This is a genomic window from Edaphocola flava (genome assembly GCF_004118155.1).
Classification (GTDB): Bacteria; Bacteroidota; Bacteroidia; order Chitinophagales; family Chitinophagaceae; genus Edaphocola; species Edaphocola flava.
In genome coordinates, this window is the sequence record NZ_SAIQ01000004.1 from 115,344 (window position 1) to 343,640 (window position 228,297).

The following is a 228,297-nucleotide window of genomic DNA, read 5'->3' on the forward strand; positions in this document are numbered from 1 at the left end:
TAGTTATCTTCCAGGTGCTCCAGTGTATGGTTCAGAAACGCATCTTTTCTATCGGCCAAAACACTTCTGACGGTATCCTGCTTTTTTTGCGCCTCGGTGAGCCGGTCCATATCCTTCACTTTTTCGGCATATGCTCGTTCTGTTTCATATATTACATTTTTCAATTGCAGGTAATTAGAGCCATCGGCAATGATCTGTGCACTGTCTAGCCAGCGGTGCGCTTCCGGCAATTTGCCCTGCTGCAGGTAGGTCACTGCCATGCCATTCATGATTAAACCACTGAGAAAATTGCCTGGTGCATGGCCCAGCGACTTTAGTCCATTTCGGTAATGGTATAGCGCAGAATCATATAGTTGCAAGCCCAGGTAACTATCGCCGAGCAATTGCTCATTGTTGGCAGTCAGAAAATTGAGGTCCTGCTTGCTATGGTTGAAATAGCGCTGAGCCATAAGCACGTGATCAATCGCTTTGCGATAGCTTCTTTGATCTAACTGATAATAAGCCTTTTCCTGGTGCATGAGACCGATCAGGTTGCCTGCCGCCTCTGTATTATTGATCTTTTCGGCGGCGGCCATCGCTTTATTGGTATATACATTTGACTTGGCGTATAGTTTGAGTAAGCGGTATTGGGTAGCCAGGAAGCCTGCAATGCGGGCCTGCCAGTTGTAGTCATTGGTTTTGATAACGATCTCCTGTGCCTGTTCTGCATAGGCTACGGCCCGGCTCAGGTCACCGCTCTGCTGTAGTAATGATGCTGATAACATCAGACTCTTGACCTGGTATGGAGCGGTGGTGGAATGCTTGTAGAGCGAATCAGCAATATACAGTGCTTTTTTAAAATCGCTCTGCGACGTCTCCAGAAATGTTTTGTAATAGATTTTATCGAAGCTTTCCGGATTTTGTGCAGATGCAGATAATTCTATGCTAATGAGGAATAAGAATAGTAGTATTAATTTCAAGGTAAAATAGTTTATCTGTGATAAATGATAAATATTGACTTAGGTTAACAGTCGGGATAAATGTACTAAGATTTTGACCATATTATTCTAATGTTCATAATATAATCTTTGTTACTGAACATAGGTTCATGATTCTCTCCAATCTATATGGTAAAGCACAGCATTCAGGTGTAATGGTCTTTTTTCGTCGTTTGGGTTTTCAGGTGTTTTAAAAGGTGTTGAACTGTCATTTTTGCAATATTGGTTTTATGTAATATGAGTTTGTCTGAAATAAAAGGATTCCCTGGCTTCGGTGAGATCAGCAATTTTGTTTTTGTGCGGTATCAGTTGCTTAAATTGAGGTTTTTGGTCGATATAGCGAAATTTAAGGCTTCCCTTTTAGCTGAAAAAGGGAAGCCTTAATATTGATTGTCAATGGTTTTGATCGAAGAACGGAGTATACGCTTTCCTGTATTGCTGAATAGGGGAAGGTAACGGATTGCTGGGCCTTGATAGTGTAAATAGCTTTGCAGCTTCAAAATTATTGCTAACCTATTTATTTACTAAATCAAGTATTATGAAGAAGTATTACAAAACCTTACCATTGAATCCCAAAGTGTATGTGCTTGGGTCTGCCATTCTGGCGTCCTTAAATGCGACTGCGCAATGTGTGGCCCCATCGGTGGGTTGTGCCGGCAATGACCGTACAAATGCTTACCTGCACTCAACGACACCCGCTACCATAGAGTATGACAATGTCGTTTCTTTATTCCACAGCACCTTTGCCCGCCAGGCAGATGGCCGCGTACTGGTATGGGGAGAAAAAATCGGAAGTACCGGTGGCAACGTGCTTGCTCCGCAGGAAGTGAATGCATCTAATTATCCTGGTCTTAGCGGTGAGATACTGAAATTTGCCGGAGGCTCAGAAATCAATACTACTTCGCAGCATTTTGTGCTGACGACCAATGGCTTATATTTTTGGGGTACAGACCAGTGGGGTATCGGTACAGGTACCTCTTTTCAGAAATTAACGATCGACGGACAAACAAATGGCTTACCTGCCGGGGTTACTCCTGCAGATGTAAAAATGCTGTTTGGTACTAATCGTATGCTGGGCCTGGTTACCTGTAACGGAAACGTATATACATTAGTAGCTGCTACCGACGCTGCAACGGCCAGTGCTTATGGCGACGGATCATCTTACAGCTCAGCAAATAATGCAATCTGGCACCGTGTTAAAACCAATTCCACTACCAATTTGACTAATGTGGTTGCGATCCGCGGTAACGGAAGAATGAACTTTATAGCGCTTACCTCTACAGGTACATTATATACATGGGGGCAAAGTACCTATCTGGGAGATGATAATACGTATGCCGTGCGCAATTATGCCTCATCAATGGAGCTGCCTTCTGGCATTACACCCAAAATGGTAGGGATGACTGCTGCGAATGCGGTTAATACCTCTACCTATTATCTGCTGGCTACCAATGGCAATCTTTATGCATTAGGCTACAATGCCCAAAAACAGGTTGGCGATTTTACGACCACAGTCAGAGAGCAATGGGTACAGGTTAAAAAATCAAGTGCAGCCGGCGATTACCTTTCTAATGTGTTATGGATAAGTCCGAATGAGCATGATCTGGGATATACCAATACAGGTTCTATCAATGCCATCACCGCAGATACAGTGCTGTATGCCTGGGGCGGAAACAACCGCCAGATGTTGGGTGGCGGTACGGCTAACGCGAGTATAGACCCGTCGACTAATCTTGGTGGACTGACGGCTGGTGATAAAATAATTGCGGTAGAGACCGGTGGTCATACCACAATGTCGATCAGAAAGTGTTCCAGTTTCTTTGGATATGTAGGACACAAAACGGGTGGCAGTATGGGAGATGGTACCTCTACGGATGCAGATATTCCTAACTACTCCTTCTCTACCAGCCAGATGGATGTTTGCGGAGCGAGCACCGAAGCGGCAACTCTATTCCCTGTTGTAAATGCGACGGTGGGTAATACTTATAATATGACTGCTTCTCCTTCAGGAGGAAGCTTCTCCATCATCAGCGGACCGGCAACCATTAATGCTGTAACCGGAGCAGTGACTATTACGGGAGCGGGTACAGTTGGCGTAGGATACCAGGTTACCTCTGGCGACTGTCCTTCATCAACTCAGGTAACGTTTAGTGCTGCTGTACCTACACCAATTTCGCTGGAGGCCTTCACACTGAACAGAGCTAAAAATGCTGTAGTCTTAGATTGGATCACTGCAAAGGAAATGAACAATAAAGGATTTGACATTCAGAGAAGTACAAATGGAAACGATTGGACAAGTATAGGCTTTGCAGGATCTCTGGCACCGGAAGGCCGCAGTAATGCGAAGTTGTATTACAGCTTTACAGATGTTAACCCTGTAACCGGAAAAAACTACTATAGATTAAAGCAGATCGACTTCGACGGAATCTTTGATTTCAGTCCTGTAAGACAGATCAGCTTTGGTAAAGAAGGTGTGGTGACCATATTCCCTAATCCTGCACAGAATAATGTACATATTGATGGGCTGACGAAGAATGACAGAGTGCGTATTTACGATCCATCCGGAAGAATTATGTTTGACTATACGGCTTCTGCATATTCGGCCGATATCGATATTCACAATTTTGGAAAAGGACTTTACTACGTAGAGATCGTGTCTGAGAATGGTACTAAGATCCATGAACGATTAGTAAAACAGTAATGGTTTATTGAGAATAATTGCAAGTGTAATAATCCATTTTTAGGTGCTAGGTTATTGAGTGTTTATCTACCCTGAGAAAGTACTGTTGTTTTTAGACAAAATAATAGAGAGGAGCAAAGGTCCGCTGATTCTTCAGCGGACCTTTTTTATGCCTTGTGCGGTATGTATAAGGTTTATGCTGCTGATATTCACCGGTTTAGCAGAATTTAAATACGGGCTTTTATACGGTACCGTAACAGGTGTTTTTCACGTATGAGGGAGATAATTATTGTTATAGATTTGTAAATAAGAATCAGGAAGTGGTTTTGTTGCTTGGTAATCAGGTTTTTAAATATTGATAATTTGTTTCATTATTTAGTTCCTGATCAGGCAGACATCAGCCGGACGATGTATCGGTATCCCGAATTCGATAAACAATAATAGCATTCACCCATTTATTCACAATAAAACAATTACAACATGGAAGGTTACATAGGAGAAATCCGGATGTGGGCCGGGACGAGAGTCCCTCGCGACTGGGCATTTTGCGATGGTACTTTAATGAGTATCAATAACAACCAGGCTTTGTTCAGCGTTATTGGTACCACATACGGTGGTAATGGCCAGCAGAATTTTGCACTGCCGGACTTTCGCGACCGCGTAGGTATGGGCCGCAGCAATACCACTATTTTAGGTATGGTACAAGGTACACCAACCGTAACCCTGCTGAGCAGCAATATGCCTGCCTTTGCCGCTACCGGCAATGTAAGCGGGCTTACAGGTTCCGCACACGGAACGATCAGTGGTAGCAGTGCAGCAAGTGTGTCTATCCCTTGTAGCAATACCGGCGGCAGCACAAACAATCCTTCCGGCAATGTTCCGGCGTTGTCTAATGCCGTGGACAGCTTAGGTAGTGACGCCTCACTTTACAGCAATACAGCTAATAGTAATATGCAGGCATTCAATATGAATGTACCTATTTCTATCAATGCTAATTTGCCGGTGAGCTTTCCTGCGGGCACACAGCTGACCTTAATGGTACCCGGACAATCTATGCCGGTAAACAATATTCAGCCTTCCCTGGGTATTAACTACATCATCTGTGTTTATGGTATTTACCCTGATTATCCATAGAGATAAAGGGTTTTGCCCATCATACGCTTAAAATATTCATCCCCCGGCGTGCTGCCGGGGGATGAATATTTTAAGCGTATAAAGTATCTGCTTTTAAGAAATCAAGACTTAGATAATTGTTTAGTTCCCATTTATAATTATTGCTACCTTTTGCCTTGATGCAAAAGGTAGCGCCAAAAAATCAAGGCTGTATAAATCCCTGGCTAAAAATCAAGGTGTCGGTCGGTCGCAAACCAGACTCACTTCGTTCAGACAGTGGTTTCCGACTTGATCGACCGAGCCAATGATTTTCTTGACGCCGGATTTATAATGCCGGTCCAGCGATCTGTTCTGTATGGATCACTTCGTCATATCGACCGAAGTGCAACGAAGTGGAGATATCTCTTTTTATCACGCGATGTGAAAAGAACATTTCTCTTTCTGTAACAAACTTCATCTTATTTGCGCTTGCTTTCCTAAAAGCGCATACTCTGCAATAATTATTTTACTGCACATCAATTGATTTTTCGGGTTTTGCGCTGCAGGTCATCGATTTGTATTTGATATTGATGCGTGCAGTCACCTTCTTCGTGCCGGCAGAGCTATACACATGTGTTACCATTTCGGTGCCGTTGGTTGTAGCCTGCTGGCCATCACCAAAATCCCATTCTACAGTATTCACCGTATGATCGCCGTAATAGTTCGGTTTAAAAGTATATTCTTTTACATTGTTATCATCTTCTGTAGCAGTGATAGAAGTAAAGGCACCTTCGATTGCACAGTCAATGGTCTTGCGACAGGAAGTAATAGTAGTGGCCATGGCCAGGGTGCATAATGAAAGGCCGGCTAAGAGGATACGTTTTTTCATTTTTTATGTTTTTAGTGTATCCCAAATGTAACTATTAATCATGAACATATTGTTGTTTTATGTTAAGTATTATGGATTTATGCATTGTATAAACGAAGAAGATGCAAAGTGTTACAGCTATACTGTAATACTTTGCATCTTCTGTATAATCCGGTACCAGTGCCTTATCCGGCGGGTTCCCATAATTCAATTTTATTGCCTTCTATATCCAGGATGTGTACAAACTTGCCGTATTCGGCATAGGTAGCGATCTCGTCCAGTACGGTTACGCCTTCCTGTTTCAGGGCTTCTGTGAGTGCTTCAATATCGGCCACACGGTAATTGATCATAAACTCTTTTGATGATGGCTCAAAGTACTTCGTATCATCTGTAAACGGAGTCCAGAGGGTATAGCCCGGTTCTGCAGCTCCTTCCGGCTGCTGCCATTCAAACTTAGCTCCATATTGGGTCATATCAAAACCGAGATGGGTTTTGTACCATTCCCTCATTTTTTCAGGGTCCTTACATTTGAAGAAAATACCACCTATACCTGTTACTCTTTTCATGTTTGTTGTTTTTAAAGTGAATATACGCAGGAATTAATTGCGATGCTCGCGATGTAGCTATTTATCCAGTACTTTTTCAAAAGCCTTTCTGGGGCTGCCACGAAAATATACTTCACCACAATATTGATAACCCATTTTGGTAAATATGCTCAGCATACCGGGATTGTCAAAGTTGGTATCGGCCTTAACACTATATACTCCTATGCTTCGGGCATGATTTTCTATAGCCTGCATAATGGCTTTGGCATAGCCTTTGCCCAATTCCTGTTCATCAATAGCGACTCTATGTATCACAATAAAGTCCCCGGTTGTAAGCCATTGGCCTTCAATATCATTATATGCAGGTTCGTTATTCAGCATCACTGCACTATATCCTATAATTTTATCCTGCACGACCAGAACGAATCCATATCCTTTATCAATATCTGATTGTATCACCTGCAGATTAGGATAGCCATCCTGCCATTGCTTGCTGCCATCGGCTTTCCGGCGTTGAATCGCCTGCTGTAATATCGTCCATATCTGTGATGCATCTTCCGGCTTGGCCTGTCTGAATGTGTATTCCATGTGTACTATGTTTACTGCGCGTAAAATTACGGTTTATGTACCTGTATTGTACGCAGGTATTCATCACATTGTGCGTAAGTTTTTTCTTTGCACTGATTTCTTTTGTAGCTTTGGTTTTACCCGGAATTGATTTCCGAAAAAAACATTACCCATTATGATTACTATGAAACAATCCATCATCCTTGCGGCTGCAATCTTGTGTACGCATACTTTCGTATTTGGTCAGTCCGAACAACAGCAGCAACATCTTTTAGACAGCGTGTTAACGGCTGCTCATCAGAAAAACAGTTTTAACGGAAATGTGCTGGTCGCTGATAAAGGTAAAGTGCTGTTTCGTAAGAGCTACGGTATCGCCGAGGAAAGTACCGGCAGAAAACTGAACCCCGAAAGCGTTTTTGAACTGGCTTCCGTATCCAAACAATTTACCGCTATGGGTATTGTACAGCTGCACAAACAGGGCAAGCTGCAATATGATGATCCGGTTGCAAAATATATCCCGGAGCTGGCTTTCTATAAAGGTATTACGATTCGTAACCTGCTCAACCATACCGGCGGCTTGCCGGATTATATGGACCTGTTTGAGGAGAAATGGGATAAAGCAAAGTTTGCGACTAACGAAGATGTGATCAAAATATTTGCGCAGCACAAACCTGATACATTGTTTAGCCCCGGCGCTAAGTATGAATACAGCAATACCGGCTATGCCTTGCTGGGGGCTATTATAGAGCGTGTAAGCAAAAAAACATTCGGCGCGTACCTGAAAGAAACCATTTTCAAACCGCTGAAGATGGATCATACCTTTGTGTACAGGAGCCGCTACCAGCCGCAGAAAGTAGACAACTATGCTTTAGGCTATGTACAGGATAGCCTGGGCAACAAGGTGTTGACGAATTCGTTTGGCAAGGATTTTTATACCTATTATCTAGATGGAATTGTAGGGGATGGCATGGTCAATTCGACCCTGGACGACCTGCTGAAATGGGATCGCGCCCTGTATACCGATAAACTGATTAATGCTGAAGACCGCAAGCAGATCTTTGCTTCTGTAAAAACAACCGATGGCAAGGAAACCAATTATGGCTTTGGCTGGCAGGTGTCCAAAAATAAACAGTATGGTACAATCGCCAGTCACTCAGGCGGTTGGGCGGGTTATGTAACCTATATAGAGCGACATATGGATAATGATAAAACCATTATCATCCTGCAGAATAACAGTACCCAGTTTACCCAAATACCGGCTAAGGATATTCGTAAGGTACTGTACAACGAACCTTTTCCTATAGCAGAGGTCATGAAGAAAGCTACGCCAACAGCGGCGGAATTAAAGCAGTATGAAGGGGTATACAGCAATCCTGAGGCACCGGTAAAGCTGACCATAGCTGTAAGCGGTGGTGCATTAACAGCCCAGGCTACAGGGCAGGGTGCTTTCCCGATGGATGCTTATGAAAATCATACCTTCCGGTTCGATGATGCCCATATCAAAATGATCTTTGATCCTGCTGCGCATACCATGCGGTATATACAGGGCCGGGTAGATGTAGTGTTTACCAAAGAGTAAATTAGAATATGTTACAATAGAGAAAGCATCCCGGAAGGGATGCTTTCTCTATTTATTTTCTGTTACCTTGAACCTGAAATCCAGCACCAGGGCTAAAGTCCGTCCATTTTCTCTGGTCGGTTTCCAAAGATCCATTTTGTCGATCATTTGCTGCAGTGCCGGTGCAATGGCTTCACTATTTTCGCCACGGGCACTGACAAAGCGCATTCTTCCTTCTATATTCAGGTACGTTCTTACAGTATAATTCCCTTTTAGTTCTTTTGAACTGGCACACAATATCCTGGTCATTTCAGTATGGAGGAATGCGTTCAGATTACCCTGATATGCTTCCTGTATAGATACGGTTCTGAATATTGAGGGGTCGGGGGGTGCATAAGCTCGCGGTGGTTCCCTTACTTCCATAGGTAGTTTATGAAGTGGAGTCTTTTTTGCCGTTTTGATCAGTTTGCCACTGCGGTCATAGTAAGACCATACATGACAAGGTTTGCCATCATAAAAATAAGCTACAGATTCGGGTGCGCCGTTCTCATACCAGGTTGTTTTGCAGTGAATGGTTCTGCCATCCATCAAGGTATCGTATTGCTGGCTGTGCAGCAGTCCCGGAGGTTCATAGGTTGTTTCCCGCGAGTGGTATTTTTCATACAGGAGTTTCCCCTCCATGTTCCATTGCTTACGGGCATACTCGGTGCCATAGTTTACCCAGATCATTTTTTGTACCTGGCCATTATCATAACGGTTTACATAAAGCGAGTCTGCACCGTAAACATCATAGTACGCCTGCGCTCCTGTACTATGATTATACGTGGTGAACAGTTGAGCACTGGTGAAATTGCCGTAATAATCATATTTGACCTTCCTGGTATCTGTATTCAGGTCCAGTGTATCGGTATAGGCAACCCCATCTATAAGGTAGTCGATACTGGTAGAAACGATATGGCCATACTGGCTCAGAAATGTCGTAATGAACTGATTTCCTTTATGAACAGATACCGTGTCTATCTTACCTTTCTTTATGCTTACAGAATAGACTCCGAATTCATAAGACTCTTCTATGCGGTCTTTGCCTTCGTATATAAATGATTTATTCCGGTTGGCTTTGAGCTTAGCCTTACAATTATCCTGTGCATTTACCTGCAAGACACAGCAGGCAGACAGAGACAGGATTGCTATTAATAACGCAAGCTTTCGTTTTCCCTTTAAGATTATGGGGTTCATAGATGTACAGATTTATGATGACTGCTCCGGAGTTTGTGATGCAGTCGTTTTGCGTACAGAAACGATCGCTAAGATACCCAGCACAAGGTCCGTTACAAATGCAGGAATGAACAGGTAATGTGTCAGCAGCAGGGCATTTAAGCCAAACAGCAATGTGGTTGCTAAGAGGCAGATGGCAGCAGTCTTCTTATCTATAAATATAAATATGATGCTGATACCACGGATCACGATGAGCAAACCCGAAGCAATGGGCAGTGCTGCAGGAGAATGGTCGCTTAGTGAGGCTACTGTTGAGCGGACTAAAAAGATGCTCAGGATCAGGGCAATTATGGCCAGTATCCTGATGGGTTTTTTGTATGGAGTATTCATATTGAATATGCAATTATAGTATAATGATATGGATAGTATACCGACTGCGAATATACCCAGTTTTAGCCTGATTATAGCGAAGACTATAGGTATATATCCGCAAAATAAAGCCCCGATACTGCATTGCACGAGTATCGGGGCTTTGGTTAATGTATTATGACAATATAATTATTGAATCACTACCGGCATAGATTTCAGCTGATTACCATTATGCTGCACCCGTATCATATATACACCAGGAGCCAGTTTCGGTAAAGTAATCTGCGATTGCATATTACTTTGGCTACCTTCAAATAAGGTATTGTTTACCCTGCCGGTCACATCATAGATTTGTACTTTGATGTTGTCCGATGGCTTAATCGTGCCTTTAAAATCAAGTTGTATATACTCATGTGCCGGATTAGGCGATATGCTTACACCGGTAACGGCTGTCTGTACGTTATTCAGCTCTTTTTTGTAGAACGTACTTCCTGTAGTACAGTCAAACAGGCCATCTGCAGGCACATCTGTAACCGCGAGGAAGGGCTGTTCTTCTCCTGTGATGACATTATGTTCCATTACAGTATTGCTTGCCGCATCTACGTGATAGAAAAGATAACTAGGCACACAGTAGTTATTGCTGCATGAAGGATTGCCATTCATATCCGTGCGGATAAATTTCATGTTCAGGCGGTTTGGTGCAGGATTCCATAACGGTGCATTCAGGATAATATCCGTCATGGGGCTGTTGTTATACCGTACCGTCGTTTTAGGCCCCCAGGCCAAATTGCTCATACCACCCCCGAGTTCAGGATAGCTGTTAGGGTCAGTATTGTCTACCCCTGTTCCCATAAGCGATTCTATAGTAGACCAATACAGCGTTCTGATAGACAGGTTGCCTGTAGTAGTTGTAAATAGCCTCATTTCGGCAAGGTATGGGTTTATATTATCTGGTGATGTGGCATTGTTTTGTCCGCCACAGTGAAAAAATGACTGGAAACCACCGAGTATGACCGAACTCACAGTACTGGTATTCATATTGCCCATGATGACATTAGTACCCCAAGTATAGTCAGCCTGGTTATTCAGCCCGTTATTCAGCCCGCTTGCCGGGACAAGGGTATTGCGGTCTACACTGGTAATGTTTACAAATAAAGGTGCTATATCAATGGAAGATGGGTGGGCGGCACAGTAGTTACTGAAGATATAGGCATTGGCCGGATCGGCCGGATCTTCCCAGATATCGAAGCTGGTCGATTTTAAATTGTTAGGCTGCAGTGGTGCTGGAATGTCTAGCGGAACATCTACCAGGGGACTGAGGGTAACAGGATCTACAATCATGTTCATCATGGCCACCTCTGCATTACTGGCGCTGTTACACATACCACCCAGCCATAAGGTATTGTCGCTGAGCATCTTCACCCTATGGGCCACATCATAGTCGTCCGGTCCGCCATTCCAGTCATATGTTTTCATAGCTGCTACACGGTCATTGACGAAGTCATACCGGATCAGGAAGGCGCTTTTAGTATCGGCAAAAGTTGGTTCGATGCCCGGCAGTATGGATGTGGTCATAAACCCGCAGATATACATGACATCACCGCTGGGATCGATCTCTGTGCCCAAAGGCCGGAGATTAATACCGATACCATTTTGTACACTGATTACCTTGTTAGTGAGGTAGTTACCTGCCGCATCAACAGTAATCAGTTGTACGCCACTATTTCCTGGTGCACCGTTGATCGGGTCGTAGGTCGTTACAATAACTCCTTTCCCGGAGTTGAGGTAATGCATGCCTACGGCACGTTCTGCATATTCCGGATTATTGAAGACCATGCTTACGGGAGTAGCAGAAGTGGCATCAAACATGAGCAGGTGTGCGGCATGATCGCCGGGATTATTGTCAAAATCATACATAGTACCTGCCATGGAGTATTCGTCCAGGCCCGGTTGCTGCACAGTGCAGTAGTTTTTCAGGTCATAGCCATCATATACCTGACTGATCTCTTTAGGCACCTGCGCCTGTGCTGGCGGTGTCATTATGCCCAGGGCGCAGAGCAGGCCCAGTGAGCGGAATGCTCTGTGCCATCCGGAGCGGTTAGTGATGGCCGGTCGTGCGGTTAAGCGGGACACATGCGATAAGGTTTTTGGGGTAGTGTTGTGTTGCGGCATTTCATGGGTTTTTATAAATGAACGGCAATATTACCGGTAAGTCGTTGAGTAATAGTGCTTTAAATTATAAATTATATTGTTGAAATACAACGTTTTATGATAATTTAATTCACTTTAGTGAAAATAAATTACATAATAATGACCTTGCCTTATGGATATTGTTTTATAAAACAATATCCATAAGGCAAGGTCATGAAGCAATAAAGTAAGAAAATTAGCCCTGCTTTTTGGAGGTTTTGCGGAGCAGGAAGTACCCAATTACACCACCGATGATGGACGCAACAAAGATGCCTACCTTGGCCTGAGTCATATACAGCTCATCCGTAAATGCCAGTGAGGTTACAAACAGCGACATGGTAAAGCCGATTGCGGCCAGGAAGCCCAGCCCGAGGAGGTTACGGAAATGCATGCCATCAGGATATGGGGCAATCTTGAGCTTAATGCACAGCAGGGTAAAACCTACTACACCAACCACCTTTCCGATCAGCAGCCCCAGTCCTACACCAAGGCTCACATTGGTATTGAAGAGGGTCGATACATCCATATCCAGCGCTATGCCGGCATTGGCCAGTGCAAAAACAGGAATGACAATAAAGGTTACGAACGGATGCAGTGCATGCTCCAGTTTTTGCATAGGAGGTATAGCACCATCCGTTTCTTTACTGATATGATCCAGTGTGTGTAACTGCTCTCCGGTCAGTACCGGGTGCTCATCGTTCCGGTCTGCTTCTCTGAATTGTTGCAGGTATTGCTGTACACGGTCTATATATAGTGCTTCTTTTACCTTGACACGGGTAGGGATAGTGAAGGCTGCCAGTACCGCTGCTATGGTAGCATGTACACCCGACAACAGGAAGGCGGTCCATACACCCAGTATGCCAAATATGGCATAGAACAGTACGTTTCTGATGCCTATTCTGTTGCCAACCATCATAATCAGCAAGAAGACCAAACCGATCACCAGCTTCATAATGGAAATATCGGAAGTGTAAAAGAATGCAATGACGAGTACGGCACCCAGGTCGTCTACAATAGCCAGGGCGGTTAAGAATATTTTTAATGATAAGGGTATGCGATCGCCCAGGAGGTATAAAACGCCTAGCGCAAATGCAATATCGGTAGCCATAGGTATACCCCAGCCACTGCTCACATCGGCTCCGGGATTGAGTACAAAGTAGATCAGTGCCGGTACCAGCATACCACCGAGCGCTGCCGCGATGGGCAGCAATGCATTGCGGGGATTGGATAATTCTCCTGCTACAATCTCACGCTTTAATTCCAGGCCTACCACAAAAAAGAAAACAGACATCAGGCCATCATTGATCCAGTGATGCAGGTTATACTCCAGCACAGGACGATCATTGAAGCGGAAGCCGAAACGCTGTTCGAAAAAATGAAAATATTGTTCGGCCCAGGGAGAATTGGCCAGAATCAGGGCCAGCACTACACTGATGCCTAATACTATGCCGCCTGATTTTTCCTGTTGAATGAATCGCTGAATGGGTTTGATTGCTTTTTCAATAGGTGATGAATACTGGTTGGACATAATAGAATTTTGAGTGGAGAAAGTATGCTAAGATACAGAAAATTGCCGTTTGGGGGGTGAAAAATGCCTCTTTTCGCTGTATTCCGGCATCAAAGTTCACTTTCAACAGGCTTATAAAACCATGCTTCCCTGTTACGGCCAATCTTACTGCAGCTGGCGGCTGTATAATTGGTTCTGCAGCATCCATATATCCTGCTGTTATGTGCAGACAGTGTACTGTCCGGCCCATATTTTGCTCTGCCTTCATCATAATCCATTCTGCCTTCATCATAATCCATTCTGACTTTATCATAATCCGTTCTGCCTTCATCATAATTCGTTCTGACTTTAGCATAATTCGTTCTGACTTTAGCATAATTCGTTCTGCCTTCATCATAATCCATTCTGACTTTATCATAATCCATTCTGATTACGTCATCATTACTTCTGACTTCATCATAATCGCCTCTGATCTGCTGTTTATACATTCTTCACCAACCGCGGCTATACAAAGCGATCCCGGCTGATATATCAGCCGGGATCGCTTTGTATAGCCGGTATTCGGCCAGGGTTATTTGAGGTACTATTTAATAATAATCTTTTGGACAGCCTGGCTGTTATCACTGTTCATGCGCAGCATATACACACCGGCAGCAAGGCCTTGTGCATTGATGTTGTGCTCAGCTGTACCGCCATAACAGTCAAATGCATCTTTCAGTACTACCTGGCCCAATGAGTTGGTCAGTTCCAGGTTTACCGTACCGCTAAAGCCTGCGGCACTTACCGTAAAGTTACCGTTGTTCGGATTCGGGTACACGCTTACGTGTTTGCTCAGGTCTTTATCGTTCAGTTTTAAAGGCCAGCCTACCGTAAAGGTGTAGAACACCTGTGCTCCGAAATCGGGCTGGAATGTCTTCAGTGTCTGACCGTTATTGCCATTCAGGATCGCAAAGGTTCCGCTGCCCTGGGCAGTATTGGCCCACCATTGCAAACCATCACCTACGCCACCGGCACCATTATCGTCCAGGGTCAGGGTATAACAGTCAAATGGTAAGTTCAGCGTATCATTATAAGTAGTATTTGCCGTCATGCCTGTTTTGGACAGGACTACAGTACCGGCCATATTGCGGATGGTTAAGGTATTCTCCTGCGGGCTACTGTTGGTCTTCAGTTTGAAGACAACTTTTTGTGTCGGCAGTACATCCGGCAGATTGTACTTAGAGATGCCGGTATCATTGCCTGCATATTCATCAGTAGTATTATTTGCGCCGGAGATCCATGCCAGGAAGCGGTTTGTGTTATCGCCCACCCAGAATGAAGAAGTATTTACCGGAAGGTCTACGATAGCCGTATCGAGGAATTTCAGGTTGCCGCTCCAGTTATAGCTGGCTTCCTGTCCGCCCGATACTTTGTATTTGATCACCGCGCTGGTCAGATTATTCTTACCGGCATTGCGGATCACTACCTGCGGGTTAACGCAGATCGGGTTCATGCGGGACAGTACAAAATCATCGCTCGGTTTACGTACCGTATAGATCTCTGCATCGTTGTTACGACCTGGTGTTTTATACTCGATCAGTTGCAGGCCTACATTGTAGTTACCATTATAGGTAGCTTCATTACCAGCAGGTGCCGCAGCAATCTGGTAGTCCAGGTTGATCTGTCCGCCACTGATATACTGTGATACATTCATGTCATGCGATTCGATAATGTCTCCAGGGCACCATCCTTCGCGACGGTAAACCCATGTACCCCCCTGAGGGAAGATCGGGTTCACCGAACAATCGGTACGCTCGATACGGAAGGTTTTGATTGTCTGACCATTCGATTTATAATAGTGATTATTATACATGAATTCACAACAGCCGTTAGGGTAAGCCGGTCCTGCATTTTCCGCACCACCGTGTCCGCTCACATAGCTTCTGAATTTCACCTGGTCGGTTCCGGCTTTCAGGGTAATGTTCTTAGGAGATAATACCGTGTCCGATACGATAGCTCCGTATTTGTAAGATCTGTAACCATTCTGCGGCCATGGCTGTGCAATGTGGTTTACTTCCGCAGCAGGCTGCCCTTTGATGAAGGCAAAGCGTACATTCTGTAACTCCTGCGTGCTGCCCACCTCCAGGTCTACCGTATCCTGCAGGAGCGGGTAGTAATCTGTTACATCATAGATGCGGGTACGGCCGGTACCCAGGTCCAGGTTGATGCCGTAAGGAGAGATGCTACGACCGATCTCATACTGTACAGTATTGCTGTACCAGTTGATGTCGTGATTATAGATTACGCTATCCAGCACATTCAGGGTAGAATCTGTTTTTACACCATTGGTATAGGTGTATCTATATTTCTGTGTCCATACATTCAGTGTATCGGTACTGATTCCCGGATTTACAGGTGAGTTATCACTGATGATCTGGTTCGCACCGGGATTACCATATATATATACAGTTGCTGGTGCTTTATATACCGTATCCGTTACCAGTACAGAATCTGTTGTGCTGGTATAGGTATTGCGTTCGAACTGGATCTGGGGTCTCCAGCTCAGTTTTTGTACATTGTAGTAGTAGTCTCTTGGTTTGATTTTTTGCCACCAGAGATTGTTGTTGATGTTACCGGATGCCTGTGCATTGGCCGATGCATCGGTTACCACAGAACCAATACCGGTATTGATGCGGTAATCGGCTTTCAGGTGTGCAAAATCAGGGTGCGCGGCCGTAATATCTTTACCAACCCATTCCTTAATGTCAGTTTCAGAAAGCTTTTTATCCCAGATACGCAGATGCGATAATTTGCCCAGGTAGTTGTATCCACCTTCGCGCGACTCACCAATGAAGAACTCACCGCCATTAGGTTGTGTGTTCACACCTGTTCTTCGTTTGGTGTACACCAGCTTACCGTTCATATAAAAACGGAAGGTATCTGTTGCGTAGGTCACCGTCATCTGTTTCCAGGAGTTCTTTGTATTCGGACCGGAGAAGATTGGCTCCTGGCTGTTGGCACTGCTCCAGAGATTCAGTCGGTAACTATTGTTCGGGCTGGTCGTACGCATGGTGAAATCCGCACTGTTGCTGCCTCTGCGGCCTGCGCTGAACAATGTTCCTTCAGGGGAAATGAAGGAATCTACATTCATCCAGATCTCATAAGTACGCGGGGCATTACCGCTGAACATGTTTACACTGGCAGGGAAACGTACATTACCGCCCTGTGCCTGAGATGTGCTCAATGCATAGTTGCCGGTAGTGCTGTACAGACCGGAGGTATAGCTGGTATTTTCGCCAAGTAACTGATTTGCAGTCGCCGTGCTGTTGTTGTCGAAGGAGAAATCAATCAGCAGATTGGAGGTGCCATTCCAGTTGAATGGTGTATTGAACTGGAAGTTATTCAGACCGGCAGTAGTAATTACACGGTTATAATTGTACACCCTGGTCAGTGTATCTACCTCCATTGCCGCTACATCAAAATTGTCGTAAGGCACTTGTTTGATGCGGATCTGCAGGTTGTTGAGGGTAGCATTACTGCCCTGGAAGTTAAGCTTGATACCGGTGATATTGCCGGCAGTCAGACCTGCTGTCTGCAGCTCAGATGCTTTCCATACAAACTGTGCTCTTTCCTTACCTGCCGCCAGGTTGAATGGGTGTGGCTGTGCAACGGTTGCTGCGCCCACGGTATAGTTGCTGGTAGCCGTATTGGTTGGTACGGTATTATAGATCCACGATTTGTACAGGTCAAACTGCGGATTGATGGCATAGCGCAGGCTATCCGGGCTGGAGCCATTGTACAGCTTAAAGTAGCGACCTGCTTTAGCAGTAGAGTCCAGTACTCCACGATGATCATAAATGTTATTGAAGTAGATGTAATCCCATTCTCCACAGGCATAGTTACCATCGCCCGATACGGTTGGGTAACACTTGATGGTGAAGTACATCAGGACCTTACGATACTGCTCATTAGCAGTAGGGAAGAAGAACTTGGCTCTCCTGGTCCACAGCGAATCGTAAGTGTATGTCTGCACCCAGGTAGTATCCTGTGCCCGGCTTTCAATCGATGGCGTGAGGGCCGATAAAACCAGTGCAGCGCATAGTGATTTGTAAAGATTGTTCATATGCTGCTATAAAATTAAAATTAGGCTTACGAAAATAATTAAAAATAGCTTAACATATCTGTATTATTTTAAACCAATTGTGGATAACAGACACAAAAAAAGCATACAGTATGAGGGCTGTATGCTTTAGTAATTTATTTGAACTATTTGATTTATTTCTTAACCAGTGCCAGGTCCAGTACTTCTTTCATCTGGGTGACATAGTGGAATTTCAGTCCTTTGATAAAGGCTGGTGTGATTTCCTCTACATCGCTTCTGTTCTGTGCACAGAGAATAATCTCTTTGGCACCGGAGCGTTTGGCTGCCAGTATTTTTTCCTTAATGCCTCCTACCGGTAATACCTGTCCTCTGAGGGTAATCTCACCGGTCATGGCCAGGCGATTACGCACTTTGCGACCGGTAAATGCCGATGCCAGTGAAGTCAGCATGGTAATACCTGCACTAGGTCCGTCTTTGGGCTGTGCCCCTTCCGGAACGTGGATGTGTATATTGGTTTCGTCGAAACGGCCGATAGGAATATTATAAGTATCGCAATGCGCTTTCAGATAAGACAGGGCAGTTGTGGCACTTTCTTTCATTACATTACCCAGGTTACCCGTCAGGGTAAGTATACCTTTGCCTTTGCTCAATATGGTTTCGATAAAAAGGATATCGCCGCCCACGTAGGTCCAGGCCAGGCCCATCACAATGCCCGGTATATTTACACTGGCATATTCATCATTCATATACACCGGTCTGCCCAGGGCTGTGCGCACCACTTCTGCTTTTACAGTAGGAGAGATGGCTTTTTCCATGGCTACATCCATAGCCAGGTGTCTCATTACCCCGGCTACTTTACGATCCAGTTCACGAACACCCGACTCGCGGGTATAACTCTCGATCAGTTGCTGCAGTACGGTATTGCTGAAGTTCAGTTTATAATCTGCCAGGCCATGAGCCTCTTTTTGTTTCGGGATCAGGTGCTTTTTGGCAATCTCGATCTTCTCCTCAATAGCATAACCACTCAGGTTAATGATCTCCAGGCGATCTCTCAGGGCATGCGGTATCGCACTCAGATTATTGGCTGTAGCGATGAACAGCACCTTTGACAGATCATATTCTGTCTCCAGATAGTTGTCATAGAAAGAGTGGTTCTGTTCCGGATCCAGGATCTCCAGCATAGCAGAGCTCGGGTCTCCTTTAAAATCTTTGCCCAGCTTATCTATCTCATCCAGGATAAATACCGGGTTAGATGATTTGGCTTTTTTCAAAGACTGAATAATACGGCCCGGCATTGCACCGATATAGGTTTTGCGGTGGCCGCGCAGTTCGCTCTCATCGCTTACCCCGCCCAGGCTCAGGCGCACAAATGTGCGGTTGATGGCTTTGGCAATAGAGTGTGCCAGCGATGTTTTACCGATACCCGGAGGTCCTACAAAACACAGGATAGGTGATTTCATATCACCTTTCAGCTTCAGTACCGCCAGGTATTCCAGTATGCGCTCTTTGATCTTTTCCATACCGAAATGATCGGCATCCATTACTTTCATCACCTTTTTAAGGTCATACTTATCTGTAGTATATTCGTTCCAGGGCAGGTCCAGCATCAGTTCTGCGTGATTATACACTATAGAATAGTCTGGCGTGCTCGGATGCATACGCTCCAGCTTCTCAATATCTTTATAGAACACCTCTTCTGTTTTGGTATTCCACTTTTTAGCTTCTCCTTTTTTGCGTAAGTCGCTAATTTCCTTTTCATTACCCTCATTCAGCTCATCTTTGATCGACTTCAGCTGCTGCTGCAGGAAATATTCTCTCTGCTGCTTGTCCATTTCACCACGGGCCTTATTGGTGATCTCATTTTTCAGTTCTGCCATTTGCAGATCTGCCTGTAACAAAGTCAGCAACTGGCTGGTGCGCTCACGGATGTCGCTCATTTCCAGCAATTGCTGTTTCTCCGACAGTTTAGCATCCAGGTTAGTGGCAATAAAGTGAATCAGGAAAGAATGGCTTTCAATATTCTTCAGCATCATACCCGTTTCCAGCTGGATGTTCGGGGAGAGTTGAATAATACGTTCTGCAATATCCTTCATTGAAGAGATCATGGCATCATACTCCTTATCGGCTTTGGGGAATTTATCGTCGAGATATTTCACCTCAGCTTTCAGGTAAGGACTGCTTTGGGTATATTTTTTTACTTCGAAGCGCATACGGCCCATGATGAACAGGGTAGTGTTACCATCCGGCAGTTTGATGTGCTTGATGATCTTGGCTACCGTGCCTACCGAATATATCTCATCGGTATCCGGGTGTTCATTATTGGCATCTTTCTGTGCCAGTACACCAATCAGGCCATCACCTTTCTGTACGGCTTCTATAGCCTGCAGCGATTTGTCGCGGGCTACCGTGATCGGTAATACTACATTCGGAAACAATACGGTATTGCGTAAAGCTATTATGGGCAGTTCTTTAGGTAATTTCTTTTTATCTTCTTCCTGTATTTCGGTCTCACCCAACGGCACGATCGGCAGAAACTCCAGATCGTTTGTGTTGTTATTTATTAAATCCTTAAGGTTCATCAAATTTGATTTTCGTGTATCGTTACGATATGTGACAAGTTGGCAATGTTGCAGACAAAAAAGGTGCAATACTACCTGACACTATATAAGGTTCAATTAATATGCCAGAAATAATATGCTGAAATAATTTCAGTATTTTGCCAGGCAGACCTATATTTGTGAAAAATGACAAACTATATGAAAAAACTTATTACCTCTTCATTAGCAATGCTTTGCATATATGGAGCCCAGGCTCAGGAAAATCCTGGCGGGCATATGACTAAATCTGCCCCTAAAACAAAAGTAGGTTCTGTTTACTTTTCTACCCAGATGGATGGCTATATCCTGTCTACAGCTATGTATAATGGTACAAAAGTGGCTAACAGCAATATCGGTACACCGCGTTTTACCGCGTTCCTGCACATTGGTACAACTGCACATTATAACTTCAACAGCCATGTAGGTCTGTTCAGTGGTCTGGGTATCAAGAATATAGGTTTCATTGAGAAATTCGATAATTCTGACTCTACCGTAAAACGCCGCGTGTACACGATCGGTTTACCACTGGGTCTGAAAGTAGGTAATATGTTTGGTACCTATGGTATGATTGGTGGTGGTGTAGACTTCCCGTTCAATTTCAGAGAGAAAGGTTTTGTGAAAAGAGGTAAAAAGGAAAAATTCAATGAATGGTTTGGCCAGCAGACACCTGCTGTAATGCCTTACGTATTTGTTGGTGCGCACTTTAAGCCGGGCCTGAATGTGAAACTGCAATACTATCCGACCAACTTCCTGAATCCGGATTATGTAAAGACTGTAAATAATGTATCTACAAAACCTTATGCCGGTTATAATGTAAACCTGGCGATGGTTACCCTGGGTATCGATATTCCTTACCGTCCTAAAAGCTAATTATACAGGCATATTTTCAGGATATGCCTCAGGTGATTTGTATGACATAACCATGCCATACAAATCACTTTTTTTATTATCTTTGCCCACTTATTATTAGAGCAATTTTTAGATGATTTTACCAATAGTAGCATACGGACATCCGGTACTGAGAAAAATTAGTGCAGATATAAATGCGGATTACCCTGAACTGAAAAAACTGATTGCAGATATGTGGGAAACTATGTATCATAGCAATGGAGTAGGCATTGCCGCTCCGCAAATCAATAAAGCTATACGTTTATTCGTAGTAGATACTGACCAGATCGTAGAAGGATTTGATGATGAGGATAAAAAAGAATATCCTAATGAAAAGTCGATCAAAAGTGTATTTATCAATGCACATGTAGTACGAATGGAGGGTGATGAATGGGCTTATAATGAAGGCTGCCTGAGCATTCCTAAAGTGCGTGAAGATGTAATGCGTCCCTCATCTATTACCCTGGCTTACCTGGATGAAAATTTTGAACCGCAGGAAAAAACATTCGATGGTATTACTGCCCGTGTAATCATGCATGAGTATGATCATATCGATGGTAAATTATTTATCGATTATCTTGCGCCCATCAAAAAGAGATTGATCAAGAAGAAGTTAGATGATATATCTAAAGGTAAGGTAAACATGGGCTACAGAATGATCTATCCTAAATAACCGTATACCTGACACAAGATTATGAAACAATTCATAAATAGATTTTTCAGCAGGCCACCAGTAATTTTTCCTTTGGTGGCTTGTTTTTTGCTCTTCATGGCAGTGAATGAGGTGCAGCTGTTCCTGACGAATGGTGATACCGATTTCATATATAAGATAAGGCCTGCCATCATGATCCTGATGACCATATTCTGGATCGGCGCTACCTTATTCCAGAAGTGGGGTGCACTGGGCTTCCTGCTGCTGACGGCATTGACTGTATCGGTCTTTTACTTTGCCACCGGTATGGAATATAAGCGTCTGCTGGATATCTTAATGTTATATATCCCATATGAAGGCAAGGTATTGCCGGTGCCGGTAAATATCCTGTTCTCTTTTGCCATCCTGTACTATTACCGCAGAATGGAATGAGTTATCCCGTACAAGATATGATGGGGCAAGAGCTGCGACTGGAAGGTATTCCCAGGCGTATTGTATCTCTGGTTCCTTCACAGACAGAACTGTTATATGATCTTGGCCTGGAGGAGGAAGTGGTAGGAATCACCAAATTCTGTATCCACCCCGAAGCCTGGTTTCGTGCCAAAGCGAGGGTTGGCGGTACCAAGACGGTACATTTCGACAGGGTGCAGGCACTGCAACCCGATCTCATTATTGCCAACAAGGAAGAGAATGTGCAGGATCAGGTAGAAGCTCTGCGCGCCATTGCCCCGGTATGGGTAAGCGATATCCGCAGCCCGGAAGATAATCTGGAGATGATACGCCAGATCGGCCTTTTAACCGGAACCAGTCCAAAAGCGGAGGCGATCATACAGCAGTTGCAGTCCGACTTTGCGTCTTTGCCTTTAGCTAATTGCCTGGGCAGGAAAGTGGCTTACCTGATCTGGTATAATCCTGTTATGGCCGCCGGGAACGATACTTTTATTCATGAGGTATTATCCCGCATTGGTTTTGAAAATGTACTTAAAGATGCACCGCGTTATCCAGAGCTGGACATGGAGACATTACAGCAGCTGCAGCCGGAATTGTTATTACTGAGTTCAGAGCCTTTTCCATTTGCCGAAAAACATATTAAAATATTTCAGGAACACCTGCCGGAAACAACCATCATGCTGGTAGACGGAGAGCTGTTCAGCTGGTATGGCAGTCGTATGCTCCATGCTGTGACATATTTTTACGAGTTATTTATTTAACTTGGCGAAAAAATATTTTTATTTGCGACTTTTTGGCACCTGCCTTATTGTAGCACAGAATTTGAGATTGTAAAATTATACTTTAACTTCGCAACACCTTATTTTAACCGCAGGGGTGTTTCGCAACATAAATGCGGCAACCATAACAAACACAGCAAAGATGTTAGGATTTTTATCAAAGCTACTTGGTGGCAGTAAGTCTGAGAAAGATATTAAGAAACTTCAGCCAATCGTTAAACAAATTAATGAGCACTTCGAAAGTTACCGTTCATTATCTAACGATGAGCTTAGACATAAAACACAGGAATTCCGTGCAAGAATCAGTGAATATTTAACGGATATAGATGCACAGATTGCTGCCCGCAAAACAGATGCTGAAGCGATTGAAGACCTGCATACACGCGAAGCGGTACTGAACGAAGTTGATAAGCTGGGTAAAACAAGAAACGAGAAGTTAGAGGAAGTTCTGGAGCAGATTCTGCCGGAAGCGTTTGCTGTAATGAAAGAGACTGCACGTCGCTTTGCTGAAGGTCAGCCGCTGGTATCTACTGCAACTGAACTGGATAAAGAAATGGTTGCTCAGGGACGTACAAATTTACGTCTGGAAGGCGACCAATCAATATATAATACAAGCTGGCAGGCTGCCGGTGTAGATGTAACCTGGAACATGGTACACTATGATGTGCAGCTGATTGGTGGTACGGTACTGCATCAGGGTAAGATCTCTGAGATGGCTACCGGTGAGGGTAAAACCCTGGTATCCACACTGCCTACTTACCTGAATGCACTTGCCGGCCTTGGTGTGCACCTGGTTACGGTAAATGATTACCTGGCCCGTCGTGACTCTGAGTGGAACGGCCCTGTGTTTGAATGGTTAGGATTAAGAGTAGATTGTATCGACAAGCATCAACCAAACTCTGCTGCACGTCGTAATGCTTATAACGCAGATATCACTTATGGTACCAATAACGAATTTGGTTTTGACTACCTGCGTGATAACATGGTACACCGTCCGGAAGAGATGGTGCAGCGTAAACACCACTTTGCCGTTGTGGATGAGGTGGATAGCGTACTGATCGATGATGCACGTACTCCATTGATCATTTCTGGTCCGGTACCTAAAGGTGATGATCAGCAATTCCAGTTCCTGAAACCAAGAATTGAGAAAATTGTTGAAGTGCAGAGACGCGTGGTAAACCAGGCGCTGAACGAAGCGAAAAAACTGATTAAAGAAGGTAAAGTAGATAAAGATACCGGTGGTCTGCAATTATACCGTGCCTATAAAGGTATGCCTAAGAATGGTGCCATTATCAAATTCCTGAGTGAAGAAGGTAACCGCCAGATCATGCAGAAGGCGGAAAACCATTATATCGCTGAACAACAGCGCAATATGCCTAAGGTATATGAAGAGCTGTATTTCTATATAGATGAAAAACAAAATAGCGTAGACCTTACCGAAAAAGGTCTGGCAATGATTACCGGTGATGCAGAAGATACTAGCTTCTTTATCTTACCGGATATCAGTACTGGTCTGGCTGCAATTGAAAACAACAACGAGAGCGAAGAGGTTAAAGCACAACAGAAAGACCTGCTGTTACAGGACTACGCTGCAAAAGCAGACCGTATCCACTCTGTACAACAATTACTGAAAGCGTATACTTTATTTGAAAAAGATGTAGAGTATGTCGTGATCGATGATAAAGTGAAGATCGTAGATGAGCAGACCGGCCGTATTATGGAAGGTCGCCGTTACTCTGATGGTTTACACCAGGCGATCGAAGCAAAAGAGAATGTACATATCGAAGCCGCTACGCAAACCTTTGCGACGGTAACCTTACAGAACTACTTCCGTATGTACCACAAATTAGGTGGTATGACCGGTACTGCCGAAACAGAAGCAGGCGAGTTCTGGGAGATCTACAAACTGGATGTGGTAAACATTCCTACCAACCGTTCTATCCAGCGTAAAGACCAGCAGGATCTGGTGTACAAAACGAAACGTGAAAAGTATAAAGCTGTAATCGACGAAGTAGAAGCACTGCGGGCTATCGGCCGCCCAATCCTGGTAGGTACTACTTCTGTAGAGGTTTCTGAGTTGCTGAGCCGTATGATGCAGCAACGCAAAATTCCACATAATGTATTGAATGCCAAGCAACATGCTCGCGAAGCTCAAGTAGTAAGTGAGGCTGGTTTGCCAGGTGCTGTGACCATCGCTACCAACATGGCGGGTCGTGGTACGGATATTAAATTGGGCGAAGGAGTTAAAGAGGCCGGTGGTCTGGCCATTATCGGTACAGAACGCCATGAGAGCCGTCGTGTAGACCGCCAGTTACGTGGTCGTGCAGGTCGTCAGGGAGATCCGGGTAGTTCACAATTCTTTGTGTCACTGGAAGATGAACTGATGCGTTTATTTGGTTCTGAACGTATTGCTGCCCTGATGGACAGAATGGGCCATAAAGAGGGTGAGGTACTGCAACACAGCATGATCTCCAAATCTATCGAACGTGCACAGAAGAAAGTAGAAGAAAATAACTTTGGTATACGTAAGCGCTTGCTGGAATACGATGATGTAATGAATGCACAGCGTAACCAGATCTATAAACGCCGTCATAATGCCCTGTTCGGCGACCGCGTAGCGATTGATATCGACAATGCAATGTATGATGTAGCCAGCGACCTGATCGCTCAGTTCCAGGAAGGTATGAAATACGAAGCCTGGACGCTGGAAGTAATCAAACACCTTGCCTTCGAACCGCAACTGACTGCAGAGCAGGCAGGTAGTAATAATGCAGCTGAACTGTTATACGATGAGGCAAAAGCTTTCTATCAGCACAAATCCAACACTATGCGTGAGATCATGCTGCCACAGTTCATCAACATTAAAGAGCAAAGCCAGGGTCAGATCCAGTATGTGATGATCCCGTTCTCTGATGGTGTGAAAGGTATGCAGGTACAGGTAAGTCTGGATGAGGCAATTGAAAAAGAGATCAAACCGGTAGTGGAAAGCCTGGAGAAATCTATTACCCTTGCCCTGATCGACGAAGCATGGAAAGATCACCTGAGAGCAATGGACGATCTCAGAACATCTGTACAGATGGCCTCTTATGAGCAGAAAGATCCTTTACTGATCTATAAATTCGAAGCATTCGAACTGTTCAAGAAAATGCTGATGGAGACAAATAAAAGTATCATGTCTTTCTTATTCCGCGCCGGTGTACCGGTTCAGGAAGAACCACAACAGCATGTACAGCAGATCCCGCAGGAATATGCCGATTTTGAAGAGCTGTTTGATAACAGCAAGGAAATCGATCGCCGTGGTGAAGACTATGCTGCTGATGAAAATGATTATTATACCGAAGATCATGTTGAACCTAAGCACCAACCGGTTTCGGTTGAGCCTAAGATCGGTCGCAATGATCTGTGCCCTTGTGGTAGCGGTAAAAAATACAAACAATGCCACGGTGCACATGCTCCTGAGTAAGTAGCACCCGGTTTTAATAAAAGAGGCGGTAAGCATTATGCTTACCGCCTCTTTTTGCTTTTAAACTAAACAAAAGTATTGTGGTTAATAGGTGTATGTTATAAAAAGTAACTGATAGGAGAAATAAACAGTACAAAAGTTAGGAGCACAGAAAAGTGTAGCAATGAAACTGTTTGTAGGTTTGTATCTGTAATCAGGTTGCAACTCTTACCGGGAGTAATAAGTCCTCTGAAAGCCTGTATAAAGTGGAAGGGGCGAAAAAAAATCTATATGAAAATTATAAAATTATTTTGTGCTTTAATGTTTTGTTTACTTGTAGGATCTTCTTGTGCACTTGCACAAAAAAAGATTGGTGCTATTGAAAATGGCCTGCCGGTACTTAGAACAGATGAAAGCAGGATTAAAAATTTTCTGGTTACTTCTGGATATGCTGCTGTAGAATCTATCAATATAGCCACAGATAACAAAGTGTATGTATTGCAGATTATTGTTGTGTCCAAAGATGGAACGAGAGCATTATTAGCAAAAAAACTACTTAATGAAGGAGGCTCTTTGATTATTGATAATGAAAGTGTTGGCAACGACCTTATGTATAAACATACCTGTTCCGGCAACCCATGTAGCAATTGTGATTTTACCGGAACTTTTGATATAGGTTGTAAATGTGGTAAAGAAACAAATGGCCGATGCAATCACACCGTTTCATCAGAACTTTCTTTCCCATATCCAGAGTTTTATACGGCAATAGCTAATTGATTAGGTTAAACGTTCGTTTAGGTTGTTTCCCATTGAGCAAAAGAGAAACTGCCTTGTTTATCAGGCAGTTTCTCTTTAAATATGTTTCTTTGTAATGCTAATTTAAACCGATGAAATCTATACATCAGATACTAACCGCTATTATAATTTGTGTTTTGAGTTTATCGATGAGTTCCTGTAGCTTTTCGCAATCACAGGTTCCAGATAACAAGTACGCAATCACAGCGAAAAAACTAGATTCCCTCATTTCTAATAATGACACTAATGTAATTGTATTCTACACTACATGGTGTGGTGGCGCAAATGAAACAATAGATCAGTTTTATAAAGAAGCACAAGACAGTATTAACAGCAAGAAGCTACATAAGAAAATAGTATTGTTATTAGCTGACGATAAGGTGGATACAACTATTTTAGAAAAGCATAGGAGCTGGGGTATGGAATCATATTATATTCCATCATCTGGTACGTCTGCAATTGAGAATAGAAGTACTATAAAACAATTTATAAATCAATGTTTCCCAAAGAATAAAATTGAGTGGTTAGGTAGGGGGTTTAAGGTTCCAGCCGAAATTATTGTTGCCCCAAATAAAGTAATTCTAAATGAGAAAGATGATATGCAAGCTACTCGATTTGTTATTGAAAGAATTTTAGGTTTTCCTGTAGGTAAAATAGAAGTGGTGAATGCAAAATGATAAAATAGCAATATCAATCCCGCCAGAAAAATCATAAATATGCCCATTACGGCTTTCTATGGGGGCAGGAGATGAGTTTTGACTCTTTACGGCATCATTAGAGCAGCATTCGGTAGCGGGGCAGAAAAGATGGTCCGATAGTATGCAATCGGCAAGCGAAAAACAATTGAAATGATATACCACATGGTATATCATTTTCTGTTTACGGGCTGTAATTGAGAGCCTACATTCCTGTTTACCGAGCGGTTAACCACGTTCACCGAAGCACTGTTGATGATAAGCTCTTGATGCCGATACCTTTGTGCAACAAAAGAACAAAATCCCCCAGATGGGGGTACAAAAAAGAAAATACATCAACCTAATTTTGTACCGTAAATTCCTAATTATGAAGACTCTTCCACTGTTAATAACCGTTGCCGGCAGCCTTAGCATATCCCTGGCTCAGGCACAGACTACTACACCTCAGATCTCCGTTCCGACTGTAGAAGCGGCCGATGTGAGTGCCGTAACGGTTACCGGTACTGTATTGGATGCCAATACAAAACAACCGGTAGAAATGGCCAATGTCGTATTGACCGGTGCCGATAAAAAGCAGTACTTTGCCTATACCGACGAAAGCGGAAAATTTGCTATCGAAAGCGTACCTAATGGTGCATATAAACTCTCTGCCTATTTTGTCAATTATAAAAACTTTGAGCAGGATGTAGCGATCAGTTCCGGCACTTCAGATGTAGGGACTGTTAACATGACTACTTCAACTACACTTAAAGAAGTGACGGTTACTGATTTCAAGAAGATAATCGAACAACGCCCGGATGGTATCAACTACAATGTAGAAAATGACAAATCCAACCAGGGTACTTCGGCTACCGATGTACTGCGTAAAGTACCGATGGTAACCGTAGATATGGAGGGTAATGTACAACTGAGAGGTAACAGTAACATCAAAGTACTGATCGATGGTAAGCCTTCTGAACTGATGGCTTCTTCTGTAAAAGATGTACTGCGCCAGATTCCTGCAGATAATATCAAAAGCATTGAAGTACTGACCAGCCCTGGTGCCAAATATGATGGTGAGGGTGCTTCCGGTGTCATCAATATCATTACCAAACGTAAGCTGGTTAAAGGTTTGAGCGGTACCATATTTGGTGCACCAAGCTATAATATAGACCGCGACCTGCTGATGGGCCATGTTGGTGCCAACATCAATTACCGTCAGGGTAAATGGGGGGTGAATACCAGTTTCGGTTTCAGCCGCTGGGCTATGGTGCTGGACAGCAAAGGTGGCCGTACCGACTTTCCGGGAGAGGCCAGAGAAAGCCGACTGGATCAAACGCAGCACATGCTGGGTTATGGTAATTTTGGCTGGAGCAAATTAGGTGCCGATTACCAGATCGACTCCCTGCAATCTATCCAGGCCAGTGTAAATTATAACCCGGGTACCTGGAACCAGGAGATGAAGACTACGATGGCTTATCCGGCAAGCAATATCAACTTCGCACGTGATATCGACCAGAAGAATCCTAGAAACACAGTAGGGGTGAATGCAGCCTATTCTAAGAAATTCAAGAATAATCCTAAACGTACTTTAGATGTACTGGTGGCGTATTCTGCACAGTCGATGAATGCTGGATATAACCTGAATAGTACAAATCTGGTCTCTAATAATATTGATTATAAAGAGGTTAATGATAATAAAACTAAAAATAATGAGACTACTGTACAGGTAGACTATGTAGAACCATTGAAAGGCAAAAACCAGAAACTGGAGTTCGGGGTTAAAGCGATCAATCGCGATATCTCCAGCGATTACTCCCTGGAAAAATGGACGAGTGGCCAGGCTGACTACGTACGGGATCCTCTAAGAACCAACCGCTTACAGTATAACCAACTGGTAGGTGCCGGTTACGGACAATTCACTACGCCTTTGAGCAAAAAGATAAGCATGGTTGCTGGTGCCCGTTACGAGATTACCCATATTAACGGTAATATCCGCGATAATAATGGAGGTGATTTTACCCTGCCGGTATTCAACAACTTCCTGCCGAATGTGGTATTCATGTACGATCTGAAGAACTTCAATAAACTGAAGCTGAGCTATAACAAACGTATCGAGCGTCCGTCTATCGAATTTGTAAATCCTTATATCGATTACAGTGACACTTTAAACTGGAAACAGGGTAATGAAAGGCTGGTACCGGAAAGAACGCATAATATTGAACTGGGTTACAGCACCTTTATCGGTCGCTCCAGCATTAACCTGACTGCCTTCCACCGCTATACTGATAATGCAATTGAAGCTACTACAAAAGTAGATCCGAATACAAGAATCAGTCTGACAAGCTATGGCAATATCGCCAAATCAAACATCAGCGGTCTCGACCTGTTTGCGAGCAGTACCTTCTTCGGTAAACTGATGATCAACCTGAACGGTAGTGCTTATTACAAACAACTGAATGGTACAATTATTGATAATGGTACAAACATTAAGATTAAAAATACTGGTTGGGAGGTAAGAGGTAATGCTTATGCCAACTATACGATCAATGACAAGTTCAGCCTGAACGGTTTCGGTATGTTGAACGGTAACCAGGTGCAACTCCAAGGTAATCAAGGCGGATGGTACTACTACTTCATCGGTGCGCAGATGAACATCCTGAAAGGTAAAGGTACAATCGGTGTTGCTGCAGAAAACTTCCTGACGGCTAAGATCAATATCCCGACCACTTACCGTTACCAGAATGCTACATATGATATGATGACTACTTATGTAGGTCGTGGTGTAAGACTGAGCTTCAACTATAACTTCGGTAAAATGCAGTACGGTAAAGAAAAAGCCGTTAATAACGATGACCTGAAGAAAAACAACTCTGGACAAATGGGCGGAGGAATGGGTGGAAACTAGTCTTCCCTGATACAAAAAAGAATCATACCTTTTTTCATACAATCCCTTTTATTTTCTAGGCTGTCTCAATTCTTTGAGACGGCCTTTATTTTTTTTTAGATCTGAAACCGCATTAAAAATGCATGAAATTTTAAGGCGTAAGTTTCACAACTTGCGCCAGAAGGTAGCCGGACGATAAGATCACAAAAAATAGCTCCATTTCACAATGCTCAGTTAGCATAACGAAATGGAGCTATTTTTACACTCAGACTTTTTACTTTTGAATTTCTTAAACTGACTATCCACATTTAGTCAACTATTTAACTTGTCCTTTTGTCCGGCAACAAAAGGATCAAAAATGCCTTTGTTTTCATCAAGGCGATTGCGGAGCACCGCCATTTTGTACCGTTGCGTGCATTGATCGTCTGAGCTTAACGTGTGATGCGTTCGCTGCTCAACGATCGCATCTCCACTCCAAAATGGCTATCGCTGTGATGAAAACAACAAGCAATCCGTACAGTACAGATCGCTCGAAAGGCCTTATAAATCCGGCGTTAAGAAAATCATTGGATTGGTCGATAAAGTCGTAAACCACTGTCTGAGCGCAGCGAGTATGGTTAGCGACCGACCGACACATTGATTTTTAGCCAGGGATTTATACAGCCTTGATTTTTTGGCGGTACCTTTTGCATCAAGGCAAAAGGTAGCCATAGAAATTAACGCGAGGAAAAAGGCAAATCTTTGTTTCCTGTAAGCGGATAATCAATTTTCTTAATTTACCTGGTATTGGTACAGGTCGTAGTAAAAACCTTTCCGCTGCATGAGTTCCTCATGCGTACCTTGTTCTGAAATTTTGCCATCTTCCAGTACCACGATCTGGTCAAAATCCCAGTTCTTGAATATACGATGGGTAATGATGATCACCGTCTGATCTTTTAATTCCTGTTTCAGGTTGCGCAGTATAGCCTGCTCCGTGGTGGTATCTACTGCCGAAATAGAATCGTCCAGGATCAGTATCTGGTGCGATTTCAGTAGTGCACGGGCAATACTTACCCTTTGTTTCTGACCTCCGGAGAGCATTACTCCTCTTTCGCCCACTACTGTATCGTATTGGTCTTTAAGCCCCAGAATGTCCTTATCTACATGCGCCAGTTGAGCAGCATGCTTGATCTGCCCTTCGGAAATATGATCCTGCGCAAAAGCAATATTATTAGAGATGGTATCCGAAAACAGGAATACCTCCTGAGGTACATAGCTGATCTGCTGACGCAGAGATTCCAGTTTCCATTCCTTCACATTTACATGGTCGATGCTTATCGTTCCTGCTGCCGGATCGTACATGCGCAACAACAAATGAGCCAGGGTAGACTTGCCCGATCCGGTTTTGCCCAGAACAGCTACCTTTTGCCCGCGTTTAATATTCAGAGAGAAATCAGACAATGCTTTAATGCCGGTATGTGGATAAACAAAATCAACATGCTGGAAACTAATATCACCTGCCATTGCTGCTGCACGGCCATCTTCAGGAGAAATAATGTCTGGCTGCAATTGCAGGAATTCATTAATGCGTTTTTGAGATGCTGCGGCGCGTTGTATCATAGAGCTGGTCCAGCCCAGGGTCGATACCGGGAAGGTGAGCATGGTAATGTAGAAGATAAACTCCGCAATATTACCCACCGTAATGGTGCCGTCAATTACTTTCATACCACCCATCAGGATAGTGATCAGCAAACTGATGCCGATGAAGAAGCTCATTAATGGTACATACCAGGCTTCCGTTTTGGCCAGACCAATCGTGCTTTTACGATACGATTGTGAGGCATTTTCGAAATTCTGTTGGATGTCTTTTTCCTGCACAAATGATTTTACGACACGGATGCCGGAAAATGATTCCTGGGCCAGCGAAGTGAGTTGTCCCAGCTCGGCTTGTATCTTACTGCTCTTTTTGTTGATTACAGAATTGATACGGATCATACTGAAGGCCAGCAAGGGTAAGGGCATAAGGGAGCAGGCTGCCAGCATAGCATCTACGCGAAACATACCCCAGATAGACAGTGCTGTCAGTACAATGAAGTTCATTGTGTACATAATCGCCGGCCCGGTGTACATGCGCACACGGCTTACATCTTCCGACATGCGGCTCATAAGATCGCCCGTACTGTGCGATTTAAAGAAGGCTGTGCTCAGCTTCTGGTACTGATTATAAATCTCACTCTTCTGATCATATTCTATATGGCGGGACATCACGATAATGGTCTGCCTCATGAAGAACATAAAAATGCCACGGATCAGCGCAAAGGAGATCAGCAGTAAACCACTCACCATAACCATTTTCATAATGAGGGTTACATAATCCTGGCTCAGGGCGGTATCCTTTACCAGTCTGTAAAGATTGATGTTGCTGTATACCTGGTCGATGACCGTCCTGATAATTACCGGTGGCAGGACCGCAAAGAGATTGGATATAGTTACAAACAGAATGCCTAAACCGAAACGGAGTCTGTACTTGAAAAAATATTTATTGAGCGCCTTAAGTTCTTTCATCTTGTGTTTAATAATACTTTCACAAAGGTACGTTCCTAAAGTCTTTTGGTTTTGCTAATTTTGTATCATCATTCTATATCAGATAAATCAATATTCCCGTTAAGTAAAATATGAAAAAGAGTATAAGCCTGATCCTGGGCGTACTTATCTGGAGCAGTTGTTCCAAAACATCAGAAGATAAAATGTATACCCCGGAAGAGGCAAAGCACGTACTGGATTCTGCCAAGGCAGAGCGGATAAAATCGATACAGAAAGAGTCGGAGAAAGATCTGGCCATCCGCAGAGAAATTGAATTAAAACCGATGATCGATTCGCTGAAGAAGCAACAGCATAAAAAGTAGTTTAACCATTTTCTAAATAGCCCAAAGCAATTCCTGCCGGGCTATTTTTGTATCTAACCAACTCATTAAAAAACGCTACACATGGGCACCGGTAATCAGTTAAAGAAAATTGAGTTTAAGCAAAATGATCTGAAAAGGGGTATACCTCTGGCTGTGATTTATTTCGTTGCCGTATTTACGATTTGCTACCTGATATTTGGGGGCATAATAGGTATGGCAGATGCGGTGAACAATTTCGGTAGTGCAAAGGGAGTGGGGCTTCTGGTTGGATTGGGTTTTCTGGCTCCGTTCTTTGTGCTGCGGCATTTTGTAATGCCTAAAAACACAATCGAATTTTATCCGGATAAAATAACCATATATAAAAACAAGAAAGAGGAAACCGTAATTTATTATAGCAACATCGCCGCAATGCAGCTGAATGTAAGCAATATGAACCAGTTGGATATAATGGATGGACAGCAAAATATACTATACCATATTCAGCCCCAGAATAAACTGCAGGTTTTGGAGGAGACCGTTTCAGAAATTTCAAAATATATTGACCTGCAAAAGCAAAAAGGCAGTAAACGTTATTTTGGAAAGAGCATAGAAACCTGTACCTATATAAGAAGAAGGTAAGGCTGTTTTTACAACAACATATAAATAAAGGAGTCCGTATACAGGACTCCTTTATTTATAATCTTGATTTATATCAATTCTGGCTTAAACCAGGTTCTTCTTTTTTGCCAGTTCGGCATAGGCACCATCCCATAAACGGATGCGGCTTTTCAGCGATTCAATGGTAGCCTGTTCTGCCTCTGCCCATTGCTGCTCATCAGTACCGCACAGGTTACTGGTCATCTGCAGGGCCAGGTGACTATGATGGTCGCCATCCACCTCGATATGGCGCTCCAGGTAATATTTAAAGATAGAGATACTCTCAGGCAGGCTGCGGTACATATCTTCGATAATTGCATGGAACATGCCCGGGATCAGGTCTTCACGACCAAAGGTAAAGATTGCAGATTGCAGATATGCCTTATTGCTGTTGATAGTATCAAAGGTGAAATTAACGAAGTCTCTGGCTTCCTGTGGAGTATGAGCTGTATCGAAAGCGGCAGTAAAGTCTTTTCCGGCTTTCAGCGCATCCAGGAAGGTATGTATTTCTGTGGTGTCAGCACCGCATTGTTCCATCGCATCCAGGTACAGTTCAAAATGGCTTTTCTTATTACCATCCTGGTCTATATCCGATTCTTCTCCGGCCACAATTTCATTAATCAGCTGACGGGTTTCACCATCGCCCACCGGGAACCATGGAATACTGGTACAGGTAAGGTTGTTCTGTAATGCTTTCAGTAAAGACATAAAGTCCCATACCGCATAGATATGGTAGCGCATAAATACGCTGAGGTCTTCAATATTTTCAATCACAGAGTATACCTTATGATTGATGATCTGATCGCGATAGGGCGCAGAAGCTTCCTGGATTTTCTGGATATGTTGATGCATTATAAAAGCCCATTTTAGCAGGCGCGGCAAAATTAAGTGTAAAAACATTGCCACACGTTTTTTTTATGAAAAAAAGGATGACCAGCGGCCATCCTTTACCATCCTTTACATATAGAAAAGAAATATTGTCTATCTGCTGCTCATGCGCACAATCGGCACAATCACTTCTTCAAGACTCACCCCTCCATGTTGGAAGGTATTCTTGTAATAGTTTACAAAGTGATTATAATTGTTTGGATAGCAGAGGAATACATCTCCCTTCGCAAAGATATATTTAGAATTTACATTCGGTTGTGGCAGGCCAGCCTGCTTAGGGTTGGTGATGTCAAATACATCCCGGCTTTCGTACTGCAGGTTTCTGCCATGCTTGTATCGCAGGTTGGTCGTCGTGGCCCGGTCACCCACTACTTTGCTAGGCGATTTAACCCTTGTCGTTCCGTGATCTGTAGTGATGAACAGCTGAATATTTTTATCAGCAATTTTCTTCAGTGCGCGGTACAGGGGAGAGTGTTCAAACCAGCTGGTGGTAAGGGAGCGGTAAGAAACCTCATCGCTGGCCAGCTCTTTAAGTACCTCCATTTCCGTACGGGCATGAGAGAGCATATCTACGAAGTTATACACGATTACCGTCAGGTCATTCTGCAGGTAGTTATGGATGTTATCTTCCATAGATTTACCGTCATCATTATTCGTGATTTTCAGGTAATCCCACTTAAGATTGTCTAATCTGAGTTTCTGTAACTGACCTTTTAAGAATGTTTTTTCATGCAGATTTTTGCCACCATCTTCATCGTCGTTCTTCCACTCATTAGGATATTTTTTCTCAATCTCCAGCGGCATCATACCCGCAAATATTGCATTACGGCTATATTGTGTAGAGGTGGGCAGAATACTGAAAAACATATCTTCATCTTCCGTGCGGAATTGCTCATTGATGATTGGGGCAATCGTTCTCCACTGATCGAAACGAAGGTTATCAATCAATACCACGAAGGTAGGTCTATCTTTGGTCAGGTATGGAGCGATCTTGTCGGCAAATACATTGTGCGACATGATCGGGATATCCTTAGTCGTTTTATTGATCCAGTCCAGGTAATTGCGGGATACGAATTTGAAAAATTCGGTATTGGCCTCCACTTTCTGGCTGTTGAATACCTCCAGCATTTCCGGACTGTCACTTTTGCTCATTTCCAGTTCCCAGTATACAAGTTTTTTATACAGGTCCTTCCATTCACCCAGATCAGGGTTAGAGTTTAGGGTCATAAACAGGTTACGGAAATCTTTCTGGTATTCCGTAGTGGTCTTTTCAGAAACCAGTCGCTTGCCGTCAAATATTTTCTTTAAAGAAAGTAATACCTGGTTTGGATTTACCGGTTTGATCAGGTAATCAGAAATCTGGCCGCCGATGGCCTCTTCCATAATATTCTCTGCCTCGTTTTTGGTTACCATTATAACCGGCAGGCTGGGGTAGAGCGTTTTGATCTGGCTCAGGGTCTCCAGGCCGGTCATACCGGGCATACTTTCGTCCAAGATGACCACTTCTGCCTGATGGCTTCTCAGGTGTTCCAACGCATCGTAACCATTCGTAAACGGGGTAACTTCGTAACCTTTATTTTTCAGGAATAATATCTGCGATTTCAGTGATTCGATTTCATCATCGACCCAAAGAATATTTGAATTCATATAGTTGTGGATTGTTTTCTTGTTTTATAGCTTATAGACGTTAAATATCAAACATTTATTTTACTTTAAGTACTAATAAAAATACAAAATGCCAGTATTCACCTATATTTTACAAGCCTGTAACGAAAAAAGCCATTCCGGAGAATGGCTTTTCTGCTATATGATATAAATCTGTAAAGACTATTTTTTGGTTACTTTCTTAGCGGCTTTACCTTCCACTTCAGCACCTTCTTCTTCTGTTTCAGGAATCTCATCGCTTACTTCCAGCATTTTTTCCAGCTGGCGTACTTCTTTCTTCAGATCATAGATCGTTTTATATAACTCATCCAGTTCTGATTTAGTCGCAACCGGCATACCAGCCAGCATTTTTTCGGACTGCATATCCATTTCTTTACGGATCTTCAGTTGCAGTGAGCTAACTTCAGCCATCAGCTGGCTATACTCATCGCTTTCGAACAGAGATACATATACCTGGTCTCCAATGTTTAACCACTCTTGATATAAAGCAGCAATATTGTTGATCTCAACACCGTTTTCGATCTTTCCGGTAATATTATCAGCCAGAGACTCGATTACTTTCTGACCTTGCTGATATACCATGAACTGCAGTTCTGCATTTTTGATATTGTAGATAGCAGTCTTATCCAGGATAGAAGACCATTCGCTTGCCGCTTTGGTAAACTGGTTAGGAGTAGCCATTTTAGTGAATGGAGCAGCAGACTCGCTCAGGTTTTGCTGCATCGCCTGGTACATATTCGTCATAGCAGAAAATACATTCTGACCGCCAAATGGATTCATACCATTCATTGCTTCAGTAGCCTGCTGGTAAAAACTACGGCCTTGACCTGCAGCATCTTTTACATACTGGCTCATCATTTCAGTAGCCTGTTGCATGTAATTGCGGCTTTCGTCTGTATTGAAACCGAAATAGTTGTTCATCAGTTCTTTGTATGCTTCAAAGTTGAACGCTTTTTTGAACTGCTCAGCGTTGAAAGATTTGTCCTGGATAGATTTCCAGAATGGCAGCCACATTTCGTAAAATTTGCTGAAGCCAGACGTTACATTCATCATATTAGAGAATGCATCTTTGCTATTGTTATGCTGAAAGTTCTGAGAGAACTGAGAGAAAGATTGTTTCAGCAGATCGTTATACTGACCAAAGATGCCGTTCCAGTCAGACTGACCGTTAAAGCTGTTCATCGGGCTGAAAGACTGCATCAGGTTCATCCAGTTATTTGCAGTCTGGTATTTTTGAAACCAGCCATTCCAGTTGTTCATCATTTCCATTGGATTGAACTGGAACATTTTGTCAGCTGATGGAGTATGTTGTTTCATGAAAGACTGGTTTGTTTCCCAGGCTTTTTTAGCCATTTCTACCTGGTTGTTTAACCAGTTTTGGTAAAAGGTACCTGCTTTTTCCATTTGTTCTTTAGCATTATTGGTTACCTGTTCTACTTTTTCTGCAGAACCGGAGAATGCTTTTTTCTGCTGCTCTAGCCAGTTTTTGTAGAACTCTTTACCCTTTTCCATGTTGTCGTTTACAAACGCATTGTTCTGGGTAGCCTGTTTAGTGGTTTCTACCATATTGTCCACCATTTTCTGTTGTGCTTCCAATACGGTTTCTACAAAATTTTTGTTTTCTGATGCCATAGCTAATAAGTTTTTTAATATGAATAATGTGGTTAAGTATCAAAATGAATGAGGCAAAAGTATTATGGTTTTTTTTAATAGGCAAACAGATCAACGTTAAATCTATATTTCTTTTTAATTTATTTAAATATGTAATATGTAAATGTTTTTATACTAATAACTATCAAATTTTATAAATATATAATAAGTAAATTATAAGCTATTTAGCTTATAATTTATGCTAAAATTTAATATTCCCTTCATTTGCAGTAAGATATGTTCATTATGAAGAAAATCTTAACAGTTAAAATATCCCCATAACGGGGAACTTTTATATCTTCGGAAGCTATGAATTCTTTACTCCCTGACCCAATTAAAATTTCAGTACTGGCCGGTTTATTATTCGGCGCTACCATTACTCAAACATATGCACAAAACCTGGACACGGCAAAGCTGAACCAGTATTTTGCCACCCTGGAAACAAATAATAAGTTCATGGGATCTGTTGCCATAGCTAAAGATGGCAAAGTCCTGTATACCAGATCTGTAGGGTATTCCGACGTAGATCAGAAAGTACCTTTGCAGCAAAGACCTCATCTGCATATCGGTTCCATTTCCAAAATGTTTACAGCAACGATGATCATGCAGGCGGTGGAAGAAAAAAAGCTCAGCCTGGATACTAAACTGTCTGCATATTTTCCCAAAGTAAAGAATGCAGATCAGATCAGTATAGATCAATTGTTACGCCACCAGAGCGGTATACATAACTTTACCAGCGACGATGACTACCAGAAATGGTATACACAGCCTCAGGCTCCTGGCGCAATGCAGCAGCGCATTGAGGGTCTGGAAAGTGATTTTGCACCAGGTGAAACAACAAAATACAGCAATACCAATTATGTATTGCTCAGCCTGATCCTGGAAAAAATATATAAAAAGCCATATGCCGATTTGCTGAAGCAGAAGATTGTTACTCCGCTGGGGCTGAAAGACACTTACTATGGCGGCAAAATAGATACTAAAAAAGGAGAAGCATACTCTTATAATTATACTAATCGCTGGGAAAAGGAAGCCGAGACAGACCCTTCCGTACCCTTAGGGGCAGGTGGGGTAGTATCGACACCAGCAGATCTCATCCGTTTTGAGGAAGGTATATTCAGCACAAAGCTGGTGAAGCCGGAAACGCTGGAACAGATGAAGACCAAAAAAGATGTATTTGGTATTGGTATGTTTGCATTTCCTTTTAACGAAAAGCAAGGCTATGGCCATGATGGCGCTATTGATGGCTTTTCTTCAATGGTCGGCTATTTCCCGGACGACAAGGTCTCTTTCTCCTTTATATCCAACGGAAGTAATTATGTCAATAATAATATCACTATCGTATTGTGTCAGGCTGCCTTTCAGCAACCTTTCGAAATACCTGTGTTCACTACCTATGCCGTTACCGAAGCAGAACTCGCACAATATGAGGGCGTATATGCCGTAGAAGGGGCACCGATGAAGATTACGTTCAAAAGGGATAAAGATGTACTGACCGCACAGGCTACCGGGCAGCCGGCCATGCCCTTGACCGCTACTGCCAAGAATCAGTTCAGCTTTGAGCAGGCGGCGGCTGTATTCGAGTTTGATCCCGCAGCAAAAACCATGACGCTGAAGCAGGGTGGTGGCAGCTTTACCTTTACTAAAGAGTAAACTATTGTATACAACAGGAATTAATTAATATAAATGAAGAAGATTTTTGGTCTGGGCATCTTAATGGCCACTGCGGCGAGCCTGCAGGCACAGAAAAAGCCCGAAGTGATGAAAACAGGTTTCAGCAAAGAAGCCCTGACCCAATACGTATATACACCTGGTGGCGATTCCCTCACCATGGGCGATGTATTGAAGAAGCATAAGAAAGAAACAGTAGTACTCGATCTCTGGGCCGGGTGGTGCAAAGATTGTATTGCCGTAATGGAGGAAAGCAAGGCTTTGTCTCAGAAATACCCCAAAGCGGCCTTTATTTATTTGTCACTGGACCGTTCCGATAGCGCCTGGAAGTCCAGTATGGCGAAGCATGGACTGGCAGGAAAAGAGAATTATTGGTTTAAAGCCGGCTGGAAAAATAAGTTCAATAATTACATAGACCTGAACTGGATTCCAAGATATATGGTCTTGACTACCAAGGGGAAAATAGGAGCATACTACATTGTAAAACCCGATGAGCCACAGCTGATCGAACTGCTGGAGCAAAGCAATAAGTAAAATGGCATGACCAAGTATTAAATTTATTTTACTAAATTGCAAAACCAAAAAAATTACATACCGTTTATTTTACATTAATGAAAAGAATTCTATTCTTGTTCGCGGCACTCTTGTTCACCGTCGCAACTCAGGCCCAGATCGTTAAAGACCCTACTAACTGGTCTTTCGAAGTAAAAAAGAAAGGTGATAATAAATATGACCTTGTCTTTAAACTGAAGCTGGCTGAACACTGGCATATCTGGTCCTTCAACCCTGGTGGTGATGGATTATTAGTGCCACCTCGTTTTAAATTCAATCCGAATAAGGATGTGAAAATAGTAGGAAAGACTTCTGAAAACGGTAACAAGATCAGCAAAGATTTTGACGGAGAAGAAGGTCTGGAGCACTACTTCGAACATAATGTAAGCTATATACAGTCTGTAGAGGTTAAAGGCAATACGAAAGTAGCCGGTACATATACATACCAGGTTTGTGATGAATCACAATGCTTACCTCCTAAAACCAAATCATTTTCTTTTGATATCACAGATGCTGTTGCCGTAAACGATACGACCAAAACCGATGCAGACACCGCGGGTAGCGCTATGGCTGCCGCCGGTACTGATACCGTACAGGACCAGCCGGCAGCTTCTGTGGCACAAACGGCCGCACCTGCAGATAAAGATGCGGATAAAGATAAATCCAAGTCTGATGGCAATGGTGACAACAAAGTGATTCCGGAATCGCTGTGGATGATCTTCCTGGCAGGTCTGGGTGCCGGTCTGGCAGCAGTAGTTACACCATGTATCTATTCTATGATTCCGATTACGGTAAGCTTCTTTACCAAGAAAGTGTCCAGCCGTTCTCAGGGGCTGAAATATGCATTGGTATATTCTCTTTCTATCATTATCATCTTCGCAATACTGGGTATGGCTATTACGGCTATTTTCGGGGGCAATGCGCTGAACAACCTGTCGACCAACTGGATCGCCAACCTGTTCTTCTTCGCTGTATTCCTGATCTTTGCCTTCTCCTTCCTGGGTGCGTTCGAACTGACTTTACCTTCTTCCTGGACCAATAAGATCGGCTCTAAATCCAATGCCAACAGTTATGGTGGTATCTTCTTTATGGCACTGACACTGGTTATCGTGTCTTTCTCCTGTACTTCTGCCTTTATTGGTGGTATTGCCGTACTGGCGAGCAAGGGTGGTCGTGTAGGTCCGCTTGTAGGCTTCTCCAGCTTCGGTCTGGGTATTGCTTTACCATTTGCCTTATTTGCGATGTTCCCTTCTTACCTGAAGAACCTGGAAAAACCAGGCGGATGGCAGAATGCGGTAAAAGTAACTTTAGGTTTTGTGGAGTTAGGTCTTGCCCTGAAATTCTTATCCAATGCCGATTTGTCCAGAGGATGGCGTTTACTGGACCGCGAGATCTTTATCGCGATCTGGGTAATCCTGGCTATTTTACTGGGTATCTACCTGTTGGGTAAGCTGCGCTTCAAACATGATTCAGAACTGCCTAAAAATCACTTTGGTGTAGAATACCTGGGTGTGCCTAGATTATTACTGGCCTTATCTGCACTGGCCTTTGCCGTATACCTGATTCCGGGTATGTGGGGTGCTCCGCTGAAAGCAGTGAGCTCTTTCGTACCGCCAATGGGTACACAGGATTTCATCATAGGTAGCGGCGGTAGTACTGCTGCAGCTGGCGGGCATGATGGCCTTGATGGTATAAAACCGGTAAAATTTGTAGACAAACTGGCGATTTATGAGCCGGAAGTAGCTAAGAAATATGGTCTGGTTACTTTCTTCGATCTGGAAGAGGCGAAAGCCGCAGCGAAGAAACTGAACAAGCCGCTGATGCTGGACTTTACAGGCATCAACTGTATCAATTGCCGTAAGATGGAAGGCCAGGTATGGTCCGATCCACAGGTGATGAAGATGCTGAAAGAAGACTTCGTGATTGTTTCTTTATACTGCGATTTTGACGGAGAAGTATTGCCGGAAGCAGAACAGTATGATTCTAAAATATTAGGTGCAAGAGTAGTAACGGTAGGCGATAAGAATGAAGATTTCCAGGCTACCCGTTTCAACTCCAATACACAGCCTTACTACTTCTTCATTGATGAGAACGATGTACAGCTGCATCCTAAAGGATACCAATACGATCCTTCTGTGTCAAAATTCATACAACACTTAAATGAAGTGAAGGCCAAATACAAAAGCCTGCATCCTTAATACAAACTGATTACATAATGATGTTGCCTGTCTGCCGGTCCCGATCGGAAAGCAGGCAACATTTTTAGTCTTACTTGTCCCGCATTGTTTATGTCTTATTTCCGTCTTACCCTGCGTTCCATCCTGTTGCATGTTTTATTGCTGCTCCTGGCCTATGCTATATTCCGGGGGCTGTTTTATGCGTTTAACTATGATGAGATCGGTGCAGTAAGTAGGGCAGAATGGGGACAGGCATTGCAGGGAGGTCTCAGATTCGATCTGTCGGCCATTGCTTTCATCAATAGTCTGTGGATATTGCTGATGCTGATTTTTTCCGGGCATAAGCCTGGCAAGGTATGGCGCCGGGTGATCGAATGGGCTTTCTGGCTACCCAATATCGTGGCTATTTTGTTTGAAGTAAGCGACTGGGTATACTTCCGTTTTAACCGCAAGCGCGCTACCATAGAGATCTTCGACCTGATCTTCACCAAAGGCGATTTTGTCAGCATACTGCCGGGCTATATTGTATCTTACTGGTATGTGCCTTTATTGGCTGTTGTATTGATCGGCCTGCTATGGTACGGTCACCGCAGGATCAACAGGGTTATTGGTGCGCAATATGACTTATTTGAACAATTAAGATTCCCTAAACTAAAGGGCAAAAAATACTTCGGGACCAAGCTCGTCATGATTGCACTTACCGCCGGACTGGTAGTACTGGCCATGCGGGGAGGCACTCAGTTGGTACCAGTAAATGCACGCAATGCCATCAGCTACCTGCCGGTAGAAAAAATAGGGCTGGTGCTGAATACACCTTTCAGTATTATTACTTCTGCAGAGAGCAGCCGACTGAAAGAGTATGAATTTATGTCCGCCGAAGAGGCCGATAAACTCATTCACCCGGTTAAGCAATATGCAACAGATCAGCCCTTTCAGCGGAAGAATGTAGTGGTGATCATCCTGGAAAGTTTTTCCCGCGTATTTACCGGGTTGGGTGATGCCCACAGTTACACTCCCTTTCTGGACAGCCTGAGCAGAAATAGCATAGCCTATACCAATGCTTATGCAAACGGACTACGCTCCAATGAGGGTATTCCTGCTATCCTTTCCGGCATACCTGCCATGATGCAGGGACCGATCATTACCTCTGTGTACAGCAATAATAAGTTTACTTCTATTGCTGGCCTGCTGCAGGAAGAAGGCTATAAAACCGCATTCTTTCACGGAGGCACCAATGGCAGTATGGGCTTTGATACCTATGCAGCCAATGCAGGTTTTGAACAGTATTTTGGTCGCTATGAGTATCATAATGAAAAAGACTATGATGGCACCTGGGGGATTTATGATGAGCCCTTTCTGCAATTTGTTTCAAAGCAGTTAAGTGCTATGCCGCAACCATTTATGGGAGCTGTGTTTACACTATCCTCTCATCCGCCCTTTAGCATTCCGGCACAGTATGCCGGCAAGTTCCCGCAAGGGCGTTTGGGTATAGAGGCCAGTATCGGCTATACCGATTATGCCCTGCGTCGCTTTTTTGAAACCGCATCCCGCCAATCCTGGTATAACAATACGGTTTTTGTCATTACGGCAGACCACTGTTCGCCATTTGCGCCGGATCGTTTTTATACCGATTTTCTGGGCCGTTACCAGGTGCCGGTCATCCTGTTCGATCCGCAACAGCATACACAGTCCAGGAGAGATAGTATCCTTGTACAACAGATTGATATTCTGCCTACTGTTATGGATTACCTGCATTACCATAAGCCGTTTTTTGCCTTTGGTAACAGTGCGCTGGATACAGCTGCGCCGCGCTATTTCATTACCAATCTCAGTGGCAATTACAATACAATTATCGGCGACTGGCATATGAAAACGCAAGAGACAGATATTAAAGAAGTATACCGCTTTCCGGCCGATATGAAAGACCAGCAGAACATCTTTACACAGGTGCAGGCTACAGATACCTTTTACAACCGCCAGCGATACCTGCAGGCCTTGTTGCAGTTATTCAACCATAGTGTGATCCATAACCAGATGCACTGCGAAACCTATCCAATAAATATCTCCCGATAAGCCGTATTTATTCTATTTTTGTAGACAAGCAACAAAACGATTTATCAAACAATGGAAATACCTATTTTATCCGTAACACAGATCGAGCATAAGCTGAAGAGAATGGCTTATGAAATATGGGAACAAAACAGTGGAGAGAAAGAGATTGTGATGTTAGGTATTGAAAGCGGTGGTGCCGTAGTGGCAGCTAACCTGAAGCGCATCCTGGAGGAGATCAGTCCGCTGAAAGTACAGTTTGAAACACTGGAGATTGATAAGAAAAAAGTGTATGATTTTACACCGCAGCTGCAATCTGATCTGAAGAACAGAACAGTGATTGTTGTAGACGATGTAGCCATGAGCGGCAAGACCCTTTTATATGCCATCAGGCCTTTACTGGACCACAAACCTAAAAAGATACAAATTGCTGTATTAGTGGATCGTAAGCATAAAAACTTTCCTGTTACGGCAGACATTATTGGTTACTCCATTGCTTCCACAATACAGGAGCATATTATTGTCACCTGCGAAGAAGAAAAAGTTACCGGAGCCTTCCTGAAATAAGCCAAAATGACGCTAAATTTACTTTAGTATGATTTTTGAGTTGTTTATATCGTTATCTTAGCAATAGCGAATTTGGTTCAAGATTTGTGAAGCTTGGATATTGTTTTAACGATTTAAATATTTTATCTGATGGATTCTAATTTCTCGCCGAAAGTAAAGGATATCATCTCTTACAGCAGAGAAGAAGCTTTACGTTTAGGCAATCAGTTTATAGGCACAGAGCATTTATTGTTAGGTATTTTCCGCGAGGGTGCTGGAGCACCGATACAGGTCTTGTCGCTGATGCATGCAGACCTGCCCGCTATCAAGAGCGAAGTGGAAAATGCAATTAAAGATAAAGGAGACGGACCTGCAAGCCGTGCCAACACCTTACCACTTACCCGTCAGGCAGAAAAAGTGATTCGTTTTACCGTACTGGAGGCAAAAGCCATGAAAAGCCAGACGGTAGAGCCAGAACACCTTATGCTGTCTATTCTTAAAAACAAAGAAAACGTGGCTACCCAGATACTGAACAGCCACCAGGTAACATACGAGCGTTTTGTAGAAGAGTTGTCCCACATACTCGGAGACTGGACCACCAAATCCGATTTCTCTGAAAGCGGTGATGATTATGATGCAGACGAACCGCAAAAACCTAAATCGCCTGCCGGTGGTACCGCTAATGCCAAGTCTAAAACACCTGTTCTGGACAATTTCGGTCGCGACGTAACCCGTCTGGCAGAAATGGGCAGCCTGGACCCGATCGTAGGTCGTGAAAAAGAAATTGAACGAGTATCTCAGATCCTTTCCCGCAGGAAGAAAAATAATCCGATCCTGATCGGTGAGCCTGGTGTGGGTAAAACTGCTATCGTGGAAGGTCTTGCCCTTCGCATTGTTCAGCGTAAAGTAAGCCGTGTACTGTTCGACAAACGCGTAATTTCCCTGGATCTGGCTGCACTGGTAGCCGGTACCAAATACCGCGGACAGTTTGAAGAGCGCATGAAAGCCATCATGAATGAACTGGAGAAAAACAGAGATGTGATCCTGTTCATTGATGAGATCCATACCATTGTTGGTGCCGGTGGTGCCAGCGGTTCTCTGGATGCTTCCAATATCTTCAAGCCAGCCCTGGCGCGCGGAGAACTGCAATGTATCGGTGCATCCACTTTAGATGAGTATCGTACCAATATTGAAAAAGATGGCGCATTAGACCGTCGTTTCCAGAAGGTACTGATCGAGCCACCTAGCATTGATGAGGCCATTACGATCCTGAATAACATCAGACCGAAATATGAAGACTTCCATAACGTAAGTTATGATCAGGATGCAATAGAAGCTTGTGTGAAACTGAGCGAACGTTATATGACGGATCGTCTGCTTCCGGACAAGGCTATTGATGTACTGGATGAGGTAGGAGCCCGTGTGCACCTGAAAAACATTGATGTACCTCAGAATGTTCTGGATCTGGAGAAAAAGATCGAGGAGATTAAAGTAGAAAAAAATAAAGTAGTAAAAAGCCAGAAGTTTGAAGAAGCTGCTGCGCTGCGCGATACGGAAAAGAAACTCGGCGATGAGCTGGAAAAAGCCAAAGCAGAGTGGGAAGAGGAAGTGAAAAACAAACGCTATCCGATTCATGAAGAAGATATCGCAGAGGTGATCAGTATGATGACCGGTATACCGGTAATGCGCATGGTGGAAGCCGAAAGCGAGAAACTGCGCCGTATGGCCGATGACCTGCAAAGCGTGGTAGTAGGACAGGACGAAGCGGTGGGCAAAGTGGTGAAAGCCATTCAGCGTAACCGTGTAGGACTGAAAGATCCTAAGAAGCCAATCGGTTCCTTCATCTTCCTGGGGCCAACAGGTGTGGGTAAAACAGAATTAGCCCGCTCACTGGCCAGATACCTCTTTGATAGTGAAGATTCGCTGGTGCGTATTGACATGAGTGAGTACATGGAAAAATTCTCCCTGAGCCGCCTGATCGGTGCCCCTCCGGGTTATGTAGGCTATGAAGAAGGTGGGCAGCTGACGGAGAAAATCCGTCGTAAACCATACTCTGTAGTACTGCTGGATGAGATTGAAAAAGCACACCCGGATATCTTTAATATCCTGTTGCAGGTACTGGACGATGGTCAGCTGACCGATGGTCTGGGACGTAAAGTGGACTTTAAAAATACGATCATTATCATGACCTCCAACATTGGTGTACGCCAGTTGAAAGAGTTCGGAGATGGTGTAGGTTTTGCTACATCTACCAAGGTGTCTAACTCAGAAGACAATAACCGTGCAGTGATCGAAAAAGCACTGAAACGTACCTTCAGTCCAGAGTTCCTTAACCGTATCGATGATGTAATCGTGTTCAACTCTCTGAGCGAAGAGCATATCAATGTGATCATTGACATCATTATGAAAAACGTGCTGAAACGTATGAAAGACCTGGGCTTCTCGCTCAGCCTGACAGAAAGTGCACGCAAGTTTCTGGTGGAAAAAGGTTATGATCAGCAGTTTGGTGCAAGACCGTTACACCGCGCCATCCAGAAATACCTGGAAGATCCGCTCGCAGAAGAGATCCTCAACAGAACACTGGGTGAGGGAGATCAGGCGCTTGCAGATTATGATGATGAAGCGGGCAAAATTGTATTCAAGATTACCAAAGCTAAAAAACCAAAGAGCAGCAGTAAGAACGAAGACAAAACCAAAGACGGAGAATAAAACATCCTTATAAAATAATAAAGCCCTGCAATTGCAGGGCTTTATTATTTTATATAAACTGTTCTTTTTAAACACTTATAGACTCCTCATCTAAGACTGTAACCTGTGTTGCCAGTCCGGGCAGTGGTATTTTGCCGAATACCAGCTTCAGGTTTCTGCACATTGCCGGAAGGAAATAAATCCAGCAGCCTATACACAGCCATTGAACACTGCTCAGACCATATACGAAAAACACATTGGGTTTGAGGTATTCAATACAGAACCGGAAGCCGAAATAGCTCATCATGAAAATGGTAAGCATCAGTTCAGGGATCTGCCATAATGTATGACGGTTGCGGTGCATGCCGATGAACAGCAATGCCAGGAATACGAGTTCGTATAGCGCAATAGGGTGCCGGTATAGCCCATCGCCCAGGTCCATTGCCATAAAGAAATCGGTTTCTGTACCATAAGTAAAGTCTTTGGTACCGTTTAAGAAACAGCCGACTCTTCCAATAAAAATACTCAGTATTAAGGGCAGGATAAACAGGTCAAAAGAAAGATGCTCTTCCTTTACCAGTTTTCTGACAAGTTTGATTCCGAGCATAGCCCCAAAAATGCCACCCATAATGGAGCGGGCATTAAACTGGATCAGTATCTGCCTTAACTGGTGTATGCCATACGGATTTTCGAGAAATCCCATGATACGGGCGCCCAGAAAAGTGCCCAGTGTGGCACCCCAGATAATTATCTGGCGATAGTTGCCGGATGCATTTCCGTCATAGTACTTCTTGGATACAACATAATAGCGGAAGCCAACCGAGAATGCCAGGCATTCTGAAATTACCTGCACATTAAGCGGGATACGGAACAGGTAAGGTTCAAAAGGGATGGTCAAGTTGCTGCTTTGGTTATTTGTCAGCAAAATTAACATTTCTTTTTCAGAATCGGGTTAGTCAGATTGTAGTATTTAACTAACCAGAATGCATGTTTTTCGGGTATTTTTCCAAAAATCGTACCTTTGCACTCATTTTATAATCTAATCATTAAAAACAAGGAACGTTCACCATGCCAGTGTTACACAACCGAGTATCTAATGAAGAGCTGAAAGCGCGCATGCTGGCCGAAACAGAGCCACGCGTAACAGTTTCTTTCTACAAGTATTTTCCTATTGCTGATCCCCAGGCTTTCCGCGATGATCTGTATGTCAAATTTGAACAGATCAAGGTTTTTGGTCGTATTTATGTTGCCCAGGAAGGTATCAACGCGCAGATCAGCGTACCGCAAAGTAATTTCGAGTCCTTCAAAACCATTCTGTACAGTCAGGCTGCTGAACTGGATGGCATCCGCCTGAATATTGCGGTGGATGATGACGGCAAATCGTTTTGGGTACTGCGCCTTAAAGTGCGTAATAAGATCGTTGCCGATGGAATTGATGACCCCACCTTCAACCTGTCCCGCGTGGGTAAATACCTGAAGGCGGATGAGGTAAATAAGATGATTGAGGATAAGGAAACCATCTTTGTAGATATGCGTAACCACTACGAGTATGAAGTGGGGCATTTTGAAAGAGCTATAGAAGTACCTTCTGATACCTTCAGAGAGCAGTTGCCTATGGCGGCAGAAATGCTGAAAGGCCAGAAGGATAAAAATATTGTAATGTACTGTACCGGCGGCATCCGCTGTGAGAAAGCTAGTGCCTATATGATGCACCAGGGTTTTGAAAACATCTTTCATGTAGAAGGCGGTATTATTGAATATGCCCGTAAAGCAAAAGAGCAAGGCTTGCCGGTAAAGTTTATCGGGAAAAACTTTGTATTTGACGAACGCCTGGGCGAGCGCATTACCGAAGATATTATTTCGGAATGCCACCAGTGCGGTGCCCCTTGCGATACCCATACCAACTGTAATAATGATGGCTGCCACTTGTTGTTTATCCAATGTGAGCAATGTAAAGCCACATACGATGGCTGTTGCAGTGCCGAATGTACAGACGAGTATCACCTGCCGGTAGAAGAGCAGCGCGAACGCCGTGCCGGTCGCGAGAATGGCGTTAAAATCTTCAATAAATCCAAAGATCATCCTTTACGCAAACACCGCTCGGAATGGGCGCAGGAGCGTAAGGAAGCATAAAGCAAAAGTGAAAATGCAAAAGTCAAAAATCGTAATACGGTTTTTGGCTTTTTTTGTTTGGACTAAATATCTCTTAAAGAAAAGCATAAGTTTTGCATGTTGACTGTTGATTTTTTGATTTCTTGATTTCTTCATCATTTATTGCGAAACTCGTCTTAACTTTAAGCCCATGCAACTGAACCAGCCTTTTGATACCGGAAACCTGGAGTTACTGGCCCGACAAGTGGTCGAAGGGTTTATTATTGGCCTGCATAAAAGCCCATTTCATGGCTTTTCTGTCGAGTTTGCCGAGCACCGGTTGTATAACCCTGGCGATAACCTGCGGTACATAGATTGGAAGGTTTATGGCAAGAGCGACAAAATGTTCATAAAGAAGTTTGAAGAAGAGACCAATCTGAAATGTTGCATTGCGTTGGATACCTCTGCATCCATGCGTTTCCCGGCCGAGGGAATGAATAAACTGTATTTTTCCTGTCTCGCCGCCGCCGCACTGATGCAGTTATTGAGCAAACAGCTGGATGCTACGGGCCTTAAGTTGTTTGCCGACCAGGTATACTGGTCTTCTCCGATAAAGTCCAGTGAGCGGCATTATAAGATGCTGATTACAGAGATGGAAAAGTTACTCATTGCTCCGTCGATCGAAGGGCAGACCAACCTTCCTGAGGTACTGCATCATATAGCAGAAACGATGCCCAAGCGATCACTGGTTATGGTGTTCAGTGACTTTATGGATGACCTCTCCAGGGAAGAAGCATTTTATGATTCCCTGCAACACCTGAAGCATCAGCAGAATGAAGTGATCGTATTTCATGTAGGAGAGGGGAGAACAGAATGGGATTTTGCTTTTGAAAACCGCCCTTATGAATTTGTAGATATGGAGACCGGTCAAAAAATAAAGCTGAAACCGGAGCAGGTAAGGGACGAGTATCTGTCGCAGCTAAAAGCTTACCACGAGCGGCTTTACGAGCGTTGTGCACAATACAATATAGACCTCGTAGCCTGCGATATCAACACCTCGATGGATGTAATTTTACAACAATATCTGAGGAAAAGAAATAAATTGATGTAATATCGAAAAAAATATTTACCTTTGCAAACCTAATTTTAGTGTAGTATTGTGTATGAGGTACCACAGAGAGTTTGAAATAGCATATGTAGGTTTAAAAAATGGCGTTCATACCTATAATTACGAGATTGGGAAACCGTTTTTTGAACTGATCGGAGCGGAAGCAGAAGATCTGGAAGCCGTAAATGTACAGGCAACTGTTACATTGGATAAGCACCCTGATTTTCTTGCCTTAAAGTTCGATATTAATGGCAGCGTTGATGTAGCCTGTGATCGTTGCGGTGAGATTTTCACCCTGCCTTTATGGGACGAATTTGACCTGATCGTGAAGTTGAGAGACCATACGATGGAAGACGAGGATGAAACAGAAGATGATGGTGATATTGTATTCCTCTCCAAAAATGAAACGGTTATTGATCTTTCAGAATGGATTTATGAATTCATCTTGCTGAGTATTCCGATGCAGCGCATTCACCCGGATGATGCAGAAGGCAATACAACCTGCAACAAAGACAATCTGGCCCTGTTGGATAAGATGAGTCAGCAGCAGGCTGAGGAAGATGAAGAAGCCGCTAAAGAACAACAAAAAAATAATATTTGGAAGGGCCTTGATGCCTTTAAAAATAATAATAATCAGAATTAATCAATAAGTAAAATCTAGAAATCATGCCAAATCCTAAACGTCGTCATTCTGCACAAAGAGGAGCTAAGCGTCGTACGCATTACAAAGCTGTAGCAGCTACAATCAGTACAGATGCAACTACTGGAGAATCACATTTACGCCACCGCGCTCACTGGAGCGAAGGTAAAATGTACTACCGTGGTAAAGTAGTTATTGATAACGCTACCACAGAGACTGCAGATACTGCTGAATAATATATAAAAATGTTGGTAAGGGAAATTTTACCAACATTTTTATTTTATATCATACTAAATATTGCACACCAATTATATTATGATGAATATAGGGCTCGATTTGATGGGTGGCGACTTAGCCCCTAAAGAAGCGGTACTGGGAGCATTGGCTTATTTCCAGGAATTTGCCGATAGTCATTTAGTGTTGATAGGAAATGAAGATGCATGCAAGGAATACCTGTCCTCACTGGACTCGTATTCCGGCAGATACACATTTGTGCATGCTCCTCAGGTGATTGAAATGAATGAACATCCGACCAAAGCGCTGAAGGAGAAACAACAATCCAGCATTGCTATGGGATTTGGTATGTTGAAAGCAGGTAAAATTGATGCATTCTTAAGCGCTGGTAACACCGGTGCTATGCTGGTAGGTGCTATGTATACCGTAGCCCCGATCGAAGGCGTATTGCGTCCTACAATTGCTTCTCTGGTACCCAGAGAAGATGAAGGATACAATTTACTGCTCGACGTTGGTGCCAATGCTGATTGTAAACCGGAACACCTGAATCAGTTTGCCGTATTAGGCGCACTGTATGCAGAGTATGTACTGGGCATTAAGCAACCGGAAGTGGGTCTGCTGAACCTGGGAGAGGAAGAAGGTAAAGGAAATATCCTGTGCCAGGCTACCTATCCTTTGCTGAAAGAAAATACGGCCATTAATTTTATTGGCAATATAGAAGGCAGAGACATCTTTGGCGAAAGAGCAAGAGTAGCCGTTTGTGAAGGATTTACCGGTAATATTGTACTTAAAATGGCAGAGTCTGTATATGACCTGTTCAAGAAGCGCGATAAGATCCATGATCCTTTGCTGGAGCGCTTTAACTATGAGCAATACGGTGGTGTACCTATTCTGGGTATCAATGCACCGGTTATGATTGGTCATGGTATCTCTAATGCCATTGCATTCAAGGCAATGATCCGCAGCGCGGAGAAAGTTATTTCTACCGGCCTGATCGATGCGATGAAAAAGCACTTCCAGGTAGTAAAAGAAGCTTAATCTGTTAAGACAAATAATGATGTATAAAGCAGCCGTATCAAACGGCTGCTTTATTATTTTATAATGACCTGCAAGGGAATTGCAGCCATTCTGGACTATTGTACGGGTTGATCGGGTATCTCCCTTCTAGCCCATAAGGGCGCTAAATTTCCGGCTGTTTAGCCCAGATAAGTACACTTCTGATGGCTATTGGCTAAAAGCTATAGCTCAATCCGAAAGTAGCCATATTGTAAACATCCTTGTTTTTGTTGGATGCCAGATCCGGATCGTACCCATCTATTTTATCACTCATGCAGTAATTGATCTGGTATTTGAAATTAAGGCTGAGTCCTTTCTGCTGAAAAGCCTTACGCAATGGGATTTCGATACCGAAAGAAACCGGTATAACGCTGTTTACACCACTATAATTACCCTGGTAGCGGAAATTGCCATTGGGTATTTCATGTATGGTAGTTGTGCTGCCAATAAGCCCGAATCCACCCGCTGCATAAACCCCCGACAGATAGTACAGGGCGCGGCTGGAGTCACTTTTGCCAAAGGTGCGTAAAGGATACACTTTCAGCTGCAGATCACCCTGGTTATACTTATTGCTGTAATACAGATCATTTGCCGTCTCCTTATTGCCTCCGCTTAAAGTACCGGCATTCCAGCTGAGGGCAAGAGACAGAAATCTGAAACCGGATTGCCACTCACCATAAACGCCATAATGATTATTAGTCCCGTTGGGTGTCACATCGGTCCGGGAGATGGTAAGGCCGTATTGTGCGCCCACGGTAAATTGTGCCTGTGCGGTAGTGCAAGCAGCGAGCAGGGCCACTGCCAGCAAGCTTTGTTTGATCATAGTCATTTTAATTAAATAGAAGTAAATGTTTCAGGATGTAATATACCATAAACGACAAATACTACCCAATGATGAGTAGTATTTGTTATATTATGATATTTAATTGAAAACTGATTAAGCTTCCATATAGCTTTCGATCGGCTCACAGGTACAGATCAGGTTACGGTCACCATGTGTATTGTTTACACGACCCACAGTAGGCCAGAATTTAGCCTCTTTGATATATGGTAAAGGATAAACCGCTTCTTCTCTTGTATAGCCATGGTTCCACTCGCTGCTGATAACAACATGCTGTGTATGCGGCGCATTTTTCAGCGGGTTGTCTGTAGTATCCATACGACCTTCTTCAATAGCTTTGATCTCTGCTCTGATCGATAACATTGCGTCACAGAAACGGTCCAGCTCACCTTTGTCTTCACTTTCTGTAGGCTCGATCATGATCGTGCCTGGTACAGGGAAGCTCATAGTAGGAGCGTGGAAACCATAGTCCATCAGACGTTTTGCTACATCTTCTGCTTCGATACCAGCAGTTTTCTTGAATGGTCTCAGGTCTACGATAAACTCGTGTGCACAAGTACCGTTAGAGCCGGTATACAGGATCTCATATGCATCTTTCAGGCGTGCTTTCATGTAGTTCGCATTCAGGATGGCATATTGAGTAGCTGCTTTAGCACCGGTGGCACCCAGCATACGGATGTACGCATAAGAGATCAGCAGGATAGAAGCAGAACCGAATGGCGCAGCAGATACTGCATAGCTAGGCTTACCTTTCAGTTCGTTTTCGTTGATTACATGGCTAGGCAGGAATGGGATCAGGTGTTCTGCCACACAGATTGGACCTACACCCGGACCACCACCACCGTGAGGGATAGCGAAGGTTTTGTGCAGGTTAAGGTGACAAACGTCTGCTCCGATGAAGCCAGGAGCCGTCAGGCCAACCTGTGCATTCATATTCGCACCATCCATATATACTTGTCCGCCATTCTCGTGAATGATGCGGGTAATATCTTTAATACTTTCTTCGAAAATACCGTAAGTAGAAGGGTAGGTAATCATGATACCCGCCAGGTCATTCTTGTATTGTTCAGCCTTAGCTTTCAGATCTTCTACATCGATATAACCGTTTTCATGTGCTTTTACCACAACCACTTTGTAGCCCGCCATTACTGCAGATGCAGGGTTGGTGCCGTGCGCAGAGATCGGGATCAGCATGATATTTCTGTTGCCTTCACCTCTGCTTTCGTGGTATGCGCGGATACACAGCAGACCTGCGTATTCACCATTCGCACCACTGTTTGGCTGCACGCTGCAACCGGCAAATCCGGTGATGGTAGCCAGGTATGCTTCCAGTTCTTTAATGATGTGCAGGTAGCCCTGTGTCTGCTCTTTTGGTGCAAACGGGTGCATTTTGCTCCAGTGAGACCAGCTCAGCGGAATCATTTCAGTAGCTGCATTCAGCTTCATGGTACAGCTACCCAGAGAGATCATGCTCGTATTCAGGCTCAGGTCTTTATTTTCCAGAGACTTGATATAACGCATCATCAGGGTTTCACTGTGGTGGCTGTTAAAGTTAGTATGGGTCAGGTAGTCAGAAGTACGTACCAGGTTAGCTGGGATATTAGCCATTAACTGATCGTCACTTGCATCGTAGCTTACTGCTTCCACAACATCGTTCAGGATGTTGATGATATCAGCCAGGTCTTCAAATGAAGTTGTTTCATCTAAGGCAATACTCACCATATGGTCGCCGATATAACGGAAGTTGATACCTGCTTTTTCTGCCTGGCTCTGGATGATCGCACCTTTGTTGGTTACAATAGTAACAGTATCAAAGAATGAATCAGATACCAGCTCGTGTCCGTTCTCTTTCAGTGCTTTAGCTAAAGTCTGAGCCAAGATATGTACACGGGAAGCAATCGCTTTCAGGCCTTTTGGACCGTGGAATACTGCATACATTGCAGCCATATTGGCCAGTAATGCCTGTGCAGTACAAATATTAGAAGTTGCTTTTTCGCGTTTGATGTGCTGCTCACGGGTTTGTAAAGCCATACGTAAAGCACGGCCACCTTGTGCATCGATACTTACACCGATGATACGACCCGGAATGCTGCGTTTGAATTCATCCTTACAAGAGAAGAATGCCGCGTGCGGACCACCGAATCCCAGCGGTACACCGAAACGCTGTGCAGAACCTAAGGCTACATCAGCACCCAGCTCACCCGGAGGGGTTAATAAAGTCAGGGCCAGCAGATCCGTTGCGAAAGCAACATAACCACCTGCACCATGTACTTTCTCAACGAAAGCAGTATAATCCTCAACAGAACCTAAACCATTAGGATACTGAACAATAGCTCCGAAGAACGTATCATCGATCGCAACGGTTTTGTAATCGCCGAATACCAGTTCGATACCCAGTGGGGTAGCTCTTGTGGTGATTACATCTTTCGTTTGAGGGAACGTATGTTTGTCAACGAAGAATTTTGGTTTTTCTGGATTGCTGACAGATTTGTTTGCCGCATGGAAAAACATAGACATTGCCTCTGCAGCAGCAGTAGACTCGTCCAGCAGGGAAGCGTTGGCAATAGGTAATGCCGTCAGGTCGCTCACCATAGTCTGGTAGTTCAGTAAGCTCTCCAGGCGACCCTGAGAGATCTCAGCCTGGTATGGAGTATACTGTGTATACCAACCTGGATTTTCAAAAACGTTTCTTAAAATAACGGAAGGCGTTACGGTATCGTAATATCCTTGTCCGATGTACGTTCTGAAGACTTTGTTTTTCAGGGAAACACTCTTCAGCATTCTTAAGTAATCTTGTTCGCTCAGCGCCGGCGGCAGGTTGAGATCCGTCGTCATGCGGATAGCAGAAGGGATGGTTTTGTCAATCAAAGCATCTATGCTATCAATACCGATAGTAGCAAGCATTTCCTTAGTCTGAGCTGCATCAGGCCCAATATGACGGCCTTGAAACTCGTGCTGTAATTGCGAAAATAGATTCATTATAAAACGAAATGATTTGTGAATGAGGCTGCAAATTTACGGTTTATTATTCAGCATATGAAATTCCGTTTATCAATAGCTGTATAGGATATTATCTATCTGTTGCCATTGATGAAATTATACTTAAAATTATATATAATTGCTAATTAGGTATAGTTTTGCTAAAATAGTATATATGAACCCAAAAAAGTGTCCCAAATGTGCCGGACAGCATATCGTCAAGAGTGGAATTGTGAAAGACCGGCAGCGGTTTTACTGCAAAGAATGCGCCTACTATTTTACGGTAGATAAGCTGGGTAAAAAGATTGATGATTATTATGTTACAAAGGCATTACAGCTGTATCTGGAGGGCCTTAGTTTCCGGGAGATTGAGCGCATCATTGGCGTGTCTCATACCGCCATCAGTGGTTGGGTCAAAGAGTATGGCATTTCCCGTCCGGGACAGGCACAATACCACCCCAGTTACAAGGTATTCAGCCAGGAAGAACTGGTGGAATTTGTACAGAATAATGAAAATCTTAAGGGAGCAGGCTTTATCATCACCGAGTTCGGAGATAAGTTTATGCTGATCAAATGGGAGCGGTTTAAGAAATAACTATACTTCTTTACAGAAATATATATCATTTTTCACTTTGTTGGATATTGTTTACAAATTCGTATTGCAATCGTATAACAATTTTAAACATAGAAAAATGAAGAAAATAGCGCTCGCAATTTCTGGTTTGCTTCTGTCCCAAACCCTCTTTGCACAAGGATTTTCGGATTATGGCTCTGGTATCAAACTCAATGTGAACCAGGACGGCTCTAAATATATCCGCTTCATTACCTGGAACCAGATCTGGCTCCGGAATACCCAGAACAACCCGGGTAGTGCCGTAGCCGGTGTGCCGGAAGATAACAGCTGGAGCATCGGCAACCGCCGCCTGCGCTTCCTGGCCATGGCACAGATCTCCAAACGGTTTACTATAGTTACTCACTTCGGGATCAATAACCAGACCTTCATCAATGGAGGCGCTGCTGGAACCTCCGGTACCGGTGGCTACGGACAGGGCAAAAAGCCGGGTATGTTCTTTCACGATGCCTGGAATGAATATGCAGTGGTACAGCCCACCGAAAAATCAAAATTCAGTTTATCTATAGGGGCTGGTTTACATTACTATACCGGTTTGTCCCGCGCGACAATGGCCTCTACACTCAACTTCCTGCTCGTCGATGCGCAGATATTCAACTGGCCACTGATCGACAATTCTGACCAGTTTGCCCGCCAGATGGGTATTTTTGCTAAAGGTAAATGGGATCGGCTGGAGTACCGTTTCAGCGTCAATAAACCATTTGCCACCAACCTTAGCCCCGTAAATGCCACCAGCGATGCCACCGCTATTGCTGTAGATAATAATGGAAAATCGAAATGGTCTCAGGCCGGTTATGTAGAATACCAGTTCTGCGACATCGAATCCAATGCACTACCGTATAAAGTAGGCACTTATTTAGGCACAAAGAAAATCTTCAATATAGGTGCGGGTTTTTACCGTCAGCCCGAAGGCACGCGCTCTATGGTGAATGGGGTAACGTCCAAACATGATATTACCTTATTATCTGCCGATGTATTTGCCGAATTGCCGGTAGGAGATAAGGCAAAGAATATGGCTATTAATGTATACGGTGTATATTATCATTACGATTTCGGTCCTAATTACCTGCGCAACCTGGGTATTATGAATATAGCCGGAAATGATACGACCTATACCGGCAGCCGTGCCATAGCTGGTGCCGGCAACCTGCAGCCCACCATCGGAACCGGAAGCATTGCCCATGTACAGGCCGGATTTATGCTGCCTTGTAAAAATCCTGCAGCCAAACTGCGCATCCAACCCTTCGGCGCGGTTACGCATAAGCAGTTCGAAGCCCTGGAGCATGCTTCCACCCAGTTTGATATAGGTGCCAACTGGCTGATCAGCGGTCATCATGCCAAAATCTCTACCCAGTACAGCACCCGTCCGGTATATACCTCTACTACCGCCAAGCCTACGGCTAAAGGTGAGCTCACCGTTCAATTCCAAGTTTATCTATAAACCACAACAGATTATTATGAGTCAGCAATATTCTAAGGCGGAGACCCGCCAGCAAAATAAAACGATCTGGAGCGTGATCACCGCTTCCTCTTTAGGTACCCTCATTGAATGGTATGATTTCTACATATTTGGAAGTCTTGCTGTGGTACTGGCCGATAAGTTTTTCCCTTCTGCCAATCCTACTGCTGCCTTCTTGTCCACACTGGCCACTTTTGCAGCCGGTTTTGTAGTAAGACCTTTCGGCGCCTTATTCTTTGGCCGTCTGGGCGATATCATCGGTCGTAAATACACCTTTCTGGTTACCCTGCTCATCATGGGTGGTGCTACCTTCCTGATTGGCTGTATACCCAGTTATGAAACGATTGGTTTCCTGGCACCGGTACTGGTATTATTACTACGCCTCTTACAGGGACTGGCCCTGGGTGGTGAATATGGCGGCGCTGCAACTTATGTAGCCGAATATGCACAACCCAATCGCCGCGGTTACTGGACCTCCTGGATACAGACTACGGCTACGATCGGACTTTTCGTGTCGCTGATCGTGATCCTCATTACCAAGAAAACCTTATCTGCCGAGGCTTTTGACAGCTGGGGCTGGCGCGTGCCGTTCTGGATATCTATTTTAATGGTTGGGGTATCTTACATCATCCGTAAGAATATGAAGGAGTCTCCATTGTTTGCGAAAGCCAAGGAAGAAGGAAAGACTTCCAAGAATCCGCTGAAAGAAAGTTTCGGTAACCGCTTTAACTTCAAATTTGTGCTGCTGGCTCTGTTTGGTGCGGCTATGGGGCAGGGCGTGGTATGGTATACCGGCCAGTTCTATGCCATGAGCTTCCTGCAGAAAGTAATGAACATAAACAGTGCCCAGGTAGATTCGCTGATGGCCATCGCCTTACTCATGGGTACGCCACTTTTCGTAGTATTTGGTGCCTTATCGGATCGCTACGGGCGCAAGATAATTATGATGCTGGGTATGGCTATCGCTATTGTATGCTACCGGCCTATATACAGTAAAATGTTTGCCACTACAGATGTTACGAAAAAGACCCTGACCGAAAACGGGATTAGCCAGAAAGTTACGACTAAAGCCGATCCTAAACATGAGGGAGACCAGCTCACCACCTACAGCAGTATCAGTACCTATACCGATGGTACCGAGTTGAAAAAGGATAGCGTGGTACACATCCAGGCCGATCCTGCTGCCAAACCAATTGCAGCCAAAGTGACTAAATCGATTACGGTTAATGATTCGGACAAGTGGACCCTGATCTTCCTGGTATTTATACAGGTAGTATTCGTAACCATGGTGTACGGCCCGATTGCCGCCTTCCTGGTAGAGATGTTCCCGATACGTATCCGCTACACGTCCATGTCTTTACCATACCATATCGGTAATGGGGTATTCGGTGGATTGCTGCCTTTCGTAGCCACCTATTTTGTAAGCAGTGCACAGAAGGCGGGCAATCCGGACTGGTACCTGCAGGGTTTATGGTATCCGATCATTATTGCAGCCATTTGCCTGGTGATAGGTGTGCTGTACATTAATGGCAAGGATAAAAGTGTCAAAGATTAAATCAACATTCAATCATTCAAAAAATATTATTTTATGAACGCCATCAGAAAAGCATTCGGCATTGTATGGATATTACTGGCCTTAGCCGCAGGATACTTCTGTATCTTCCAGTTCGGACTGCCTAAGATCAGTTCCGGTAGCCAGGACGACCTGGTATTCGGGATCATTATTTTATCCCTGCTTACCCCCATTATTGTAGGAGGTTTACTCATCTTCGGATACTACGCCCTGCAGGGTGAATATTCGCTGGAAAAGTAAACCGGTAAATAAAAGAAAATGCCGGGGAATTCTAAAGATTTTTTCCCCGGCTTTCCCTTGATTTTTGTACATTTAAGAATTGAATCCGAAACTGCCCGGATGGACTTTCCCAAAGGATGAAAAAGAGACATGAACAGAAGCTGGTATTGGTGAGCATCATTATTTTTATACTGCTCAATGTACCCATCATACTGCTGTTTGATAAAGCGGATAAGGTTATCGGCATTCCCATGATCTATGCGTATATTTTCATGGTATGGATAGCTTCCATTGCGATCACTTTTTTTGTTGTTAAAAGATATAATGAATAGCGTCGGATTATTTATATTAGTATTACTGTATCTGGTATTGCTGTTTTTTATAGCCAGTGTAGCAGAGAAAAGCCGGAAGCCATTCTGGGTAAATAACCCGTATATCTACTCCTTATCCATTGCGGTGTATTGTTCTGCCTGGACCTATTACGGCAGTATAGGTGTGGCCGCCACAAGAGGGCTGGAATACCTGACGATCTATATTGGCCCCATCATTATCATACCGGCATGGATAATAATTAATGCTAAGATTATACGCATCTCCAGGGTGAATAAGATCAGTAGTATTGCCGATTTTATCTCTTTGCGCTATGGCAACAGCCGTTCGCTGGGCGCGTTGATTACCCTCATTTGCGCTGCTGCAATTGTGCCCTATATCGGCTTGCAGATCAAGGCTATATCAGATACCTTTCACCTGGTGTCGCACACGGCCAACAGCAATAATATATTCACCGATTCAGCTACTTATGTCGTTGCGCTGATTACGGTTTTTTCCTCTTATTACGGCACGAAATATGTCGATGCTTCTGAAAAGAGAGTAGGTGTCATTGCCGCCGTTGCTGCAGAATCTATATTAAAGCTGATCTTCTTTTTAGTGCTGGGTATCTATGTTACCTATGGTGTCTTCAATGGCTGGGATGACCTGTACGCACAGGCTTCAACCTTTTCCGACTTTGCCCATAAGAATAGTATAGGTGGCCTTACCGGTGCGCTGAACTGGTGCCTGATGAGTCTTTTGTCGATGTCGGCCATCTTCCTGCTGCCAAGACAGTTTCATACTACTATCGTAGAAAACAGGAGAGAGAAACACCTGCGTACGGCCTTATGGCTGGTGCCGCTTTACCTGTTGCTCATCAATATTTTTGTCTTCCCTGTTGCCTGGGGTGGCAATATTTTGTTCAAGGGAGCATCGGTCAATGCAGAGATGTATTCTATCCTGATCCCGCAAAAGTTCGGACAGCATATCATTACCGTAATCGTGTTCTTAGGCGGACTCAGTGCCAGTGTATCTATGATCATCATCTCCAGCATAGCCCTGTCGATCATGATGTCTAACAACCTTATTATTCCTTACGGAATACTGAACAAGATTAGTGAAAGCAATGTAAAGGATAATACGAAACTGATTGTGACGGTGCGCAAAATCGGCATCGCATTGCTGATTGTCTGCGCTTACCTGTTTTATAAATTTTATATCAATGAGAATTCACTGTTCTCCGTAGGCCTGATGTCTTTCGTGATTATTGCACAACTGGCACCATCGTTTTTCTCGGCTATTTTTTGGAAGCGTGGTTCCTACTGGGGTGCAGTCAGCGGCTTGATCGCCGGGGTATTCATGTGTTACAAAATGCTCATCCTCCCGGAGATGAGCGGGGCAGTGGTATCGCAATCCTTTTTTACGATCGATTATTTCGATCCTATGACCAATGCATTTTTCTGGAGTCTCTTTGTGAATACCGTCATCTTTGCCCTCGTGTCTATATTCGGTAAGGGCAATTATACCGAGCGCAACTACGCCGAAATGTATGTAGATATTGATAAATACCTGAAGTACCAGGACAGTGCATTTGTATGGAAAGGCACTGCCGAAACAGAAGATATACGCCGCATCCTGATCCGCTTCCTGGGCGAGGAGAAGACAAAACAGGCATTACATATCTTTAATCAGAAATATAATATTACCGATGAAGAAGATACCGCAGATGCCCGACTGATCAAGTTTTCGGAGAACCTGCTGGCGGGTCGAATCGGTACCGCATCTGCCAAGATCCTGATCGAGAGTGTGACGAAAGAAGATAAGATCAGCCTGCCGGAAGTGCTGGGTATTCTTGAAGAGTCGAAGCAGAATATATTACTGAACAAGCAGCTGACAGAACAGTCGCAGAAACTGAAACAGCTATCGGCACAGTTGCAGCATGCCAATGCTTCGCTGCTGGAGAAAGACAAGCAGAAAGATGAGTTCCTGGATGCAGTAGCACATGAACTGCGTACACCGATTACGGCTATACGTGCGGCCGGAGAGCTGTTGCAGGATGATGAAGATATGCCGGAAGGCATACGCAGTCAGTTTCTCTACAACATCATTTCAGAATCGGACCGGCTGAATGAACTGATCAATGATATCCTGTACCTCGATAAACTGGAGCATACCGAACAGGTATTGGAGATCGCGCAGTATAACATCAAGAATACGATCAAGAAAGTAATACAGCCTATAGAACACCTGGTAGAGAAAGAGGAGATAAAGCTGGATGTGCGCCTGAACCTGACCAGGGAGTTCTTTTACTATGATGAAAAACGGATGATCCAGGTGATCAATAATCTGCTGGCAAATGCGATCAAATTCACTAAAGAAAAGCATGGTGAAATCTTGTTGAGTGTATGCAACCCGCAGGAAAACCTGGAACTGAAAATATATAATTCGGGGAAACAGATACCGGATGATGAACTGGAAATGATCTTTGAAAAATTTTATCAGTCGCGCAACCAGAACCTCAAGAAGCCTTTGGGCAGCGGGCTGGGCCTGTCGATCAGTAAAAAGATTATCGAAGCACACCATGGCTATATTTATGCCAAAAATATACTGGATGGGGTGCAGTTCACTTTATCTGTTCCTCAAAACTACGACAAGTATGAAAAAAATAATTATAGCCGATGACGAACATAAAATACTCATGTCGCTGGAATATTCTTTCCGGAAGAGCGGCTATGAAGTGTTCATTGCACGTGATGGTAGTGAAGTAATGGATTTGCTGAAAACAGAAATACCGGCGGCCGTACTGCTCGATATTATGATGCCTAACCTGGACGGGTATGAGACCCTGCAGCAGATCCGTGCAGAAGAGCAGCTGAAAGACTGTAAGATAGTAATTGTAAGTGCCAAAAATAATCCGGCCGATATACAGAAAGCCTACGACCTGGGTGCAGATGCTTATGTGACCAAACCATACTCCATTAAGAAATTATTACAGCAGGTGGATGAACTGATTACCTGAGATAGATGATATAAACTATTAAATGTGAACGTATATGAATGCAGACCAACTATACAGAGACAGCATCGCAGATAAGGAATTGTTCTGGCAGCAACAGGCCAGGCAGCTGGACTGGTATACCTTTCCGGAGACCATACTGGGCAGCGACGAAACGGGCTACCCGCAATGGTTTCCCGATGGAATGCTGAATATGTGTTACCTCGCGGTAGACAGGCATGTAGCAAAGGGTTACGGAGCGCAGGTTGCCGTCATATACGATTCACCGGTTACCGGACAACAACAAAAATATACATATGCCCAGGTGCAGCAAGAGGTTGCTAAACTAGCCGGAGGCTTGCGGGGACTGGGTTTGACCGAGGGCGATACGGCTATTATATACATGCCGATGATACCGCAGTCCATGTTTGCCATGCTGGCCTGTGCCCGCATTGGTGTCATTCATTCTGTGGTATTTGGTGGGTTTGCACCGCATGAGCTATCGGTACGCATCGATGATTGTAAACCTAAAGTAATATTAACGGCCAGTGTAGGTATAGAAGGAAAGAAAACTATTCCGTACATGCCTATGGTGACAGAAGCTATTGCACTATCCGCTCATAAACCGGAACATATTGTTCATGTGGATCGTAAACTTGCAGGTATAAAACCAGCAAAAGGGGTGATCGATTATGCCGCACTGGTAGCGGCTTTCGCGCCGGTGCCCTGCATTTCACTGCCTTCCACACATCCATTGTATGTATTATATACCTCCGGTACAACAGGTAAGCCTAAAGGCATTATACGGGATACCGGTGGCTATGCAACAGCATTGCAGTTCTCTATGACGCATATCTATGGAGCGCAGCCAGGAGAGGTCTTCTGGGCCGCTTCTGATGTAGGCTGGGTAGTGGGGCATAGCTATATTGTATACGGACCATTGCTGAACCGCAATACCACTGTGGTCTTTGAGGGGAAGCCTATAATGACACCCGATGCCGGAACGTTCTGGCGCATCATCTCCGAACACCAGGTAAAGATCATGTTTACCGCACCCACGGCCATACGGGCGATTAAGAAAGAAGATCCCGAAGGCTTGCTGGTAAAGCAATATGACCTGTCCTGCCTGCGTACCCAGTTTCTTGCAGGAGAGCGCTGTGATGTGGCCACTCTGGACTGGTACGAGCAACATATCGGTGTGCCGGCTATAGATCATTTCTGGCAGACAGAGAGTGGCTGGCCGGTGCTGGGCCTGCAACGTGGTGTGGAACAAGAGCCCATTATCAGGGCCGCCGCAGGTAAGCCTATACCGGGTTACGACATCAGGGTATTTAATGATAATGGCTATGAGCTGGATGCACATCATGAAGGCTATCTGGTCATTAAACTACCATTGCCACCCGGTACATTAACAGGTTTGTGGAATGATCCTGAACGATTTAAGAGAGGATACCTGGAGCAGTTCACCGGATACTATTTCTCCGGCGATGGGGTGATCCGCAATGAAGATGGTTATATGTTCATTACGGGCAGGGTGGATGATGTGATTAATGTGGCTGGCCACCGGATGTCCACTGCGGAGATGGAAGAAGTAGTAGCCGGTCAGCCGGAAGTCGCTGAATGTGCAGTGGTAGGCATAGAAGACACTTTAAAAGGACAAGTGCCTATGGCGCTTGTGGTCTTAAAACAAGGAGTAACTGATCCTGAACAAGTGCCTGCTGCTGTAGTACAACTGGTACGAGAAAAAATAGGTGCCGTGGCCTGTCTTAAAGAAGTGCTGGTCGTACAGCGCCTGCCCAAAACCAGGAGTGGCAAGATCCTGCGTAAACTGATCCGTACTATGATCGACGGGAAAGCATACCAGGTGCCCAGTACCATAGATGATCCTGCAATCATTGAAGAGCTGCAGGAGCAGTTTGCCCTGATCAAAAAGTAAATATTAAAACATTAAAATAAATAAGTAAAGATGAAAAATTATGTAATCGAGAGCTTGCCGGACTATTTCAAACAGTATAAGAAGTCGATCAAAGATCCTAAGAAATTCTGGGATAAGATTGCGGATGAAAACTTTGTCTGGTACCAGCGTTGGGAGAAGGTACTGAAGCATGATATGAGTGAAGCAAAGATAGAATGGTTCCTGAATGCCAAGCTGAATATTACAAAGAACTGCATAGACCGGCACCTGAGCGGTCGCGGCAGTAAGCATGCCATCATCTTTGAACCGAATAATCCTGAGGAGGCCACACAATACATCACGTACCAGGACTTGTACGACCGTGTTGGTAAAATGGCCAATGTACTGCGTGCCCAGGGTATAGGCAAAGGCGATCGTGTCTGTATTTACCTGCCTATGATTCCGGAACTGGCAGTGGCGATGCTGGCTTGTGCCCGCATCGGTGCCATACATACCGTGGTGTTTGCAGGTTTCTCTGCATCTGCCGTGGCCGCGCGCATTACCGATTGCGATTGTAAGCTGGTCATCACTTCAGATGGTAGCTATCGCGGAGATAAAAAGATAGACTTAAAAGGGATCGTAGATGAGGCATTAAAAACCTGTCCTTCGATAGGTAAAGTGCTGGTGGTAAAACGCACTGGTTCTGCGGTAACGATGCAGGAAGGCCGTGATGAATGGATCGCTCCTTTGCTGGATGCTGCACCGGTAGATAATATACCCGAGATTATGGATTCGGAAGATCCGCTGTTTATCCTGTATACCTCCGGTTCTACGGGTAAGCCTAAGGGTATGATGCACAGTTGTGCAGGTTATATGGTGTATACCGCATATACGTTCAAGAATGTATTTAACTATAAAGAAAATGACATCTACTGGTGTACGGCAGATATCGGCTGGATCACCGGTCACTCCTATATCGTATACGGACCTCTGCTGAATGGAGCTACGACTGTTATCTTTGAAGGCGTACCTTCTTATCCGCAGCCGGACCGCTTCTGGGAGGTAATTGAAAAACATAAAGTAACACAGTTCTATACTGCACCGACTGCTATCCGCGCCCTGGCGAAGGAAAGCACGGAGTGGGTAGAGAAGCATGATCTGTCTTCACTGAAAGTTATCGGATCGGTAGGCGAACCGATAAATGATGAGGCCTGGCACTGGTATAATGATCATGTGGGCAGAAAGACCAGTCCGATTGTAGATACCTGGTGGCAGACCGAAACCGGTGGCATCCTTATCTCTCCATTGCCTTACATTACCCCGACCAAGCCAACCTATGCCACATTACCGCTGCCTGGTGTGCAACCGGTACTGATGGATGATAAACGTAATGAGATCACGGGTAACCAGGTGACGGGCAATCTTTGTATCCGTTTTCCATGGCCGGGTATAGCCCGTACGATATGGGGCGATCATCAGCGTTATAAAGAAACTTATTTTACAGCCTTTCCGGGCAAATACTTTACCGGTGATGGTGCCTTGCGTGATGAGGTAGGGTATTACCGCATTACCGGCAGGGTAGATGATGTGATCATTGTATCGGGTCATAACCTGGGTACCGCACCGATAGAAGACAGTATTAATGAGCATCCGGCAGTAGCAGAAAGCGCTATTGTAGGCTATCCGCACGATATTAAAGGTAATGCACTGTATGGCTTTGTGATCCTGAAAGAAAGTGGTGAAGGACGCGATCGCGATAACCTGCGCAAAGAGATCAACCAGCTGATTTCAGAACAGATAGGGCCTATAGCTAAACTGGATAAAATACAGTTTGTATCCGGTTTGCCTAAGACCCGTTCCGGTAAGATCATGCGCCGCATTCTGCGCAAAATTGCTGAAGGTGATTTCAGTAATTTCGGAGATATCTCTACCTTACTGAACCCTGAAATAGTGGAGGAGATTAAGAATGAGAAGCTGTAGTATTGATTTTATCCCATAATAATAAATGCCGGTCACAGTGACCGGCATTTATTATTATGGGATAATTATGATATATAATAATTGTATAATTATAATTTAATACTATTTTAAAATATTTTATATAAAAACTTTGAATCATCATTTTGGCTGATTATATTTAGGAAACAAAAATCCAAAAAATAAATATGAAAAAAACCATTTTTACACTGCTGTGCAGTTTTACCGGATTAGCGATGGTACAGGCACAAACACCGGAAATGAAATCACGTTCATTAGTATGCAAGTTTACCGAAACCTGGTGCGGACCCTGCGGGGGCTGGGGCTGGAATCTGGCCAACCAGGTCATTGCAGACATCGGTGATAAAGGATATTATGTTGGCGTTATGGGGAGTAGTACACCCTCCTCTATGAATGCGAACTGTTACGGCCCATTTGAGTCCAATTTTCCTGTAGGGGGCTATCCTACTTTTATCGTAAATGATGAGGATGGAGGAAGCTATCTGAGCGAGGTGAGCGGTGCCTATAACACTTTTGCGGCTACAACACCTGTGGCCAGTCCTGCGGCATATTTCACTATTAGCGGCGGTACTATTAACGTTACTTCAAAATCGAAATTCTGGACAGCAAGCACAGGCGAATTTTATGTTTCTGCATTTGTAGTGGAGAATAAAGTGCTGGCTGCACAAAATGGTCAGTCGGGAACTGCAGAACATCACTACCTGTTAAGAGGTAGTATGATGGCCAATAAATCGCCATGGGGAATGCTGTTGTATAATGGAGCTATTGCAGCTAATACAGAATACAGCCAGGACTTCTCTATGACGATGGGTGCAGGCTGGAATGCAGATAATATTTCTGTATTAGTCGCTATTTATAGAAAGGAAGGAACCAAGTATAAATTTGTCAATGTAATACAGGCTACGAATAATACTACGGGCCTTCGTGATAATGAGCAACTGGCCGCAGCATCGGTTTATCCTAACCCTGCAACTGCAGAAGCAACATTATCCCTCTCTCTGAAAAATGCACGCAAAGTTGCTGTAACCGTGACGGATATGAGTGGCCGGGTAGTGTACCAGCAGCCAGAGCAGGCATTGGCAGCGGGCATGACTAATATTAAAATACCGGCACAGCAATTCGCTGCGGGTTGTTATAATATCAGCGTTAAAGGTGAAGGGATTCATACTAACGAGGCATTGATTGTCAAATAACCTGATTTGATAGATATGATATAATAAGCGCCGGTGCAGAGCACCGGCGCTTATTGTTTATTTTACAGTTGCACTGCGTTTCCATTTGAGGTAACCGTCAATGGCGAGTATTGTGAAGATAAGGTATTGCAATGCGGTTAGTCCCAGTGATTTATAGATCATCATGGGTATACAGATTGCATCACCGATGATCCAGAACAACCAGTTCTCCACCTTCTGCCGGGCCATAAACCACATGCCCACGAGGAAAATGGAGGTGGTGATAATGTCCAGATAATTGGCCCAGTCCAGATGATCCCAGTTCAGGTCTTTTACCTGCAGGTTGCTATCATTAAGCAATGGTTTGTAGTAATAGATAATGCTTACCCCTATAATACTGAGGAGGAACAGAAGGCCGCCCCAGACCCAGTCTTTTTTAGTGGCTTTGGTCACCCGCACATGCACGGCATCTACCTTGACGCGGTACCAGGCGATCCAGCCGTAAATGCTCATTACCGTATAGTAAAAATTAATGAGCGTATCTCCGATCAGCCCGGCCTTAAACAGGATGTATACATACAGTGCAGTACTGATAATGCCGGTAGGGTACACCCATATATGTTTTCGTATAGAGAGCAAAACACTCCATACACCGAATATTACAGCGACAGACTCCAGTATGATAAACTGCGTGCTATATTCTTTATAGGGGGCTATTAAGTACTGTATGAGGTCCATAAAGGGTACAAATGTAGCACATCTGTATCAATTACAGGTTTGTCTGCAGTCCATATTGTACAAGGTCCCTGTACTATTATAAATCATAAAAAATGCCTGCTTGTAGTTTAAGCTGTTGCTGGTAGTTGGAGAAAGGTTGGCCATAAGAGAAGTCCCCGATATCATTCATGCCTTGCGCAAAGTATATTTCAGTGTTGAGGTGCAGCTTACTGCTGAGCTGTAAGCTTACTCCTGTTCCCGCTGCGATAGATATTTCCATTCGGTTGTAAGGATTGATCTTGCGGACCCATTGTTCTCCATAAGCATCCATACTGTTATACGTTACCCTGGCTCCTTTTTTATCAGTGTGGTAACCTGGTATGATGGCCATGTAGGCATAGGGCCTTAATTTTTGTGATACTTTACCCCAATTATGCCTTATTTGTACCGGCACACGCAGAAAATGGGGTTTGACTGTAAAGTGATAATAAAACGGAGCATCGCGATTGTCCCGGAAATCAACAAGGCCGCTATGAGGGTCGAAGGAATATTGTACGGCTGCACCCCATTGCCAATGCTGATTGATTGAACATAGTGCCTGTACGCCCAGTCCATAGGCCAGGAAATGATCGTTCTTGGTATAAAAGTTGTTTACCGTAGTAAAACCGGTCTGGGCTTGCAGACCTACTGTCCATTGGTGCTTCATTGGTGCTTCTGCGCAGAACTGATAAAAGGAGTGCCAAGCAGCAGGAAGGGCATGAGTTTTTTCATGGAATCTTATTTTAATGAAAGACCGTGATGTTACTATAACAACGTCACCCGTAAGTGAAATATTATAAATTACCCTGCCTGTTACACTTCGCGCTATATCGGGATGAAACTCAAAAGGTTTTAGTGATTCTGTAGAACACTCAAGCCTTTTGAAAATATATTAACTGACTATCATCCGCATATAGTAAGCTGTTTTATTCGTCCTTTTGTCCGGCAACAAAGGACCAAAAATGCCTTTGTTTTCATCAAGGCGATTGCTGGGCACCGCCATTTTGTACCGTTGCGTGCTTTGATCGTCTGAGCTTAACGTGTGACGCGTTCGGTGCTCAACAATCGCATCTCCAACCAAAATGGTTATCGCTGTGATGAAAACAATAAGCGATCCGTACAAGTACAGATCGCTCAAAATGGACTTATAAATCCGGCGTTACAAAAATCATTAACTCGGTCGATAGAGTCGAAAGCCACTGTCTGAGCACAGCGAGTCTTGTTTCCTTTAAGCGGAGACTCAGTATATATTATTTGCAATAAAGTTACAGGCTGAACTGTAATCCTACCTGTCCTCTAAGGTGCTGATGGTATGATTTTTGGTGATTGTTATATTCCTGATTATATTGTACTGCATCAATCAGGCCGTGGTAAAATCCTGCTTCAGCGGTAAGGGATAAGCGGTTTCCAAGGCGGACTTTTGCACCCGCACCACCATATACACCGAAGTCAAACTTCGGGCTAACGGTCATGACCATATCCACCCTGGCTAAAAAGTCACGACTGTAATCATTGTAGGCGAAATATCTGCTATCGTTGGCTCCGCTACAGCGAAAACCCGCAGATACTCCGGTAACCACGTATGGACGTACTCTTTGCTGTTCTGGCATAAAAGTATACCTGAACTGAACAGGGATACGTATAAATCTGGATCGTTCAGTAATGGAGAAATATAGCCTTTCCGGGGCCTGGCCATTATCATATACCGAACGAAATCCTTCAGCAGAGTATTGCACACCGGCACTTAACTCTGTATGCTGATTTATGCGGTAAAAGACTTGTCCGGCAATAGCCATAGAAGACAGATCCATTTGGGCCTGAGGCTGATTAGTCACAGTGCTTACACCCTGACTGTAATTCAGGCCCAGAGACCATTTGCTGTTTTGTGCAAAGCCGGCAGCAGGTATAGCCAGCATCAGGAAGAATAAAGATTTTTTCATTGTATAATATGGGGATTAAATATAAGCATATTTTATTCTTATTTTTTACAATGTTGAGATATAATTATTCAATACATACAGTACACCAATCTGTAGCTTAAGCTGCTGCTCCTGTATGGGAGCAGCACAATAGGGTTGTGTAGCGAAGCTTATTCCTAATAGTCCGGGTAAGGCAAAATAAAAAGGGAAAACATCCTTTTTGCTTAACGTTACCTTTTGGGGAAATATTATTCATGCTCCCGGTGAGTATTATGGTTGCTTCCTTACTTTAAAATACCCGCTGCGGATTTCTGTTGAAGGATCAACGGAGTAAAAGGCCACATCTCCGGAAAAGTAGGCTTCCAGTTCTGTTGCTGTATTTTTAATAATATGAATGTTTCCCGCGCGGGTATTGTAGCGGCTCAGTAAGTTGCCCTCCATTACCTCATAGTCCAGCCGGAAAAAATACTCCATTGTATACTTCGTATCATCCGTTACATTGTCCTGTACCTGGATAATTAGTTTAGAACTGTTCTTTGCTTTGATATCTTTCTGCTCTGCAAATATGTAGTAGGTACTGCCAATGTAGTCTACCGTTATTTTGTCCGGAATAAATACTGTTTGGTTGACTTGGGCTATAAATACATTTTCAGACGAACCGGGCTGTCCTGTATTGTCTTTAGGTTTCTTGCAGGAATAAAGGCTACCCAGCAGCAGTACACCACTGAGGATAAGTTTATTGAAGTAAGGGGTGAAATATTTATTCATCATCGGCAAGTAAATAAAAAAAGGTGCGGCATATTTTCATAACGCCGCACCCTTATGCAATATTATATTTATAGATTACCAGGTCATATTCGGGTAAGCACGCTGTACATATTGTAATTCGGTAAGAATGAATCCCATATGTTCGGTATGTGTACCTGTTTTACCACCTGCATGCATCCAGGCATTCGCATCCGGCATAGCCAGTGTTGCTTCACTTAAGATAGCATAAACGTTAGTAAACCAGTCTGTTTTAATTTTATCCAATGCAGTTGCAACGCCCTCTGCGAGCATAGCCGTATCCGCCTCAGAAGCCATAAACAGTTCGCCGGTATAGGCCCACAGTTCATTGATCGCTTCCTGCATACGTGCATGGCTTTCTTCAGTACCATCGCCCAGGCGTATTACCCATTCGCTGCTCCACTTCAGATGGTATTTAGCCTCTTTCAGTGATTTTTCTGCGATTGCCGCAACGGTCGCATCTGTACTGCTTCTTAAAGCAGTGTAGTGCAATACGGTAAACTGATCGTAGAAGAATGAACGGGCTACAGTGTAGGCCCAGTCTTTGTTGTCCTGCTCCAGCAACTGTACGTTTCTGAAATCCCAGGCATCTCTGTGATAAGGGAATGTATCTTCATCTGCGATTTGATCCGCAGCAATATTCAGGTTAGGTGCAATAGCAGCACGCTCTTCTGCAGGCAATTCATTATACAGGCTGGCTGCATACTGAAACAGGCTGCGTGCCTGACCCAGGTGGTCCAGTGCTGTATTGGTAATGGCAATGTCCTGCTCCAGAATAGGGCCGTGGCCACACCATTCACTGATGCGATGTCCGATAATCAAAGCGTTATCGGCCAGTTGCAAAATATAGTTTAGTTTATTAACGGACATAATTAGATTTTCCTTTAAACAAAGGCATTAAAGATTACATGTACTCAACCTCTTTCGGCAGTACATAAAAAGTAGGGTGACGGTATACTTTATCATTAGCCGGATCATACATAGAATCCGCTTCGTCCGGGTTAGAGGCATGGATATGTTTGCTCTCTACCACCCAGATACTTACTCCTTCCATTCTTCTGGTATATACGTCTCTGGCATTTTCCATAGCCATAGCTGCATCAGCGGCATGCAGGCTACCTACATGTTTATGATCCAAACCGGTTTTGCTACGGATAAATACTTCCCATAAAGGCCATTCCTGACTCATAATGTTTTAAATTTTAGAGCGTAAAATTACGCATTTTGTGACAATTTTTTTACTTTTTTCTTTGGGCAGCTTGCTGATTATCAGATGCTGGATCTGAAGAGATCAGTTTGGGTTTTTGAATGTTTACTTTTGAACCCTTTCAGCCTTAAGTCTTCCGGTGCTTCTTTTTAGCAGCAGGGAATAAGACATTATTCAAGATCAGTCTATAGCCCGGCGATTTAGGATGCAGGGAAAGGTCTGTCGGCGGGTCTCCTATGGCATGCTGGTAATCTTCCGGATCGTGGCCACCGTAAAAAGTAAAGGTGCCCTTGCCATACTCGCCGTGTATATAACGGGCTTCATTTTCAGCTTTGGTCTCACCCATAACCACCACATTGCTCTTAATATTATCTTTACGGAAAGCGGTCGTCTGCCCCATAAATCCTTTAATGGTAGTGGTGTGATTCTGTGTCAGCATACTGGGTACAGGATCAAACTTTGCCGAAAAGGTAAAGAGGGTAAAGTAATCATTGTCCGGCGATGATCTGCGGGTGGTCGTATTGTCTATACTGGAGTATTCATATTCGTAAGGGTTGCGCACCAGGACAAAATCTTTAAAGGCAAAGCAATTGTCGTACTGCAATTTGCTCTGTGCATTAGGGTCCATGCCGTCGCCATCAAAGGGCACTTCACATATATCCGTACCATCTGCAGCAAGTGCAATATCGTAACTATCCGTAGCAGAACACATGGCGAAGAGGTAACCGCCACCAGCTACAAAATCGCGGATCTTCTGTGCTACTGCCAGTTTTAACTGCGATACCTTTTTGAAACCATGTTTATGTGCAGATGCTTCTTGCGTTTTTACATCCTCGATATACCAGTTGGCCATACGGTAAGCACCCCAGAATTTTCCGAACTGGCCGGTAAAGTCTTCGTGGTGCAGGTGCAGCCAGTCATACTCGGCCAGCTTGCCGCTCAGCAACTCATCGTCATATACTTTATCGTATGGTATTTCTGCATAGGTAAGGGCCATGGTAACGGCATCATCCCAGGGTAATTTAGAGGGTGGGGTATATACGGCAATACGCGGAGGCTTCTCCAGTTTAATGATGTCGCCATTGTAATTCGGATCTGCAATTTTACTTACTACACCAGAATACTGGGCATCAGACATAATATTATAATCGACCCCGCGCAGGCGGCAGAGCCGCTCTACTTCTGCATTCTGCTGCATAGCAAATGCGCCGCCATCGTAATTGATGAGCCAGTCTACGGTCATTCCGCTCTTCAGTGCAATAAAAGCAATGCCGTATGCCTTCAGGTGGTTATTCTGATCATCGGCATTCATGGGTATATATAAAGTTGCCGCCCGGCTGCCGGTGGCCAGGCAGAGTATCCAGAGTAGCAGGTAACAGGTCTTTTTCATTTGCTGCAAATTAAGAAAATTATTGCACTATTGTAAGTGCTCAATTCAGTGAAACACCTATATTTGCTCAAATTAATCCATTATATTTACCTCCGATGAACATCATTATACCTATGGCTGGTATGGGCAAAAGAATGCGCCCCCATACACTGACTACTGCCAAACCATTATTACCTGTAGCCGGCAAACCTGTTGTACAGAGATTAGTGGAAGATATTGTTAGTACTGCTAATACAAAAGTTGAACATATTGCATTTATTATAGGCCCTTCATTTGGTAAGACCACAGAAGCGATGTTGCTGAAAGTGGCTGCTGATCTGGGGGCTCAGGGACATATCTGTTACCAGGAAGAAGCATTGGGTACTGCTCATGCGATCCTGTGTGCCAAAGAATTCCTGCAGGGCAATGTATTTATCGCCTTTGCAGATACACTGTTTAAAGCAACCTTTACCATCGATACTAATAAAGATGCTATTATCTGGACACAAAGAGTAGCAGATCCTTCTGCGTTCGGTGTTGTGAAACTGGATGAGGATGGCCGTATACTGGAATTTGTAGAAAAACCGGAAATATTTGTATCTGATCTGGCTATTATCGGCGTTTACTATTTCAAAGATGGTGAAAACCTGAAGAGTGAGCTGCAATACCTGCTGGATAATAATATTGCTACAAAAGGAGAATACCAGCTGACTGATGCGATGGAGCATATGAAGCAAAAGAATGTGAAGTTCTATTGTGATGAAGTAGAAGAGTGGCTGGACTGCGGTAATAAAAATGCTACCGTATATACCAATCAGCGTATACTGGAGATCAAAAAAGAAAAAGAACACCTGATCTCTGAAACAGCAACTATTGAAAATACAGTGATTATTGCTCCATGCTTTATTGGTGAGGGAGTAGTCCTGAAAAATTCTGTTATCGGACCGCATGTATCGGTTGAGCGGAATACAACGATCGAGCAATCGGTTGTAAGCAACAGCATCATCCAGGAAGGAACTTACCTGCACCAGGTAAATCTGACCAACTCTATGCTGGGTAAGCATATTCAATATAAAGAATCTCCGAAGGAATTGAGCCTGGGAGATTATTCTGTCTTACTATGATAAAAAACAGCTCCTCCTTGTGGGATATAACGACTATCATCGGATGTTTGCTGATATTGTCTTCCTGTAAAACAACGAAGCAAACATCCTCTGTTATTGCGAGACACTCCAGGACCAGTGACCTGGAGGCTAGAGCTACTATTCTGAACCTTCAGGAAACTAAAGGAAAGGTAATTGACGGCTATACCTTGCAAGACAATGATAGGGTGTATTTTAATGCCATTCGTAACTATGTACAAGGCAAATTTGACACGGCCTTTGTAACACTGAATTATTATAATAAGCTGGACAGTACCAATGCAGCTGCATATTACTACCTGGCCAGCCTGAAGGGCAGAGCCAATTTTCTGAAACCTACCCTGACCGATGCCGGAAAGGCTGCAAGCCTGGCACCGGACAATAAATGGATACAGGCTTTCTACGCCAATATCCTGGCTTTTGATGAGTCTTATGATAAATCGGCACAGATATTCAGCGACCTCGCCGCCAAAAATCCGGCAGATCGTGCGCAGTATTATATAGCTGCCGCTAAAATGTATAGCCGCAGTAAAAACTATGCCGCTGCACTGAAAGTCCTGGATACGTTGCAACTGACCAGGCCGCCGGATGATGAAGATATTCTGATGGAAAAACAGAGTATCTATATGACAAGCAAGGACTTGCCTAATGCAATTAAAGTAACGCAGCAATTGGCAGATGCTTATCCTTTAAGCCCGGAGTACCTGATTCAACTGAATGAAATTTATGAAATCCAGGGGAATACAGAGCAATCACTGGCTACGATAAAACTGTTGCAGGATCGCTTTCCATATAATGATGATATCACCTCCTACACGTTTGGGTATTACCTGAAAAAGCGTAATATGGAAATGGTTACTGAATCGCTGAACGAATATATCGATGCTGCAGAGAAGAACCAGGAAAAAGACCTGTCCATTCTTTCCCAGATCGGCTCTTATATCAGCAATAATCCTAAAGATACTGCGGTACTGACCTTTATGGCAGAACTTACGGAGAAGATTACGGTACAGAAGCCCAACAACTTCACTGCTAAACGATTACTGGCTTCGCTGAACCTCTTCAGCCGCAAAGGAGACTTGGGATTACAGCAGTCCGAAGCATTGATCAAGGATCGTCCGCATAATTATGCTTTATGGACCCCCGTATTGAGTTATTACCTGTATTATACTAATGATCAGGATGCTACATTGAAATTTCTTGATAGAATGGAAGTCGGTTTCCCGGATTCTATAGACATACCAATGAATAAAATGTTCATCTACCGTGCAAAGGATAAAATAGACACGGCGCTGAAATATGCCTTTAAAGGACTGGATCTGTCACAAAAGCAAAAAGCTACAGAAAGAGAGATTATATTTTACAATAGCATTGCAGAGTATTATAATGAGCTGAAACAGTATCAGAAATCGGACTCTGTATTTGAAGATTTGTTAAAAAAGGCCCCGGATAATATTATGGCATTAAACAATTATGCATATTATCTGTCAGAAAGAGGAGAGCGGCTTGAGTATGCGCTGAATTTATCCAAAAAAACACTGGAACAGCAATACGATGAGCCCAATTACCTGGATACCTATGGCTGGATTTTGTACAAAATGAAACGCTATGAGGAGGCAAAGGTTTATATTGAAAAAGCCATAACCAACGCCGGTAATGATGTTACAGCTGTAGTGCTGGAGCATTATGCAGATATAGAATTCCAACTTGGGCATGTAGATAATGCCCTCAAGATCTGGAAAGCTATTGATGAGGCAGGGCAGGGATCGGCTTTGTTGAAGAAGAAAATAAAAGACAAAAAATTGTATGAGTAGAAACCTGTTAAAATATGCGACACTTACCGGTATACTGATCTCCTCAATGGTGTGGAACAGTTCCTGTAAGACCACTAAGAAAGTGCCCAAGAATGATGAGCCGGTTGTGGTTGTGCCTGAAGTAAAAAAAGAGGATCTGGGTAAATTATATGAGCATGGCTTTGTATACAATACCTTTTCCGGTAAGGCACAGATGCATTATGTAGGCAACGATAAGGATCAGAACTTTGCGGCTAATATCAAAATGGAGAAGGGCAAGAAAGTATGGCTTTCGGTAATTGCGCTGGGTATCCAGGAGATTGCCCGTGCACAGATCACTCCGGAAAGAATGCAGGCCATTGAGCGCCTGGGTCGTAGTGTTTATGACATGTCTTTCGAAGAAGGACTTAAAAAATTGAATGCACCGATCGAGTTTCCGATGCTGGAGAACCTGTTGATTGGTAATCCGGTAATGCAGGACCTGAAAATCAAGGAGATTAAACAAAACGGTAGTGAGGTAAAGATCGTTACGGAAAAAGATGGATTTGTTCAGACGCTTACTTACGATAAGAATACGCAAACACTTACAGAACAATTAATTACATCAGAAAAGAAAAAGTTCAAATGTACGGTTAAGTACAGTGATTATGTAGCGGTAAACGGACAGGCATTTGCTAAAAGCCGTGTCATTAATATTGAAGACCTGGCTAAAAACAAAACAACTTTGCTGGAAATGGATTTTAGTAAATATGACCTGGACGGAGCACTTGATATTCAATTCTCTATCCCTTCTAATTATAAAATGAAGGATTTATAGTACTATACTGAAGATAATTATCTGAAGATATAAAAGGTGAGCGATTTCGCTCGCCTTTTGCTTTTAAGCGGTTCGTTGACATTTTTTTAGCTTTATATTTAGTATTTTTGAAGATTATCATTTATTGTAAAATTTTATCTCTGTAACATTCGTTATAGCAGTATATATAAACGCGAGATCATGAAAATACCTCAACTTTTGGTTGCCGTATCCCTGATTTGTTCAAGCGCTGCAATGGCCGGAGTAAAGCGTACGATTCCGGTACAACAGTTCAAATCTTACGAGATTAACGATCAGGGTATATACGTTAACCGTTTTCCCTTAAATAATGCGTATGACACCCCGGTTATTGAAATCAAGAATATCCAGGCCGTAGCATTGCAGATGGATGTGCCTTCTGGCATAGAGATTGCCAATGGCAAGCCGGTTCCGCGTATCTTTTTTGGTAAAGAGCGTAAACAGGCCATGGCCACCATCAATATGCCCATGTTTTACCGCGAAAACCAGGTGATTTATAAAATTACAGGTTTTGATGTGGTAATTGATGAAGAGACCGCTCCGCAGGTACTGGGCAGGACCTATGCCGGACACTCTGTACTGGCTACTGGTAACTGGTATAAGATTGCGGCGAGTCAAAGAGGCGTGTTTAAGATTGATTATGCTTTCCTGCAAAGCCTGGGCATCAATCCGGCTACAGTTAATCCCAATAATATCCGCTTGTATGGCAATGGTGGTACCGTTATTCCGGAAGCCGTAACAGATGGCGCTCCGGACGATCTGGTAGAAAATGCAATTGAAGTACACAGCAGTGGCAGCACCTTCGGCCCGAACGATTATGTATTGTTCTATGCCAATGGACCGCAGTCATGGCAATTCAGTGTTGTCGATCAGCAATTTGTACATACACAGAACTACTATGAAAATAAGAGCTACTATTTCCTGAACGTAGACCTGGGACCAGGCAAACGCATTCAGGCACTGGGTGCACCAGGTGCACCGGTAGTGGAGACCTTCAATACTTTTAATGATTACCGTGTTTATGAAAAAGACTCTGTAAACATTGCCCAGATGGGTAAAGAATGGTACAGCAACATGATGAACAGTAATAATTCATCCAGTCTGAACCAGTATGTATCTATAAACCTGGGTTCTGTATCCGATACAGTACGCTATACTTTCCGTGCTGCGGGCAAGGTCGATGTGGGTTCAGGAATGGTATCTCTGTTCAACGGCAGTACTGCGCTGACCTCTATTAATTTTCTTCCTTCTGGCTCTGCCAGCGTGGCATTCTCTACTGATAGCCGTAGCGGTGTATTCACCACCAATCAGCCCAGCCTGAATTTCAGGGTTAATTTCTCCTCTTCTCAGTCTAACAGGGCGTACCTGGATTATATCCGGGTAAATTACAAAAGACCTTTGTCGCTGCAGAACGGGCAAATGAATTTCCGCGCTATAGCACAACGCTATATCAGTGATGCTGTTGCCTATAACCTGGGTAATATGAACAGTGCATCAAGGGTATGGGATGTGAGTGATATGCTGGCCCCTAAAACAGTAAGTGGTAGTCTTTCCGGGAGTACCTTCTCTTTTTCGGATAATGGTGGTGCGCTGAAAGAGTATATCGCTTTTGATGGCAGCACTTACCTCGCTCCGGAGAAAATAGGCACGGTAGAAAACCAGGATCTGCATGCAATGGCACAGGTCGACTACCTGATTATTACCAATAATACACTGAAGCCTGCGGCAGAAGAACTGGCGCAAATGCACCGCACCAAGTACAATACAAGGGTTGAAGTCGTTACGATTGATAAAATATACAATGAGTTCTCTTCGGGCGGACAGGATATCGCGGGCTTACGCAACTTTATCCGCATGTTCTACGACAGAGGTACGGGTTCTGATCTGATCAAAAACGTACTGCTATTCGGTATGGCCTCTTTTGATTATAAAGACCGGATCAGTAACAATACCAATCTGGTCCCAACCTACCAGACCCTGAACAGTCAGAACAAAACCCTTGCCTTTGCAACAGACGAATATTATACTTTACTGGATGATGGTGAAGATGTAAACAGCAATGGTAACCAGGGTGATTATATTGACATAGGGCTGGGCCGTATTCCGGCAGCTACTCTGGCAGAAGCACAGGCTGTGGTGCAAAAGATCAAAAGATATACCAGCTCACAGGCTTTTGGTGAGTGGAAAAATAACCTCACCCTGGTGACCGATGATTATGAGCCGGGTTTCTATTTCCTGACCAGCTCAGAATCGATCAGCGATGCTATTGCCGGGGCAGATTTTGGCATGAACCAGAGCAAACTGTATACAGATGCTGCTCCGCGTATAGCCACACCAAGCGGTACCAAATTTCCGACCGTTACCAGAGATATTAATAATCAGATCATTAACGGTACTTTCCTCATGAACTATATCGGCCATGGCAGCCCGCAACGCTGGGCCCTGGAAGAGATCCTGTACAAAGGAGATATAGAGCAGTGGAACAATGATTCAAAGTTACCAATTATGGTGACCGGTACCTGTGACTATGGCCGCTTCGATAATCCCGAAGAGCCGTCTTCCGGTGCTTACCTGATTACGAAAAGCAATGGTGGGGCTATTGCCGCCATTACCACCACACAAGAAGTATATGAGGGTCAGAACAATCGTATGAATATCGGTTACCTGTCCGCTCAGTTCGAGAAAGATGCCAATGGTCGTTACCTTACCTTCGGAGAGGCATTCCGTGAGGGTAAAAACCGTGCAGGAGCCTCTGTGCAGGACAACTCCCGGAAATTCGCTTTACTGGGCGATCCGGCGATCAAACCGGCCCTTCCGGAAAATGTGGTACAGACAGACAGCATACTGGTCAAAACCAATACAGGTACTTTTGTACCTGCCGATAGCTTAAATGCATTGGGCAAGTATAAAATCTATGGTAATATCGCAGATGCAAACGGGAATGTAAAAACCGGCTTCAACGGCCAGGTTTTTATTACGGTTTTTGATAAAATGAAAATCGTAACCGCCACCAATCCGGCATTACTGGCTTCTGCACAGCAGAAAACATACAAGTCGCAGAACAATATCCTGTTTAAAGGAAGTGCTCAGGTGGTGAATGGCGTATTCACAATTGATGCGATCATCCCGAAAGATATCAACTACGATTTCGGCAAGTGTAAGATCAGTTACTATGCTTATAGTACGGACGAAGATGCTGCCGGAACAGATACCAGTTTTGTGCTGGGAGGCTTCAGCGCTTTTGCTGATGCTGATAACCAGGGACCTGTGGTAAGGCCATATATCGATAATAATAAATTCAGAGACGGAGATATCGTAAGTGCCAATCCGCTGCTGTACGTTGAGCTGGAAGATGATAACGGGATTAATGTATCCGGTTCTTCAGTAGGGCACGACCTGATAGCAGTACTGGATGGCGATTATGAATCACCGTTTATCCTGAATGCCTTATACACACCAGAATTGAATGATTATACCCGTGGTAAAGTGTATTTCCAGCTGAATAAAATACCCGTAGGTAAACACACCATTACGGTTAGAGCATGGGATGTATATAATAATTCTGGAGAAGGTACGGTTAATTTCGAAGTCAGAGGTTCAGATACAGTAGCATTTGACGTGTACAATTATCCTAATCCGTTCAGTGATCAGACCAATATAGTGATCCAGCACAACCAGCCTAATACGGATATGGAGCTGAGTCTGCGCATCTTCAACAGTGCCGGCATGGAAATCTATACCAAAACACAGCAGATACGGCCTACAGGAAGTTTTACTACCTGGCAGTGGGATGGCAGTACTTCAGCAGGCAGTAAACTGGCCAATGGAATCTATTTCTACCAGGTGCATATGAAGACAGCCAAAGGTGCTGAATCGGCCCACCAGAAGCTGATCCTGACCAGGCAATAAATATTGTGAGAAATAATTGAAAGATTCGCTGCTTAATAATACTTTAAGCAGCGAATTCTGCGTTTAAGGGTATATACAGATTGAGAAAATAAACGCAAATGTTCTATATTTGCGCGGATACTTAAAAATAAAAAGATAAATAAATGACAAAAAAGCTGATTCTTTCAGGCGTTGCATTATTAAGTGCAGCTTGTATCAACAATGCGCAGGCACAGCAATATAGTGAAGTAGGTCCTATTTCCTATGCCGTACCTTTCCTGACCATCGCTCCTGATGCTCGTTCAGGTGCCATGGGTGATGTAGGTGTAGCGCTGTCTCCGGATGCCAACTCTCAACATTATAATGTTAGTAAAATCGCTATGAGCGAAGATAATGGCGGTATTGGCCTTACTTACTCTCCGTGGTTGAAAGATATCGTTCCTGATGTAGCCCTCATTTATGCTTCCGGTTTTTATAAATTCGGGGAGAAAAAAGACCAGGCTATCAGCGGATCTTTACGTTATTTCAACCTGGGTGAGATCAACTACAGAGACCCTAACAATATCGATATGGGTATTGGTAAACCATACGAGCTGGCTTTCGACTTAGGTTACTCCAGAAAACTGTCTGAAAACCTGTCTGTAGGGGCAAGTCTGCGTTATATCAATTCCAATATTGCACCGGGTAGTAATGCCAATGGCGGTGGTTATGCTCCTGCCAGCACTTTTGCGGCAGATTTAGGTATGTTTTACACCAAAACCACAATGATTACCGAAGAGACCGGCGGAACGTTCAATTTCGGTGCCGTACTGCGCAATGTAGGTGGTCGTGTAACCTATACACAGGCGGTAAGAGACTATTTGCCGGCACAACTGGCAATAGGTGCTGCTTATACCTACAAGATTGATAAATACAATAAGATCACTGCTTCTGTAGACCTGACTAAATTACTGGTTCCGGCTGCAAAAAGAGTAATCGACAATAACGGTGATACTTCTTATGTAGCTCCGAGAGATGAATACAGTGTAGTTTCCGGTATCCTGAACTCTTTCCAGAGAGCTCCGGGTATGTATGGTACAACTGTAGGTATCGGTGGTGAATACTGGTATCAGGATCAGTTCGCTTTAAGAGCTGGTTACTTCTACGAAGCACCTAAACTGGGTAACAGACAATTCTTTGCACTGGGCCTCGGCGTTCGTTACAGCATGTTCGGTATCGATGTATCATACCTGGTTCCATCAGGAAGCGGTATTGCACGTAACCCGTTAAGCAATACATTAAGATTTACTTTGTTGTTCAATTTCAACGACAAGTTCATGAAAGATAAAGAAAGTTCAGAATCTTAATAGATCTGGATGATCCTGAAAGCCGGCGCAAATTGCGCCGGCTTTCTCTATTGTATTAGATTATGTTCGCCAAAAGGCTTAAGTTTGCGGCAATGTAAACGGCCCCTGATCGGGCACCCGGAAACGGATTATATACCTCAAAATACCAGATTATTTTATGAAATTCAGAATTGGAAACGGAGTGGATTTTCACAGATTAGAGGATGGCTTACCTTTCACCCTTGGTGGCATTCAGATCGAGCATACCAAAGGCCCTGTAGGGCATTCCGATGCCGATGTACTGTTGCATGCCATCTGTGATGCAATGCTGGGCGCCCTGAACCTGGGCGATATCGGTAAACATTTTCCGGATACAGATATGTCGTATAAAGGTATAGACAGCAAGATATTATTACAACGTAGCCATGATCTGATCAAGGAGAAAGGCTATAGTGTAGTGAACATTGATGCTACTGTATGCCTGGAAAAGCCAAAGATTGCACCACATCTGGATAAGATGAAAGCAGCCATTTCCGGCGCTACCGGTATCGATGTGGCTGATATTTCCATTAAAGCAACTACCACCGAAAAATTGGGCTTTGTAGGCCGTGAAGAAGGTGTGGTAGCCTATGCAAATATTTTATTATCAAGTAATTAAAGAAAAGAGTAGGGATATGAACGAAGAGCGTACCGAAATAGGATCCTTGGGCGAATTTGGCCTCATTGAGCACCTGACACGCAATAATGAAACCCGCCAGGCCAGTACTATACTGAGCGTGGGCGATGATGCTGCGGTAATAGATCAGTTTGGTAAACAAACCCTCATTTCTACCGAACTGCTGGTAGAAGGTGTACACTTTGACCTGATGTACACCCCATTAAAACACCTGGGCTACAAATCTGTAGTAGCAGCCATTTCCGATATCTGCGGCATGAATGCTACACCTACACATATAACCGTAAGCATTGCTATATCCAACCGCTTTTCTATAGAGGCCTTGGATGATTTATATAATGGCATTTACGCCGCTTGTGAGGTATATAATATAGACCTGATCGGTGGCGATACTACCAGTGCAGGCAAAGGGCTGATAATCAGTGTAACTGCAGTTGGTGAAGTAACACCGGACAAGTTTATTACCCGTTCGGGCGCACAGAAGGGAGACCTTATCTGTGTAACCGGTGATCTGGGTGCTGCTTACCTGGGATTGCAACTGCTGGAGCGCGAAAAGAAAATATTTCTGGAGCACCCTGGTGTGCAACCCGATCTGGAGAACCGTAAGTATGTAATCGGCAGAACGCTGAGACCAGAGGCAAGGGTAGATATTGTTGAGTGGCTGGCCACACAGGAGATTACTCCAACGGCAATGATGGATATTACAGACGGGCTCAGCTCTGAATTGTTCCACATCTGCAAACAAAGTAATGTCGGTTGCGTGATATATGAAGATAAGATCCCGTTTCATGATGAGATGAGAGAAGTAGCTTATAAGTTTGAAATAGATCCGACTGCCTGTGCACTGAGTGGTGGCGACGATTATGAGTTACTCTTTACGGTAAACCAGGAAGCGTATGAAAAAATCCGCTTTACGGAAAAGATCAGCGTAGTGGGCTATATTACCGAAGCTGCTGAAGGGAAGAAAATGATTACCCGTAAAGGAAATACCCATGACCTGGTAGCACAGGGCTGGCAGCAGGATAAATAATTCTGCGGCGGCATTAAACCTTGGCGGCAAATGAGCATCTATGTATTATAAAACGCAAGAAAGATGAAAAAAATCCTCATACTGACCGGAATAGTTTGTACCCTGATTACTGGTACCCTGATTGCACAGAATACGCAGCAAAAGCAACGTACTACAAGAGCACAGGCACAGCAGAACAGTGCTGCCCGTACACAGCAAATGACAGATCGCATGTCCAGTGAGCTGCAGTTGAGCGCCGATCAGAAACAAAAGGTATACCAGATTATGCTGGAAAGCCAGAAACAACAGATGCGTACCAAAGAACAGACTGCAAAGTTTAATACACAGCTGGATGCGGTACTGACATCAGAGCAAAAGGCTACAATGCAAAGATTAAAAGCGCAGAAAGTACAGCCGGACCGTATGTCACAACTGAGACAAGGCAACCTGCAGGCCGCTCCGCCACTGCGTGCTGAGAAGGCTGGAATAGCTAAATAAGAGCTTGATATATTAATAAATTGTAAAAAGGCGTAAATCTACAGGGTTTACGCCTTTTTTGTCAAACGCTTTTTAGCTTTTATACGTCTTTTAAGGTAGAATGTAATAAATTGTGAGCTATGCGTAGAATGGTACTCCTGCTAATAACGGTACTTTGTGCAGGAACAGAAATGTTTGCACAGGAACAAAAAGAAATAAACAAACAAACAGAAATAGTAACCCAGAGAAATATACTGATCCCTAATGCTTTTACGCCTAATGGAGACGGTAAGAATGATGTATTCAAACTGATCAATGTAAAAGGTGCACAAGTAATTGAGTTTAAGATATTTAATCGTTGGGGAACGGTTATGTTCAATACCGTTGATCCGGAAGAAGGCTGGGACGGACGCTACCGTAACCAGGAGCAACCCGTAGGTGTGTATGGCTATGGTATCCGTATTAAATACAGTGACGGAGTTATCGAAACCTACAGAGGTACCATTACCCTGATCCGGTAACCGTGCAGCAGCACTGGCTACTTTTAGTATCTTTGATGCATGCACGACTTTAACATAAGAAAGTATACACCGGAAGATAAAGCAGGTATTATGCATATGATCCGGTTAAATATACCAGCGTATTTTGCCCCGGAAGAGGTAGCAGATCTGGATCATTACCTTGATCATGAAATAGAACAGTATTTTGTTGCACTGAACGAAGCAGATACCCTTATCGGTTGCGGGGGCATCAATTATTTTCCGGAAGAGCAACAGGCCCGTATCAGCTGGGATATTATTCATCCCGAATGGCAGGGCAAGGGCGTAGGTTCCCGTTTACTGCAGCATCGCCTGGATGTATTAAGACCTGATGAACAGGTAAATACAATTATGGTCAGAACCTCGCAGCTGGTTTATCCCTTTTATGAAAAGAACGGATTCAGGCTGTCGGAAATAGTAAAAGACTACTGGGCTCCCGGATTTGATCTGTACACGATGTTGTACCAATATTAATGTCTGAATATCTATATTATGGCTACGATAATCTGGAAAACATGTGAGATGGGGCATCGCTTTCAGAAAAGCAGCGACTGCCCGGTATGTCCTAAATGTGCCGAACTATCCCGGCCGGAAGAGGGGCTTTTATCCCGCTTGTCGGCCCCGGCAAGGAGAGCATTGGAAAGCCATAATATACATAACGCCAGCGCCTTGTCGGCTTATTGTCTTAAAGAAGTGCTGTCTTGGCATGGCATTGGCAAAGCCAGTATCCCGATCTTTATAGGTGCGCTGGAACAAGAGGGATTGCACTTTAAAGAATAATTACAGATTTACATTATATACACAAGTTTAGTTAATTGGTAATTAGTGGTTTGTGTTAAATAACGGCTATGCGGTTGCATAGCCGTTATTGTTTTTTTTAGCACTACTGTACAAAATGCAGTGATGTTTTTACAATTAAAGATAGAAAGTAGATAATTTTGCTTCAATTAATAAACGAGTATTTAAATAAGAGAATTATAAGATGACATACAATCTGGACTGGCTCATAAACAATGTTGAAAAAGGAACGCGAGCAAAATATTTATTTTTCTGGGGACACCAGAAAAGTAAAAGTGGCGAATTGACATCATCCTGTTTTAGTCAATGGTGGATATCACCTTTTATCATTGACAAAGTAAAATATAACACTGCCGAGCATTGGATGATGGCACAAAAAGCACTTTTGTTTGACGACAAAGAAAATTATGAGCAAATAATTCTTGCAAAATCTCCCGCAGAAGCAAAGTCTTTGGGCAGGAAAGTGCGCAATTTTGATGATACTACCTGGAACAGTAAACGATTTGAAATAGTTTTGAAAGGAAACTTCGAGAAATTCACACAGGATGAGGGCCTGAAAGACTTTTTACTTAATACAAAAGACAGGGTTTTAGTAGAAGCGAGTCCTGTTGACAGCATCTGGGGTATAGGACTGACTGCTGATAGTGAGAAAGCTGAAAATCCCAAATGTTGGAATGGGTTAAATCTACTTGGCTTTGCCCTGATGGAGGTGCGAGATATGATCCGAAATGCTCAATAGGCAAAATTTATACTTTAGATAGAATGCAAATTGTGCTGTAAATTAATACTATGTGTATAGAATACTCTTCATACTAATAAAGGCTGCGTGGTAACGCAGCCTTTACAATTAACTGATTATACGCATATAGTAAACTATTTTCTTCGTCCTTTTGTCCGGCAACAAAAGGACCAAAAATGCCTTTGTTTTCATCAAGGCGATTGCGGGGCACCGCCATTTTGTACCGTTGCGTGCATTGATCGTCTGAGCTTAATGTGTGATGCGTTCGCTGCTCAACGATCGCATCTCCACTCCAAAATGGCTATCGCTGTGATGAAAACAACAAGCAATCCGTACAGTACAGATCGCTCGAAAGGCCTTATAAATCCGGCGTTAAGAAAATCATTGGCTCGGTCGATAAAGTCGTAAACCATTGTCTGAGCACAGCGAGTCTGGTTTGCGACCGACCGACACATTGATTTTTAGCCAGGGATTTATACAGCCTTGATTTTTTGGCGCTACCTTTTGCATCAAGGCAAAAGGTAGCAAAAGATATATAGGCTACTTAAATTATAATGCTAAACTTTGTTTCCTTTAAGTGGATACTTAGTTTACTTTATCTGCTCAAATATCGGTAAGCCGTCCAGGCCATCAATCCAGCACCAGTAATCAAAGCTGATTCATCAATATCGAAGCGGGCATGATGCACCGGGTAGGTAAACTCCTGGTTATCTTTATTAGTACCCAGGCGATAAAAACATCCGGGTATTTCGTGGCTGTAGAAGCTGAAATCTTCGGCAGTCATGCGCATATCCAGGTCTCCCACCTTTTCTGCACCCAGGTAATTGATTGCTTCGGTCTTTACCATATCATGCAGTTCCGGATCGTTATACAGGCTAGGGTAGCCGTCAGGGAAGTGTACCTCAGCTGTTGCCCCCCAGGCCGCGCAGGTATCTTCGCATACCTTTTTGAGTAATTCCAGCGCCTCTTTGCGCCAGGGTTCATCGAAGGTGCGCATGGTACCCAGGATTTCTACTGTTTCTGGTATTACATTGGTTACCATGCCTCCCGAGATCTTACCGAAAGTAAGCACCGTCGGCGTTAGCGGGTTGCAGCGGCGGGATACGATCTGCTGCAGGGAAACAATAAGGTTCGCCGCAATCGTAATCGGATCTATGGTTTTATGCGGAAGGGCAGCATGGCCACCTTTTCCCTTAATGGTAATATGAATTTCGTCTGCACTGGCCATATACTGACCAGGTCGGAAAGCTACTGTTCCTGCGGGTAATTCCGGGAAAACGTGCAGCCCTACAATAGCTGAAGGTCTTGGATTTTCCAGTACACCGGCTTTAATCATCAGGCTGGCGCCGCCGGGGCTTTGCTCTTCGCCCGGTTGAAAGATCAGTTTTACCGTTCCTGAAAACTCTTGTTTAATATCATTGAGAATGCGTGCAGCGCCTAAAAGACAGGTGGTATGTACATCATGTCCGCAGGCATGCATTACTCCTTCATTGGTGCTTTTGTATGGCACCTCATTCTGCTCATGAATTGGTAACGCATCCATATCGGCCCTCAGAGCTATACAACTCCGTTCCGGATCATTACCACGAATATAGCCGACAATACCGGTACCGGCAATGCCTTTTTCAAAAGGAATGCCCATTTCGCTGAGTTGGCTGCAGACATATTCCATAGTTTCCTGCTCTTCAAAAGAAAGCTCAGGGTGTGCATGTAAATGTCTCCTGGTCTGGATAAGGTAATTGTTTAATGCCTGTGCCTTGGAATGGATGGCTTCTTTCATGTGTATTAATGTGCCGAATCGTTTTTAGAAGAAGTACCTGTATTCAGGTTTGTGCCCGGTAAGCCTGCCGGTTTGGGCGGAATGCGGTTATTGATGAGCGATGGAACGATCATTACCGTATAGCTTTGTCCCAGGTAGCGATAGAATTCGCCGGCTTCCTGGCGGCTGCGGAAATCACCTACACGTATTCTGTAATATGGTGATGCATAGGTAATGTAAGAGCGTACAGAAGGGAAGCGCTTCATAAAGCCAATCTTTACAGCCTTGGCTTTTTCACGATCCGGACCGCTATATATCTGGATGCGATAGCCTTTGGAAACGTTTGATATTCTTCGCTTTACAGTATATGTACCACCTTCTTCAGTATAATGATCTACACTCTCCAGGCTTTGCTGTTGCGGGGCCTGCTCCTTTGGCGCCTGTGTCGATGGCGGCGGTGCCGATGGTTTGGAACTTTGTGCACCAGGCATCTCCGGACCTATCATCTTACCCGTGCTCACAGCCTTAGGAGGCTGATTGCCGGATTTTTTATCTTGAGAATATCCTAATTTATTAACAATCAATAGCAATGATAGTGTTAGATAAAGTAGTTTTTTCATAATTACATGTTTTTGCGTTGTTCTTTAGCAATCTGCACACTGGCCGATGCGCCGATACGGCTGGCCCCTGCTGCCACATATTTTGCTGCATCTTCATAAGTTCTGATGCCACCTGAAGCTTTGATCATAATCGACTCTGGAAGATGTGCCCGCATCAGTTGAACGGCCTCCAGGCTGGCGCCTTTTTCAGCATATCCTGTAGATGTTTTTACAAAATCAACATGATGTTTGGCATACAGTTCGCAGGAGCGTATAATTTCAGTGTCAGTCAGTATTCCACTTTCGATAATTACCTTTAATGCTTTGTCATTCAGTCTTATAGGTACTAATATTTTGGCAACTTCTTTAGATAAAAAATCCCAGTCGCCATTCTTCAGGGCAGCCAGGTTGTGTACCATATCAATCTCGTCTGCACCGTCGGCGAGTGCATCTTCTACTTCCTGCACCTTGCTTTTGGTACTGCTGTAGCCAAATGGGAAGCCGATTACCGTAGCAACCTTTACCGGAGTATTCAGTAGTATCTGCTTCGCCGCTTTCACATAAAAGGGAGGCACACATACTGCCGCAAACTGATACTTGATAGCATCATTGCAGAGTTGCTCTACTTCGCTAATCGTCGTTGACGGTTTTAGTATCGTATGGTCGATATATGATTCTATCTGCATTATAGGTTTAGATAGTGTTAATTTTTAGTTTATAATCAGTGTTTTGTATGCTGATGAATACCCTGCCCAAATACCCAGTGCGCCGTTGGAAACATTGCTGCCTACCTTAATCGGGGTACTGAACGGATTACCTGTTGTGCCTATTGAGAACTCCAGGGTTTGCCAGAAAGTATAGGTGGTGCGGTCAATCGCTGACCATTTTACGGTAACAGTATCGCCTCGTTCAAAGTAACGGTACGTCATGAAATTAAAAGTATCCATAGGTTGAATACCATTAGAAATATCTATATCTATAGAGGTGCCGTTAATGATATCATCATTGTATGTCGAAAAACGATCGGTAAGGTATCCCTCGCTATTGCGGCTTGTAAATATACGTACACTATTGCCCGGCGTATCAGGATCGGTATAACGGGCTTTTAACTGTCGAAAATCAGGGTTATTGTCTACCACTTCCGGCAATTGTTCTGCCCAGATAGAATCCAGGGCTTTTACATGCGGAATAAAAGTTGAGGCTTCATGTATTTTGCCTTGATAATCAATAGTTAACTTGTATGATCTTCCCTGCACACCCAAAAAGGTAAGATCTGCTGGATTAGCCGTATCCACCGTATAAAAAGAGTAGCGGTTATTCAGCGTATCAATATTATACTCTCTTAACTGAATCGTACGGGTGCCATCGCTGACTTTTACCGTAGCGCCGTGTATAAAAGAGTTTTGCAGATTACCCAGGTCTATTTTGGAAAAGAAGCCCAGACTTTTGGTCAGCAATACAAACGGAGGCTGACCTGCTTCAATACGGCCTTCTACAACCAGTTTTTCAGTAATGTCGGTAGGGAGATTGAAGTTGACTTCTTTCTCGCAGGAACTGAATACTGCGATGATACCTATTAAAATAATTACAGACGCGAATAGCTTTTTCATAAAAAGTAGACTGTTTTACTGTCTTTGCTTGAATGTCTCATACATCATGATGCCGGCTGCAACAGAAACGTTCAGGGAATCGAAATGTTCAGACATAGGTATTTTCACCAGGTGATCTGCTGTTTTTAACACATAATTGCTCACACCGGTATCTTCTGCACCCATTACTACAGCCAGCGGTGCTTTCAGATCCACATCGCTCAGCATTGTTTCGGTTTGCAGACTGGTTGCAATCACAATGATACCGTTTAAACGTAATGTATCAATTGCTTGTTGTACAGAGGCAACACGGCAGATCGCGATTTTCTCCAGGGCACCGGCAGAGGTTTTGATACCATCTTCCGTAATAGCCGCATTATTAGCGCTTGGCACGACAATTGCATGTGCACCAAAGCCATAAGCCGAACGGGCAATGGCACCCATATTACGGGTATCGGTAATACCATCCAGTACAACCAGGAGAGGGGTCTCGCCCTTATCCACGATCAGGTCTATCACGCCCTGCAATGGCTGATAAGTGATCAGGCCTGCAATAGCCACCACACCCTGGTGATTGACTTTGGTAAAACGGTCCAGTTTTTCTGTAGGTACATAACTTACCATAATGTCCCGCTTCTTGGCCAGGTTCTTGATCGTACCGATCTCATCGCCGGTAGCCGTTTTTAAGATAAAAATCTTTTCAATATCTGTACTTTCATTTAATGCCTCGATGAGGGGTTTGCGCCCGATAATCAAACGGCTTTTAGGTACAGAAGTACGCTGATTGCGATAATTACTGGTGGTATTCTTGCTGTTGCTGTTGTTGTTAAAGCTCAAAATGTATTAAGGATTAATCTTTTTATAAGTCCATATTTTCAGGAAATCGGCTATTCTCTCTGCACTATACCCATTTCCCTGTTCGAGAAATGAAGTATTCTGGGTCATAATCTGTTGCCCTTTTTCATTGAGGATAACAATAACCGGAAAGCCGAATCGCTGAGGCTCCTGCAGGGAATGCAGCACCTTTTCGTTTTTATTTTCTTTACTATAGTTCACATGAACTACTTCATATTCATTCAGAAAGGTTTTCAGAGTGTCGTTCTCATTCAGAAAACGATCCAGTCGCATGCACCAGGTACACCAGTTGCCACCGACAAAAATCATAACATGCTTTTTGTTTTTTGCAGCACTTTTCTTTGCATCGGCAATCGCTTTGCTGGCATCAGCTTCCGGATGGTACACTTTTTTAGCTGCGGTTTGCTGGCTAAAGCTCTGAATACCAAACAGAATACAAATAATCAGTAACCAGAATCTTTTCATATTTCATTTTTTCTCCCTGTAGAGGAGACTCACTTTGTATTGGCAAATGTAGCATATATCAGGCAGATAACACAAAAATACTGGGTCTATGCGTTGCTGCAACTGGATTTTAGCTGTTGGGTATTAATATACGGTATGTTTTTCCGGCACGTACGGTCAGTGACTTGCTGCGCAGCCATTGGTTAGCCATTTTGATCTGCTGGTACGTACTGCCGTTTTGCTTGGCCCATGCCGCCAGGTCGGGAATCGAGTTAGCAACCTCAACGGTACGGCCTGCAATGGGCTGATACACATCGTCTTTCTCGATCACAAAGCCAAGTTTGTCTGAGTTGGAAATGATGTACTTCAATGCCAGGATGCGGTATACATAGCGATTGGTCTCTTCCGGCAGCAGCAGGTTGTAATAATTGGTCTCGTATTGCTGACTGCTGTAATTACTGTATCCGCCCATACCCATATTGTAAGAAGCTGCAGCTGCAGTCCAGTTGCCAAATTTGGTATAAGCCTGTTTCAGGTAGCGGCAGGCGGCTTCTGTAGACCGTTCCAGGTCGTAGCGCTCATCTACCTCATCGGTGATTTCCAGTCCGAATTGCTGTCCGGAACCTTTCAGGAATTGCCAGTAACCGGCTGCTCCGGCTTTGGACACCTGGTTGTACAGGGCACTTTCTGCCACGCAGAGATATTTAAAATCTTCCGGCAGGCCATTGGCTTTAAGAATGCGCTCGATAGTAGGGAAGGTGCGGTAGGCCAGTTTTAATATATATATGGTGCTGCCGTGCATATAAGCATTAAACAGCAATTCGCGGTCCAGTCTTTCCTTTACATCCCAGCGGCTGAGCGGGGTAGCCTCGCCGGCAAATGCAATACTCTTTGGTAATTTAGGTGCAGTCCATTTGCCACTGGTAGACAATGGTGTATACACCTCAGTAGGTGCAGAATTTACTATAGGAGCACTGGTCGTCAGCGTATTGTCTTCAGCATTGTTTCTGTCCTTTTTCTTATCTGTTGCCAGGGCCGGAAGGCTTAATCCCAAGAAGGTGAAGCCCAGTATATATCTGTTTATCATATGGTAGTATTTGTATGGTTGTGGAATGTAATACAAGCTTAAACTTGCAATATAACTAAGAAATTGCAGAATAATTTGTTAATGAAATGATACAAAATACGAGAAACAATTTATTAATGAGTATATTTGCACCCCGGTAGATATTACCACATTCCCGCATTACATTATTTAATTATTTATGCCCCAACAAGCTAACATCGAAAGACCGGCTTACTTGTTATTAGAAGACGGTACCTTATTCAAAGGAAAATCATTTGGTAAAATCGGAACGACCGGAGGGGAGCTTTGCTTCAATACCGGTATGACTGGCTATCAGGAAGTATTTACCGACCCATCTTATTCCGGACAAATGCTGATTATGAATACAGCATATGTTGGGAACTATGGTGTGAATGACGTAGATGTAGAATCCGGGAAAGTGATGATCAAAGGTCTGATCTGTAAAAATATCACTGCCCGTTATTCCAGAATGATGGCAACCGGTTCTTTAAGTGACTACCTGATCGAAAACGGCATCGTTGCCATCCAGGATGTGGACACCCGCGCACTGGTACAGCACGTACGTACCAAAGGTGCTATGAACTGTGTGATCTCTTCTGAACATGAAGACATTGCACAGCTGCAGGAAGCACTGAAGGCTATTCCTAAAATGGAAGGTCTGGACCTGGCTTCTGGTGTCAGCACCAAAGAAGCGTATACCTTCGGTAGCGAAGATGCCCCGATCCGTGTATCGGTGCTGGACTTCGGTATCAAGCGCAACATGTTACAATGTTTTGCCGACAGAGGTGTATATGTAAAAGTATTCCCGGCTACTTCCGGTATCGGTGATCTGCTGTCCTTTAACCCGGATGGTATCTTCGTATCCAATGGTCCCGGCGATCCTGCCTCTATGGGTTATGCGATCAAAACCGTACAGGACATCCTGGCCAGCGGTAAACCAATGTTTGGTATCTGCTTAGGCCACCAGTTACTGGCCCTGGCTAATGGTATCAAAACCTTCAAAATGCACCACGGTCACAGAGGTCTGAACCACCCGGTGAAAAACCTGATCAGCGGCCGCAGCGAGATCACTACGCAGAACCACGGTTTTGGTGTAGATCAGGAATCCATCAAAGAACATGCTGATACTGTTGAAGTATCTCACGTAAACCTGAATGACGGTTCTATCGAAGGTATTCGTATCAAGAACAAACCAGCCTTCTCGGTACAGTATCACCCGGAAAGTACACCTGGCCCTTACGATTCCCGTTACCTGTTTGACGATTTCCTGAACCTGATCAAAAAACATAAATTAAACTAATACTCAATCATTCGTAAACCTTACGGATAATCATATTATTATATGGAGAAAATTTTGGTGATCGGTGCCGGCGGACAGATCGGCGTAGAACTGACATTAGCATTAAGAGAAAAATACGGTGCAGATAATGTAATTGCATCTGACATTCGCGAACCGCATGCCTTACTTGCAAATAGTGGTCCGTTTGTAGAACTGGATGTGATGAACTCGCACGCAGTGTCTCTGCTGGTACAGAAAGAAAAGATCACTCAGATATATTTACTGGCTGCTATCCTGTCTGCAACAGGGGAGAAGAACCCGCTGTGGGCCTGGGATATCAACATGAAGAGCCTGATGAATATACTGGATATCTGTGTGGAGCATAAGGTAGCCAAACTGTACTGGCCTAGCTCTATTGCAGTATTTGGTAACACCACTCCTAAAGATAACACAGAACAAAAGACTGTTATTGAGCCGGTTACGGTTTATGGTATCAGTAAGTATGCCGGTGAGTTATGGTGTCAGTATTACTTCAACAAATACGGACTGGATGTGCGCAGCCTGCGTTACCCTGGCCTGATCAGCTGGAAATCAGCTCCGGGCGGTGGTACTACAGATTATGCAATCGACATCTATATCGAAGCATTAAAGAAACAATCTTATGAGTGTTTCCTGAGCGAAGATACTTACCTGCCGATGATGTATATGGATGATGCCATCCGTGCGACAATCGAACTGATGGAAGCACCAAAAGAATCTATCAAAAACAGGATGTCTTATAACCTGTCCGGTATGAGTTTCTCCCCTAAAGAGATCGCAGCATCTATTCAAAAACATATTCCTGAGTTCACGATCAGTTACGCTCCTGACTTCCGTCAGCAGATCGCAGATAGCTGGCCGAACAGTATTGACGACAGCGAAGCGGCAAAAGACTGGGGTTGGAAAACAGAATTTGACCTGGATAAAATGACAGCAGCCATGCTGGAAAACCTGAAAACGGTAAACAGAATGTAATCTTAGTCATATTATACTATTAAAAAAGTCGTCCGGAGCATTTGCTCCGGACGACTTTTTTAATGAAGTATTCTCTTGCCATCTAGCGCACGCGCCCTCTCATGTGCCGTTCTTCCCGTCATTCCACTGCGCTCCGGTAGATAAGACGAAGCCATGGTTTCTGATATGTGCGCGCCCATTACTTGGTATCAGTTTTGCTATTTTCTTTTGTCTTGATACAAAAGAAACAAAAAATCAAGGCTGTATAAATCCCTGGCTAAAAATCAAGGTGTCGGTCGGTCGCAAACCAGACTCGCTGCGCTCAAACAGTGGTTTCCGACTGAATCGACCGAGCCAATGATTTTATTAACGCCGGATTTATAAGGCCGTTATTAAGCGATCCGTACGGTACGGATCGCTTATTGTTTGCATCACAGCGATAGCCATTTTGTTGCCGGACAAAAGGACGAATAAATAGTTGACTACATGCGGATTTCAGTTTATACTATTATGAAATCGTCCGGAGCATTTGCTCCGGACGATTTGTTTTAAATAAGTATTTATCAGCTAGTGCACGCGCCATTCTTCCCCTCATTTCGAGCTGAGCGAAGTGTCTTCGAGAAATCTAAATATCTTAGTGCAAAAGGAGATATCTCCATTCCGCTGCGCTTCAGTCGATAGGACGAAGCGATGGTTCCTGATGCGTGTGTTTCAGGTATTAGCCGTCAACTAGCAACCATTACTCGGGTATTAGCAATAGTTGCACGTGTACTATGAACGCTTGCCAGGGTACTATGAATGATTGCTAGGGTATTATGAATGATTGCTAGGGTATTAGCAATCCTTGCCAGGGTACTAAGAATCCTTGCTAGGGTATTAGCAATAGTTGCACGTATACTATGAACGATTGCTCGTGTACTATGAACAATTGCTCGTGTACTATGAACGATTGCCAGGGCACTGGGAATCATCCATTATCATTCTTTTTTAACACAGATAACTGCCCGAAATTGTTTAAATTTGAGTAGAACTTATTACCCCTGAACTGATACTACCCAAAACTACAGGTTATGAAACTCAAATCCAGTGAGCCATTCTGGCTGGTGAAAAACGGGATCATAGCATCTTACCCATCGGTGAAGCAAGATTTCGAAACCGACATCCTTATTGTCGGAGGAGGCATTACCGGAAGCCTCATAGCCCATCAATGTATACAGGATGGGTACAGGGTTATCCTTACCGACCGGCGCGAGATTGCTCATGGTAGCACCTCTGCCTCTACCTCCATGTTACAGTACGAAATAGATACGCCTTTATACCGCCTGATCGATATGATCGGTGAGGAAGGAGCCGTGACCAGTTACCAGGCTTGTTTTGAAGCAATCGGGCACCTGGGTGAGATTGCAGCCTCCATTCGTTCGCATTGCGGCTTTGAGGCAAAACAATCTCTGTACTTTGCCGCATTTAAAAAAGACCTGCCCTGGCTGGAGCAGGAGTTTGAAGCAAGACATAAATATGGCTTTCCGGTGCATTGGCTTTCCGAAGAGGTAATCCTTTCCGAATACGAAATGCATCATGCATACGGAGGCATTCTTTCTGAACAGGGTGCCAGTGTAGATATATTCCGGCTTACCCATGATCTTTTACAGCACAACAGAGCTAAGGGATTACAGGTTTATGACCAGACCAATATTGAAGAAGTGCGTTATAAGCGTAACGGCATAGAAGCCCTTACCGAATATGGCACGAAGATCAAAGCGCAGAAGATTGTGTACTGTAACGGGTACGAAAGTACAGAGATCATTAAGGAATCATTCGTTCGCCTGTTGTCCACCTATGCAATGGTAGGAGAGTGTTTCGAAGCCAATGAGGGCAATACCCTGAAAGATACCCTGTTCTGGAACACGGCTGATCCTTACCTGTATATGCGCACTACAGATGATAACCGGCTGCTGATCGGTGGCGGGGATGAAGACTTTGTAAATGCACAGAAGAGAGATCACCTGATCCCGGCTAAGGAGGCTAAACTGAGAAAGCAATTGGAGCGCCTAATGCCTGATTATGAACTCCGTACAGATTTTACCTGGGCAGGTACATTCGGTGCTACAAAAGATGGATTGCCTTATATAGGCACACATCCCGATTTTAAGAATGCCTATTTTGTATTAGGTTTCGGGGGCAATGGTATTACCTTTTCCGTAACCGGTATGAAGATGCTTTCAGCCTATTTGAAAGGGCAGCATCATCCGCTCAATCACTTTTTCCGGTTCAGGAGATAAGGATATCTTAAGAACAATTTAAGGTATCAAATACAAGGCTGGTCAGAAATTACATTACATTTGTAACATTAATGAAAAACAGGATATTGTACATACTGCTCTGCTGCATTGGTCTTTTATTCACCCCACGGGTGAGTAAAGCCTGTGCCTCAGCAGTAAACTCAAAATCCTGTACCACCCAAAAACTACAGCATCATAAGAGCAGTGTGGAAAAACATTCTTGTTGCCACAAAGACCGTAAGGTAAAGCATGCCGATTGTAAACATTGCAGCGGACATTCCTGTACTTGTTCCGGCTCTGTACGCAGCAGCTTCGACACCTCACTGACCGAGGCTTATGATCTGTCTTTTGTAACACAATACTGGCAGGACCTGGCGGCTATAGCCGTTGCTGATCAATCGTACCTGTCCGCCGGCTTTTACTCCTGCTGGTTACCCCCTAAAATATAAGATTTCTTGTTGTACAGCCATACATGTGCTCTGTAAGGAACACATCATGTTTTTAATTCATCATTAAATATTCCAACAATGAAATCTATCATAAAGATTGCAGCATTAATCCTATTCCTGCTGCCCGTATCCGCATCTGCACAGCAGTTCAAACACTCCAAACAAGTTACAGTACCCGTTTCCGGCAATTGCGATATGTGCGCAGCCACCATTCAAAAAGCGGGTAGCGCCAAACAATTATCCTCCGTAAACTGGAACAAGGATACCAAAATCGCCACCATAACCTTCGACAGCAGCCGCACATCGGCAGATGCAGTATTGAAGAAAATAGCCCTGGCGGGTTATGACAATCCCTCTTTCCGCGCACCGGACGATGTCTATGCAGCCTTACCGGGCTGTTGTAAATATGAGCGTGCTGTAGCAGTACAACCAGCAGCGCAGCAGCATCAGATGCAGGACCATAAAGCACATGAGCAGATACAAAACCAAAGCCTGCTGCAACCGGTGCTGAACAACTACCTGGCCGTAAAAGATGCGCTGGTACAGTCAGACGGAGCAGCAGTACAACAACAGGCTGCAGCCTTGCAGAAAACCCTGGAAGGCATTTCGATGAGCAGCCTTGGCGAGAAAGAGCATATGGCCTGGATGAAGGTGTATGAGCAACTGATCGCAGAAAGCAAAGTGATGGCCGCCGGTAAAGATGTGGCGAAGCAACGCCGTGTGTTTATGGAATTGTCTCAGCACATGTACACACTCGTGCAGGCTATGGAACTGACAGAACCCCTGTACTGGCAGTTCTGCCCCATGTATAATAATGGCAAGGGGGCAAACTGGATCAGTAAGGAAAAAGAGATTCAGAATCCGTATTATGGCAGCCAGATGCTGACCTGTGGCCGTGTAGCAGCAACTATAGAATAGATCATAACCTAAATAAGAACACATGCAAAAAAGACATTTTTGGAGTGGCTGCTTATTTGTGATCATACTATGGAGTGCATGCAGCACCTGGGCACAAAAAGTAGTCCGCTACGACCTGTATATACAGGATACCACTGTTAACTTTACCGGAAAGGCCAAGCGCGCCATTGCTGTCAATGGCCAGATACCCATGCCGGACCTCCATTTTACCGAAGGAGATACTGCCGAGATATGGGTCCATAATCAGCTTAAAGAGTCTACCTCTTTACACTGGCATGGTTTATTTCTGCCCAATAAAGAGGATGGAGTGCCATACCTCACCCAGATGCCCATAGCACCGGGCACAACACATGTATACCGCTTTCCGCTCATACAAAACGGCACCCACTGGTATCATAGCCACAGCGGTTTGCAGGAGCAGATCGGTATGTACGGCAGCTTCATCATTCATAAACGTGAGGGAGATAAGACTGTGCGAAAAGGGATTGATGATCTGCCGGTTATGCCTGTGATCTTAAGTGAGTGGACCGATATGAAACCGGAGAATGTACACCGTATGCTGCACAATGCCAATGACTGGTTTGCCCTGCGTAAGAATGCTGTGCAGAGCTATGCAGAAGCAGCGCAGGAGGGCAAGCTAGGCGTAAAATTCGGCAATGAATGGAAGCGCATGCTGGCTATGGATGTCAGCGATGTGTATTACGATAAGGTATTGCTGAACGGCCAAACCGAACTACAGTTCGATCAATACAATCAGCAGCCCTTGAAGGCCGGTGATAAAGTCAGGCTGCGGATATCCAACGGAGGAGCATCTTCTTACTTCTGGCTGCGCTATGCCGGGGGTAAAATTACCGTTGTGGCTACAGATGGCAATGATATTGAACCGGTTGATGTAGATCGACTGATCATTGCAGTATCAGAGACGTACGATATCGTCCTGACCATTCCGCAGGAGGGTTTATCGTATGAGCTGCTGGCTACGACTGAAGACCGCACCCAGTCTGCTTCTATGTATATAGGCAATGGAATCAGGCAACTGATCAGTCCGCTGCCCAGGCTTCGTTATTTTGAGGGAATGAAGATGATGAATGATATGATGAAGATGAACGGAGACATGAAGGATATGGGTATGAACATGAGCCTGAACCAGATGGATATGAATATGGTCATGTATCCCGAGGTGATGCATGCTGGTGGTAAAAGCCAGCAGATGGATCATTCGGCACATGAAGGTCATGGTGAGCAGCCTATGGCAAAGAAACCGGGTATCGTAACCCTGAATTATGCCATGATGAAGGCCACTGCACCCACTACCTTGCCCGATGGGCCGGTACGTACCCTCACCTTCGAGCTGACGGGTAATATGAACCGCTATGTCTGGAGCCTGGACAATAAAGTGGTATCAGAAACCGATAAAATACTGATCCGGAAAGGGGAAAACCTGAGGCTGGTGATATACAATAACTCTATGATGCGACACCCCATGCACCTGCACGGGCACGACTTTCGTGTACTGAATGGGCAGGGAGCTTATGCGCCCATGAAGAACGTGATTGACATCATGCCTATGGAAACGGATACGCTTGAGTTTCATGCCAATGCCGAAGGTGACTGGTTCTTTCACTGCCACATTCTGTATCATATGATGAGTGGCATGGGCCGTATCTTCAGCTATACACCCGCTACACCTAATCCATTATTGCCTGAGCCCAAAAAGGCCCTGCGCATGTTGTATATGGATGATCGTATGCCGCACTTTATGGCCGAGAATGACTTTGCCAGCAATGGTAATGATGGTATGTTCATGTTGCAGAATACCCGCTGGAGCCTGGGCACCGAATGGCGACTTGGCTATAATTCCATGCATGGCTATGAAACAGAGACCCACCTGGGCCGCTATATCGGCCGTATGCAATGGCTTATGCCTTTTGTCGGCTTCGACTGGCGCTACCGCAAAATGGGCCATCATGAGGTGGAGCGTAACCTCTTCGGGCAGACCAATACCAAAGATAACCGGGCTATGCTCAGTCTCGGGGTACAATATACACTGCCCATGCTGGTCCAGTTTCAGGCAGAGGTATACCAGGATGGTAACCTGCGCCTGCAGCTGATGCGGGAAGATATACCACTGGCCAAAAGGCTGAGAATGAGCTTTATGGTAAACACCGATAAAGAGTATATGGCCGGACTGCGGTACATCATACACCGCAACTTTGCCCTGTCGGCGCATTATGACAGCGATATGGGCTTTGGTGCCGGACTTACTGTAAGCTATTAATATGAAGCGGATACATTATTGTATCCGCTTTTTTATTGACTGTTCACCATTGCAAATGACCAGCCGTATTTAGTAATTAGAATAGGGTATTATGGATTTGAGAAATACTGGAATTTGTTTTTATAATATGTATTGAAAATTATATAATTATATTTGATGCGTAATCCTTCAAGTCATGAAACGTTTTCTTTTTTTGTGGAGTATTCTGCTCCTCTCCTTTGCTCCATCCAGGGCAGCAGATAGTCTGCGTGTATTGTTTATCGGGAATAGTATGACCTATTTTAACGATATGCCATATATGTTCCGCTCTATAGCCATAGAAAAAGGCAAGCCGGTATCGGTACGGTTTTATGCACCTGGTGGCTCAGGCTTTGTCAATCATGTGAGTGATCAGAATGTCTGGAACTTATTTGCCGATGCACCCTGGGATGTAGTGGTGCTGCAGCCGGGCACTTCCGAATCGGCCGGGGCTTCAGCCACGGTTAATGAAACCATCGAGCGGGGGAGAAAGCTGCTGGATTCGGTATATCATTATAGCCCATGCTCCCGTGTATTCCTGTATGAAATCCCTTATGGAGTGCCTTCGGCAAGTGCATACAATAATTATTTTGCAGTGCAGACTATGATCCGGGATTCGATCAGTAAAATGGCCGATTCCTTAAAGGTGCAGATGATCCCTGCCGGGGAGTGTGCCCGTGCCTATTATGCTATGCATCAGAATCTGCTGTTGCATGGCAGTTACAATGACATACACCCCAGTGCTAATGGTTCCTTGCTGATTGCCGCGGCTGCTTATGCCGCTATTTTTCAGGATACAGTTTCCGGATCGGCTTATCATGCCAATCTGGTTGCCGATACTGCAGCCAAATTGTACAGCATTGCGGATACCGTTGTGCTCCAACATCTTACCGATTGGCGCATCAACACATATAACCTGCATGCAGCTTTTAGCTATGCATCATCCGGTTTGAGTATTACGTTTAATAGTAATGTGGCTAATGCAGCACAGGTATCCTGGGACTTTGGTGATGGGCAGAGTAGTACGGTACAGAATCCGGTACATGTCTACAGTAATCCCGGAACCTATACGGTAACGCTCACTGTCTCTGGTGTAAATGGGTGTACGGAAAGCGTCTCGCAGATATTGACAGTTGCCGGCAGTACAGGGATAAAAGGTACTTCATCTGACTATAGTGTAAGTATATATCCAAATCCTGCAAATAATAAGTGTATGATACATCAGGACAAACTTATTTATACGCGGTACGAATTATTGAACTATACAGGGCAACATGTGCTTGATGGTATGATTGGTGCCACTGATCAGGGGCTTGATTTATCGGCACTTCCTGCCGGATTTTACCTGCTGCATTTATCCGGGACAGATTCGGGACATTACCTGCTCCGACTCATTAAGCGATCTTAGTTTTATGTGCTCTATACCATTGTTTCATACAAACAGATCATTAATAAACAATCGGGGTGCCAGAAGTGGCACCCCGATTGTTTATTAATCAGAAATATACTTACTCAGAACCGGTAACCGATACCTGCGTTCCACACCAGACTGCTGCGGTAATATTTACTTTCGGCCCAGGGGGCGGTGGTATAGCGAAGGTTAGTACCGATATACAATCCCTTCCACACAAAGGCCTTCAGGTTAATGCCCAGTTGCAGGCCTGCCGTGCTGATATCTTTCGATGCCGCATCCATGACCGGTTCATAAAAGAAACCATTATTTACCCAACCGCTCACCACATCTGAGGTGTACCAGCCATAATTGATACCGGCAAAGGGGCTAACCTCCCAGTGCTTTGACTGATAGACCTTATAGTGATAATTGATGCCGATCAGTGTCCGGCTGATGGTAGCTATACCACCATTGGATAATTCACTGTATTCCATGTTATGGTACTTGCGGAAATAATAGTTGTAATATACTTCCAGTCCTTGTTTACCCTTGCCCAGGGTATAACTTAACTCCGGAACGGATTCATGCGCATCAAATAAAACTACTGGTCCGAACGGCTCTTTTTCAGGGTTGAAAAAGTTGGCATACAGGTTAGTGCTGAGCTGCACAGAATGGGTGTACTGCGCCACTGCATTAAAAGAAAGGCAACATGCTATAGGTAACAGGTAGTATGGTTTGAGCATCAGTGTATATTGTTAAGTAGTAGATAACCCATACCGGTGGTTTCCCGGTCGGTATGGGTGTTTAAAGATAATTATTGTTTTACAAATTGTTTCGTGGCCGTGAATTCACCTTGTTTAACGGTCAGGTGATAGTTGCCCGGAGCATAGTTGCCTACATTAAGCGTAAACTCAGCAGATTCAATAACACCTTCATACTTCACTACGCCTTGCAGGTCATATACTTGTACCTGAATAGGATTAGAAGGGCTGATCTCTGGCAGTTCTACCGCTATATGGGCCACCTGGCTTACCGGGTTAGGGCTGATCACGATCACTTGCTCCATATTGATGAAGTAGATCTTCTTTGTTGCAGAACCACAGATATCATTTACTTTCAGTGTAGTCGTCGTGTATGCACCATTAAAGTTATTGATACGGAATATATTATCCCAAGGAATGGTAGGAGACAGGATGCTGCGGTTCCATGGGCCACTGTACGTCCATACATATCTGCGCGCATTACCGCCACTGGCTACGTAATCTTTAGGCATACCACCGGATATACCGCCCGTAGTCGGGTAGTACAGAATAAAGCTAGGTCCGTTGATCACCAGCGGTACCCGCGGGCTACCCAGTCCTACTGCCGCCCAGGCATTGATCGTTTGCGTCAGTTCATTGGTACAATTACCATATATAGACATGGCACCCAGGATAGACCCCGTGCGGGCATCGTTATAGTTAGAGTTGTTACCCATGAAGTTATCCAGGTTATAGTAAGCGATATTACGGGCTTTATCTGCACCGATACCATTTACCGCCACACTGCCTACCATGCCATCCGGAGCACCGGCAGAACCTTGGGTCAGCAGGTAGAACCAGTAGTTCTGTACACCACTGTTGGTATGTACACCACCCGCATCACAGGTGCCATAATACCAGCGGGGCCCGTGATAAAATGATGGTTGCGCCTGACCATTGCAGGGAGACGCCACAGAAGCAGAAGGCTTGTTCAGTTTGCGCAGCAACCAGGCATCCTCGCCCAGGTCCCAGTTAGTGTGTACCCCACCATTCAGGTAGCGCTCCACCTCATAACCAAAGATGTCGGAGAAGGATTCGTTAAGGGCACCGGATTCGTTCTGATACACCAGACCGGCAGTATACTGCGTTACAGCATGTGTAAATTCATGGCCCACAATGTCTTTAGTGGCCAGGTGGTTAGAACCGTTCTTACCAAATACCAGCCATTTATCTGTAGGGCTCCAGTACGCATTCTGTACACTGGCTCCACCCATAATCTTCACTTCGGCATTGCCGTTATCATAGCTGCTGCGGTTCAGGATGTTTTTGTAATAGTTCCAGGTTTGCGTAGCTACCCAGTGCGGGGTAGTCTCCTCGGCACGATCCGATCCCCATACATCATCTCCGTCAAAAGAGTTTTTGGTACAGTTGCCTATAGTACAGTCGTATCCGCCAAAGTTTTTATTGTTCCATTTCTTAGTCCAGATAGCCGCACCGCCATCATTGCTGCGCAGCACATGGTGGTTATAAAGCCCACCTCTATAGCGGGTATCGATATATGTATTGCTACCATAACCATAAGAAAGATCAGCCTGACCATCCTGTATATTGCTATACTCTTTTATGACCGTTCCGGTAGCCGCATCGACATACACCGTCATATCCAGTTCCGGGTTCAGTACCTTAATGGTAAATTTCCAGGCCAGCACAAACTCTTCCGGATTATAGAATTCATTTACATTCTTTTTAGCAATAATCAGCTCACCTACAGGGTAGCTTGTCGCAGTAGGATCTTCACGCTCTTCTTTATAAGAGGTTTCATAATCCTGATCCTGCCAGGAGAAGAGGCCGTTTGGTGCCAGATGATCCATAGCTTTATCCAGCGCCTGCGTCTCGCCCAGTGCCGGGGTTACAGACATGTTCAGACCTTCTGCAACCTTTGCATTCACAATAGATACGCGATTGTTTTGGGAGTGAATAAACAATTCGGCATATTCAACCTTAACGCCTTTATGTACCTGGTTGTACCGCATGTGTACCATTTTGCGCTGATCTTCGATAAAAGGGTAATCATCATCTGTAGTACGCACCAGAACAAAATCATCATCAGCACCAAAGCCATATGCCTGCATGATTTCCGGCAGGATATTGTCTATGGTCACATTAGACTCCTCGGTCGCCTGCAGCCATCCGGACAGGTCTATAATGTCGAAATTCTGCTGAATGAAGGGGCTTCCGCCGCCATTCTTAATGTAATTGGGTATATAACCCGGTGTCTGCGACTGTACCGCCGCTGTCTGTGCCTGCACCTGTAGCGAAAGCCCCAGCAAGGTAACAAAAAGGAATGCTTTTCTTTTTTTGTAAATAAAATGCATAAGTAAAAGAACGATACCACAATGAAAGGAACAGCAGGGCAGGTGGTACCGCAGATTTAGAGGCTGCGCTGCTGCATTGGTTTTTTGGGTAAGTGCGTATGCATAAGGGTAATTTACTGAGGTGGCCGGCGCGGTTTGCGTAGTGGTTTTTCGTAATAGCTAGGTCTTAATATTTAACATATGTGTTAAATATTAAGGCTAATGTATAGGTAATTGATTTTTATTCCAAGCTTTAGGAAATATATTTTTTTAGAGATGAATATTGCTTTGGTATACAGCTGCTATTTTCGGGAGATGAGGTGTTCGCTGAGGCCCTCGAAGTGAAAATACTTTCTTCCAGGTACCTTCAAGCACCTCATGATACACGCCTTACCCAGTCACATGATTGTTTCACCAAGTGGTGCTTAAAAAGGGCTTTAATTCGCCTTATCTTGCGGTTTATAATGAATAGATATGTTCCACAATACCTTAACAAGCAATTATTTAAGATTATTATGCATCATGATTTGTGCCTGGTTTGCCTGTAGCTTTAATGCCCATGCCCAGCCCGGACCCTCTGGTGGGCAGTTGAGCATAAGAGTATACCATAAAGGCAAGCTGGTTAATCTTCTTGGCGGCAACTGGAAGGTAATACCAACGAACATTAACCTGGCTGATACAAACCATACCAGGGGCTGGTATACTCCTGAGCAGGAACCGGGATACTATTACATTATACCGAATCCCACACCTGCAGGCGGAGATGTAAGGGATAATTTTTACCTGGACATTGTACATCACAGAGATACCATGCGCATACATCCGCCTGTTTTCCGTCATAGAAATATAGAACTGGATAGTATTCCTTTTGCCAAAGGAGATTATACTATTCCAATGAGTATATATCAGCTCAAAGCCATATCGAAAGATTCATCGCGTACTTACGATCAATTGCCCGTACCCAATATCTACAGCGACTGGAAACTGTTTAGGAAAGAAACCTATAAATGCTACCTGGAAAAACTCATAGACCTTGATAGGGTGCCGGAAGATAACAGCATTTATGGCGAACCGGATATCTATACTTACCGCAACTGGCCGCACCTTTCAGTAGCTTATGGGTCAGTCAATTATTATTTTAACCGTAATGTGGTTATACAGTATACTTACAGTACCCGTGCCGTAAAGGTTTTTGAGGTAAAGGATATTTCAGCAGATCATTTTGTCAGCTGGGGTGGCGGCGAACCCCGGATTACGGGCTTGTATCAGAAAGACGGAGATATTTTAGCTATGGTATATAAGAATAGTGATAATTGCGGCATCTTCCGGTTGAACTTTGTGGAAGAGCAGGGCACCCCGCGCGCCTCCGGGCTGGTGCTGAAACAGCTGCTGGAGGAATATCAGGCCGCGATAAAAGCATTAAAGGTATACGAACCGGCGTACCGTGAACGGGAGACAAGAGTACTCACCGAGGCATATAAGGAACGCCGGAGTGCATTAATGCAGCAGTATAAACAATAAGATTCTTTCGCTGGGTACTCAAAGCGAAATTGTCCTTCAAGCAGTTCAGGGTACGGGTGTTCGAATCCGGATACAAAAAAAGCGCGCCATGATTTATGGCACGCTTTATATATACAGTATTGTAAAGATTAGTCTTCGATCCAGCTAAGAGCATAGCCCTCATCTTCGATGTTCAGGGCATCGTCGGTCATCTTCAGCGGGTGAAAGGTATCTACCATTACCGCCAGCTCCAGTGTTTCTTTAGCACCGATGCTCTTCTCAACCGTACCCGGGTGCGGACCATGCGGGATACCGGACGGGTGCAGGGTAATCATACCTTTGGTTACATGCTTACGGCTCATGAAGTCGCCGTCTACATAATACAGTACCTCATCACTATCGATATTACTGTGGTGGTACGGAGCCGGAATAGACAATGGATGGTAGTCGAACAGGCGCGGTACAAACGAACAGATTACGAAATTATGTGCATCGAAGTGCTGGTGTACCGGTGGTGGCTGGTGTACGCGGCCGGTAATAGGCTCGAAATCATGTATGCTGATGGCATAAGGATACTCGCAGCCATCCCAACCCACTACATCGAATGGATGGTAGCCATACCAGATAGGGTACATCAGTCCTTTTTTCTTGGTATTGATCAGGAACTCACCTTTGATGTCAAAGGTCTGCAGGTCCTGTGGTTTGCGGATGTCGCGCTCGCAGAACGGTGCATTTTCCAGCAGCTGTCCGTAACGGCTCAGGTAGCGTTTAGGGAAGGTAATCGGGCTGAAAGAATCTACGATAAACAGGCGGTTCTCTTCTGTTTTGAATTCGATCTGGTAGATACAGCCTCTAGGGATTACCAGGTAATCGCCGTAGCCAAACGGAATCTGGCCATACTGTGTTTTCAGTACGCCTTCGCCCACATGCACGAAGATTACTTCGTCCGCATCGGCATTTTTGAAAAACACATTGCCTTCCAGTCCCTTGGTAGGGGCTGCCAGTGCAATCTGTACATCATTATTAAATAAAACTACTTTTCTGGATTTCAGGTAATCGGCATTAGGTGCAACGCTGAATCCCTGGAAGCTGCGGTGCTTCAGGATATTTTCACTGGCTTGTTTAGGAGATACATCATACGGCTCTTCGGTCTTGATGATTACCGTAGGCGGATGAACATGGTACAAAAGGGAATAATTAGAAGAAAAGCCTTCTGTACTGAATAATTGCTCTGAATACAATTTACCATTCTCCTGACGATACTGTGTGTGTCTCTTATTGGGAACTTTACCCAAACTATAATAATGTGCCATTTTCGGTTTTACTTTTATTATGCTAAAATACCATTTTTAAATTTCTCTTTAATCTTTTCATCCAAAGATCTTGGATTTCCATCCTCATCTATACGTACAAATGTAGCAGCGGTGGTACAGGCCACGCTCTCTTCTGCATTATATACACTATACTTACGGGCCTCTATTACAACGGTTATGGAGGTATTACCTACATGAGATACTTCTCCGTATAGTCTGATGTGGTTACCGGCCTTTAAAGGCTTCTTGAATAAAAGCTCACCTACACGCAGGGTCACCATATTAGGGGTCTGGCAATATTCGGTGGCAAATGAGCCGGCGGCCTCATCAATCCATGACATCAGTATACCGCCAAAGAGGTTTCCGTGAATACCAATGTCTTTGGTCATCACGATTTTTTTGGTAATTAATTCCATACTACTTGCTGTGTGATTCTGATAAAAATCGCTGCAAATATAGCACTATTTGCGGGGCTTCGAATTTTATAAAATTAATATGACAAAATCCGCGTATTCGGTTGTAACTTCGACCAATTTTTTAAGGCAATGATCGAAAATTATTCAGACCAGGAAAGAAAAAATAAAATCGTCGCATATTGGCTGCTGACGGGCGTTTTCATGATCATCATCCAGACGCTGCTGGGTGGTATAACCCGGCTTTCGGGATCGGGGCTCTCCATTACTGAATGGAATGTGGTGACCGGTACTTTACCACCGATGAACCAGGATGCCTGGGCGGCAGAATTTGCCAAATACCAGCAGTCCCCGCAATTCAAATACCTCAACCAGGATTTTACCGTTTCAGACTTTAAGTTTATTTTCTTCTGGGAGTGGTTTCACCGTTTATGGGCCAGGCTGATCGGCTTTGTATTTGCCATTCCGTTTATCTACTTCCTGGTCAAAAAATATTTTACCCGCGAGATGGTACTGCCCATTTTCGGTATGTTTGCCCTGGGTGCCTTGCAGGGAGCTATTGGCTGGATCATGGTTGCGAGCGGTCTGGTAGGAGATGCTATTTATGTGCGTCCGACCAAACTGGCCATGCACTTCGTTTTTGCCATGATACTCGCTTGTTATGTATTATGGTTTGCCTTAAAATTACTGGTTCCGAATACAAAGAGGGTACTGAATCCTGCATTGAGCAGACTCACTATAGTAATGCTGGTATTGCTATTCATTCAGCTTACCTATGGTGCCCTTATGGCAGGCCATAAAGCGGCTACAGTAGCGGCCACCTGGCCTACGATCAATGGGATGTGGGTTCCGGATAATATGACGGCTTCACCATCGGGCCATTATCTGCTGGAGAATAAGATAACGATTCACTTTATACACCGCGGACTGGCTTACCTCTTGTTTGCGCTTATTCTTATTTATACTGTTAAAGCGGCAAAGATCAGACCTTCGGTCGCTTATAACCGCCAGAAATGGTATCCTATGGTGCTGGTGAGTATACAGGTATTATTGGGGATCTTTACTGTACTGAGCAGTACGACTATACAGGCCAATCGCTGGAGACTGTTTGAGACCATTGCAGAGCTGCATCAGCTGGTAGCTATGTTCCTGATGCTGAGTCTTGTGGTACAGGTATACCTGGTACGCACTAGGCCTGCAGCAGCATAAGTAGTTACAAATATTATTTAAGCCTTGTTAAGGGTGCGCAGTGCTTTTTTGATAATGTATTGTGTAGCTTTTACAGGGCTTTTTTGTTCCCATTCCGCACATAAGTTCCGGACAAAATCGGGTTGCGTTTTACTGGCATCATTCAGCCAGTTGCCAACACTGTCCTGTACATAACGGGCAGGGTCTGCCTGAAGTGGTTCAAGAACTGGAAGGGCCAGTTGCGGGGCTGTTTTCAGTGCATCAATATGTGCGCACCATACTCCTCGGGGTCTTAATACCTCACAGGCAAATCTCCTTACATGGGCATCTGTATCTGTGGTCCACTGGCTGAGTATATCTATACTGCCGGAGAGCTCGCGGGTTATAGAAGGGCGTACCGCCATCCAGGCAATCTCCCTTACGCCAAAATGCGTATCGGCCGCAAACAATTTTATGGCAGCCATTTTTTGTGACAGAGGAGACTCTTCCAGCCCGGTCATATATGCTGCCCAGCAACGTGCCATGTCTGCTACATGTGTACTGAGGAAGGAATGGAGGCTGGTGTCCCGGTGCTTTTGACACAGTTGCAGCAAAGTGATACCTATGGTTTCATTTACAGTATTAACGGTGCGCTTCTTCAGCTGCTCCAGACGGGTTGTGATTTCGGGAATGTAGTGTGTACGCTGACAGGAGTGCAAGATGTTGGTGAGCAGCGTCAAGGGGTCTATGGCAAGCCACTCAATCAGGTTTAGAGAGGCTGTGTTGCCCAGGTTTAGTTGTGTGCGTACATCTTCTTTAAGGTCTTTAAGTGTGCGAGGTGCTTTGCGGTTGCTTATGTCCATAGTAATATAGGTTAGTCATAGCTGCCTCTGGTGTAAAGCTGATGCTGAGATAAGGATTCAATGTAGTTGCAGAAACCTTGTTCTTCACTTTAGAGGCGGCCTCCGCTTTTACCGAAGCAGGCTTTGCTGCTTTCTCTTTTTGTGCAGTATTATTGTTGTTGATCGTTTCGCTGACGCTGACATTATTGGTCGCCATCGCTTTTTCCGAGACCAGCAGGTGTTTGGCCTGTGCCTGGATGATGCAGCCTAAGCTCAGCATACAGGTAAGAAATGTAAGTGGTGTTTTCATAATGGTGTTTTTGTACAATTAAATAATGGTGAATACATACTTCATCCGACTCATTCCAATCAACAGTACAAAGGTATAACCGATCTTTCTCCTCAAAGATAACAAATAGATCAATGCCGGTAATTATTCGACGAGTATCGTGGCGTATTTTCGTCGAAAAAAACGGGGCTTTCGTCGTAAATATGGCCTGAGCGGATTTTTTATGTGCATTTTCGCAATGCAGTAATCAGAAATAATGGATAAGACAAGCACATTCCGGGAGCGATTTAAAGCAGAGGTAGCCATACAGTTTGAAAACCTGTTTGGTGGTCGTCGCTATTGGTTGCATATCGTAGTAGTCTTGTTGAATATTCTCTTTCTCAGCAGTTCCTACTTCTCCGGTTTTGAGCTGGGCAAGAATACCGGTTATGGTATTGTATTGATGGTACTGACGGTAATCATTATCCTGCTTGAGGTCTACACCTTCCTGCTGCTGATCATCCCATACGGGAGGGTAAAGCGGAAAGTCCTGGTAGTATGGCTGGGATTCCTGCTTAATTTCATACTTTGGTATGCCGTACAAGGAGGACTCATATACCTCATCACACACTTCGTTGCCGGTAAGAGCTATACTATGGCCTATATTGCCGGCTATTCCTTCGGTCGCGCGATCAGGCTCATATGGCTGTTCTTTGCTATTTACTACTTCTTTGACCTGTATTACCAGCAGCGACAGTTTCGTAAATACAAGCAGGGACTTAAAGAGCGGCTGGCCGCAGAGAATCGTTTCCTGAAGTCGCAGATCAATCCACATTTTCTGTTTAATACATTGAATAACATCTACTCCAAGGCGCTACATAATGTAAGGGAGGCGGGCGGACTGATCGATAAATTAAAGAATCTGTTGCACTATATGCTCTATGAATGTGAGCGGGATTTTGTGCCATTGAAAGGAGAGCTTGCTTTTATACAAAGTTATATTGCCCTGGAGGAGATCCGCAATAAAGCAACACGGCTGCAAATCCGGGTACACATAGAGGGCGAGGTAAAAGAGCAATTGATTGCACCCCTGCTTATCGTGAACTTTATAGAGAATGCTTTTAAGCATGGGGTAAAGGCACATACCGAAGAGGCCTTTATCGAACTGCAGCTGCATATAACAGATACCCGGCTGCATATGGAACTGAGCAATACCGTACCGCCGGAAACAGACAAGGCACTGGCCATTAAAAGTGAAGGAGGCATTGGCGTAGAGAATGTACGCAAACGCCTTGCCCTGCTGTATCCCGGTGCACATCAGCTTTCTATTAAAAAGGATAGTACACGCTATACCGTATCGCTAACCCTTAACCTGTTTTCTGCCTGATTATGAAAGATTTTATTGTAGACTATCACGTCCGGGAGAAACTGAAGAACTTTTACCTGCGCAAAGGCCGCTGGCTGATACACCTTTTATACTGGGCCTATGTGTATATACTAGGGCAGGTGAGGGCAGAAGAGCCCGTATGGGCCTGGGAGGGTTTCCTGTTGAACTTCCTGTTCGATAACTGGCTCATCATTGTTTTCTACTATCTGTACTGCCTGGTGCTGGTACCGGCCTACCTGAAGAAGGAGCGTTATGGCCGCTTCTGGACTGTGCAGGCCATAGCATTTATCGTACTGCCTGTTGCTGATATGTATTTTCAACTGCATTTTCAGCCCTATGTACCGAAGCAATACCAGGACTATGACTTCAGGGATTTTCATTTCAGAAGCCATGTAGGACAGTTCTATTACCTTTATTTCATGAACTTCCTTCTGTTCTCCACCTTCCTGTTCCTGATGGAGACTGCCGAGAGCCTGACCAATTATCGTGAAGAGCAGGAAGCCGAAGAGGTAAAGCTGCAGCATGAAAAAATGCTGTTGCAGACCAATATAGATCCGGCTTTTGTTATGCATGCACTGGATGGCCTTTCGGCCTTATCGGCCAATAGTGATACCCACACACCCGATGCGGTGATCCGCTTTTCCGACATTCTTCGTTATCGCCTCTATCGCAGTAATGAAGCCCGGGTACTGCTTGCAGATGAGATCGCACAGGTGCGCAATCTTTTTGAATTGCAGAACAGCCTGTACGGCCCTTGCTGTATTTTAGAAACCGAAGGAGATACCACCGGAAAGTTTATCCCGACCCTGGCAATGGTCAATATTGCCGAGCCTATATGCAATACCTTTCAGCCCGGCCATGAATGGCAGCTGATTATGTACCTGCTTATCGAGGATAAGCAACTGCATATTGCCATAGAGTGGAATGCGGCACTTGCGCATAAAGAGTCTGTACTGGCGGCAATCAGGCAAAACCTTACGCATTTCTATCCCGAAGAGTCGGCCGTACTGGATACAGAACTGATGGACTATAACTATAGCATACGCATCAGTCTGCCCATGCATTATACAGCTACATAAAGCTTGTCTGGTACGGGATTTACTCCTATCTTTGGTAAGCACCTTTTATACTTATAGAAGAAATGAACTGCTTAATCATTGATGATGAACCACTGGCTATTGATATCATTGCGGCACATTGTGCCCACCACAGCGATATCAAGGTTATAGATACCTGTTGTATGGCTATGGAAGCTTTCCAGGCTTTGCACCAGTACGAAATAGATCTTATCTTCCTGGATATAAATATGCCAGTTGTCAGCGGGCTGAATTTTCTCAAATCCTTAAAAGAACCGCCAGCGGTAATCCTGACCACTGCTTATCCCGATTATGCACTGGAAGGTTATGAATTAAATGTTGTAGACTACCTGTTGAAACCGATTTCGCTCGAGCGATTCAATATGGCTATTGATAAAGTGCGCCAAAGACTGGCATTGCCCAAACCTGCTGTAGCAGATACCGCGAGCGTGCGTAACCTCAGTGCGGCACAAAGCGGACCGGTAAAGAATTTTATCTTTATCAAATCCAATGGCAAACTGGTAAAGCTGGACTTCTCCGATATACATTATATCGAGGGTATGAAAGATTACCTGAAGATCTATACACATGATAAAGTGCATGTGATTCATCAGACGATGAAGAATATGGAAGAACAATTACCCGAATCATTGTTCAGAAGGGTACATAAGTCTTATATTATCGCCCTGAATGCCATCAAACAGATTGATGGAAACTGCATAGAAACAGAGAAAGGCGGTGTACCGCTGAGTAGCACTTACAGAGACGCTTTACTGAAAACGATAGAAAAATAATGGAGACAAACAATACGTCTATACCTGCCGAACGCCTGCCCCGCAAGCATTCGGGTGCAGATATGACTATATTCAGCGTAATGAGCATGCTGGCACAGGAATGTGGTGCTGTAAACCTCTCACAGGGCTTTCCCGATTACCCGATCGATGCGCGCCTGATGGAAAATCTATTTGAGGCAGCACGTAAGGGAATGAACCAGTATGCACCCATGGCTGGCTTACCGGCACTGCAACTGGAGATCTGTGCACATGTGACGCGCCAGACCGGCGTAGCCTGTACCCCTGACCAGGTAACGGTTACACCAGGTGCCAGTTATGGAATATATACCGCATTGGCCACTATATTACAGGCAGGAGATGAAGTCATTATCCTGGAGCCTGCTTACGATAGTTATATACCGGCCATTGAGGTTAATGGGGGCACAGTAGTGCCTGTGGCCTTACAGCCCGGAACCTTTGCCCCGGACTGGCAGCTGATTGCAGATCGCATCAGCCCCAAAACAAAAGCAATCATCGTCAATACCCCTCATAACCCCACCGGAACGGTATGGAGTACAGCAGACTGGGAGCAATTATATCAGCTGATTGCCGGTAAGCAGATCTATATCATATCTGATGAGGTTTATGAGCAGGTAATCTTTGACGGGGTGCCACATCACAGTGTATGGTCGCACGAAGGATTGCGGGAGCATTGTTTTGCAATCTATTCTTTCGGTAAGGCCCTGCATAATACCGGCTGGAAGGTTGGTTACGTGCTGGCTCCTGCAGACCTGAGCAAGGCTTTTCGCCGCATACATCAATACCTGGCTTTTTCAGTAAACACTCCTGCACAAGGAGCAGTGGCTGCTTTTATGGCGAAGCAGCAGGTCAATGACAGCAGTCTTATACTGGAGCAAAAAAGAAATTATTTTATTGAGCTGTTGAAGGATCTGCCGTTTACGATACCGTATATATCTAAGGGTAGTTATTTTCAATTGGCTGACTATAGTGCGGTGAGCGACCTGCCGGATACCGAGTTTGCCAAATGGCTTACCCGTGAGGCTGGGGTGGCTACCATACCCATCAGCGCATTTTATAGAAAGGGTTCCGATCAGCGGCTGATCCGTTTTTGTTTTGCAAAGAAAGAAGAAACGTTAACAGAAGCTGTAAACAGGATGAAAGCGAGGTTATTATAAAGACTACTTGATCTGTATTTCTTTTACAACTGCTTCGCCGAAGTGCTGGTTTATGCTCTGGATCAATTGATCTTTGGCATAACGCAATTCCTGCTTGAGCGGAGCGACAGTAGTTGTAATGGTAAGGATCCGATTATACAGGTGTACTTCCTGGGTATATTTAGCAATGGTTTTGCCTACGATCTTTTCCCAGTCTGTACGCATGCGGATCTGGAGCATACGCTGCTTCCATCCGTTGCTTTCCAGCACCTGCTTTATTGCATCACCAATTGACATCTGACCCATACTGAACACTATTGTATAACCTGAGCGGTAAAGCTACTATTTTTTAAAAATTTAGCATTATAATTCTTTATTTAAACTGTATTTTTGCGCCCTCTGTATGTTACTTGTCTACAATATATTACTGTTTATCATCACCATAATAGGGGGCAGCATTCCACTCTGGACCAGCTCCTGGTCTGATAAGCGTATGAAAAACCTGCTGGCTTTTTCCGGTGCCTATCTCCTGAGTATCACCATGCTGCATTTGATACCTGAATCGGTAGAGAATGTGGGCTTTGCAGCCGGTGGTTATATGTTGCTCGGGTACTTTTTACAACAGATACTACAGAAGTTTACCCATGGGGTAGAACACGGTCACCATCATAGTACAGGTCATCAGCATCATTTACCCATTGTAAGTTTGTTTTTTGGTATGGCCCTGCATGCTTTTGCAGAAGGTATACCATTGGGTACTACCTATCATGAAGATAGTACGGTGCCATCTTTGTACCTGGCCATAGCCCTGCATAAATTACCGGAAGCGATGCTGCTGGTATCTTTACTCATACACAGCCACCGTTCCAAAAACGCATCTCTGCTGTGGTTATGCCTGTTTGCCCTGCTGACACCGGTATCCAGTATGCTGACTCATTATGCGGGCATACAACTGATCTCCTTTGCTTCGGCATTGCCATACATCATTGCAGTAGTAACCGGTTCATTCCTTCAGATTGGTACGACCATCTTTTTTGAAAGCGGCAGTAATGCACATGATATGTCCTGGCGCCGCTGGATCGTGATCCTCGCCGGTATCGGCATGGCACTGTTATCCGTGATCGGACAGGGACATGATCACGTTCATACACACTAACACCTCATTTACCGAGTATATAATTTCATTTACCGAAAGCATTTGGGCCGCGAAATATTCGCGGCCTACTTTTGTTTCAGAAAATAAAGCACAAATAAATAAATCGAATTTTTATGGAACAGATTTCTCAACCTTACTTCAAGTCATGCGATACCCGTGCCGACGATCGTCTGAGGCAGGTTGCCAAAGGTGGCTTGCTGATTACACTGGGTGTGGCCATCCTGCTGCGCAAGATACCAGAGACCAGTTACCTCATGCCTGACTGGCTGTTCGGACCACACACCTTACTCATGCTCCTGGGGCTGTACAATGGCGTGAAGCACCGTTTTCGCAACACTGCATGGTTGATTTTAGTTTTAGTTGGTGTATATTTAGCGCTCAGAAAATATTCAGATATCGGTTTTCATGACCTGCACTTTGTAGGTTTACCGGTAGCGATCGTTGTCGTGGGCATTTACATAATGTTTAAAAGAAGCAGAAAATAATATGGAACAGCAATATAATTTCGAAGGAGAACAATTCAAGCAACCGACTCCGCCTCCGAATAATCCTCTGAACAAACGTAATGATAATACCATCATCGGTATCCTTGTCGTACTCTTCGGTATCTTCCTCTTTTTACGGAATACCAATATTATCGAAGGCCCTTTCCTGAGGCTGGTTACCTCCTTCCCGGTATTTATGATCGCAGGTGGTCTGATCCTGGGGGCACGCAACAACTTCCGCCTCGGTGGCTGGGCTGTACTGACCGGAGTCGGTATTTTCCTCTTCCTGCAGAAACTGCACCTTAATGTAGGTCAGTTTATCCTGCCAACCTTATTAGTGGGTATTGGTATACACCTTCTGGTCAGAAACCGTAATAAGGAAGCGACAGAAGTAAGACAAAAGCAATATGGTGGTACCAATGAAGATTATGTAAATGTAGACTCTATCTTCTCCGGTGCAGACCGCATTGTACAGACCCATAACTTTCGCGGAGGTAATATCTCTTCTGTATTTGGAGGGGTAAAGCTGGATTGCAAACAAGCCAACCTGGAAGAAGATGCGGTACTGAACCTGACCGTATGCTGCGGTGGTGTGGAACTGATTGTACCGGCCAACTGGATCGTGATCAATGATGCAACCGTGATCCTGGGTGGCGTAGAAGATAAACGCAGACTGGTGAATATGACCGGTTATGAAAAAAGACTGATCCTGAGAGGTACTGTAATATGTGGCGGTATTGATATTAAAAGCTATTAACCGCAAAACCTGATGAAGCAAACCCTGTCAGCAAACAACACCAATATAATTGTCTCAGTATTTCTTCTGGTATTGAGCATAGTAGAGGCATATTGGCTTATGGTCAGTATGCACTTTACTGTAGCGACAGCTGCCAGCCTGGTACTGATTGTGAATGTTACACTGTTCGCCCTGTTCTACCTCACTTCCCAGACAAGACTGGGCTGGCTGCGGGAACAAAATATACCGGTGCTGATCGTACAGAGTTTTCTCTATGCGATTGTCTGTATATTCACGGTTAAATGGACCTTTGACGGATTGTTTCCAGAGGTGCAACTGATCCCGCTCTGGGGCAATGCCTTCTTTGTACTGGGCATCACTTCCTGGATATTACTGTCCTTCTTTTCTGTGATCCATCACCTGAGTAAGATCGTATCGGCACAAAAACAGCAATTACATGTAGAGAACCATGTACAGCAATTAAAGAACGATGCAGAACTGTTCAAACTGAGGCAGCAACTGCATCCGCACTTCTTATTCAACAGCCTTAACTCTGTCAATGCACTGATCGGAGGTAATCCCAAACTGGCGCGGGAGATGCTGATGAAGCTCTCTACATTCCTGAGGCAAACCCTCAAAAAAGAAGATGATCAGCTGGTATTATTATCGAACGAACTGGAAGAGCTGCACCTGTACCTGGATATTGAAAAAGTAAGATTCGGTGATCGCCTGCAGGTTGAAGAGTCTATACCAGAGCAGCTTTCCGACATTAAGATACCACCGTTCTTGTTGCAGCCGCTGGTAGAGAATGCAATTAAATTCGGACTTTACGGCACTTTAGGTAATGTGCTGATCTCTATCACTGTTACAGAGATGGAACATTTTTTTAAATTTGAAATCACCAATCCTTTTGATAAAGAAAGCATAGCGCCCAAGGGTACCGGCTTCGGACTCAAGTCTATAGCCCGCAGGCTGTACCTGCTCTATGCCCGTAACGACCTCCTCAAAACAGAACGGATCGAGGGCGGGCAGCCAGAAGATATGGATACCTTCTTCGCCCGCTTATTTATACCTAAAGAAACAATATTGCCGGAACAGGCACAAACGAACTGATATAAATCCTCTTTATTATGTTGAAATGTATACTAATTGATGATGAGCCATTGGCCAGGAGCATGCTCAAAGAAATGCTGCAGGATGTAGACGGAATTGAGATTGTAGGAGAGTGCAGCAATGGATTTGAAGGTGTGAAAAGCATACAGGCCCTGCAACCGGATATCGTATTCCTGGATGTTCAGATGCCGAAGATCAATGGTTTTGAAATGCTGGAGCTGCTGGACGAAAAACCCAATGTTATTTTTATTACCGCTTTTGACGAGTATGCTGTACAGGCATTTGAAGTGAATGCGATAGATTACTTATTGAAACCCATAGAGCCGGCACGATTAACTAAAGCAATTGATCGTATCCGCTCCAAGAGTACTGTGGCCGCTGCACCTAAAGCTGCCGATGAACCGGAAAAGAATATATTCCTGCCGGAACAGATGCAAAGGGTAGTGGTAAAGGATAATGGCGAGATCAAGATCATTCCGCTGACACAGATCCTGTTCCTGGAAGCGGCAGATGATTATGTGAAGATACAGACCCAGGATAAGTATTACCTTAAGTACCAGACCATGTCTAAATTTGAACAGCAATTACCGCCTGCACAATTTGTACGGGTGCACCGTTCCTATTTTGTCAATGTTACGTATATCAATAAGATAGAACTGCTGGAAAAGGAACAGTACTGTATTTTGTTAAAGACAGGCCAAAAAATCCCGGTGAGCAAAAGTGGCTATGCAAAGCTGAAATCTTTCTTGGGCATTTAAGCCGCATCAGCTATTTTTGTTAGAATTTCATATAACGATGAAAAAAACACTTCCACTACTGTTCGTCATAGTGTTCCCAATATCCCTGCTGGCACAGAAAAGAGTAACCGTAAGCGGTTATATTAAAGATGGTACCAACGGGGAAACCCTGATTGGTGCCAATGTGTTTGCCTCAGAAAGCAAGGAAGGTACCGCTGCTAATAGTTACGGGTTCTATTCCCTGAGTCTGAAACCGGGTACTTATACCATCCGGTACAGCAGCATGGGACTAAAAGATTATGTAGTTAACCTTACGCTGAATAACGATACCACCATTAATGCAGACCTTCTGAATGAGAATAACCGCGACCTCGAAGAGGTAGTGGTAACCGGAGAGCGTGCAGATAAAAATGTAAGTGGCACACAGATGGGCACCATAGGCTTGACCACAGAAAAGATCAAAAAACTGCCTGTGGTATTCGGTGAGTCTGATGTGCTTAAAGCCATACAACTCTTGCCCGGCGTACAATCTGCAGGCGAGGGTCAGTCGGGCTTTTATGTGCGCGGTGGTGGTCCGGATCAGAACCTGGTATTGCTGGATGAGGCTGTGGTATACAATACCGGTCACCTGTTCGGCTTTTTCTCTATATTCAACTCCGATGCCATTAAGAATGTAAACCTGGTAAAAGGTGCGCCACCAGCCAATTACGGCGGTCGCTTATCTTCTGTACTGGATGTAAACATGAAAGATGGTAATAATAAAAAGTTTGGCGGAGAGGGCGGTATCGGGCTTATCGCCTCTCGCCTGACCCTTGAAGGCCCGATTGTAAAAGATAAAGGTTCTTTTATGATCTCCGGTCGCAGAACTTATATCGATGTCATCACAAAGCCGTTCCTCAAAGGCAATGCAAAGGGTAGCGGTTACTATTTTTATGATGCCAACCTGAAGGCGAATTACCGCCTGGGCAAAAAAGACCGTTTGTACCTGAGTGGTTATTTCGGAAAAGATGTATTCAATTTCAAAAGCCAGAGCGGCGATTTTGATGTAAAAGTGCCCTGGGGCAATGCTACAGGAACCCTGCGCTGGAATCACCAGTTCAACGATAAGCTGTTTATGAATGTTTCGGCAATTTATAACAGCTACAACTTCCAGTTTACCGGTGGCCAGAACGATTTATACATTACCCTGAAATCAGGTATTAAGGACTGGAACGGTAAAGTTGATTTTGACTACTATACTTCTTTCGGACACCATTTTAAATATGGGGTAAACTATACCTACCATACCTTCACGCCAAGCCAGTTATCCGGCTCTTCGGCAGATTCTATGTTTAATGTAGACAATCCGTTTATTAAATATGCTCATGAATCGGCAGTATACCTGACCGATGAGTTTGACCTGGGACCGGCTGTGAAGATCAATGCAGGTATACGTTATTCCCTGTTCAATCAAATGGGGCCGTATACCAATTATACCTATAATGGTAACGGCAACAAGATCGACAGTACTACATTCGGCAGCGGCGACCTGGTGAAAACCTATGGTGGCTGGGAACCGAGAATAGGTGCCCGTTTTGCCCTGAGCGAATCATCTTCTATTAAAGCAGCGGTGGCCAGAAGTATGCAATACATACACCTGGTTTCCAACAACGGTAGTACCTTACCTACAGATGTATGGATGCCGAGTACACTGATTGTACAACCGCAGAAAGCATGGCAATATTCATTGGGCTACTTTCAGAACTTCCTGAACAATGCCCTGGAAACTTCTGTAGAAGTATACTATAAAGACCTTAAGAATCAGATCGAGTACCGCGAAGGCTATACGCCCAATAATGTACGCGATCCGGAAGCTGACCTGGTATTCGGTACCGGTCAGGCATATGGTGCTGAATTTTTTGTCAATAAGACCAAGGGAAAATTCACTGGTTGGGTAGGCTATACCCTGGCCTGGACCAACAGACGTTTTGCCTTATTAAATAATGGAGATCCATTCCCGGCTAAGTATGACCGCAGACATGATCTGTCGATCGTAGCCAATTATGAATTCAGTAAAAAATGGAATGCCTCGGCCGTGTTTGTATATGCCACAGGTAATGCCATTACCCTGCCTACCGGCTACTATTTTATAGATGGTAAGCTGGTGCAGGATTACAGTAAGATCAACCAGTACCGCATATTCCCGTATCACCGCTTAGATCTGTCGGTAAATTATACACCGAGAGCAGAGTCTAAGAGAAGAGTCAAAGGCACCTGGTCATTCTCTATATACAATGTATACAGCAGACTGAATCCTTACCTGCTCTATGTGAGCACAGAAGGCACCCTGCAACAGGGTACCGATGTCAAAGTAAAACAGGTATCCATCTTCCCGATTATACCGAGTATAACATACAATTTTAAATTTTAAGACAAGCGGCACACTTTGAAGTGTGCCGCTTTCGTTTATGCTATTGCTTGCTGTACTAACATTTTGGATCAAGACCAAAGGTAGTAAAGGCATAAATGGGTATATGTGAAGCTGAAAAGAGCGGAAAAAATATACCTGTTGTTTACTAAAAGCAGCTATGTATTTAGCATTATATCCCTATTTTTGAGACATGATTAAACAATTTCTGACCTGGCGCAGTTTTGCTATCCTTTTCGGACTGGCAATCGTGGCCATTTCTTTTTATTACATCAACGGTATTACAAAAGAAATGGAGGTGGCGGAAAAGGAAAAAGTAAAGACCACCATAGATGGTATCAAATACCTGAACCAGCTGGAAAACAATTCAGATGCGAATTTTGCCACCTCCATTGTGGCACAGAATAAGACCATTCCTATCATTATTGTGAGCGATGACGGCAATAACATTTACATCAATCTGGACTCAAATCAGGTACAAAAGGACAGTACATTTGTCGATAAGAAAATCAAGGAATACAAAGCACTGAAGCAGTATTTCGTTTCCGATTTTGGCTATGGTCGATCCACCATATATTACGGCAATTCGGCCATGCTGGAGCGATTGAAATACTACCCTTTGATGCAGATTGCCATCATTACCGTATTCATCAGTATTGTGATCATTGCCATATTTAATGCCCAGAGAAGCCTGCAGAACCAGGTATGGGTGGGCATGTCTAAAGAGACGGCGCACCAGATGGGTACACCATTATCCTCAATAGTTGGCTGGCTCGAACTCCTGAAAGACAATGAAGAAAACCGTGAGTCTGTAGAGGAAATGGAGAAAGATGTGCAGCGCCTGAAGCTGGTGGCAGACCGTTTTTCCAAGATCGGGTCCACACCTATCCTGGAGGAAGAAAACCTGGTGCCAAGGTTGCAGAATATGGTGGATTATATGCAGCTGCGTGCACCGAAGAAAGTACAGATCACCTTTGACAGTAATGGTGCCGAAGAGGCCTGTTACCTGCTGAGCGGACCTTTGTTTGACTGGGTGATCGAGAACCTGATCCGGAATGCACTGGATGCGATGGAGGGTGCGGGCAAAATCCATATCAATATGACCAATACCACCCGCCAGATTGTGATTGATGTCTGTGATACCGGTAAGGGCATGCCTAAGACTTCTTATAAAAAGGTGTTCAATCCCGGCTATTCGACCAAGCAGAGAGGCTGGGGCCTGGGCTTATCACTGGCCAAGCGTATCATTAATGTATACCACAATGGTCAGATATTTGTAAAGAATTCAGAAATAGGAAAAGGCACTACTTTTCGGATAATATTAACCCGTTAGACATAGAATAATAAAGAACGCTAACCGTGAAAATAGCCTAACTTTGCAGTATAGGATTGAGATAAATTATGTATCAGACACTGATGGCAGAAAAAGAGATTGACATAGAAGAAATATTTGACCAGTTCGAAGACCTGCGCGTTGTCGTGGTCGGGGATGTGATGCTGGATAAATACTTCTGGGGAACTGTAGACCGCATTTCTCCGGAAGCGCCTGTGCCTGTGGTACGGGTAAACCAGAAAGAATCGCGTCTGGGTGGTGCAGCCAATGTAGCCCTTAACTGTAAGCAATTGGGTGCACAGGTTACAATAGCCAGCGTAATCGGAAACGATGCAGATGGTATTGTACTGAAAGATATGCTGAAGAATGCCGGTATCGGCATCGAATTACTGCATGAAAGTGAGCACAGACCAACGACTACCAAATCCCGTATCATCAGCCGCAACCAGCAAATGATACGCCTTGACGAGGAAGTAACAGAGGAACTGAACATTAAAGAAGAACACCATTTCATTGATACCACTTTACGCTTTTTGCAGATCGAAAAGCCACACCTGGTCATCTTTGAAGATTATAATAAAGGTGTCCTCAAGCAGAATATCATTGACAAAATCATTGCACATTGTAAGAACATAGGGATTACAACTGCAGTCGATCCTAAGTTTGCAAATTTCCTGAGTTATAAAGAAGTAGACATCTTCAAACCTAACCTGAAAGAAATAAAAGAAGGTTTAGGTATTGATGTAGATGTATTGAATGAGAAGACCTTATTCGATGTGCATCTGCGCTTATCAGAAGAGATCAATCATAAAGTGACCCTGCTGACCCTGTCTGAACATGGTATGTACTATCATGATAATACACAGGGTGCGCTGATACCAACTATGGTACGCAGTGTATCGGATGTATCCGGTGCGGGCGATACCGTAATTGCGGTAGCTGCTATGGTATATGAGCTTACCCGTGATGTGGCTGTTATGGCACAATGGAGTAATCTTGCCGGCGGACTGGTCTGCGAAGAAGCAGGTGTAGTGCCTATTTCAAGAGAAGTATTTTTAAAAGAACTGCAACAAAAATTTTAAACCCAAAGCAAAACAACAGAATTTAAAACAATGTCATTAGTTATCGTTGGTACCATGGCGTTCGACGCCTTAGAGACTCCATTCGGAAAAGTAGATCGTATTATCGGAGGCTCTGCCACTTACGCCGCATGGGCAGCTTCAAACTATTATCATAATATCAAACAGGTTTCTGTTGTAGGTGGTGATTTTCCTCAGGAAGAAATGGACCTGCTGGCCGATCGTGGTGTAAGCTGCGAGGGTGTTGAAATAAAGAAAGATGAGAAAAGCTTTTTCTGGAGCGGTCGTTATCACGAAGACATGAATACCCGTGATACACTGGTTACAGACCTTAATGTACTGGCAGATTTTAATCCTGTTTTGCCGGAATCCTACCAGGATTGCACATACCTGATGCTGGCCAACCTGGCTCCTGCAGTACAGCAGAGCGTGATCAACCAGATGAAAACACGTCCGAAGCTGATCATTATGGATACCATGAATTTCTGGATGGAAATTGCCATGGATGATCTGAAAGAGACTATGAAAATGGTAGACCTGATCGTACTGAACGATGGTGAAGCCAGACAACTGACCGGGCAGTACTCTTTGGTGAAAGCCGCACAACAGATCCGCGAAATGGGTCCTAAGTATGTGGTGATCAAAAAGGGAGAGCACGGCGCTTTATTATTCCACGAAGACAAAGTATTCTCTGCACCGGCATTGCCGCTGGAAGAAGTATTTGACCCGACAGGTGCCGGCGATACTTTTGCAGGAGGTTTCATTGGCCATATTGCTAAAGAAGACGATTTCAGCTTTGAAACGATGAAAACAGCCGTGATCATGGGTTCTGCCATGGCTTCTTTCTGTGTAGAAAAATTCGGACCGGAAAGAATGAAAGAGATCACCGATGCGGACATTAGACAACGCCTGGAGCGCTTCAGTGAACTCACGAATTTTAACCAAGTGATATATACTAAAGAAAATGCTTAGAAAAACAAAAATTGTCGCGACCGTAGGCCCGGCAAGTGATACGTACGAAAAATTATTAGGATTAGTAGAGGCTGGGGTAAATGTGTTCAGACTTAATTTTTCACATGGTGCGTACGAAAAACATAAAGAGGTAATTGACCTTATCCGTAAGATCAATGCCGAATATCCGTTCAATATTGCCATCCTGGCCGATCTGCAGGGACCAAAACTGCGTATCGGTGAAATGGAGAACAATGGTGTATTCTTTGATGAAGGAGATATCATCACGTTCACCAATGAACTATGTGTAGGTAATAAAGAACAGGTGTACATGTCGTACACCGAATTTGCTAAAGATGTAAAAGTAGGCGAGACCGTTTTACTGGACGATGGTAAGATCGAAACCAAAGTGGAAGAGATCTTTGCTGCCGAAGGTAAAGTAAAAGCCCGCGTCATAAATGCCGGTATCCTTTCTTCCAAAAAAGGGGTGAACCTGCCGGATACAGCTGTATCTATTCCGTCCCTGACAGAGAAAGACCTGAGAGATCTGGACTTTATCATTGAGCAGGAGATCGACTGGATCGGTTTATCTTTTGTGCGTAAACCAGAGGATATCAAGAATTTACGTGCACTGATTGAAGCAAAGAACAGCGGAGCCAAGATCATTGCAAAAATAGAAAAACCAGAAGCGCTGGAACACCTGCGTGATATCATTATTGCTTCTGATGCGGTAATGGTGGCCCGTGGCGACCTGGGTGTAGAGCTGCCCCTGGAGCGCATTCCGAATATACAGAAAGAGATCGTGCGCAAATGTATACACCGTGCCAAACCGGTAATCATTGCCACACAGATGATGGAAAGTATGATGGACCGTACCCGTCCTAACCGCAGTGAGATCACAGATGTGGCCAATGCGGTACTGGAAGGAGCAGATGCGGTAATGCTGAGCGGCGAGACCGCTATGGGACAACATCCTGCACTGGTTGTAAAAACGATGTCTAACATTATCGTGGAAACGGAAAAACAGGAAATGGTATATAACCGCAACCTGACCCCGCAACCGCACTCACCTAGCTTCCTGAGCGATGCCTTATGTTACAATGCCTGTAAAATTGCAGAAGACATTAAGGCCAATGCCCTGATCGGTATGACGCAGAGTGGCTATACCGGGTTTATGTTATCCAGCTTCCGCCCGCATGCACCACTGTTTGTCTTTACCAAGACACAGTCGCTGGTCAATCAGCTGAGCCTGAGCTGGGGTGTAAATGCATTCTTTTACAGCAATGAAGAAGGATTGGACGATATCATCTTCGAACAGATCGATTTCTTAAAACAGAAAGGATTGCTGAAGAAAGACGATGTGGTAGTCAATACGGGTAGCACACCTGTATCGGCACATTTACCAACCAATATGCTTAAGATTACAAAGATTACCTGGTAATAAGATAATGTAATTGCATTAAAATAAGCCCCGCATTTCATTATGCGGGGCTTATTTATCCTCTCAATCTACTACAATTTTTCTGCTGCGAAGAACTGTTAAAAACATCAGTATAATAAAGTATATTTTATTGCCCCATAATTGAGTATAGATGAACTTAAAATCAGTGATCTAACATGCTGACCTTAAGTACTGTATGAGTATATTTTATGTTTGATTATTGTTATAAAACCGTCAAAAATAGCATTTGTCGCATGGTAATGTTCTGTTATATTTACGCATGAAACCCTTTACAGATAATGATTTTTCGTAACTTGTACTATATAAATTTACTCCTCCTTTTTAAACCTTTGACAGCACTATGCAATCAAAGGGTAAACTATTAAAACATAAGGTTATGAAAAAGGGATTAATCATTTTAGGAGCGCTCATGATGTTCTCCATGGCGCAGGTAACAGATGTAGCAGCACAAGGAAGAGGACATGGCAACGGACACGGAAATCAAGGCAAGGGTCGCGGACATGATAATGACCGTGATGGGTATAGAGGAAACGATCGTGGCAGACAAGACAAACACGTATATAAACAATCACGGAAAACGGTTGTATACCGTGACAAAGGATACCGCAGAGGCGGCCCTCCTGCCTGGGCACCGGCTCATGGCTATCGTATGAAACAACACGTTTATTTCCCGGATTACTATGCATTTTATGATCCGTACCGTAACGGATATGTATACTGGAATAACAGTGCCTGGATCTTCAGTGCAGTACCGCCACCATATATGTCTGGTGTAAACCTGAATAGGGCGAGGGTACAAATCGTTTCAGATATTCCATTGACGACCAGACCGGAGCGCTACTGGAGACGTTACTACAACTCTTATCCGCCGAATGGCAGTGTAAACATCAATATTAACTTACCAATCAGGTAAACCTATAGTTTCTGGAAGCTTTAAATGGCTTTCAGAAACTATTTATTTTCAACTATATAAAAAACGGGAGGGATAAAATGAAAAAAATAGCTGTTTTATTAATGCTCGTTTTGTCAGTAATGGGTATTTATTCCTGTTCTAAAGACAAAGATGGTCAGGCAAAGGTGAAAGTAATGCTGACCGATGCGCCGGGCATTTACGATGCTGTCTATGTTGATATTCAACGCATAGAATTTAATGTAAATAATGAATGGCATACGCTGAATCCTGTTGTTCCGGGCGTATACAATCTTATAGAGCTGAGCAATGGTATTGATACGCTTATGGGTGATATCTTATTGCCTCCGGGGCAGATCAGCCAGATCAGATTGATATTGGGTAGTCAGAATAGTGTAGTAGTAGGCGGTGTAAGCCATCCGCTCAATACCCCTTCGGGCCAGCAAAGCGGACTGAAATTGAATCTGCATACCACACTGGAAGCGGGTAAGTCTTATACCATATGGCTGGACTTCGATGCGGGTAAGTCAGTAGTAGCAACAGGTTCGGGAAATTATAACCTGAAGCCCGTGATTCGTGCTTACAGTGATCTGACCAATGGCCGTATACAAGGTAATGTTTTACCCATGACTGCCAACACCATAATCTATGCTATCTCCGGTACAGATACCTTTTCTGCTATTCCGGATGCTGCGGGTAATTTCCTGATTTCGGGATTGCCACAGGGCACCTATAATGTATGGTTTGATGCAGATGCTGCTACTGGTTTTAATGACCAGGTGGTCAATAATGTTTCAGTTACCTTCGGGAATATAACCGTATTACCACCGGTATTGTTACTGCCTTAACAGGAGCATTGATCTTGTAATACATATAAAGAATAAGCCCCGGCACATGCCGGGGCTTATTCTTTATGATTGTGTATATTGATTGACCATAGTACTAATGTATTGAATCATCTCCTCCTCCATCTCTGTATGTATCGGTAGCGATAAAACAGTTCTGGATAATTGCTCCGAAACCGGGAGTTGTAGTCCGGCAGGCACAAAAGGCTTCATAGCCTCCTGCATGTGGCAGGGCACAGGATAGTAGATCATGCTGGGAATACCCGCTTCCTTAAGCCTGGCCTGTAATTGTGCCCGATTGATATGCCCGGCCAGTTGCATCGTGTACTGATGGTATACATGTGTAACCTTCGGATCTTTGTATGGAGTTTTGATATTAGGATTCTCTGCAAAAGCAGTATTATATTGCTCCGCAACAGCAATGCGTGCGGCACAGTACTGATCCAGTTGTGGCAGCTTCACCCTTAAGATTGCGGCCTGTATAGTATCCAGTCTGCTGTTACAGCCAATGCGTTCATGATGGTATTTCTTTTGCTGACCATGATTGGCGATCATATTCATTGCAGTAAAGAGTGCTTCATCATTAGTAAATAATGCACCGCCATCTCCATAACAGCCTAAGTTTTTAGAAGGGAAGAATGAAGTAGATGCCATATGTCCCATCGTTCCGGTATGGACTGTTCGTCCGTCAGCAAAAGTATAACTGCCGCCCAGCGCCTGTGCATTATCTTCTATAATAGCAATATTATGCTGCTGCGCCAGTTGCAGTAAAGACTCCATATCGGCCGACTGTCCGAACAGGTGTACCGGCACAATAGCGCGGGTACGCGCCGTAATCGCTCGTGCTACCGCTTCAATACTGATATTAAACGTATCAGGATCTACATCTACAAATACCGGTTTCAGTCCCAGCAAGGCAATAACCTCTGCAGTCGCAAAATAAGTGAATGAGGGCGTGATAACTTCATCGCCGGGTTGCAGATCCAGCGCCATCAGTGCAATCTGTAGTGCATCTGTACCATTGGCACAAGGCACAACATGCGCAGCACCAGTGTAGCTTGCCAGTTCCCCTGCAAAATCCTGAACAGCACGCCCTTTAATAAACGCAGTACTGTCAATGACCTCCTGTATGGCCGCATCCACGGCTGTTTTGATGTGAAGATATTGTCCTTTAAGGTCTACCATTTGTATGGCAGCAGCTGGTTTTACGGGTGTCATATGGGTATGTATATATGCGTGTGATCGGGTGTACAAAAGTAACGAAAACAATAGTTATTCTGGTATCTAAAAAAGCCCCGGATAGAGATCCGGGGCGTACTTGTGTATAAATCTAGAGGTGTATTACTTTCTGGAAATAATTATTTTCTGAGTCAGTATTTCAGTGCTTCCTTTTTTGCTGATATGCAGTACATATACACCTTGTGGCAGCTGTGCTACCGGCAAGCTAATCTCACTGCCAGTTGCAGTCTGGTTCAGCCATTGCTTGCCTATCATATCGGTCAGGCTGATGCTGTAGGTGCCGCCGTTTTGATTCAGGCTGATGTGCAATGCATTATTGGCCGGGTTAGGATAGATACGGGCTGCTGCCAGTACCGCATCTTTTACACCCGTACCACCACAGATCACATGCAGTTGCTGTGTTTGTGTGCTGCTGTTGCCCGATGGATCGGTATAAGTCCACGTAATGACATAGTTACCCGCTTGTGTATAGGTCAGAGAGTCGGTAGTAGCTGTGATAGTGCCACCGCAATTATCTGTAGCTTCAGGGGCCACCAGTACATACGGACAGTTTCCTTCCAGGTTAGGCAGGGTATCTGCTACTGCAACCGGGGCAATAGTATCCTGTATGGTTACCTGCTGCTGCTGGCTTATGGTATTGTTGCCGGATGTATAGGTCCAGTTTACCGTGTAGGTACCCGGTGTATTATAACTAACCGGATCATTTGTCGTAGCGGTAATGGTATTCAAATCGTAGGTCGCCGTAGGTGCGGTCAGGGTTGTATCGCAGGCTGCATAAACATGCAGCAGGGCAGTAGTGTCCCAGCTCGGAGTATAGATCCAGGTATGCAGGATCAGTTCATTTGCAATATGCCCTTCTACAGAACCGGAATCAATACGCTGATAAGTGGTACCATCTACGATTTCATACATAGAAGGAACCGCATAGTTGCCGACAGCAGCTATCGCAAAATCGCCGGATACCGGGTCTACGCCAAATGCTTTACCATAGAATATGCTGAAGGAGTTACCCGGCAGTGTTGTGGTATATACTGCTGTGGTCGGTAATACCGGGCTGGTAATGCTGTATGCGTGTATGCTGGTACCGGATACAAAATATAATTTGTTTGCACCATAACGCAGCAGTTTTGCATTGGTCACACCAGTCAGGGTGATTGGTGTATTGAGCAGGTCATTGCTGGCAGGCTCCATTTTTACAATGGTAGATACGTTGGCTACTTTACCCAGCAGCCAGATGCAGTTGCGTACCGAGTCATATTCCATACCAGCAATGCTGCCTAGTCCGGGTAGAATGGTGCCAGTTACCGTATTGGTTGCGGTATCCACTTTTACAATCTTACTGCCGATAGCAATGTACATATATCCATTGGCCGGAACCATATAGCTTGCATAAGAAGACAGGGCAGAGGCCGGATCGATTACCGGAACAACGGTATTATTGGTGAGATCAACCATAGAAAAAGGGTTAGCCCCGGTTGCCTTACTTACATAAGCCTTAGTATTACTTGCTTTGCCAAGACACTGAATACCAGCGCCGAAGGTGGCATTATTAAAAGTAGCTATAGTGTCAAAACCAGGGAAGGTAGTGATGGCCATTTTGGTGGTTGCAGCACCCTTACCGCAAAGAATGGCTTTGTTTCCGAAGATCTCAAAATCCTGTAGTACATCGATACCCACAGTAGCATTTGCGATCTGGTATAATGGCCCTTCGGTTGCCATAAATGAAGAGCCGGTCTTACTTACCTTATAGACATCACCATTGGGTGTACCGTAGTTGCCCTCGGCAACAACGTGCAGGGAGAAATTTTTGACTTGAGCCTGGGCCCACTGAAAACTGCATACAGCCGCAGCCAGAAAAAGTAACTTTTTCATTGTATTCTATTAAAATTTAGACGACAAAATTCAATGCGGAGTGATACAGTAATGCGGAACCATGATGGGATACATGACTATATTATCGTTTTTTCTCCGAAAACTTAATATACAAATGCGTGAAGGCAGGTCTCCTGGCTTGATCCGGACATATCACCTTCCCATCAATTATGACAGTGGTATTGCAGATATGACCTTGTAGCGGATCTTACAGTTGCGGGAACAGCTCTCGATTATCACGAGATTCCCTATTAATTCTTATAGAAAGAAACCTTCGGCGGCGCGAAGATACTAAAGAATGGCTGGTATAAAAAATGTACACATAAAAAAAGCAACAGTACACCTACTGCTGCTTTTTGGCTTTTTAAATTTTGTATACTGACTATCCGCATGTAGTAACCTATTTTCTTCGTCCTTTTGTCCGGCAACAAAAGGACCAAAAATGCCTTTGTTTTCATCAAGGCGATTGCATAGCACCGCCATTTTGTACCGTTGCGTGCATTGATCGTCTGAGCTTAACGTGTGATGCGTTCGCAGCTCCAACCAAAATGGCTATCGCTGTGATGAAAACAATAAGCGATCCGTACAAGTACAGATCGCTTAGAAAGGCCTTATAAATCCGGCGTCAAGAAAATCATTGGCTCGGTCGATAAAGTCGGAAACCATTGTCTGAACGAAGCGAGTCTGGTTTGCGACCGACCGACACATTGATTTTTAGCCAGGGATTTATACAGCCTTGATTTTTTGGCGCTACCTTTTGCATCAAGGCAAAGAGGTAGCAAATAATTAAAATTACAAACTAAAGAAATAGTCCTAGTCTTTGTTTCCTTAAAGCGGATTATGATCTACGCCTTATACGCGTAATCGCTCAGGTATTCGAAATGGCTGCCCAGCTTACCTTTGCTGCAGATGGTTGCCCGATCCAGTATGGTACTATCGCCGGCAATCAGTTCCGGTAAGATGTGTTTGATGATATGATCTCCAAACATATTAGAGGCATCTCTCGGCAATTCGTTCGGAAGATTATCTACCGCCATGATATCAATAATAGAATCATCATTGATAAACGGTGCAGTCTGCTGTCCGGTCTTTTTATCATAACCGTATACCGGATCTGCAATGGTAGAAGCCCCCATATTTACGGGTACAGAACCATCAATATCACAGGTAACATCACTGATCACATTCAGTTTGAATGCCGGATCGTTTACATCTGATTTTTCAAACAGGCGCTGAATCTTCGTATCCCAGTAGATACCATTGATCAGTATATCGGCCTTAATGTAAGGGTGGAACAGGCATTCATATTGTTCAGGATGCTCATGAAATTCGTTGCGATGGAATTCGTGTGTTTCCTTATTGCGGTATAGCAGTTCGTTCTTCAGGTTGGTATAAACCGGGTGAGGATATTCATTATCCAGGAAGTCGTTTTGTGCCACACTGTCAATATCCATCATCTCCATTACGTGCAGGATACCATTTGCCACGCGACCATCGCCGGTTACCACAATCTTCACCGGTGGCAATTGTATATGGCGGTATTGTTTCACCATATCAGCCATATCGCGGCACTCGTGTGCCGGTTTCAGTTCAAACAAACCAGATTTCTTACCATAAGTCAGCAGGGCATTGTGTGCCCCAACCACACCGGCAAAAAATCCAAAGCCTATAATGCGTTGTCCGTTATCGTAAGTCAGCGCTTCATAATCAATCATCGTGATCTTCTTCTCGATCAGCGTATGCATGAGTTTCTGATTATAAGGTTGCTTCTTTTTGGTATGAGAAAAGAAGAAATAAGTCTTGTCCGGGATCAGGTCTGCAACCGGAACTTCTTTAATGCCGAGCAATACATCACAATCACTTAAGTCGTCCTGCATGGGTACACCCGCAGCTATATATTCCTGGTCGCTGTAAGATCTGTTGGATGAGGGTTGGACAACAATGGAGATATTCGGATGGGTACGCATTACATCCATACATTGGTCGGGAGTCAGTGCTACTCTGGTATCAGTGGGTATCTTGCCTTCTTTGATTAATCCTATTTTCATACTAATATACTAATTGGATATGTAGTTCGGTTCCGGGCAAAGGTAACAGAATTGTTTCGATTTAGCATCTTGCTTATCTATTATTAATACATTGATTTTAATGTTATGTACATAAAAAAAGGTCCATAGCAGATGCTACGAACCTTTGGGATAAATAAACAACAAAAAACTATCTGACAAGGGTTACTGAACCCGTTTTCTTAAATGGTTTACCTTCTGTGGTAACGGCATCGATCACATAGATATAAGCACCCATTGGCTGCGGCTTACCATTGAAGAAGCCATCCCAACCTTTGTTGATATCTGTGGTTTCGAATACTTTTTCACCCCATCTGTTAAAGATCTGGAAGGAATGCAGTTTGGCAATACCTCTCACACTTGCTTTGAAGCTGGTGTTGTTTGGTACAAATGCATTCGGCATATCGATCACAGTATTTTTCACCAGTACATCTACAGAATCAGTAATAGTACAACCGTTTTCTGTAGTAGCCGTTACAAAATAACGGGTATTTACATCAGGGTTAACTTTAGGATTGCTGATCTGTGCACTGCTCAGGCCCGCATCCGGGAACCATTGGAAGTATACACAGTTACCGCCAGGCTCCATAAAGTAGGTCTCGCCAGGGTAGATATTGATCGAATCCGGCAGGTTAACTACTGCTTCTGGATGAACGGTAATGGTTACAAATTGTGTATCGGTACAGCCTTTTTCACTTACACCTACCAGTCGGTAAGTAGTAGTGGTCGTAGGGCTGGCAATAGGATTGGCAATGTTGGCATCATTGAGATACAGGCTTGGAGACCAGTGGTATGTTGCAGCACCTGTGGCCCCGAGTTGTACGGTATTGCGCGGGCATATAGCCGTATCGCTCTGCGCCATGACTAAGAAATCGCCAGGATTAACAATCACTTGTACTGTATCGGATTTGAAACATCCTTTCGGAGGTTTTACCGAAACTACATATTCTTCGGTCTGGTTGGCCTGGTAGAGATAGTTGGCATCCGTACTGATCACATTAATGTCAGGGAATCTTCTCCACTCATAAATATAGTTACTGCCGTAAGGTAATACCATAGGTTCCAGGCGTACACTATCATACTGACACACTACACGATCCATACCCAGGCTTACAGAATCAAGGATAGGGCGTTTGAATAAGTGTAAGATACGTAAGCTGTCACAACCATTGAAAGCTGCAAATGTGTCGATATAAGTACCGGTCTCAGTATAACCAAACAGATCCTGACCAGGACAGATAGAGTCATGCATTTCTGTAAACGGCATTTGTTTTACAAACACACAAACAGTAGTATCGAAGGTACAGCCAAAGTCATTGGTTACGGAGAAGGTGTAACATTTCTGACCGAAGGTATCAATCTCAGCAGTAATGTTAGTACCGTTTGCAGCAATAATAGTAGGGTCATTGTTCCAGGCAGCTGATACAGCATAGTTCTGGAATGAGTCCAGGTTAGACTGGAAGCTAGGGTCAAACTCGATACCCCAGAAGAAGATAAATCCGTTGTCAGAACCAAGATTATCGGTGATCTGGATCGTCCAGCTACCGTTCAGCGGACAACCGATAAGGCTGCTGAAGTTCTGGAATGGTTTATAAGCACCCTGCGGCAGAGAGTTACCGGGAGTCAGGCCCGGAGAGGGTACCAGGAAGCCACCTACACCATTCTGGGTAAGCATGGTGCCCCATGCTGCATTTTGTTTGAATTCGTATGTCCAGCCGATACCCGGAATGTTATCGCCAGGGCCCGGATCGTTAGGGCCGCCCAGGAAGGTACCACCACCACCGGGGTATTCCTTCATCACTGCAGACTGACCGTTAGGACAGATAATTTTCAGTTCCAGGTCACCCAGGTAACTGTGCTCCATATTTACATAAACACGGGCGATGTCTGTAGCCTGAGTAATCGTAGCTGCAGGATCAAAACAGTCAGCGGTAACGCTGGTCATATAAGATACCCCGCTACCATCCGGCAGGAAGGTTGTATCTGCTACAGGAGGCGCACAGATTTCGCGGATTTTGTCAAAGTTTACAACACCAAAGAATTGTACTGTATCTCCCTGACATATAGTGTCTCTTGAAGGGCGGGTGCCGGCAAAATTCGCTTCATCAGAAATGAATGCTTTCATTGCTTTTACGCGGGTACAGATCGCATGCGTATCTGTTACACGCAGCACAACATTATAGATACCGGTAGCGGTATAGTTATGGTTTACAGTTTTGGTATTATAGATCGTACCATCTCCCATGTCCCATTTATAGATCACATTGGTAGTATCGGTATTAGGAGCAAAGCTCGGCACACCGTTAAAGAAGATGTTCTGACCAATACAGGCTTTTGTCACACGGTTCTGACCGATCTGCGTATGCGCCGGTGAGGTGATAAAAGAAATAGAGTCTACACTACATGGAATGAGACAGGTAACAGTTGCTGCAAAACCAGTGCCGGTAGTAGTAGCATCGCTGACCATTTTAAAGGTCAATGCACCGCTAACATTGTTCGCCGTAATGGTAGGAGGCAGAGTGGTACCAGTATACCCACCCAGCAGTGGGGCAGCAGTAGTAGTACCGTTATAGATATACAGATAATCCGCATTATTCTCCAGCGAGAAGGCCGAGAATGTAGTGCTGATCTGTGTACCAGGTGTTGCAGGGTTAAAAGTGATGGTACCATTCACGTTATTGGAATAGTTACCTGCTGCACCGCCATCGTCATAAAAGTTGACGATACAGTTGCTCACGGTAGTACTACCGGTCGTAGGCATTAATACAGTCGTTTGTGCAAATGCCTGCTGTATAAAGCCTGCACAGAAAACGGAAAGAAATGCAAAAAGCTGTTTATAAAAGTTCTTCATAGTAAACGGGCTTAGGGGTTAATAAAGTTTTTCATTCCTCTGATCATCAGTACCTTGTTGGTACCATCGATCCAATAACCCACATCGCCGTAATTAAAAAATGAAAGATTGTATTTCAACGGATTGAACGTTGCCGGATTGTATACAGCATCTACAGTCAGACCGGGAACATATTTATTGAACACGGGCTGGTTAGAGAGCGCCGGAAATTTATCCATTGCAGTGGCCTGGTCCAGTTCCATAATCTGGATGCGGTCGGTCAATAGCTGATTGAGCAGGGTCAGTCTTTGCGGGTCCTGGCTCATAAGTGTATTGACATGAGTACCGTAGACAGCAGTAATTTTTGGGTTTACTGCCCCGGTATTAGTCTGTGCTTTCATGGTATAACCGGCTAACATACCGGTACATAGGAGAAATAGTATCTTCTTTTTCATTCAAATAAACTTAAAAAGGTGATCTATAATAGATTATAGACGTGATAAAGTTATAAAAAGTTGGTCGATTTCTTAAGTTTTTATTCTTTTCTTTGTAAAATAATCAGACAGATATTTATGCTTACACTCATCGCCAATATTAAAACGCTTGTACAAGTCAGAGATGAAGCCATTTCCAGGGTGTCGGGCCACCAGATGAAATACCTCCCGCAGATCGAAAATGCTTATCTGATATTAGAAGGAGATCGTATACATTCTTATGGACCTATGTCGGCCCTGCCGATGCTGCAGATCAATGAAACGATCGATGCCAGCGGCCGTATTGTGCTGCCTACCTGGGTAGACTCTCATACACACCTTGTATTTGCCGCATCGAGAGAGCAGGAGTTTGTAGACCGCATCAACGGACTGTCTTATGCCGAGATCGCGGCTAAGGGCGGCGGTATTCTGAACTCTGCTGCCAAACTGGCTACAGCACCCGAAGAGCTGTTATATGAGCAGGCCGCAGGCCGGTTGGAGCACCTCATACAACTGGGTACCGGTGCTATTGAGATCAAGAGCGGTTATGGACTGAGCACAGAGAGCGAACTTAAGATGCTGCGTGTGATCCGCAGACTGAAAGAAGATTATCCGCATATTCCTATAAAATCGAGTTTCCTGGCAGCGCATGCCTTCCCGATGGTGTACAAAGAAAACCATCAGGCATATATAGATAAGATCATTACCGAAATGCTGCCACTGGTGGCAGGTGAGGGACTGGCCGACTATATGGATGTGTTTTGCGAGCAAGGCTTCTTCTCTGTAGCAGAGACCGAACAATTGCTGGAAGCTGGTCTGAAACACGGACTTAAACCAAAGATACATGCCAACCAGCTGCACCGCTCCGGCGGCGTGCAGGTAGGCGTTAAGTATAATGCCGTAAGTGTAGACCACCTGGAGAGCATGGGTGAGGAAGAGATTGAGGCACTGCGTGGCAGCAATACTATCCCGACCTTACTGCCTGGTGCGGCCTTCTTCCTGGGTATGCACTACCAACCGGCCAGAATGCTGATCGATGCAGATCTGCCTGTATGCCTGGCCTCAGACTTCAATCCGGGTACTTGTCCTTCCGGCAATATGAATACCCTGCTTACGATTGCCTGTACGCAATTGCGCATGACCCCCGAAGAGGCGGTAAATGCACAGACCCTGAACGGTGCGGCAGCTATGGAGCTGGAGCAGGAGATGGGCAGCATCTCTGTAGGTAAGCGCGCCAGCCTCATCATTACCAGACCGGTGCCATCGCTGGCATACCTGCCTTATGCCTTTGGCGAAAACCTTATTGAAAGAGTAATTGTATAATAACAGATGATGAACGTAACATTAGCCAATGGTATACAGATGCCTGTACTGGGCCTGGGGGTATGGAAGACGACAGAAGGAGCTGAAGTAGAAGAGGCCGTATCCTTTGCCCTGAACAATGGCTACCGTCATATAGATACCGCAACATTATATAAAAACGAAGTGGGTGTAGGCGCCGGTGTGCGCAACAGCAGCATTCCACGGTCAGAAGTGTTTGTGACCACCAAAGTGTGGAACGATGATCAGGGCTATGACCATACCCTGCGGGCTTTTGACCAGAGTCAGCGCAACCTCGATATTGATTATATAGACCTGTACCTCGTGCATTGGCCGGTAAAGGGCAAGTACAAAGAGAGCTGGAGGGCACTGGAGCGCCTGTATACCGAGGGTCGTGTCAAGGCCATTGGGGTGAGTAACTTCCTACAGCACCACCTGGAAGATCTGTTGCCATCGGTAGAGATCAGGCCTATGGTGAACCAGCTGGAGCACCATCCGTACCTGGTACAATCATCTTTACAGCAATACTGCAAGGCTCAGGGCATACAGTTCGAGGCCTGGAGCCCGCTCATGCAGGGTGGCATCTTCGGCATACCACTACTGGAAACCTTATCGGCTAAGTATGGTAAGAGCATAGCACAGATCGTGCTGCGCTGGAATGTACAGAACGGAATTGTTACTATTCCTAAAAGTGTAACCCCGGAACGTATTATAGAAAACAGTCAGATCTTCGACTTTGAACTGGATGCGGCAGATATGCAAGCCATCGACCAGCTGGACAAGGGCCAGCGTGTAGGCCCCGACCCGGATGTGTTTTGTTAAGTAAATAATGAATACCCATACATAAAAGATCGGCCGCGAGATATTCGCGGCCGATCTTTTATTGTGTAATGATTGCTTCGTCATATCGGCTGTAGGGTAGCGGACCGGAGATATCTCCTTCTATGCAGAACAGCAATGAGGAGATTTCTCGACTGCACTTTGTTTCGCTCGAAACGACGGGAACACTCGCTTCGTCATATCGACTGAAGCGCAGAGGAATGGAGATATCTCCTTCTATGCAGAACAGCAATGAGGAGATATCTCGACTGCACTTCGTTCCGCTCGAAACGACGGTAAGGTTCACTACTTGTCTGGTCTTAGTGTCCGCAAGGACAACTAAGACCCCGAAGATCTGTCCCGATTGTATCAGGACTTATATGCAAAAAGCCCCGATATAATCGGGGCAGAAATTATGTAGACGTGAGTGTACCGAAGGTACACTCACGCTAGTAAGGTATTAAAGACACTCACAGAGACACATGCACCAGCAGTGGTAAATATTAAGAAAGATTTAATTACCCACTACTTCTTCACATGCATTTGAAAAATAATGTATAATATTTAATTTTGAATTAAATATTATTATTATGGAGTTTATTACACCCAAAATGAAGGATAGTTTATTACATTATCTACTTGAACAAGGATCTAAAAATGAATTAATTGAAATGGACATAGCATCTGTCACTAATGTATTAGAAATTAATCCTTTATTCATTAAAATGATTCTTGACCAATTTAATTCATTAGGTTTTATTAATCTTTTTGATACTAAGGGATTTGATGCTTTAACACTAAACGCAAATGCATACGATTTTTATGCTCGGAAGGGCTTTGTCGCTCAAGAAGAACTGTTTATTAAAAACATTGAAAAGTTAGAATATGAGTTGGAGCGCATTAAGTCTAGTTTCCCTGAGAAAGCGGCACAATTCGCTACCATTCTTTCAGGTATTAGCTCGTATATTGCATTATTTAAATAGAGAATAGCTATCTAAGAGTTAGGTTTTTAATAAATCGCCTGTACTTATAACAATGAGATACTATTCTTTCGTTCCCTCGTGAGTGGTGCTACACACAAACAATAAAGGAGCCTGAGAGGCTCCTTTATTAGTATTACTTATTTATCAATTGCTTTAATTGCTGCATCATATCGTCCTTCTCCTTGAGCATGCGCTCATAGAGGGCAATCTTCTCTTCGTGGAGTTGTACTAACTTATCAATGGGGTGGAAGATTGGGTTATGGTTAACCGCATTCAAAATTGCACCATTATCAAAAGTGTTAGAAATTATATTGATCGCCTGCTCCTCATCAAAGTTTTGAAAGGCCTCTACGGGCAGGTGCATAATGTCTGCAATGCGCTGCAGCAAATCCAGCTCGATCGTCTCTTTTGTCTCCAGCACCGATACCCGCTTCTGGTGCCAGTCCTCGCCCAGCTCAAAGGCCAGTGCATCTTGCTTTAGACCCAGCATCTCGCGAAAGCGCTTTACGTTGCGGCCTTCATGTATTTGTTTGTGTGGCATAGTTATATTTTTCATTGTTTACAAATGTACGGTTTTGATCTATAATTTACATTATATGCAATGGTCTAAAATATACCGTCATGCAGCTAAATTATTCCTGTAGTGCCTTTTTTATACCTGCCCGTAGCACCAGTTTTGTACCATAACTAAAACACACATTTTATGGCTAAGAAACCTAATAGCCTGGCTGCTAAGAAAGCGCGTATTGTAAAGATATATGATCGCATGGTCTTCTATGGTGGCAATGTACTATACAAGACCCGGGTTGTATACCCCATGATAAGGATAAGCGGTCAGTGGCTTGCCGATTGTGGCTTTGCTCCCGGTCAGCATATACAGGTTACTCCCGGTAAGCAGCGGCTGGTTATACAACTGGTCAATGCACCCGCTGCAGACCAGAATGCCGCCGCAACTAAGCTTAATGCAGTTGCTGAAAAACTACCTGCTGCCGTAAGATAGCCCGGCCGGCGCGCCCATGTGCCCTATGTGACTAACAAAAAGCAAAATGAAGCTGTTGCGGAACTTATTGCACCCGCCGAAAAGCTTAATTGCATTAACTAAAAACCTTAATCCCATTCTGGTTTGCAGTGGCTGGATGCACCTTTTTTCTAAGCGCGCGTAGCTTTTTGAGAAATGCAATTAAGCAAAAAGCTGCGTCGATGCAGCTTTTTTACGGGTTCATTAAGCTTTTGTCTACCCTCTATTTTGCTTTTTTGCGGCTTCATTTAGGTTTATACCGCGTTCATTTAGGTTTTTATCAGATTCTATTAAGGTTGTGGGTAGCCGCGCCCACCTCTGAGGTGGGGGGAGTAGCACTGCCGGGCATGGCCTCCCGCTTCGATATTGACTGAAGCGCAGCGGAATGGAGATTTCTCGACTACACTTCGTTCCGCTCGAAACGACGGGAACATTCACTTCGTCATATCGACTGAAGCGCAGCGGAATGGAGATATCTCCTTCTATGCAGAACATCTATGAGGAGATTTCTCGACTGCACTTCGTTCCGCTCGTATGGACAACTATGACCCCGAAGATCTGTCCCGATTGTATCGGGCCTTATATGCAAAAAGCCCCGATATAATCGGGGCCGGAATTATTAGACGTGAGTGACCCTTCGGTACACTCACGCCAGAAGGATCCTTAATAACAATAAGAGCGATCAAATCTGATCGCTCTTACTTAAAATCATTTACTTCTGTTTAGACTTTCTTTGGTTTGTTGCAATTATTCACTCTTCATGTAAATCTGTAAAGAAAACCCGCTTTTTATTGATAAGGCAAAACTATATTTTTTTGTTATTCGCTTGTCGATTTTATCGTTATTTGGCCGTTAAACAGGGTTTCTTCTATTAACCCCAAAAAAAATGCACGCTATCATTCATCCTCAACAGCTTTCAGCAAATTAAGGTCTGGACTTATAATCCTCGTTACGTAGTATTAAGAGGCTGTACCTGGGATAGGTATCCGTCAAATCTTTTGGCTTATATGTACTTGCTATAAAAGTAAATGTTGCATCCTGGTATGTACTTAGGGTAATGTTGCGTTTAGTCTTACTGTCGATCAGTGTAACACCACGGGCCAAAATCATAGATATATACTGGTTATATACGTCCTGGTTGTTGATCTGTATATTTATTGTCCTGTTATCATGCTGTTTTGAATGGGCATAATGTACATATGACGCTGTATGCTTATTCTGTTCCTCTTGCTTATACATAAATGTACTTATGCTATACCTGCCTTTACTAAGACTTGTATACAGGAATTCCCAGTTTCTGGCTGTAAGAAACCCTTTTACCTCCGATAGGTTCTTTTGCTGTAAGTCCATAACTTCCTCGAAGCTCAGGTTCTGTGCATACAGTACATGGCCATAAACGATTGCCAGCAGGCAAAGCAGGTATCTGATCATATCTGTCCGTTTTACGCATACTGGCGCGCGTCCTGAAACGCGCGCCAGTATCTTAGTCTTTTCGAAATATTTATTATTGATTTTTTACTTTAGCAGCCACATAACTATCTACAGTACCAAACAGGAAGGTTGGGTATTCGCTGGCAAACTTCAGCTTTACAAAACCACCCAGTAGTGGACGGGCTGCGGGCTGGTTAAGGCTGGCTGTATCTGTGGGGATCAGGTCGTAGGTTGCCGCAGGGTAGTAGCTGAGCACGCGCTGGGCCAGTTCTACACGATTCATATAATCGCTGCCGCCGATATGATATATACCAGATTTACCATCTTCGAGCAATACCAGCATAGCACGGGCTATATCCCAGGCATTGGTCGGTGAGGCAAACTGGTCGTAAGGTAGTTTCAGCGTCAGGTGCTGACCAGCTGTACACTGCTCTATAATGCGGGCTATAAAATTTTTACCCCTCAGCTCATCGCCATACACATTGGTAATGCGCAGTACCAGCGTGTCCGGCAATTGCTGCACCGCCAGTTGTTCTGCCTCCAGTTTGTGCTTTCCGTAAACACTCAGTGGGTTTAGTGGCGCAGCTTCGGTATAAGGTCCGTCCGCACCGTCAAATACATAATCGGTAGAGATATAGACCAGTTTGGCATTGCATTTTTTAGCCCATGCTACAAGGTTGATGGTGCTTTGTACCGTCTTCTCATAGCTCTCTTCAATATTGGTCTCGCAATAGTCTACATGCGTGAGGGCCCCGCAATGTACGATCACATCGGGATTGAAGGCCAGCAGATCGAAGTTGTCTGGATGTGCAGTATCCAATGTGTTGAAATAAACGGTTTCGGCTGTAGCATAAGACAGGTGTGTACCCACCACTTCGTGGCCCTGTTCTTTAAAGTGTTTCAGGCAATTGCCGCCCAGCAGACCCGATGCGCCGGAAATGAATATTTTCACAATATGTGTATTTACTTTTAATTATAGATGATAAAAAAAAGCTTTGCCGGTAGAGCAAAGCTTTTGGTTGGATATTATTTTACGTACCCCAGTATCTTCAGCATGCTCAGCGGGCTCTGCTCTTTGGCATATAACCAGTCTTCCAGCTGTCCGTTCTTATCGATATCGACAATAACGTGTTTGGGAGACGGGATCATACAGTGCTTGATGCCTCCGTAGCCCGATAACTGATCCTGGTAGGCCCCGGTATGGAAGAAGCCTATATATAATGGCTCTTTCTCTCCGGTGGGTGTACCTGCCGGTGGTGCCGGTGCATCTTTATTACCATCGTCCAGCTTGGGCAGGAATACGGCATTGATGTGCTCTTCTGAGGTATAGAAGTCATGACCATCGCAGGTAAGGCCACCGAGGTGCACCTCCTGGTATTCATTCTCCCAGCGGTTGATGGGCAGCATCAGGAACTTCTCCCCGATACCCCAGGTGTCTGGCAGGGTAGTGATGAATGAGCTGTCGATCATATACCAGATCTCACGGTCATTCTGCATTTTCTCGCCAAGCACACTATAGATTACCGCTCCGGCCTCACCTACGGTGAAGGAACCGAACTCGGTAAATATGTTAGGCATATCTACTTTATTCTTTTTACATACGCTTTTGATGGTAGATACAATCTCATTAGCCATGTATTGATAATCGTAATCAAAACCCAGGTTGTGCTTGATCGGGAAGCCACCGCCGATATTGATGCTGTCCAGTTCCGGACAGATCTTTTTCAGCTGGCAGTACAGGTTGATCACTTTGCTTAAAGAACTCCAGTAATAGATATCATCTTTAATACCTTTGTTCATAAAGAAGTGCAGCATTTTCAGCTGAAACTTGTTATTACCCTTGATCTTGTCTACATAGAACTCCAGTACATCTTCTTTACGGATACCCAGACGGGAGGTGTAGAAGTCAAATGTCGGTTCTTCCTCGGCCGCAATGCGGATACCCAGGTTTACCGGCTCTTTGGAGCGTACAAATTTCTGGTAGTCTTCAATCTCTTCCTTATTGTCCAGTACCGGTATTACCTTATTCCAGCCTTCATTGACCAGCTTGGAGATAGCACGGGTATATTGTTTGGTTTTATAACCATTACAAATGATGAACCGGTCTTTATTGATCTTCTTTTTGGCATGCAATTGTCTGATGATATCTATATCATAGGCAAAAGATGTCTCCAGGTGGATGTCATGCTTCAAAGCCTCTTCAACGATAAAGGAGAAGTGCGAACTTTTAGTGCAATAGCAGTAATTGTATGTGCCGGGATATTTATGTTTCTTGATCGCATTCGCGAACAGCTGTTTCGCCCGGTTGATCTGCATCCCTATTTTCGGTAAATATGTAAGTTTGAATGGCGTACCGTACTTATCAATAAGTTTTTTAATGTCTACACCATTGAATTGTAAATAATTTTCGTGCACATCAAAATCTTCCTGAGGAAAATGGAACGTTTGATCTACGAGACCACGATAAGTATTATTCATCTATCTAATAACGAAAAATGGGGTTGTGATAAATACAAGAATGTTTAAGAGTGCAAACGTACAAAGAAATCATTAAAAATTGCGTCATCTGTGTATTAAATAATATTTAATGCATGGCTGATTTGGAAATTGCCGGCTAATCCATCACTTTTGCAGCATGAATCAGAACCTTACAGAAGAAGAGATCAAGGCAGGAGCGGTTATCCTTATCGATAAGGCTTATCGCTGGACCTCGTTTGATGCCATCAGCAAGTTCAGAAGAACGACCCATGCCAAGATCGGACACTGTGGTACACTGGACCCGCTGGCTACGGGGCTGCTGATCTGCTGTACCGGTAAAATGACCAAACAGATAGAACAGTTTCAGAAGCAGGAAAAGGAATATACCGGTATTATACACCTGGGGGCTACTACGCCTACTTACGACCTGGAGTCACAACCCGAAAATATACAAGCCGCCGATCACCTGACAGAGGCACAGATACTGGAGGCGACTAAGGCCTTTACCGGTACCATACAGCAGTTACCACCCATACACTCTGCCATCAAAAAAGATGGTAAACGCTTGTATGAACTGGCCCGTGCGGGTAAGGAAGTGGTGGTCGAGCCCCGTACGGTTACAATCAATGCATTTGAGATTACTAAAATAGAACTGCCTGAAGTACACTTTAGAGTGCATTGCAGCACAGGTACTTATATACGATCGCTGGCCAATGATTTTGGTCAGGCACTGGGCGTGGGTGGCTACCTGCAGGCCCTGAGGCGTACACAGATCGGCGACTTCCGCGTAGAAGATGCCCGTACCATAGACCAGTGGATGGAGTTTCTGCAACCGATGACTTTTGTGAAGACCCCAAAACAAAGACCGGCAAACAGAAAGAAGAAGAACTTTGAGGAATAAAGCAATCGCACATCCATATCACACATGAAAACATTCCTTTTACTATTAAGTTTTTTCTGGTCAAGTTGTCTATTTGGACAATCGATTAAAATAGGCGATAACCTGCAGCAGGAATTCGATAAGATTGATACGCCGTACTTCTTTGATGCTCCGTCATTTACCGACTGGGCAGAGGGTAGTGGTATGATGATGATTGCCTCAAAGCCTAATCCTAATGAATGTGATTATGTATTCCTGGCACTGAAAGATACCACTTTGATCGGGGCATATATAGACAGCCAGCTCAAGATACTGCTGGACACTGAAGGCAATTCCATATTGAGCATTGCTTCAGATTTCATGATCATTCCGGAATGGGCCATTAAGCGCCATGCCAAAATAGATGCTACAGATAAGACGATCTACACCATACTTGATAATATGTACGCACAAGCCTTGCAGGCAGATAGTGGAGATGTCAGCGAGGAGACGCTACTGGCATACAGCAAGTTTGCAAGCGATACAACATTGGCCAACAGGCATATTGCCATATTGTATGAAAACTATCGTACAATTATGTCAGGAACAGCTTTAAAGGATGTTCAGCCTCCTCCGGAAATATGTATACCTATAATTAATAAGCTGGCCCAGGAGTGTCTGGCACTTTATGGCAGTGTTCCGGCCATTGTCAATATCTACCAGGGAGAGGCACTGGAGAGCGCTGGTGAAATAGATAAAGCCAGAGTACATTTTAAACAATCGCTGCAGACCTATCCCGGCTCTATCCCGATAATGGTGTATAATTATGAATTTGAACAAAATGCCCAAAAGAAGAAAGCGGCATTGAAGCTATTGAAAAAGAAATATCCCAATCATTGGATGGTGAAGGGGTTATAGTAATAATACGCTTGCGATCAATGCATTTGAAATTGCTGCGATAGCATTACCCACAAAGTCCGCTTCAGAATATATAGCCACCTGCTTAGGTGGCTTTTTTAATACCGTTAAAACCACGATCAGAATAGGGGTAAATACCCTTTTATTGGATTTAAATATATTTTATTTTTATAGGTAAGCAACTAAGATTGCTTATCGTGAATTTACACTGTTGTTAGAACAATATTCCCAAATTTCACTTTAAAACGCTTTTACATGAATTACACTGCGAAACAAATCGAATTTATTGAGCAAGCACGAGAGAGCATTAGCAATGAATCTCATTCTAGACTTTCTCCAATCACTCAAGAAGCACTTCAAAGGAATAATTTTGTTTTTGATGCACACTGCCATGTTTTTGATAGTAAATGCATTAATGTCAAGTACCTAATATTAAGAATGATTGCTGGAGTTCCAGAAATGCTTAAACCCATATTATATAAGATTTTAACTGGAAATACTATGGGTGAAGAACTTAAAATTGTTGCTAAAGAGGAGTTAGTTGAAAGTATTTATGACGAATTTGATTTTCTTTCAAATACAAAAGATGTTACTTCCTTTATTGAAGAAATGGAAATAAATCTTGACAGTGTTGAATTAGAAATGAATACAGCAAATAAAATTGGTTTATCCAAGTTAGGTGTTGGGGAATTTTTAAAACGATATCGGTATATTCTCAGTCTTTTAAAGAGTGCTAAAATGGAAGATGTTTATAAATCTTTTCGTGATAAATATGGAGTACATGGCATTGTAAGCGAAATGAATGAGAAGGAGTATGAGCTTATTACTATAATACTGGGTATGGATTTAAATATTGCCTGGGATGATTCGATCGAAAAAAGCCAACAAGAACAAATTCGGGAGCTAGGGCTATTGGCATCCAAATATCCGGTTTTGCCTTTTTTACCTTTGGACCCTAGGAGGGTTGGTACGGAGAATGACTTATATGAAACCTTTCTGAACGCTTTTTCTACTGATCATCCATCATTCTTTGGTGTTAAGTGTTATCCGGCTTTAGGCTATCTGCCAACAGATTCGAGGTTAAAGCCAATATTTCAAATATGCGCAGAAAAGAACATTCCTGTTATGACCCATTGTGGTGGAGAATCGGTATCTACATTTATAAATCCAATTCTAGTGGATAGAAATGGTGTAGAGGAGCAAATCAATCTTAATTCGAGAAAGGCACGTGCAAGATTCCTGAATGAACCCAGAGAGTGGATAGATGTTTTAAAGATTTTCCCGGAGTTAAGGTTATGTTTTGGTCATTTTGGTTCTGGCAAGGCATGGTCCGAACCTAATAGTATTTATTTCAAAAGAGTTCAAATTATTTTGGATCTTATGAAGGAATATCGGAATGTTTATGCAGATTTTTCTTATAATATTGAATCTTCTATAGCTACTTCAAATTTTATTACAAAACTAACACAACTGAACTCTGATGGTGATCTGATGAGAACAAAAACAATGTTTGGTACGGATTTTTGGGTTGTCCTCCCTATGTCTGATCTTAATCTAGATCAAAGAATGTTTCTTGATAAGCTTGGAGAATTAAAGGATAATTTATTGCGTATAAATGTCCTAAGCTATCTTAACTTATAATTTCTACCACTTTATTGAATCTTATTTTTCCTGTCCTAAATATAATACCCCATTTGTAGCTGCTTTATTTATTATATTTTTCTTAATTTGAATTAGATGTTATTCGCCTAACTGCATAAAGCTATTCATTATGATAAAACTGGGACAGCGGCTCATAATAGCCACATTATTAGCCTGTATTGTATCTTCCTCATTTGCGCAGGAGGGACAGAGTTCATTTACATTTGCAACAGATCAGGACTTTCTTACTGGCGCCAGGAATGAAGATAGAAATTATACACAGGGAACCTCTTTTACCCTATCCGATCAGTCTCTATACAATACAGTGATCTATGCGCCATTCAGGGCATATAAACATTTCAGAAATAATACCTTTAAAGGAAAGGCCCGAGAGTCAATGTCTTCTGTCTCTATTATAGGTACTGCCTTTACTCCCAGAGAGATCGACCGTACTGAACCAGTAGTTGGAGACAGACCTTTTGCTTTTTTATTTGCAGTATCATTTAACCAGATGTATAGTATAGGATGCCCAAAGGATCATGGTTGGAGAGACTATGAGGCACTTACAATAAATGTTGGCATGCTAGGTACTAATCTGGGCTATGATTTTCAGTCATTCATCCATACATACATAGTGCCGGGTCGGCCGGCCGATCCCAAAGGGTGGAATACACAGATATCAAAAGGAGGCAAATTTACTATGTTGGTAAATTATGAGCATATGAAATTTTTCTCCATTAAAACTCCCGAAGGATACCGATGGGGATGTGATGGCGGATTCAATGTGGGTGGAAGCTTTGGTTATTATGACCGTCTGTATGGCGGCACTTACTTTCGGCTAGGATGGTTAAATACAAGACATGTTCCCGGTTGGTATACGATGGGTGCTAATAGTTTGTCTAATGGAAATAAAAAAGCAGACAATTGTAAGGATATAAATGAATCAAAATTCGACTCCGCGAAAAAACGAACATATTGTGGCAAAGAAATCTTTGCCTTTGGCCGATTAACCTACACTCGTATGTTCCGGAATTCAATGTTGGTAGGGCAGAGATTTATCCATGACGATATATATACACTTGAACCGGAGTGGGTAAAAAAGGATCTGGTCGATATAGAATATGGCCTTGGAGTAGGATTTTACTGGTTGAAAAAGGGTAATGCCAAGTCTATAAAGATCTTGTACAAAAACACGATACGCACTCCAGAGTTTAATTCCGGCATCTTTGCTGAACGAAAACATTATTTCGGTTCAGTAGCATTGCAATTTCCGTTATGAGAACTCGTTTTACATAAAAGAAAGGCTCCCATACAATTACGGGAGCCTTTCTATTTATCAGATTGCTTATTATTGAGCCATTTCCTGAGACATCTCGTAGGTAGGACCGTACAGAGATGGCACTACATGACCGCTGGCACGCAGGTGAGCGATCATCTCGCCACGGTGATGGTATAAGTGATTGTATAAGAAACCTCTTACAACCTGTACCTTAGGCATAGGTGGCATTATTGGATTACCACCGATATGCATGGTCCAGGTATTCATGTATTGCGATTCATCAGAATTTTCAATAGCAGCTTGTGCCTTTGCAGCATTCTCTTCGAATTTTGCTAAAATGTTAGACGCCTTACTGATATCTCCTTTGTCGTACTGATAAGTCGACATATCAAAAGTGTCCTGGTTGAAGGTAACGTCGTACCAGTTGTATACTTCTGCAATGTGAGCGGCTAACTGACCTACAGACCACAGATGTGGTTGCGGGCGATACTCCAGTGCGGAATCAGGAATAGCAGTTAACAGTTTACGGGTGTTTTCCATTTCGTGCATGAATTCTCCCATTAATGCTTGCTTGATCATAGCTGATGATTTTTTGAATGTTAGAGGATTAAAAATTGATACGTAAATGTAATCAATGGATATTGATTTGACAACAATGAAATGTTAACAATGCGTGTTATTTAATCAAACCTGGTTTCGCCTGAAGACCGGTTCAGGTAAGGGTTTTCATTCTATTCTGTGCTAACTTGTTGATTATAAATTGCATATAACTTATGGCTCAAATTCGCCTGTTTAAAATGTTCGACTTTAAAGTTAAGGATGGAGGTATCTTTAGAAATATACTATTTCACAAATTATCTCCCTATTAAAGCATAGCCAGCTCTAATGTGTTTAGTATATTGCAGGAAAGAGACCACGTCGTATGATCAGACTGCTATTTTGGATAACTATTTTCTGCTGCATAATACCTGCTACAGCGCAGGAGTCTATGCAGGAGCATGCATATCATCAATCATTAAAACACCTGAAAGGAACCTGGTATTTGTATTTACCCGATCCGCATAATCATCTGGATAGCATTGTCGCTTTTCGTAAATTCAAAGGTTCGATGCAGTATGTCGGATCTGTAGAGTTTGTAGATAGTACATCATTGATCTTTAAAAAGTTCTATAAGTGTACTACCGGAGTTGATTTGAAAAAAGAGTATGCGCCAAGGTCTTGGCAACTGAGCAGGGATCGATTGTGGACCTTTGACCGGTATTCGATGAAAATAGAATTGATATACAATGATACTATGATCCTGAAAGCCTTAAAACCACAGAAGAAATAACAGAATGAAAATAATTATTTGTGTGCTGTAATGCATACTATTTACCATAACTGGATATACACAGTTAGTAATTGATTTTAATAAACCGCCTTGGAAAACCGGATGTAATTCATTGGCTTCACAAGACAGAGTCTATTCAGAAACACCTGGAATTCTATTGGCGTACCACAATAGTTAAGATAAAAAAATATGCAGAACAGCTTCAAAATATTTAAACAGCGCTTATGAAATCCAGGATATTTTGGATATGTGTAATTGCATTATTACTCTTTGTGGGTTATGGTTTACTGCCCGTCATGATTCCAGATAATAAACAGGATTATGATACCCCCAATACTTTATTGATTAAAGATCAGGAGTGCGGCTGTCCCTCTCCTAACTCCCGTTTGCTGAAAGGTAAACTGGTGGCTTCAGACAGTATTCGATCGAAATATCCAGGTCTTTTACTGGACGTCGGTGAAGTTGAATTGGAAAATTTTCCACCATATAAACGACCTATAGTTAATGGCGACTTTATTCTTTTTAATCAGTTTAAAGTCAAAGGATACATTTCCGGTGTAGATACCCTCTCCTGTGACCCTGAGGGCTGCATACTTATTCCTCGGTTTACGGTACAAAGCTGGTCCATGACCACATATTACTCAAAATTCTGGCTTTTCCCCCGGTGGCTCGCCATGTTGTATGCTATCTGCTTGCTGCTAGTACTGCCAGGATTGATCATCTATACGCTATATCAGGTATGGGAACGGTATATATATCCGTATCTCTGGCCCGGTAACAAGTCTTAATTGTATTTATACAATATTTCGTAAATTGTAGCATAACTGCTGATCTATGCACATTAAAGAAATCGACCTTTACACCGCAGATCTTGAGGGAACGATCCGGTTTTATTCAGGCAGCATTGGCCTGGAAACGCTTTCCCTGCAAGAGGATAGGGTAGCCTTCAAAGCCGGAGATACCGTGCTTACCTTTATTAAATCCGAAGCAGAACATATCTATCATTTTGCTTTCGATATTCCAAACAATAAAATGCTGGAAGCGGTACAGTGGCTGGCCTTACGTGCCGAACGCATTGCTAATCATGAGGGCAATTACCTCACCGTATTTGACAACTGGAATGCCCAGTCTGTCTACTTTTACGACAACAATTCTAATATAGTAGAGTTTATTACCCGTTTTGATCAGGTCATTAATAGTGACGAACCCTTTTCGGCTGCGCTGATCACATCTGTAAGTGAGATCGGTTTGGTGGCAGAGAATCCTATCGATTTCGGTGAGCAGCTGGCCGCGCAGTATCCTGTATCATTTTACCATAAAGGACCCAGGCGGGAAGATTTTGCCGCACTGGGCGATGAGTCGGGGCTGTTTATCATTTCCGGGCAATCGAGGCATTGGTATCCTACGGAGACCACTGCTCATGCAGAACCCTTATCGGTCACATTTGCTGATGACCAAACTTCATCGGTATACAAAATGCAATTTGGTGAGGTGCAGTAACTTATAAAATGATTGCTCAAATAAGCCATTTTCTTCACATTTAATTAATTTGTTAAGTACCTGGCCAGTTCATTACTTAACCTTCATTCATCTTACTTTTAGCGAAATTGACCTAAACTAAAACAGTAAACTATGAATAGAATGAAGATTATAACAGTAGCTCTTTGTGTGCTGCTATTAAGTTCCTGCGATGATACAGAAGCAGAGGTAATAGATGCAACTGAAGTATTTACTGAACCTAAACCAGATGTGAAGCCCGAATTGCTGGTTGGAGATTGGGTGGAGCCGAATCCTATTGATGCAGATGAGTTGCAGGGAATTGAACTGCTCAAAGATGGCAAAGCCAGATCCATTAATATGGAGACCACACAATACAGCAAATGGTATATAACCGAGGGCAAGCTGGCATTGATCGCAAAGAGCATCGGTATTCATACCAGCAGTATTGATACAACGGTCTATACTATAGAACGCTTAACGGATAAAGAACTGGTCCTAAAAGACCGTGATCTGACGATCAGTTATACAAAACAATAAGGGGCTAATACCCCTTATTGTTTTGTATGGATCTTTTAGTCCACTAATATGATCGGTTCTGCCAGATACAGGTTCATTGCCGGTTCTGATGGAAATAGGGGCGCCTGATTCATAATATCCTCCATTTTAGCGATAAACGTTTTTACCTCAGGAGTATACTCATTAGAGTACAATTGCAGATCATCTTTTGAGGGGAAGAAGTATACTTCGTAATATACGACCTTGCCCGCCTCATTCACCACACAATTGCTGAAATGAACCCTCACGTCTTTATTATTGAATTTCAATGCAGGCATTTTGGCCTTAGCGATTGATTTCTTCAGGTACTTCTCCAGTGTCTTTAGTGTCTTAGGCGGGAAAGTACTGCTCACGGCTTGCCCGTTCAGGCGCAACAGGTGCCCGCGGTTCTGCACTGTAATCACCGTATCTTTTTGGGTATATTGACTCACCGTCTTTACTTTATCAAATACCATTTCCCATTCAAATTCATTGCCTTTGATCTTTGTAGTGCGGGTTGTAGGCCTTTGTGCCAGGGCACTTATGCTCAGTGAGGTAAATGCGAGGAAGTATAAAAATCGCTTCATTGTATGCTTATATAGTTGTCAGACAAAGAAAATAAATTTCCTGTAGAATACATAGTGCTGCAGAAATAATGACTGTGCTTCACATAAGACAATATTTTGCCTTTATTTCATTGCCTTTGTTACAGAAATGCTGTTTATTTGAGGCTTGAAAACGATCGTATGGAATTTGATTTTTATAAAAAATACCAGACCCTTAGCGATGCAGAACTGATGCATATCTGCCATAATCCTACCAAATACCAGCCACGGGCGGTAGAAGATGCCCGCAGGGTATTGGAAGAGCGCAATGTAGATATAGCAGGTTATGTAGCGGAGGAGATTCCCAATGCAGCAGCCCCAAAGAAGCCATCGGCCATTGTAGAGAAGATTGGTCGCATATTTGAAGAGACGGCTGTACCAAAAGATACCTGGGATTTTGATAAAGAAGGCAGTCTACAGGAACACCCCAAGGCCCCGGTAATGGTCACCCGATGGCATTGGGCAATATTTGCCATAATGATACTGTCTGCAATCAGGAATACCTACTTTACTCTGCGCCTGCTAGTATCTTATATAATGTATCCCGATTCGGTGTATAACAATTATACAGTGCTCTTCTTTTGGGTATTGTTGAGTGCATTGGAGATCGCCATTGTCTGCGGATTGTACAAAAGAACCGGCTGGTCCTGGAGCCTTCTGGTAGGTTATCTTGTAGTCAATTTAGGCGTAAGGCTGATAGGCTTGTATGACATCTTTATGGATCCCTATACCAATGGTATTGCAGATTACTGGCAAGGAGCAAATACGATATACCTGTTGCTTACTATAGCATTGCTGCTCCTGTTTTTCAAGCCTTTTATGCAGGTATTAACCGAGAGGGGAGTAACCATACCGGAAACTGTTCCGGAAGCAAAGCTGTCCGGTAAGGATAACGACCTGATTGGTAATCCGTACAACAAACTCAGTTGGGATTTTGATGCGGAAGAGGGTGTGCTCACTGCCGGTCCGGAGATCGATCATAAGGCCCTGCAATGGCATCAGTACTTGTGTGTATCACTCATTGTACTGACTGCTATACTGGTTATCCTGAAACAGGCTCCGGGTCTGATTATGTACGGCCTCTGCATTTATGCCTTATATAAATTCAAGTCCTGGGGCTGGTACCTATTACAGTACTTTGCCATCAGTAATATTGTAGCGGTTATTATTGAGGTATATTCGATCATTAGTATTGGCGCCTTAGACTATTTCGCAGATCTCATGACCTTATTCAGGATCGGAACAGCGATATATTTTGGCTGTGTTCTGGTAGTAATACACAAAGACCGAATACTGAACCTGTTCAACATCTCGCACCGGAATCGCAGAAATGCGGTTATCTCTGTATTTGCCATCATTGCCGTCATCAGAGTGCTCTTTTATTTACGCTATAATTAAAAATAATGCCGGAATGCTGTACATTTGCAGCAAATTTCCACACTACAATGGCAATCAGAATATTAGTTACCGGCGGTACTTTTGATAAAGAGTACGATATGATCAATGGCAAACTGGACTTTGAGGAAACTCACGTTCCGGAAATGCTGCAATTAGGGCGTTGCACGATAGATACCGAAGTGCGTACCCTGATGATGGTCGACAGCCTGGAAATGACCGATACTGATCGCGAAGTGATCCTGCATAATTGCCGTAAAGCCGACGAAGACCGTATCCTTATCACACATGGTACCGATACAATGGCCGAAACCGCTGCATACATCGCTAACGCAGGACTGGAAAAAACAATAGTGATTACAGGTGCAATGATCCCATACAAGTTCGGTAGTTCTGATGGGTTCTTTAACCTGGGCGCCGCACTGGCTTTCCTGCAGACGCTGCCACATGGTGTATATGTAGCCATGAACGGCCGCTATTATGCATGGGACAATGTGCGTAAAAATAAGAAAACCGGTTTCTTTGAAACCCTAAAATAAACGGTGTTTTGGATATTGTGCATTACGAAAAGCTGGCTAAAGAGCACCAGGGCCAGTACAGAAATTTTTTAAAAAAGGCCAACAAGAATAAAGTGTTGGCCTTATTGCCAGATCTGCATGATGAGGCATTCCAAAATGTAGATTGCCTGTCTTGTGCCAACTGCTGCAAAAATTATTCTCCACGGTTTAAGATGCCGGATATCAAGCGTATTGCCAGGCATTTGCGCATGAAAGAAGCAGCTTTTGTAGATACCTATCTGAAACTGGACAGCGATGGCGATTATGTAGTCCGGTCCAGCCCTTGCCCTTTCCTGGGGTCTGATAACTACTGCAGTATTTATGAGGAGCGCCCCAGAGACTGCGCCCGTTTTCCGTATACCAATGAAGATGTGTTGCTGAAGCAACCCAATCTTACCCTCAAGAACACTACCGTATGCCCAGCCATGTACTATGTCATGGAGCGCCTGATCAGTATGTAATTTTTTCATTTGAAGGTAATGTTCATACTGTATTATGAAACAATACTTTATGTCTTGTTGGTCATATTTTCATACCCATCTTTCTGTAAATAATAATATGTCCTTTGCATTAAAATATGTACTTTTCAGTCATAAAATCAATGCATTATGGGCACACCTATTATTATGGTCGAGACATTCCAGGTACCTTTAGAACAGGTATGGAAGGCCATTACTGACAAAGACGCAATGAAAGAATGGTATTTTGACATTGCAGATTTAAGCCTTACCGAAGGCGATACATTCAACTTTTACGAAGGACCATCCAAGATATACCATCATCAGTGTAAGGTGCTGGAAGTAGTACCCCATAAGCGTTTTAAGCATACATGGACACATCCGAGCCACTCCAGGGGCACTTCCGTACTGACCTGGGACCTGGATGAGCTTGATGGGGAGACAAGGCTTACCCTTACACATGAGGATACCGAAAACTTTTCCGATGCCGGATCCGATTTTTCCAAAGAGAACTTTGAAGTAGGCTGGCACGGAATTATCCGCATCAACCTGCGCAATTATTTATACCATATCGAACGCACCCCATTTACCATCGAGATCAATGCCCCGGCAGAGAAAGTATGGAAGGTGATGTGGGACCATGACACTTATACGCAGTGGACCACTCCGTTCTGTAAAGGTTTATATTATGAGGGAGTGCTGGAGGCCAATGAGATTGTTCATTTCCTGGCTCCTGATGGCTCCGGTATGTACAGCCAGGTATTTTATGTAAAACCATATGAGAAGATCATTTTCAGCCACATTGGTAGCATAAAAGAGGGTGTGGAAATACCTGTAGATGAGGCCGGACGCCACTGGACCGGTAGCCTGGAGATGTATACCCTTACAGAGAAAGACGGGATTACAACCCTGCTCGCAGAAGTAGACATAGATCAGAAGCATAAGGATTATATGCTGTCAACCTTTCCAAAAGCACTGGAAGAGATCAAGCGCTTATCTACCGATGCAGAGACCATTATCTAATACTAGCTGGGTATAATATACCTAATCGAAACCTTATAAAACGGCACTTCTGGTGCCCCTAAGAAAATATAAAAATCAGACTGTCCAGAATACTGTTCTGATCCCGGACCGCCTGTATAAATATGACGGTGTAGTGACAAATTCCTTTTTATATAAGTATTTGTTCCCGAATTGGCAATTCACTTTCTATTGATTTTCAGAATTTTACATAAAAGTTACAAATTCAGAAATATTATGGAAAACAATAGAAACTTTGTTGCGATTAACTACATTGACTGTGAAGCAGAGTACAAAGAAAGATTTGAAAGCCTGTTTGCCTCCCGTGCACATGCCATCGATACCATGACCGGATTTATCGATATGCAGGTATTGAAACCACAAACCGATGATGGTAAATACCTGATCGTGAGCTTCTGGGATACTGAAGAGGCCTTCAAAGACTGGACCAAATCTCCGCAGTTTATCGAAGGACACAAAAGAGGATTTGAAGATATTGCTATTGCGAAAAAAGAAGGCAAAACACCTCCTATGAAATCTGATTTCAAAACATACAAAGTCATCAGCAGATAATGGATACACAGGAAACAGAGACGAACCCCAAGGGGAACCGTAAAAAGTGGCTTAAGCGATTAGGCATCTTCGGCTTTTTGTTTTTTCTGATCAAAGGTCTGGCCTGGATTGCAGTAGCTATTGCAGCCTGGTATGGCTTCAAGCTATTTTAGGGAGTATGCCCCCATTATATATACCTGTGCCCCGGCAAATTGCCGGGGCACAGGTATATATAGACTTTGGAAGTAGTAATTACTTTGGAGTCTATATATTTAGTGGGAATTATATTGAAAATATTCATCTATAAAGAAAGCCACCCATTCGGTGGTTTTCTTATTCTAATTCGATTTCATCAACATTTATTGGTAATGCTTGATCATTTAGGGAATCAATTTCTCATCAACCAAAATATATTTAAACATTAACAATAGGGAAAGAAGTGTACTTTCAACAAGCCTCATCAATAGCAATCAAATTTGGATTCATGAAATATTTATTACAATGATATTGAATCAATTAAAATTAGAAGGTGATAACATTAAATAGGTTCGTATAAATTGATTTATAAACGTTTCAGTGTTCTTTTACTTCCGGGATTGAGAATAGTTCAAAATATATGCCTATCTTATCAAAATGCTTAGATTTTTATGAAGAGAAATTTAAATATAACTAGCGTATATTATTTTATTATTTTCACACAATGAAGATAAAATATTTAAATTATGAGGAATCTAATTACATCAATTAATCAGATAATATCAGATTACCATTGTGATGCTGCATCGGGATTTACTATGGGAGAAGATCATATCGAGGATTGGATAAATCAATTTGACGAACACGATCGAATGTTCATTTTAGAAGAGTTTTTACATATCTTAAAGAATGGCATGTATGTGTCTAAAAAAGACGCTAACCTTATTCTAATTCAACAAATTGAACGATTATCAAAAGTATATGGATATACTAACATACAGTCTTTTTTGAAAGAGGCTGTATTCTTAAATTTACAACCAAATGGTAAATCACAGGGTGATTTGCTAAATTTATTTGAACAATATTTAATAAAAAATTATGGCGTTACTGTATCAGAATGCGGTGTTTTTAACCCTAGGCACTATATATACATTGATGACATAATGGCCTCAGGTAAAACCATTCTTAAAGATTGTAAAGAATGGTTTAATAGCAAGAATTTAGAAAAATGCAATAACAAAGAAATAACATTTAACATTGTTTTGTTTTGTAAACATCTTTGGGCTGAAAGCCGCGTAAGATGGTCATTAAAATGCAGCTTTGATGATAACTATTTTACATCATCTAAATTTAGAATATTAAGCAGATACGAAATAAGTGACGACTTAAACTCCCATTCTCCACTTTTAAATCTTACAATTCCCAAGAAATTAAGCTCTATATGGGACGTTTACTTAGGTTCTCTTACAGAAGCTGATGCTTATCATGATAGAGCATACAGATATTCACATCTACCGAAGACTGAAAATTTCTATTCTAGCCCATCAAATAGAGATAGGTTTGAACAAATATTATTAGATAAAGGTATAGAGATAATATATAAAATTGAAGATGAAGAAAAAAGGAAAAACCATCGCCCTTTAGGAAAAACTTATTCACACTATAAAACATTTGGAACTGGGTCACTTTTTTTTACTTGGAGAAATATTTCCAATACCTGTCCGATTGTATTTTGGTGGGATGTTCCAAAACATAATTGGAAAGGTCTATTTCCTCTAATCAATAGAGGGAATTGAGATTTTTAACGTACTATTGCATAGAGTAATGAATATAAGAACGTATTCTATTGATGATGTGGTTGTTTTTAGAAAAACAACAGAAAAGTTTGGAGGCTTATCAAACATGGCTTCAGGCTTCTCTATTAACGTAAATGGTATAATCATTAAATCAGCGGAACATCTCTATCAAGCGATGAGATTCCCGTTAAACCCAGATATACAGAATGAAATCTTAAGCGAGCATAGTCCTATGACCGCCAAAATGATTAGCCGGAAATATAGAGATAAATATACTAGACCTGATTTTGAGCAAAATAAGTTTAAAATAATGAAATGGGTTTTAGATATAAAGCTCTCTCAAAACTGGAATACTTTCGGTAAGCTACTATTAGAAACTGGTAATAGTCCTATTGTAGAATATTCTAATCGGGATCAAATATGGGGAGCTAAAAAGGATGGAGATAATTATGTTGGAATGAATGCTTTAGGTAGACTCCTAATGGAGTTAAGGGAGGAAAACGTGAAAAAGGATATTCATAATTTTTGTATTCAACCTTTAGATATTCCGGCTTTTTTACTTTATAATAATTTCATTGAAACTATTTGCGATGAGGTATATCATGCTGATTTAGAAGCATGTAGTACCAATTAATATGTTACAACTGAATTAGAATAAGAAAGCCACCTATTTGGTGGCTTTCTTATTCTAATTCAGTTTCATCAACATTTAATAGTAATATTTGTTCCGCCGATTTTCCCAACTTCAATGATTGTTCTTGGGGGATAGCAGTTTTCTCCAATACTATTGATTGTTACATGAGTATTGTTTTGTACAGCTAAGGCCGCTAATTGCAACAATACATTTGATGCAATTTTGTTTTCTACTGAAATGTTACTCGTTTTAATTAATTCCAACATGGTATCTGTTGTTAAACTCATTTTGCTAGTGGTAAATTGTGAGCGACAAAATTATGGTTTATTTCTATCCTGCTTTTTATTGATTTTATAAGCAAACTAATTACTATATACCTTATGAAAAAGTATGTAATGACGTTCGAAGATTTTAGCAACTCTTTTAATCAGCATTCAAGCCAAACTTCCCAACATCTCTCAAAACTTAAAGCGAAGAAACTAAAAAGAGAAAAGGAAGAGAACGAGTTTATAGGCAAGAGCCTCGCAAATGTGAAGACTATTAAGGATTTTTATGACAAACAGAATGATATGAATATTGAACAACCTATTATAGCGTCCAACGCCAAATTAGAAAATTTGTAATTATCCATATTTCTAAAAATAAGTAAAGAACGAAAATGCAGCAGTTATATAACTGCTGCCATTCCATTTACTTCTTAGATTTTTTATTGCAATTATTCACTCATTAAATCTGTAAAGAAAACCTACTTTTTATTGATAAAATAATTTCCATCAAATACATGGAATTCTGGTTAATCGGGGGGATGGGAATTGTACTGTTAGTTTATTTTATAAGAGAAACCAAAATAGAATCCAATGAGACCAACTTTCTCTGTGAGTTGATCAGTGGCTATGTTATTCCCCGTAAAAGGCATCCGTGATTTTGGATTTTCTCCTTCAATTAAACTTCCTTTTAAACGATCGACTCTATTATAAGATAGGCCAGCACTAAATATTATTCTATTGTAAACGGTACTATTTTTATCATTTTTGGATAGCTGCCCAATAAGCATACATGCACCTAAATATGCTTTTAACTGTGAGAGATCATTTGGCGTTGTCGAAATGCCAAGTGATAGTCCAGGATTTATAAAACAATGCGTTTGCCAATAGAAATTAGCCATTAATCCTACAGACGGTGAAACTTGGCTTTGCCTAGTATTGCGATTAATGAAAAAAGTATCTGGTTTAACCGCACCCATCCCATTTCTTGCGCTATCAACATTGTAACTCCTGTCAAAATTACATTCTCCAAATCCAAAGTTAAGAGCTGGCCCAATTGCCCACTCAAATCTATACCTGACTGGTATTCTATATGAGGTAGAATCAGCAGCAAGTAATGTCTTAAATGTAGACTTGGGTATGGCTTTAATATCTACATTAAGATAATTACCAGTTGCTGGATATCGACCTACAAATTTGAAGTTTTTACTATTGTTGGCTTGATTTAATAAGCCGGTAAGAAAGGATACAGCCGTTGAAACAGAATCTTTGCTAATCTTTGGGATATCGGATTCAATTTGATCATTCAATGTTGTGAAATAGTCATCTTCTATACTACTAATTTCGTCAATAAGTAATGAGTTAGTCTGGTGTTTCTTGATAAAATCATCTGAGATTGAAATCATCTTATTCTTGGTTTTAATAATGTTCTTTTTAAGTGTTTCAATACTATCAACCCAAGCAGTCGGATATATTTGTATATGCTTAACGATATCAACCAGTGAATTTATACTTGGATCAGCACCTCGCCTTTCAAAATCTAAAACAATATTGTCTTTAATCTTATTTTGGCTGCAACATTCTGATCCAATTATGATTGGGACGATCTTACCAAATTCAAAAAAACTGCTTAACTTCTTTTTGAATAAATCAATGTTCCTAAAATTATTCTGTATCTGAATTTGGCTATTTTTGAATCGGGTGTGAAATTTTTCGATTTCTAATTTGTCGCCTTTTACTATAGCATTTTTCTGCAAGGACTTTTCCATTTCTACATCCCATATTAAATTTGTTCTATCAATTAATGGTAGAACTTCTTGAAATGTTAAACTGGAATCTTCTTTAGTTGCTTCTGTCGATGCTGAGGTAGTAGTTGAGGTGGTTGTTTTTTGTAGTAGGGAGTTAAAAATATTTGTAGTATCCATCAAAGCTCCTTCGCTCTTTCCTGCAACGTTGATATCATATACCAATTTATTGATACTATCAATCTCAATAATTAATTCATCATTATGGTGTAGTTTGGCTCGCCTACCTGTATCTGTAAGATGATCGGCAAAATTATGTTTCATAAATGCCCGTTTTACTGGATCATGAGAGCCAAATACTTGTTTAACCATTTTACAAGAGCTTAATGAGGCGATTACAGTAGCTGAAATAGAAATTGCAATTAAATGTTTCATGATATTGCTTTTAAGTGGTTAGATGAAATATATGTATATATTCAAACGAATTACTTTATAAATTTCCTAGACAAAAAAGCAAAAGTCAAGGGTGTAAATACCCATAATGTGACAGTAAAAAAACATTCATAATAGTTAATGCCTGAACTATGATTTTACAAATCAGCGTAAAATGTACAAAAGCCACCGGAAAGGAGGCTTTTGCAATTATTAGACTTTGACTGTCTATTCTCAATATATACCAATAAAGCTTGTCGAAAAATATGGATTCAACAAACATTTATTATATATGTACAGTAAATACCATTATACAAAAACGACATCAATTAAGAAGATTCTAAAAAGAAAATTAAAAGGTCTTTTTGAAAGAATATTTGCTATTACATCTATCTTGTTTACCAGTTGGGCATAGCTATTGATAATGGCATTTGAATAACTATCTAGGATTAGAACTGTTTGTTAGACACATTGCTATAAGATATTATTCAAGCCCAAACGAAGAAATATTAATGGATTAAATTCATTCCTACGGATAGTCAAAGTCAGACCAAATTTCAATTTTCTTTGCGTCATTGAGAAAGCCAACAAGATTAATTTTATAAACAAAATAAATACTAGCTTTTAATATATATGAAATATTAAAAGAAAAGGATCAATTTAATATATAAAGGAAAAAAATATGCAAAGAGAAAAAGCAAAAATCGAACTGTTAAGATTCATTGTTGAATTAATTGAGGTAAAGAAAGAGGATCTTACAATTCAGAATATTTTATCTTACTATTATGAGTTGAGCCGTGTACTTATTCTTCCGCTTTAATTAACGCAGGCTCTGAGAAAAGACCATCTTTGCGATTAAGCTTTACATCTAACCATTGGCAATAATATAAAGCATGGGGTTGATTCTCGATGTCACCAATTGAACCAAGGGGATGTATTTGAGCTATTGTCATTGGTGTCTTTTTCTTAATGTCAGAACGGACATAAACTACGTCACCTAAATTGAACATAAATTTGAATTTTTATTTTATTAAATAGATTTAGTTTTCAATTACTATTTGTGTGTCATTTACTTCTGACAGTACTTTTTTTACGATATCGTCAACAATGTCCTTTTTAACTGAATGCATCTCATTAGTATCATGAGTGTAATTGGTAGATGTTTCCAATATCAATTCGTGTTTAGTAAAGTACTCTTCAATGAGCATTCGATAAACTGATCCTGTTTTATTTTGCGATCTGCTGCAACAAATGATTATATCAAAATTATAATCTCTTAAAAGCCAATTTAATTCCCTTTTCGTATCATTGGCATTATCTCCAGCACTAAGAATACAGACGGTCTTCCCATTAATTGTGAGCGCGGCATTGAAATCTTCAACAGTTCCATCTTCTCGATAAATGAGTCCGTTAACTTTGATTTGTTCGCTATTAAACATATGCTCAATCTCTGCATGTTGTAATAGCTCGGTATACACTAACGATGCTGTTGTGGTTTTACCGCTATTGATTGTTGATCTAATCAGGATAAATTTTGCCATGAAATAATAATTGAAATTTAAAAATGCGATTCTTTAATTTGAATGAATTCGGTTAAAAATAATGTTCTCACTGCGTAAGGAAAAGGGTGTTTTTCCCGTATTTTATCCTTCAAAACACCTTGCCAGTAATTCCTTTCCTTTACTATCATTGCCCTTCCTTTATTTAGACTGGAATTACATTATGATGTTATCTATTTAATAATGAGGCTAAATAGCTAGAATTTGAGATAATAATATTATAAAAATGAAATCTCAATTTACATCTACGTCTTGTAATGTCTTATCTAGCCTTTATCTTTAGATAGTTATAAAAATTACAGAATACTAACATGTCCTTTAATCTTAGATTTAAGATTTGTATTTTTACTCAATATTGAGATAAGATAAAGATGACATTTCAATCTAGGTCTAATAAACTTCTTCTAGTAAATTCTAAAACATCAATTAAGCGGAAAATGCATATGGATAATACAATTAAAATAATTTTTGCACTTGGAGCGCAATGGAAACTTTTAATTACTCTATTTATTATAACAGTCGTTATCCTTAAATGGAAAACAATATGGAAACTAGCAAGTAGCTTAACACAAGTGAAATTTAAAACTGGAAATAATGAAGTTGAAATACATAGAGAAACAATAAAAGAGGAAACAAAGATTACATCTTTAAATAATGAAATCAATACAGAGACAACAACTACCGTTACGGAAACAACGGAAACAATAAAGGTTTTAGATGACTCAGATTCCGATTTGGGAAAATATTACAAAGCCTTTTTTGCTAAGGACTTTGCTACTGCTAATAAATTATTTGATCAGGTTGCTAATCAGTTAAATGGGGATTATACGTCTGCAAAAATAAGACATAACTATAGGCTTCATATATACGGGGATAAAGAAGCATTTGCTAATATAGAAAAGTTATCAAATACTTTAACAAACGATGAACACAAAAGTCTAGCACTCTATTATTTAGGGCATTGTTTTGAAAGTACTAACAGTAAAAAAGGAATTGAGTTAATAAACCAAGCTCTACAATTGTCAAAAGTTGATCAAATGAGAGGAGATTGTATTGTCTCATTGTCCAAACTTTATATTAGCATTCATGACTCAAATGAAGCAATAGATGTCATTTTAAATAATATAAACTCAATAAGTGAAAGTTCATGTTTAGTAAGATTGTATGAATCATTGGGAAAAGCTTATACCCAATCTGAAAATGTATTATTCGCAACGTTGGCCTATCAAAAGGCATCGGAGTTGTCTCCCAATGCTCATTACTTAATATTTCAAGCAGCCTATTCCTGTGCTAGAATTGACAGTAGCTTTCAGGATTTAAGCTTGTTGTTATATAAGAACTTGGTTTCACTGGACTCTAAACATACTAGCGGATATAACAACTTAGGTGTAACCTTTTCAAACCTAGGGTTAAACTGTAAATCAGTCAATAGCTATAAAAAATCGTTTGAACAAGGAGAAACGCTGGGTGGCTCAAATTTAGCAAATAGGTTGATTGAAGCGGGATTTTCAGAAGAAGCAGAAAAATATCTAAATATAGAAAAAACAGAGGGTTCAGATAATCCAAAGGAGGTTGACGACAACGTATATAAATCATTGGCGTATTTAAAGACAACATTACAGGAAGAAAATGAAAAAGAGGAAAAGTTTATAAAGTCAGCCAAGAAAAAATATCAATTTTTCTCTGAATATTCAAATGCGTTATTCAGTGAACATAATATTGATATCAATAGATTGACATTAAGGAGATACAATAACCCGGTTGAGGTTGAGAAGCAAGATAATATCATTAAATTTAGTTGGATAATAAATACAGAAGAACATCATAGTATTACTGGAACACTAAGTAATGGAGCTTTTGTTGGAAAATACTATAAACCTGAAAGAACTTATGCCTATATTGGGGAAGCAAAGTATAAGTCGAAAATTATTGATTTATATGGTTTTTTTGACTCCTCAAACAATATTCATATACTTACTTGTATCAATACGGAGAATGAATATTTTTTGATTGAAAATTCTCCAATTACATAATTGCAATTTTTAATCTCAATAAAATCATAATTTTGTGCATTGAAAACTAAAAAGAGATAATATAAAAATATAGAGATAGGTAATTTCTAAATTCCAGTCTGTAAAACGCCACTTTTATAAACTTGTAACAGGAAGACAGAAAGATTACCACACCTTACGGGGTGTGGAATTTTCGTTTTGTTCATCTTGTTACATGGCTGTGGCGGCCTTACAGACTAGACCGAAGAAATGGAGTTCCTGCCCCTTTCTTTTTTTTAATCCCGTCATCGGAACTCCTGACACAGTAACATTCAATGTCTGTGAAATCGCCACTAATACAAATGGTTCTTATACCATTACAATCCCCACCTTAATGTTTGTTTAACCAGGATTAAACTAACCATTTTACAAACATTAAAACAAAGTCAATGAAAAGAATATTTCTAAGCCTAGCAATAGGAATTTCTGCGCTTTCTGCAATCGCTCAATCACAACCATTAACACCTTACGAAAAGGCCAACATCGAACAATATATAGGTATTGGTAAAGAGATTGGCTTATCCGAAGAAAGTCTTAGAACCCTCTACCGAAATGGAGAATACAAGAAGATCGAAACAACGGTAACGAATAAGCTTAAACAACAGCAGCCTTATAAAATAGTTGAAATACAAGATCGACTATTATCCGAGTCGGCAGAGCTGGAAAAGCTGAAAATTGAAAAGGATTATGAAACAGATGCATATCGTACCTATGACGAATCTGACTTTAATGATATGCAACAAAGGATTAAGAAGTTTTATACTCAATGGAAATTAAAAGGTGAGTATGAAAAAACAAATGAATACGAGAACCGGATGACCAATGAGTTCGATGTATTAAATAAGTGCATCGTAAAAGTAATCGGTGATAGTCATCGAACAAAAGTAAAGGTTATCGTTTTAGATTATAATCCAGATACAGAGAGAATGAATTTCTCCTTTACTAATGATAAAGGTGCAACATGGGCTGGGTACACTAAAATGCCACCAACAGATGCTAAATATATCAAAGAGGAAGGAATGTACAAATTGATTACATCAATGGATGAAGCTTCAGGAAATGATGAGTCGCCTTTGATGTTTGCTTATTTCAATTTAGTGCCGAGTAAGTTAAAGGCTATTAAAGTAAATGAGAAAAGATACGATCTGGTAATCACCAAATACCCATACGGTCTAGTTGATGGATCAAAGCTATTTACAAATGAAAACTTAGGGATCAATTCACCAGTATTCAAAGGATATAGTTTAACTGAGTACTTTAAGTTCATGCAAACTAATGAAGCTATGCAGGATGATGAGGATTATAACCATAATTTCGATACTTATGTAAGTAGCTTAAATGCTGAGATTATGAACTTTGGTATTTCTATTCATTGGGAATATTCGGAAAACATAACAAAGTATAAAAATTACAAAAAGGCGGTCGATAGTCTTTTCTCAATTAAACCGGCTCATAGTGGCGTTTTAAAAAGCAAAGAGTTATTAAGAGATTTACAATCAAAAGCATTAAAAGCTATCACTGATAATGGTAATAGATACGTACGTCAAGCAAAATTAAATAAGGATCGCTCAACCGCATTAAGTGGTTCAGAATCGCAATCTTATTTTAATGAGTACATCAAAAGTCTTGATAATGCATATAAGGAATACAGCAACTTACTACTCTTTGAACCAAACGAAAATGTAAATAAAATATTGGCGGATATTAAAGAAGAGAAAGAAAAAGCGAACAAGAGACAAAAAACTAAAAATACTATAAACACATTTTTAAAATAAGTTATGATAAGAGGATTTGCATATTTGACATTATTACTAGGAACATTTATTTGCAATATATCTTGTGATAGCAATGTATCTCAGCCGTTAGCAGAGCAAAAAGAAAATCTTGTAAACGAAAGTAAACAAGGATTATATCAAGAGCATTTACCAGAACAACAAGATGCCAAGATAGCAGAGTCTAAGCACACAAATGACAATTTTGTTGGTAAATGGCAGAATATAGAAAATGATAACGAAATTATCAATCTCGAAAAGAAGTATGATAACGTTTATCAGTTAGGCGGTTTGACTTTGTACCGAAAGTATGCAGATGATGGAACGATATATCTATCCGGTGAATTTGAAGAATATGGTGCAGAGGTTCAAGTATTATTTGACAATCATACCCAACACCTTGTTTTAAGGCATCCAGCAGACTTTAGAGAATATAGTAAGATTGAATAAAGCTCAATTGTAAATTCAGTAGCAGTTTAACTGACTCACACTGTTAATCAAATTTCAGATTTACAATTGGACAGATAGATCAAAGAGTTTATGATTGGCAAAAAGAGAAGAAAAATAAACACGCTTGAGTAGATAAGTTAAGGCAAGCAGGCCGCATATTCATGAATTAGTTGTTGAATATACAATGCTATTAATAGTGGTTTAAATATATTATGGTTTCCTCTCTTCTGCAAATAAAAAAGAGAATCCCAAGTTTATTTTTTGCAAAAAAACTTGGAATTCTCTTTTTTATCTCAAAACAATTATTATTTATATTTATTTAGTATTAATTGTAAAACTTCTTGGTTTTCAAATAAATTCAATATAAGTGGGTCGTTGTCAGAAATCAACTTTAAAATATGTGCATTTAATAGCTTACTGTATCCATCAAAAGCACTTTCTTTATCTTCGCTTTTAAAACTTAATTCGAATATGCTATCTGAGTATGTAAACTTATCCTCAGCTGTAAATGTCATATTTAAGGTAAATTCCTCATTAAAAATCAATTCTAAATCGTCGAAGCTTATTGAAGGGAGTTTTATTTCTGCTTCATATTTAGTCAAAACCTCTGTGGCTATTCTTGTAGTTTTTTGCTTGCCATTATCTAAACGCACATGTGAAACAATATTTATTATCTTCCCTATATCTTCGCTTTCTACATCAATTTTTGGAAAAAGATTTCTAATTTCTTCACTACTATAACTGGGTATTGACCGATGAGAAAGTAATTCTTTATCAAAATATGAAATCTTAAATCCTGCATTTGAAGATTTTAACTTCAATAAAGGTTTAAAAATGTCATTAATATCGGACGACGAATAAATGCCCGCAAGATGAAGAATGTCCGCCGGTTTAAAGTCTTTACTAAATATGTCATTATGGTATAGACCTACTATTTCTCTTTTTAACTTTAGCAAATATTCTTCTTCACCAGCCCTTTGAACAAAATCATTTGCTATAGATATTGTAAAACTACTGTAATTAACATTGGAGACAATTGGCGTAAACATATTTTCTATTTTCATGTTCAATTGTTTGATTTGCTCTCCAGTTTCTGTTATCCTTCTTTTTATTACAGCACGTGCATAAGATTTTATGGACTTTAAATATCCATCAACAAATATTTGCAAATTTTTCAGACTGATTGAGTGTCCGAAGGTTGGGGAAGTAGGTTCCAATTTATAATCTATACTTCGGCTTCTTAACTCGTTTAAATATGTATAATTATTTTCACCAGCGCCTACTTTGCTTAAAGAAATAGCTATTTCCAATGCTTCGCTTAGTTCTTTTTTTATTTCTTCATTTTCAAGCACCGTCAATCCTTTGAAAATAAGTTCTTTAGCAGGATTGATCTGACCTGATTTTAGATACAAATAAGCAGCACTTCTTATTATTATACTTCTTGTAGGCTCATATTCTGGTTTATCAAAATAAAATTGAGCCAATTCCCCTTCAATTTCTGCTGCTTTTTTATATAAATCAACTGCTTCTGAATAATTATTTTCTTCTAGCTGCAATTTGGCATTGAAAGAGTATGCCATTGCCTTTTGATGTTCTAGGCGTGGATTCATCTATGTACCTCCTTTATAGTTTTCGGGGTTTTGAACAAAGTTACAATAACAGATGAATTTTCATTATTCATACGCCCTCTATTTATTTGATCATGCTTTATTTTAATTCGATTTTGTAGTGTATTTGTCTTTTTCTCCTCAAGAATTCCTGATACCTCTACATAATGATATTCATTATATAGGAAATTGAAGTCATCAGGTTGATTTTTAAAGAAACAATAATCAACTCCATCACCGATCTCGGATTGTTCTACATATTTATAGTCTAGTAGTTTGGCCATAACAAACCAAGAAAGTGCAACACCGCCATGATTAGCAATATCCTTATCCTCTTTTAACGTAGAGTTATTAAATTTACTATTCCAAAACAGTATCACATCTTTAGATATTCCATCTATAGTAAAATTAAAAATGGCGTTAGAGTAATCATGATAGCGGCTTAAACCTACAGATGCCCAATAATTCTGAAGTTTAACTTGTTCTTCTGGCGGTCCTTGGATAATTGAAATAACATCATCCAAGTGATATCTTTCAGGGGGGAAATTAAATAATCTTAATGGCTCAACTGGATGTATCTTTTCATTTGATTGCATCAATAAGTCAATCATGAGTAACTCTACTGTATTCATTTTAAATGCATTATTAACAATGTTATAAAAAAATGAAATTTTCATCTACGTGAAAAAGCACGTAAATAATTGCGTGATTTACGCAACGAAATTTTATTAAGAATACATTGCAATATTAAAGAACTTATTTTCCGTTGTAATCTATATATAAACAAACAGATTGCTTATTTAAAGGCATCTATCAGCTCAAATATGATCATACACAAAACCAAGATGCATACACCAAAAATAACAATGCTATTTTTGGTGTATGCATCTATTGTAGGTTAACTTATGCCAATTATTATCTATACCATAGTAAGATACTTTCTTCAAACCCTTATTGCTGCATAATAATTGCTGAAACCTATGCTTTAGTTATTCTATTGCCAATAATTCACAGTAAGTATATATAAAGGCGTTCCGAGTATAATCATATTTTAGTTTAATTAAGTTACCTAGTGATTTATATTTTAGACATTATTTGAAACATCAGTTTATGTATTTACTATATATACTGCTATGAAAATAGTATATAATGTAGTTCCTCGAAGATGTTCAATTCATGGAAGATCAAGAAAAAGAGAATAAGCCTGAACCCAAAAAGGAAGATGACGATAATAAGAATAAAAATCAACCAATACAAACAGTTGAAATAATAGTTAATTAATAGGAATTAATATATCCTTATACGTACCTAAAAGCCAGTTGTAGAACATTTGCTACTACTGGCTTTTTTACGAGACAAACTAAATGTAGGGTCTAATGTATTGTAATGAAATACTCTTTAATAACGGTAATTCGTCTCATAACAATTGATAAAGTAGCACAATTAGGATTCTTGTAAATCCCTTAATAACAATCAATTTAATAAATATCTTGATTATTTATGAATTTATTCACAAAATTGAAAACTAAGCATTAGATTGCATATCTTAATCATTTAGAAAAATTATCATGCCAAGAAATAGAAAATTTATACCTACATATAGTGATTATCATAAAGAAAACAAAGGCATAAAAAGCATATTGCTTAAAAATATATTGTTAGAATTGAATTACATGTGATTCGAGAAAGCAGCTCATTAACTGAAGATGATTGCAATAAAATATATAAGGAAATTAGCGATTTTCTCCAAAATGAGGAAAACCTATCTTCTGACAAATATCAACTAAATTCAGCTTTTACAAAAACTGTTACACATAATGATATTGAATTCAAATTACCTCGTGGTGAGTATTATATAAAAACACTTAGCAACATACCAAAAATAAAAACTGTTGTTTGTGAAATTTGTAATGAAATAATAGGAGATTACAATGATCAATTAAGAAACTGTTTCTCGCTACTTGTAATTGATGCCAACCGAATTTTATGTTGCTATCCCGATCCGAAAGATGAAAAAGATACCAAATTATGTAGTTTTATAGTCAGATAGCTAATTATCTATCCATTTTTTGTAAATCTTGTGTGCTATCACTATACCCCTTAGCATATTGGTGTAAAATATACATTTGGGCATCCATTACTTCTAAAATTTCGTTGAACTCAATTGGCATTCCACTATTGTTGGTTACATTGATTACATTTTCAACTATTGTAATGTTAATATCGGACTTACTGAAATTTAAAACCATAATACAATTTATTAATTTTATTTATATATAATAATTTGGTGGAATTGTTTAATATTATTATTAAAAAATAACAAATTGTGCTATATTTTATGATCAGTTTTGAATAAATAAAACATCACATACATATAAAGAGGCATGTGAGAATATGTAAAGTATATCAATAAGCAAGACGAAAGTAAAATTCAGCAACACAACGTCATGAGCTAATAGTAATTTTACATCTAAATCAAAAAGAATCTTTCCATTCCCTTACAACAGCTGTATAATAAAATGTCCCTTTCTATTTGAAGGGACATTTTATTATACAGCAATGATTGTGGATATAGTGAGAATGGGAAACTTCACTTGGATAACAACAAAAGCATTTTAAGGAAGCTTAATTTCATGTTGGTAAGCAGTAATCCTGTCCGATCCGCTCACCTCTTTTAAAATATATAAGAAAACAAATCGCAAATCTTCAACTTTCATATTGCTCTTTATTACTTCAAAGAGCTTTCCTTCCTGACCAATAACCCTAACAATATCTCTGGGCTTATACTTCGGTTTTGGCATCTCAAATTTCATAGCCTTAGAAACTGCATTCTCAAAATTCTCTGGTAAGGATGTCTTCTTATCGTTATGTTTAGTAGATTTTGCCATGTAACAAAGATACTCCAATTACCCCTAAAACACATTTTTACATATTTGTGTGATTTATTCACATGCGACACAGTTTGTCTTATACTTTGGATATCTTTGTATCATTATGGATGTGGACATCAAAAATATCGCCAAATTATTTGAGAAGTTTAAAGATCAAGAAGCTTGTAAAGAGTATCTTGAATTTAAGCGTTGGGGTAATAATATCATTTGTCCACACTGTAACCAATCTAATCCATACCGCACTAATCGGGGCTTTACCTGCTCTAAAAAAGAATGCCGCAAGAAATTTACTGTAACTAGCGGTACCATAATGGACAAAACCAAAATCGAATTAAAGAAATGGTTAGCGGCCATCTTCCTTTTTACTACTTCAAAGAAAGGCCATAGTTCAGTTTATGTAGCTAATTTACTAGGTATCACACAAAAAACTGCTTGGTTCATGCTTCAACGCATCCGGGTCATGCTATTAAGTGGTGAGTCACCTTCTGATCTTTTAACTGGTATCGTTGAAGTAGACGAAACTTATGTAGGCGGTAAGTACAAAAACAAGCATTACTCTAAAAGGAAGAAAGAAGCCCAAGGCCGTTCCACAAAAGATAAAATACCTGTTGTGGGTTTAATGTCACGAGGCGGCAATGTAGTTGCATTCGTAACTGAAGATACATCTGCTAACACGTTAGATCAAATAATAGATAATAATGTCTCTAGTGATGCAATAGTCGTTACAGATGGCTATAAAGGTTATAACCATGTGCATAAGAAATTTAATCACATACGGGTAAAGCAGGGTAATTGCTACGTTGTTAAAGATGGAGACAACGAATATCATACCCAAACAATTGAAAGTTTCTGGGCGACCCTTAAAAGGGGCTATGTAGGCATCTATCACTATATGAGTAGGAAGCATCTTAATAAGTATGTAAATGAATATGCTTATCGCTATAACAATAAGGATTTAACTGTATCTGAGATATTCGGAAAATCAATGTCTCTCTATAGCAGATCACGGATAACCTTTAAGGAGTTAACCAAAAAATTGACAGCCTAAATACATAACACGTAAAGAAAGTTACATGTCAAATTCAAAGAAATTAATTAGTGATATTATAAATGAGCTAGTGGATATTGACAAATCCATCTCTGGTAGTTTATTGAAAACTAAAGTATTAGCATCAAGAATTAGAAATATCCAATTAGCAGAATGGGCAAATTATGAACTAATCGGATATCCAGATGACGATATTGTTCCAAGCTATAGAAAAGACATTGAAGGATTAGTTATTGGTGATTATTTCCTTAACTCTCTTCATTATAACAGGCAGCCGATAATAACTAACGGATTAACTCAGAATTTCACATTTTATAATTTTAAAGAAAGTATTACAACATTAGAGCAATTAATTAGTGATAATGCACAAACTTTATTTCAATTTCTTCCTGCTGAAATGGTGAGAGATATTGAACGAAATTGGCGGTCTTGTGGTTACGAATATCAGAGTTTGAAGGTAATAAATGCAATCAAAGTAATTTATTGTGCATCAGTTAAGGATATAATAAATCAAGTAAGGAATAGATTGCTGAACTTTATGTTAGAGATTGATTCGCAGTATGGCAGTCTTACAGAGTTAAACCAATTAAGTAATCAAACAATTTCTCAAATTATGAACCAAACTATTATAAATGCAAATGGTGACGGTAATGTAGTCACCAATGGTAATAACAATGACGTTATAGCCGATATTAATATTGAAAAATCAAATAAGGAGCAATTAAAGGATGCTTTAAGAATGAATAAAGTATCGGATAATGATATATTTGATCTAGTTGAGATAATAGATATTGACAATCATGATGCTGAAACCAAATCTTACGGTGATAAAACAAAAAAGTGGTTGGAAAAAATGATGATTAAGTCTGTTAATGGTGGGTGGAATATTGCCATAGGAGCAGCAGGAAATATTCTAGCTACAGTTTTGCAGAAGTATATAGGATTCTAAAAGTTTTTTAAAATAAAGGTTGACCAATGGTCAACCTTTATTTTTGTTACTAGCAGTTCCCAGTAAGTAAATAGATTCCATTACTTTTTCTTGAATAGTACCATCTTCAATAAGATGATGATGGGAAATAGAAATGCACAGGCAAATATTAAATACATGCTGTTCTGAATACTTAGCCTATGTCCAAACCTCGATATGATTACTATTACTACAAGTAAAAAGAGTAATAAACCAATGTTGAAAAAGACATTCTTTTTCTGTGCATGTTTACTCATTATTTTATCAATTTTTACAGTCTTCATAGCTACGTTTAGCAATTTTTAAACATGTAATGTAAGATGTGAGTGCATTGGCCACCTGAATACCAGTAGCGACTAGACCACCCCCGCTCCAACCTGTGGTTATTGCTGTCAACCATCCATAACCCATCGAACTCATGTAAGCTTCGTCACAATCTCCTACGGCATCTGCATACGCTTGTTCACATGTCTTACCTACAAACTTAATGGAATTAAGGAAACTAAATTTATCAATTGCTAAAGTTATTAGTTCTTGATCACTGAGAGCCCTGAGCTCACTGTGCTTTTCTCTAATACTGGTTACACGATTGTAACTGTCTTCATGTAAAGATATAATTGTATTTCCTTCTGCAATTCCAAACCGAAGAAATACAGTTTTCATGTCATTAAGTGATTCGCAATTTTGCAATGCCTCCTGTAAACCTAGAACATTAAGATCAGGATATTTTGTACTAATTTCTTTAATGGTAGCTTGTAATTTCTTTGCATTTCTATACACTTGTATAAAATCTTCATCATTCAGTAAAATACCACCAACATCTGCTGTTATAAGAGAAACTTTGGGTTTATTTGTTAATTCTTCTATTCCATGTTCTTATTTGCTGCATGATGATGCGGAAAAGCATAGAATGATAATGGCAGTAAGAGATAATTTGATTTTTTTCATAATTATTATTTTAGTTGAAAATTATCTTCGAAGAAATAATAATTTTTTAATAATGTAACAATATTGCACGTTAATGCATTGCAAATTGTCATGGCTAATTAATAATCAAATCAAGAGGAATAATAGAAGCCGAAAATTTTTACTGGTCTTTTATTCTAAGGAAGATAGCTTTATTATTTATTTCATGATGATTATTGAATGAGGATTGGTTCCGAAAAGAATATGATGATATGGATACTAAGTTTGCGTATTACCTATTGCCTACTGTATAGTAGTTTTATCGCTGTACCACCGTTACCGAGGCCACATCGCTCCACTGGCCGGCATGGCTATCGCCCATGCGGTATATGGCCTTGTACTGCCATACCTCTGGCTGTACGGGTAGTGGGTACTCGTCGGTGTAGTTGGGTATGGTATCTATAGCCAACCAGCCCCATGTGGTGCCACCATCGCGGCTTACCATCAGCTCCAGTGCGGTCATGCCGTTTTTCTTCCATACCACCTCCGGGTGGCCGCCTGCAGAGATCACTATACTAATCAGAGGCACCAGCTTATTGTTTTCAGTCTTAAGGACATCTGTGCCGATCAGGCCCAGGTTCTTGCCATCGGCCTCGGTATACTGGTAGTGATTCTTGATACGCTGAGCAATAGAGGACATTCTGCCAAAGATATCGAAGGCTGGTATAGAACTGGGCAAGCCCCCATAAGTAGGTATTTCGGGCAGGGCAGGAGTGGGCTGCCCTTTGTTCACCCCATCGCGCAGGGCATTTTTAAAAGCAGTAAACGATTTCTGAAAGGCTGCAAACTGATTTTTGAACTTGACCACCGATTCGAAATAAAAGGCCGCCTGCTGTGCATCGTTTCGCTCCTGATCTGTAATCATGTAGCGTGCGCTTACCTCCTGTAGTTTGGCAGCAAAGTTGTGCAGCCATAATGCTTTACCCTCGTCTGTAGTGGGGATGTAGTGTGTTTTCATTGTATTGATGTTTTATGGTTAAAAAAGATGTTTTTTGACTATTGCCAGGTTCCTATGAATCATTGCTAGTGTACTATCAATCATTGCTAGTGTACTATCAACTATTGCCAGGTTCCTATGAACCATTGCTAGTGTACTATCAACTATTGCTAGGGTACTAGGAGTCATTGCTAGTGTACTATCACCTATTGCCTGGGTCCTATGAATCATTGCTAGTGTACTATCACCTATTGCCAGGGTACTAGGAGTCATTGCTAGTGTACTATCAACTATTGCTAGTGTGCTAGGAACCATTGCCAGTGTCCTAGGAACCACTGCTAGTGTACTATGAACTATTGCTAGTGTACTAGGAATCATTGCTAGTATGCTATGAACCATTGCTAGTATACTATATGAGGAAAACGCGTATGTATATAATTGCTATTATGGCAAATTGACTAACTTCTGTACTGTTTTCAGACCTTGCAGGATCACTGGCCCATACTTTTGCTGGGGCCAAGCGTTTTTTCTTTTCTGGCTTTTGTGTTCCGAAGGCTAATAAAAATCGAGGAGTGCTATATTGATGCGAGTAATCCTGCGGAACATGCACGATAGAGTATATTAATACTTTTTCGCACTTTATTTAACCATTTCATCCCACAGGAATTAACCCACTTTTCCCAAAAAAATCTTATTTTTAAAGCACTAAACCTAAACTGACATCTGATGCATAATGCCCAATGGGAGCAGGAGGTAGAATACCTCCATAGCATTATCCGTAAAATGAATCTTGATGAGGCCATCAAGTGGGGGGCAACCATATATACCCACAAAGGCCGCAATGTGGTGGCCTGTGGCGGATTCAACAATTTCTTTTCCCTCTGGTTTTATGATGGTGTTTTCTTAAGCGATCCATACAAGGTACTGGTCAATGCATCTGAAGGTAAGACAAAGGCCCTGCGTCAATGGCGCTTTACCGGTAAAGACGAAATAGACGAGGCCAAAATTCAATCGTACATCCGCGAAGCAATCCGCAATGTAGACGAAGGCAAGACCTGGACACCGGAGCGTTCTGCAGAACTGGTCATTCCTGATGCATTGCAGGAGGCCCTGGATACGGATGCGGCGCTTAATGAAGCCTTTGCGGCACTGAGTTTGTACAAGCAAAAAGAATACGTAGAACATATTGAAACAGCCAAGCGGGATGCCACCCGCCTGAGCCGGCTGGAGAAGATTAAACCAATGATCCTGGAAGGCAAGGGATTGAATGACAAATACCGCTAACAGAGTATAGTTATGGCCAAAGCAAATAAAACTGTTTTTACAGAAGATAGCGTTACCGATTTTATAGAACAGGTAAGCGATGCGCAGCAGCGCAGCGATAGTTATGAACTGGTACGGCTGATGGAGCAATGCTCCGGAAAAGCGCCGCGCATGTGGGGCAGCAGCATTATCGGGTTTGGCGAGTACCACTATAAGTACGACAGCGGCCATGAAGGAGATGCACCGGTAATCGGTTTCTCTCCCCGCAAGGCAGCCCTGTCTGTTTATGTCTATTGCGATACCATACGCCAGCAGGAATTACTGAATGCACTGGGCAAATTCAAGATGGGCAAGGCCTGTATCTATGTAAAGAAGCTGGAGCATATAGACCAGGAAGTGCTCAAAGAAATGATTGCAGACACCTTACAGTTTATAGACCAGAAATACGGTATAAAATAGGGCAATGATGAAACAACATACGACTAACTATATCAACACATTTATAGAAGTAGCAGAAGATTGCCCCGTAATGCAGGCAGAGGTGCCGCCGCAGAAGGGAGACAAGCTGTCTATTGCCAATATGCAATATAATATGCTGCACGATCATCCGTACCGGTACAGTTCCGACGAAGTAATCTTCCAGTGCCATGCCTTTAAAAACGAACTGACCAATGATGAGTGGGACGATGCCCGTGAGCAGTTTTTCTCCAAAGGGCAGGCCTGCCTGCGGGCCTCGCCGCTGGCCAAGCGCTATGGCTTTGGCATTCATCATAACGAGGCGGGCAAGGTAGCCCTCTATGGCTGTGAGACAGAGGAGTATAAGCACTTCTGTGCCGATAAGCAGGTACAGAAGGTAAAAGCCATGCGTTCCAAAAGAGCATAACCGATTAACCAAAACACATAAAATTAAAACACTATGCACAATCCGATCCACGTAGAAGTACGCATTCCCGCTTCGCTGCAGCAAGTATGGGATGCCTTTACCCAGCCCGATGCCGTACAGCAATGGAATGCGGCAAGCGAAGACTGGCACTGCCCGGAAGCACGCAACGACCTTCGTGAAGGAGGTGACTTTAAATATGTAATGGCTGCACGGGATGGCAGCATGCAGTTCGATTTTGGTGGCACGTACACAGAAGTGAATCCGCATAAAACCATTGCTTATACAATGGGAGACGGCCGCAAGGTACATGTAGCCTTTAACGAACAGGGCAATGATACCGTAGTATCTGAACATTTCGAAGCAGAAGATATCAACGACCGTGATATGCAGCAGGCAGGCTGGCAGGCTATCCTGAACAATTTTAAACACTATGTTGTTAATCAGCAGCCATAAAATTAACTGAATATCTGCCTGTAGTTAACTATGTTATTCGTCCTGATCTGGCAATAAATGAACCAAAAGTGCTTGCATCTTTCTAAGGGCCTCTCGTCATTTCGAGCACAACATAGCGACGTCGAGAAATATCCTTTTATTGTTATGTATAAAAAGGAGATTTCTCCGCTCCGTTACACTATGGTCGATATGACAAAGCGGTACCTTTTGCATCAAGACAAAAGGTAGCAAATCTGAACAGTATAAATCAATATTCGTTTCCTTTAAAGCATACACAATTAAAATATTACATAACTATTATTAAAACCCTTTAAACACACAATTATGGCAGGCTACAACCCGGTACACTGGTTCGAAATCTATGTAGATGATATCAACCGTGCACGCAAATTCTATGAAACCGTTCTGGGCTATACCATGAACGAAATGGCTACACCAGGAGATATGGATATGAAAATGCTTGGCTTCCCTGGTGTGGAAGATGGTATGGGCACCTCTGGTGCCCTGGTACAAATGGAGCATGTAAAAGCAGGTGGTAACAGTACCCTGGTATACTTTGGCTGCAAAGACTGCTCGGTAGAGCAGGGTAGAGTAGAAGCAGCTGGTGGTAAAATACAGCAGCCTAAGTTCTCTATCGGGGAGTATGGTTTTTGTGCCATTTGCAGCGATACAGAAGGCAACTACTTCGGTCTGTACTCGATGGAGTAAGAGATGGAGTAAACAAAATTTACTTTTTATGATAAAGGCTATTACAGTAATGTGTAATAGCCTTTATATTTGTAACAGAATAAAACACATTATGGCCCAAACCTTTATCAGCGATATCTCCGGTGAATCGTATCCCGTTTCGGAAAGAGTGAATGCTCATGCTATCAGTGCCGGACTCTTAAACATGATTATAAAGGATAAGCCCCGGTTTAATGATCAGTCTTCGCTCTCCCTGAAAGAATTGAATGAGTACCGCATGCAGTACATCTCTTCCTATCTTTCCAAAGAGGTAAGTCATCTTACCGATATGGAGCAGAAGGTAATGCAGACACTGAATGATAATAGCATCATTACTAAAGAAGTGGATAGTCAGGAAGATACTTCAGGAGATACGGTTGGGCAAAGAGTGGCCGATAAAGTAGCCACCTTTGGCGGCAGCTGGACCTTTATTATAGCATTTGGAGTCTTCATTCTAATATGGATCGCGGCCAATGTATACCTGCTGGCCAATAAGGGTTTCGATCCTTATCCCTTCATCCTGCTGAACCTGATCCTGTCCTGCCTGGCATCTTTGCAGGCACCCGTGATCATGATGAGCCAGAACCGCCAGGAAGACAAAGACCGGCAGCGGGCCAAAAAGGACTATATGATCAACCTGAAAACGGAAATAGAGCTGCGCGCCCTGCACGAGAAGATCGATCACCTCATCATTCACCAGCAACAGGAACTGCTGGAGATACAGCGTATACAGATTGAAATGATGAATGATATCCTGGAAAAAATCGAACCGAAGGCAGAAAATTAAAGCCGCTGTTCCTTACTTTTGACAAAACAATTAAAACAATGTACATCTACGACAGCAAGACCTGGTTCGACTTTAAATTCTTACTCTCCAAGGCAGACACCTTGCGTAAGATGCTGCCGATACTCATCGCCATATTTATATACTGTGCCGTTCTGGGTTATCTGGAAATCGAAGTCTGGAAGCTATCCAGCAATAGCTGGATCAAGAACATAAACCTGATGCATACCACATTGGGCTTTGTAATCTCTTTACTGGTGGTATTCCGTACCAATACGGCTTATGACCGCTGGTGGGAGGGACGCAAACTCTGGGGCTCGCTGGTCAATAACAGCCGTAATTTTGCCATAAAGCTGGCTTCCGTACTGGACTCCAAGGATGAGGAGTACAGGTTGTTTTTCAGGAAGTATATACCGCTGTATGCAGAGTCTTTAAAGATACACCTGCAATCTGAAAGTACACGCTTAAGCCTTGATGTAAAAGAGCATCCGGAATTATATATACTGGAAAAGGATAAGCATATACCCAACCAGGTAGCACGCATACTTTCTCTTAAGGTGCAGCAGATGTATAAAGAAGGCATTCTTACCGATGCGCACATGATCAATTTAAACAACGAACTCTCTGCACTGACCGATATCTGCGGGGGCTGTGAGCGCATTAAGAACACACCTATTCCTTATTCCTACAGTTCATTTATCAAGCGCTTTATCATGATCTATGTGATAACCTTGCCGATCGGGTATGTATTTCAGCTGGGTTATTATGTAGCCCCGCTGGTTACCTTTATCGCGTATGTATTGGGTAGCCTGGAGCTGATTGCAGAAGAGATAGAAGATCCGTTTGGAGGAGATCCTAATGATCTGCCCTTGCAAAAGATCTGCAATAATATACAAAAGCATGTAGGGGAAATTCTTTAATATAATACATTTCCCTGATATATACTTCAGTGCCTGCTGCAAAGCGGGCACTTTTTTTATGCAAAATGCCCTGCTGCTGTGATTTTGAGCCGTTAGGCCCATGAAAAACGGGGATTTTTCCTCATACGGGAGCCCTGAAATATATAGACCTTTGAACTATAATTGAAAAGCGTGATTCTAATATAAAATTTATTGATAACTAACTTTAAACAATATAGATACTTCTATATATATAACCAATTTTCAACTATAGTAAACTATTCTCACTTTAAAAACAAAAATTATGAAATCAATTGTATTACTACTTGCCCTGGGCATGAGCGCTTATTGCTCCAGCGCCCAGAGCATCTCGCCCTCTACGCTTAATGCCACAGGGGGTAGTGCTGCCATCTCCGGTAACACGTACGAGTGGTCCATTGGTGAAATGACCCTGGTACATACCGCAACAGCTGGTTCGCTTACGGTCACACAGGGCCTCCTGCAACCCAAGGCATCACAGGTGGGTATCAATGATGTACCCTTATCCCTGGATCAGCTGAGCGTTTACCCAAATCCCACCGGTAGCTTCGTATACCTCGAAACCAAACTGAACGCTTCTGCAGAACTGCATTACAGCCTGTATGATGTATTGGGCAGATCCCTCATCATGCACAGCTACAAAATCCCTTCCGGTAAAGAAAAAATCATGATTGATCTGGCTCCTTATGCTGCAGGTAGTTACTACCTCAATGTGCAGGTACAGCAGCAGGGCAGTCAATACCGTAACAGTTTTGAAATCAAAAAAGTTCAGTAAGTCAAATCATTTCAATTATTAAAAACAAAAAACATGAAAAAGTTATTATTTATATCGCTTTGCATATGCGCCTCTATGGGTATTTCTTTTGCCCAAGTGCCAGATATGTTCAACTACCAGGGTGTTGCCCGTAACAATGCAGGAGCCGCTTTGGCTAATCAGTCTATCGGACTGAGGTTATCTATTCTTGATGCCTCCAACACAGTATTGTATTCCGAAACGCAGAGTGCGATGACGAATGCCTACGGCTTATTCAATGTACAGGTTGGTTCCGGTACTGTTGTGACGGGTACTATGTCTGCTGCAAATGGCCTCACCGGTGATCGCTTTATGAAAGTAGAAATGGATCCTGCGGGTGGTACCAGCTACGCAGATCTGGGTACGACTAAAATGCTGTCTGTACCCTATGCACAAGCAGCCAAAGGGGTACAAGCTACGTCTAACGGTGGTTATGGCCTGGTAGGTACTACAGCCAGCAGCTTATGGTGGGGCTTTTATGAAAATGGAGTATACCGTGGATACCTTGGTAGCTATGCCGGTAAAAACGAAGACGTAGACTTCGGTACCGGTGGTGGTAATACATTAGGTAGCCTGCACTTAACCATTGCTGCTGTGCCTAAACTGACTGTAGATTCTATCGGTAATGTAGGTATTGGTACACGTTTCCCTAAATACCGCTTCCAGGTAGATGGTGTGACCGGTACTTTTAATGATAATGGTATTCGTATTCAAAATACTACAGCCAGTACTGGATGGAGCTTTTATGCATCTTCTTCCGGCGATATGATTATCGGTAAAACCGGTAACCTGGGCACATTCAACGGTACAACTGGCGTATACACCAGCTTATCAGATGCCCGTCTCAAAACCAATATTCAAAGTATGGAATCTGTATTACCTAAATTAAAAACGCTGGATGCCAAACGCTACGAATATAAATTCAATAACCCTAACCATATAAAATCTATAGGCTTTCTGGCTCAGGATGTACAGACAGTATTCCCGGAACTGGTTATGGTCAATACTACCGGTGAGGGTAACCCTATGGTTGATAATCAGTTGACAATGGATTATTCCAGCCTGAGTGTTATTGCAATCAAAGCAATCCAGGAGCAACAAGCCATTATAGAAGAGCTGAAAAAAGAAATTGAAATCCTGAAATCAAAAATCAAATAGCAAAACCTGCAAGCAACCTTCGTCATGCGTTGCATTTCACTTAAAAACAATATTTACAATATTCTTAAAAAATCATCTGTATGAAAAAGTTAATACTAAGTATTGCCATAGCCTTTGCCGCCATCCAGGTGGGCACGGCTCAGGCACCACAAAAATTCAATTATCAGGGCGTAGCCCGCAATAATACCGGGGCTGCTCTGGCGAATCAATCTCTGGGATTGAGAATCAGTATCCTCGATGGCTCATCTTCTGGTACGGTCGTATACTCCGAAACACAGAGCGCTACTACCAATACCTATGGTTTATATAATATCTCGGTAGGTAATGGTACACCGGTTACCGGTACTATGGCTGCTGTAAACTGGGGCACCGGAGATAAGTATATGAAAGTAGAAATTGACCCTGCCGGTGGTACAAACTATACCAACCTGGGTGCTACACAATTATTGAGCGTACCTTTTGCCTTACACGCGGCTAATGGCGGCGTAGCTGGTCCAGCGGGACCACAAGGCCCTGCCGGTCCGGCTGGTCCTGTAGGCGCGACCGGTCCTAACGGTGCTACTGGTGCTCAGGGACCCGCTGGCCCTGCCGGCCCTCAGGGGCCAGTTGGCGCGACCGGTGCACAAGGTCCTGCCGGACCTGTAGGCGCTACCGGGGCGGCAGGTGCTACAGGAGCACAAGGCCCTGCGGGTCCTCAGGGTCCTGCGGGCAGTGCCAATATCAGTGGTACGACCAATACTTTAGTTAAGTTTACCGGAGCTACCACGGGAGGCAACTCTCAGTTGACAGATGATGGTACTTCAGTTGGTGTCAATACCGGTACACTCAGTCCGAATATCAAATTTCAGGTGACAGCCGGTGCTATCGGTAATGCCATGAGGGCTACGCTAACCGGTACGCCAGCAACCTCGATCGCTACTGCGGGTTCTGTATATGGTGAATCTACCACAGGTATCGGTGTAATCGGGGTCAGCGGATCTCAGAACGGAGTGTATGGTCTGTCTACAGGTACGCTTGGCGGTACAGTTGGTGTAGCCACCGGTACCGGTAATGGTATCTGGGGTGTGGCTACAGGTGCCGGTGTAGCCGGTTTCTTTGATGGTGGTACTACTGGTCGTGGTATCGTAGTATCTACCGGTGCTTCTGGCTTCGGTACCTCTACACCAAGTGGTAGATTGCATGTAATGCAACCGGCAACTCCGGTTCCGGCTATAGATACCTTCGCAGCCATCACTGGTTATTCTTATACTTCTCAGGCTTGTCTTAAAGCCGGTGTATTCGGTAACTACAACGGTAGTAACTATGGTGTCGGTGTTCAGGGTACCGGTTATAACGGAGTTAATAACCAGGATGCCAACACTATTTTCGGTGTAGGTAACCAGGATCTGGGCGTGTATGGTTCTGCCAACACCGCCGGTGTAATGGGAGCTTCTGTCGGAGGTATAGGTGTAGTTGGTTATAATAAAAATGCCAGCTTTGCTGCAACAACCGGTATTGGTAATACCTATGGTGTATATGGTAACGCACAAACTGTTGGTGGGGCTACAGTACCAACCGTACGCTATGGTGTGTATGGCTTCGCCAGCGGTGCAACGACTAACTATGCCGGTTATTTCTCCGGTAATGTACAGATCACGGGTTCTATTGCCAAAGGTAGTGGTACGTTCAAAATCGATCACCCTTTAGATCCTGAAAACAAATACCTGTACCATAGCTTTGTAGAAAGTCCGGATATGATGAACATCTACAACGGTAACATCACTACAGATGCCAATGGTTATGCAACAGTAAAACTGCCTGAATATTTTGAATCGCTGAACCAGGATTTCCGTTATCAGCTTACCGTAATTGGTGCTTTCGCACAGGCAATTGTTGCCCAGGAAGTGTCTGGTAATGAATTCAGAATCCAGACCAATCAGCCTGGTATTAAAGTGAGCTGGCAGGTAACCGGTGTGCGTCATGATAAATATGCCAATGCGCATCGTGTAGTACCTGAGGTAGAAAAAGAACCACAATTTAAAGGACGCTATCTGCATGCTGCAGAATGGGGTATGCCTGAAGATCGCAGCATAGATGCCATTACCCGTCCTAAAGATTATATGAACGCGGAGAAAACAGCAACTCCGGAACGTAAAGTGAGCATACCTGCTACTGAAAACACAGGAAAAGTTGGTGGTGCTATCTTGAAAAATTAAACACTAGAGTAGTATAAACCCAATGCACAGGGCCTCCGTTTTTCAGCGGAGGCCCTCTCTTTTATTACCCTTCGAGAATCTTAGGGTACGAAAATCCGGTTACTGAGGCTCCCGATGCACCATCCAAAATGGCTATAGCAGTGATAAAAATAATAAGCGATCAGCATGGTACAGATCACTCAAAATGGCCTTATAAATCCTGCGTTAATAAAATCATTGGCTCGGTCGATAAAGTCGGAAACCACGGTTTGAACGTAGTGAGTCTGGTTTGCGACCGACCGACATTTTGATTTTTAGCCAGGGATTTATACAGCCTTGATTTTTTGGCGGTACCTTTTGCATCAAGGCAAAAGGTACCAATAACGATAAATGGAACTAGAGCATAAAGGAAGTTTTTTGTTTGCTGAATGCGGATACCCAGTATAGTTTAATCATGTCGGCAATAATCAGCTGATTATTAGCTCATTTATGGTGTCACTTTCTTATGTTTTCTTCTGGCAATCAACAGATAAGTCTCGATACATAAACCGATCAAGGCCAGTACCACGCACCACTTCCAGAGGTCAATACTACCTGTTTTACCACCGCTGAATCCCGGACCTTTATGTTCATTCCAGTATACTGTAGCCGGTTTCAGCAGATTACTGATCTCCGCTTCTGTAGCCGGTTTCAAACGCGATTCCAGGATGTCATTATTGACCGCAATTAAAGTACTGTCTTTAACCTCATCGTTGGTCAGGCGGTAAAAACCTGTCTGGGTAATGACATTACCGGCATATACATTAGTACCATTTCCAAAAGGAGCCTGCGGGGGAACGGTTTCCTGTCCATTACCCTGTATACGAAACACACTGCGGTTGCGGGAATGTAAAGGCACAAATACAGGCTGACGATTATTGGCCGTAACCGCATAGATAGACTGTGCTCCGCTCTGCGCACACATTTTGTATAATATAGGCAGAAACAGGTTACTCAGCACAAAATTGCCGGCCTGCTCTTCCAGCGGACTCGCCAGCAGGTATAATCTTCCCTGACCAATGGTGTATTGCGCAAGAAAAGGATGGCCATTCTTCAGGCTCAAAATACTTTGCTGGCCGGCATTAAGACCGGCAGAAATAGGGTAGTGACGCAATACTGCCGGTAGCTGTACATTGGCCGGCATACTGGCAATCACATCCTTCAACAGGGCATGTTCCGATTGCACACTGCCGATCTGTGTTGCTGTAGTATCTTCTTTAGCCAGGCTGATGGGGGCCAGTGTACTTAATTGTGTATTGAAGGCCTGAATATCCCTGATATTTTTCGGGATAATAAGGAAGCTTAAACCATTATCCAGTCCCGTTTTCATTGCCTTTGCCGTACCAGCATCCAGACCGGAAATATGGTGCAGGATAACCAGGTTAAAGGCGCTCAGGTCCTGTGTGCCTATAGAACCGACCATTCCCTGTTGGGTTAGGAAGCCGTTCATCGGGCTCAAAGCTGCTGTGATATATGGACTGCTGCTGCCTTCTGTAAGATTCAGTACAGACAGGGTAGCATTGGTCTTTGCTGTAATGCGGAAGGTATCATCATAGTTTACCTGAGCATCTTTCAGCACCAGGGCTATTTTATGCCATCCCGGTGTATTAATCACCAGTGGTATGGTATCCAGTACGGTACTGTCATTGGGTACGGAAATGGTTTTTGCTGCCCTTACCTGGTTATCGACCAGTACCTGCATAGATACCTGCTGATCCTTATCGGCACTACCGGAACGGGCCACTTTTACGACCAGCGGATTTTCCTGGCGGGTATCAATTACCGGTTGCAGAAAGTATGCGGTATCAAAGTAAATGTTATTATGCTCGTCCAGCTCCACCGTTCTGAAATGGAAACGGGTACCGGATGTGGCTTTTACTGCAGCATCCCGCAGCAAAGTGCTGCGTTGCATATCTGAAAACAGGTAAGCATCTGCATTGGTAATATTATTGTCGGAAAGAATATTGTTCACCGCTGTTACAACCTGGCTCAGGCTGGTCGTGCGGGCACTGACCTGCAGTGCATCCAGTTTCTTTAACACCTCGGTCTGCGGTACAGGCCTGCTGGCATAAGGATTATCATTTGTGAGCAGGATAAAATCTTGTGTGGCATCGGACTGCTCTACCACTTTCTTTGCATCAGAAACGGCCTTCTGCAGCAAGGACAATTGCCCCTTATTACTGCTGATAGACATGCTCTGTGAATTGTCTACATACAATATGTTCAGATTGCTCTTACCGGCAGATGCATTTTTAAATAAAGGTTGTGCAAAAGCCAGTACCAGCGCAGCTACGAACAGGATGCGACTGAGCAACAGCAACCAGTTTTCGATAGTGGCACTGCGTTGTGAGGTAATCTTGATGGACTCCAGCAGACGGGTGTCCGGGAAATAAATCGTTTTGTACTTTCTGAAATTAAAGAGATGTATTATGATCGGTATGGCAATAGCCAGACCGGAGATCAGAAACAATGGAAACAGGAAGTTCATACTTATTCATTCATTAAGCCGTAGCTTGTTTTTCTTTACGCACCAACAGGTAATACACCGGAAGGCCGATCAGTACCACAATAATTCCAAATACACAGGTCTCCCATTTGGCAATCAGCAAGCCCAGTGCCATAGCACCTGCAAGAATAAAATACAATATAGGTATAAACGGATAACCAAACGCTTTATAAGGACGCTCCGCATCAGGTCTGCTCTTGCGCAGTCTGAAAATGCCGTATATAGTAATCATGTAAAAGATCAGTGTTACAAATACAACGTAATCCAGCAGTAAACCGTATTTACCACTCAGACATAATATTGATGTCCAGAAGCATTGTGCCCACAGGGCCCATTCCGGAACGGAATTTTTATTCAATCTGCCTGCTTGTTTGAAGAACAGGTTATCATTTGCCATTGTATAAAATACCCTCGCACCGGTCATGATCAGGCCATTATTACAGCCAAAGGTTGAAATCATAATCATTACCGCAATGACCAGCGCACCAATATTGCCAAAGATATTAAATGATGCAGCAGTGGCTACACGATCCTGTACGGCAAAGGCGATGCCACCGGAATTGGGTGCATAGATACCACCCGTCTCAGCTGGTGTCAATGGCAGAACGGCAACATACATCAGGTTGATGGTAATGTAAATAATCGTAACGATCAGGGTACCGAAGAACAGGCTCAGGCCCACATTTCGCTGCGGATTCTTGATCTCTCCTGCCAGGAAAGTTACATTTTCCCAGGCTACACTGCTGAATACAGATCCTACCATTGCAGAGGCTATCAATCCCAGTGCCGCAGACCAGCTGCCAACCTGGCTAAACAGGTTCCAGCCATTATCAGGATTGCCATTTACCGGCGTGGTGAACTTCATGCTCAGGCCTGTTGCCCAGTTTTCGTTCCAGATATCGGCTTTTGCAGCCAGCAGGAATCCGAAAATGATGAGGCCGAAAAGAGATAATAATTTTGCAGAAGTAAATATTGTCTGGATGAATTTCCCTTCTTTAACCCCACGGCTGTTGACCCAGGTCAGGAAGATGACAAGGGCAATAGACACAAGCTGTGCGGGATATAGTTTAAACTGATCGCCGATAGTAAAGAGAATATTGGCATCTTTCATCTCCAGTGCCGGGATGAAATAGCCGGCAAACTTACTGAAGGCCACACCCACCGCAGCGATAGTACCGGTCTGGATTACGGTAAAAAAACTCCAGCCGTATAAGAAACCGGTCAGCGAATTGTACGCTTCTTTTAAGAACACATACTGTCCGCCAGCTTTGGGAAACATGGAAGATAACTCCCCATAAGAGATCGCCGCAAAAACCGTCATCAGACCGGTAATGAGCCAGATCAGCATCAGCCATCCGGCGCTGCCTAAATTACGGACCATATCGGCACTGACAATAAATATACCTGATCCGATCATAGATCCGGCAACAATCAGTATGCCGTCGGTAAGGGTTAAGCTGCGTTTTAATCCGGTGGTCTGCTCCATTAATGTGGTTTTCGGTTTTTAAAGTGCCAAAGTATTAAAAATATTACATTTGAATGCCTATTCTGTGAAATTTTATCGCTGATTATCAGATCACCATCAGGCTGCAACCCCTTAGTGCTGCATGATCGCGACGCCCCAGTACCTCAAAGGTATCGTCTCTGTGAATCTTGGCAATATCTTCTGTGGCAATAAAAGCACAGGAGTCGATATTGGCCAGGTCAATAATGTTTAAACAACCGCTGCCATAGGCATAGGTCTCCAGTGGATCAGATTCGTCCCGCAGCAAAACCTTCATGGTACGATCGCAGGAAAACAGCCCGTTTGCAGGGGCATAAGCCTGGGAGAGCAATTCGCTCATACCATATTCAGAATGTACACCTGGCAATTGCCACTGCTGTTGCAGGTAAGCATGTACCTCCATACGGGTCCATTCTTCTTTCCTGCCCTTCATGCCCCCGGTTTCCATCACGATTACATGCGACAGGTCCATAGGGTAGGCCTCTGCAAAATCAAGCAGGGCAAAGGTTACGCCAATCAATATAATTTTCTTGTCCCGGTGTTTTTGCAACACGATGGCCAGCTGCTCAAATTCATTAAGGTAAAATCCGCTGTCTTCATTTGCACTCATCTGTACCAGGTCATTCACCATATATACCAGTGAGGAGTGCTTCCGCTCCAGGTAGGAGGGCAGCAGCCCGATCACGATATAATCCTCTACATTGCCGTAAAAATACGCAAAGGCACTCCTGTAGGCATATTCATAATACTTCGGATGGACAATGTGGTGCCTGCTGGGAATCATACCGGTTGTGCCACTGCTTTCAAAAAGCAATTCAGGCTCCTGTGTTCCGGTAAGTACCGTATGACTTTTAAAAAATGATATGGGCAGAAAAGGGATATCTGTAAGATAACGTACCGCTTCTGCATTTATATGTATGGCATCAGTATAAGCACGATACAATGGATTGTGTTCGTATTGATAATGAAAGAGTGCAATTGCTCTTTCTTCAAAGTTATGATGGTCAATTGTTTCCAACCAGTGCAGATCAGGAACTGTATTTGCTGCCATGATTTTAATTGTGTATATTTGAGTGCAATAATACTACATTTGGATTTAGTAAATCGCGTTATCCTATGTCACCATATCTTAAAATTACCGCAGCCGCCCTTATTACCGGACTTGCTTTTGCATCCTGTTCCAAGGATGATAATGTTAGCTATCCGGATACACCGGAGTTGACTTACCGTTCTATGAATACCGGAGAGGTAAGTTATAATGATACTACCCGCTGGATCATGAATTATGATTTTGTCGATGGTGACGGAGATATGGGAACAGACTATACCGATTCCAAACTGGCTGTAACCATTACCAATCTGACCACAGGAGCGATTTATAATTATCCGTTCCCCTATGTACCCACAGAAGCCCGCTTTGGTAAAAAATACCTGAAGGGTAGCGGTACCGTATCTTTTGCTAAAAATGTGTTCTTCGTTCCCCGTGCGGATTCTGTGCATATGCTGCGCGATACCTTCCGCTTTGAAATGTATGTAACCGATAATGCCGGTAATAAGAGCAATGTAATTTCTACACCTCCTGTATATGTAAGTCCTTAAATGTTCTGAAATAACGATATAAACAATGCCCTGCTGAAACAAGATCAGCAGGGCATTGTTGTATGAGTATGTTGTAATGAAGTTTGGAGCAGAAGGCTTGAGTATATTCGAATTGCTGGAGCTGCCTTATAAATCAGTTTTAATAATTATCCTGGTAAGCCCTCCTGCGCACCAGCTTCAGGTCTTGCAGTACAGAGGATTTTACATTGATGGTAAAGTTGTAATTGCGGTATATACCAAAAGGTACAATATTCAGCATCATCTGCCAGCAGTGCAGATCGCGGGTTACATTGATGGTAGTATAACCGATCGATTTACTGTAGAAGTCATAACCGGATGTGATGTTCAGCATCATCTTAGGCGTAAAGCGTATGCTACCGGTAAAGGAAAGGTTTGGGGTAATGATAATCGTATCCTTACCAGTAACCAGGTTCTTTCTCAGGTAGTTTAAAGAAGAGTTGATACTGATATTCCAGGGAATATTGAAATCGTAGTAATCATTGATTCCGTTATTTCTCAGCAGCAATTGCGCCTCTTCGCCCTTACGGCCCTCTTCGGCATCATTATCCTTCTTACTTTTATCACCGCCCTGGTAGTTGAAGCCCAGTCCGACACCCAATGTACGCAATTGTGCCAGCGGCCCTCCTGTGTTGATCAGAAATTCTTTAGAGCGGTAACCGTTTACAAATCTGTATGCATCGAACTGCCCGTTCAAAGTCAGGTCCAGGTGTTTAGCCACATTGGTTCTGGCATTGAGGTTGATCGCGCTCAGGTTATTTGAATCGGCAAAGAAATTATAATTGGCATTCAGTCCGAAACCATCCAGGATGGAGACAATACGGGTAGCTCCGGTGTCTTTACCGCGCACCTTCATCTGCAGGGTATTATTGATAGAAATACCGGCAGACCCGACAGGATATGGGTTGGTCGGGTAACCGACATTGCCCGGAGATATAGAATATGGCGACAATGCTGTGGAGTAACCATACTGATCTACGTAATTATAAAAATAGTTGAACGGCCTATTGGAAAAGCCCGGGGTATAATTAAAGTTCAATGCTGGAGTGATCACATGTCGAATACCTGCAATACTACCTTTACGGAACATCTTTACCCCATAAATACGGGTACTGATGCTGGAGGTAACACTGAAGTCACGCGTAGCATAGAAGCCCATATTGATCGCTGTATCATCTTTACGCGCGACGGGATTCCAGGTGCGGATCAGCTGTTTGGTATTCCAATATTCATTATACGGAACATTTACACTGAAATTAAAGAAACGAAAAATATTATATGCAGCTCCCAGGCTGAAGGAGTGCTTGATGCCGCTGCTAAAATCAGACCATTTGATGTTATTCAGGCTGAAGGTAGAATCGACAAAATCGTAACGGTTTTGCGCAGCGACCATATAGGTTCCCGATATTTTCTCATACCACTTTGGCGTACCCACTGCATTCTTTCGCTGGAATGGAGTAATCTGCGATACATTGAAAGTAATGTCCGGGAGGGTAATAGACCCCTGTCCGGTATTGGTACTCTGGTTATGGCGTAAGGCCATAGATAAGGCATAAGGCTTTCCGATCCAGGACTTGCTGTAGGCAATGGAAGTGTTGTACTGGTTGTTCAGTACCATACCGGAAGTCATCCCGTTTACGCGGTTATAGCCGCCGGTACCGAATTCTACCTTCGCATTAAAGCTGGCACCCGGCATAGACCTTGGGTCAACCTGGTGTGTCCAGTCTATACGAAAATCATTTTGCTCTGTTTTACCAATATCATAAGGCTCCCCGAAAATACTCTTACTGTAGTTGACATTGAGGCTACCGTTATACTTATATCGTTTGGTATAGTTTGTAGAGCCGTATACACCGTAACTTCCTTTAGAGAAGATGTCGAATTGTATAGTGGCACCGATATAATCATTGATGTCAAAATAATACCCGATACGTTGCAGACCCAGACCACGGTTCTGTTCCATCGTATAGGTGGGCAGTATGAAACCTGATTTTTGCTTGGGGTTGATCGGGAATATCCCGAATGGAAACATTAATGGAGTAGGGATGTCTGCAATCTGCAGATTAGCCGGTCCGGAAGCAATTACTTTATTCGGAATAGCCTTGATCTTTTTGGCATAAATGCCATAGTGCGGGTGATCCAGGTTACAGGTGGTGTACGTATTTTTATACCCGTAAATTGACTGATCTGGATTACGCTTCACCTGCTGGCTGATCATAAATGCATCGCCATAGGTAGAGCGGGCATTGCGCACAATAGCTCTTTTACTTTTGAAATTATACTTTAAAGAATCGTACTGAAACTTTTCTGAGCCCTGTATAAATTCCTGGTCAGAAGTTTTCAGTCCTGCTGTATCATAAGTAGGATAGGCGCTGACCACATTACTTTTCTGGTCAAACTCAACCACACCGGATTTCAGCTCTACATCTTTCTGGTTGATCTGCGCATTGCCATACAGGAAGAATATATTCTTCTCCATATCCATAATAGCCGAATCCTTAGCTACAGAAACAACTTCATCTTCAGGTGCGTCTTTGGAAATTTTGATGCCCAGCTGCTTTTCTTTGGCTTCTTTGGTCATGGCCGGAACTTTAGCAGTGGTGTCACTTTGCTCCGTTGCCGGTTCCACATCCGTATCAGGAACCTGTGCCCATATAACACAAGGGCTCAGTAAGAGCACAAGGAGCAGGAGCAGGTGACGGAATGGGCGGGTTATGTTAACGGATTCTATATGCATTGGAAAAACTTCGCAAAAATAGTATTTCTTTAATAGCAAAATTGCTTTAAATATTTTTAATTCCCTTAACCTTCGATTATATTTGCAGTCTTACCTAAAAGTATTGTACGATCAGGAACTGAAAACAATAACAGAAATCAGTATTCCGTTAGATAACGTTATGGACATGATGAAAAGTATAGCCCGACTGTTTTTAATATTGATAGTGGTAGGATGCGCACAGCAAGCCCTGGCGCAGAAAGTAGTGAGTAAAGTAGTATTGGATGCCGGCCACGGAGGCAAAGATCCGGGAGCAATCGGCAGCTTTTCCAAAGAGAAAGATATTGCACTGGGTATTACCCTTAAGGTGCGTGATATACTCAACAGAGAAATGCCGCAGCTGAAGACTATCCTGACGCGTGATGCAGACTTCTTTGTAGAACTGAAAGGCAGACATGAAATTGCCAATAAGGCCAATGCTGATCTGTTTATTTCTATACACGTAAACTCTACCGCAGGTACGCGCAGCCGAGTGCAGTCCGGTACCCGTCGTGTAAAGCAGGGCCGCAAGTATGTGACCGTGCCGGTATACAAGACTATTGTAAACCGTGCGACCAGCGTAAGTGGTACAGAGACTTATGTACTGGGTCTTTCCCGCAATTCTCAAAAAGAAAAAGCAATTGGTGAATACAGTGAAACTGTTTCTGATGAGCCTGGTCTGATGGATGAAAATGATCCGACAACAGCCATCATCATTGCGCAATACTCACAGGCATTCCTGGGTAGAAGTGTAACCCTGGGCAGTAAAGTACAGCAGAATTTTGGCAAGCTGGGTCGCGGCAACTTTGGTGTAAAACAGAAATCACTGGAAGTACTGGCCGGAAGTGCCATGCCGGGTGTACTGATTGAGGTAGGTTTTATTAATAATGCAGAGGAAGAGGCTTATCTGAATTCCCCTGCCGGGCAGGATGCGCTGGCCAGAGCCATTGCAACTGCTATCATCGATTACAAACTTGAGCTGGAACGCAAGAAATAATTTTCTGTTCTCCTAAAAACGCTTACTTTAGTGTCATTAATCAGTAAAAAAAATGAAGAAATTAGCGGTTCTTACAGTATTAGGATTAACGATCACCATGATCAATTGCTCCCCGAAGAAAGCAGCCACTCCCGCAACAACAGCGGCAATGACCAAAGAAACAGCGCAGAAACAATATACAGCAGATCAGCTGGCCTCCGGTCAGCAATTATATGCTTCTAATTGTGGCACCTGTCATAAATTATTTAAAACGGAAGCGTTTACCGATGTTAAATGGCATGGTATTCTGAACCGTATGATTCCTAAAACAGAGGTATCTGCAGCAGATGCAGCCCTGATCCGCGCTTATGTAATCGCGAATGCAGCAGCTCAGTAATCAGTAAAAAGAATAAAAAAGATAAGCGCAGTAACCTATTGGGTCGCTGCGCTTTTTATATATGGGTAAATCAAAGGCTTAATCACAGTTGCCATCGATATCGCAGGACGGGCCTTGTTGTACCTGTAACACCGTAGCCTGTTGCTTGCTGCTCCATTCCTGGTGGGCCTGCTCCAGTGTCTGGGCAAAAGCAGGAACCGGTTGTGCGCCGGATATAGCATATTTACGATCAAATACGAAGAAGGGAACACCCTGTACACCAATCTGCTGCGCTTCCAGTACATCCTGTGTTACTGCAGCAGCATACTGATCTTCACTTAGTGCCAGTGCTACAGCTCCGGCATCTAAACCGATAGAAAGAGCAATAGAACTGATGGTTTCCGTATCAGAAACATTTTTACCTTCTGTAAAGTATGCTTTAAACAATGCTTCCTCTGCAGCATCACCCAGGCCTTTTGTTTTGGCCAGTTGTATGAGGCGGTGTGCCTTAAAAGAATTGGTCATATAGGTATGATCGAAATCATAATCCAGGCCAGCCTGTTGCGCCATTTGCGCCACCTGCGCATGCATCTTTTCTGATTCTGCCAGGCTAAATCCTTTACGTTCTGCCAGGTATGCATATACATTTGCTTTATCTCCGGCATCTTCTTCTGTAGACGGGTCCAGCTGAAAGCTTTTCCATACCAGTTCTATATCATCTTTATGGGCAAATTGCTCCAGGGCTGCTTCATAATGGCGTTTGCCGATATAACAGAAAGGGCACATGATATCGCTCCATACTTCGACTTTCATCTTTTGTTGTGCTTGCATATTATAATTGATTTGTGCAGGTATCCTGCAGGAAACAAATAAGGACTCCCTACTGGCTTTATCCGGTAGAAGAGTCCCTTGTAAGTATTAAACAACAATCTTAAAATTAATCCAGAATCGTCAGGAATTCTTCTTTAGGCGTACGCACTTTTTTCAGGTTTACCAACCAGTCATTAGCGGCATCTCTGTATCCTAGAGTAAGAATAGTCGTACTTCTCAGACCTTTTTCACGCAGACCCAGTAACTCATCCAGCTGATCAGCTACGAAACCTTCCATTGGCGTAGCGTCAACTTTCAGTTCTGCGGCAGCAGCAATAGCCATACCGAAACCAATATAAGACTGACGAGCTGCGTGGTCGAAGTTTACTTCTGCAGGACGTGGAGTGTACATGGCGATCAGGTTGTTTTTATAATCAGCAACCGCCTCTTCCGGCATATTGCGTTCAGTTACCATGCGTGTGAATACAGTGCTGATGCGCTCTTCAGTATAATTATCCCATGCGGCAAATACCAGTACGTGAGATGCATCTGTGATCTGGCTTTGGTTGTACGCGATCGGTTTGATTTTTTCTTTCAGTTCCTCGTTAGAGATCACGAATACCTGGAATGGTTGCAGACCGGATGAGGTAGGCGCCAGATAAGCTGCTTCCAGGATCTGGTCAACCAGGTTCTGATCTACTTTTTCACCATTCATTTTTTTAGTGGCATATCGCCAGTTCAGGGCACTTAATAATTCCATTGTTTGAATTTTTTTGTTTTTTATTTTGAGTATGCTTGTTGAATAAATGTTTGTACTGATTGTGGCTGACGGCCCAGTAATTGAACCAGGTCATCGGACTGCTGATCAAATTCGGTGTTGGCAATCGCCTGACCGAACATAGACAGCATGGCTGTAATCTCATCCGGCAAGCCGGCTTCTTTCATAGTGGTGATGTAGTCATTGACGTCCGGAGACACGTATTGTACCGGCGCACCGATAGCTGTTGCAATTATTGTTCCAATTTCTTCAAAGCTTATCTGTTCAGCTCCGTTCAGCTCATAAATCTTGTTTTCATGCAGTTCCGGTTGAGACAGAATGTTCGCTGCAGCTGCCGCAAAGTCGGTTCTGGCGACAAAAGCTGTCTTACCTGAGCCCGCAGGCAGGTAAACCGTTTTGGTCTCTGCCACTTGTGCACCCAGGAATAAAGCTACTACTTCGGCATACAGGTTATGCCTTAGTAACGTAAACTTCATACCCGATGCTTTGATCAGGTTCTCAGTATGTACATGCGTACCCACAACCGGGTAGAGTGGTGCGGTAGCAGACTCATCTTTTCTTACCGTACTGGTATATAATATATGCTGAACACCTGCCTCTTTGGCAGCATTGATTACATTCTCGTGTTGTTGCGCGCGGGCAAGTATATCATTTCCGGAAACAAAGTATAATACCTCAATTCCCTGAAAAGCCTGAACAAGGCTTTGATAATCATCATAACTTCCTTGTTGTACATTGATGCCTTGACGGACAAATGCTTTAACGGTTTCATTTTCCGGGTTACGGACCAGTACACTGATGTCGGCAGCTGGTTGCTTTGCTTTTAGCTGGCGCACCACTTCGCTTCCCAATCCGCCGGTAGCCCCGGTAATCATTATTTTCTTCATTATGAATTCAATGTGATTTTTTGATTAATAAAGTATATTTACTTACTTTTGGTAAGTCAAAGGTAAATGGTAACTTTTGTTCCAACAAGAAGGCACGGAAAAGTTTTATACTTACCTGGACGAAACTAATATTGATAATCAAATAGTTATGATTGGAAATAATCCAAAAAAAATCCATATCCCGGAGCATTGCCCGGTGCGTAATGTATTTGATCGCTTCGGAGATAAGTGGTCTGTGCTTATTTTAATGCTATTAGATACTACCCCTTCTATGCGTTTTAATGAATTGCATAAGGGTATAGAAATGATCTCTCAGAAAATGTTGACGGTAACGCTGAAGACCCTGGAGGCCGACGGACTGGTGAAACGGACTATGTACCCGCAGATACCGCCCCGTGTAGAATACGAACTGACGGAGCGGGCTAAAACATTACTGCCACATATTCACAACCTTATTGACTGGTCTAAAGAACATATGGCAGATATAGAGGAGTCCCGTAAAGTATACCAGGAGCAGTTGGCTTAATAATACAGACTGACTATCAGAATGTAGTCAACTCTATTTTATTCGTCCTTTTGTCTGGCAACAAAAGGACCAAAAATGCCTTTGTTTTCATCAAGGCGATTGCAAGGCACCGCCATTTTATACCGTTGCGTGCATTGATCGTCTGAGCTTAACGTGTGATGCTTTCGGTGCTCAACGATCGCATCTCCACTCCAAAATGGCTATCGCTGTGATGAAAACAACAAGCGATCCGTACAGAACAGATCGCTCCAAAATGCCTTATATATCTGACATTAAAAAAACATTGACTTGATCGATAAAATCGAGTGCAGCGAATTTTGGTTTGCGGCCGACCGACAGTGACTTTTGTGGTATCTTTTGTATCAAGGCCTAAAGTAACAACAGAGATATAGAGATATATTGACAATTTAAATCATAATGCTAAACTTTGTTTCCTTTAAGCAAATACTCAGTTTAAACAATAATACTGCTGGCTGAAAGTTGTGCTGCCAGCTCATAATTATTGCTCAGGCGCGGCAGTTTGTGCTGCCCTCCGAGTTTGCCGATGCTTTTCATATACTGCTGGAATGCATTTCCGGGCAGGAAACGCACGCGGGAGGCCTGTAATTGATGCTCCACAATAAGGTTATCATAAGCCTTGTTCTGCATGCGCAGCATATGATCTATAGTGACTTCAAATGCACTTGTCTCCATATCTGATAAAGGAGCATCCGCTGCAATAAGCCATTCATAATAGGGTGCACCTTCAGACTGGGTTTGAGGGGCTACAATAAAGTCTACCACCCTCAACTGGTGCTGATTTGTAGCGGCCAGCATGGCCCGCTCAACATCGTGACTGATCACCTGCTCTCCGAACAGGGAGATGTAATGTTTAACCCTGCCTTTTACAATAATGCGGTACGGATCCAGGCTTACAAATTGTACAATATCGCCCATATTATAGCCCCACAGGCCAGCATTGCTGCTGATGATGAGCACATATTTCTGACCCAATTCCACATCCTGCAGGCGCAGTCTTCTGGGTTGGTCTTTATGAATTTCTGATATAGGTATAAATTCGTAGAATATCCCGGAATTAGTATTGAGTAACATTCCATCTGCCTGCACCGAATCCTGGAAGGCAAAGAACCCTTCCGAGGTAGGATAGGTCTCCAGGGTATCAATATCAAAGCCCACGCATTCTTTAAGTCTGCTGCGGTATACATCAAAATTGGCACCACTGTGTATGAGCACCTGAAGGCTTGGAAAAAGGTGTTTGATATTATGTTTCTGACTATGCTCCAGCAGCCAGTCCAGGTACATCTGTATCCAGGTTGGCATACCACTGATCAGCGTCAGATCCTTATTCATGGTTTCTGCAACAATACGCGCCAGCTTATCTTCCCAGTTTTCGATACAGTTTGTCTCGTAAGAAGGAAACTGGTTATTGCGCATATACGCCGGCACATGGTGGTTGATGATGCCACTTAACCTTCCTGTAGGAATGCCGGCAAAGCGTTCCAGCGTTGGCGGATCGGAAAGGAAGATCATATTTCCGTTTGCAAAATCGGCATTGCGGGAGGTGGCCATATAACTGAGCAGTACATTACGCGCAGAGTTGACCTGGTTATGAATCGATTCCCGGCTGATGGGAATATATTTTACGGTATTGGTCGTGCCGGAAGTCTTGGCGAAGTATAGGGGTCGTCCTTTCCAGAGTACATTACTTTTGCCTTCCTTGATATGCTCCAGGTAAGGCTTGAGCATATCATAAGTATGTACAGGTATAGCCTGGCTATAGGCATCGTATTGTTGTACTTCTCTGAGCCTGTGGTCGTTGCCGAACTGGGTGAAAGAACCGTGTTTGAGCAGGTCTTTGAAAATGCGTTCCTGGTCCTGCACGGCTGTTCTCATTTCCTTCTGGATCTTCTTATGAACAATCGCCGCATAGGGTTTGGCAAAAAAGGACTTTATCTTCATTGTCAATGAATTATAGAGGACAGTGAAGTTACTTAATTACAGCCTAAAAGAAAAGCCAATTTTAGTTTTTATTCCTGGTTACACCTGCTCATCTATATTGAAAAATGGTGCTAATCTTTCCTTTAATACTTCTGGTAACTTAGTTTTTTTGCGGGTCACCGGGTCAAAGAAAGCCAGGGTTACGGAACCTTTATTGATCAGCTTACCGGCCTCATTGTATAATTCAGAATGAAAGGTTACAAAATAGCTGTCCGGCAATTCTTTAAGGATTGTTTTTACGGTGATAAGATCATCATAATAAGCAGGACGCAGGTATTCAGATTGCATAGAAACGACTGGCATAATCGTGCCCTGTTCTTCCAGTTCTTTATAGGTAAACCCAAGGCTGCGCATAGCATCGCCACGGCCTTGTTCATAATATAATGCATAGTACCCGTAATACAGGTAACCCATCTGGTCGGTCTCTCCGTAGCGTACTCTTATTTTAGTCTCGTGTGTAAACATAAACTGGAGGAAAAGAAAACCCTTTGGGCTGTTATCCAAAGGGTTTGTATTATAATTTTTATCTGAATATTAAGCCATGTTATGGAATACGCGCTGTACGTCATCATCCTGCTCCAGGCGCTCAATCAGTTTAAAGATATCATCGCTTTGCTCTTCCGTAACTTCAGTAGTATTCAACGGAATCCACTCCAGCTCTGCGCTGATTGGCGTCATGTTTCTTTCCTCCAGTGCTTTCTGCATATTACCGAAGTCAGAAAAAGCGCAACGGATCACGATATTACCCTCACTGTCTTCTCCTAATTCTTCCAGGCCGGCATCGATCAGTTCCAGTTCCATGTCTTCCATGCTTAAACCTTCCGGATTTAATTTGAATACACCCAGGTGATTGAACAGGAAACCTACCGAACCACTGTTACCCAGGCTACCACCACCTTTATTGAAGTGTGTGCGCACATTGGCAACGGTACGGGTTGTATTATCTGTAGCGGTTTCTACCAGGATAGCTATACCATGCGGGCCATAACCTTCATACAGTACTTCATCAAATGTGCTGGTATCTTTACCCAGTGCATTTTTGATTGCACCTTCGATACGCTCTTTAGGCATATTGATCGATTTGGCATTCTGCATTACACGACGTAAAGCAGGATTGGTATCCGGTTCAGGACCACCGGCTTTTACAGCAATTGCAATCTCTTTACCAATACGGGTAAATTGCTTTGCCATTCTGTCGTAACGTGCAAACATTTTCGATTTACGTACCTCAAATATGCGTCCCATAGTATTATTATTTCCTTAGATTAATATTGTTTAAATGCGCGACAAAATTAATGTATTTTCGAACAATAACAAATCAATCCAAAGTACTAACTTCGCCGCCAAATAAACCATTGATATGCTTGATTTTGATGCATTCCTGAGCCATTTACATTTCCAGGACCTGATTCATCCGAGAGACTATGATTCCCTGCAGCTGGCCCGTTCTATCAAGGCCCTGAGAACAGGTGGTATAGACCTTGATGCAGCAGACATTATCCTGCTGGGCTGTGGTGAGCGCCGTGGAGGGCAGGGTACGGATGTGTACTCTGATGCCCCGAATGCCATCAGAGAAGCATTTTATGCCTTATACAACTGGTATCCTAATATACAGATTGCCGATCTGGGCAATATTATAGAGGGTGCCGCTATTACCGATACCAAAGCAGCATTACGCATTATCCTGGAAGAGCTGCACAAAGCCGGAAAGATCGTGATCCTGTTGGGTGGTACGCAGGACCTGACGTTACAGCAATACGAAGCGTTCAAACAACCACAGGAGACAATTGATGCCGCGGTGATCGACAGCCTTATAGATCTGGAAGATGAAGAAGCCCTCAGCGACAGAAGCTTCCTGATGGATATGCTGACCAGCCATCCTAATTATATTCGCAACTACAGCCATATAGGCTTCCAGAGTTATTACGTAAATCCGCGTATGCTGGAGACTCTGGACAAGCTGCGTTTCGATTTTTACCGGTTAGGTACCGTACGTAGTGATATGGAAGAAATGGAGCCTGTACTGCGTAATTGCAGCCTGCTCAGCGTAGATATGAATGCACTGCGTCGTTGTGATGCGCCTTTTCTGCCGGATGCTTCCCCTAATGGATTTTTCGGCGATGAATTGTGCCAGCTGATGCGTTATGCCGGTATGAGCAAGAAAATGTGTTCGGTAGGTATTTATGGTTATAATCCGGAAGATGATGAAGCGCGTCAGGGAGCCAAACTGATTGCACAGATGCTCTGGTATTTTATAGATGGGTACCGCATCCGTATTTCAGAAGCAGAGCCTGCGCAGAACGATCAGTTCCTGGTATATAATGTACCGTTTGCGGAGTATGATACCGCATTTCTTAAGAGCCGCATTACCGGCAGATGGTGGATGCAGATGCCGGATCAGTCTTACATGCCTTGTTCGCAGAAAGATTATGAGACCGCAGCACAGCAGGAAATACCAGAACGCTGGATGAGAGAACAGGAAAGATTATTATAATGATTAATAGCAAGAGGAAGAGGTACACACGTCTTCCTCTTTTGTTTTGTTGAAGTCCTCGAAACACTTACACCAATTACAAACCTCAACGTGCATATTCTTTTAATATGGCATATAAGGACTTCATTTTCAGCTTAAATCCAATTAAATTTGCGTATGCTACATTTGAATGGATGGCCCAGATGCCTGACCCTGCTGCTGCTCTTTTGTCCCGCTTACCTGAGTGCACAAATATTGCCTGCACATCAACGCCATAACTGGCAGGCCGTTTCAGACATACCTGTGGTCAATCCATCAATGCCCGTAATATCTATTCTCAATTACGGAGGTTGGAATGATTCCAGTGCAGATAACTCAACTGCATTATCGCAGGCTATACAAGCCCTGGGTAATACTGGAGGAATCGTACATTTTCCCGCAGGCAAATACAGATTCAACAGCACACAGCAACTACCGGCAGGCATCATTATCCGTGGTGCAGGCGCAAATGATACCCGGTTTTATTTTGACCTTGGGGGCAGTCCTTCCAATTGCTTCGAAGTGTTGGGCAGCGGAAGGGGCAATTTACGGGATGTGATCCAGGGATATACCGAAGGCAGTTCCATGCTGCAGGTCAGTGATACCAGCGGATTCAGAGCAGGGACATTTGCCGAAATAAGAGAAGATAACGGCAGCTGGGATGTAGTGCCTGCCACCTGGGCGACTTATAGCGTTGGCCAGCTATTGCTGATCGATTCCGTCCGGAATAACCAGGTATACCTCCGTCACCCATTACGCATTACCTACGATACCGCGCTGCATCCCCAGATACGCCCCATCAGCCTAAAGCAGGGCAATGGATTTTCCTGCTTCTATATAGAGCGCATTGATGAACCGGCCAGCGGGGCAGGGTATAATTTCCTGTTCGAACAGGCGGCATATGGCTTCTTGCGGGGCATAGAAAGTAATAAGAGTGTAGGATCGCATGTCATGATCAGCCTGAGTAGCCATATACAGGTACAGGGCAATTATTTTCATGATGCATTTACCTTTGACGGCGCTGGTACCCGTGGCTACGGGGTCACGTTGGACAATCATTCCGGCTCCTGCCTGGTAGAGAATAACATCTTCCGTAAACTGCGCCATGCCATGATGGTTAAGTATGGCGCCAATGGTAATGTGCTGGCCTATAATTACAGCCTTGAGCCCAGGCGCTCAGAGGCCATCCCGGATTTTTCCGGAGATATATCCCTCCACGGACATTATGCCTATGCCAACTTATTTGAAGGTAATGTGGTGCAGAATATAATCATAGATCATTACTGGGGCCCATCGGGACCAGACAATGTATTTCTCCGTAACCGTTCGGAACTCTATGGCATTATCGCTACCACTGGTACTCCGCAAACTGCAGAGCAGGCGTTCATTGGCAATGAGACCACCAATACAGGGTCACTGATGGGCAACTTCAGCATTCCGGGATCCGGGCATTTCAGCTATGGGAATAGTATACTGGGTACAGTTCAGCCTTCCGGTACCGGAATAGTTAATGACACCTCTTACTACCGCAAGACCGTGCCCGCATTCTGGTATATACCTGTACCCTGGCCATCAATCGGCTATCCGAATGCACTAAACCAGTATATGATTCCGGCTAAACAGCGATATATGGAGCAGCATTACAGTATGTGCAGCGAGACGGAACTGGGCAATCCGATGACTATAAAAGAACTAAGCCAACCTGATATAACTGTGTTCCCGAATCCCTCTCAGGGTATCATTAATCTTCCTGAGGGAGAAAAAGTGTCTTATATAAAGGACCTGCAAGGACGCAATATCAACTGGGCACAGTCGGGCTCAAAGGTAAACCTGACTGGTGCAGCACCGGGAATGTATCTTATACACACCGTTTCCGGAAAGCGTGTAAGGGTAGTGGTTTTATCACAACCTTAATGAAAAATGCAACATCGGTGACTGACTGAAGTTATACGGAAAAGCCAGGTCGAGCCTGATAGGATAGCCTGCCAGTATGGTTTTGGCACTGATACCGAAACTATGCCGTTGTTGCCATAGCGCATCCGGCTTCCAGGTTTCCCTGGCCCAGGCTACATCTGCAAAGGCTCCTAATTGTAGTCGGTTTACGAAAGAATAGGGTGTTTTATAATCAAACAAGCCATCGAAAATCTGTACATATACATCAGTATTCAGCAAACCATAAACATTACCATACAGGCTGTTCTGTTTAAAGCCACGTAATTGCGTCACCAGGCTCTGGAATACATAGGGTGCCTGCTGGTTGAATAATACAGAAGAGTCTACTTTACCATTTACATTATGATCTACACCGCCGAATGTGTACAGGATATGTTCCCCGCCACCACTGTAACCGGCTTTCAGTTGCGTAACCCAGTTAATGGCTTTATGTAATGGTTGATGCCATTCAAACTGATTACTGATGCCATAAGTAAATGCCGGATTTTTACTGCCGATCTGCATCATTACATCCAATAATAATTTATTGCGAAAGCCGCTGTAGAAAGCATTATTGTGTACTGTTGGTTTCAGGTGGTTGTGATTCAGGGCTACTGTATTCATGTTCCATTGCTCCTGCAATGCCGGATAAGGCAGGCTGTACGGATCCGTAGCCAGGAATACCGTACGGCCTTTACGATAAGCAATCGTAGCACTTACTGCACTATGATAGGTGAACGGATAATTAAAACCCAATTCATAATAATACGTCTTTACTTTAGCCGCAGCCGGGTAGGGAATACCCTGTGCATCTACCCATGCCTGTCGGGGATCAGGTTTCAGGCTTTCTACCTTGCGGAAATATAGTGCATACCAGTCCAGTCGTTTTTGTTTATTATGATAGCGCACAAAGAAATCACTGCCTTCTGTACCAGCCGGTAATTTATAGCCTATACTGAACTGATGCTGCTCAAAGATATCGCTGTACCCACTGCTGAACATGCCACCGATCTCCGGATACTTATACGTGCCAAGATAGCCCTGATAAGGTTGCAGACGATTAATAAAATAATCATTATTGATCGCCGCCTGGAACCAGAGGCTATGCAGTTGCAGCCGATAGGACTGTACTTGTTTAGGATCAAAAATGGTATAATCTTTTTGTATGCCGGTATCCTTATTACTGCCCAAAACCTGCTGCAGGAAAGAATTTCCGCCCTGTGATGTATACTTTGCTTCCAGTGTGGCAATACTGTCGTCTGTCTTTTTCTGCTTGTGATACGCCAGTAACCAGGTTTTCCGGTGTTGCGACAATGAAGTATCTGTTGCAGATAATGCGGCCTGCAATTCTTGTTCAAATACAGAGCTGTCGCTGATCAGCAACTGTTCTGCTTTACCTTCCATAGCATTACTATACCAGCCATAAGTCTTTCCTTTTATGGTATCTGCAACAATACTATCTTTTATACGGCTATTCTTTTTTAGCTTGATCAGATCAGGATAACCGCTGTAGTAGCGGATTGTACCTGTTGATTTATCTGTATTAAGCAGTATATTATCTGCAAGATCATTGGTCACCGGGATTACTTTCATACTACCCGGCAGGAAACGGATCACATCACTTCGGCCTTTAGTATAGGCCGTCATCAGCCACTCCCGTTCACTCACCGCTTCAAAACTACTGATGCCATCTATACCGCGGGGTAATGCGCTGCGCTTAAGTTTCGCACCGGAACTGCTGTATTCCAATACCTGCATACTTCCTTTTTCCGGGGCAATGATATAGATGCGTCTCGCACTTACCTGTACCAGAGGATAGGTATCCCAGTTATGATTACTGATCCATGAGGGTAGTAAATAAGTATATAATTTCTTCGGTTTCTGTCCCGCCTGCTGCATCCATACACTGCGGCTTTCAGTACCTTGCCTGATCCATAGTGCAGAAGAAGTATCTGCATTAGTCCATATTAATTTAGCCTGATGATGCTCCAGCAGCGAATCTGCGTATGATAATACCGGGGCAGCAGTATCATTAATCTGCTGCGCTTGTCCGTAACGGCTGTATAAAAATGCCATGTACAGGTCCTGCAATTGTGCGAAGGAGCGCTTGCAGACCAGGCGTACGGCTACGGCAAATGTCTTTTTCTTCCGGAGCTGAAACAGGATTTGTTTTACCGCATCTTTACGATACGTCTGTTCGAGAAAATAACAGAATCCTTTTACGGCAATGAGCTGTTGCTCGGGTGTGGTTTGTATCACGGTAGACCAGGTTGGAAAGACCTGACGATGATAGTATTGATATAATACATCATTATCAGCCATAGAGAACCCTGTAGCCATATATTGTATGCACCCCTCCTTAAACCATTGCCAGTCCAGCTCATTGGCCGTACTGCGTATGTCCGTACCATTAATATAACCAAAGGATTGCTGCCACATATTGCGTACAAAGGCTATGCGCAGCTGTGCTGTAAAATCTGTATAACTGCCATTAAAACCCAGTATGATGCGATTGCCTTGCCGGGCTATTGTGGGGAAAGCCTGTGTACCCGCATCCCAGCTCCCAATGCGGGATGCATAAGCCTGGCTTACAGCAGGATAAATAATCAGGCTCGGAGTGCCTTTTACCGACATACCGGTTTTCTTTTCCACAATCGCCTTCTCCTGTAGGTAATGTGCCAGGGTGAATGCGCATACACTATCCATACCCGCAGGATAATACATATGAGCATTCGGTGTTTTGTATACCTGCCAGTGCCACCCGTGATAAGGCATACGGTATGCCGGTACCAGCTGGTTCAGAGCCGGAACAGATTGTTGTGCATTTGTTGTACCATGTGAAAATAAGGCCAGCAACAGGCTGCAGCACGTGACGGTATAGGTATATATAGTATTGAAAAAAGTTTTCATCGATCAGGTGATCTGGCAAAATTCCGGCAAAGTAACCACAAAATATGATAACTTGCGGCGCAATAAGTGAGGCTTTCTATGCATATATGCAGGAAACCACACCTGTCTGATGTTATGAAAATGCTTAAGTACCTCTTTATCACCGCCATTACAAAAAGTCTTCCGGGCTGCGTCATGTCTTGTCTGCTGGTGCTCGCATCTTTGCAGCAAATGAGCGCACAAGATAAAGTATGGCAATCGGTCAATACCCAGAAATCTAAGGTACAGGAAAAGGCGAAAGTTCAGCAACAAAAAGCGACAACCCGTTTAAAGCAGTTGAAAACATGGGGTACAGACAGCAATTACAGGCATGCTGTATATGTTGGCGGACGCTTACATACCACAGGCTGGAGCGGACAGGTACACTATCATTTCAACAAAAAGCCTAAGGATGAAAGCTTCATCCGCCTGCAGATCGCAGAGATCCGCCATGAAAAGGAAGTACGGCAGCAAAGACAGGATACCGCTTACCGCGGACTGACAGCCTACCGGCCGTATATATTTGGCAAGCAATATAAAGTCTATACCGCACAACTGGGTTATGGTCGTGAATGGACAATCGTCCCGTCTATCCTGCAAGGCAATATAAGCCTGAAAGCCAGCCTGGAAGCAGGGATTTCACTTGCCCTGCTGAAGCCCGTATACCTTAATCTGCTGCGATACGATGCCCAACAACATGCCTATGCCAGTTCAGAAGCCTATACAGCAGACAATCAGGATCTGTTCCTGAGCCGTAACCGAATATTGGGCGCGGATAAGTGGAGTAAAGGTTTGAATGAATTAAGGTGTATACCCGGTATATATATAAGTCCCTCCGTAATATTCAGTCCCGACAGGCCGTCTGGCTTTGTGCAGCAATTCCAGATAGGCGCACAACTAGCCTGTTACACCAAAGCGATACCCGTGTTGCTGCAACAGAAGAACACCTTCTGGCAGGCTTCATTCTTTGTCGGTATGAGTTTGGGTAAGCGCTGGTAGCTTTGTTTATTATTGTTTAGGATACGAATCTATTATGTTTTAAGCATTCAGATAAAACAGACATTTTCATTTTACGCTAGATCTCTTTGTGTTTTGCCTTTCTTTTGTCTTGATACAAAAGAAACAAAAAATCAAGGCTGTATACATCCCTGGCTAAAAATCAATGTGTCGGTCAGTCGCAAACGCAAACTCGCTGCACTCAGACAGTGGTTTGCAACTTATAGACCGAGCCAATGATTTTATTAACGCCGGATGTATAATGCCGGCCCGGGCGATCCGGACTATCCAAAATTCTATAATTGACTTAAAAATAGGCTGCTCCTTTTCACTTAATGATGATTATCATATCTCTGTACCTGATGTGAATTAAACTTTATCATATCATGATCAGATATTTAACTGATTTATGAAACAGTATATCAAACTATCACTTCATAGTGATTATGGAGTGTGCTGAAATGCAATACAGTAAAAGATTCTATCCCTCATTTTCTGTTTTTTACAAAAATGGGAAATATTTTATTAAAAAATATTTCATTGATTATTAATAACATTTTTTCACATTCGTGCATAACTAGTAGAGAATTTACCAAAAATAATAATACTTTTGCGCACCCTCTAAAGCCCCTTTGCTATACTTAAATTCGCTATGTTCAAGTCGTTTTTATTATTGCTATTGTGTATACTCCCGGCATGGATCTGTGCCCGGGCACAGGAGGCATCTGCCATTGAAGATAGTACAGAGATCGTGCATGCCGCAGAGGTGTATATCCAGAAGCAATACCGCCATCACCTGCAATACCAGCAGAAAGCTTCACGCGCACAACAACGCATGCTGCGTAAACTGCAGCGACAGGAGTTTCGTCTGGCCGCCAAATTGCAACGCAGCGACAGTACCTTATATGCACAGTATGAGAAACTAAATGCAGCCAATTTTGACAGCCTGCGCAAAACAGCAATGGATACGGCTTTACTGAACAAACTGGCCGGAATGCAACCGGTCAAAGCATTGGACAGTCTGAAGAAAATACAATCCTTTATACAGCAAAAAATACCTGGTGGCACAGGTTTATCCGTACCCGGTATGGGCCAGCTCAACAGTCAGCTGAATGCACAGGACTATCTGAAGAACCAGGTCAAAAAGCGCAGTGATGCACTCAACCGCTTACTGGCAGGGTCTCCATTCGCATCGAAACTGGGCAAACTCAACAGGACATTCGGTTACGGTACACAACAGGCTGGGTACTGGAAGAAAATTGTACAGGACCCTGATGCCGCAGAAGAGAAAGCCCTTGATCTGCTGCAGGGTATAGAAGGATTTAATGAGATGCTGTCCCGCTCCTCACTACCGGGCATGTCTTCCGCAAACCTGAGTGAGCAGGACCTGAAGCAAATGGGCTACCAGACCAAATCCTCAGTCAATGCGGCATTGGAACAGCAGTTTGGCAATCAGCTACAACAGGTACAGCAACAGGCCGCACAGCAGGTGCAGGACTATAGCAAACAACTGGGACTGGAGAAACAAGCAGCCAAATTGAAACAGGCTGCGCAAAGTCTGCAAGAGGCTAAAAATACCATAAAAGATACCAAAGATAAAATCAATCAGGCAAAGAATGGCCTCCGCAATCCTATGGATGATCTGAAGAACCCGATGCGGGGCATACCATTCTGGCAGCGCTGGGAATACCAGTACAACCTGCAAACACAAAGAGCATCCCCTAACGGGCAAAAGCCTGTTATGGTACAGGCCGGGTTGAATGCCGCTTATCGCCATAGCCCACACATCAGCATCGGTATAGGACTGGATGCCAGCCTGGGACTGGGCCGCGACTGGCAGCACCTGAGATTAAGTTATGAAGGCCTGGCCGGAAGAGTGTTCCTGGACGGACAACTGATCTGGGGCATCAGCCTGCAGGGTGGTTATGAGAAGAGCCTCAAACCCCTGAACAGGCCTTATGTACAGTTGCAGGAACGTTATGGCAATGCCTCCAATGTACGCACGGCTATGGGATTATTACAGGATGCAGTTTATATAGGATTGATGAAGACCTATCGCATTAACCGCAATCAGCAGGGCACCTTCCTGATCGGCTATAACTTCCTCAACGATAAAACAGGCATCAACAGCCCCTGGATCATCCGGCTGGGCTATAAATTATAAAGATCACAAATAATATTTCACCTAATTTTTTTGTAGTATGAAGCACACAAAACCATTAATGCTGGCAGGCCTCTTTATGATGTCTGCCGGGATGAGTACCGCCCAGGATGTGGGCAAGCTCTATAGTCCCAATCTCTTTGACGGAACCGTCAATGTCAACATCCCCATTTATGAACAGTATGGTATGGGTATCTCCCTATCCTACAACACCAAAGGTGTTCCTGTGCGCGAGCTGGCCGGCCCGGCCGGTCTGCACTGGAACCTGAATGCAGGTGGGAGTATCAGCAGGGTAATCAAAGGATGGCCAGATGACTGTAACTTCCCGGTAGATACCAGTATACAATACGCTTTGGACCCTATACATGGAATTCCAGCAGTTGCAGCGGTGTACTTGTATAAAGGTCGTTTGCAGGTGGCCAAGGAAACACCCGCAGAAAGGGCCGATACTAAAATATTCCGCGATACGGAAAGTGATGAATACTATGTATCTGCCGGTAATATGAGGTTTACCTTTTATATCGGAGAGAATGGGGGTATTTTTACCAACAGTTTTTCCGATTATGAAATCCGCTTCTTCCGCGATGGTGCCTACCGCCTGGCTAGCGACCAGAGTAGTACAGTGCCTTATAGCTATAATCAAGGTACACCTATTTCCATTCTGGATAAGAAGAACAATGTAACCTATTATTTCGGCCCCGGTGTCAAAAAGGAAAATGTAGTAACGGCTTACTATTACAGTGAATCGGCTTTCATGGCCATGCCTAACGACCAGCCGGAATATTTTGCAGGATATAAGATACCTTTTGTGACCAACTGGAATCTTGATTCTGTTCGTTATGATGCCAGCAGGATGGTACGCTATACCTATACCCGTTTTCAGATTCCGAATTATATCGCACAGGACTCTTCCTGGGTAAAGAAGAGGTTTACCAATCAGGTATACAATTCTACTATAGACATTGCACCTTATTTTAACAAAAGCGATTTTGATTTGGTCAGTGCAATCAGCTATCCAAACGGTACTCGTGTTGAGCTGGTATATGAAAATTCACGCATGGAATTCACTCCCTCTTCACCATATTCCTCCAATCCTGACAATACGTTTCCTAAGTTGAGTGAGGTGGTGGTCAAGGAGAGGGTAAACAGTATGCGCTATGTATTTGACCATGCTTACTTTCACAATCCAAGCGGAAAATCTTCCGCACAGGAAGTCTTTACTAATGTGGGTGATGAACGGGATCGGTACAGTTTGAAATTAAAGGGCATCCGCCAGGTATCGGTCGATGGCACCTTGTCGCAACCCTTATATACCTTTGGATATAATGATCTGATTCAGCGGCGCTTTGGTGGCGGTCTTGACTTCTTTGGTTACTTTAATGGCCAGAATATGGGGGTGGCAGCACATTCTGTTTATCCAGACGCCAATAAAACCCACGATGCGACTTATGCACAATATGGCCTGCTGAAATCAATTTCCAGCGGTACCGGAGGAAAGGTTACATTTACCTATGGTGCCCACCAGCTAACAGATGTAAACTCTGTCCTGATGGCCGCAGATCTGGACCTGGCCGGCACGGATGCCAATGACGGGGTGCGCATCGAATCTATTGAGACCACAGACCTCAATGATACTACTGTATATGCCAAAACCAGGTTTACCTATTGGGTTGGCCAGCGCTTTCTGCCCAAAGGATTTACCAGAGATGAATCGACCGTACGTAATGTTGGTTACGGCAAGAGTGATCCGGACAACCCTGTCCTTTTTAGTACCATCCGTAACTGGTATGAAACATTCGTAAGTCCGATGAACCTTTATTATGGTTCTAATCATGGTTACACAGGTGTATTTGCGGCTCAGACTAACCAGTACGGACAATTACTGTCCCGGACAGAATATGAATTTTCCAATTTTAAAGATGGCAATGCAGCACCTAAAATCCTGGTGACTGGTGGTGGAGCCCTTGCTATTGATAAGCCCTATACACAGAAACAACGCATCAAGGACTGGGAGATTGGCTTGCCTTTGGCTGTGAGACATTATGACAACAAATCATTATTAATCTCTGAAACAATTACAGAATATGAATCCATCCTGGACACAACCAGTTCTGTAACCGCTGGTTTAAATGAAGCGAAACGTACTGTAGAGCCCAAGGCAAGTGGTTGGTTATGGTCTGATGCAAATGAGGGGACTATCCAATGGCTGGCTGATTTTGATGTGATCCTGGATCCGTATAAGCCTTACCGGGGTCAAAGTCTTCCAAAGAAAGTCATTACCAATAAATATGCCTCCGATACCCGTTATATGTCCGATTCAGTATTATATACTTATGACAGTCGTTACAACCTGAAATCAAGCCTGGTCAATAACAGTCGTGGTGATGTGCTGCAGCAAGTGAATATTTATAACTATGATCTTCCTGATACAACTGTTAACCAAAGCGTTGATTTGACGCAGCTCAGAAATAAAAGCATGGAAATGCTAATAGGTACAGAACAGTGGAAAATGGGTACAGGCACTTTCTTGCAGCAATGGCAAAATGCCAAACTATTAGCTGCTTCTATGTACACCATGGGACTGAATGGTGATGTACCGGTAACTAAGGGAGTATTTAACCTGGAGACGGTGGATCCTGTAGGTTATAACACCTACACGGGTCTTAGTACCATGCCGGTTCTCCCTCCTTATACCAACGTTGGATTTACTTATACCAATACTGCCGCGCTTCCTGCAAATGTAGCGCCGGTGACTACTGTTCAGGCATTCGATAGCAGGGGTAATGTTACAGAGACCTATATTCATAATAGCAAACAATACAAAACCATTTTCTTTGATCAGACCAATGATAAAAAAATTGTAGAGATCGGGAATGCCCGCAAGACTGATGTGGCTTATGCCGATTTTGACCAGAATGTACAGGGGAATATTACGTTTACCCAGGGCAATATTATTTTTCCGGGTTCCGGTATCAGTAATCCTAATGCACCTTCATTGGGAGTGCCAGGCGTAAAGCCGATGTCTGGTAAAGGATTATATGTATTGACCGCTACCAGTCAGAAAGACCTGTATACCACAAGCCTGAGCACCGGTAAGGAATACCGTGCTACGTTCTGGGCTACGGATAATGTGACCCCTTCTTTCGGTATTGAAAATGGAATACAGTTCACGTTGAAGCATATTGCTACAGTGGGCCGCTTTAAGCAGTATGAAGCTTTCTTTAGTCCATCTGCTGCCGGACAGAAGATCGGTTTCCATACCAGTACCAATGTGGGCATAGAAGACATCCGTATACACCCGGTAGAGGCAGCCATGCAGAGCTGGTATTATGAACCTTTGTTCGGTGCCGGATCGGCTACTGATGCCCTGGGTCGCATTACCTATTTTGAATATGATAAACTAGGCCGACTGTTGCTGACCCGTGATCAGGAAGGTAATATCCTCAGCAAAAATGAGTATAGTGTAATCAACTAAAATCCATCACCTTTCGGAGTACAATCCGTTAAAATATATTATATGTCAAATAGACTTTCCTATATATACCGGTCTATAATACCGGTGCTGGCCTTGCTTTGCGGCGGGCTGGCGTACGGGCAGACCAATACGCCCAATACGACACAACAAACAGTAGCCGGTAGTGTAACCCAAACAGTACCTATCCCGGCATCCACCACACCCTGGGGCATTCAGACCCTGACGGTACTGGTCCCCAAATACCGCGATACTACCTCTGCACAGTTTACCTACAGCACTACTGCCGATAAGGCGGCTATGACCGCCACAGCCCTGAGCGGACAAGGCAACCCAGTGCAGGTGGGCGTCCGCAGGGGTAATAACAGCTTTATCATACAGCCCAGTGATATTCGTAATCTGCCCGATGGCTACAGCTTCCAGCCATATCCTTCATCTGCAGGTTATGACATCAATCCGATCTACAGGTCTACTCAATACCACAATGGCACCCTGTATCCTTCAGAAGGTGGTACCGAGGTAAGCACTGCTGGCCTATCAGCCTCTATGGTCCGCAATACCTCCAGCAGTACCGAACACAGTAGTACCACTTATGCGCCGGGCCGCAGCCGTATTGGACAGGGTAGGGGTACCAAAACCACCCTCGTCTTTAACGATGCCAATACCGGGTCGGGGCTGCCACAGGCGGGCATCCGCATCTGGGATATTGGTAGCGGCGTACCACAGGCCAATGGCTATTATGCCGCTAACGCCCTGAAGGGTAGCCTGATCACCACCGCACAGGGAGGAGAGAAACTGGTGCTGGAAGACCGTGAAGGTAAACCAGTGTATGAGGCCAGCCTGATCAGCAATAGCCCTAAGACCTATGCCCGCACCTATTATGTGTATGACGAGATGGGCCGCCTGCGCTATGTATTACCACCCAAGGCCGTAGAGGCCCTGGAAGCCGCATCAGGCGTGGTGAGTACGGCTGTGGTGAATGAATTATGCTTTAGTTATTTCTACGATGCCAAAGGCCGCCAGCATTCCGTACACAAACCCGGCGAGAATGGCTATACTGAACTGGTGTATAATAAAGAAGGGCAGGTGATCATGCGCCGTAACCCGGTCGAAAAGGCTAAAACTTTATGGGAAGTAATCTTCTATGACCGTCCGGGTCGTGTGATCGCTACCGCTATCCTCACCAATACCGAGAGCCGGGACAGCTGGCAGACTGCTGCGAATAGCGAAAGTAACGGTAGCACCACGGGTACGATCAATTATTACCTGTGGGGAACCGGAAGGTATACTTATCCGGGTACGGTGACCGGGCTGGATATACAGAGCCTGAACTACTATGACAATTATGATGCTACACATGCATTGTCGCCCGAGAACTTCAGTACTCCTATTATCGAACCCTACCTGAGCAGTGCAACTAACGCAGAGTTATTTTACACTGGCGGCAGCACCTATGGCCTGCAGACCTATAGCAGTATAAAAGTAATCAAAGCAAACGCTAGCCCTTCTGTTACCATGCTGCAGGACTGGACCTACAGCAAGACCTTCTATGATAAAGAGCGCAGACCGATCTATACCGTGTCTCAACATGCCAAAGGAGGCAAGGACACTGCTGCGATACAGTACAGCTATACCGGACAGGTACTGGTTACCGCGCATGGGCACCAATACTTAAATGGCAGCGGACCTGCTTTCCGTGAATGGTACCGCAATACCTATGATGCGCAAACGGGCGAGCTGAGCCTTAGTGAACATAAGGTCAATAATATTGCCTGGCAGGTGATGAGCAGCAACACTTATGATGCCCTGGGTCGTGTAGCCAGTACCACTTATGGTACGAATGCCGAAACCCAGAACTTCAGCTATAACATCCGTGGTGAGCTGCAGGGGATCAATGAAAACTTTGCCCTTACGGGTAGTAATGGCGGACAGTCCATCACCTTTGGGGAGGCCCTCCGCTATGACTATGGCTATGATAGCCTGCGCTATGACGGGCTGGCGGCCGGTATGATCTGGAGAGGATCCGCTGCCGGTAATATGGGTGCCCATAGCTACGGTTATATATATGATCCTGCAGGCCGTATGCTCAGCGGTGCTTATAGCCGCAGCAATGCCGGTTATGTAATACCGACAAGCTGGAGCAACAGCAGCCAGGATTACAGTGAGACGGTTACTTATGACCAGGGTGGCAATATCCTGAGCCTGAAACGCATGGCTGTAGTGGCGGCCAACCAGATGGTGTACCCGACTACCGTAGATAACCTGACCTATACGTACAATGCCAACAGCAATAAATTAAGAAAGGTAACGGATGCGATTACGGCCATTTTTAACCGCGGCGATTTTGTGAATAACCCAAGTTATGGTAGCGGGTATAATTACGATGAAGGGGGTAATATTGCACGCGATAGCACCAAGGGTATTATCAGTTCCAATATTACGTATACCTATTTCAATAAACCATCCTTTATTACCTTCAACCCTTCGGGACGCCTGTATTACAGTTACGATGCAGCGGGTAATAAGCTGCAGGAATATATCAATTATAACAATGGCCCCCGTATGAACTATATCGGTACTGCCTTGTATAAGAATGATACCCTGCAATCAATCAGTACACCAGTGGGCCGTACCGACATGACTAAATCTGTACCACAGGAGCAGTATTTTGTAAAAGATCACCTGGGCAATGTACGCAGTGTAGTAGCAGATGCTATAGGTTCGGGAGGGATCGGGAATCTTGCCGCACAGCAACAGACCTATAATGCTACTTATGAGACCAGCAATCTGAACCAGGAAGAGCAAACCTTTGACCAGGTAGCGGTATTGAGCGAAGATAAGCCGGAAAGTACCAGCAGCAGCGACAGCAAAGCAGCCTTGCTGACTACGGGCAATACCAGTACGCCTAATGTAGGGACCACTTTACTCTTAAAAGTAATGGCGGGCGATAAGCTGAGCCTGAATGCCGATAACTATTATGAAAGTACCGAAACAAACAGCAGCAATGTAAGTGGCAGCAGCTTTGAACAAGTAGTGAATAGCCTGGCACAAGCCGCCGGACAGCTGAGTGGCACTGAAGGAACCATAGCCAGCGACTGGGCCGCACAAATGCTGAACAGTAGCAGCCTGCAGCAGGCCTATAATGCGCTACAGGCTTCAGCGACGGACCCTAACAAACCCAAAGCCTATCTGAGTTACCTCTTCTTCGATGAGCAGATGCAATTGGTACCGGAGTACAGCCGTATCTGGCAGGCCGATGGGGCAGGCAACTGGAGCCGCATCGGTACAGATGCTACAGAAACGATGGATGCACCGCAGAATGGTTACGTAGCCACTTATATCAGCACCCAAAGCGCCGAGCCTACTTATTTTGACAATCTTGCTTTAACTTTGCAGCCAGGTATATTGCTGGAGGAAAAGCACTATTACCCTTATGGTTTACCGATTGTTGGTATGGGTAGTACTTCTTCCGGAATGTTACCTAACAAAAACCGTTACCAGGGCAATGAATACCGCGAAGATATAGGCCTGAACTGGATGGACTTCCATAACCGTCAGTACGATCCGCAACTGGGTCGTTTTATGGGTATAGATCCTATGGCAGATGCTGCTGGACAACAAGCCTTAAGTCCTTATCATGCGATGGCTTGTAATCCATCTACCTTAACCGATCCGCTGGGATTATATGTAAAGGGTGAAGCTCATAATGGTGGTACTCCTCCAGATTATGCAATGGAAATGCTAATGAGGTTCCCAACGATGCCGAATTTCATGGCGCGTTATTTGGATTTTGGAGAAAGAACAGCTCAAAAAGATATGGCTGAGAGAGAGGCATGGTTAGAAAATGCAAGGAAAAGAATGGCTCTTAAGAACACTACTAGTGAGGGTGTTGCATTCTATGGTACAGATGCCCAAATGGTATTTTCGTTATTTATTCAAGCAGAGAAAAATAATGCGAATAATTCAACAACAAATCCTCTATTAAATACATCTACACTCCTAAGTGCTTTGTTAAGCGCCTCTGTGAACAATAACTCAAATTATGAGAATATACAACTAATGATCTGGGAAGTTGAAAGTGAAGACACCAAAGCGGATTTAGGCCATACAGCATTACAAATTAGAGGAATTGTCTATGGATTTTATCCAACCACAAATATTTATAACTCTAAAGGTCAGTTAAAGATACATAAAACACGAAAAGAATTTATTAGTGAATATCATGATGACTTTATAACTGTATACGACGTTAAAATTCATAAAGCAATGGTATCTGTTTTGTTGCAAATAATGAAACAAACTGTAGAAAATCCACCAAACTATTCTGTTGTAGGAATTAATTGCACTAGTTTTGCAGTACAATCTTTATTAAAAGTTGGAATTCCAATACTTCCGTCAAATCCCAGTTGTACTAGTGAAGGATATTATTCTGGGTTAAGGATGGAGCCCCAGCAATTAAATACAATACTTCAACAAAGACAAAATCAAAACACCTTTCAAAATGTGAGGTGTATTCAAGTCCCTAATTATTATGTTGAACCTTAAAAATATTAAACTAATATGAAACATTATATAACATGGATTATAGTAATAATATTATTTGTATCTTGTCAAGAGCAAAATCCCAAAGAAATTTACAATTTTCTATCCTCTCGGAACTCTGATAGTGTAATGAGAGGTGTCGCCAAGCTCAATGCAACTGACACATTCGGAGTGCAGTTTGTTCTTAATACAATATATAATGACAGAAAAATATCTCATAGGGCGGAATTATATGGGCAGAACGTGTATCAGGTTAAAATGGAGGCGCTGAAGAGAATTTCCAAGTTAGATCCTCCAAACCCAATGAACTCAACATTTGATACTCTAAATGTTGAATTTTATAAAAATTGGGCTATTCAATCGGGGTATTTAAAAAATCAATAACTTTCTTTTAGTATTGTTTATTCGGCATAAAGCAGGCTTCGGTCTGCTTTTGTACTTTTAGATTAATAATACCGTGAAGATATAGGCCTGAATTGGATGGACTTCCATAACAGGCAATATGATCCGCAACTAGGCAGATTTATGGGTATTGACCCTATGGCAGATGCCGCAGGGCAGCAGGGTTTAAGCCCTTACCATGCTATGGCTTGTAATCCATCGACAATGACCGATCCTTTGGGATTATTTGCAACCGGACCAGCTCATGAGGGTATGTATTCAAGAAAACCAGGTTTGGCTGCGGTGCCATTGTATTATGTTTTATTATGCACACCACTATCAAAGATTCTTGACATGATGTATGGAAGTGTATTCTATTCTGCAGACCAGAAAATGGAAGAGGTATTAGCAGGATTTTATAGCGATATGGCTGCTCATGATGCTATGATTGCGAAAAGATATAATGCAATATTAGAAATGGTATGGCAAGATGCTATTGCTGAAACTGCTGGATTAACTGCAGGTGTAAAATACGATGTTTCTAAAGGAGGGAAGATAAATTATTCACAAGATGGTATGGATCCTGCTGAAAGAGCAGGGAATGAAAATAAGGCCCCAGAGAAAACAGCGTGGGGTCTGGATAAAGATAATATTTTGGATATTGAGGAATTACGAAACTGGCGACTTAGAGGTAATGGAGCACCCATTGAGATAGATGCTTCAAAATTGAATATCGGTGAAATTGACTTGTCGAAATATGAAGATGGTAAATCATATTCTTTATTTTTGTTTGGGAATTTTTTCTTTGGAAACGGAGGCTTTTATGAAGCAAGAATTATCGGGGGTGTAACTGCAACCTATAGAGCTAAGATGGGAGGGTTTGAATTAGAACCAAACTTGCATACATTTAGTAATATAGGAGTAGAATACGGACACCCATGGAAGGGAACTCAAGTAATAAGGAATTTAAATACTTGGATTGGTGGCCTAATTGATGGTGCTGGCACAGATTTTATGATTCATTTTCGAGGAATTGCTAGACCAACAGCACCTAACCTTCCGGAATACTGGGAATATGAAAGATTCAAATCTCCCGGAAACTGGTAGTAGTAATTTGAAATTATTTATTTCTAAAACTAAATATGAAGTACATTTTAATTTTTATTTTATTTATTATTTATTCCTGTAATGATCTCAATAATATAGATGTACAAGGCAAGTATTCTATTGAAGACAATGGACTAGGATCATTTTTAAAGCCATTAAATGCAAAAAACAATAGAGCAACTATATACCCATCAATTACTCAATATCAATACGACGGGGATTTTCTAGTTGCCGAGCAGATACCTGGAAACCCACACAATTTAAAAAGTATAATTGGCTTTGATTTGTATAATTATTTTAAAATATATTCTCAGTACTTAAAGGATAGTAATTATTATCACATGGCAACACAACATAAGAAATCTACTATTACAAAAGACAGTATATTATATAATATTTTTATATCAAAAGGTGCTAGCCACCAAAATACATCAAAAGATATTAGTATAAGGAATGAAATTGCAGATAGTATTTTAATTAATGATAATTATTATAAGAATATATTCAGTCATGATACTAATTATTGGATTATTAAATTTGATAATGACAGCTTAATAGGTCCTTTAACCAAAGAAGAATTAGATATTACATTTAATAGATTAATGATTTCAGAAAAACTAAGACTGAATTAAGGCAATTAACAAATCATTTATATATACTAAATTAACATTCCCCTACCAAAAGCAGGCTTCGGCTTGCTTTTGGTAATTTTGAACAATTAGTATCTTGAAGACATAGGCCTGAATTGGATGGACTTTCATAACCGCCAGTATGATCCGCAATTAGGTCGTTTTATGGGTATTGATCCAATGGCCGATGCTGCTGGGCAGCAGGTATTAAGTCCGTATCATGCTATGGCTTGTAATCCGTCAATCATGATAGATCCGTTAGGGCTGGAACCCAAATATAGTGGTTATGTAGGAGGCCGTCCTGATGTTAATATGGAAATCTTAATGAGGTACCCAACTATGCCGAATTTCATGAAAGGAATTTATGATTACGGTGAATATTCGGGCAATAAAATGTTGGAAAATCAGCAGCTTCAGCGATTGATTGAAACTAATATAGATGCATATCTAGCTACTGTTGGTGGTGAAGGCGCAAGATACTATGGCGGCCAGGCTCAGGTAATGTTTGCAAGATTTCAGGCGGAACGGAGGCAATCTTATCCTTGCTCAAATACACCATCATCTGGATATCTTCCTGCAGATGGGACTGCAATGGGAGGAGTAGGTATTGAAATTACGCAGAGTTCTCAAGAATTATCTGAAGTGGCTGTTAAGTTTGATATAAGTTGGGGAGGAGGATTCACAAAATACTCTAGCGGTTATTCTGGACAACAATCAAGTGGGGGAGGCGACCCGTCTGGGTGGAGTACCGCAAACACCGTGGTAGGAGCAACAAGTGTAGTACCTTCTACCATAGAAATGGGAACGAAAATGATTATACGAAGTGCCACCTATACCGATGACATAGCAAGGGTTGCGAAGATGAGTTCGAGAACAGGAAAGATATTAGGTTGGGGAAGCGTTGGTTTAACAGTACTTGATGGTGCAACAAATGGTTGGAAAAATCACCATACAGCAGATGTAATCATAGGTAGTGCTCAAACACTATTGTTGGGGGCAGGTCCCGTCGGTTGGAGTATTGGTTTGGTGTGGCTAACAGCTGATTTAATTACTACCGGAGTAACTGGTAAATCAATAACAGAAAATCTATTCGATTAACTATGTATAACTTTGTTTTTTGGTTTTTTTATAAATTTTATGAATGGAAGGATAAAGATGATTCCACTCTTGTACCAGCAGCACCAGCTGTAATAGCAGGGCTTATCCATTCATTTTTAATTTATTCAATTTATAGATATGCAACTCATACTAATCCTCTCGAATGGGGTACTGGGTTAAGTTATGGACAGAGAAAGTATTTAATGTTCCCATTTGTTATATTGCTGTTTTTTTTAGTTTGGTTTTTTTATTACCGTAAGAAAGCCAATGAAATACTTTCGAAGTATGAGGGCAAGAATCCGTTTACGGTAAAGAATATTTTGTTGATAATTTTGATAATGATGGTACCATTGATAATAGCGATACGGCTTACGAATATGTCTTTGTAATTTGTTAGGAAAAGCATATTCTGGCGAAACTCCATCAGATGTTAATATGGAAATATTAAGAATGTTCCCGACGATGCCGAATTTCATGAAAGGAATTTATGATTACGGTGAATATTCGGGCAATAAAATGTTGGAAAATCAGCAGCTTCAGCGTTTAATTGAAACTAATATAAATGCATATCTAGCTACTGTTGGCGGTGAAGGCGCAAGATACTATGGCGGCCAGGCTCAGGTAATGTTTGCAAGATTTCAGGCGGAACGGAGGCAATCTTATCCTTGCTCAAATACACCATCACCTGGATATCTTCCGGCCTATGCGACTGTAATGGGAGTAGTTGGAACAGAAGTTACGCAGAGTTCGCAAGAATTATCTGAAGTTTCAGTTAAGTCGGATATTAGCTGGGGAGAAGAGTTTGCCACAAAAATGGATGATTGGATGAAACCTACTGGTATGCCATTATCTGGTATAGAATACAGCTTAGGTAAAGCGTTAAAAGCATCTGACGCAAATGATATGATAAAGAGCTTTAATCAAGGTTCTTTATTAAGGAATAATCCATATTTAAAAACTCGTCCTGTAAATGTTCATATTCCAGGGGGAGTAAGAGTTGAAATTCCGAGAAATGTAATTAAAAACATTGGAACTGGTTTACAAGTTTTTGGAATTGCTTCTGCTGTTGTTGGTGCAGCAAGTGATATCAATAAATATAGTAACGGGGAAATTTCAGGTGCACATTTAGCTGTCAATTTAGTTATGAGCGCTGTTGGTTTTATAGGGCCTTGGGGTGCAGTAATAAGTATTGCCTATTCGTTGACATAAAATTACATGTGGGGAGAACCTGATAAAAAATAACAGTATTATGATTTTTTACAAACGTTTTTGTTGCACGATATTCTTCTTTCTGAGAGATGTAGCTCGATCGGACATCCCCAAATTTGCTACATTTATGTTCACTTTATTTTTGTTTACATTACTATTTTATGGTGTTGATAGTATTTGTTTTTTGCTTTTTAACACACCATACTACTTTGGCAAATGGGAAATGTATGCAATATTAGGCTTTGTCGGTATAGTGAATTATTTGCTTTCATTTAAGAATGATAAATTTTTGCATTATCGTAATCAACAATTACATCCATTATTAACAACTATGATTATAGTAATTATATTTGGTGGCAGTCTGGTGTTGATATTATATGCTGGTCCAAGGAATCTTCCTATAGCAAATATTTCTCAAGGTAACAAATTGAGAATATTTCAGATTTGACATTTTTAAATGGCAGCATTTTAATTAAAATTTCGATTAATTCTCAATCAGCATTTTTTTCACAACAAGCAGGCTTCGGCTTGCTTGTTGTACTTTTGGATAATGAATACCGTGAAGATGTGGGCTTAAACTGGATGGACTTCCATAACCGTCAGTACGATCCGCAACTGGGTCGTTTTATGGGCATAGATCCTATGGCAGATGCCGCAGGGTTTAAGCCCTTATCATGCTATGGCTTGTAATCCATCTACCTTAACAGATCCGCTGGGATTATATGTAAAGGGTGAAGCTCATAATGGTGGTACTCCTCCGGATTATGCAATGGAAATGCTAATGAGGTTTCCTACTATGCCCAATTTCATGGCGCGTTATTTGAACTTTGGTGAGAGAACAGTAATGCAGGACATGGCTGGGCAGCGGATTATGGCCGAATATCGGATTAAAGATTATTTCCTATAGCAAAGTTTAGGAGTTGCTGTTGAAGGGCTTGTTATAGGGAATTACTCAATTTCTATTTACACGGGCATTTGTGCTCAAGTGGCCTTTATGGGACTACAAAAAGAAGAGTTTGATTACAATATGAGCCAAACATACAAAGGATTGGCATATATGAATTCTCGAGGAGCTAAAGCTTGGTACACTGATCCTAGCGAAACAATTAACCTATTCAAATCTAAAAATGATGTTTACAATAGGTACAGCAATAGTATTCCGATTAGAAGTAGGGGACAATATCTTTTTTGTAACAGGATGGTAACTTACCAGGATTTGCTCAGGATGGTAGTGGCGAAGGGTTCGAGGATTTTTGTACAGATGATCCAAGAGACGTAAAGGCCTTTGATTTTTTACTAGCAAGTAAAAACCGTGCTTATAAGAAGGCAATTGAAAAAAACGATCCTTTTATATTGTGTTTGTTAGTATGCCAATCAGAATTAATGGCTCAAGGATTATCTTTACTTCATAATAATGGAATTTATATGGGTGCCAGAGGATTTGTGATGTATAGAACAGATAATAATGGAAATCCATCTATTAATGGAGTCAGTGGTGAGCAATATAGGAATTTGAATGATGGAGTATTAATCCTATATCGTAATGGAAAACAATTAGGGCAAATAAAATTACCATGGAATCCTAAATAAAAAATTATGAATAAGAAATATTTATTTGGAGTAATTATACTCAATGTTTTCCTTTCTTGCAAGAATAATAATGGCCCCAAAGCTACAATTGGATATAGTGACAGCAACTCTGTTTCTTCCGTTGGAGATGGCTCGATCTTTTTCTTTCAAAATTATGCATTAAAAGACTCGTTGGCACAGAGAATTATTAACTTTGGTGGTACGATTGCCTATAAGAAACTACATGAAATGTATACAGCTGCCGGTCTACCAAGAGAGTTTTACTACTACTCATTAATGATGGCCGATATTTATAATTATAATAGAGCTTGCTTTGATGCATCAGCTGTTATGTACTCTAAGAATAAAAATGGTATTCATGAAAAAATAGCTACTTATTATCTACTAAAGTCTTACGAAGGTAATTATGAAAGGGCAAAACAGAAGGTTCAATATACATTTGGCAGTAATCCTATACCTTCATCAAAAGAATACTTGAACAACTTATCTTTATCTGATCAATAGTTGATGATAATATTGCTAATTTGATATTTTTAAATTAGTCATCAAATTCAAATACTACATTGATCTTCAATCAATATTCTCAATACAAAAGCAGACTTCGGCTTGCTTTTAGTATTTTTAGAGGATACTCTTATCCTTTAAGAAGGAAGAGAAATAAATTGATAACTATATTCAATGAAAAG

195 protein-coding genes and 1 riboswitch (1 of these 196 cut by a window edge) are annotated in these 228,297 nt (G+C 42.9%); of the genes, 126 read left to right on the plus strand and 69 right to left on the minus strand.

Annotated elements, in window-relative coordinates; all coding sequences use genetic code 11:
• Positions 1-959, minus strand: the 5' portion of a protein-coding gene (locus EMP01_RS12735) for a helix-turn-helix domain-containing protein (RefSeq protein ID WP_129021931.1). Its footprint begins 640 nt before the window's first position; 959 of the gene's 1,599 nt are visible here — the first part of the coding sequence; it begins with the start codon at positions 957-959; its stop codon lies off the left edge, out of view.
• Between the two features lie 556 nt (positions 960-1,515).
• On the opposite strand from EMP01_RS12735, the gene EMP01_RS12740 reads away from it, so the two are divergent.
• Entirely contained in the window at positions 1,516-3,678 is a 2,163-nt protein-coding gene (locus tag EMP01_RS12740; protein ID WP_129021932.1) for a T9SS type A sorting domain-containing protein, read from the plus strand.
• Between the two features lie 459 nt (positions 3,679-4,137).
• Positions 4,138-4,791: a phage tail protein gene (locus tag EMP01_RS12745; protein ID WP_129021933.1), complete on the plus strand. Its 654-nt coding sequence runs from the start codon at positions 4,138-4,140 to the stop codon at positions 4,789-4,791.
• Positions 4,792-5,275: 484 nt separating this feature from the next.
• Here the strand turns inward: EMP01_RS12745 and EMP01_RS12750 are convergent, their stop codons facing one another.
• The 3 genes from EMP01_RS12750 to EMP01_RS12760 all read right to left on the minus strand — a co-directional run bounded on the left by EMP01_RS12750 (position 5,276) and on the right by EMP01_RS12760 (position 6,750).
• Complete coding sequence (locus EMP01_RS12750; protein ID WP_129021934.1) at positions 5,276-5,638, minus strand: PKD domain-containing protein; 363 nt, start codon at positions 5,636-5,638, stop codon at positions 5,276-5,278.
• Positions 5,639-5,802: 164 nt separating this feature from the next.
• Positions 5,803-6,183 (minus strand): VOC family protein, encoded by a 381-nt coding sequence (locus EMP01_RS12755; protein WP_129021935.1) that lies wholly within the window; start codon positions 6,181-6,183, stop codon positions 5,803-5,805.
• Positions 6,184-6,240: 57 nt separating this feature from the next.
• The gene (locus tag EMP01_RS12760) at positions 6,241-6,750 is read right to left on the minus strand and encodes a GNAT family N-acetyltransferase (RefSeq protein WP_129021936.1); all 510 of its coding nucleotides are present in this window, start codon (positions 6,748-6,750) and stop codon (positions 6,241-6,243) included.
• A 154-nt stretch (positions 6,751-6,904) separates the two neighbouring features.
• Between EMP01_RS12760 and EMP01_RS12765 the strand changes: the two genes are divergently transcribed.
• The gene (locus tag EMP01_RS12765; RefSeq protein WP_202616076.1) at positions 6,905-8,308 is read left to right on the plus strand and encodes a serine hydrolase domain-containing protein; all 1,404 of its coding nucleotides are present in this window, start codon (positions 6,905-6,907) and stop codon (positions 8,306-8,308) included.
• A 48-nt stretch (positions 8,309-8,356) separates the two neighbouring features.
• On the opposite strand, the gene EMP01_RS12770 is transcribed toward EMP01_RS12765, so the two are convergent.
• The 7 genes from EMP01_RS12770 to lon all read right to left on the minus strand — a co-directional run bounded on the left by EMP01_RS12770 (position 8,357) and on the right by lon (position 20,228).
• Positions 8,357-9,523: a toxin-antitoxin system YwqK family antitoxin gene (locus EMP01_RS12770; protein ID WP_129021938.1), complete on the minus strand. Its 1,167-nt coding sequence runs from the start codon at positions 9,521-9,523 to the stop codon at positions 8,357-8,359.
• Positions 9,524-9,535: 12 nt separating this feature from the next.
• Positions 9,536-9,892, minus strand: a complete 357-nt coding sequence (locus tag EMP01_RS12775; RefSeq protein WP_129021939.1) for a hypothetical protein — start codon at positions 9,890-9,892, stop codon at positions 9,536-9,538.
• Between the two features lie 168 nt (positions 9,893-10,060).
• Positions 10,061-12,043, minus strand: a complete 1,983-nt coding sequence (locus EMP01_RS12780) for a T9SS type A sorting domain-containing protein (protein WP_129021940.1) — start codon at positions 12,041-12,043, stop codon at positions 10,061-10,063.
• A gap of 214 nt (positions 12,044-12,257) precedes the next feature.
• Complete coding sequence (gene nhaA, locus EMP01_RS12785) at positions 12,258-13,589, minus strand: Na+/H+ antiporter NhaA (protein ID WP_129021941.1); 1,332 nt, start codon at positions 13,587-13,589, stop codon at positions 12,258-12,260.
• Between the two features lie 89 nt (positions 13,590-13,678).
• Complete coding sequence (locus EMP01_RS12790; protein ID WP_129021942.1) at positions 13,679-14,056, minus strand: hypothetical protein; 378 nt, start codon at positions 14,054-14,056, stop codon at positions 13,679-13,681.
• Positions 14,057-14,151: 95 nt separating this feature from the next.
• Positions 14,152-17,670, minus strand: a complete 3,519-nt coding sequence (locus EMP01_RS12795) for a LamG-like jellyroll fold domain-containing protein (protein ID WP_129021943.1) — start codon at positions 17,668-17,670, stop codon at positions 14,152-14,154.
• A 152-nt stretch (positions 17,671-17,822) separates the two neighbouring features.
• Positions 17,823-20,228, minus strand: a complete 2,406-nt coding sequence (gene lon, locus EMP01_RS12800) for an endopeptidase La (protein ID WP_129021944.1) — start codon at positions 20,226-20,228, stop codon at positions 17,823-17,825.
• 177 nt (positions 20,229-20,405) lie between these two features.
• Here lon and EMP01_RS12805 point away from each other — a divergent pair, with 177 nt between their 5' ends.
• The 8 genes from EMP01_RS12805 to EMP01_RS12840 all read left to right on the plus strand — a co-directional run bounded on the left by EMP01_RS12805 (position 20,406) and on the right by EMP01_RS12840 (position 30,834).
• The gene (locus EMP01_RS12805; protein WP_129021945.1) at positions 20,406-21,116 is read left to right on the plus strand and encodes a porin family protein; all 711 of its coding nucleotides are present in this window, start codon (positions 20,406-20,408) and stop codon (positions 21,114-21,116) included.
• A 112-nt stretch (positions 21,117-21,228) separates the two neighbouring features.
• The gene (def, locus tag EMP01_RS12810; RefSeq protein ID WP_129021946.1) at positions 21,229-21,807 is read left to right on the plus strand and encodes a peptide deformylase; all 579 of its coding nucleotides are present in this window, start codon (positions 21,229-21,231) and stop codon (positions 21,805-21,807) included.
• Positions 21,808-21,903: 96 nt separating this feature from the next.
• Complete coding sequence (locus tag EMP01_RS12815; RefSeq protein WP_129021947.1) at positions 21,904-22,218, plus strand: hypothetical protein; 315 nt, start codon at positions 21,904-21,906, stop codon at positions 22,216-22,218.
• Complete coding sequence (locus tag EMP01_RS12820; RefSeq protein ID WP_129021948.1) at positions 22,215-22,997, plus strand: ABC transporter substrate-binding protein; 783 nt, start codon at positions 22,215-22,217, stop codon at positions 22,995-22,997. The genes EMP01_RS12815 and EMP01_RS12820 overlap by 4 nt, the downstream gene beginning before the upstream one ends.
• A 160-nt stretch (positions 22,998-23,157) precedes the next feature.
• Positions 23,158-26,478 carry a preprotein translocase subunit SecA gene (gene secA, locus EMP01_RS12825; protein ID WP_129021949.1) on the plus strand — a complete coding sequence of 1,107 codons (3,321 nt, stop codon included), beginning with the start codon at positions 23,158-23,160 and terminating at the stop codon, positions 26,476-26,478.
• A gap of 270 nt (positions 26,479-26,748) precedes the next feature.
• Positions 26,749-27,234 (plus strand): hypothetical protein, encoded by a 486-nt coding sequence (locus EMP01_RS12830; RefSeq protein WP_129021950.1) that lies wholly within the window; start codon positions 26,749-26,751, stop codon positions 27,232-27,234.
• A gap of 110 nt (positions 27,235-27,344) precedes the next feature.
• Entirely contained in the window at positions 27,345-27,929 is a 585-nt protein-coding gene (locus EMP01_RS12835) for a hypothetical protein (RefSeq protein WP_129021951.1), read from the plus strand.
• 385 nt (positions 27,930-28,314) lie between these two features.
• Positions 28,315-30,834: an outer membrane beta-barrel family protein gene (locus tag EMP01_RS12840; protein ID WP_161971335.1), complete on the plus strand. Its 2,520-nt coding sequence runs from the start codon at positions 28,315-28,317 to the stop codon at positions 30,832-30,834.
• A gap of 750 nt (positions 30,835-31,584) precedes the next feature.
• On the opposite strand, the gene EMP01_RS12845 is transcribed toward EMP01_RS12840, so the two are convergent.
• Entirely contained in the window at positions 31,585-33,357 is a 1,773-nt protein-coding gene (locus tag EMP01_RS12845) for an ABC transporter ATP-binding protein (protein ID WP_129021953.1), read from the minus strand.
• A 110-nt stretch (positions 33,358-33,467) separates the two neighbouring features.
• On the opposite strand from EMP01_RS12845, the gene EMP01_RS12850 reads away from it, so the two are divergent.
• Positions 33,468-33,698 (plus strand): hypothetical protein, encoded by a 231-nt coding sequence (locus tag EMP01_RS12850; RefSeq protein WP_129021954.1) that lies wholly within the window; start codon positions 33,468-33,470, stop codon positions 33,696-33,698.
• An 81-nt stretch (positions 33,699-33,779) separates the two neighbouring features.
• Entirely contained in the window at positions 33,780-34,316 is a 537-nt protein-coding gene (locus tag EMP01_RS12855; protein ID WP_129021955.1) for a hypothetical protein, read from the plus strand.
• Positions 34,317-34,400: 84 nt separating this feature from the next.
• Here EMP01_RS12855 and EMP01_RS12860 read toward each other — a convergent pair whose 3' ends face one another.
• The 3 genes from EMP01_RS12860 to EMP01_RS12870 form a co-directional block, all read right to left on the minus strand.
• Positions 34,401-35,186: a DUF3050 domain-containing protein gene (locus EMP01_RS12860; RefSeq protein ID WP_129021956.1), complete on the minus strand. Its 786-nt coding sequence runs from the start codon at positions 35,184-35,186 to the stop codon at positions 34,401-34,403.
• Between the two features lie 129 nt (positions 35,187-35,315).
• Entirely contained in the window at positions 35,316-36,869 is a 1,554-nt protein-coding gene (gene porX, locus EMP01_RS12865) for a T9SS response regulator signal transducer PorX (protein ID WP_129021957.1), read from the minus strand.
• Between the two features lie 180 nt (positions 36,870-37,049).
• A complete protein-coding gene (locus tag EMP01_RS12870; protein ID WP_129021958.1) occupies positions 37,050-38,519 on the minus strand; it encodes a poly(R)-hydroxyalkanoic acid synthase subunit PhaE in 1,470 nt (489 codons plus the stop codon).
• Between the two features lie 327 nt (positions 38,520-38,846).
• Between EMP01_RS12870 and EMP01_RS12875 the strand changes: the two genes are divergently transcribed.
• The 6 genes from EMP01_RS12875 to EMP01_RS12900 all read left to right on the plus strand — a co-directional run bounded on the left by EMP01_RS12875 (position 38,847) and on the right by EMP01_RS12900 (position 48,241).
• On the plus strand, positions 38,847-40,190 hold the full coding sequence (locus tag EMP01_RS12875; RefSeq protein ID WP_129021959.1) for a serine hydrolase domain-containing protein: 1,344 nt from the start codon (positions 38,847-38,849) through the stop codon (positions 40,188-40,190).
• Between the two features lie 33 nt (positions 40,191-40,223).
• A complete protein-coding gene (locus EMP01_RS12880) occupies positions 40,224-40,742 on the plus strand; it encodes a TlpA family protein disulfide reductase (protein WP_129021960.1) in 519 nt (172 codons plus the stop codon).
• A 77-nt stretch (positions 40,743-40,819) separates the two neighbouring features.
• Entirely contained in the window at positions 40,820-42,958 is a 2,139-nt protein-coding gene (locus EMP01_RS12885) for a protein-disulfide reductase DsbD family protein (protein WP_129021961.1), read from the plus strand.
• 90 nt (positions 42,959-43,048) lie between these two features.
• Complete coding sequence (locus EMP01_RS12890; protein WP_129021962.1) at positions 43,049-45,010, plus strand: LTA synthase family protein; 1,962 nt, start codon at positions 43,049-43,051, stop codon at positions 45,008-45,010.
• 51 nt (positions 45,011-45,061) lie between these two features.
• Positions 45,062-45,553: a phosphoribosyltransferase family protein gene (locus EMP01_RS12895; protein WP_129021963.1), complete on the plus strand. Its 492-nt coding sequence runs from the start codon at positions 45,062-45,064 to the stop codon at positions 45,551-45,553.
• A 129-nt stretch (positions 45,554-45,682) separates the two neighbouring features.
• A complete protein-coding gene (locus EMP01_RS12900) occupies positions 45,683-48,241 on the plus strand; it encodes an ATP-dependent Clp protease ATP-binding subunit (protein WP_129021964.1) in 2,559 nt (852 codons plus the stop codon).
• Positions 48,242-48,308: 67 nt separating this feature from the next.
• Here the strand turns inward: EMP01_RS12900 and EMP01_RS12905 are convergent, their stop codons facing one another.
• Positions 48,309-49,118: a prolipoprotein diacylglyceryl transferase gene (locus EMP01_RS12905; RefSeq protein WP_129021965.1), complete on the minus strand. Its 810-nt coding sequence runs from the start codon at positions 49,116-49,118 to the stop codon at positions 48,309-48,311.
• Between the two features lie 170 nt (positions 49,119-49,288).
• On the opposite strand from EMP01_RS12905, the gene trhO reads away from it, so the two are divergent.
• The 5 genes from trhO (at position 49,289) to plsX (ending at position 53,331) form a co-directional block, all read left to right on the plus strand.
• Positions 49,289-50,353: an oxygen-dependent tRNA uridine(34) hydroxylase TrhO gene (gene trhO, locus EMP01_RS12910; protein WP_129021966.1), complete on the plus strand. Its 1,065-nt coding sequence runs from the start codon at positions 49,289-49,291 to the stop codon at positions 50,351-50,353.
• A gap of 169 nt (positions 50,354-50,522) precedes the next feature.
• Positions 50,523-51,422: a DUF58 domain-containing protein gene (locus EMP01_RS12915; RefSeq protein ID WP_129021967.1), complete on the plus strand. Its 900-nt coding sequence runs from the start codon at positions 50,523-50,525 to the stop codon at positions 51,420-51,422.
• Positions 51,423-51,474: 52 nt separating this feature from the next.
• A complete protein-coding gene (locus tag EMP01_RS12920) occupies positions 51,475-52,062 on the plus strand; it encodes a YceD family protein (protein ID WP_129021968.1) in 588 nt (195 codons plus the stop codon).
• A 23-nt stretch (positions 52,063-52,085) separates the two neighbouring features.
• On the plus strand, positions 52,086-52,295 hold the full coding sequence (gene rpmF, locus EMP01_RS12925; protein ID WP_129021969.1) for a 50S ribosomal protein L32: 210 nt from the start codon (positions 52,086-52,088) through the stop codon (positions 52,293-52,295).
• Positions 52,296-52,374: 79 nt separating this feature from the next.
• Positions 52,375-53,331, plus strand: a complete 957-nt coding sequence (gene plsX / locus EMP01_RS12930; protein WP_237559538.1) for a phosphate acyltransferase PlsX — start codon at positions 52,375-52,377, stop codon at positions 53,329-53,331.
• Positions 53,332-53,524: 193 nt separating this feature from the next.
• On the opposite strand, the gene EMP01_RS12935 is transcribed toward plsX, so the two are convergent.
• Positions 53,525-54,172 (minus strand): outer membrane beta-barrel protein, encoded by a 648-nt coding sequence (locus EMP01_RS12935; protein ID WP_161971336.1) that lies wholly within the window; start codon positions 54,170-54,172, stop codon positions 53,525-53,527.
• 114 nt (positions 54,173-54,286) lie between these two features.
• Positions 54,287-57,169 (minus strand): aminomethyl-transferring glycine dehydrogenase, encoded by a 2,883-nt coding sequence (gene gcvP / locus EMP01_RS12940; protein ID WP_129021971.1) that lies wholly within the window; start codon positions 57,167-57,169, stop codon positions 54,287-54,289.
• Positions 57,170-57,344: 175 nt separating this feature from the next.
• Between gcvP and EMP01_RS12945 the strand changes: the two genes are divergently transcribed.
• From EMP01_RS12945 to EMP01_RS12990, 10 genes are all read left to right on the plus strand, one after another.
• Positions 57,345-57,764 (plus strand): IS1 family transposase, encoded by a 420-nt coding sequence (locus EMP01_RS12945; RefSeq protein WP_129021972.1) that lies wholly within the window; start codon positions 57,345-57,347, stop codon positions 57,762-57,764.
• A gap of 97 nt (positions 57,765-57,861) precedes the next feature.
• Positions 57,862-59,241 carry a porin gene (locus tag EMP01_RS12950; RefSeq protein ID WP_129021973.1) on the plus strand — a complete coding sequence of 460 codons (1,380 nt, stop codon included), beginning with the start codon at positions 57,862-57,864 and terminating at the stop codon, positions 59,239-59,241.
• A gap of 16 nt (positions 59,242-59,257) precedes the next feature.
• Positions 59,258-60,814 (plus strand): MFS transporter, encoded by a 1,557-nt coding sequence (locus tag EMP01_RS12955; protein WP_129021974.1) that lies wholly within the window; start codon positions 59,258-59,260, stop codon positions 60,812-60,814.
• 33 nt (positions 60,815-60,847) lie between these two features.
• On the plus strand, positions 60,848-61,072 hold the full coding sequence (locus EMP01_RS12960; RefSeq protein ID WP_129021975.1) for a DUF6814 family protein: 225 nt from the start codon (positions 60,848-60,850) through the stop codon (positions 61,070-61,072).
• 116 nt (positions 61,073-61,188) lie between these two features.
• On the plus strand, positions 61,189-61,383 hold the full coding sequence (locus tag EMP01_RS12965; protein ID WP_129021976.1) for a hypothetical protein: 195 nt from the start codon (positions 61,189-61,191) through the stop codon (positions 61,381-61,383).
• The gene (locus EMP01_RS12970; RefSeq protein WP_129021977.1) at positions 61,376-64,042 is read left to right on the plus strand and encodes an ATP-binding protein; all 2,667 of its coding nucleotides are present in this window, start codon (positions 61,376-61,378) and stop codon (positions 64,040-64,042) included. Before EMP01_RS12965 ends, EMP01_RS12970 begins: the two co-directional genes overlap by 8 nt.
• Complete coding sequence (locus tag EMP01_RS12975) at positions 64,017-64,379, plus strand: response regulator transcription factor (protein WP_129021978.1); 363 nt, start codon at positions 64,017-64,019, stop codon at positions 64,377-64,379. The genes EMP01_RS12970 and EMP01_RS12975 overlap by 26 nt, the downstream gene beginning before the upstream one ends.
• Before the next feature lie 34 nt (positions 64,380-64,413).
• On the plus strand, positions 64,414-66,291 hold the full coding sequence (locus EMP01_RS12980) for an AMP-binding protein (protein WP_129021979.1): 1,878 nt from the start codon (positions 64,414-64,416) through the stop codon (positions 66,289-66,291).
• Positions 66,292-66,321: 30 nt separating this feature from the next.
• Positions 66,322-68,229 carry an acetate--CoA ligase gene (gene acs, locus EMP01_RS12985; protein ID WP_129021980.1) on the plus strand — a complete coding sequence of 636 codons (1,908 nt, stop codon included), beginning with the start codon at positions 66,322-66,324 and terminating at the stop codon, positions 68,227-68,229.
• A 185-nt stretch (positions 68,230-68,414) separates the two neighbouring features.
• Positions 68,415-69,440 (plus strand): Omp28-related outer membrane protein, encoded by a 1,026-nt coding sequence (locus EMP01_RS12990; protein WP_129021981.1) that lies wholly within the window; start codon positions 68,415-68,417, stop codon positions 69,438-69,440.
• A gap of 57 nt (positions 69,441-69,497) precedes the next feature.
• Here EMP01_RS12990 and pnuC read toward each other — a convergent pair whose 3' ends face one another.
• The 7 genes from pnuC to EMP01_RS13025 form a co-directional block, all read right to left on the minus strand.
• Positions 69,498-70,157, minus strand: coding sequence for a nicotinamide riboside transporter PnuC (pnuC, locus tag EMP01_RS12995; RefSeq protein ID WP_129021982.1), 660 nt, complete (start codon positions 70,155-70,157; stop codon positions 69,498-69,500).
• Between the two features lie 76 nt (positions 70,158-70,233).
• Positions 70,234-70,842, minus strand: a complete 609-nt coding sequence (locus EMP01_RS13000) for an outer membrane beta-barrel protein (RefSeq protein ID WP_129021983.1) — start codon at positions 70,840-70,842, stop codon at positions 70,234-70,236.
• A gap of 598 nt (positions 70,843-71,440) precedes the next feature.
• On the minus strand, positions 71,441-72,115 hold the full coding sequence (locus EMP01_RS13005; RefSeq protein ID WP_129021984.1) for an outer membrane beta-barrel protein: 675 nt from the start codon (positions 72,113-72,115) through the stop codon (positions 71,441-71,443).
• Between the two features lie 249 nt (positions 72,116-72,364).
• Positions 72,365-72,865, minus strand: coding sequence for a hypothetical protein (locus EMP01_RS13010; protein WP_129021985.1), 501 nt, complete (start codon positions 72,863-72,865; stop codon positions 72,365-72,367).
• Positions 72,866-72,937: 72 nt separating this feature from the next.
• Entirely contained in the window at positions 72,938-73,750 is an 813-nt protein-coding gene (paaC, locus tag EMP01_RS13015; protein ID WP_129021986.1) for a 1,2-phenylacetyl-CoA epoxidase subunit PaaC, read from the minus strand.
• Between the two features lie 34 nt (positions 73,751-73,784).
• Positions 73,785-74,069 carry a 1,2-phenylacetyl-CoA epoxidase subunit PaaB gene (paaB, locus tag EMP01_RS13020; protein ID WP_129021987.1) on the minus strand — a complete coding sequence of 95 codons (285 nt, stop codon included), beginning with the start codon at positions 74,067-74,069 and terminating at the stop codon, positions 73,785-73,787.
• Between the two features lie 145 nt (positions 74,070-74,214).
• Entirely contained in the window at positions 74,215-75,477 is a 1,263-nt protein-coding gene (locus EMP01_RS13025; RefSeq protein WP_129021988.1) for an asparagine synthetase B, read from the minus strand.
• Between the two features lie 95 nt (positions 75,478-75,572).
• Here EMP01_RS13025 and EMP01_RS13030 point away from each other — a divergent pair, with 95 nt between their 5' ends.
• From EMP01_RS13030 to EMP01_RS13085, 12 genes are all read left to right on the plus strand, one after another.
• The gene (locus EMP01_RS13030; RefSeq protein ID WP_129021989.1) at positions 75,573-76,580 is read left to right on the plus strand and encodes a sugar phosphate nucleotidyltransferase; all 1,008 of its coding nucleotides are present in this window, start codon (positions 75,573-75,575) and stop codon (positions 76,578-76,580) included.
• Complete coding sequence (locus EMP01_RS13035; RefSeq protein ID WP_129021990.1) at positions 76,577-78,412, plus strand: tetratricopeptide repeat protein; 1,836 nt, start codon at positions 76,577-76,579, stop codon at positions 78,410-78,412. Before EMP01_RS13030 ends, EMP01_RS13035 begins: the two co-directional genes overlap by 4 nt.
• Positions 78,405-79,208 (plus strand): DUF4292 domain-containing protein, encoded by an 804-nt coding sequence (locus tag EMP01_RS13040; RefSeq protein WP_129021991.1) that lies wholly within the window; start codon positions 78,405-78,407, stop codon positions 79,206-79,208. Before EMP01_RS13035 ends, EMP01_RS13040 begins: the two co-directional genes overlap by 8 nt.
• A 180-nt stretch (positions 79,209-79,388) precedes the next feature.
• On the plus strand, positions 79,389-83,135 hold the full coding sequence (gene porU, locus EMP01_RS13045; protein WP_129021992.1) for a type IX secretion system sortase PorU: 3,747 nt from the start codon (positions 79,389-79,391) through the stop codon (positions 83,133-83,135).
• 143 nt (positions 83,136-83,278) lie between these two features.
• Positions 83,279-84,460: a type IX secretion system outer membrane channel protein PorV gene (porV, locus tag EMP01_RS13050; protein ID WP_129021993.1), complete on the plus strand. Its 1,182-nt coding sequence runs from the start codon at positions 83,279-83,281 to the stop codon at positions 84,458-84,460.
• Between the two features lie 157 nt (positions 84,461-84,617).
• A complete protein-coding gene (gene ispF, locus EMP01_RS13055; RefSeq protein ID WP_129021994.1) occupies positions 84,618-85,097 on the plus strand; it encodes a 2-C-methyl-D-erythritol 2,4-cyclodiphosphate synthase in 480 nt (159 codons plus the stop codon).
• A gap of 16 nt (positions 85,098-85,113) precedes the next feature.
• Positions 85,114-86,145, plus strand: coding sequence for a thiamine-phosphate kinase (gene thiL, locus EMP01_RS13060; RefSeq protein ID WP_129021995.1), 1,032 nt, complete (start codon positions 85,114-85,116; stop codon positions 86,143-86,145).
• 63 nt (positions 86,146-86,208) lie between these two features.
• Positions 86,209-86,622, plus strand: a complete 414-nt coding sequence (locus tag EMP01_RS13065; protein WP_129021996.1) for a hypothetical protein — start codon at positions 86,209-86,211, stop codon at positions 86,620-86,622.
• A gap of 119 nt (positions 86,623-86,741) precedes the next feature.
• Complete coding sequence (locus tag EMP01_RS13070) at positions 86,742-87,122, plus strand: gliding motility-associated C-terminal domain-containing protein (RefSeq protein WP_129021997.1); 381 nt, start codon at positions 86,742-86,744, stop codon at positions 87,120-87,122.
• 39 nt (positions 87,123-87,161) lie between these two features.
• Positions 87,162-87,614: a GNAT family N-acetyltransferase gene (locus EMP01_RS13075; RefSeq protein ID WP_129021998.1), complete on the plus strand. Its 453-nt coding sequence runs from the start codon at positions 87,162-87,164 to the stop codon at positions 87,612-87,614.
• 18 nt (positions 87,615-87,632) lie between these two features.
• Positions 87,633-87,920, plus strand: a complete 288-nt coding sequence (locus tag EMP01_RS13080) for a helix-hairpin-helix domain-containing protein (RefSeq protein WP_129021999.1) — start codon at positions 87,633-87,635, stop codon at positions 87,918-87,920.
• A gap of 202 nt (positions 87,921-88,122) precedes the next feature.
• Positions 88,123-88,677, plus strand: a complete 555-nt coding sequence (locus EMP01_RS13085; protein ID WP_129022000.1) for an NADAR family protein — start codon at positions 88,123-88,125, stop codon at positions 88,675-88,677.
• 595 nt (positions 88,678-89,272) lie between these two features.
• Here EMP01_RS13085 and EMP01_RS13090 read toward each other — a convergent pair.
• From EMP01_RS13090 to EMP01_RS13120, 7 genes are all read right to left on the minus strand, one after another.
• Positions 89,273-90,457, minus strand: coding sequence for a M20 metallopeptidase family protein (locus tag EMP01_RS13090; protein WP_129022001.1), 1,185 nt, complete (start codon positions 90,455-90,457; stop codon positions 89,273-89,275).
• A gap of 5 nt (positions 90,458-90,462) precedes the next feature.
• Positions 90,463-91,056 carry an SPOR domain-containing protein gene (locus EMP01_RS13095; protein WP_129022002.1) on the minus strand — a complete coding sequence of 198 codons (594 nt, stop codon included), beginning with the start codon at positions 91,054-91,056 and terminating at the stop codon, positions 90,463-90,465.
• A gap of 2 nt (positions 91,057-91,058) precedes the next feature.
• A complete protein-coding gene (gene deoC / locus EMP01_RS13100) occupies positions 91,059-91,721 on the minus strand; it encodes a deoxyribose-phosphate aldolase (protein WP_129022003.1) in 663 nt (220 codons plus the stop codon).
• Positions 91,722-91,745: 24 nt separating this feature from the next.
• Positions 91,746-92,645 (minus strand): DUF4249 domain-containing protein, encoded by a 900-nt coding sequence (locus tag EMP01_RS13105; protein ID WP_129022004.1) that lies wholly within the window; start codon positions 92,643-92,645, stop codon positions 91,746-91,748.
• A gap of 15 nt (positions 92,646-92,660) precedes the next feature.
• Positions 92,661-93,461, minus strand: a complete 801-nt coding sequence (rlmB, locus tag EMP01_RS13110; RefSeq protein WP_129022005.1) for a 23S rRNA (guanosine(2251)-2'-O)-methyltransferase RlmB — start codon at positions 93,459-93,461, stop codon at positions 92,661-92,663.
• Between the two features lie 6 nt (positions 93,462-93,467).
• On the minus strand, positions 93,468-93,944 hold the full coding sequence (locus EMP01_RS13115) for a thioredoxin family protein (protein ID WP_129022006.1): 477 nt from the start codon (positions 93,942-93,944) through the stop codon (positions 93,468-93,470).
• A gap of 109 nt (positions 93,945-94,053) precedes the next feature.
• Positions 94,054-95,010 (minus strand): lytic transglycosylase domain-containing protein, encoded by a 957-nt coding sequence (locus EMP01_RS13120; protein WP_129022007.1) that lies wholly within the window; start codon positions 95,008-95,010, stop codon positions 94,054-94,056.
• A 178-nt stretch (positions 95,011-95,188) separates the two neighbouring features.
• Between EMP01_RS13120 and carA the strand changes: the two genes are divergently transcribed.
• The 7 genes from carA (at position 95,189) to EMP01_RS13155 (ending at position 104,632) form a co-directional block, all read left to right on the plus strand.
• Positions 95,189-96,310, plus strand: a complete 1,122-nt coding sequence (gene carA, locus EMP01_RS13125; RefSeq protein WP_129022008.1) for a glutamine-hydrolyzing carbamoyl-phosphate synthase small subunit — start codon at positions 95,189-95,191, stop codon at positions 96,308-96,310.
• Between the two features lie 42 nt (positions 96,311-96,352).
• Entirely contained in the window at positions 96,353-97,303 is a 951-nt protein-coding gene (locus EMP01_RS13130; protein ID WP_129022009.1) for an NAD-dependent epimerase/dehydratase family protein, read from the plus strand.
• 1,049 nt (positions 97,304-98,352) lie between these two features.
• Complete coding sequence (locus EMP01_RS13135; RefSeq protein WP_129022010.1) at positions 98,353-99,561, plus strand: NAD(P)/FAD-dependent oxidoreductase; 1,209 nt, start codon at positions 98,353-98,355, stop codon at positions 99,559-99,561.
• A 71-nt stretch (positions 99,562-99,632) separates the two neighbouring features.
• Entirely contained in the window at positions 99,633-100,010 is a 378-nt protein-coding gene (locus EMP01_RS13140; RefSeq protein ID WP_129022011.1) for a hypothetical protein, read from the plus strand.
• A gap of 78 nt (positions 100,011-100,088) precedes the next feature.
• Positions 100,089-100,928 (plus strand): DUF3347 domain-containing protein, encoded by an 840-nt coding sequence (locus tag EMP01_RS13145; RefSeq protein WP_129022012.1) that lies wholly within the window; start codon positions 100,089-100,091, stop codon positions 100,926-100,928.
• 22 nt (positions 100,929-100,950) lie between these two features.
• On the plus strand, positions 100,951-103,206 hold the full coding sequence (locus EMP01_RS13150) for a multicopper oxidase family protein (protein WP_129022013.1): 2,256 nt from the start codon (positions 100,951-100,953) through the stop codon (positions 103,204-103,206).
• A 175-nt stretch (positions 103,207-103,381) separates the two neighbouring features.
• The gene (locus EMP01_RS13155; protein ID WP_129022014.1) at positions 103,382-104,632 is read left to right on the plus strand and encodes a PKD domain-containing protein; all 1,251 of its coding nucleotides are present in this window, start codon (positions 103,382-103,384) and stop codon (positions 104,630-104,632) included.
• Between the two features lie 104 nt (positions 104,633-104,736).
• On the opposite strand, the gene EMP01_RS13160 is transcribed toward EMP01_RS13155, so the two are convergent.
• Positions 104,737-105,360: an outer membrane beta-barrel protein gene (locus EMP01_RS13160; protein WP_129022015.1), complete on the minus strand. Its 624-nt coding sequence runs from the start codon at positions 105,358-105,360 to the stop codon at positions 104,737-104,739.
• Positions 105,361-105,431: 71 nt separating this feature from the next.
• On the minus strand, positions 105,432-107,732 hold the full coding sequence (locus EMP01_RS13165) for a M4 family metallopeptidase (protein WP_129022016.1): 2,301 nt from the start codon (positions 107,730-107,732) through the stop codon (positions 105,432-105,434).
• A 453-nt stretch (positions 107,733-108,185) separates the two neighbouring features.
• Here EMP01_RS13165 and EMP01_RS13170 point away from each other — a divergent pair, with 453 nt between their 5' ends.
• Positions 108,186-109,232 carry a hypothetical protein gene (locus tag EMP01_RS13170; RefSeq protein WP_129022017.1) on the plus strand — a complete coding sequence of 349 codons (1,047 nt, stop codon included), beginning with the start codon at positions 108,186-108,188 and terminating at the stop codon, positions 109,230-109,232.
• A gap of 128 nt (positions 109,233-109,360) precedes the next feature.
• Here the strand turns inward: EMP01_RS13170 and EMP01_RS13175 are convergent, their stop codons facing one another.
• A complete protein-coding gene (locus EMP01_RS13175; protein ID WP_129022018.1) occupies positions 109,361-110,524 on the minus strand; it encodes a homogentisate 1,2-dioxygenase in 1,164 nt (387 codons plus the stop codon).
• Positions 110,525-110,541: 17 nt separating this feature from the next.
• Positions 110,542-110,940, minus strand: a complete 399-nt coding sequence (locus EMP01_RS13180) for an acyl-CoA thioesterase (RefSeq protein WP_129022019.1) — start codon at positions 110,938-110,940, stop codon at positions 110,542-110,544.
• 129 nt (positions 110,941-111,069) lie between these two features.
• On the opposite strand from EMP01_RS13180, the gene EMP01_RS13185 reads away from it, so the two are divergent.
• Positions 111,070-112,146, plus strand: a complete 1,077-nt coding sequence (locus EMP01_RS13185) for a COX15/CtaA family protein (RefSeq protein WP_129022020.1) — start codon at positions 111,070-111,072, stop codon at positions 112,144-112,146.
• Between the two features lie 17 nt (positions 112,147-112,163).
• Here the strand turns inward: EMP01_RS13185 and EMP01_RS13190 are convergent, their stop codons facing one another.
• Positions 112,164-112,967, minus strand: coding sequence for a DNA alkylation repair protein (locus tag EMP01_RS13190; protein ID WP_129022021.1), 804 nt, complete (start codon positions 112,965-112,967; stop codon positions 112,164-112,166).
• The gene (locus tag EMP01_RS13195) at positions 112,930-113,256 is read right to left on the minus strand and encodes a hypothetical protein (RefSeq protein ID WP_129022022.1); all 327 of its coding nucleotides are present in this window, start codon (positions 113,254-113,256) and stop codon (positions 112,930-112,932) included. Before EMP01_RS13195 ends, EMP01_RS13190 begins: the two co-directional genes overlap by 38 nt.
• A gap of 235 nt (positions 113,257-113,491) precedes the next feature.
• Here EMP01_RS13195 and EMP01_RS13200 point away from each other — a divergent pair, with 235 nt between their 5' ends.
• The 4 genes from EMP01_RS13200 to EMP01_RS13215 all read left to right on the plus strand — a co-directional run bounded on the left by EMP01_RS13200 (position 113,492) and on the right by EMP01_RS13215 (position 117,646).
• Positions 113,492-114,601 carry a sensor histidine kinase gene (locus EMP01_RS13200; protein WP_129022023.1) on the plus strand — a complete coding sequence of 370 codons (1,110 nt, stop codon included), beginning with the start codon at positions 113,492-113,494 and terminating at the stop codon, positions 114,599-114,601.
• A gap of 2 nt (positions 114,602-114,603) precedes the next feature.
• The gene (locus EMP01_RS13205; protein ID WP_129022024.1) at positions 114,604-115,680 is read left to right on the plus strand and encodes a histidine kinase; all 1,077 of its coding nucleotides are present in this window, start codon (positions 114,604-114,606) and stop codon (positions 115,678-115,680) included.
• Positions 115,681-115,742: 62 nt separating this feature from the next.
• Positions 115,743-116,471, plus strand: a complete 729-nt coding sequence (locus EMP01_RS13210; RefSeq protein ID WP_129022025.1) for a LytR/AlgR family response regulator transcription factor — start codon at positions 115,743-115,745, stop codon at positions 116,469-116,471.
• Positions 116,471-117,646 (plus strand): methionine aminotransferase, encoded by a 1,176-nt coding sequence (locus EMP01_RS13215; RefSeq protein ID WP_129022026.1) that lies wholly within the window; start codon positions 116,471-116,473, stop codon positions 117,644-117,646. The genes EMP01_RS13210 and EMP01_RS13215 overlap by 1 nt, the downstream gene beginning before the upstream one ends.
• A 3-nt stretch (positions 117,647-117,649) precedes the next feature.
• Here the strand turns inward: EMP01_RS13215 and EMP01_RS13220 are convergent, their stop codons facing one another.
• Positions 117,650-117,931 (minus strand): DUF721 domain-containing protein, encoded by a 282-nt coding sequence (locus EMP01_RS13220; RefSeq protein ID WP_129022027.1) that lies wholly within the window; start codon positions 117,929-117,931, stop codon positions 117,650-117,652.
• Between the two features lie 97 nt (positions 117,932-118,028).
• Between EMP01_RS13220 and EMP01_RS13225 the strand changes: the two genes are divergently transcribed.
• The 12 genes from EMP01_RS13225 to EMP01_RS13280 all read left to right on the plus strand — a co-directional run bounded on the left by EMP01_RS13225 (position 118,029) and on the right by EMP01_RS13280 (position 130,842).
• Positions 118,029-118,781: a ZIP family metal transporter gene (locus tag EMP01_RS13225; RefSeq protein ID WP_129022028.1), complete on the plus strand. Its 753-nt coding sequence runs from the start codon at positions 118,029-118,031 to the stop codon at positions 118,779-118,781.
• A 113-nt stretch (positions 118,782-118,894) separates the two neighbouring features.
• A complete protein-coding gene (locus EMP01_RS13230) occupies positions 118,895-119,266 on the plus strand; it encodes a LiaF transmembrane domain-containing protein (protein ID WP_129022029.1) in 372 nt (123 codons plus the stop codon).
• 1 nt (position 119,267) lies between these two features.
• Positions 119,268-120,023: a LiaF transmembrane domain-containing protein gene (locus EMP01_RS13235; RefSeq protein ID WP_129022030.1), complete on the plus strand. Its 756-nt coding sequence runs from the start codon at positions 119,268-119,270 to the stop codon at positions 120,021-120,023.
• A gap of 12 nt (positions 120,024-120,035) precedes the next feature.
• Positions 120,036-121,115 carry a sensor histidine kinase gene (locus tag EMP01_RS13240; RefSeq protein WP_129022031.1) on the plus strand — a complete coding sequence of 360 codons (1,080 nt, stop codon included), beginning with the start codon at positions 120,036-120,038 and terminating at the stop codon, positions 121,113-121,115.
• A 17-nt stretch (positions 121,116-121,132) separates the two neighbouring features.
• Positions 121,133-121,873, plus strand: a complete 741-nt coding sequence (locus tag EMP01_RS13245; protein ID WP_129022032.1) for a LytR/AlgR family response regulator transcription factor — start codon at positions 121,133-121,135, stop codon at positions 121,871-121,873.
• A gap of 37 nt (positions 121,874-121,910) precedes the next feature.
• A complete protein-coding gene (locus tag EMP01_RS13250) occupies positions 121,911-124,262 on the plus strand; it encodes a TonB-dependent receptor (protein ID WP_129022033.1) in 2,352 nt (783 codons plus the stop codon).
• A gap of 190 nt (positions 124,263-124,452) precedes the next feature.
• A complete protein-coding gene (locus EMP01_RS13255) occupies positions 124,453-125,592 on the plus strand; it encodes a sensor histidine kinase (protein WP_129022034.1) in 1,140 nt (379 codons plus the stop codon).
• 68 nt (positions 125,593-125,660) lie between these two features.
• Complete coding sequence (locus EMP01_RS13260; RefSeq protein WP_237559539.1) at positions 125,661-126,674, plus strand: bifunctional heptose 7-phosphate kinase/heptose 1-phosphate adenyltransferase; 1,014 nt, start codon at positions 125,661-125,663, stop codon at positions 126,672-126,674.
• 30 nt (positions 126,675-126,704) lie between these two features.
• On the plus strand, positions 126,705-127,643 hold the full coding sequence (locus EMP01_RS13265; RefSeq protein WP_129022035.1) for a PfkB family carbohydrate kinase: 939 nt from the start codon (positions 126,705-126,707) through the stop codon (positions 127,641-127,643).
• Positions 127,636-129,063 (plus strand): pyruvate kinase, encoded by a 1,428-nt coding sequence (pyk, locus tag EMP01_RS13270; protein ID WP_129022036.1) that lies wholly within the window; start codon positions 127,636-127,638, stop codon positions 129,061-129,063. The genes EMP01_RS13265 and pyk overlap by 8 nt, the downstream gene beginning before the upstream one ends.
• A gap of 397 nt (positions 129,064-129,460) precedes the next feature.
• Positions 129,461-129,997 carry a hypothetical protein gene (locus EMP01_RS13275; protein WP_129022037.1) on the plus strand — a complete coding sequence of 179 codons (537 nt, stop codon included), beginning with the start codon at positions 129,461-129,463 and terminating at the stop codon, positions 129,995-129,997.
• A gap of 77 nt (positions 129,998-130,074) precedes the next feature.
• On the plus strand, positions 130,075-130,842 hold the full coding sequence (locus EMP01_RS13280) for a DUF4382 domain-containing protein (protein ID WP_129022038.1): 768 nt from the start codon (positions 130,075-130,077) through the stop codon (positions 130,840-130,842).
• A gap of 63 nt (positions 130,843-130,905) precedes the next feature.
• On the opposite strand, the gene EMP01_RS13285 is transcribed toward EMP01_RS13280, so the two are convergent.
• The 5 genes from EMP01_RS13285 to EMP01_RS13305 all read right to left on the minus strand — a co-directional run bounded on the left by EMP01_RS13285 (position 130,906) and on the right by EMP01_RS13305 (position 139,301).
• Positions 130,906-132,057 carry a DegT/DnrJ/EryC1/StrS family aminotransferase gene (locus tag EMP01_RS13285; RefSeq protein WP_237559540.1) on the minus strand — a complete coding sequence of 384 codons (1,152 nt, stop codon included), beginning with the start codon at positions 132,055-132,057 and terminating at the stop codon, positions 130,906-130,908.
• Positions 132,058-132,180: 123 nt separating this feature from the next.
• Entirely contained in the window at positions 132,181-133,950 is a 1,770-nt protein-coding gene (locus tag EMP01_RS13290; RefSeq protein ID WP_129022039.1) for a T9SS type A sorting domain-containing protein, read from the minus strand.
• Positions 133,951-134,057: 107 nt separating this feature from the next.
• A riboswitch (cobalamin riboswitch) is annotated at positions 134,058-134,241 on the minus strand.
• A gap of 554 nt (positions 134,242-134,795) precedes the next feature.
• Entirely contained in the window at positions 134,796-135,998 is a 1,203-nt protein-coding gene (locus tag EMP01_RS13295; protein WP_129022040.1) for an NAD(P)-dependent oxidoreductase, read from the minus strand.
• 169 nt (positions 135,999-136,167) lie between these two features.
• The gene (locus tag EMP01_RS13300) at positions 136,168-138,867 is read right to left on the minus strand and encodes a PKD domain-containing protein (protein ID WP_129022041.1); all 2,700 of its coding nucleotides are present in this window, start codon (positions 138,865-138,867) and stop codon (positions 136,168-136,170) included.
• A gap of 11 nt (positions 138,868-138,878) precedes the next feature.
• The gene (locus EMP01_RS13305) at positions 138,879-139,301 is read right to left on the minus strand and encodes a hypothetical protein (protein ID WP_129022042.1); all 423 of its coding nucleotides are present in this window, start codon (positions 139,299-139,301) and stop codon (positions 138,879-138,881) included.
• Between the two features lie 117 nt (positions 139,302-139,418).
• Here EMP01_RS13305 and hutI point away from each other — a divergent pair, with 117 nt between their 5' ends.
• The 3 genes from hutI (at position 139,419) to EMP01_RS13320 (ending at position 142,441) form a co-directional block, all read left to right on the plus strand.
• On the plus strand, positions 139,419-140,642 hold the full coding sequence (gene hutI / locus EMP01_RS13310) for an imidazolonepropionase (RefSeq protein WP_129022043.1): 1,224 nt from the start codon (positions 139,419-139,421) through the stop codon (positions 140,640-140,642).
• A gap of 6 nt (positions 140,643-140,648) precedes the next feature.
• On the plus strand, positions 140,649-141,461 hold the full coding sequence (locus tag EMP01_RS13315; protein ID WP_129022044.1) for an aldo/keto reductase: 813 nt from the start codon (positions 140,649-140,651) through the stop codon (positions 141,459-141,461).
• 587 nt (positions 141,462-142,048) lie between these two features.
• The gene (locus EMP01_RS13320; protein ID WP_129022045.1) at positions 142,049-142,441 is read left to right on the plus strand and encodes a hypothetical protein; all 393 of its coding nucleotides are present in this window, start codon (positions 142,049-142,051) and stop codon (positions 142,439-142,441) included.
• Positions 142,442-142,574: 133 nt separating this feature from the next.
• Here the strand turns inward: EMP01_RS13320 and EMP01_RS13325 are convergent, their stop codons facing one another.
• The gene (locus EMP01_RS13325; RefSeq protein WP_129022046.1) at positions 142,575-142,982 is read right to left on the minus strand and encodes a helix-turn-helix transcriptional regulator; all 408 of its coding nucleotides are present in this window, start codon (positions 142,980-142,982) and stop codon (positions 142,575-142,577) included.
• 162 nt (positions 142,983-143,144) lie between these two features.
• Here EMP01_RS13325 and EMP01_RS13330 point away from each other — a divergent pair, with 162 nt between their 5' ends.
• Positions 143,145-143,441, plus strand: coding sequence for a SymE family type I addiction module toxin (locus EMP01_RS13330; protein WP_202616077.1), 297 nt, complete (start codon positions 143,145-143,147; stop codon positions 143,439-143,441).
• 942 nt (positions 143,442-144,383) lie between these two features.
• Here EMP01_RS13330 and EMP01_RS13335 read toward each other — a convergent pair.
• From EMP01_RS13335 to EMP01_RS13345, 3 genes are all read right to left on the minus strand, one after another.
• Positions 144,384-144,890, minus strand: coding sequence for a hypothetical protein (locus EMP01_RS13335; protein ID WP_129022047.1), 507 nt, complete (start codon positions 144,888-144,890; stop codon positions 144,384-144,386).
• A 73-nt stretch (positions 144,891-144,963) separates the two neighbouring features.
• A complete protein-coding gene (locus EMP01_RS13340) occupies positions 144,964-145,842 on the minus strand; it encodes an SDR family oxidoreductase (protein WP_161971337.1) in 879 nt (292 codons plus the stop codon).
• Positions 145,843-145,916: 74 nt separating this feature from the next.
• Positions 145,917-147,368 carry a type III PLP-dependent enzyme domain-containing protein gene (locus tag EMP01_RS13345; protein ID WP_129022049.1) on the minus strand — a complete coding sequence of 484 codons (1,452 nt, stop codon included), beginning with the start codon at positions 147,366-147,368 and terminating at the stop codon, positions 145,917-145,919.
• Positions 147,369-147,525: 157 nt separating this feature from the next.
• Between EMP01_RS13345 and truB the strand changes: the two genes are divergently transcribed.
• From truB to EMP01_RS13365, 4 genes are all read left to right on the plus strand, one after another.
• Entirely contained in the window at positions 147,526-148,269 is a 744-nt protein-coding gene (gene truB, locus EMP01_RS13350; protein ID WP_129022050.1) for a tRNA pseudouridine(55) synthase TruB, read from the plus strand.
• Between the two features lie 24 nt (positions 148,270-148,293).
• Positions 148,294-149,145, plus strand: a complete 852-nt coding sequence (locus tag EMP01_RS13355) for a hypothetical protein (protein WP_129022051.1) — start codon at positions 148,294-148,296, stop codon at positions 149,143-149,145.
• A 255-nt stretch (positions 149,146-149,400) separates the two neighbouring features.
• Positions 149,401-150,786, plus strand: coding sequence for an amidohydrolase family protein (locus EMP01_RS13360; protein ID WP_129022052.1), 1,386 nt, complete (start codon positions 149,401-149,403; stop codon positions 150,784-150,786).
• Positions 150,787-150,916: 130 nt separating this feature from the next.
• Positions 150,917-152,065, plus strand: a complete 1,149-nt coding sequence (locus tag EMP01_RS13365; protein ID WP_129022053.1) for a lipid A-modifier LpxR family protein — start codon at positions 150,917-150,919, stop codon at positions 152,063-152,065.
• Positions 152,066-152,134: 69 nt separating this feature from the next.
• Here the strand turns inward: EMP01_RS13365 and EMP01_RS13370 are convergent, their stop codons facing one another.
• Positions 152,135-152,644, minus strand: coding sequence for a DinB family protein (locus EMP01_RS13370; protein WP_129022054.1), 510 nt, complete (start codon positions 152,642-152,644; stop codon positions 152,135-152,137).
• A gap of 343 nt (positions 152,645-152,987) precedes the next feature.
• On the opposite strand from EMP01_RS13370, the gene EMP01_RS13375 reads away from it, so the two are divergent.
• The 4 genes from EMP01_RS13375 (at position 152,988) to EMP01_RS13390 (ending at position 155,432) form a co-directional block, all read left to right on the plus strand.
• Positions 152,988-153,395, plus strand: a complete 408-nt coding sequence (locus EMP01_RS13375) for a hypothetical protein (RefSeq protein ID WP_129022055.1) — start codon at positions 152,988-152,990, stop codon at positions 153,393-153,395.
• 224 nt (positions 153,396-153,619) lie between these two features.
• Positions 153,620-154,183, plus strand: coding sequence for a hypothetical protein (locus tag EMP01_RS13380; RefSeq protein WP_129022056.1), 564 nt, complete (start codon positions 153,620-153,622; stop codon positions 154,181-154,183).
• 46 nt (positions 154,184-154,229) lie between these two features.
• Positions 154,230-154,895, plus strand: a complete 666-nt coding sequence (locus EMP01_RS13385) for a VOC family protein (RefSeq protein ID WP_129022057.1) — start codon at positions 154,230-154,232, stop codon at positions 154,893-154,895.
• 141 nt (positions 154,896-155,036) lie between these two features.
• A complete protein-coding gene (locus EMP01_RS13390; RefSeq protein WP_161971338.1) occupies positions 155,037-155,432 on the plus strand; it encodes a lipocalin-like domain-containing protein in 396 nt (131 codons plus the stop codon).
• 35 nt (positions 155,433-155,467) lie between these two features.
• Here EMP01_RS13390 and EMP01_RS13395 read toward each other — a convergent pair whose 3' ends face one another.
• Positions 155,468-156,016 (minus strand): hypothetical protein, encoded by a 549-nt coding sequence (locus EMP01_RS13395; RefSeq protein ID WP_129022059.1) that lies wholly within the window; start codon positions 156,014-156,016, stop codon positions 155,468-155,470.
• 159 nt (positions 156,017-156,175) lie between these two features.
• Between EMP01_RS13395 and EMP01_RS13400 the strand changes: the two genes are divergently transcribed.
• The 8 genes from EMP01_RS13400 to EMP01_RS13430 all read left to right on the plus strand — a co-directional run bounded on the left by EMP01_RS13400 (position 156,176) and on the right by EMP01_RS13430 (position 162,422).
• Positions 156,176-157,432, plus strand: a complete 1,257-nt coding sequence (locus EMP01_RS13400; protein WP_129022060.1) for a hypothetical protein — start codon at positions 156,176-156,178, stop codon at positions 157,430-157,432.
• A 47-nt stretch (positions 157,433-157,479) separates the two neighbouring features.
• Positions 157,480-157,968, plus strand: coding sequence for an asparaginase domain-containing protein (locus EMP01_RS13405; protein ID WP_129022061.1), 489 nt, complete (start codon positions 157,480-157,482; stop codon positions 157,966-157,968).
• Positions 157,969-157,985: 17 nt separating this feature from the next.
• Positions 157,986-158,447 carry a YkgJ family cysteine cluster protein gene (locus EMP01_RS13410; RefSeq protein ID WP_237559546.1) on the plus strand — a complete coding sequence of 154 codons (462 nt, stop codon included), beginning with the start codon at positions 157,986-157,988 and terminating at the stop codon, positions 158,445-158,447.
• A gap of 147 nt (positions 158,448-158,594) precedes the next feature.
• A complete protein-coding gene (locus tag EMP01_RS13415; protein WP_129022063.1) occupies positions 158,595-159,467 on the plus strand; it encodes an SRPBCC domain-containing protein in 873 nt (290 codons plus the stop codon).
• 234 nt (positions 159,468-159,701) lie between these two features.
• Positions 159,702-160,037, plus strand: a complete 336-nt coding sequence (locus EMP01_RS13420) for an antibiotic biosynthesis monooxygenase family protein (RefSeq protein WP_129022064.1) — start codon at positions 159,702-159,704, stop codon at positions 160,035-160,037.
• A complete protein-coding gene (locus tag EMP01_RS15630) occupies positions 160,037-160,189 on the plus strand; it encodes a hypothetical protein (RefSeq protein WP_202616078.1) in 153 nt (50 codons plus the stop codon). Before EMP01_RS13420 ends, EMP01_RS15630 begins: the two co-directional genes overlap by 1 nt.
• A 549-nt stretch (positions 160,190-160,738) precedes the next feature.
• Positions 160,739-161,788, plus strand: coding sequence for a phosphoribosyltransferase-like protein (locus EMP01_RS13425; RefSeq protein WP_129022065.1), 1,050 nt, complete (start codon positions 160,739-160,741; stop codon positions 161,786-161,788).
• A gap of 28 nt (positions 161,789-161,816) precedes the next feature.
• Positions 161,817-162,422 carry an NADAR family protein gene (locus EMP01_RS13430; RefSeq protein ID WP_129022066.1) on the plus strand — a complete coding sequence of 202 codons (606 nt, stop codon included), beginning with the start codon at positions 161,817-161,819 and terminating at the stop codon, positions 162,420-162,422.
• A gap of 820 nt (positions 162,423-163,242) precedes the next feature.
• Here EMP01_RS13430 and EMP01_RS13440 read toward each other — a convergent pair.
• The 3 genes from EMP01_RS13440 to EMP01_RS13450 form a co-directional block, all read right to left on the minus strand.
• Complete coding sequence (locus EMP01_RS13440) at positions 163,243-164,865, minus strand: hypothetical protein (protein WP_129022068.1); 1,623 nt, start codon at positions 164,863-164,865, stop codon at positions 163,243-163,245.
• An 800-nt stretch (positions 164,866-165,665) separates the two neighbouring features.
• Positions 165,666-165,872, minus strand: a complete 207-nt coding sequence (locus EMP01_RS13445; RefSeq protein ID WP_129022069.1) for a hypothetical protein — start codon at positions 165,870-165,872, stop codon at positions 165,666-165,668.
• A gap of 30 nt (positions 165,873-165,902) precedes the next feature.
• Positions 165,903-166,403 (minus strand): hypothetical protein, encoded by a 501-nt coding sequence (locus EMP01_RS13450; protein ID WP_129022070.1) that lies wholly within the window; start codon positions 166,401-166,403, stop codon positions 165,903-165,905.
• Positions 166,404-166,864: 461 nt separating this feature from the next.
• Here EMP01_RS13450 and EMP01_RS13455 point away from each other — a divergent pair, with 461 nt between their 5' ends.
• From EMP01_RS13455 to EMP01_RS13465, 3 genes are all read left to right on the plus strand, one after another.
• Positions 166,865-168,454, plus strand: a complete 1,590-nt coding sequence (locus EMP01_RS13455; RefSeq protein WP_129022071.1) for a tetratricopeptide repeat protein — start codon at positions 166,865-166,867, stop codon at positions 168,452-168,454.
• A gap of 407 nt (positions 168,455-168,861) precedes the next feature.
• A complete protein-coding gene (locus EMP01_RS13460; RefSeq protein ID WP_129022072.1) occupies positions 168,862-170,247 on the plus strand; it encodes a hypothetical protein in 1,386 nt (461 codons plus the stop codon).
• 3 nt (positions 170,248-170,250) lie between these two features.
• On the plus strand, positions 170,251-170,694 hold the full coding sequence (locus tag EMP01_RS13465; protein ID WP_129022073.1) for a hypothetical protein: 444 nt from the start codon (positions 170,251-170,253) through the stop codon (positions 170,692-170,694).
• 305 nt (positions 170,695-170,999) lie between these two features.
• On the opposite strand, the gene EMP01_RS13470 is transcribed toward EMP01_RS13465, so the two are convergent.
• Together EMP01_RS13470 and EMP01_RS13475 are read right to left on the minus strand one after the other, a co-directional pair.
• On the minus strand, positions 171,000-172,304 hold the full coding sequence (locus tag EMP01_RS13470) for a hypothetical protein (protein ID WP_129022074.1): 1,305 nt from the start codon (positions 172,302-172,304) through the stop codon (positions 171,000-171,002).
• Entirely contained in the window at positions 172,301-172,933 is a 633-nt protein-coding gene (locus tag EMP01_RS13475; protein ID WP_129022075.1) for a hypothetical protein, read from the minus strand. The genes EMP01_RS13470 and EMP01_RS13475 overlap by 4 nt, the downstream gene beginning before the upstream one ends.
• A gap of 1,043 nt (positions 172,934-173,976) precedes the next feature.
• Here EMP01_RS13475 and EMP01_RS13480 point away from each other — a divergent pair.
• On the plus strand, positions 173,977-174,351 hold the full coding sequence (locus EMP01_RS13480; protein ID WP_129022076.1) for a hypothetical protein: 375 nt from the start codon (positions 173,977-173,979) through the stop codon (positions 174,349-174,351).
• 565 nt (positions 174,352-174,916) lie between these two features.
• On the opposite strand, the gene EMP01_RS13485 is transcribed toward EMP01_RS13480, so the two are convergent.
• Positions 174,917-175,189, minus strand: a complete 273-nt coding sequence (locus tag EMP01_RS13485) for a hypothetical protein (RefSeq protein WP_129022077.1) — start codon at positions 175,187-175,189, stop codon at positions 174,917-174,919.
• Positions 175,190-175,295: 106 nt separating this feature from the next.
• Between EMP01_RS13485 and EMP01_RS13490 the strand changes: the two genes are divergently transcribed.
• A complete protein-coding gene (locus tag EMP01_RS13490) occupies positions 175,296-176,240 on the plus strand; it encodes an IS1595 family transposase (RefSeq protein WP_129022078.1) in 945 nt (314 codons plus the stop codon).
• A gap of 25 nt (positions 176,241-176,265) precedes the next feature.
• Positions 176,266-177,189 carry an AbiTii domain-containing protein gene (locus EMP01_RS13495; protein ID WP_129022079.1) on the plus strand — a complete coding sequence of 308 codons (924 nt, stop codon included), beginning with the start codon at positions 176,266-176,268 and terminating at the stop codon, positions 177,187-177,189.
• A gap of 282 nt (positions 177,190-177,471) precedes the next feature.
• On the opposite strand, the gene EMP01_RS13500 is transcribed toward EMP01_RS13495, so the two are convergent.
• Both EMP01_RS13500 and EMP01_RS13505 read right to left on the minus strand, forming a co-directional pair.
• The gene (locus EMP01_RS13500; RefSeq protein ID WP_237559541.1) at positions 177,472-177,987 is read right to left on the minus strand and encodes a hypothetical protein; all 516 of its coding nucleotides are present in this window, start codon (positions 177,985-177,987) and stop codon (positions 177,472-177,474) included.
• A gap of 445 nt (positions 177,988-178,432) precedes the next feature.
• On the minus strand, positions 178,433-179,131 hold the full coding sequence (locus EMP01_RS13505) for a hypothetical protein (protein ID WP_129022081.1): 699 nt from the start codon (positions 179,129-179,131) through the stop codon (positions 178,433-178,435).
• 705 nt (positions 179,132-179,836) lie between these two features.
• Here EMP01_RS13505 and EMP01_RS13510 point away from each other — a divergent pair.
• The 10 genes from EMP01_RS13510 (at position 179,837) to EMP01_RS13555 (ending at position 188,303) form a co-directional block, all read left to right on the plus strand.
• On the plus strand, positions 179,837-180,394 hold the full coding sequence (locus EMP01_RS13510; protein WP_129022082.1) for a YdeI/OmpD-associated family protein: 558 nt from the start codon (positions 179,837-179,839) through the stop codon (positions 180,392-180,394).
• Positions 180,395-180,406: 12 nt separating this feature from the next.
• Positions 180,407-180,832 (plus strand): DUF1801 domain-containing protein, encoded by a 426-nt coding sequence (locus EMP01_RS13515; RefSeq protein ID WP_129022083.1) that lies wholly within the window; start codon positions 180,407-180,409, stop codon positions 180,830-180,832.
• Between the two features lie 4 nt (positions 180,833-180,836).
• Positions 180,837-181,256: a DUF6157 family protein gene (locus tag EMP01_RS13520; protein WP_237559542.1), complete on the plus strand. Its 420-nt coding sequence runs from the start codon at positions 180,837-180,839 to the stop codon at positions 181,254-181,256.
• 33 nt (positions 181,257-181,289) lie between these two features.
• The gene (locus EMP01_RS13525; protein WP_129022084.1) at positions 181,290-181,709 is read left to right on the plus strand and encodes an SRPBCC domain-containing protein; all 420 of its coding nucleotides are present in this window, start codon (positions 181,290-181,292) and stop codon (positions 181,707-181,709) included.
• A gap of 324 nt (positions 181,710-182,033) precedes the next feature.
• The gene (locus EMP01_RS13530) at positions 182,034-182,417 is read left to right on the plus strand and encodes a VOC family protein (RefSeq protein WP_129022085.1); all 384 of its coding nucleotides are present in this window, start codon (positions 182,034-182,036) and stop codon (positions 182,415-182,417) included.
• Positions 182,418-182,508: 91 nt separating this feature from the next.
• Positions 182,509-183,222, plus strand: a complete 714-nt coding sequence (locus EMP01_RS13535) for a DUF1003 domain-containing protein (RefSeq protein WP_129022086.1) — start codon at positions 182,509-182,511, stop codon at positions 183,220-183,222.
• 38 nt (positions 183,223-183,260) lie between these two features.
• Positions 183,261-184,139 (plus strand): bestrophin family protein, encoded by an 879-nt coding sequence (locus EMP01_RS13540; RefSeq protein WP_129022087.1) that lies wholly within the window; start codon positions 183,261-183,263, stop codon positions 184,137-184,139.
• Between the two features lie 283 nt (positions 184,140-184,422).
• Entirely contained in the window at positions 184,423-184,932 is a 510-nt protein-coding gene (locus tag EMP01_RS13545) for a T9SS type A sorting domain-containing protein (RefSeq protein ID WP_129022088.1), read from the plus strand.
• Positions 184,933-184,965: 33 nt separating this feature from the next.
• Positions 184,966-186,108: a tail fiber domain-containing protein gene (locus EMP01_RS13550; protein ID WP_129022089.1), complete on the plus strand. Its 1,143-nt coding sequence runs from the start codon at positions 184,966-184,968 to the stop codon at positions 186,106-186,108.
• Positions 186,109-186,188: 80 nt separating this feature from the next.
• Positions 186,189-188,303, plus strand: a complete 2,115-nt coding sequence (locus EMP01_RS13555; RefSeq protein ID WP_129022090.1) for a collagen-like domain-containing protein — start codon at positions 186,189-186,191, stop codon at positions 188,301-188,303.
• 466 nt (positions 188,304-188,769) lie between these two features.
• Here the strand turns inward: EMP01_RS13555 and EMP01_RS13560 are convergent, their stop codons facing one another.
• From EMP01_RS13560 to EMP01_RS13570, 3 genes are all read right to left on the minus strand, one after another.
• Positions 188,770-190,809: a BatA domain-containing protein gene (locus tag EMP01_RS13560; protein ID WP_129022091.1), complete on the minus strand. Its 2,040-nt coding sequence runs from the start codon at positions 190,807-190,809 to the stop codon at positions 188,770-188,772.
• Between the two features lie 13 nt (positions 190,810-190,822).
• The gene (locus EMP01_RS13565; protein ID WP_129022092.1) at positions 190,823-192,313 is read right to left on the minus strand and encodes an APC family permease; all 1,491 of its coding nucleotides are present in this window, start codon (positions 192,311-192,313) and stop codon (positions 190,823-190,825) included.
• An 85-nt stretch (positions 192,314-192,398) separates the two neighbouring features.
• Positions 192,399-193,382 (minus strand): acyl transferase, encoded by a 984-nt coding sequence (locus EMP01_RS13570; RefSeq protein WP_202616079.1) that lies wholly within the window; start codon positions 193,380-193,382, stop codon positions 192,399-192,401.
• 65 nt (positions 193,383-193,447) lie between these two features.
• Between EMP01_RS13570 and EMP01_RS13575 the strand changes: the two genes are divergently transcribed.
• Positions 193,448-193,930, plus strand: a complete 483-nt coding sequence (locus EMP01_RS13575; RefSeq protein ID WP_129022093.1) for a hypothetical protein — start codon at positions 193,448-193,450, stop codon at positions 193,928-193,930.
• Between the two features lie 139 nt (positions 193,931-194,069).
• On the opposite strand, the gene EMP01_RS13580 is transcribed toward EMP01_RS13575, so the two are convergent.
• Complete coding sequence (locus EMP01_RS13580; protein ID WP_129022094.1) at positions 194,070-196,685, minus strand: putative LPS assembly protein LptD; 2,616 nt, start codon at positions 196,683-196,685, stop codon at positions 194,070-194,072.
• An 82-nt stretch (positions 196,686-196,767) separates the two neighbouring features.
• Here EMP01_RS13580 and EMP01_RS13585 point away from each other — a divergent pair, with 82 nt between their 5' ends.
• Positions 196,768-197,700, plus strand: coding sequence for an N-acetylmuramoyl-L-alanine amidase family protein (locus EMP01_RS13585; protein ID WP_129022095.1), 933 nt, complete (start codon positions 196,768-196,770; stop codon positions 197,698-197,700).
• A gap of 52 nt (positions 197,701-197,752) precedes the next feature.
• The gene (locus EMP01_RS13590; RefSeq protein WP_129022096.1) at positions 197,753-198,076 is read left to right on the plus strand and encodes a cytochrome c; all 324 of its coding nucleotides are present in this window, start codon (positions 197,753-197,755) and stop codon (positions 198,074-198,076) included.
• 78 nt (positions 198,077-198,154) lie between these two features.
• On the opposite strand, the gene EMP01_RS13595 is transcribed toward EMP01_RS13590, so the two are convergent.
• The 3 genes from EMP01_RS13595 to EMP01_RS13605 form a co-directional block, all read right to left on the minus strand.
• Positions 198,155-198,886: a DsbA family oxidoreductase gene (locus EMP01_RS13595; protein WP_202616080.1), complete on the minus strand. Its 732-nt coding sequence runs from the start codon at positions 198,884-198,886 to the stop codon at positions 198,155-198,157.
• A 106-nt stretch (positions 198,887-198,992) separates the two neighbouring features.
• Complete coding sequence (locus EMP01_RS13600) at positions 198,993-199,625, minus strand: NAD(P)H-dependent oxidoreductase (protein WP_129022097.1); 633 nt, start codon at positions 199,623-199,625, stop codon at positions 198,993-198,995.
• A 20-nt stretch (positions 199,626-199,645) separates the two neighbouring features.
• Positions 199,646-200,530 carry an SDR family oxidoreductase gene (locus EMP01_RS13605; protein WP_129022098.1) on the minus strand — a complete coding sequence of 295 codons (885 nt, stop codon included), beginning with the start codon at positions 200,528-200,530 and terminating at the stop codon, positions 199,646-199,648.
• Positions 200,531-200,606: 76 nt separating this feature from the next.
• On the opposite strand from EMP01_RS13605, the gene EMP01_RS13610 reads away from it, so the two are divergent.
• Positions 200,607-201,056, plus strand: coding sequence for a winged helix-turn-helix transcriptional regulator (locus tag EMP01_RS13610; RefSeq protein WP_237559543.1), 450 nt, complete (start codon positions 200,607-200,609; stop codon positions 201,054-201,056).
• Between the two features lie 453 nt (positions 201,057-201,509).
• On the opposite strand, the gene EMP01_RS13615 is transcribed toward EMP01_RS13610, so the two are convergent.
• From EMP01_RS13615 to EMP01_RS13625, 3 genes are all read right to left on the minus strand, one after another.
• The gene (locus tag EMP01_RS13615) at positions 201,510-203,015 is read right to left on the minus strand and encodes a GH3 family domain-containing protein (RefSeq protein ID WP_129022099.1); all 1,506 of its coding nucleotides are present in this window, start codon (positions 203,013-203,015) and stop codon (positions 201,510-201,512) included.
• 78 nt (positions 203,016-203,093) lie between these two features.
• Entirely contained in the window at positions 203,094-203,519 is a 426-nt protein-coding gene (locus EMP01_RS13620; protein WP_129022100.1) for an acyl-CoA thioesterase, read from the minus strand.
• A gap of 69 nt (positions 203,520-203,588) precedes the next feature.
• Positions 203,589-204,299 carry a YebC/PmpR family DNA-binding transcriptional regulator gene (locus EMP01_RS13625; protein ID WP_129022101.1) on the minus strand — a complete coding sequence of 237 codons (711 nt, stop codon included), beginning with the start codon at positions 204,297-204,299 and terminating at the stop codon, positions 203,589-203,591.
• Between the two features lie 115 nt (positions 204,300-204,414).
• On the opposite strand from EMP01_RS13625, the gene EMP01_RS13630 reads away from it, so the two are divergent.
• Together EMP01_RS13630 and EMP01_RS13635 are read left to right on the plus strand one after the other, a co-directional pair.
• Complete coding sequence (locus tag EMP01_RS13630) at positions 204,415-205,548, plus strand: formimidoylglutamase (RefSeq protein WP_129022102.1); 1,134 nt, start codon at positions 204,415-204,417, stop codon at positions 205,546-205,548.
• Between the two features lie 156 nt (positions 205,549-205,704).
• Positions 205,705-207,480: a glycosyl hydrolase family 28-related protein gene (locus EMP01_RS13635; protein ID WP_129022103.1), complete on the plus strand. Its 1,776-nt coding sequence runs from the start codon at positions 205,705-205,707 to the stop codon at positions 207,478-207,480.
• On the opposite strand, the gene EMP01_RS13640 is transcribed toward EMP01_RS13635, so the two are convergent.
• Positions 207,469-210,408 carry a BamA/TamA family outer membrane protein gene (locus EMP01_RS13640; RefSeq protein ID WP_129022104.1) on the minus strand — a complete coding sequence of 980 codons (2,940 nt, stop codon included), beginning with the start codon at positions 210,406-210,408 and terminating at the stop codon, positions 207,469-207,471. The genes EMP01_RS13635 and EMP01_RS13640 overlap by 12 nt on opposite strands.
• Before the next feature lie 114 nt (positions 210,409-210,522).
• Between EMP01_RS13640 and EMP01_RS13645 the strand changes: the two genes are divergently transcribed.
• The 13 genes from EMP01_RS13645 to EMP01_RS13700 all read left to right on the plus strand — a co-directional run bounded on the left by EMP01_RS13645 (position 210,523) and on the right by EMP01_RS13700 (position 228,115).
• Positions 210,523-211,425 (plus strand): hypothetical protein, encoded by a 903-nt coding sequence (locus EMP01_RS13645; protein WP_129022105.1) that lies wholly within the window; start codon positions 210,523-210,525, stop codon positions 211,423-211,425.
• A gap of 649 nt (positions 211,426-212,074) precedes the next feature.
• Positions 212,075-213,586, plus strand: a complete 1,512-nt coding sequence (locus EMP01_RS13650) for a hypothetical protein (protein ID WP_129022106.1) — start codon at positions 212,075-212,077, stop codon at positions 213,584-213,586.
• A 37-nt stretch (positions 213,587-213,623) separates the two neighbouring features.
• The gene (locus tag EMP01_RS13655; protein WP_129022107.1) at positions 213,624-217,058 is read left to right on the plus strand and encodes a hypothetical protein; all 3,435 of its coding nucleotides are present in this window, start codon (positions 213,624-213,626) and stop codon (positions 217,056-217,058) included.
• 42 nt (positions 217,059-217,100) lie between these two features.
• Complete coding sequence (locus EMP01_RS13660; protein ID WP_129022108.1) at positions 217,101-221,600, plus strand: RHS repeat protein; 4,500 nt, start codon at positions 217,101-217,103, stop codon at positions 221,598-221,600.
• A gap of 15 nt (positions 221,601-221,615) precedes the next feature.
• Positions 221,616-221,981 (plus strand): hypothetical protein, encoded by a 366-nt coding sequence (locus tag EMP01_RS13665; RefSeq protein ID WP_129022109.1) that lies wholly within the window; start codon positions 221,616-221,618, stop codon positions 221,979-221,981.
• A 96-nt stretch (positions 221,982-222,077) separates the two neighbouring features.
• Positions 222,078-223,085, plus strand: a complete 1,008-nt coding sequence (locus EMP01_RS13670; RefSeq protein WP_129022110.1) for an RHS repeat-associated core domain-containing protein — start codon at positions 222,078-222,080, stop codon at positions 223,083-223,085.
• A 35-nt stretch (positions 223,086-223,120) separates the two neighbouring features.
• On the plus strand, positions 223,121-223,717 hold the full coding sequence (locus EMP01_RS13675; RefSeq protein ID WP_129022111.1) for a hypothetical protein: 597 nt from the start codon (positions 223,121-223,123) through the stop codon (positions 223,715-223,717).
• 117 nt (positions 223,718-223,834) lie between these two features.
• The gene (locus EMP01_RS13680) at positions 223,835-224,812 is read left to right on the plus strand and encodes an RHS repeat-associated core domain-containing protein (protein ID WP_129022112.1); all 978 of its coding nucleotides are present in this window, start codon (positions 223,835-223,837) and stop codon (positions 224,810-224,812) included.
• Positions 224,813-225,202: 390 nt separating this feature from the next.
• Positions 225,203-226,021 carry a hypothetical protein gene (locus EMP01_RS13685; protein ID WP_129022113.1) on the plus strand — a complete coding sequence of 273 codons (819 nt, stop codon included), beginning with the start codon at positions 225,203-225,205 and terminating at the stop codon, positions 226,019-226,021.
• Positions 226,022-226,148: 127 nt separating this feature from the next.
• Positions 226,149-226,469, plus strand: a complete 321-nt coding sequence (locus EMP01_RS13690; protein ID WP_129022114.1) for a hypothetical protein — start codon at positions 226,149-226,151, stop codon at positions 226,467-226,469.
• An 80-nt stretch (positions 226,470-226,549) separates the two neighbouring features.
• On the plus strand, positions 226,550-226,711 hold the full coding sequence (locus EMP01_RS15555; protein WP_161971339.1) for a hypothetical protein: 162 nt from the start codon (positions 226,550-226,552) through the stop codon (positions 226,709-226,711).
• A gap of 693 nt (positions 226,712-227,404) precedes the next feature.
• Positions 227,405-227,611 carry a hypothetical protein gene (locus tag EMP01_RS13695; RefSeq protein ID WP_129022115.1) on the plus strand — a complete coding sequence of 69 codons (207 nt, stop codon included), beginning with the start codon at positions 227,405-227,407 and terminating at the stop codon, positions 227,609-227,611.
• A 6-nt stretch (positions 227,612-227,617) separates the two neighbouring features.
• Positions 227,618-228,115 (plus strand): hypothetical protein, encoded by a 498-nt coding sequence (locus EMP01_RS13700; RefSeq protein WP_129022116.1) that lies wholly within the window; start codon positions 227,618-227,620, stop codon positions 228,113-228,115.
• Positions 228,116-228,297: the final 182 nt, after the last annotated feature.

Bases quoted from the DNA above. Each gene is read 5' to 3' on its own strand.
- EMP01_RS12740 (WP_129021932.1), top strand. From the start codon at position 1,516: ATGAAGAAGTATTACAAAACCTTACCATTGAATCCCAAAGTGTATGTG.
- EMP01_RS12745 (WP_129021933.1), top strand. From the start codon at position 4,138: ATGGAAGGTTACATAGGAGAAATCCGGATGTGGGCCGGGACGAGAGTC.
- EMP01_RS12750 (WP_129021934.1), bottom strand. From the start codon at position 5,638: ATGAAAAAACGTATCCTCTTAGCCGGCCTTTCATTATGCACCCTGGCC.
- EMP01_RS12755 (WP_129021935.1), bottom strand. From the start codon at position 6,183: ATGAAAAGAGTAACAGGTATAGGTGGTATTTTCTTCAAATGTAAGGAC.
- EMP01_RS12760 (WP_129021936.1), bottom strand. From the start codon at position 6,750: ATGGAATACACATTCAGACAGGCCAAGCCGGAAGATGCATCACAGATA.
- EMP01_RS12765 (WP_202616076.1), top strand. From the start codon at position 6,905: ATGATTACTATGAAACAATCCATCATCCTTGCGGCTGCAATCTTGTGT.
- EMP01_RS12770 (WP_129021938.1), bottom strand. From the start codon at position 9,523: ATGAACCCCATAATCTTAAAGGGAAAACGAAAGCTTGCGTTATTAATA.
- EMP01_RS12775 (WP_129021939.1), bottom strand. From the start codon at position 9,892: ATGAATACTCCATACAAAAAACCCATCAGGATACTGGCCATAATTGCC.
- EMP01_RS12780 (WP_129021940.1), bottom strand. From the start codon at position 12,043: ATGCCGCAACACAACACTACCCCAAAAACCTTATCGCATGTGTCCCGC.
- nhaA (WP_129021941.1), bottom strand. From the start codon at position 13,589: ATGTCCAACCAGTATTCATCACCTATTGAAAAAGCAATCAAACCCATT.
- EMP01_RS12790 (WP_129021942.1), bottom strand. From the start codon at position 14,056: ATGTATAAACAGCAGATCAGAGGCGATTATGATGAAGTCAGAAGTAAT.
- EMP01_RS12795 (WP_129021943.1), bottom strand. From the start codon at position 17,670: ATGAACAATCTTTACAAATCACTATGCGCTGCACTGGTTTTATCGGCC.
- lon (WP_129021944.1), bottom strand. From the start codon at position 20,228: ATGAACCTTAAGGATTTAATAAATAACAACACAAACGATCTGGAGTTT.
- EMP01_RS12805 (WP_129021945.1), top strand. From the start codon at position 20,406: ATGAAAAAACTTATTACCTCTTCATTAGCAATGCTTTGCATATATGGA.
- def (WP_129021946.1), top strand. From the start codon at position 21,229: ATGATTTTACCAATAGTAGCATACGGACATCCGGTACTGAGAAAAATT.
- EMP01_RS12815 (WP_129021947.1), top strand. From the start codon at position 21,904: ATGGCAGTGAATGAGGTGCAGCTGTTCCTGACGAATGGTGATACCGAT.
- EMP01_RS12820 (WP_129021948.1), top strand. From the start codon at position 22,215: ATGAGTTATCCCGTACAAGATATGATGGGGCAAGAGCTGCGACTGGAA.
- secA (WP_129021949.1), top strand. From the start codon at position 23,158: ATGTTAGGATTTTTATCAAAGCTACTTGGTGGCAGTAAGTCTGAGAAA.
- EMP01_RS12830 (WP_129021950.1), top strand. From the start codon at position 26,749: ATGAAAATTATAAAATTATTTTGTGCTTTAATGTTTTGTTTACTTGTA.
- EMP01_RS12835 (WP_129021951.1), top strand. From the start codon at position 27,345: ATGAAATCTATACATCAGATACTAACCGCTATTATAATTTGTGTTTTG.
- EMP01_RS12840 (WP_161971335.1), top strand. From the start codon at position 28,315: ATGAAGACTCTTCCACTGTTAATAACCGTTGCCGGCAGCCTTAGCATA.
- EMP01_RS12845 (WP_129021953.1), bottom strand. From the start codon at position 33,357: ATGAAAGAACTTAAGGCGCTCAATAAATATTTTTTCAAGTACAGACTC.
- EMP01_RS12850 (WP_129021954.1), top strand. From the start codon at position 33,468: ATGAAAAAGAGTATAAGCCTGATCCTGGGCGTACTTATCTGGAGCAGT.
- EMP01_RS12855 (WP_129021955.1), top strand. From the start codon at position 33,780: ATGGGCACCGGTAATCAGTTAAAGAAAATTGAGTTTAAGCAAAATGAT.
- EMP01_RS12860 (WP_129021956.1), bottom strand. From the start codon at position 35,186: ATGCATCAACATATCCAGAAAATCCAGGAAGCTTCTGCGCCCTATCGC.
- porX (WP_129021957.1), bottom strand. From the start codon at position 36,869: ATGAATTCAAATATTCTTTGGGTCGATGATGAAATCGAATCACTGAAA.
- EMP01_RS12870 (WP_129021958.1), bottom strand. From the start codon at position 38,519: ATGGCATCAGAAAACAAAAATTTTGTAGAAACCGTATTGGAAGCACAA.
- EMP01_RS12875 (WP_129021959.1), top strand. From the start codon at position 38,847: ATGAATTCTTTACTCCCTGACCCAATTAAAATTTCAGTACTGGCCGGT.
- EMP01_RS12880 (WP_129021960.1), top strand. From the start codon at position 40,224: ATGAAGAAGATTTTTGGTCTGGGCATCTTAATGGCCACTGCGGCGAGC.
- EMP01_RS12885 (WP_129021961.1), top strand. From the start codon at position 40,820: ATGAAAAGAATTCTATTCTTGTTCGCGGCACTCTTGTTCACCGTCGCA.
- EMP01_RS12890 (WP_129021962.1), top strand. From the start codon at position 43,049: ATGTCTTATTTCCGTCTTACCCTGCGTTCCATCCTGTTGCATGTTTTA.
- EMP01_RS12895 (WP_129021963.1), top strand. From the start codon at position 45,062: ATGGAAATACCTATTTTATCCGTAACACAGATCGAGCATAAGCTGAAG.
- EMP01_RS12900 (WP_129021964.1), top strand. From the start codon at position 45,683: ATGGATTCTAATTTCTCGCCGAAAGTAAAGGATATCATCTCTTACAGC.
- trhO (WP_129021966.1), top strand. From the start codon at position 49,289: ATGCCAGTGTTACACAACCGAGTATCTAATGAAGAGCTGAAAGCGCGC.
- EMP01_RS12915 (WP_129021967.1), top strand. From the start codon at position 50,523: ATGCAACTGAACCAGCCTTTTGATACCGGAAACCTGGAGTTACTGGCC.
- EMP01_RS12920 (WP_129021968.1), top strand. From the start codon at position 51,475: ATGAGGTACCACAGAGAGTTTGAAATAGCATATGTAGGTTTAAAAAAT.
- rpmF (WP_129021969.1), top strand. From the start codon at position 52,086: ATGCCAAATCCTAAACGTCGTCATTCTGCACAAAGAGGAGCTAAGCGT.
- plsX (WP_237559538.1), top strand. From the start codon at position 52,375: ATGATGAATATAGGGCTCGATTTGATGGGTGGCGACTTAGCCCCTAAA.
- EMP01_RS12935 (WP_161971336.1), bottom strand. From the start codon at position 54,172: ATGATCAAACAAAGCTTGCTGGCAGTGGCCCTGCTCGCTGCTTGCACT.
- gcvP (WP_129021971.1), bottom strand. From the start codon at position 57,169: ATGAATCTATTTTCGCAATTACAGCACGAGTTTCAAGGCCGTCATATT.
- EMP01_RS12945 (WP_129021972.1), top strand. From the start codon at position 57,345: ATGAACCCAAAAAAGTGTCCCAAATGTGCCGGACAGCATATCGTCAAG.
- EMP01_RS12950 (WP_129021973.1), top strand. From the start codon at position 57,862: ATGAAGAAAATAGCGCTCGCAATTTCTGGTTTGCTTCTGTCCCAAACC.
- EMP01_RS12955 (WP_129021974.1), top strand. From the start codon at position 59,258: ATGAGTCAGCAATATTCTAAGGCGGAGACCCGCCAGCAAAATAAAACG.
- EMP01_RS12960 (WP_129021975.1), top strand. From the start codon at position 60,848: ATGAACGCCATCAGAAAAGCATTCGGCATTGTATGGATATTACTGGCC.
- EMP01_RS12965 (WP_129021976.1), top strand. From the start codon at position 61,189: ATGAAAAAGAGACATGAACAGAAGCTGGTATTGGTGAGCATCATTATT.
- EMP01_RS12970 (WP_129021977.1), top strand. From the start codon at position 61,376: ATGAATAGCGTCGGATTATTTATATTAGTATTACTGTATCTGGTATTG.
- EMP01_RS12975 (WP_129021978.1), top strand. From the start codon at position 64,017: ATGAAAAAAATAATTATAGCCGATGACGAACATAAAATACTCATGTCG.
- EMP01_RS12980 (WP_129021979.1), top strand. From the start codon at position 64,414: ATGAATGCAGACCAACTATACAGAGACAGCATCGCAGATAAGGAATTG.
- acs (WP_129021980.1), top strand. From the start codon at position 66,322: ATGAAAAATTATGTAATCGAGAGCTTGCCGGACTATTTCAAACAGTAT.
- EMP01_RS12990 (WP_129021981.1), top strand. From the start codon at position 68,415: ATGAAAAAAACCATTTTTACACTGCTGTGCAGTTTTACCGGATTAGCG.
- pnuC (WP_129021982.1), bottom strand. From the start codon at position 70,157: ATGGACCTCATACAGTACTTAATAGCCCCCTATAAAGAATATAGCACG.
- EMP01_RS13000 (WP_129021983.1), bottom strand. From the start codon at position 70,842: ATGAAGCACCAATGGACAGTAGGTCTGCAAGCCCAGACCGGTTTTACT.
- EMP01_RS13005 (WP_129021984.1), bottom strand. From the start codon at position 72,115: ATGAAAAAATCTTTATTCTTCCTGATGCTGGCTATACCTGCTGCCGGC.
- EMP01_RS13010 (WP_129021985.1), bottom strand. From the start codon at position 72,865: ATGATGAATAAATATTTCACCCCTTACTTCAATAAACTTATCCTCAGT.
- paaC (WP_129021986.1), bottom strand. From the start codon at position 73,750: ATGTCCGTTAATAAACTAAACTATATTTTGCAACTGGCCGATAACGCT.
- paaB (WP_129021987.1), bottom strand. From the start codon at position 74,069: ATGAGTCAGGAATGGCCTTTATGGGAAGTATTTATCCGTAGCAAAACC.
- EMP01_RS13025 (WP_129021988.1), bottom strand. From the start codon at position 75,477: ATGAAAAAGACCTGTTACCTGCTACTCTGGATACTCTGCCTGGCCACC.
- EMP01_RS13030 (WP_129021989.1), top strand. From the start codon at position 75,573: ATGAACATCATTATACCTATGGCTGGTATGGGCAAAAGAATGCGCCCC.
- EMP01_RS13035 (WP_129021990.1), top strand. From the start codon at position 76,577: ATGATAAAAAACAGCTCCTCCTTGTGGGATATAACGACTATCATCGGA.
- EMP01_RS13040 (WP_129021991.1), top strand. From the start codon at position 78,405: ATGAGTAGAAACCTGTTAAAATATGCGACACTTACCGGTATACTGATC.
- porU (WP_129021992.1), top strand. From the start codon at position 79,389: ATGAAAATACCTCAACTTTTGGTTGCCGTATCCCTGATTTGTTCAAGC.
- porV (WP_129021993.1), top strand. From the start codon at position 83,279: ATGACAAAAAAGCTGATTCTTTCAGGCGTTGCATTATTAAGTGCAGCT.
- ispF (WP_129021994.1), top strand. From the start codon at position 84,618: ATGAAATTCAGAATTGGAAACGGAGTGGATTTTCACAGATTAGAGGAT.
- thiL (WP_129021995.1), top strand. From the start codon at position 85,114: ATGAACGAAGAGCGTACCGAAATAGGATCCTTGGGCGAATTTGGCCTC.
- EMP01_RS13065 (WP_129021996.1), top strand. From the start codon at position 86,209: ATGAAAAAAATCCTCATACTGACCGGAATAGTTTGTACCCTGATTACT.
- EMP01_RS13070 (WP_129021997.1), top strand. From the start codon at position 86,742: ATGCGTAGAATGGTACTCCTGCTAATAACGGTACTTTGTGCAGGAACA.
- EMP01_RS13075 (WP_129021998.1), top strand. From the start codon at position 87,162: ATGCACGACTTTAACATAAGAAAGTATACACCGGAAGATAAAGCAGGT.
- EMP01_RS13080 (WP_129021999.1), top strand. From the start codon at position 87,633: ATGGCTACGATAATCTGGAAAACATGTGAGATGGGGCATCGCTTTCAG.
- EMP01_RS13085 (WP_129022000.1), top strand. From the start codon at position 88,123: ATGACATACAATCTGGACTGGCTCATAAACAATGTTGAAAAAGGAACG.
- EMP01_RS13090 (WP_129022001.1), bottom strand. From the start codon at position 90,457: ATGAAAGAAGCCATCCATTCCAAGGCACAGGCATTAAACAATTACCTT.
- EMP01_RS13095 (WP_129022002.1), bottom strand. From the start codon at position 91,056: ATGAAAAAACTACTTTATCTAACACTATCATTGCTATTGATTGTTAAT.
- deoC (WP_129022003.1), bottom strand. From the start codon at position 91,721: ATGCAGATAGAATCATATATCGACCATACGATACTAAAACCGTCAACG.
- EMP01_RS13105 (WP_129022004.1), bottom strand. From the start codon at position 92,645: ATGAAAAAGCTATTCGCGTCTGTAATTATTTTAATAGGTATCATCGCA.
- EMP01_RS13115 (WP_129022006.1), bottom strand. From the start codon at position 93,944: ATGAAAAGATTCTGGTTACTGATTATTTGTATTCTGTTTGGTATTCAG.
- EMP01_RS13120 (WP_129022007.1), bottom strand. From the start codon at position 95,010: ATGATAAACAGATATATACTGGGCTTCACCTTCTTGGGATTAAGCCTT.
- carA (WP_129022008.1), top strand. From the start codon at position 95,189: ATGCCCCAACAAGCTAACATCGAAAGACCGGCTTACTTGTTATTAGAA.
- EMP01_RS13130 (WP_129022009.1), top strand. From the start codon at position 96,353: ATGGAGAAAATTTTGGTGATCGGTGCCGGCGGACAGATCGGCGTAGAA.
- EMP01_RS13135 (WP_129022010.1), top strand. From the start codon at position 98,353: ATGAAACTCAAATCCAGTGAGCCATTCTGGCTGGTGAAAAACGGGATC.
- EMP01_RS13140 (WP_129022011.1), top strand. From the start codon at position 99,633: ATGAAAAACAGGATATTGTACATACTGCTCTGCTGCATTGGTCTTTTA.
- EMP01_RS13145 (WP_129022012.1), top strand. From the start codon at position 100,089: ATGAAATCTATCATAAAGATTGCAGCATTAATCCTATTCCTGCTGCCC.
- EMP01_RS13150 (WP_129022013.1), top strand. From the start codon at position 100,951: ATGCAAAAAAGACATTTTTGGAGTGGCTGCTTATTTGTGATCATACTA.
- EMP01_RS13155 (WP_129022014.1), top strand. From the start codon at position 103,382: ATGAAACGTTTTCTTTTTTTGTGGAGTATTCTGCTCCTCTCCTTTGCT.
- EMP01_RS13160 (WP_129022015.1), bottom strand. From the start codon at position 105,360: ATGCTCAAACCATACTACCTGTTACCTATAGCATGTTGCCTTTCTTTT.
- EMP01_RS13165 (WP_129022016.1), bottom strand. From the start codon at position 107,732: ATGCATTTTATTTACAAAAAAAGAAAAGCATTCCTTTTTGTTACCTTG.
- EMP01_RS13170 (WP_129022017.1), top strand. From the start codon at position 108,186: ATGTTCCACAATACCTTAACAAGCAATTATTTAAGATTATTATGCATC.
- EMP01_RS13175 (WP_129022018.1), bottom strand. From the start codon at position 110,524: ATGGCACATTATTATAGTTTGGGTAAAGTTCCCAATAAGAGACACACA.
- EMP01_RS13180 (WP_129022019.1), bottom strand. From the start codon at position 110,940: ATGGAATTAATTACCAAAAAAATCGTGATGACCAAAGACATTGGTATT.
- EMP01_RS13185 (WP_129022020.1), top strand. From the start codon at position 111,070: ATGATCGAAAATTATTCAGACCAGGAAAGAAAAAATAAAATCGTCGCA.
- EMP01_RS13190 (WP_129022021.1), bottom strand. From the start codon at position 112,967: ATGGACATAAGCAACCGCAAAGCACCTCGCACACTTAAAGACCTTAAA.
- EMP01_RS13195 (WP_129022022.1), bottom strand. From the start codon at position 113,256: ATGAAAACACCACTTACATTTCTTACCTGTATGCTGAGCTTAGGCTGC.
- EMP01_RS13200 (WP_129022023.1), top strand. From the start codon at position 113,492: ATGGATAAGACAAGCACATTCCGGGAGCGATTTAAAGCAGAGGTAGCC.
- EMP01_RS13205 (WP_129022024.1), top strand. From the start codon at position 114,604: ATGAAAGATTTTATTGTAGACTATCACGTCCGGGAGAAACTGAAGAAC.
- EMP01_RS13210 (WP_129022025.1), top strand. From the start codon at position 115,743: ATGAACTGCTTAATCATTGATGATGAACCACTGGCTATTGATATCATT.
- EMP01_RS13215 (WP_129022026.1), top strand. From the start codon at position 116,471: ATGGAGACAAACAATACGTCTATACCTGCCGAACGCCTGCCCCGCAAG.
- EMP01_RS13220 (WP_129022027.1), bottom strand. From the start codon at position 117,931: ATGGGTCAGATGTCAATTGGTGATGCAATAAAGCAGGTGCTGGAAAGC.
- EMP01_RS13225 (WP_129022028.1), top strand. From the start codon at position 118,029: ATGTTACTTGTCTACAATATATTACTGTTTATCATCACCATAATAGGG.
- EMP01_RS13230 (WP_129022029.1), top strand. From the start codon at position 118,895: ATGGAACAGATTTCTCAACCTTACTTCAAGTCATGCGATACCCGTGCC.
- EMP01_RS13235 (WP_129022030.1), top strand. From the start codon at position 119,268: ATGGAACAGCAATATAATTTCGAAGGAGAACAATTCAAGCAACCGACT.
- EMP01_RS13240 (WP_129022031.1), top strand. From the start codon at position 120,036: ATGAAGCAAACCCTGTCAGCAAACAACACCAATATAATTGTCTCAGTA.
- EMP01_RS13245 (WP_129022032.1), top strand. From the start codon at position 121,133: ATGTTGAAATGTATACTAATTGATGATGAGCCATTGGCCAGGAGCATG.
- EMP01_RS13250 (WP_129022033.1), top strand. From the start codon at position 121,911: ATGAAAAAAACACTTCCACTACTGTTCGTCATAGTGTTCCCAATATCC.
- EMP01_RS13255 (WP_129022034.1), top strand. From the start codon at position 124,453: ATGATTAAACAATTTCTGACCTGGCGCAGTTTTGCTATCCTTTTCGGA.
- EMP01_RS13260 (WP_237559539.1), top strand. From the start codon at position 125,661: ATGTATCAGACACTGATGGCAGAAAAAGAGATTGACATAGAAGAAATA.
- EMP01_RS13265 (WP_129022035.1), top strand. From the start codon at position 126,705: ATGTCATTAGTTATCGTTGGTACCATGGCGTTCGACGCCTTAGAGACT.
- pyk (WP_129022036.1), top strand. From the start codon at position 127,636: ATGCTTAGAAAAACAAAAATTGTCGCGACCGTAGGCCCGGCAAGTGAT.
- EMP01_RS13275 (WP_129022037.1), top strand. From the start codon at position 129,461: ATGAAAAAGGGATTAATCATTTTAGGAGCGCTCATGATGTTCTCCATG.
- EMP01_RS13280 (WP_129022038.1), top strand. From the start codon at position 130,075: ATGAAAAAAATAGCTGTTTTATTAATGCTCGTTTTGTCAGTAATGGGT.
- EMP01_RS13285 (WP_237559540.1), bottom strand. From the start codon at position 132,057: ATGACACCCGTAAAACCAGCTGCTGCCATACAAATGGTAGACCTTAAA.
- EMP01_RS13290 (WP_129022039.1), bottom strand. From the start codon at position 133,950: ATGAAAAAGTTACTTTTTCTGGCTGCGGCTGTATGCAGTTTTCAGTGG.
- EMP01_RS13295 (WP_129022040.1), bottom strand. From the start codon at position 135,998: ATGAAAATAGGATTAATCAAAGAAGGCAAGATACCCACTGATACCAGA.
- EMP01_RS13300 (WP_129022041.1), bottom strand. From the start codon at position 138,867: ATGAAGAACTTTTATAAACAGCTTTTTGCATTTCTTTCCGTTTTCTGT.
- EMP01_RS13305 (WP_129022042.1), bottom strand. From the start codon at position 139,301: ATGAAAAAGAAGATACTATTTCTCCTATGTACCGGTATGTTAGCCGGT.
- hutI (WP_129022043.1), top strand. From the start codon at position 139,419: ATGCTTACACTCATCGCCAATATTAAAACGCTTGTACAAGTCAGAGAT.
- EMP01_RS13315 (WP_129022044.1), top strand. From the start codon at position 140,649: ATGATGAACGTAACATTAGCCAATGGTATACAGATGCCTGTACTGGGC.
- EMP01_RS13320 (WP_129022045.1), top strand. From the start codon at position 142,049: ATGGAGTTTATTACACCCAAAATGAAGGATAGTTTATTACATTATCTA.
- EMP01_RS13325 (WP_129022046.1), bottom strand. From the start codon at position 142,982: ATGCCACACAAACAAATACATGAAGGCCGCAACGTAAAGCGCTTTCGC.
- EMP01_RS13330 (WP_202616077.1), top strand. From the start codon at position 143,145: ATGGCTAAGAAACCTAATAGCCTGGCTGCTAAGAAAGCGCGTATTGTA.
- EMP01_RS13335 (WP_129022047.1), bottom strand. From the start codon at position 144,890: ATGATCAGATACCTGCTTTGCCTGCTGGCAATCGTTTATGGCCATGTA.
- EMP01_RS13345 (WP_129022049.1), bottom strand. From the start codon at position 147,368: ATGAATAATACTTATCGTGGTCTCGTAGATCAAACGTTCCATTTTCCT.
- truB (WP_129022050.1), top strand. From the start codon at position 147,526: ATGAATCAGAACCTTACAGAAGAAGAGATCAAGGCAGGAGCGGTTATC.
- EMP01_RS13355 (WP_129022051.1), top strand. From the start codon at position 148,294: ATGAAAACATTCCTTTTACTATTAAGTTTTTTCTGGTCAAGTTGTCTA.
- EMP01_RS13360 (WP_129022052.1), top strand. From the start codon at position 149,401: ATGAATTACACTGCGAAACAAATCGAATTTATTGAGCAAGCACGAGAG.
- EMP01_RS13365 (WP_129022053.1), top strand. From the start codon at position 150,917: ATGATAAAACTGGGACAGCGGCTCATAATAGCCACATTATTAGCCTGT.
- EMP01_RS13370 (WP_129022054.1), bottom strand. From the start codon at position 152,644: ATGATCAAGCAAGCATTAATGGGAGAATTCATGCACGAAATGGAAAAC.
- EMP01_RS13375 (WP_129022055.1), top strand. From the start codon at position 152,988: ATGATCAGACTGCTATTTTGGATAACTATTTTCTGCTGCATAATACCT.
- EMP01_RS13380 (WP_129022056.1), top strand. From the start codon at position 153,620: ATGAAATCCAGGATATTTTGGATATGTGTAATTGCATTATTACTCTTT.
- EMP01_RS13385 (WP_129022057.1), top strand. From the start codon at position 154,230: ATGCACATTAAAGAAATCGACCTTTACACCGCAGATCTTGAGGGAACG.
- EMP01_RS13390 (WP_161971338.1), top strand. From the start codon at position 155,037: ATGAAGATTATAACAGTAGCTCTTTGTGTGCTGCTATTAAGTTCCTGC.
- EMP01_RS13395 (WP_129022059.1), bottom strand. From the start codon at position 156,016: ATGAAGCGATTTTTATACTTCCTCGCATTTACCTCACTGAGCATAAGT.
- EMP01_RS13400 (WP_129022060.1), top strand. From the start codon at position 156,176: ATGGAATTTGATTTTTATAAAAAATACCAGACCCTTAGCGATGCAGAA.
- EMP01_RS13405 (WP_129022061.1), top strand. From the start codon at position 157,480: ATGGCAATCAGAATATTAGTTACCGGCGGTACTTTTGATAAAGAGTAC.
- EMP01_RS13415 (WP_129022063.1), top strand. From the start codon at position 158,595: ATGGGCACACCTATTATTATGGTCGAGACATTCCAGGTACCTTTAGAA.
- EMP01_RS13420 (WP_129022064.1), top strand. From the start codon at position 159,702: ATGGAAAACAATAGAAACTTTGTTGCGATTAACTACATTGACTGTGAA.
- EMP01_RS15630 (WP_202616078.1), top strand. From the start codon at position 160,037: ATGGATACACAGGAAACAGAGACGAACCCCAAGGGGAACCGTAAAAAG.
- EMP01_RS13425 (WP_129022065.1), top strand. From the start codon at position 160,739: ATGAGGAATCTAATTACATCAATTAATCAGATAATATCAGATTACCAT.
- EMP01_RS13430 (WP_129022066.1), top strand. From the start codon at position 161,817: ATGAATATAAGAACGTATTCTATTGATGATGTGGTTGTTTTTAGAAAA.
- EMP01_RS13440 (WP_129022068.1), bottom strand. From the start codon at position 164,865: ATGAAACATTTAATTGCAATTTCTATTTCAGCTACTGTAATCGCCTCA.
- EMP01_RS13445 (WP_129022069.1), bottom strand. From the start codon at position 165,872: ATGTTCAATTTAGGTGACGTAGTTTATGTCCGTTCTGACATTAAGAAA.
- EMP01_RS13450 (WP_129022070.1), bottom strand. From the start codon at position 166,403: ATGGCAAAATTTATCCTGATTAGATCAACAATCAATAGCGGTAAAACC.
- EMP01_RS13455 (WP_129022071.1), top strand. From the start codon at position 166,865: ATGGATAATACAATTAAAATAATTTTTGCACTTGGAGCGCAATGGAAA.
- EMP01_RS13460 (WP_129022072.1), top strand. From the start codon at position 168,862: ATGAAAAGAATATTTCTAAGCCTAGCAATAGGAATTTCTGCGCTTTCT.
- EMP01_RS13465 (WP_129022073.1), top strand. From the start codon at position 170,251: ATGATAAGAGGATTTGCATATTTGACATTATTACTAGGAACATTTATT.
- EMP01_RS13470 (WP_129022074.1), bottom strand. From the start codon at position 172,304: ATGAATCCACGCCTAGAACATCAAAAGGCAATGGCATACTCTTTCAAT.
- EMP01_RS13475 (WP_129022075.1), bottom strand. From the start codon at position 172,933: ATGAATACAGTAGAGTTACTCATGATTGACTTATTGATGCAATCAAAT.
- EMP01_RS13485 (WP_129022077.1), bottom strand. From the start codon at position 175,189: ATGGCAAAATCTACTAAACATAACGATAAGAAGACATCCTTACCAGAG.
- EMP01_RS13490 (WP_129022078.1), top strand. From the start codon at position 175,296: ATGGATGTGGACATCAAAAATATCGCCAAATTATTTGAGAAGTTTAAA.
- EMP01_RS13495 (WP_129022079.1), top strand. From the start codon at position 176,266: ATGTCAAATTCAAAGAAATTAATTAGTGATATTATAAATGAGCTAGTG.
- EMP01_RS13505 (WP_129022081.1), bottom strand. From the start codon at position 179,131: ATGAAAACACACTACATCCCCACTACAGACGAGGGTAAAGCATTATGG.
- EMP01_RS13510 (WP_129022082.1), top strand. From the start codon at position 179,837: ATGCATAATGCCCAATGGGAGCAGGAGGTAGAATACCTCCATAGCATT.
- EMP01_RS13515 (WP_129022083.1), top strand. From the start codon at position 180,407: ATGGCCAAAGCAAATAAAACTGTTTTTACAGAAGATAGCGTTACCGAT.
- EMP01_RS13520 (WP_237559542.1), top strand. From the start codon at position 180,837: ATGATGAAACAACATACGACTAACTATATCAACACATTTATAGAAGTA.
- EMP01_RS13525 (WP_129022084.1), top strand. From the start codon at position 181,290: ATGCACAATCCGATCCACGTAGAAGTACGCATTCCCGCTTCGCTGCAG.
- EMP01_RS13530 (WP_129022085.1), top strand. From the start codon at position 182,034: ATGGCAGGCTACAACCCGGTACACTGGTTCGAAATCTATGTAGATGAT.
- EMP01_RS13535 (WP_129022086.1), top strand. From the start codon at position 182,509: ATGGCCCAAACCTTTATCAGCGATATCTCCGGTGAATCGTATCCCGTT.
- EMP01_RS13540 (WP_129022087.1), top strand. From the start codon at position 183,261: ATGTACATCTACGACAGCAAGACCTGGTTCGACTTTAAATTCTTACTC.
- EMP01_RS13545 (WP_129022088.1), top strand. From the start codon at position 184,423: ATGAAATCAATTGTATTACTACTTGCCCTGGGCATGAGCGCTTATTGC.
- EMP01_RS13550 (WP_129022089.1), top strand. From the start codon at position 184,966: ATGAAAAAGTTATTATTTATATCGCTTTGCATATGCGCCTCTATGGGT.
- EMP01_RS13555 (WP_129022090.1), top strand. From the start codon at position 186,189: ATGAAAAAGTTAATACTAAGTATTGCCATAGCCTTTGCCGCCATCCAG.
- EMP01_RS13560 (WP_129022091.1), bottom strand. From the start codon at position 190,809: ATGAACTTCCTGTTTCCATTGTTTCTGATCTCCGGTCTGGCTATTGCC.
- EMP01_RS13565 (WP_129022092.1), bottom strand. From the start codon at position 192,313: ATGGAGCAGACCACCGGATTAAAACGCAGCTTAACCCTTACCGACGGC.
- EMP01_RS13570 (WP_202616079.1), bottom strand. From the start codon at position 193,382: ATGGCAGCAAATACAGTTCCTGATCTGCACTGGTTGGAAACAATTGAC.
- EMP01_RS13575 (WP_129022093.1), top strand. From the start codon at position 193,448: ATGTCACCATATCTTAAAATTACCGCAGCCGCCCTTATTACCGGACTT.
- EMP01_RS13580 (WP_129022094.1), bottom strand. From the start codon at position 196,685: ATGCATATAGAATCCGTTAACATAACCCGCCCATTCCGTCACCTGCTC.
- EMP01_RS13590 (WP_129022096.1), top strand. From the start codon at position 197,753: ATGAAGAAATTAGCGGTTCTTACAGTATTAGGATTAACGATCACCATG.
- EMP01_RS13595 (WP_202616080.1), bottom strand. From the start codon at position 198,886: ATGCAAGCACAACAAAAGATGAAAGTCGAAGTATGGAGCGATATCATG.
- EMP01_RS13600 (WP_129022097.1), bottom strand. From the start codon at position 199,625: ATGGAATTATTAAGTGCCCTGAACTGGCGATATGCCACTAAAAAAATG.
- EMP01_RS13605 (WP_129022098.1), bottom strand. From the start codon at position 200,530: ATGAAGAAAATAATGATTACCGGGGCTACCGGCGGATTGGGAAGCGAA.
- EMP01_RS13615 (WP_129022099.1), bottom strand. From the start codon at position 203,015: ATGAAGATAAAGTCCTTTTTTGCCAAACCCTATGCGGCGATTGTTCAT.
- EMP01_RS13620 (WP_129022100.1), bottom strand. From the start codon at position 203,519: ATGTTTACACACGAGACTAAAATAAGAGTACGCTACGGAGAGACCGAC.
- EMP01_RS13625 (WP_129022101.1), bottom strand. From the start codon at position 204,299: ATGGGACGCATATTTGAGGTACGTAAATCGAAAATGTTTGCACGTTAC.
- EMP01_RS13630 (WP_129022102.1), top strand. From the start codon at position 204,415: ATGCTTGATTTTGATGCATTCCTGAGCCATTTACATTTCCAGGACCTG.
- EMP01_RS13635 (WP_129022103.1), top strand. From the start codon at position 205,705: ATGCTACATTTGAATGGATGGCCCAGATGCCTGACCCTGCTGCTGCTC.
- EMP01_RS13640 (WP_129022104.1), bottom strand. From the start codon at position 210,408: ATGAAAACTTTTTTCAATACTATATATACCTATACCGTCACGTGCTGC.
- EMP01_RS13645 (WP_129022105.1), top strand. From the start codon at position 210,523: ATGAAAATGCTTAAGTACCTCTTTATCACCGCCATTACAAAAAGTCTT.
- EMP01_RS13650 (WP_129022106.1), top strand. From the start codon at position 212,075: ATGTTCAAGTCGTTTTTATTATTGCTATTGTGTATACTCCCGGCATGG.
- EMP01_RS13655 (WP_129022107.1), top strand. From the start codon at position 213,624: ATGAAGCACACAAAACCATTAATGCTGGCAGGCCTCTTTATGATGTCT.
- EMP01_RS13660 (WP_129022108.1), top strand. From the start codon at position 217,101: ATGTCAAATAGACTTTCCTATATATACCGGTCTATAATACCGGTGCTG.
- EMP01_RS13665 (WP_129022109.1), top strand. From the start codon at position 221,616: ATGAAACATTATATAACATGGATTATAGTAATAATATTATTTGTATCT.
- EMP01_RS13670 (WP_129022110.1), top strand. From the start codon at position 222,078: ATGGACTTCCATAACAGGCAATATGATCCGCAACTAGGCAGATTTATG.
- EMP01_RS13675 (WP_129022111.1), top strand. From the start codon at position 223,121: ATGAAGTACATTTTAATTTTTATTTTATTTATTATTTATTCCTGTAAT.
- EMP01_RS13680 (WP_129022112.1), top strand. From the start codon at position 223,835: ATGGACTTTCATAACCGCCAGTATGATCCGCAATTAGGTCGTTTTATG.
- EMP01_RS13690 (WP_129022114.1), top strand. From the start codon at position 226,149: ATGTTCACTTTATTTTTGTTTACATTACTATTTTATGGTGTTGATAGT.
- EMP01_RS13695 (WP_129022115.1), top strand. From the start codon at position 227,405: ATGGCTCAAGGATTATCTTTACTTCATAATAATGGAATTTATATGGGT.
- EMP01_RS13700 (WP_129022116.1), top strand. From the start codon at position 227,618: ATGAATAAGAAATATTTATTTGGAGTAATTATACTCAATGTTTTCCTT.